The organism is Pseudonocardia sp. P1, from assembly GCF_000178675.2.
In the GTDB taxonomy this organism is placed as follows: Bacteria; Actinomycetota; Actinomycetes; order Mycobacteriales; family Pseudonocardiaceae; genus Pseudonocardia.
Window position 1 is genome coordinate 1 of sequence record NZ_ADUJ02000001.1, and the last position, 230686, is coordinate 230686.

Below are 230686 nucleotides of genomic sequence, written 5' to 3' on the forward strand. Positions count from 1 at the left end.
GCAGCGGCGTGTAGAACGACGCCCGCATCCCCATGGCCGGCACGACCAGCAGGACGGGCGCCGCCGGGTCGTCGGCGACGTGCACGGTCAGCTCGAGCGGCGCCGGTGTGGGCAGCGCCAGGGTCGTGACGGTCACGCCCGTGATGATCCCCGGCGGCCCGGCCGGATCAGGCCGGGGCCCCGGCGACGGCGCGCAGGCCACCGTCGAACACGGCCATCGCCTCGTCGACCAGCTCGGTGAGCTCGGGCCCGCGCGGATCGGGGCCGTGGTCGCCGAGCCAGTGCTGCACCGCCACCCGCAGCCCGGTGACGGCCGCGGCCGCGGCGAGCGTCGGGAACAGGTCCCGGGCCGGGTCGGTCCCGGTCCGGGTGACGACGGCGGCGGCGAGCGCCTGCTCCTGCGCCGCGAACGCCGCCATGTGGTGCGCCACGACGGTCGGGTACTCGCGCAGCGCCCGCATCTGCCGGACCCGGCCGAGATAGCCGGGATCGGTGACGACGGCGCGCAGCGCGTGCCGGAGCGCCACGACGACCGGCTCGTCGTCGGGCCGGGTGGTGAACGCGGCCACCAGGGTGTCGGCGGTCGCCGCGTTCCCCGCGACGATCGCCTCTCCTTCGAGGTGAAGTAGTTGAAGAAGGTGCGCGGGGCGACGTCGGCGGCGTCGGCGATCTGCTCGACGGTCACCTGGTCGAGACCGTTTCGCTGCACAGCTGCAACGCCGCGGCGGCCAGCGCCGCCCGGGTCGCGGCCTTCTTCCGTTCCCGGCGCCCGGGCGGCGCCTGCTGCTCAGACACGGTCGGCCCGCGCGTTCTCCCGTGCCGGCCGGTCGATCACCGAGACGACCTCGGGCCGGACCGGCCCTGCCGAGGGGGCCAGGTCGACGTCGAACCGCAGGCCGGTCGCGGGGACGGTCAGCCGGTGCGCGGCGGGCCGGCCGTCCCACCGGTAGACCGTGGAGACGGTGCCGGTCGCGACGCAGACGCGGTACCGGCCGTCGTCGTCGGCGCGGGTGCGGCCGACCTCGGTCCCGTTGCGGTCGAGGACGGTGAGGACCGCCCCGGTGCGGGGACCCCGTCGGCGCGGACGACGCCGTGCAGCACCGGGCCGGGCGCCGCGCCGTGCGTGTCGTCGCGGCGGACCGCCGGTGCCGCGGCTGTGCCTCGGCCGGGGTCTCCGGCTCCAGGTCGATGGTGTCGCGCAGCGGCTGCTCGCGCAGGAACAGGATCGCGATCAGCGCGAGCAGACCCAGCGGCGCGGCGACCAGGAAGAATCTCCGCGATCGCGTGGCCGTAGGAGTCCATGACGATCGAGCGGACCGGCTCGGGCAGCTCCGCGATGTTCGGGACCTGACCGCCTGCGTGGCCCCGCCGCCGTCGACACCGGCTGCGGCGAGCCCCGACGACGTCCGCGTCGCGACCACCGAGGCGAGCAGCGCGCCGAGACCGGCGACGCCCGCCGAGCCACCGAGGGACCGGAAGAAGGTCACCGTCGAGCTGGCGGCGCCCATGTTCCGCAGCGCCACGGTGTTCTGCACGGCAGCACGAGGTTCTGCTGTGTCATGCCGACGCCGAGGCCGACCAGCAGCATGGCGAGCCCGACCTGCCAGTAGGGCACGGTCGAGGAGATGACCGTGGCGCCGAGGGTGAGGCCGGCGGTGAGGAACACGCCGCCCATCACGAGGTAACGCTTCCAGCCCCGTAGCGGCTGATCAGCTGTCCGCGACGTTCGAGGCCAGGAACATGCCGACGATCATCGGCAGGGTCAGCACACCGGCCTCGGTCGCCGTGGCGCCCCGGGCGAGCTGGAAGTACTGCGACAGGAAGATCGTCGACCCGAACATCGCGACGCCGACGAAGAGGCTGGCGACGGTGGCGAGCACGAACGTCCGGTCCCGGAACAGGAACGGCGGGACGACCGGGTCCTTGGCGCGGCGCTCGACGAGGACCGCCAGCGCCAGCAGCACCACACCGCCGCCGACCAGGCCGAACGACAGCGGCGACGACCACTCGAACTGCTTGCCGCCGAGCGAGGTCCACAGCAGCATCGCGGAGACGCCCGCCGCGATGAGCAGGGCGCCGACGTAGTCGATCGAGACGTCGTCGCGGCGCTCGGTCGGGACGTTCAGCGTGCGCTGCAGCACGACCAGCGAGATCGCGGCCAGCGGGACGCCCACGAAGAAGCACCAGCGCCAGCCGAGCGGGGAGTCGACGATGACGCCGCCGAGCAGCGGGCCGCCGACCACCGCGAGCGACATGATCGCCGACAGGTAGCCCATGTACCGGCCGCGCTCGCGCGGGGTGATGATCGCCGCGATGACGACCTGGGTCAGCGCCTGCAGCCCGCCCATGCCCAGGCCCTGGAGCACCCGGAAGCCGATGAGCTGCGAGGTCTCGGTGGCCAGGCCGCACAGCAGCGAGCCGATCAGGAAGATCCCGATCGCGGCCTGGACGAGCAGCTTCTTGGAGTAGAGGTCGGCGAGCTTGCCCCAGATCGGGGTGGACGCCGTCATCGCGAGGAGCGAGGCCGAGACGACCCAGGTGTACTCGGCCTGGGTACCACCCAGGTCGCCGAGGATCCGCGGCAGCGCGTTGGACACGATCGTGCTGGAGAGCACGCCACGAACAGGGCCATGAGCAGACCGCTGAGCGGGAGCAGCACGGCGCGGCGGTGGGCGGCGGCCTCCTCCGGAGAGCGAGTAGTTGACGTCACGCAACTATCGTACGCGGCGAACGTGCACGATGCGCAAGTTTGCCGAGAGTGCGACGGCGCACATCACGCACACATCGGTCGCGCGCCCCGCCCGTGCGGGGTCAGCGGCCGTCCGGGAGGTCGACGGTCACCGTGGTCCCGCTGCCCGGGGCGCTGCGGACGGTGACCTCCCCACCGGCGTCGCGGGCGGCGTCGCGCACGAGCAGCAGGCCGATGTGCCCCGGCTCGGGGCCACGGCCCGGGTCGAACCCGGTGCCGTCGTCGGTGACGGTGAGCCGGGCCCGGCCACCCCCGACCGCGAGGTCCACCCCCACGGCCGACGCCGCGGCGTGCGCGCGGACGTTGCGCAGCAGCTCGCCGGCGATCCGGTGCAGCAGGACCGCGGTGGCGTCCGGGAGGCCCGCCGCGCCGGGGACGGCGACGCTCGCGCGCGGCTCCCCGCCGGCGGCCAGCCGGTGCAGCGCGTCCGGGAGACCCGCCGCGTCGACGTCGGCGGGGAGCAGGTCGTCGAGAACCGAGCGGATCCGGAGCACGCCGTCGCCGACGGTCTCCCGTGCCCGGCTCACCAGCTCCGGCCGGGCCGGGGCGAGATCCAGCATCAGCCCGGCCGAGGCCAGGCGGGGAGGACGTCGTCGTGCAGGCGGCGGGCCAGGTCGCGGCGTGCGAGCTCCCCGGCGGCGAGCCCGTAGCGGGCCGCGTCCCGGCGTTCGATCCGTTCTCGCTCCCGGCGCCGCGCCAGCGCGACCGACAGCGGCAGCACCGCGAGTGCGACGGCCAGCAGCCCGCCCACCACGGGTGGCACCAGCAGGCCCACGGCGCGAGCCGTCGAGCCCTCGACGTCGACCGGGACGTAGACCTCCACCCGGGCCGGCCGACCCGCCGCGTCGGTGAACCCCAGGAACACCTCGCGCAGCCCGCCGCCCTGTTCGAAGCGGTGCTCGGGGTCGTCGGGCACCGCAAGGACGACGGCAGCGCCACCGTCGAGCCGGGCGGCCAGGTCGGGATCGAACCGCCGGGTGAACCCCTCCAGCCGCGGCTCGTCGGAGAACACCACCGCGCCGACGGGCCCACCAGCCAGATCTTCACCCGGCTCACCATGCCGACCGTCCGGAACGGGGCGAGGTCCGCCAGCAGCCGGTCCCGCGCCGCCGGGCCGGCGGCGGCCAGGTCGCGGTCCGCCAGCGGCACGACGACGGCCGCGGCGACCCGGCGTGAGACCTGCTCCGCCCGTCGCTCCGCCTCGTCGTGGGCCAGCCACCAGACCCCGGCGGTGACGAGCGCGCACACCAGGGCCGCCGCCGCGACGGTGCCCAGGACGTGCCCGAGCAACGCCCGCCGGACCGGGTGCGGGCCGGTGCGGCTCATCGGCCGCCGGCCAGGGGCTCGCCCTCCGGGTCGAGCGCGACCAGGCCGAGACGCTCGGCCGTGACGACCGCCTCCAGCTGCGAGCGGGCGTCGAGCTTGCCGAGCAGCGCCCGGACGTGGTCGCGCACGGTGTGCACGGACAGTGCGAGCTCGTGGGCGATGCGGGTCGCGTCGCGGCCGCGGGCCAGCGACCCGAGGACGTCACGCTCGCGCGGGTCAGGTGCGGGAGCTCGAGGACGGCCGTGCCGTGCACGGTCCCGCCGGCCGCGACGGTGCGGATCGCGGCGACGATGCCGGCCAGTGGCGTCTCCTTGCCCAGGAAGCCCGCGGCCCCCGCCGCGCGCGCCCGGCGGGCGGGCTCGGGGCGCGGGTGCGCGGTGAGGACGAGTGTCCGGGCACCCCGCGTGCGCGGCCGGGAGCAGGCTGAGACCGCCACCGGGGAGGCGGACGTCGAGCACGACGACGTCGCAGCCGTCGAGCAGGGCGCGCGCCGCGTCGACCGTGTGCGCCACACCGGCGACGCCGATCCCGGGTTCGGCCCCCAGGCCGAGGACGAGCAGGTCGGTGAAGGACCGGTGGTCGTCGACCAGCAGCACCCGCAGCACGGCCACGCACCCCCTCAATTCTCGGGAGATCCCCCCGCCGTCGACCGAGGTTAGCCTGCCCGCCCGGAACGGGAGTGATCGGACACCCGACGCGTTCCGGACACCCCGTCATGAGAATCCGGAGGACTCCGACGTGATCCGATCCCGAAGCGCGGCCTGGCGGCGGCGCGCTGCTCGCCGTCTCGCTGCTGGTCACCGCGTGCGGTGGCGGCGCCCCCGCTCCGGCCGAGCCGGCGGCGAGCCCGGCCGCCGAGGGGCCACGCACCCTGACCCTCTACTCCGGACGGGACGAGGAGCTGGTCGCCCCGCTGATCCAGCAGTTCCAGCAGCAGAGCGGGATCACCGTCGACACCCGCTACGGCTCCACCACCGAGCTGGCCGCGCAGATCCAGGAGGAGGGCGACGGCACCCCGGCGCAGGTCTACCTGTCGCAGGACGCGGGCGCGCTCGGCGTCCTCGCCGGGGCCGGGCGGTTCGCGCCGCTGCCCGCCGACGTCGCCGGTGCCGTGCCCGCCGGGTTCACCTCCACCGACGGGACGTGGGTCGGGCTGACCGGCCGGGCCCGCGTCGTCGCCTACGACAGCCAGGACGTCCCCGAGGCGGAGGCGCCGGGTGACGTGCGGGAGCTGACCGACCCGAAGTGGCGTGGGCGGGTCGGGTACGCACCGACCAACGCGTCGTTCCAGGCGTTCGTCACGGCCATGCGGGTCACCGACGGCGAGGAGGCCACCCGGCAGTGGCTGACCGCGCTGGCGGGCGAACGAGCCGCAGGTCTTCGAGCGCAACGGTGCCGTGCTGGAGGCGGTGGAGGCGGGCACCGTCGACGCCGGGCTGATCAACCACTACTACTGGACCAGCGCGGAGACCCCGATGCAGCGCGCGAAGCTCCGGTTCGGGGATCCGGGCACCGCGAGCGCGCTGGTCAACGTCACCGGTGCCGGCATCCTCACCGGGGCGGCGCAGTCGGCGGAGGCGCAGGAGCTCGTCCGGTTCCTGGTGTCCGAGCCCGCGCAGCGGTACTTCGCCGAGGAGACCACCGAGTACCCGCTGGTCGCCGGTGTGCCGGGACCCCAGGGCGTGCCGGCGCTCGCCGAGCTCGCGGGTCCCGAGCTCGACCTGTCCGATCTCGCCTCGCTGGACGAGACCACCCGGATGATGACCGAGGCCGGGCTGCTCTGAGCACACCCGTCACCGTCCGCCCGGCCGGGACCCCGGAGCACACCGCTCCGGGCGTCCCGGCCGCGCGGCGCTCCCGCACCCGCGGACGCTGTCGGCCGCCGGGGCGTCCGTCGCCGCACTCGCCGCGCTGCCGCTCGTCTGGCTGGTGGTCCGCGTCGGGAGGCCGCACCCGAGCGGGTCCGGTCGCTGCTCGTCCGCGAGCGCACCCTCCAGCTCGCGGTGAACTCCGGTGTCCTCGTGCTCGGCGTGTCCGCCGGCTGCCTCGTCCTCGGCCTCGGGACGGCGGCGCTGCTGGTCCGCCTCCGGCTGCCCTGGCCGCGGCTGTGGTGGGTGCTCGCCGCGTTGCCGCTGGCCGTGCCGTCCTACCTGCTCGCGTTCGCCGTGCTCGCCGTGCGGCCGGCGGCGAGCGGGCTGGTTCCGCTCACCCTGGTGCTGGTGGCCGCCTGCACCCCGTACGTGACGCTGCCCGCGGCCGCCGCGCTGCGGGCCGCCGACACCGGCCCCGAGGACGTCGCACGCACCCTCGGCCGGGGCCCGGTCGCCGCGTTCTGCGCGGTGACGCTGCCGCAGGCGCTGCCTGCGGCACTCGCCGGGACACTGCTCGCCGCGCTGTACACGCTGTCGGACTTCGGGGCGCCCGCACTGCTGCGCTACGAGTCCTTCACCTGGGCGGTCCGCGCCGCCTACGAGGGCGCGATCGACCGCACCGGCGCCGCGGTCACCGCCCTGGTGCTGGCGGTGCTGACGCTGCTGCTGGTCGTCGCGGAGCGCGCGGCCCGGCGCCGGTTCACCCGGGCCCCCGCGACGACGGCGACCCATCGGGTGCCCCCGCACCGGCCCGGTGCCACCGTGCGGGCGCTCTGCGTGGCCGGGCTCGGCACGGTCGCCGCACTCACCCTGCTCGTGCCACCCGCGGTGCTGGTGGGACGGATCGTGGCGGCCGGTGGTGTCGGTGTCGACCTGCCCCGGCTGCTGACGGCGGCGGGCTGGACGCTGCTGCTGTCCGGCGCCGCTGCGGTGCTCGCGGTGCTCCTGGCCCTGCCGGTCGGGGTGCTGGCCGCGCGCCACCGCTCGCGCGTCGTGGCCGCCGTCGAGTCGGTGGCCTACCTGGGGCAGGGGCTGCCGGGCGTCGTCGTCGGGCTGTCGCTGGTGTTCCTGTCGCTGGCCGTCGTGCCCGGGCTCTACCAGACGGCGCCGGTGCTGGTGTTCGGCTACGCCCTGCTGTTCCTGCCGAAGGCGCTGGGGGCGGTGCGGTCGTCGGTGGAGCGGGTGCCGGTGGAGGTCGAGGAGGTGGCCCGCACGCTGGGGCGCAGCGCGTCCGGCACGTGGTGGACGGTCACGGCGCGCCAGGCGTGGCCGGGGATCGCCGCGGGCGGGCTGCTGGTGACGGTGACGGCGATGAAGGAGCTGCCCGCGACGCTGATGCTGCGCCCGACCGGGGTGGACACGCTGGCGACCGAGCTGTGGGCGCAGACCGCCCGCGGTGCCTACGGGGCGGCCGCCCCCGCGGCGCTGGCCCTGCTGCTGCTGGCGTGCGTGCCCGCGGCACTGCTGGTCCGGGGGGACCGGGCATGACAGCGGGGACGACGCTGTCGGTGCGGGGGATCGTCGCGGGGCACGGCGGCACGCCCGTCCTGCACGGGGTCGACCTCGACGCCGGTCCCGGCGAGCTGGTGTCGGTGCTCGGGGCGAGCGGCAGCGGGAAGACCACCCTGCTGCGGGTGGTCGCGGGCCTGCACCGGCCGGACGCCGGGACCGTCGGCCTCCTCGGGACCGACGTCACGGGCACGCCCGCCGAGCGGCGCCGGGTCGGCCTCGTCCCGCAGGACGGCGCCCTGTTCGCCCACCTCGACGTGGCCGGCAACGTCGGGTTCGGGCTGCGGGCCGGTGGCCCCGGGCGATGGCGGCAGGTGGCCGCGGTGCGTGCGGTGCGGCGCCGCCGGGTCGGTGACCTGCTGGAACTGGTCGGACTGGCGGACAAGGGGGCCCGGATGCCGCACGAGCTCTCCGGCGGGGAGCGGCGGCGCGTCGCGCTGGCCCGCGCGCTCGCACCGGAGCCGGCGGTCGTCCTGCTCGACGAACCGTTCTCCGCGCTCGACGCCGGCCTCCGCGACCAGGTCAGGGCCGACGCCGTCGCGGCGCTGCGTGCGGCGGGGAGCACCGCCGTCCTGATCACCCACGACCACCGCGAGGCGCTCTCGGTGAGCGACCGGGTCGCCGTCCTCGACGGCGGCGTGCTGGTCCAGACCGCGAGCCCCCGCGAGCTCTACACCGCCCCGGTGACCGCGCGGGTCGCCGGGTTCGTCGGCGAGGCGTCCCTGCTCCCGGCCCACCGCACCGGCGGCGTGGCGACGACGGTCCTGGGTCGCGCGCCGATCCGTCCCGGAACGGCGCCGGGCCCGGACGGCGCGGTCGTCGTGGTGCTCCGCCCGGAGCAGGTGCTCATCGACGGGCCGTCCGCGCCGGGGACACCGGCCGTGGTGGAGCGCACCGAGTTCGGCGGGGAGGCACTGCTGGTCTCGGCACGTCCGGACGGACCGGCAGGACCGCCGGTGCGGGTACGGACGGTCCCGGGGGAGCGGTGGGCACCCGGCGACCGGTGCCGGCTGCGGATCGACGGCGCGGTGCACGCCGTCCCGCCGGCGGCGACCGAGGGGTGACCCCGGGTGCCGCCCGGAGCGGTCAGGCCGTGGCGTCCTCGGTCCGGTTCGCCGCGAGCCGCGCGAGCCGCTTCTCGGTCGGCCACCGGACGTCGTGCGCCCAGCCGAGCCGCTCGAACAGCCGGATCGTCCCGGCGGAGATGTCGATCTCGCCGCGGCCTGCGCCGTGCCGCGCCGACGTCGGGTCCGCGTGGTGCATGTTGTGCCACGACTCGCCCATGCTCGGGATGGCGAGCAGCCAGACGTTGGTCGACCTGTCCCGGGCCCGGTAGGGGCGCTCGCCGATCATGTGGCAGATCGAGTTCGTCGACCAGGCCACGTGGTGCGAGACCGCGACGCGCACCAGCCCGGCCCAGAAGAACGCGGTGAACGCGCCCCACCAGGACCAGGTCACCAGGCCGCCGACCACACCCGGGCCGAACACGGACAGGATCGTGAGCAGGGTGAAGCCGCGGTGCACGCGGTCGATGTCGGGGTCGGCCAGCAGGTCCGGGGTGAACCGGCGCTGGTCGGTCAGCGAGCGGTCGAAGATCCACCCCATGTGGGCGTGCCAGAACCCGCGGACCAGCGCGGAAGGGGAGGTGCCGTACCGCCACGGCGAGTGCGGGTCGCCCTCGGCGTCGGCGTAGGCGTGGTGCCTGCGGTGGTCGGCGACCCAGTGCCGGACCGGTCCCTGCACCGAGAGGCTGCCGGCGACCGCAAGCGCGATCCGCAGCGCCCGGGTCGCCTTGAACGAGCCGTGCGTGAAGTAGCGGTGGAAACCGACCGTCACGCCGAGCATCGACACGACGTACATGCCGATCGCGAGCCCGGCGTCCAGCCAGGTCAGGCCCCATCCCCAGGCGAGCGGGACGGCGGCGACGAGCGCGATCGCCGGGACGATCGCGAAGGCGTAGACGAACAGGTGGGGGACGGGATGGCGGAGACGGTCGGAGAGGTCGCGCGGGGCGACGGGCCGGGGGGCGGTCACGACGTCCGATCATTCCGGGCCGCACCACCTCGGACAGTGGGGAGAACCCCCGTCCCCGGGACGTCGCGACGAGGGTGTCACCCGGCCGGATCCCTGCGTGCGTCCGTGCGGTGCACAGGGTTCACTCACCCCTACGACGACGGAAGGAGCCACCCGTGGCCGACCTGATCAGCCACCCCGCCCCCGGCGACCGGCGTGCCCGGCTGCGCGCCCTGCTCGACGAGGGCGGGCCCGTGCTCGCCCCGGGCGCCTACGACGCGCTGTCCGCCCGGCTCGTCGAGCAGGCGGGTTTCGACGCGGTCTACATGACCGGCTTCGGGACGACGGCGGGCCTGCTCGGCCGTCCGGACGTCGGGCTGCTGGGCGGGGCCGAGATGGCCGCGCACGCGGCCCGGCTGGCCGACGCCGTCGACCTGCCGCTGATCGCCGACGCCGACACCGGCTACGGCAACGCGATCAACGTCATCCGGACGGTCCGTGACTACGAGCGGGCCGGGGTGGCCGCACTGCACCTCGAGGACCAGGTGATGCCGAAGCGGTGCGGGCACCTCGCCGGCAAGCAGGTGGTCCCGGCCGGGGAGATGGCGGCCAAGATCCGGGCCGCGGCCGACGCCCGCACCGATCCGGACCTGCTGATCATCGCCCGGACCGACGCCGCCGCCGTCGACGGACTCGACGCGGCGATCGACCGGGCGCGCCGGTTCGCCGACGCCGGTGCCGACCTGCTGTTCGTGGAGGCGCCGACGTCGGAGGCCGACATCGAGACGGTCGCCACAGCGCTGCAGGGGCACAGGCTGGTGTTCAACTGGGCCGAGGGCGGACGGACCCCGCCGCTCTCCCGCGACCGGCTCGCCGAGCTCGGTTTCGCCCTGGTGCTGTTCCCCGTCGGCACGCTGCTGGCGGCGACCGCGGGCATGACCGAGCTGCTCGCACGCCTGAAGGCGGACGGGACCCCGGCCGGGATGCTCGACCGGCTCGGCGGGCTGGACGCGTTCGCCGAGCTCGCCGGCATCGGCGAGATCCGCGATCTGGAGCAGACCTACCGGGCCGGCGACGGGGGCTGACCCGTACCCCGGCAGGCGGGAGTCCGAACACGGACCGTTCCGGAAATCGGGACCGGCTGCGTCCCGGCGGGTGGCGCCGGACGCCACGAGTGGCACCGGGGGTGTGTCATCACCCACACTCGGACGGTCCGGCACGCCGGTCCGCCGACCTTCCCGAGGCGGCCCTGCGGCAGGACGTGTCCAGTCCCGGCCCTGGCGGTGAACCCATGCCTCAGAACACTCCCCGACTACGAATATGCGAGCGGTGCTGGTCGACCGTGGCGGAAGGATCCGTGTGCCGGATCTTCCGCCACGCCGACCCCGCCGCACCCACCGAGATGCCGACCTTCAGCTACCGGCACCTCGACGGTGACCCCGAGTGCACCGGCGCCCAGCAGCTCGACCTCGGGACGGGGGAGGTCGCGTGAACGGGCCCGCCCGCCGGCGCCGGCTGCCGCTGCCGGCGCCGGCGCCGGTCCCGCCGCCCCCGCTCCCGCCGCCGGCCCCGCCGCACGTCGAGCACCTGCGCGAGAACCTGCGACGTGTCCTGGCCGGCCTGCAGTGGCCCGCCTGTCGCTGGCAGGTCATCGCCGAGGCCGAGGCCTGGGGGGTCAGCGGAGTGCTGCGCAACCAGCTCGCACCGCTTCCCGACGGGCGCTACCCGTCGCTCGAGTCGATCCTCGAGATGCTGGCCGCGGTGGCGCGCGGCCGTCTCCGGACCGGGCCCCCGCCCGTGCCGGGTGCCGAGCACCGGCACCGCGGCGACCACGGCGTCGCGCACGTCGTCGCGCACCGGCGGATCGCACCGCGCCCGCCCGTCGTGCCGCGCTCCGGCCGCACGCCCGCCTGACCCCTGTCCGGCCGACTGCCGCGCGGTGCGTCCCGGCCCCGTGCGCGGTCTGCGGCCTCTCACGACGGTGGCCGGGGCCGGCGGTCCCGAGCGCGCCGACCCCGACCGGGGTACCACCCGCCCGCTCCCCAGCGGCAGGTGGCGGGTCCGTCGTCGGCCGGTGCGACCGACCCGACGAGAGTGCGCCCCGTGCTCCGGTGCTCGTCAGGGCCGAAAGTCCTCCCGGCACCGGTTCCGAAGACCGGTGATGTGTATCACACTCGTTCCGGTGGGTCGCGGCCGGCCCGTCGCGCGGACGACCGGACCGGACCGGTCGTCCGCCCGCGGGTGTGGACGCCCCGGCGCCGGGTAGGTCCCCCCGGCGGGCCGTCCGTGCCCGCGACGACGGCGAGGGAGGACGACGTGCAGGTGGATCCGGGGATCGGGCTGGCGGTCGAGACGGCGGCACCCGGGGTGCGGCTGGTCCGGGTCAGCGGACGGCTGGACGGCCCGGGTGTCGCCGCGCTCGGGCGTCTCCTCGACGCCCAGCGCGCTTGCGGCCGGGTCCCGGCGCACCTGGTGGTGGACGTGACCGGGGTGACCGAGTTCGACGGCACCGCGGTCGAGACGCTCGGCTCGCTCGTCGGCCGCACCCGCGGCGGGGCCGTGCACACCCACCTCGCCGGGTGCGGCGGCCGGGCCGAGCTGCTCCCGCTCCCGGCCCGCAGGGTCCTGCTGCGGTGCAGCGCGTACCCGTCCGCGGAGGTCGCGGTCCGCGAGCTCGCGGGGTCCCGCGACCCCGGCGGGACCGCCGGCGTCCCCGCGCCGCGGGGCGCGGACACGCCCCGGGTCGACGGGCCGGGCTCCGGCGCCCCGGCTGCCCGGGACCGGGTGGTGGCGACGGGCGGGTGACCCGCTCGCCCCCTACGCGAGGCGGGCGATCGTGGCGCCGACCCGGCGCAGCAGCCGGGCGGCGTCGGTCATCGCCTCCGACCGGTCGGAGGCGAGGTCGACGAGGGCGTGCGCGGCACGGAACCCGGCCGCGCGCACGGCCGCCGGATCGAGCGCGACCTCCCCGGCGACGGCGACGGCGACGACCGGGACCCCGGCCGCCCGTGCCGCGGCGGCGACACCGGCCGGTGCCTTGCCGTGCAGGGTCTGGCCGTCGAGCCGGCCTTCGCCGGTGACGACGAGCCCGGCGCCGCCGAGCGCGTCGTGGAAGCCGGTCAGGTCCAGCACGGTGCCGAGGCCGGGTCGCAGCGTGGCGCCGCACAGCGCGGTCAGACCGAGCCCGGCCCCGCCCGCGGCGCCCGCGCCGGTGCCGCCCGCGAGTGCCGCCGGGTCGCGGCCTGCCGCGAGCGCTGCTGGGTCGCGGCCTGCCGCGAGTGCTGCTGGGTCGCAGCCTGCCGCTCCGGCGACGACGCGCGCCCACCGGGAGAGCGCCGCGTCGAGCGCGGTGACCTGCGCCGGGTCCGCGCCCTTCTGCGGGCCGTAGACCGCGGCGGCGCCGTCCGGCCCGAGCAGCGGGTTGTCGACGTCCGCGGCGAGGACGATCCGGGTGCCGCGCAGCCGCGGGTGCAGCCCGGTGAGGTCGATCCGGTCGGCCCGCGCGAGCGCGGCGCCGCCCGGCGGGAGGTCCCGGCCGTCGCCGTCCAGGACGCGCGCACCGAGCCCCCGCAGGATCCCGGCGCCACCGTCGGTCGTCGCGCTGCCGCCGAGCCCGACGACCAGCTCCGTCGCCCCCGCACCGAGGGCGTGCGCGAGCACCGTGCCGAGCCCCTCGGTCCCCGCCCCGAGCGGGTCCGGGACGCCGCCGGGCAGCACCGCGAGCCCCGAGGTGGCGGCCAGCTCGACGAGCGCCACCGCACCGCGACGCGCGTAGGTCGCGGTGAGCGGGGCCCCGGTGGGGCCGGTCGAGGCCACCGTGACCGGTGTCCAGCCCGCGGCCAGCGCCGCGGCCACGGTGCCCTCGCCGCCGTCGGCGACCGGGCAGCGCCGGACCTCCCGGTCCGGCGCCACCCCGGCGATGCCGTCGGCGAGCGCGGCGGCGACCCCGGCCGCGTCGAGCGAGCCCTTGAACTTGTCCGGTGCCAGCAGGATCGCGCTCACCGGCGGTGGCCGACGGCGGTCGGTGCGTCCTCCGGCGTGTGCGCGAGGTCCTCGAACTCGGTCACCGCGTCGATCTCGGCGGCGCCCATCGCGATGTTCGTGACCCGCTCCAGGACGACCTCGACGACCACCGGCACCTTGTGCTCGCGGGCCAGCTGCGACGCCCGGTGCAGGGTGGGCTCCAGCAGCTCCGGGTCGGCGACCCGGAGCGCGACGCAGCCGAGCCCCTCGGCGACCCGGACGTGGTCGACGCCGTAGCCCTTCGGCAGCGCGCTCTCGGGATCGGCGTTGATGTTGTCGAAGCCGAGCTGCACCTCGAAGTCCATGTCGAACGCCCGCTGCGCCTGCCGGATCAGCCCCAGGTAGGAGTTGTTGACCACGACGTGGACGTAGGGGACGCCGAACTGGGCGCCGACCGCCAGCTCCTCGAGCATGAACTGGAAGTCGTAGTCGCCGGACAGCGCGACCACCGGCGTCGACGGGTCGGCGACGGCGGCACCGATCGCGGCCGGGATCGTCCAGCCCAGCGGGCCGGCCTGGCCGCAGTTGACCCAGTGCCGCGGGCGGTAGACGTGCAGGAACTGGGCGGCGGCGATCTGCGAGAGCCCGATCGTCGTGACGTAGCGGGTCTCCGGGCCGAACACCCGGTTCATCTCCTCGTACACCCGCTGCGGCTTGATCGGGATCTCGGTGAAGTGGGTGCGCCGCAGCAGGGTCGCCCGCCGCTCCCGGCACTGTGCCGCCCACTCCGAGCGGTCGGGCAGCGTGCCCGCGTCGCGCCGGCGGCGGGCCTCGTCGAGCAGCACCCGCAGCGCGGCGCCGGCGTCGGAGACGACGCCGTAGTCGGGGGCGAACACCCGTCCGATCTGGGTCGGCTCGATGTCGACGTGCACGAACCGGCGCCCGCGCCGGTAGGTGTCGAGCCCGCCGGTGTGCCGGTTCGCCCACCGGTTGCCGATGCCGAGCACGACGTCGGACTCCAGGAAGGTGGCGTTGCCGTAGCGGTGCGCGGTCTGCAGCCCGACCATGCCGGCCGCCAACGGGTGGTCGTCGGGGATCGTGCCCCAGCCCATCAGCGTCGGCACCACCGGCACGCCGAGCACCTCGGCCAGCTCGACGAGCTCGGCGCTCGCGTCGGCGTTGACGATCCCGCCGCCCGCGACGATCACCGGCCGCTCCCCGGAGCAGAGCAGGTCCAGCATCCTCGACGCCTGCGCCGGGGTGGCAGCGGGCCGGTGCACCGGCAGCGGCGTGTAGGTGTCCGGGTCGAACTCGATCTCGGTCTGCTGCACGTCGACCGGCAGGTCGATCAGGACCGGGCCGGGCCGCCCGGACCGCATCAGGTGGAACGCCTGCGCGAACGCGCCCGGCACCTGCGCGGCCTCCAGCACCGTCATCGCCATCTTCGTGACCGGGGCGGCGATGGCCGTGATGTCGACGGCCTGGAAGTCCTCCTTGTGCAGCCGCGCGACCGGCGCCTGCCCGGTGATCGCCAGGATCGGGATCGAGTCGGCGGCCGCCGAGTACAGGCCGGTGATCATGTCGGTGCCCGCGGGGCCGGAGGTCCCGATGCAGACGCCGATGTTCCCCGGGCCCGACCGCGTGTAGCCCTCGGCCATGTGCGCGGCGCCCTCGACGTGCCGGGCCAGCACGTGGCCGATGCCGCCCGCGCGGTCGCCGAGCTCGGCGCGGCGGCGGCGCATCGCCGCGTAGAACGGGTTGATCGCCGCCCCCGGGACGCCGAAGGCCTGCGTCGCACCCTCGATCTCCAGGATCCGCACGGCCGCGTCGACGGCCCGCATGCGCGTCACTTCTCCGCCCCGTTCAGGCGCGCGACCGTGCGGAACAGGGCCGAGTGGTCGAGGTCGCCGTCGCCCGCCGCGCGGGTCGCGGCGACGAGCTGGGCGACCAGCGCCGCCACCGGCGTGACGACCCCGGCGCTGCGCGACGCCTCGGACACGATGCCCATGTCCTTGTGGTGCAGGTCGATCCGGAAACCAGGACCGAAGTCGCGGTCCAGCATCTTCGGTGCCTTCTGGTTCAGCACCGCCGATCCGGCGAGCCCGCCGCCGAGCACCTCGACCGCGGCCGGGAGGTCGGCGCCGTGCGCCTCCAGGAACACCAGCGCCTCCGCGAGCAGCGCGATGTTGCCCGCGACGATCAGCTGGTTCGCGGCCTTCACGGTCTGCCCGGCGCCGCTCGGCCCGACGTGCACGACGGTCTTCCCGACGACGTCGAGCAGGGGCCGCGCGTCGGCGACGTCGGCCTCCGCGCCGCCGACCATGATCGAGAGAGCAGCGTTCTCGGCGCCGGCCTGCCCGCCGGACACCGGCGCGTCGATCATCCGCAGCCCCCGGTCCGACGCCTGCGCGGCCAGGTCGCGGGCGACGTCCGGCCGGATCGTCGAGAAGTCCACGATCAGCGTGCCGGGCTTCGCGGCGTCGAACACCCCGTCGGTGAGGACGGAGGTGACGTCCGGCGAGTCCGGCAGCATCAGCGCGACGACGTCGGCACCGTCGACGGCCTCCGCGACCGACGCCGCCGCCCGCCCGCCTGCCTCGACCAGCGCGCGGGTCTTCTCCGGGCTGCGGTTGAACCCGACGACGTCGTGCCCGGCCGCGGCCAGGTGGCGGGCCATCGGACCGCCCATGATCCCGAGTCCGACGAACGCAACGGTCCTGCTCATGCGCGTGCTCCTTCCGGGCGGGCGAGCCAGGCGAACGGCTCGGAAGTGGTGGGCTTGTACTCCAGCGAGATCCGGCCGCGGTAGCCGGCGGCGTGCACCCGGTCGACGAGGCCGGCGATCGGCAGATCGCCGGTGCCGGGCTCGCCGCGTCCCGGGGCGTCGGCGATCTGGACGTGGCCGATCCGGCCGGCGTACCGGTCGATCGCGGCCGCGGGGTCGTCGCCGTTCACGGCCAGGTGGTAGACGTCGAGCAGCAGCCGGACGTCGTCGGACCCGACCCGGTCGAGTACCGCGACGGCGTCGGCCGCGGTCCGCACCGGGTAGGCGTCGACCCCGCTGACCGGCTCGAGCAGCGCGACCGCGCCGATCCGGGCGGCCGCGCGCCCGGCGAGGGCGAGGTGCTCGGCGGCGAGCTCGTCCTGCGCCTCCGGGGCGACGCCGGGGATCCGGTTGCCGTAGAGGGCGTTGAAGCCGGTGGTCCCGAGCCGGGACCCGATCCCGACCGCGACCTCGACGTTGTCGGCGAACGCGGTCGCGCGGTCCGGGTCGGACAGGATCCCGCGCTCGCCGGCGGGCATGTCACCGGCGGCGAAGTTGAGCCCGGTGAGGACGACACCGGCGTCGGACACCGCGGTCACGAACGCGTCGACCTCGTGGTCGGACGGGACGGGCCGGTCGAACGGCCACCAGAACTCGACGGCGTCGAACCCGGCCGCCGCGGCGGCCGTGGGCCGTTCGAGCAGCGGGACGTCGCCGAAGACGATGGAACAGTTGACGGTCAGGGGGAGGGGCGTGGACGGGAACGTGGACACAGTGCCTCCTCGTCGAGGGCGTCAGGCGGGGTCGGGCAGGCCCTTGTAGGCCCGCCACCCGCCGTGCGCGGTGATGTCGGTGAGCTCGTCGGCCTGCCGCTCCAGCACGCCGGGCCGCAGGCCGACGGCGAGGACGTCGCGGCCGTCGTCGAGCTCGACGACGGTCAGCTCCAGCTCCGGCGGCTCGTCCGGAAGGAAGTCGGTGCGGATCGCCGAGAGCGGGACGTCGTAGATCTCCCCGGCCAGCGGGACCCCGCCGGACGGGTCCTCGAGCAGTGCCGGGAACCCGTCGCGCACGGAGTACATCCGGTAGTGCGGCGCGGTGCGCACGGCCCCGAGGAAGGGGTGCGCGGACACGTTGTGGTGCAGCCGTCCGCCGCGCATCGCGTCGCCGGAACAGAAGAGAGCGGTCACCGAAGCCTCCGAGCAGATTTCACAATGCGGAAAGTTGTTTCCGTAGTGCGGTGAGAATCGCAACACGGCCGGTCAAGGCTGTCAAGCGCCGCCGGTCGGCGGCGACCCCTTGACGGCGTCGTGACCGCCGCCATAGCGTGATTCCGCCAGACAAGAGAACGGTTCCGTATCGCGGAACCGGCGGAGAGGTGGCCCGATGACGCGCCCCGGTACGACCGGCACCTCCGCCGAGCAGGACGCCGTCCCCGGTGATCTCAGCTCGCGGCTGTACAACCACGACCTCGCCCCGACCCGCGTCGAGGGCCGGTCGTGGAAGGCCTACAACATCTTCACGCTCTGGGCCGTCGACGTGCACAGCCTGGGCAACTACGGCTTCGCGCTCGGCCTGTTCGCGCTCGGTCTCGGCGCCTGGCAGATCATGGTGTCGCTGGGCATCGGGGCGCTGCTGCTGTTCGTCCTGCTGACGGTCGCCGGGTACATGGGCTGGCGGACCGGGCTGCCGTTCCCGGTGATGAGCCGGATCTCGTTCGGCGTCCGGGGCGCGCAGCTGCCGGCGATGGTCCGGGGCGTGGTCGCGATCGCCTGGTTCGGCATCCAGACCTACCTCGCCACCCAGGTGCTCACCGTGATGGTGCTGGCCGTCGCGCCCGGCGCCGGGGCGCTGGAGCAGGTCTCGTTCCTCGGCCTGTCCGCGCTCGGCTGGATCTGCTTCCTGGCGCTGTGGGTGATCCAGGTGGGGATCCTGCTGTACGGCATGGACGGCATCCGCCGCTACGAGGCGTTCGCCGGGCCGGTCGTGCTGGTCACCCTGGCCGCGCTGGCCGGCTGGATGCTCTGGCAGACCGGCGGCGACATCGCCTGGTCGGTGCCGGAGCCGCTCACCGGGGGCACCATGTGGGTGCAGATCCTCGCCGGTGCGGCTCTGTGGACGGCGATCTACGGGACGTTCGTCCTCAACTTCTGCGACTTCACCCGCAACTCCACCAGTACGTCGGCGATCCGCCGGGGCAGCTTCTGGGGGATCCTGCCGAACACGCTGTTCTTCGGGTTCGTGGTCGTCGTGCTGGCCGGTGGCCAGTTCCGGATCGACGGGCAGGTGATCTCCAGCCCGAGCGACGTCGTCGACACGATCCCGAACACGCCGCTGCTGCTGCTCGCCTCGGCCGCGCTGCTGGTCCTGACGGTCGCGGTGAACCTGATGGCCAACTTCGTCGCGCCCTGCTACGCGCTGTCCAACCTGATGCCGACGGTCCTGGACTTCCGCCGGGCCGGGATCGTCAGCGCCGTGCTCGGCCTGGTGATCCTGCCGTGGAACCTCTACGACAATCCGGTCGTGATCGTCTACTTCCTCGGCGTGCTGGGCGCGCTGCTCGGGCCGCTGTTCGGGATCGTGATGGCCGACTACTGGCTGGTGCGGCGCGGCCGGGTCGACGTGCCCGCGCTCTACTCGGAGGACCCGGACGGCGCCTACCACTACCGGAGCGGGGTCAACCTGCGCGCGGTCGCGGTCTTCGTCCCCTCGGCGGCCCTGGCCGTCGTGGCCGGGTTCGTCCCCGCGATGGAGGCCGTCGCACCGTTCTCCTGGTTCCTCGGTGCCGCGGTCGCCGCGATCGGAACGGTCCTGGTCGCCCCGCGCGGCGCGGACTACCGTGCCGTGTCCGGCGAGCACATCGCGGTGCGGTCCTCCGAGCACTGACCACACTGACCCCTGCCCTCCCGAGCCGCAACGGAAGGACTGCGCGACATGCGGATCCTCGTCGTCAACGTCAACACCACCGAGTCGGTCACCGAGGCGATCGCGGCGTCGGCGCGTGCTGTCGCGGCGCCCGGGACGGAGATCGTCGGGCTGACGCCGCGGTTCGGCGCCGAGTCCGTCGAGGGCAATCTGGAGAGCTACCTCGCCGCCGTCGGTGTCGCCGACGCCGTCGCCCGCTACCGGGAGCCGTTCGACGCGGTGATCCAGGCCGGCTACGGCGAGCACGGCCGCGAGGGTCTGCAGGAGATGCTCGACGTACCCGTCGTCGACATCACCGAGGCGGCTGCCGCCACCGCGATGTACCTGGGGCACCGCTACTCGGTGGTGACCACCCTGGACCGCACGGTCCCGCTCATCTCCGACCGCCTGCTGCTGGCCGGGCTGGACCGGCGGTGCGCGTCGGTCCGCGCGTCCGGGCTGGCGGTGCTCGAGCTGGAGGAGGACCCGGCCCGGGCGGTCGCGGCGATCGTCGCGCAGGCCCGCCGGGCGGTCGCCGAGGACGGCGCCGAGGTGATCTGCCTCGGGTGCGGCGGGATGGCCGGCCTGGAGGAGAAGGTCCGTGCCGAGACCGGCGTGCCGGTCGTCGACGGTGTCCCCGCCGCCGTCACCGTGGCGGAGTCGCTGGTCCGGCTCGGTCTGTCCACCTCGAAGTCCCGCACCTACGCGGCCCCGCGCACCAAGAAGATCACCGGATTCCCCCTGGAGGCATCGTGACGAGCTACGACCTGGTGGTCCGCGGGCGGCGGATCATGACGACGGCCGGGGAGCAGCCCCGGGAGGTCGGCGTCACCGGGGGGCGGATCGTCGCGATCGAGCCGCTGGGCAACGGCCTCGACGGCACCCGGGTGATCGAGCTCGCCGACGACGAGGTGCTGCTGCCCGGGCTCGTCGACACCCACGTGCACGTCAACGAGCCCGGCCGCACCGAGTGGGAGGGCTTCGCCTCGGCGACCCGGGCCGCCGCGGCCGGCGGGGTCACCACGATCGTCGACATGCCGCTGAACTCCATCCCGCCGACGGTCGACGTGGCGGCGCTGGAGGTGAAGCGCAAGGTCGCCGCCGACCAGGCGTTCGTCGACGTCGGGTTCTGGGGCGGCGCGGTGCCGGGCAACGCCGGTGACCTGCGCGGCCTGCACGACGAGGGCGTCTTCGGCTTCAAGTGCTTCCTGCTGCACTCCGGCGTCGACGAGTTCCCGCCGCTCGACGCGGACGAGATGGAGCGGGACATGGCCGAGCTGGCCACGTTCGACGCCGTCATGATCGTCCACGCCGAGGACTCGCGGGCGATCGAGAAGGCGCCCACCCCGCACGGTTCGGCGTACGCGTCGTTCCTGGCATCGCGGCCCCGTGGCGCGGAGAACCTCGCCATCGCCGAGGTGATCGAGCGGGCGCGGTGGACCGGGGCGCGGGCGCACGTGCTGCACGTGTCGTCGTCGGACGCGCTGCCGATGCTCGCGACCGCGCGCCGCGACGGCGTCCGGATCACCGCGGAGACCTGCCCGCACTACCTGACGCTGTTCGCCGAGGAGATCGCCGACGGCGCCACCACGCACAAGTGCTGCCCGCCGATCCGGGAGGCGTCGAACCGGGAGCTGCTCTGGGAGGGGCTGCTGGAGGGGACGATCGACTGCATCGTCTCCGACCACTCGCCCTCCACGGCGGAGCTGAAGCTGCTCGACTCCGGGGACTTCGGGCTGGCCTGGGGCGGGGTGTCGTCGTTGCAGCTGGGGCTGTCCCTGGTGTGGAGCGAGGCCCGGCGGCGCGGCATCGGGCTGGAGCAGGTCGTGCGGTGGATGGCGGCCAAGCCCGCCGAGCTGGTCGGGCTCACCTCCAAGGGGAAGGTCGCACTGGGCTACGACGCCGACCTCACCGTCTTCGCCCCGGACGCCGCGTTCGTCGTCGACCCGGCCCGGCTGCACCACAAGAACAAGGTCAGCGCCTACGCCGGCCGGTCGCTCGCCGGCGTGGTCCGCCGGACGATCCTGGCCGGTCACGACGTGGACACCGGAGCGGGCGCGGTGCCCCGGGGCCGGTTGCTGCGCCGCGGGTCGGTGGAGCAGGTCGTGGAGCGGGCCGTCGAGGTCCACGCCCCGGCGCCGGACGAGGGCTAGACTTCCGTCATGCGGAAGAACGTGTCCGACGACGACGTGGCGGCCGAGGTGGCCGGTGGCGTCCCCGCGCGCTCCGGGACCGTCCAGGCCGTCGAACGGGCCGTCGACCTGCTCGAGGCGATGGCCGACGCCGGCGGCACCGTGAGCCTGTCCCACCTCGCCGCCAGCTCCGGGCTGCCGCTGCCCACGATCCACCGGCTCGTCCGGACCCTGGCCGGGCGCGGCTACGTCCGGCAGCAGTCGTCGCGGGAGTACGCGCTCGGCCCCCGCCTCGTGCGGCTCGGGGACACCGCGGGCCGGCTGGTCGGCGTCTGGGCCCAGCCGCGGCTGGCGAGCCTGGTCGACGAGCTGGGGGAGAGCGCCAACCTGGCGATGCTGGAGGGCAACCAGGTCGTCTACGTGGCCCAGGAGCCCGGCCGGCACTCGATGCGGATGTTCACCGAGGTCGGGCGCCGCGTGTCGCCGCACTGCACCGCCGTCGGGAAGGCGCTGCTCGCCCGCATGCCGGCCGACCGGGCGCGGGAGATCCTGCGGCACACCGACTTCGTCCGGCACACCGACAACACCGTCACCGACATCGACCAGTTCGGCGCCGAGCTGGAGAAGGTCCGTGCGACCGGGTACGCGATCGACGAGGGCGAGCAGGAGCTCGGGGTGCGGTGCGTCGCCGTCGCGTTGGACGGGCCGTTGCCGGCCGCCGTCTCCATCTCGGGGCCGACGACCCGGATGACCGACACCCTGGTCGACTCCGCCGTCCCGAGGCTGAAGGCGGCCGCCGACGCGCTGGTCGCCGAGCTCGCCCGGCAGGACGCCGCCGGCGCCTGACTTGACCGTGCCGTAACGGCATCGTGTCGACTGCTCCCACCGACGACGAGCGACGGGAGCAGGAGCGATGACCAGGATGGACGAGCACGCGGGCGGCCGGGCACCGGGGACGAGCTGGCCGCGGCGCAGCGAGCGGGACGCCGCGCGGAGCACGACGGAGCCGATCCCGGTGGTCCCCGCGGCGGGTGCCGCCGCCCCGGCTCCGCCGGCCCCGCGGAAGCGTTTCCGGTGGCGCAGCAAGGACTACTCGCCGGAGGAGCTGGCCGAGGCGAAGCAGGCGTGGCGGGACGCCGTGCCGTGGGACCACCCGATGTCGCGGGGGGACAAGTTCCTGGTGTTCGCGACCTTCGGTGTCGTGCTGCTGATGATGGCGTCGATGCCGGTGCGGCCGTTCCTCCTGGCGTCGCACCCGATCGCCCTCAGCGCGGTCACCGGCAGCCTGTCGGCGATCGGTGCCGGTGCCGCGTTCGCCCGGATCGGTGAGGGCGCACTCTGGCTGGTGGTCGCCGCCGGCGTGTTCGGGATGATCAAGTTCGACTGGCTGTTCTGGCTGGCCGGCCGCCGGTGGGGCGAGAAGATCATCGAGCTGTGGGCGCCGGGCGACGTCGCGAAGCGGTTCGTGGCGCGGGTCCGGTCCTGGCCCGCGTGGGCGATGCCGCTGGTCGTGATGGCAGCGGCGCTGCCGGGGATCCCGGCACCCGCCGTGTTCGCGGTCGCCGGGCTGAGCGGCATGGGGCTGGTCCGGTTCCTGGTCTTCGACGCGATCGGCGCCGCGATGATCACCGGCCTGGTGGCGGGCCTGGGCTACGGGGTCGGACAGCACGCGGTCGACGTGGTCCTGATGATCGACGACTACGCCCTGTGGATCACCCTGGGACTGGTGGCCGTGGTGTCGGTGCGCGCGGGCTACCGCGGCTACAAGGAGGACCGGGAGAAGAAGGCCGCCCGCGCCGCGGGCACCCCGGCCGCTCCCGCCGCTCCGGGGACGGACTGACCGTGCCCGCCGGTCACCGCGTGCCCCCGACGACGGCTGCGAGCCGGCCCAGCTGGTCCGGGTCGTCCAGCGCCGACCCGACGGCGACCATCGACGCCCCGGCCGCGAGGTAGTCCGGCGCGCACCGGGCGTCCATCCCGCCGGTGGCGACGAACGAGACCTCGGGGAACGGCCCGCGGGCCATCCCCGTGAACCAGCGCAGGCCCAGCGCGTCGGCCGGGAACGCCTTCACCCACGTGCAGCCGAGCGCCACCGCGGCCTGGATCTCCGAGGCGGTGGCGACCCCGGGCAGGTGCGCGATGCCCCGCTCGGCACAGCCCGTCACGATCCGGGCGTCCAGGCCCGGGGCGACGCAGAACGGCACACCGAGCTGCTCGCACACGTCGACCTGCTCGGGGCGGGTGACGGTGCCCGCCCCCACCGGCAGGCCCCGCTCACGCCCCTCCGCCAGCACCGCCTCCAGCACGGGGACGGCGTCCGCCGACCCGATCGGGACCTCGACCAGCTCGATGCCGAGGTCCCAGGCGGTGCGGGACAGGCGCAGGGTCTCGGCGAGCGGCAGGTTCCGCAGGATCGCCATCACCCGGTGGCCGGCGAACAGCTCCTCGGCAGGGTTCACAGCAGCGCCTCCAGCTCGTGCAGCCCGGATCCGCGGCGGGCCGCCCAGTCGTCCGTGGTGCCCTCGGCGAGCCGGCGGATGCGGTCCGCCTCCGGCAGCGGGGGCAGGTCGCCGATGTGCCGCAACGCGAGCGCCGCCATGAGGTGCCCGAGCCGGGCCCGGCGGGCGGCGTCGTACCCGGCCAGGAGCCCGCCGAGGTACCCCGCCGCGAACGCGTCCCCGGCACCGACCGGCTCGATCACGTCGACCTGCAGGGCCGGGACGAAGACCTCCCCGGTCCCGGTGAACACGGTCGCGCCCCGGTCGTCGTCCTTCACGACGACCTCGGGGACGCCCGGCAGCAGCGCGCGGACCGCTGCGGCGTCGGGGGTGTCCCACAGCCGCTCCGCCTCGTCCCGGCCGACGATCACGACGTCGGACGCGCGGGCCAGCTCCAGCAGCCGGGGCGCGGCCGAGGCCGCGGACCAGAGCCCCGGACGGTGGTTGACGTCGAAGCTGACCAGCGGGCCTGCGCCCGTCCGCCCCCGCACGATCCGCTCGAGGAGCGCGTCGCAGGACGCGGACAGGGCCGGGGTGATGCCGCTGAGATGGCACAGCCTGCGGTCGGGCAGCCGCAGTGCGGGCAGGTCGTCGGTGGACAGCGCCGAGGCGGCCGACCCGCGCCGGTAGTAGTAGACCGGGCTGCCGGGCACGGCGACGTCCTTGACGTAGAGCCCGGTGGGCAGCGCCGGGTCCGCCGGCGCCCGGTCCACCTGCACGCCGCGCTCCCGGAGCAGGTCGAGCACCCGCGTCCCGAACGGGTCCGCACCGATCCGGCCGAACCACTCGACGTCGGCGCCGAGGTGGGCCATGCCGACGGCGACGTTGGCCTCGGCACCGGCGACCCGCACGTCCAGGTCGGGGGCGCTCGTCAACGGCCGGCCGCTGGACGTGGCCAGCTGGATCATCGTCTCGCCCACGCACAGCGTGGACGCGACCGGTGCGGCGTGCTCAGAGCTCAACCCGCACTCCCGTCTCCGGGGCGAACCAGCCGGCCCCGGTGGTGTCGAGGTGGACGTGGCACGGCGCGCCCGGGTCCAGCCGGACGTCGCCGGGCATCCGGGCCAGCAGCGGCTCCTCGGGCGCGGTGTCCCCGTCCAGCCGGAACCCGACGATCGTCTCGGCCCCCAGGTGCTCGACCGTGGTGACCCGCGCCGCGAGCCCGTCACCGGTGGCCCCCTCGGCGGGGTCCACCCGGATCCGCTCGGCCCGTACGCCCATCCGGATCGTCGTGCGGCCCTGCGCGGTGAGCGCGGCGGCCGCCCCGGTGGTGCCGGGGACGGCGACACCGCCCACCCGGAGCCGGCCGTCGTCCACCTCGGCGTCGACCAGGTTCATCGGCGGCGACCCGATGAACCGGGCCACGAACTCGTTGGCGGGGCGCTCGTAGATCTCGCGGGGCTCGCCGTACTGCTGGACGACGCCGTCGTTCAGCACGACGATCCGCGTGCCCATGGTCATCGCCTCGACCTGGTCGTGCGTGACGTAGACGAAGGTCTTGCCGACCCGCGCGTGCAGGGCGGAGATCTCGGCCCGCATCTGGGTGCGGAGCTTCGCGTCCAGGTTGCTCAGCGGCTCGTCGAGCAGGTACACGTCCGGCTCGCGGACCAGCGAGCGGGCCAGCGCGACCCGTTGCCGCTGCCCGCCGGACAACGCCTTGGGCCTGCGGTCGAGGTAGCCGGTCAGCTCCAGGGTCGCCGCGACCTCCTCGATGCGGGCGCTGACCTCGGGGCTACGCAGGATCGCGCGCCGGGCCAGCCCGCCGAGCACGGGGACGTGGTGCCACCAGCGGGCCCGGTCCATGACGAGCGGGAACCCGATGTTGGCGCGCACCGTCATGTGCGGGTAGAGCGCGTAGCTCTGGAAGACGAAGGCGATGTTGCGCTGGCGCGGGGTCAGGTCGTTGACCACCCGGTCGTCGAACCGGATCTCGCCGGAGCTCAGCTCGGTGATCCCGGCGATCATCCGGAGCATCGTCGACTTCCCGCAGCCGGACGGGCCGAGCAGGACGAGGAAGTCCCGGTCCGGCACCTCGGCGTGGAAGTCCGCGATCACCGGGGTGTCCCCGAAGCTCTTCGAGACCTGGTCGAACACGATGGACGGCATCGGCTTATCCCTTCACCGACCCGGCCGTGAGGCCGGAGACGATCCTGCGCTGCATGAGCAGGAAGAACACGATCGCGGGCAGGGTGAACACCAGCGCCGCGCTGAACACGGTGTCGAGCGGGGTGAGGTACTCCCCGATGAAGGACGCGAGCCCGGTGGAGGCGGTCCAGCTGTCCCGCTCGGACATGAACGTCGTGGCGAACAGGTACTCGTTCCACCCGTCGAAGAACACGATCACCGCGGCGGCCGCCATCGACGGCGCGACCAGCGGGACGAGCATGATCTGCAGGATCCCCAGCGAGCCCGCGCCGTCGACCCGGGCGGACTCCTCGATCTCGTAGGGCACGCCGTCCATCGCGGCCTTGAGCAGGAAGGTCGCCACCGGCATCGCGAACGCCGTGTTCGCCAGCACGAGCCCGAACAGCTCGTTGAGCAGCCCGAGCGCGGCGAACATCGAGTACAGCGGCACCACCAGCAGCGCCTCGGGCAGCATCTGGGTCGCGAAGAACCCGAAGCCCAGCAGCCCCTTGCCGGTGAACCGGTAGCGGGACAGGGCGTACGCGGTGAGCGTGGCCATCAGCAGGCTGAACAGCGTGGTGCCGAAGGCGACGACGGCCGAGTTGCCCATCCACCGCAGGAACGGGGTGTCGGAGGTGAGGACCGAGAAGACCTCGAGCGAGCGGGTGAAGTCCGGGAGGAGGGTCTGCCCGCCGCCGTAGAGCTGGTCGGTCGGGCTCATCGCGGTGTTGACGATCCAGTACAGCGGGAAGCCGGCGAGCACGGCCAACGCCACGGCCAGCAGCGTCCGCACCCCGGCCCCGAGGTTGCGACGGCCGATCACGAGCCCGCCTCCTGCCGCGCGTTGCGCCGCTCGATCGCGAAGTAGACGGCGGTGACGACGACCGACAGGCTCAGGCCGACGACGCCGATCGCGGCGCCGAGGCCGAGCCGGCTGTTGTTGAACGCCTCCCGGTACAGCGAGACGACGACGGTGTTCGTGGCGTCCACCGGCCCGCCGCCGGTCAGCAGCCAGATGATCTCGAACCGCCGGAACGACCAGATCGTCATCAGCAGCCCGGCGATCTTCAGGGTGGGGGCCAGGAACGGCAGCACGACGAGGCGGAACGTGGCCAGCGCGTCGGCGCCGTCCACCCGGGTGGCCTCGTACAGCTCCTCCGGGACCGACTGCAGCGCGGCCAGCACCACGAGCATCACGAAGGGCGTGACCTTCCAGACGGTGGCGACGAGGACCGAGACCATCCCGAAGTCCGGGTCGGTCAGCCAGCCGGCCTCGCCGATCCCGAGCGCCCGCAGGCCGGTGTTGGCGACACCGGCCGAGTCGTTGTAGATCCACCGGAAGACGAGCGCGACGGCGACCGTCGGGACGGCCCACGGCATCACGATCACGGCGCGGGCGAGCAGCCGGCCGGGGAACGCCCGGTTCAGCACGACCGCCGAGACGGTGCCGAGCACCAGCGCACCGGCCACGGTGGCGGCGGAGTAGACGAGGGTGGTGAGCACCGAGCGGAGCAGCGCGCTGCCGGAGAACAGCTGCGCGTAGTTGTCCAGCCCGACGAACGAGCCGCCGTTCGGGCGCAGCAGCCGGGTGTCGGTGACGCTCAGGCCGATGCCCCACAGCAGCGGGATCCCGGCGAAGACCAGCAGGAAGACCGCGCCGAGGCCGGCGTAGGCGTACGGCGCGAGGGTGCGGCGCGGCCGGCGCCGCGCCGGGGCGGCCGTCGCCGGTGGGGCCGGGCGGGACGCGGTGGCCGCGCCCGGCGGAGCTGCGGGACCGGGCATCGTTGCTCCAGACGTGTCGGGCTGGGTGGGGCTCACCGCAGCTGCTCGGCGTCCTGCTGGGCCTCGGCCAGGGCCTCGGCGGCGCTCACGTCGGAGGTGAGCACCTGCTGGACACGGGTCAGGACGATGTTGCGGATCTGCGGGGTCTCGGTCTCGAACCCGGGGACGACGAGGCTCTGCGAGTCCTCGAGCTGGGTGTAGAACGAGTCCACCCACCGGTTCGCGGCGACCTTCGCGGCGGGCGGCGCGACGGTCGTGCCGTTGCCGGCCGGGAACTGGGCGTCGGCGAGGCCGCGCTGCGGGCCCTCGGTGTACATCCAGTGCAGGAAGTCCTTGGCCAGCGCCTGGTTCGGTGAGTTCGCGTTGATCGCGATCACGTTGGACTGGGCGCCGGACGATCCGCTGGGGAAGGGGAGGACCGCGGAGCCGACGTCGGCCGGGGTCAGCGCGGAGCTGTTGGCCAGCGCGCTGCTCACCACGGTCGCGTTGTCCAGCACGAATGCGACCTCACCGGCGCCGAACTTGCTCCGGAACGTGGAGGCGTCGTCGCCGACGGCGAAGGCCCCGGAGGAGTAGATCCGGGCGAACGCCTCCACGGCGGCGACGTTCTGCGGGCTGTCGATCGTGAGGCGGCCGTCGGTGGACCAGCCGCCGCCGTACCCGTAGACCCAGCTGGCGAAGTCGTCCCACCAGGCGTCCTCCTCGTTGAGCTGGTGCCGGGTGGCGAAGCCGATCTTCCCGGTGCGCTCGTGCACCCGGGTCGCCGCGGCGAGCAGCTCGTCGAACGTGCGCGGCGGCGCGGTGACACCGGCCTCGTCGAGGAGGCGCTGGTTCCAGAACAGCGCGTACGGGGCGACACCCCAGACGAGGCCGAGCCGGGACCCGCCGACGCGCAGCTCGGCGTTGTTCGGCCGGAGCGTGGCCTCCTGCCCGGGATCGAGGACGTCGTCGAGCGGGACCAGCACGTCGGCGTCGGCCATCGTGTGGAAGAACGGCGCCGGGCTGGCCAGGAGGTCCGGCCCGCCGCCGGAGCCGATCTGGGTGCTGATCGTCTTCTCGTAGTCGGCGCGCGTGATCGCGACCGGTTCGATCCGGGCGGCGGGATTGGCCTCGTTGTAGGCCTCGACGGCCTCGAGGATCTTCTCGCCGCGGCCGGGTTCGTTCCACTGCCAGTTGGCGAACGTCAGCGTCCCGCCCGCCTCCGGTGGGGCACCGGGCCCACCTGCGGGTGCGGAGCCGCACCCGGCGAGCAGGAACGACGCCACCGCCACCGCGACGAGGGCCACCCCGTGTCGACGCACCACTACCCCTCCTTGGGTTCCGTGCCGGGACACGCTCACCGGTGTGCATCGAGAGATTGCAAATAATGCAATCGTTTGTGCAATATCCGGAGCGCGACTTACCCTAACCAGGCCCGGCGGCGTGTCAACCCGCATCCACAGGCGACGAAGGAGTCCTGGTGAAGATCGCTCGTGTCGAGACGTTCCTGGTCCCGCCGCGCTGGCTGTTCCTGCGCATCGAGACCGACGACGGCCTCGTCGGCTGGGGCGAGCCGGTCGTCGAGGGGAGCGCGGAGACCGTCCGTGCCGCGGTCGGCCAGCTGGCAGAGCTGCTGCACGGGGCCGACCCGTCACGCATCGAGGACCTGTGGCAGACGATGACCCGCGGCACCTTCTACCGGGGCGGTCCGGTGTTCGCCAGTGCCGTGGCGGGGGTCGACCAGGCGCTGTGGGACATCGCGGGCAAGCGGTTCGGGGTGCCGGTGCACACGCTGCTCGGCGGGCACGTCCGTGACCGGATCCGGATCTACGGCTGGATCGGCGGTGACGAGCCCACCGAGGTGGCCGACGCCGTCGCGGCCCGTGTGGAGTCCGGCCTGACGGCGGTGAAGATGAACGCGAGCGGCCGGATCGGGCCGCTCGCGACGCACCGGGAGCTGGACGGTGTGACCGAGCGGGTCGCCGCGGCCCGCGAGGTCCTCGGGCCGGACCGCGACGTCGCCGTCGACTTCCACGGCCGGGTCGGTGCGGCCGACGCGCGACGGCTGCTCGCCGCACTGGAGCCGCTGCGGCCGCTGTTCGTGGAGGAGCCGGTCGTCCCGGAGAACGGGCACCTGCTGCCGCGGATCGTCGAGTCCAGCTCGGTGCCGATCGCCACCGGCGAGCGGTTGTACTCCCGGCAGGACTTCCTCCCCGTGCTCGACGCGGGGGTCGCGGTACTGCAGCCCGACCTCTCGCACGCCGGCGGCATCTCGGAGGTGCGCCGGATCGCCGCGCTCGCCGAGGCCCACGGTGCGCACATCGCCCCGCACTGCCCGCTCGGGCCGATCGCGCTGGCCGCCAGCCTGCAGGTGGGCTTCGCCGCGCCGAACCACCTGATCCAGGAGCAGAGCATCGGCATCCACTACAACGACGACGGCGAGGTGCTCGACTACGTGACCGACCCGTCGGTCCTGGAGTTCGGCTCGGGCTGGATCGAGCGGCTCACCGGGCCCGGGCTCGGGGTGGAGATCGACGAGGCCGCCGTCCGGGACGCGGACCGGCGCGGGCACGCCTGGCGCAGCCCGACCTGGCGCTACCCGGACGGCTCGCTCGCCGAGTGGTGACCGCCCCCGGCGGGGCCCGGGTGCGGCCGGGACCCGCCGGGGTGTCCACGTCGTCAGCGGAAGGCGGCCTTCCACGGGGCCGTGGTGAGCGCGCTCTGTGCGCGCCACCGCGAGATCACCCCGAGCAGCTCGCGGCGGACCTCGTCGTACGCGGGGTCGTACCAGAGGTCGTGCTCCTCCTGCGGGTCGCGCTCGAGGTCGAAGAGCTGCCCGCGGTCGTCGTCGACGAGCTCGACCAGCTTGTACCGGTCGTCGCGGACCATCGTCATCAGTGCGGTCCCGGTGAGCACCTTGTCCCGGGCGTGCTCGGAGAACGCGTGCTCGCGGCCCGGCCACTCCTCGCCGTGCAGCGCCGGCAGCAGCGACCGGGCCTCCATCCACTCCGGAGGCTCGACGCCCGCCAGCTCCAGCACCGTCGGGCCGACGTCCATCAGCGAGGTCAGTCCGTCGATCCGCCGGTCGGCGGCGACCCGTCCCGGGCCCCAGACGATCAGCGGCACCCGGACGCTGGGCTCGTACATCGTCCACTTCTGGATGTGCCCGTGGTCGTTCAGGCAGTCGCCGTGGTCCGAGGCGAACACGATGACCGTGTCGTCGAGCACCCCGCGCCGGCGCAGCGCCTCCACGATGCCCGCGACCTGGTCGTCGATCATGGACACGTTGGCCATGTAGTGCCGGCGCTGGCGGTCGATCTGCTCGTCGTCCGGGTCGGCCAGGTGGACGACCGAGTCGTGGTCGGTCTCCTCGTTGTGCCGGCGCAGCTCCTGCAGCGCGGCCGGCTGCGCGGCGAGGTCGTCCGCGGTGCGGACGGCGGGCGGCATGGGCACGCCGTCGTAGCGCTCCAGTGCCTCCGCGGTCGGGTCGTACGGCGGGTGCGGTCCCGGGAACCCCACCTGCAGGAAGAACGGTCCGTCGCCGGTCCAGCGGTCCAGCCACATCTCGGCGAGCCCGCCGACGAACGTGTCGGAGTGCAGGTCGTCGGGGGCCTCCCAGACGAAGGCGCCCATCCGCTCCTGGTAGTCGGGCCGCTCGCGGTAGACGCCGCGGCCCGGCTTGGTCACCCCGCGGGTCCAGAACGCCTTGTCCCACTGGTCGAGGTAGTGCGGGTTGGTGAGCGGGAAGCGGTCCTTGTTCTCGACGACGTGCCGCTCGTGGAACCCGGCGGACGTCTCGTAGGGGTAGGTGTGCATCTTGCCGACGTTCACGCACCGGTACCCGGCGTCCGCCAGCTGCTCGACCCAGCTGTGGTGCCAGGGGTCCTCGTTGCGCAGCACCCCGGTGGAGTGCGGGTACATGCCCATGAACAGGCTCGCCCGCGACGGGGCGCACGACGGCGCCGTCACGTAGGTGCGTGTGAAGGCCGTGCCCTCGGCGACCAGCCGGTCCAGGGTGGGGGTCCGCGCGTGCTCGTGGCCGAGCGCGCCCACCGTGTCGAACCGCTGCTGGTCGGTGATGACGAAGACGATGTTGGGTGGGCCGGCCACGACACTCCTCCGGGTGGTTGCAATAATTGCAATCGCTGTTGAGAATGATGCAGCCGGAGCCTAGCCGCTCCCGTCAAGCCGCTCCGCAGACCGAGAAGGGCCCCCGATGTCGTCGACCGTCCACCGGGCCACCCAGATCATCGAGCTGATCGCCGAAGGACCCCGCAGCACCGCACAGGTCGCCGAGCACTTCCAGGTCCACCCGTCGACGATCTTCCGCCAGCTCCAGACGCTCGAGCGCGCGAGCTTCCTGATCCGCTACTCGGACGGCACCTTCGCGATCGGGCCGCGCATCATCGCGATCGCCCAGCAGGCCCTGGAGAAGCTGGACCTGCGCCGGATCGCGCACGACGCCGTCCGGCGGCTGCACGAGCAGACCGGACACACCCTGCACCTGGCGCAGCTCATCGAGGGGCAGGTGCTCTACATCGACAAGGTCGAGGACGCCTCGGGCATCCGGATGTACTCGCGGATCGGGCTCCCGGTGCGGCTCAACTGCACGGGGGTCGGCAAGGTCGTGCTCGCCCAGCTCCCGGCAGCCCGGCGGGCGGAGCTGCTGGCCGACGCGGACTGGACGCGGCACACCCCCGCCACCCTGGGTCCCGACGAGCTCGACCGGGAGCTCGACCGGATCGCCGAGCGCGGCTGGGGGGTGGACGACGGCGAGCACGAGGAGTTCGTGAACTGCCTGGCCGCGCCGATCGCCGACTCCACCGGGACCGTCGTCGGCGCGCTGTCGATCACCTCGATCCGGATGGTCGCCGATCTCGGGGCGCTCCGTGAGCACCTCGACCGCCTGCTGGACACCACCCGGACGATCTCGGCCGCGCTGGGGTGAGCGGGGCGCACCGGGCCTTTCGTGATCACCCGGTCCGGCCGGACCCGGCCACCCGGCGCCGTGTCGGCGGGCGGGTGGCCGGGGACCGGTGGACGGTCAACCGTCCTCCCCGAGGAGGTCCTCGAGCATGATCGGGATGTTCCGGACCCGGACGCCGGTCGCGTCGTGGACCGCGTTGGCCACCGCCGCGGCCATGCCGACCACCCCGATCTCGCCGAGCCCGCGGGCCCCGACGGGGTTGTGGAAGGTGTCGGGGTGCTGCACGAACTCGACGTCGATCTCCGGGATGTCGGCGTTCACCGGGATCAGGTAGCCCGCGAGGTCGCCGTTGGCGAGCCGGCCGTCGCCCTCGATCTCCAGTCCCTCGTGGAGCGCGGCCGACACGCCCCAGATCATGCCGCCGAGGATCTGGCTGCGGGCCGCCCGGTCGTTGACGATCCGGCCGGCGTCGAAGACGCCGAGCATCCGCGAGACGCGGATCTCGCGGGTCCACCGGTGCACCCGGACCTCGCAGAACTGGGCGCCGAACGAGCTGAACGAGTGCTTGGTCAGCTCCTCGCCCGGGGCGGACGAGCCGACGGCGGCGACCGACGCGTGGCCGGTCGCGCGCAGCACCTCGCCGAACGTCATGCTCGCGCCGTCGCGGGTGAGCACCCGGCCCTCGGCGTAGGTGACCTCGGCGCCCTCGAACGGCCCTCCCGGTCCGGCGGCCAGCCCGAGCAGCCGGTCGAGGACCTGCGGTGCGGCGACCATGATCGCCGAGCCGACGCTGGCCGTCCCCGTCGAGCCACCGGACATCCCGCCCGCCGGCAGCTCCGAGTCGCCCAGCCGGGGTGTCACCCGGGAGGCGTCGACGTCGAGGTTCTCGGCGCCGACCAGGGACATCACGGTCAGCAGGCCGGTACCCGGGTCCGCGCCGCTGGTGGCGACCTCGGCGGTGTCGTCGTCGTGCAGAGTCACCCGGACCGACGCCGGGAACCGCAGCGCCGGGAACATCGCGGTCGCGGTGCCGACCCCGACCTGCCAGTCGCCGTCGGTCCGGTCCCGCCGCCGGCTCTCCGACCAGCCGAACCGGGCGGCACCCAGCGCGAAGCACTCGTCGAGGTACTTGCTCGACCACTGGAGGTCCTTGCCGGGAGGTGCGAGCGAGCTGTTCCGCAGACGGAGCTCGATCGGGTCCATGCCCAGCGCGACCGCCAGCTCGTCGATCGCGCTCTCCAGCGCGAAGGAGCCGGGCGCCTCGCCCGGTGCGCGCATGAACGTCGTCGGCGGGACGTTGAGCGGCACCATCTTCTGGCTGATGGCCAGGTTCGGCGTGGCGTACCACTCGCGCGAGGTGCCGTGCGAGGTCGGCTCGACGAACGAGCGGTCCATCGGGGTGCTGGACCACGAGTCGTGGCGCAGGGCGACCAGCGAGCCGTCCTTCCCGGCGCCGACCGTCAGCCGCTGCACCGTCGCCGGCCGGGTCGCGGTGGCGGTGAACACCTGCTCGCGGGTGAGCGCGGCCTTGACCGGCCTGCCCAGGTCGCGGGCGGCGGCCGCGGCGAGGAAGGCGGGCACCGACGTGTGTCCCTTCCCGCCGAAGGCACCTCCGACGTACGGGTTCACCGCGTGCACCGCCGCGTGGTCGAGGCCCAGCGCGTCGGCGACCGACGCCGCCTGCAGGTCCGAACCCTGGTTCCCGCTGTGGAGGGTCAGCCTGCCGTCCTCCCACACCGCGACGGCGGAGTGCGGCTCCATCGCGGCGTGGTTCTGCGTCGCGGTGGTGTAGGTGGCGTCGACTACGACCGGGCTCGCGGCGATCGCGTCCTCGATGGACCCGACGCCGGACGCGAGGACGGCGAGCGACGGCGGCGACCCGTCCATGGCGGGCGGTGCGTCCTCGGCGGTCGCGAGGCCGTCCTGCATCGAGGTCGACGCCGGCCGGGGCCGGTAGGTGACGTCGACGGTCGCCGCCGCGTCCCGTGCCTGCTCGAACGTCTCGGCGACCACGAACCCGACCGGCTGGCCGTAGTACGTGACCTCCGTGTCCTGCAGGGGGACCCAGGTCCGGCCCAGCATCGTCTCGGGCGTGCGCAGGGTCAGCGGCTCGAACGGCGTGTAGACGGCGACGACGCCGGGTGCTCCCCGGGCCGCGGTGACGTCCATGGCCGTGATCTCGCCGTGCGGGACCGTGCTGAGGACGACGTACCCGTACACGGTGCCGGGCGGCGTGTGGTCCGCCCCGTACCGCGCCCGGCCGGTGACCTTCAGCGGTGCCTCGAGCCTGGCGCTCATGCGGGGTCCTCCTGCATCGCCTCGAGCAGTGCGCGGACCACGGTCCGGCGCACCAGGGGGAGTTTGAACGCGTTCCCGGACAGCGGGCGGGCGCCGTCCGACGCCACCGCGGCCGCCTCCTCGAAGGACGCCTGCGTCGCGGGGGCGCCGCGCAGCGCGTCCTCCACCGCGGGCAGCCGCCAGGGGACGGTGGCGACGCCACCGACCGCGACCCGTACGTCGTCGACCCGGCCGTCGCGGACGTCGAGGGCGACCGCCGCGGAGCAGAGTGCGAACTCGTAGGACTGCCGGTCGCGCACCTTCACGTAGGTGGACCGGGTGAGGTGGTCGTGCCGGGGGACGAGCACCTCGCCGATCAGTTCGCCGGTGCGCAGGTCGTTCTCGACCGAAGGGGTGTCCCCGGGCGTGCGGTAGAAGTCGGTCAGCGCGACGGTGCGGTCACCGTCGGGCCCGGCCAGCCGGAGCCGGGCGTCGAGGGCGACGAGGGCGACCGCGAGGTCGCTCGCGTGGGTCGCCACGCACGCGTCGCTGGTGCCCAGGACCGCGTGCATCCGGTTCGCCCCGCCGATCGCCGGGCAGCCGCTGCCGGGATCGCGGCGGTTGCAGGGCACGGCGACGTCGCGGAAGTACCCGCAGCGGGTGCGCTGCATCAGGTTGCCGCCGATCGAGGCCATGTTGCGGAGCTGCTGGGAGGCGCTCAGCAGCAGGGCCCGTGCGATCACCGGGGGAGTCCCGGGGTGCGCCGCGACGTCGCTCATCCGCTCCAGTGCGCCGATCCGGAGACCGTCGGTGGTGTCGATGCCGCGCAGCGGCAGCGCGTTGATGTCCACGACCCGCTCCGGGGTGAGGACGTCCAGCTTCATCAGGTCGACGAGCGTCGTCCCGCCGGCGAGGAACGCGCCGGGGGAGTCGAGGGCGTCGTCGACGGTGCCGGGTGCGGTCAGCTCAAACGGTCGCATCGGCCCGCCTCGCCTGCTCGACCGCCGCGACGATGTTCGGGTAGGCCGCGCACCGGCAGAGGTTGCCGGACATGAACTCCCGGACGTCGGCGACGTCCTGCTCGACCGCGGCGACGGCCGACATGACCTGCCCCGAGGTGCAGAAGCCGCACTGGAGGGCGTCCTGGTCGGCGAAGGCCTGCTGCACCGGGTGCAGCTCGTCCCCGGCGGCGAGGCCCTCCACGGTGGTCACCGGTTCCCGGACCGTCGCGGCCAGGGTGAGGCAGGAGAGCACCGGCCTGCCGCCGACGTGCACGGTGCAGGCACCGCACTGGCCCCGGTCGCAGCCCTTCTTCGGGCCGGTCACGTCGAGCCGCTCGCGCAACGCGTCGAGCAGGGTCACGCCCGGCTCGACGTCCAGTCGTTCGCTCGTACCATTGATGTCGAGGGAGATGTCCACTGTCTCTCTTTCCCGCGGGCCCCGGCCGGTTGCGGCCGTCGCAGGGGCCCGGTGGTGGTCGGGTGGGTGAGTGGCGCCGTGTCCCACGCTAGCGGATAGTTATCCGCTCGGCAAAGCGTGCGTGTCCCCGCACGTCCGCGGTTCTGGACTACGGTGACCCGACCAGGACGAGGAGCGACCGGGCGAGGGGCGATGACGAGCGGATCGGTCAGTCACCGCCGTGCGGACACGCGTCGCAACCACGACCGGATCCTCGCCGTCGCCGCCGAGTCGATCACCTGCGGCGAGACCTCGTTCAACGCCATCGCGAAGAAGGCGGGCGTCGGCGTCGGCACCGTCTACCGGCACTTCCCCACGCGGGACGCGCTGGTCCTCGCGGTGTACCGGCGCGAGGTCCGGCACCTCGTCGAGGTGGTCCCCGGCCTGCTCGAGTCGCTCAGCCCGGAGCAGGCGTTCCGCACCTGGGCGACCGACCACCTGGCCCGCTACATGATGACCAAACGTGGTCTCGCCGGTGCGCTGCAGGCCGCGGGCCCGTCCGGCGAGGGCGTGGCCGCCGATGCGTACGCCGCGATGGTGGAGGCGGCGTCGACGCTGGTCCGGGCGAACGCCCGGGCCGGGACCGTGCGTGCCGACCTGGACCCCGAGACGGTGCTCCGCGGCCTCGGGGGCCTGCTCTACCTCGATCCGGACGGCGAGTGGCAGCGGCACGCCGCGGAGCTCACCGACCTGCTGTGGCGGGGGATGGCGGCCGGCGCGGGCTGAGGCGCGCTCAGGTCGTCGCGGGCTCCCGGTCCAGTCGCCGCATCTCGGCGACGGCGCCGGCGAGGGTGCGGTGCTCGAGCGACTCCAGCACCGCCCGCTCCGTCTCGGCGGTCAGCTCGGCGAAGTACCGGGCCGCGTTCCCGGTGTCCAGGCAGACGTGCTCGCTCTCCGGCCGGCAGGCCCACAGCGGCTTCTCGCCCACGGCGCAGCGGTAGATCTCGGCGAGGGTGATCCGCTCCGCCGGCCGGCTCAGCCGGGTGCCGCCGGTGCGCCCCTTGGTCGACACGATCAGCCCGCCCGCGCCGAGCGGCACCAGCAGCTTGCGGACGAGGCTCGGGTTGGTGCCGAGCGCCTCCGCCAGCTGTGCGGAGCTCGTCGTGGGCTCGTCGCGCTCGGCGGCGATCGCGAGGTACAGCATCGCCTGCAGGGCACTGGAGAACCGGATGTCCAGCACGGCGGGCCTCCCCTCCACGGTCGTGGCCACAGCGTACCGGCCGGACCGGCCACGTGAGAAACTGTAATGGTCACGGTTGCACTTCGGGTGCTCATATGTATCTTTGATCAGAACACTTCGATCCGTTCCCGTCCGGACCCGCCGACGTGCCCGTGGACGGCCCCGTCATCCAGGAGCAGTGAACCGACATGTCCACGCGCGCAGCACAGATCCTCGCCCGGCCGCTCACCCTCGGCTCCGCCGAGCTGCCGAACCGGATCGTCATGGCCCCGATGACCCGGGCCTTCTCGCCCGGCGGCGTCCCCGGTGACGACGTCGCGGCCTACTACCGGCGCCGCGCCGCGGCGGGCACCGGACTGATCATCACCGAGGGCACCTACGTGGACGACCCGTCCGCGGGCGACGTGCCGACCGTGCCGTTCTTCCACGGCGAGGCGGCGCTGGCCGGCTGGGGCGAGGTCGTCTCGGGCGTGCACGAGGCCGGCGGCCGGATCATGCCGCAGCTCTGGCACGTCGGCATCACCCGCGCCCCCGGCAGCGAGCCGTTCCCGGAGGCCCCGACCGTCGGCCCGTCCGGCATCGGGCTGGACGGGACCGAGGGCGCCGGTGAGGCGCTGACGGCGGCAGGCCTCGAGCGGATCATCGGCGCGTTCGCCGAGGCCGCACGGCAGGCGGAGCGGGTCGGCTTCGACGGCGTCGAGCTGCACGGCGCCCACGGCTACCTGATCGACGAGTTCCTGTGGGAGCGCACCAACCGGCGCACCGACTCCTACGCCGGCGGCCCGGCCGAGCGGGCGCGGTTCGCCGCCGAGATCGTCGCGGCGGTCCGCGGGGCCGTCTCGCCGGACTTCCCGATCGTCTTCCGGTTCTCCCAGTGGAAGGCGGGTGACTACGCCGCGAAGCTCGCGCGGACCCCCGACGAGCTGGCCACCGTGCTCACGCCGCTCGCCGACGCCGGTGTGACCGCGTTCCACGCGTCGGGGCGGCGCTACTGGGAGCCGGAGTTCCCGGAGTCCGGTTCGGACCTGAACGTGGCCGGATGGGCCCGCAAGGTCACCGGCAGGCCGACCATCACGGTCGGTTCCGTCGGCCTGGACCAGGTCTTCGCGCCGGAGATGTTCGCCGGCGGCACCGCCCGGGCCGGGGTGGAGAGCGTCGAGCGCCTGCTGGACCGCCTGGAGGACGACGAGTTCGACCTCGTGGCGGTGGGGCGCGCCCTGCTGGCCGACCCGGAGTGGGCGCAGAAGGTGCTGGAGGGCCGGGAGTCCGAGCTCGTCCCGTTCACCAAGGACGCGCTGCAGACCCTGCACTAGTCGTGCTGCCCGGGCACCCGGGGGTCGGTACCGTCCACGTCGTGGACACAGTGGGCAGCGAGGGTGATGCGCCGGTCCCGAACCTGGACGTGCCGAACCTGGCCCGGATGTACGACTACTACCTCGGTGGGTCCCACAACTTCGCCATCGACCGCGAGGCCGCGGACCGGGCCCTGCGGGCGGCGCCGCACGCCCGCACGTTCGCCCTGGCCAACCGCGCGTTCCTGGGCCGGGTCGTCCGCGGCCTGGTCGCGGCCGGGATCGACCAGTTCCTCGATCTGGGATCGGGGGTGCCGACGGTCGGGAACGTCCACGAGATCGCCCAGGCGGCGAACCCGTGGGCGCGGGTGGCCTACGTGGACATCGAGCCGGTCGCGGTCACGGCCGCCCGCCGGCTGCTGGCCGGCAACCCCCGCGCGACGATGACCCACGCCGACGTCCGTGATCCGCAGCAGGTGCTCGCGGCGCCCGGGGTCGCGGACCTGCTGGACTTCGGGCGTCCGGTCGCCGTGCTGGCCATCGCGATCCTGCACGCCCTGCCCGATGCCGACGACCCCGCCGGGATGGTCGCCGCGTACCGGGAGGCCTGCGCCCCGGGCAGCTACCTGGCCGTCTCCCATCTCGCGGCGACGAGCTTCTCCGCCGAGCAGCAGACCGTCGTCAACGAGGTGCTCGACACCACGCCCACACCCGTCACCATGCGCACCCGGGAGCAGGTCACCGGCATGCTCGCCGGGTACACGGTGCTCGATCCGGGCGTGGTGCTGCTCCCCCGCTGGCGCCCCGAACCCGGCGGGTCCGGTGACACGCGCGAGGACGGGGACGCCAACGGCTACGGCGCGCTGGCCCGGCTGCCGGGGCCGTCACCGGACCGCTGACCGGCGGCGCCGCTCACGACAGCATCACCAGGGTCAGGGCGAGCGTCGTGCAGACGACGTGCGCGGCGACCCCCGGCCAGACGGACCCGGTGCGCCGCAGGAGCTCCGCGGCGACGAGTCCGACGACGGCCGCGGACACCACACCGACGGACGCGGTGGGCAGCAGCGCGAGGACGAGCACCGCTGCGGCGGCCGACACGACCGCGCTGCCCAGCACCCCGACGACCGCACCGTGCCGCAGCAGCGCCGAGGTCACGACCCCGCGCAGCAGCAGCTCCTGCGCCACGGGCGTGACGAGCCCGAGGACCAGCAGGCCCACGACCGTCGTGTCCGGCCGGGCCCCGCCGAGCGGGATCCCGGCGGCGCCGAGCACCGCGGTGACCGCCACGGTCAGCGCCAGCGCGGCGACCCCGGCGCCGGCGCCGGCGAGCACGGCCCGCGCGGAGGCCCGGCGGACACCGACGGCGCTCCAGGACCGGACGCGCGCCCGGGCCGAGGTGGTGAACCCGCCCAGCGCGGCGACGGCGGGCAGGGCGAGCAGCGCGATGCCGTACCAGGGCCCCAGCGCCGCGGCGTGGTCGCCGAGGATCGGTGGGATCCGGTACACCGCGATCCCCATGAGGACCAGGCCGGCGACGATCTCGCCCCAGCCGGGCCGGACGGTGGTGGTTGCCGGTGGAGGCGCGGCCGTCGCACCGGTCTGTCGGGTCCGTGTGGACATGGGACGGACGCTAGGAAGGCCGGCCGGCCGCCCGGATCGGCCGACGGGCGCCGATCCTCCGACCGAAGTCGGAGAGGACGAGCCACGAGGGGGAGGAGCGGCCCCGGCCGCGGCCCTAGGCTCGGCGCCATGGGCTGGGTATCAGGCGAGGAACGGGCGGCGTGGCGCTCCCGCGGGACCGACGCCACGCTGTTCGTGATCGCCGTCGTGGTCACGCTCCAGACCGCCGACCGGCGCCTCGGGATGCCCGGCCCGCTGCCGGAGTGGTTCGTCCACCTCGATCTCGTCGTCGGACTGCTCTGCTGCCTCGGGCTGTGGTGGCGGCGCCGATACCCGGTCGCACTCGCGGCGACCCTCGTCGCGGTCTGCACGTTCTCCGAGTCGGCGAGCACGGCGGCACTCGTCGCGCTGTTCACCGTGGCGGTCCACTGCTCGACGCGGGTCACGCTGACGCTCACCGTGGCGAGCCTGGCGGCGTTCGGGGTGTTCTTCGGGTTCCGGCCCGAGCCCGGGATCCCGGCCTGGGTCATGGTCGTGCTGCTGGTCACCGGGCACGCCGCCGTCGTCGCGTGGGGCATGCTCGTGCGCAGCCGCCGCGAGCTCGTCGCGTCCCTGCGGGAACGGGCCTCGGTCGCCGAGGTCGAGGCGCGCCTGCGCGCCGAACGCTCCCAGCACGAGGCCCGGGAGACGCTCGCCCGCGAGATGCACGACGTCCTCGGCCACCGGTTGTCGCTGCTCAGCGTCCACGCGGGTGCGCTGGCCTTCCACCGGACGGCGTCGGCGGAGGAGACCGCACGGGCCGCTGAGGTGATCCGGGAGAACGCCCACCGCGCCCTGCAGGACCTCCGCGAGGTCATCGGTGTGCTCCGGGCACCGGTGGGAGAGCTCCCGCTGCCCGGCGTCGCCGACATCACCGAGCTGATCGACGAGACGGACCGGGCCGGGACCCCGGTCGAGCTGCGCGACGCCCACGCGGTGACGACCGGCGGGCGGGAGGTCCCCGAGACGGTGGGGCGGACCCTCTACCGGTTCGTGCAGGAGAGCCTGACGAACGCCCGCAAGCACGCTCCCGGCGCCCCCGTCGTCGTCCGGATCGAGGGCGAGCCCGGCGACCACCTGTCCGCGGAGGTCGAGAACCGGACACCGCCGGCGCCGCCGGACGTCCCCGCCGCCCCGGCCGGGTCGGGGGAGGGTCTGCGCGGGCTGGCCGAGCGGGCGACGCTCGTCGGCGGAGGGCTGGACTACGGCCCGACGGCGTCGGGTGGGTGGCGGGTCGGGATGCGGCTACCGTGGCCGGCGTGAGCACCGAGCCCGCCCCGACCGTCGACGTGCTGGTCGTGGACGACGACCCGGTCGTCCGATTCGGACTGACGATGATGCTGCGTGGTGCCCCCGACATCCGGGTGGTCGCCGAGGCCGGTGACGGCGCCGAGGCGATCGAGCTCGCCGAACGGCACGCACCGGACGTGGTGCTCATGGACATCCGGATGCCCGGCACCGACGGGCTGACCGCGACCGAGACGCTGCGCCGGCGTCCCCGGTCCCCGCAGGTCGTCGTGCTCACGACGTTCGACGCCGACGCGCACGTCCTGCGGGCGCTGCGGGCCGGAGCGGCCGGGTTCCTGCTCAAGGACACCCCGCCCGACGAGCTCGTCCTCGCCATCCGGCACGCGGCGGCGGGGCGCCCGGTGCTCTCGCCCGAGGTCACCCGGCGGCTCATCGACCGCGTGGCCGGCGGAGGGGAGGACTCGGCCCGCGACGTGGCGCGCCGCAGGCTGGCGGTGCTCGCCGAGCGGGAACGCGCGGTCGCGGTCGAGCTCGGCGCAGGACGGTCGAACGCCGAGATCGCCGCCCTGCACCACGTCAGCATCGCCACGGTCAAGACCCACGTCTCGGCCATCCTGACCAAGCTCGACCTGAACAACCGGGTCCAGGTGGCGCTGCTCGTCCACGACGCGGGTCTCGACCGGACGGGCTGAACCGCCCGGTCAGGTGCCGTGGTGCGCCGGGGCCTCCGACAACGCCGTCGTCAGCAGCGACACCATCGCCTCGAGCTGGATGTCACCCGACGAGTCACTGTCGTCCTCGATGCCGTCGAGGGCCTGGTCGGCCAGCCCGGCCTTGCCGTCGATCAGCTCGGCGATCCGCGCGTCGATCGTCTGCGCGGCGATGACCCGCCAGGCGGTGACCGGCGCGGTCTGGCCGATGCGGTGGCAGCGGTCGATGGCCTGGGTCTGCTCGGCGGCGGTCCAGGACAGCTCCGCGAGCACGATGTCCGACGCGACCTGCAGGTTGATCCCCACCCCGGCCGCGGTGAGCGAGCAGACCGCGACGGCGACGTCCGGGTCGTTCGTGAAGGCGTCGATGTTGCGCTGGCGCGCGGCGGCCGTCTGGTCACCGCGGATCGAGGCGAACCGCATCCCCTGCCGGACGAACATCTCCTCGGCCGTGTCCATCACCTCGACGTGCTTGGCGAAGAAGACGACCTTGCCGGCGCTGCGGGCGAGCTGGGCCGCGTAGTCGGCCGCGAGCCCGCCCTTGGCCCGGCCGATGCGGCGCATCGTGCCGAACACGTTGTCACCGCTCGGGGACGACAGCGCGTCCTTCTGCTCCCACCGCGCGACCTGGCGCACCAGGTCGTGGTCGATGCCGTCGACGACCGCGCCGGACCGCCGGTTCGCGAGGGCGTCGGAGTAGCGCTCGACCATGCGCCGGGCGAGATCGCGTTCGGCCGCGCGGATCGACCGGCCGGCGGGGCCGTCGAGCTCGACGGGCAGGTCGGCGATGCGCCGCGCCGGGATGTCGGCGGCGACGTCGATCTTGCGCCTGCGGACGATGCCGAGATCGACGACGCACTGCCGGGCCGCGGCGTAGAAGCGCGGGTCGGCCGGCGTCAGCCCGGTCGCGGTCAGGGCGTTCATCAGGTCGGGCAGCGGCTTCTTCCCGTCGATCCAGCCCAGGAACTGCCAGATGGCGAGGAAGTCCTCGATGTCGTTGATCAGCGGGGTGCCGGTGAGGGCCATCAGCAGCGGGCGCGGGGTGAAGGCCCGGATCCGCTCGGACAGCTCCAGGACGTGCTGCGAACGCTGGGAGGTCTTGTTCTTGATGAAGTGCGCCTCGTCGATGACCATCCCGCGGAACCCGAAGCCGCCGAGCCACCCGACGTGCCGGTCGAGCACGTCGTAGTTCACGACGACGACGTCGGCGAACCCGTCGATCGAGTCGCCGTCGCCGTAGATCACGGTGGCGGGGTGCCGCGGCGTCCAGCGCTCCGCCTCACGCACCCAGTTCGTCTTCACGACATTGGGGACGACGACGAGCAACGGGTAGGCGTCCGCGGCCTCCGCGGCCAGCAGCGCCTGGGCGGTCTTGCCGAGCCCCGGCTCGTCGGCGAGCAGGAAGGTCCGGTGCCCGTCCGCGGCCGCCGCGACCAGCCCGGCCTGGTGGGGCATGAGGTCCGCGCGGCTCCGCGCGGGCCGGTCGTCCGGCTCGGGGAGGGACATGCAGGCCGAGGCACCCGTCCCGGCGCGCTCGAACGACCGCAGCAGCGGGTCGAGCAGCTCCCAGCCGGTGAGCGGGGTGGGGCGGGTCGTGCTGGGCCGGGCGGCCGACAGATCGGGTGCGAGGAAGGGGTTGGCCATCTGCCGCGACACGACCGACTGCGGCACCACCCCGGGCCTGCTCGCCGTGACCGTGGGCTCCGGGGGCGGGACGACCTCGGTGACCGTGCTGTCGGCCGGTTCGACGCCTGCCTCGCGCAGCACGTCGCGGGTGAGCGCCCGTGCCTCGTCGGAGACGACGGCGTCCTCGCTGAGCAGGGCCAGGAGCCCCGCGTCGCGGACGGCGGTCGACGCCAGCGTCCGCGCCAGCTCGTCGAGCCGCTTGAGCTGCTCGGACCGGCGCGCCTCGGTGGTCTGCCCGTCGGCGAGGATCCGCGCGCGCCCGTCACGCAGCAGCAGGGTCACCGCCTGGAACTTCGTGCGGGTCGCGGGCGTCACCCGGCTGTTCCGCAGCGCGGCCTGGACCTCGCGGACGGACCGGGCGAGCACCGTCATGACGTCGCTGCGCTCACCGCCGTGGTCGCGCCCACGCCTGCGGGACTTCGGGGACTTCGGTGTGTCCTGGCGAGCCCTGGTCTGGGGCCTGCCTCGTCGAGCCAACAACTTCTCCTTCGCCGAGCCGGCAGGGCGGCCGAGCCGGCCCCACCGCGCAGGGTGCTGCGATCGGGTCACGAGCATCGGGGAATGCCGAGCGCGCCCCGAGACGTGTCCGGGACCTGCTGGGCGATCACGTCCGTGGATTTCGTGCCTGCCGGAGCGCGTCGTCGTGCCTCCGGCCGGATGCGCCAGGTGTCCCGTGACCCGATGATATCCCGGTCCGCCGCGGAGCGCGATCGGCACGGCCCTGCGGCGGGTCGCGGGGGTCAGCCGGCCGCGGCCCGGCGGCCCCCGAGGTGCTCGGCGAGGTGCCGTTCGATCGCCCGGTGCAGCATGACCTGGTTCTCCGGGTTCTCGAAGCCGTGGCCCTCGTCGCCGGCCACGAGGTACTCGACCGGGACGCCGCGCTCGCGCAGCGGGGCCACGATGTTGTCGGACTCGGCCTGGACGACGCGCACGTCGTTCGCTCCCTGCGCGACGAGCAGCGGGGTGCGGATCCGGTCGACCATGGTGATGGGGGACCGGCGCCGCATGTCCGCCAGCTGGTCGGGGTCGTCGGGGTCGCCGACGTAGCGGATCCAGTTGTTGGTCATGTTCGCGCGGACGAACGGGGGCAGCGTGGCCAGGAAGTTGGCCAGGTCGGAGATACCGACGTAGTCGACGGCGGCGGCGAACCGGTCCGGGGTCACCGTGACGCCGACGAGTGCGGCGTAGCCGCCGTAGGAGCCGCCGGCGATCGCGATCCGGGCGGGGTCCGCGTACCCCTGGGCGACGGCCCAGTCGGCGGCGTCGATCAGGTCGTCGTGCATGGCGCCGGCGAACTCGCCGACCGCTGCGGTGAGGTGCCGGCGCCCGTATCCGGTGGAGCCGCGGAAGTTGACCTGGAGCACGGCGTAGCCGCGGTTGGCCAGGAGCTGGACGGTCCGGTTGTAGCCCCAGGTGTCGTGCATCCACGGTCCGCCGTGGACCAGGAGCACCAGCGGCAGGCCCTCCGGTGCGACGCCGACGGGCAGGGTGAGGAACGCGTGGAGCGGGAGGCCGTCGCGGGCCGGGAACCGGACCGCTGCCATCGGCGCCAGCCCGGCCGGGTCGAGAGCGGGGGCGCCGCCGTCGAGCCGCCGGGCGTCGCCGGTGGTGTGGTCGTAGAACCAGGTGGTCTGCGGCTCCCGGTCGTGCAGGAAGGTGACCAGCCAGCGCTGCTCGTCCAGGTCGGAGTGGACCCAGCCGAGCACGCCGTCGGACAGCGTCTCCAGCGCGGCCTGGATCTCGGCGAAGTGGGGGTCGACCGGCACGATCCGGGGCCGGTCCCCGGTGAACCGGGCGGCGACGACCTCGCCGGTGCGACGGCTGACGAACACCGTCGGCGGCAGGGCGTCCGACGCCGCGCTCAGGGTGTCGAGGCTGTGCCCCTCGACGGCGGCGAGCACGGTCTGCTCGCCGGTCGTGCGGTCGACCCGGAGCAGCCGGAGGTCGTCGGAGTCCTGGTAGTCGCCGACCAGGACGGCGCTGCCGTCCGGCGTCGGGACCGCGAAGAGGCCCATCGGGTGCTCCGGCCCGCCGGCCCGGTGGACGACGTGCCTGCTGCCGGTCTCCGGGTCGGCGGCGGCGAGCTCGTAGGTGCCGTCGGCGTCCTGCGACACGAACCACGACGCCCGGCCGGTCCGGTCGACGAGGAAGGTCTCGGCCGGATCGGTCCGCTCCACCAGCGGGGTCCGCTCGCCGGTCGCGACGTCGATCCGGAACACGTCGACGTAGAGCGGGCGCGGGTTCATCCACGCGATGACGGTGCCGGGCACCGTGGTCTCCGGGTCGGCGGCGAACACCCGCGACCCGGGATCCATCGGGGTCAGGTCGACGGCCGGCTCGTCGGGGGCGTCGAGGTCGACGCGGTGCAGGTGCCAGTCCTCGTTCCCGTCGGTGTCCTGGAGGTACAGCAGCCAGCGGGGGTCGTCGGTCCACAGGTGGGTGGTGATCCCGCGGCGGGTGTCGTGGGTGACGCAGACGGCGTCGTCGTGGGTCTCGTCGATGCCGCGGACCCAGACGTTGCGGCGTCCGTGCGCCGGCGCGAGGTAGGCGATCCGGGTGCCGTCGGGGGAGAGCGACGGGCTGCCGAACTCCGGGTCGGCGAAGAAGGACTCGATGTCGATCAGTGCCGGCTGCTGCCCGGTCGGGCGTCCGGTCACGGTCATGGTGTGCTCCCCGGGTGTCGGTGTCGGGATCCATCGGACACCGTGCCGCTACGGCACACTCAAGTCCCGCTCCCCGTCGTCGTCCGGGCGTGCGGCGGTGACCTGCGACAGCACGCACTCCCACCGGCCGGCACGCCGGACGAAGACGTCGGTGGTCCACTCGTCGGCGTGGTGCTCCCGGCCCTCGACGTGCGCGGTGTTGAGGACCCGGGCCGTCACGTACCCGAGGTCTCCGTGCACCCGGACGCGTTCGCTGCGCGGAACCGGCTTCATGAGGCTGTGGCGCAGCCGGCCGGTGGCGACGAGGGACAGGAAGTTCTCGCGGGTACCCACGCCGTCGTGGTCGACGAGCACCCAGTCCGGCGCCATGAACGCCGCGATGGCGTCCGCGTCGTTCCGGGCGATCGCGCGGTGCCAGGCGTGGGTGAGGTCGAGCAGCGTCGTGGTGTCGTCCACGCCGGGGATGCTCCCACCGGCGGCGCGCCCCCTCAGGCCGCGTCGGCCCGGGGTGCGCGGAGGGTGAGCGGCATGAGGTCGTGCACCTCGGCCCGGAGCACGTCGAGCGCCTCCTGCTCGTGCCCGGCGAGGTAGCCCAGCACGGCCTGCTGGAACACGCCGTCGAACATCCCGTACGCGGTGTGCGGGGTGAGCGCGGTGCCGGAGCCGGCCAGCTCGGCGTAGCGGGTCACGACCCGCCAGACCATGTCCTCGAGCGTCCGGTCGATCTGCTGGACGGCCTCCCGCAGGCCCTCCTCGAACATGCTCTGGGAGCGCAGGTCGTACCAGAGGCGGTGCATGGGTGCCTCGTCGACGATCGTCTGGCGCAGCGTGTCGGCGAACGCGGCGACCAGGCCGTCGGCGGTGGTCGAGCCGGCGACCGCGCCGTCGTAGCGGGTCACGCAGACGGCTTTGTACTGCCGGACGCAGTACACGATCAGGTCCAGCTTGTCGCCGAAATAGTAGTGCACGACGCCGTGGCTGAAGGGGGAGTTGTTCGCGATCTCCCGCAGCGACGACCGGGCGAAACCCAGCTCGCCGAGCGTGCGCAGCGCCGAGTCCGCGAGCGCCCTGCGGCGTGCGTCGTGCTTGTCGATCGGATTGGCCCGCGCCATGCCACCGCCCCTCGTCCCCGGTCGTCCGGATCGCCACCCTAACCGATCCTCGTGACGGATGGTCACGAAAATCTGGACGACTGGTCAGCGATATCTTGACAGTCGGTCAGAGTTTCCACCAGGGTGTGGCTCCCATCACCGCCGATGAAGGAGTGCCAGTGACTCAGATCGACCTGACCGGACGCACCGTGCTCGTGACCGGGGGCGCGCAGGGCCTCGGTGAGGGGATGGCCCGCGCACTGGCCGACTCCGGGGCCACGGTCGTCGTCGCCGACATCCAGGACGATCTCGCGACCAAGCTCGCCGAGTCGCTCGGCGAGCGCCATGGCTCCGTGCACCTGGACGTCACCGACGACGGATCGTGGTCCGCCGCGGTCGCCTCCACCGTGGACCGGTTCGGCGGGCTGGACGTGGTCGTCAACAACGCCGGTCTCGAGGTCACCCAGCTCCTGGTCGACACCGACCCGGGCGACGTGCGGGCCATGCTCGAGGTCAACATGCTCGGCACGATGCTGGGGATCAAGCACGCGTTCCGCGCCATGCGTCCGGGCGGTGCGGCCGGGCAGGGCGGCTCGGTGGTCAACATCGCCTCGGTCGCCGCGACCATCGCCTTCCCCGCGATCGGCGGGTACTCGGCCACCAAGTCCGGGATCGACCGGCTCACCCGGGTCGCGGCCATGGAGTCGGGCAAGCTCGGCTACGGCGTCCGGGTCAACTGCGTCTTCCCGGGGCTCGTGCCGACGGCCATGGGCCAGAAGCTCGCCGTCGAGACCGCGGGGCTCGGGCTGTTCGAGAGCCCGGAGGCCGCCGTGGGCGCCGTCGTCGAGCTCACGCCGTCGGGCCGGCTCGGCGAGGTCACCGACATCGCCGACGCCGTCGCGTTCCTGGCGTCGGACGCGTCCCGCTTCGTCAACGGCGCCGGCCTGCCCGTCGACGGCGGCATGGGCATGTGATGCGCCTCGTCGACCATCTCGACAAGGGGGCGTCCCTGGACCCGGGTGCACCCTGCCTGGTCTGTGACGGCGAGGTCGCGACCTACGGGGACGTGCGGGAGCTGGGTGACCGGGTCGCCGCCGCACTCGTCGGGCACGGTGTCGAGCCGGGGGACACGGTCGCGATCCTCTCGGCGAACGACCCGACGTCGTTCACCTGCGTGTTCGGGATCAGCCGCGCCGGTGCCGTGTGGTGCCCGATCAACCCGCGCAACGAGGCGGGCGAGAACCGCGAGCTCCTCGAGCTCTTCGAGTGCTCGGTCCTGATCTTCCAGTCGTCGTTCGCGCCGCTCGTGGACGCGATCCGCGGTGACCTGCCGCGGCTGCGGACCCTCGTCTGCCTCGACGCCGATCCGGAGTGGGCCACCGGCTGGGCGGAGTTCCTGGCCGCGGGGGCCGACGCCGGGCCGGTCGACCGGCAGTGCCCGGACGACGTCGCGATGGTCGTCGGCACGGGCGGCACCACCGGCCGTCCCAAGGGGGTGGTGCTCACCGGGACGACCATCGAGACGATGACGGCGATCACGCTCATGAGCTACCCGTGGCCGCCGGACGGTGGGCGGCCCACCTACCTGGCGCTGGCCCCGCTCACCCACGCCGCGGGCGTGCTGTGCTTCCCGGTGCTGTGCCGGGGCGGCTCGATCGTCGTCATGCGCGCCCCGGACGTGGGTGGCTTCCTCGACCACGTCGAGCGGCACCGGGTGACGCACACGTTCCTGCCGCCGACGCTGATCTACATGGTCCTCGACCACCCGTCGCTCGACGGACGGGACCTCTCGTCGCTGCAGTGCTTCTGGTACGGCGCCGCGCCGATGTCGGTGACCCGGCTGGAGGAGGCCCTCTCCCGGATCGGCCCGGTGATGGCGCAGCTCTTCGGCCAGACCGAGGCCCCGATGATGATCTCCACGATGGCGCCGGACGACCACTTCGGGCCGGACGGGACGGTCGCCCGTGAGCGGCTGTCCTCGGCGGGACGGCCGTCCCCGCTGGTCACCGTCGGGATCATGGCCGACGACGGCCGGCTGCTCGCCCGGGGCGAACGGGGCGAGATCGTCGTCCGCGGTTCGCTCGTCATGCGCGGCTACCTCCGGAACGAGAAGGCCACCGCGGAGGTCTCGGCGCACGGCTGGCACCACACCGGCGACATCGGCTACCTCGACGACGACGGCTTCCTGTTCATCGTCGACCGGGCGAAGGACATGGTCATCACCGGCGGGTTCAACGTCTACTCCTCCGAGGTGGAGCAGGTGCTGATGGCCCATCCCGCCGTCGCCGACTGCGCCGTCATCGGCCTTCCCGACGACAAGTGGGGCGAGCGGCTCACCGCCGTCCTCCAGATCCGTCCCGGCAGCACGCTGGATCCGGCGGAGCTGACGTCGTTCGTGAAGACCCGCATCGGCAGCGTGAAGACGCCGAAACAGATCGAGGTCTGGGAGGACCTGCCCCGATCGAAGATCGGCAAGGTGCTCAAGGCCGACATCAGGAAGACGTTCCTGGACGTCGCGACCTGATCCCGCACCACCCCGGAACATCATCCCCGAACGGCGAGGAGGCCGTCTGCATGAAGCTCGCTCTCTATCTCCCCAACTTCCGCGACAAGGTGACGGTCACGGAGCTGGAGGACCTGACCGCCCTCGCCGAGGACCTGGACTTCGACTCCGTCTGGACGCTCGACCGCATCGTCGTTCCGGAGGCGTCGGACCGCGGGGAGCTGCAGTACTCGTTCGGCATGATCCCCGAGATGCCCAAGGGGCTCCCGGTGTCCTCGCGCGGCGAGTGGCTGCAGGGCATGCCGCTCATCCCGTGGCTCGCGGCGAAGACGTCGACGGTGCGGATCGGGATGAGCATCATCGACACCCCGTTCCGGTCCCCGGGTGTCCTGGCGGCCGAGATGGCCACCATCGACCACCTGTCGGGCGGACGGCTGAACGTCGGCGTCGGTGCCGGGTGGATGCCCGAGGAGTTCGCGGCCTCCAGCGCGTCGCACATCTTCCCGAAGCGCAACAAGCACGTGCGCGAGACGATCGAGATCACGCAGGGCGTCTGGGGCGACGACGTCTTCGAGTACCACGGCGAGTTCGCCGACTTCGACCGTTGCGGGTTCGGGGCGAAGCCGCTGCAGAAGCCCGGCCCGCCGATCTTCTTCAGCGGCCTGAAGGACCCGCGGCGCGCGGCCACGCGGATCAGCAGGTACGGCCTCGCGGGCTGGATCGGGATCCAGGACTCCCCGGAGGACATCACCCGCTGGCGGACCGAGATCGCTCGCGAGCTCGGCGAGATCGGCAGCGAGCGCACGGTCGACGACCTCGAGATCAGCAGCATGCTGTGGACCGTCATCACCGACACCGACGTCGACCAGTCTCCCGGCGGTAAGCTCACCAACCTCCTCGTCGGGTCCGCACGGCAGATCACGGACCGGCTCAAGGCCTACAAGGAGGCCGGGATGACGATGCCGATGTTCTGGCCGCCGTTCGCGGACGTGCCGGTCGCGAAGACGCTCGACGACCTCAAGCGGATCAAGGAGGAGATCATGCCCGAGGTCGAGGCCACGAGCACCTGACGGCGGCAGGGCCGACCGGCCCGCCGCGCCCGTGACCTCCGGCCCCCGGAACGGGACGGTCGTCACTGGCCCCGGTTCCGCGGACGGGCGAACCGTCTGTGCATGACGAACTCGACGGATCCGGCCACCTCGGACCCGGGGTCACCGGTGCGCCTGCAGGCCCGGCTCGATCCCGTCCTGTCGCGGTGGCTCTGGCTGGTGAAATGGCTGCTGCTGGTCCCGCACATCGTGGTGCTCGCGGTGCTCGGGGCGGCGGTGTGGGTGCTGACGATCGCGGCGTTCCTCGCGATCCTGGTGACCGGCCGCTACCCGCGCGTGCTGTTCGGGTTCAACCTCGGCGTGATCCGGTGGTGGTGGCGGGTGGCCTGGTACGGCTACGGCGGCCTCGGCACGGACCGCTACCCGCGGTTCGCCCTCGATGACTCCCCGGACGACCCGGCCCGGCTCGACGTCGCCTACCCCGGCTCCCTGTCCCGCGGGCTGGTGCTGGTCAAGTGGTGGCTGCTCGCGCTGCCGCACTACGCGGTGCTGGCGTTCCTGGTGGGCGCAGGCGGGACCGGCCTGGCCCGGGCAGGGGGTGGGCTCCTGTCCCTGCTCGTGCTGTTCGTCGCGGTGCTGCTGCTGTTCACCGGGGGCTACCCGGCAGGACTGTTCGGCCTGGTCACCGGCATCGACCGGTGGGTGCTGCGGGTGGTCGCCTACGCCGGGCTGATGACCGACGCCTACCCCCCGATGCGGATGGACCAGGGCGGGACGGATCCCGCGGGCCCGCTGCCCGGTCCGGACACCACGGCCCGCGCCGCCGCACCCGCGGCGACCGAGGCTGCCGCGGGCTCGACGGCCCTGCGCACCCGGCCCGGGACGACGACCGTCGCGCCGGCGGCCGTGGTCCAGCCTCCCCCGACGGGCCGGTCGGTCCTGCTCGGGATCGGGGCGTGGCTGGTGCTGCTGGGCGCCGGGCTCGGCATCGGCGGCGGCACCGGGGCCACCGGCCTCGCCGCCGTGGTGGCGGCGGTCGTCGCCGGGTCCGTGGTGCTGCTCGTGGGCGTGGCACTGATCGTCGTCGGCGCGCGCCCGCTGCCCGACGGCGACGGCCGGTGACCCCCGGGGGCGTGGCCCGGCCCGCCGTCAGGGCGGGCCGGTCGTCGTCGGGGCGGGGACGAGGGTGCGCGCCCACGCCCGGGCCCGGTCCGGCTCGCCGGGACGCAGCGGGCCGTTGCCGGTGACCACGAACGACTCCGGCGGTGCCGCCGGCCGGTACCTGCGGTGGCGGAGCGCGCGGTGCGCCGACCGTGCGGCGGACCCGGGGATCCACGGCGAGACCCGCGTGTCGGCGCAGGCGAACCGGGCGTCGCCCGGGGACGCGGGCGGCAACCGGTCGATCCACTCGCGGATGCCGTCGGCGCCGGACCCGCCCGCGCCCTGCCGCACGGCGTCGGCGCGGGTGGAGGGCCGGCTCATCCCGAGCGCGTGCGTGGGGCCGAGCACGACCAGCAGGTCGCCCGGGCGCAGCGGGGTACCGGGGGAGGGCGGGTCGACGACGACGTCGCAGCCCCGCCCGCGCAGGCCGTCGGCCACCGCGTCGGCGACGGTCCGGGTGTTGCCGAACAGGGACTCGACCACGATCTGCGCGCGCACGGGATGCTCCTCCCGGAGTCGGGACGGGCCCCGACGGTCGCCCCCGCCCGTCGCCGTTCCCAGTCGCGAAGGCCCTGTCGCCCGCGGGGCGATGGTCCCCACCGGGGCGGGTGGGAGTGCCGGTCACAGGACACGGCCGGAGAGCGCAGCCTGCGGACACCCCCTGCACCGACCCACCGAGGAGACACCATGGACGCCACCGGACGGACCGGCCCGCGCCCCGACGAGATCGTCGTCGGCGTCGACGGGTCACCGACCTCCCGCACCGCCCTGACCTGGGCGCTCGCCGAGGCTGCACGGAGCAGGAGGTGGGTGCGCGCGGTGCGGGTCTGGGACCCGACGGCGCTGTTCGCCCCGCCCGCCCCGGTCGTCGAGATGCGGTCGACCGTCCGCCACGAGGAGCAGCTCGCGCTGGAGGCCGACCTCGCGGCGGTGCTCCCGCGTGCCGGGATCCGGGTGGAGGGCGAGCTGCGGGAGGAACCCGTCGTCGACGGGCTCGTGGCCGCGTCCGCCGGAGCGGCGATGCTGGTACTCGGCAGCCACGGGCACGGGCCGGTCAGCCGGATGCTGCTCGGCTCGGTGAGCGCCGCGTGCTCCCGGCGGGCGCGGTGCCCGGTCGTGATCGTCCCCGCCCGGGCGGAGACCCCGGCCGACGCCGACGTCACCGCTGCGGGCCCGGCCGCCGAGGTGTGAGGCCGGGCCCGGTCACACGGGGGGCAGTGGCTCCGAGTCCTCGGTGAGGACGTCCTCGACCGGCCGCCGGGGCGTGGGCGGGCTCGCGGTGGCCACACCCAGCCGGATCGCCGCCTGGATCCGGCGGGGCCGCCCCAGCAGGCGGTGCACGTCGGTGCGGACCGGCTCGACGTCGATCAGCTCGGACAGGAACGCCGCGGACAGGCCGTGCGCGGCCGCGGCGAGCAGCACGGACTGCAGGCCCTCACCGGCGCGGACCTCCTCGGCGGGCCCGTCGGCGTGGGTGCTGACGAACCCGAGCAGCGGCGACGACGGTGACAGGCCCTGCCCGTCGGCCGGCCGCGCGCCACCGGGCAGCCACACCGCCGACGGGGACACCGCCGGACCGCCGAGATCGGCTGCCACCCCGTCGTGCCGGTCGTCGGCCCACGACGTCCAGCGGGCCACCTCCGCCCGGAACGCGGGATCGTCCATCCGGGTCCGGTAGGCCCGCCGGGCCATCGCCCCGAGCCGGTCGGCGACCTCGGGGTCGGCGACGAGATCGAGCCAGACCCCCGCGTCGATCGCGGCCCGCCGCAGTGCGAGCCGGGCCTCGGGCGTGACCCCGCCCGGGCCGAAGTCGGTGCGCTGGGTCCGCCGGACGCCGATCGCGTCGAGCATCGCCTGCTCGGACACGGTGGCCGGGCGTCCGCTCCCGCGGCGCACGGTGGCCATCAGCCACGGATCGGTCCGGTCCGGGTGGAGGGTCACGAACGGCCGGTGCCCGAGCCCGATCAACGCGAGCCGCAGCGTGCGCACCGCCGCACCGCACGCGAGCCGCTGCTCGCGGCCGTCGGGATCGGCGACCCGCAACCACCGCTCGGGGTCGCGGAGCACGTCGATCGTCCCGGAGCGCAGCCGGAACCGCCACGGCTGCGTGTTGTGCACCGACGGCGCGCGGGTCGCCGCGCCCAGCACGGCGAGGATCTCCTGCCGGTCCAGCCGCAGCCCGGTCACGTGGGTGCCCAGCGGCACGTCGTCCACCTCCCGGCCGGTCACCTCAGTGGTCGACCGCGGCCGGGCGGTCCGCGCCCGCCCAGGCGATCGCGGCCTCGACGTCGGCGTGCCGGAAGTGCCGGACGCCGGGGTGCAGCACGGTCCCGGCGACGGCCGGGGCGAGGGTGGGCAGGATCCCGTCGAGGGCGAGCGCGACCCGCCGCACCCGGCGGTGTTCCTGCATCACGAACTCGGCGTGCCGGACCAGGCCGCTCAGGTTCTCCCACCCCGGGAACGACGACGCGACGAGCACCAGCCCGGCCAGTTCGCCGTGCGCGGCGTACCAGGAGTCGATCTCCTGCCGGAGCCGGTCGAAGTCGGCGGCCCGCAACGCCCGGTCCACCCGGACGACGGCGACACCGTCGTCGGGCCGCAGCTCCACCGAGAACCCGGCGGCCGGGAGCCCCTCGAGCCAGGCGACCGCACGGTCCTGCTGCGACTCCGGGAACACGGCCAGCGAGTACGGCGTCAGCACGGCCGCGACCCGGCAGGCGACGCGGACCGCCTCCCGGTCGCTGACGACGGCGCACCCGTCGAACAGCGGGAGTGCACGCAGGCCCAGTGTGACGTCCTCCCACATCGCGTCGGGCGTGATGCCGTCGAACGCGTCGTCGAGGACCACCAGCACGCGCAGCCGGCGGCCCGCGGCCGCTGCGGAGTCCAGCAGCGGGACGACCGCGGCCTCGTAGTCGGCGCGGGAGATGGTGCCCGACGCACGGACGCCGTCGACGCCCTCCGGCAGACCGTCGATCCTGGTGATCATCGGATGGTCCCCTCCCACGTTGCGTGCCCTGACGGCGCCCGACGATCCCACCCGGTGCGCGCTCCGCGACAGGCGCGAACGACCCGTCGTGCCCGGGACCCAGGTCACCCGTCCTCGCTGGTCCGGTCGTCCCCGTGCCGTCCGGCCCGGTGCGGACGGGACCCCCGGCCCCTTGCATCCGTGCGTCCGGCCCTGTCCGGCCGCGGCGCCGGTGCCCACGATCGGCGGGGTCGATCGGAGGCCGGTCATGGGCCACAACACCGGCGGTACCGACGCGCCGTCCCGGCTCCGGCGGCGCACCGAGCGCATCGAGGACGGTCTGTCGGTGTTCCTCGGCGTCCTGGCCGCCCTCGCCGCGGTGCTGTGCCTGACGCTCGCGTCCACGGTCCACACCGACGCCGTCGGGCGGGCGCGGGCCGAGGCCGCCGACCGCAGCCCGACGGCCGCGGTGCTGGTCACCGGCACCGTCACCGTCGGGCGCGAGGCCCCGGCCCTCCACCACCCGGCGACCGTGCGCTGGACCGGCCACGACGGGGAGATCCACACCGGACACACCGTCGTCCCGGTGACCGGCCCCGCCGGGTCCGCGGTCGAGGTGTGGACCACCGCCGACGACCGGCTGGTGCCGCCGCCGCCCGCCGCGGCCGACATCTGGGTCGCCACCCTCGCCGTCGGCACGATCGCGGCGGTCCTCGCCGGAGGCGCGTTGTGGCTGCTCGCCGCACTCCTGTTCCGGTGGACGGCGCGGTGCTACGCCCGCGCCTGGGCCCAGGACTGGGCCCGCGTGGAACCGCACTGGACCGGCCGCTCCCGCACCTGACCCTGACCCTGATCCGACGTGATCACGGATCGGGAAGCCACGCGGACATCCGTGACCGCCTCGCCTCCCGATCCGTGATCACCGGGCCTGACGGGATTTCACCAGTCCGATCGATGGGCGCCGGAGCGGGGCGCTGGACCATGGCCGGGGCCCGCTCCGGCCTGCCGAGCGCCGGACGGCGGGTCCGTGGAGGAACCATGACCCGGACAGCCGACGCCCACGAGGCACTCCGCACCGCGCTGGACGGTCGCGTCGTCACCGCCGAGGACGGGGACTACGACGACGTCCGGCGGGTCTGGAACGCCGACATCGACCGCAGGCCCGCGGTGATCGCGCAGTGCGTGTCGACGGGGGACGTCGTCGCCGCCGTCGGGTACGCGCAGGCGGTGGGGCTGGAGATCTCGATCCGCTCCGGGGCGCACAACGTCGCGGGCCGGTGCACCGGCGACGACGGCCTCATGATCGACCTCAGCCGGATGCGCGGTGTCGTGGTCGACCCGGAGGCCCGGCGCGCCCGGGTGCGGGCGGGCGCCCTGCTCGCCGACGTCGACGCCGCCACCCAGGCGTACGGGCTCGCGGTCCCGCTCGGGGCGATCAGCCACACGGGCGTCGCCGGCCTGACGCTGGGCGGCGGGATGGGCTGGCTGAGCCGTCAGGCGGGCCTGACGATCGACAACCTCGAGTCCGCCGAGGTCGTCGTCGCCGACGGGCGGGTGCTGCGGGCCTCCGCCGACGAGAACCCGGACCTGTTCTGGGCCGTCCGGGGCGGGGGCGGCAACGTCGGTGTCGTCACGGAGTTCGAGTTCCGCCTCCACGAGGCCGGTCCGATGGTCGAGTTCGGGTTCTTCTTCTGGGAGGTCGAGCGGGGCGCCGAGGCGCTGCGGCTGATGCGCGACGTCGTCGGGGCGCTGCCGCGCTCGCTCAACGCGTTCATCGCGTTCACGAACGCGCCGCCCGCGCCGTTCGTCCCCGAGGAGCAGCACCACCGGCCCGGCTACGTCCTCCTGCTGAGCGGGTTCGGCGACCCCGCCGCGCACGCGCAGGTCGTGGACCGGGTCCGGGCCGGGCTCCCACCGCTGTTCGACTTCGTGACGCCCATGCCCTATACCGACCTGCAGCAGCTGCTCGACGAGGCGACCGCCTGGGGCTTCCACTGCTACGAGAAGAGCATCGAGATCGACGACTTCACCGAGCCGGTCATCGAGGTCCTGACCGAACGCCTCCCGCAGAAGGTCTCGCCGCTCACGACCCTGATCGTCTACCGGCTCGACGAGGCCTACCTGGAGACCGGCGAGGACGACACCGCCTTCGGCGGGAGGCGGGTCCCGCGGTACGAGCTGTTCATCTTCCCCATCTGCACGGACGCGGTGCAGCTCGCGAGCGACCGGGCGTGGGCCCGCGGGATCTGGGAGGACCTGCGCCCACTCGGGCGCAGCGTCGGCGGGTACGTCAACTCGATGACCGAGGTGGACGACGAGCGCGTCCTGGCCGCCTACGGGCGGGAGAAGCTCGACCGGCTCGCCCGGATCAAGGCCGAGTACGACCCGGGCAACGTCTTCCACCGCAACGTCAACATCAAGCCGGTCTGAGCGTCGTCACGACGGGGCGTCGTCACGACGGGGCGGCGTCCCGGCGCGCGCGGCGGGACGCCAGGACCGTCCGCAGCACGTACCACGGTGACGGCGGGTTCCAGCCGAGCTGCGCGGCCTGGCCCAGGTCGTCCCGGTTGGCCCAGTGCTCGACGACCATGCCGTCGGCGAAGCGGAGCCAGTGGGTCTGGGTGGCGGCGAACCGCCGCCCGGTCGGTGGGAAGGCGTGCAGGGGCCGGGCGTCGTCGTCGAACACGACGAAGGTGCCGGTCTGCCGGCCGGACATGGTGGTGTGCAGGACGACGAGATCCCCGTCCGCCACGACGTCGTGGATCTCCCAGGCCAGCTCGCCGTAGGCCGCGCGCAGCCACTGCGCGGTCGCGTGGAAGGCGGCCGGGCCGCGCCCCCGCGCCGCCGCCGGCTCGCGGTCGGCCTCGCGGTTGAGCGCCTCCGGGTGCACGACGGCCTCGAAGTCGGCGGGCGTGCCGTCGGCCATGATCCGGATGGCGCGCGCGGCCAGTTCCTTCCGGTCGAGGGCGGTGCCTGCGGGGTCGGTGTCGGTCACGGGTGCCTCCGCGTGTCCGGGACGGGTGTCCGAGCGTCGGGCCGGGACAGCTCCCCGGCCAACCCCAGAATTGGCGACCCTGCGGGACAGGTCACGGCACGGGGCCGTCCGCGCCGGCCCGTCCAGGTCACCGGTCCGTCGGCGTCATCCCCTCCACACCGACCATGTGGGCCGTGCTCGTCTCGTCGCGGATCGTCCTGATGCCCTCGTACGCGTCGCCGTAGTAGAACGACTCCCACGCCGTCTTCGAGGGGAACTCCAGCAGCACCAGCCGAGCCGGGGCCCACTCGCCCTCGTAGCGGGTCTGGGCGCCGCCCCGGACGAGGTAGCGACCGCCGGCGTCCTCCAGCGCGGGCCGCACCCGCTCCATGTACGTGGCGTAGCGGGACACGTCGTGGATGTCGACGTCGACGATGACGTAGTACGGGCCGTCGCCGCCGGGTGGTTCGGTGGACATGGGCGCCTCCGGGCCTGCCGACGGCGGGAGGCCCGGCACCGGCCGGGGGCCCCACCAGGGTCGCCGGAACTCGGTGCCCGGCCCCGGTCCGTTACGGCTCCGGCACGCGTCGCGGCGGCCCGATCGGTGAACGACTGATAACATCCGCCCGTGACCCGCTCAGGTGTGAGGTAGCCGTGGTGCAGCGCACCCGCGATCCCGCGCGCAAGCAGAAGATCCTTCGTGCTGCCGCCGAGCTGCTCGCCCACAACGGTTTCCACGCCGTCTCCATGGCGGACATCGGCGAGCGCGCGGGCATCACCGGTTCCGCGATCTACCGCCACTTCGACAGCAAGTCCGCGATACTGGTGGCGCTCTTCGAGCGGATCATCGACGACCTGCTCGAGGACGGCCGCCGCAGTGTGGAGGGCGCGACCGACCTGGAGCACGCGCTCGAGGACCTCATCGCGGGCCAGGTCGACTTCGTGGTGGGCAAGCGGGTCCTGGCGCAGGTGTACCACAACGAGATCCAGAACCTCCCGGCCGACGACCAGGTCCGGCTGCGCCGCAAGCAGCGCCTCTACATCGAGGAGTGGGTGCACCTGCTCGGCGAGCTCGCCCCGGACCGCGACGAGAACGTGGTCCGCACGCTCGCGCACACCGCGATCGGCGCGATCCAGTCCGTGCTGTTCCACCAGGTCCTGCTGCCCGAGGCCGCCCTCCGCGGCCTCCTGCGCGACGCGGCCCACGCGATCCTGCGGCTGGAGTCGCCGGACGGGTCGGGCACCGGCACCCGGCCGGCGACGGCGTCCGCCGGCCGCTGAGGGGTTCGCGACCGGGGCCGGCACGCCGCTCGGACGGACACACGCGTCCGTCTTAGTGAATGGCTATTGACAACCGCGGCGCGCCTGTGACTTGATGCACACGGTCCCGAGGGTGTGGCCGGCCGATCCGTCCACGACCCGGGCCCGGGGCGGGGCACCGTGCGCCGCCGGCCACACATGCGGTCAGGTCGGAAGGAACGAGCCGAGTTGAACATCGCCACCCTGCTGCGCCGCTCCGCGGCGGACCGGCCGGACGCCGTCGCACTGCGCCTGGACGACGTCGAGATCGACTACGCGGGGTTCGCCGAGCAGGGCGCCCGCTTCGCGGCGCACCTGCGGGCGTCCGGCGTACGGCCCGGCGACCGCGTCGGCTTCTTCCTGCCGAACTGCCTGGAGTACCTGGTCGGGTTGCTCGGCACCTGGCAGGCCGGGGCGGTCGGCGTCCCGCTGAACCACATGTTCCCGGACGACCCGCTGCGGTACGCGATCGAGGACTCCGGGGTGACGGTCCTCGTCCTGACCGCCGACGACCGGGACCGCGTCGGCGCCCTGCTCGACGGCGGCGGCCCCGAGCTCCTCACCACCGGCCCGGACGGCGGGTTCGCCGCCGCCGTCGCCGCGCACGAGCCGATGGGCACCGTCGTACCGCGGCTGGACCGCGACGACGCCTGCCTGATGTACACCTCCGGCTCCACCGGGAAACCCAAGGGCGTGCGGCAGACCCACCGCAACATCGCCGCCGAGGTCGACGGTGCGATCGACTTCTACGAGCTGACCGCGGACGACCACGTCCTCAACTGCATGCCGCTCTTCCACGTCGGGGGCCTGCAGCTGGCGAGCCTGCCGATCCTCGTCCGCGGCGGTCAGATCACCTTCATGCCGCGGTGGGACGTCGTCCGCTGGATCGAGCTGGCGCAGCGGCTGCGGCCCACCTACGGCGGCCTCATCTCCACGATGATGATCGACGTCGGCAACCGGACGGTGAAGGCCCCGGTCGTGCTCGACTCGTTCCGGATCTGCATGTTCGGTGGCTCGCGGACGCCGTCGGCGGCGATCGCACGCCTGGAGGCGGGCACCGGCATCGTCGGCGTCGAGATCTACGGGCAGACCGAGCAGAACGGGCTCGTCGTCTCCTACCGGGCCGGTGACACCCGCCGGCCGGACTCGATGGGCCGCCCGCTGGAGCAGATCGTCGACACCCGTCTCGTGCCCGTCGACGGCGGTCCCGACCTGCACCCCGGCGACGACGGCGTCGGCGAGCTGTGGGTGCGCGGCGACGCCGTCACCCCCGGGTACTGGAACATCGACGCACCCGAGAGGTGGTCGGACGGCTGGTTCCGGACCGGTGACCTCGTGTCGACCGACGCCGACGGCTACCTCTACTACGTCGACCGGATCGACGACATGATCGTCTCCGGCGGGGAGAACGTCTTCCCTCAGATGGTCGAGGAACACCTCGCCGCGCACCCCGACCTCGCCGAGGTCGCCGTGATCGGTACGGCGCACGATCGGTGGGTCGAGCAGGTGACCGCGGTCGTCGTACCGAACCGGGACGGGGTGACCGCCGAGGCCGTCGCGGACTGGTGCGCGACGAACCCGAACCTGCGGGGGATGCCCAAGCCCCGCCGGATCGAGGTCGTGGAGGCGCTGCCGCGGACCGGCAGCGGCAAGCTGAACCGCCCGGACCTGCGCAGGATGTTCCCCTGAGCGGTCCCGACACCGCAGCCACACACCTCGCGACGCGGCCCCACCCCGTGAGACAGCCGCACACCTCCTGAGGCAGCCGCCCTCTTCGTGAGTCAGCAGCGCGCTTCGTGAGGCAGCCGCGCACCTACCGAGGCAGCGGCGCATCCCGTGAGGCAGCCGCACTCCTTGTGAGGCAGCAGCCGCCTTGTGGTGCAGCCGCACGCCTTCGAACCTGTGCGGATCGCCATCAACCTGTGCGGCCACGGCGCGGCGGGCGCGGCGGCGCCGGGCGCGGCACGGCGGGCGGCGCGGGGCGCTGGGTGCAGCCGCACACCCCGTGGTGCAGCCGCGCATCTTGTGGCGTAGCCGCATGCCTTGTGAGGCAGCCGCACGAGCCTGACCCTGTGCGGGCGGCCCCCAACCTGTGCGGGTCGCCCCCAACCTGTGCGGGAGCGGTCCGGCGCGAGTGCGCGGCGCGGGTCGTGAGAGCCCTGCGCGCGGCGCAGTGCGGCGCAGTGCGGCGCAGTGCGGTGCGGGTGCGGGCGCGGGCGAGGGAGTGGGCGCGGGCGCGGGCGCGGGTCAGGGGATCAGGGCTCGGGACACCGCGGCCAGGTCCTCGGGCAGGCCCTGCACCGCGATGGAGTCGACGACCGTGTCCTCCCAGCGGCCGAGGTCGTCGCGGATCTTCGCGGCCGGGCCGACGAGGGCGACCTGCTCGACGAGCGCGGTCGGGATCGCCGCGGCGGCGGCCGCCTTCTCCCCGCGCAGGTAGAGGTCCTGCACGCGGGCGGCGAGCTCGGCGTGGCCCATGCGGGCGAAGACGTCGTGGTGGAAGTTCGCGCCCCGCGCCCCCATCCCGCCCATGTAGAGGGCCAGGTCGGGGCGGACCCGGTCGGCGGCGCGGTCGACGTCGTCGTCGACGACCACCGGCAGGGTCGCGACGACCTCGAACCGGTCGGGCCGGCCGCCGCGGCGGGCGAACCCGGCGTCGAGCGCCTCGCGGTAGAAGCCGTCGAACGCGGGGGAGAAGAACATCGCGTGCCATCCGTCGGCGATCTCGGCGGCGAGCGCGATGTTGCGGGGCCCCTCCGCCCCGAGCTGGATCGGCAGGTCGGGGCGCCGCACGTGCAACGACGACCGCAGCGGCTTGCCGAGCCCGGTGCCGCCGTCGAGGGGCAGCTCGTGGAACTCGCCGCGGTAGGTGAGCGGTCGTTCGCGTGCGAGCACCTGCCGGACGACGTCGACGTACTCGCGGGTGCGCGCGAGCGGGCGCGGGTAGGCGACCCCGTGCCAGCCCTCGGACACCTGCGGGCCGGAGGCGCCGAGCCCGAGCACCACCCGCCCGCCGGACAGGTGGTCGAGCGTGGCGGCCGTCGTCGCCGTGGCGGCGGGGGTGCGCGCGGGGATCTGGGCGACGGCGGTGCCGAGCCGGATCCGGCCGGTCAGCGCGGCGCAGAACGCGAGCGGGGTGAAGACGTCCGAGCCGTTCGCCTCGGCGAACCAGATGCCGTCGAACCCGAGGTCCTCGATCTCGCGCACCCGGTCGGCGAAACCGTCCGGGATCCCGGTGGAGAAGTGTCCGGCGTTCACGCCGACGGGCAGGCTCATGGGTGGTGGTCTCCTGGTCAGTAGGACTTGGGCAGCCCGAGGACGTTCTGGGCGATGAAGGCGAGCGCGAGCTCCTGGCTGACCGGCGCGATGCGCATGAGCCGGGCCTCGCGGAAATAGCGGTTCACGTGGTACTCGTCGGCGTACCCCATCCCGCCGAAGGTCTGGAGCGCCTGGTCGGCGGCCCGGTACCCGGCGTCGGCCGCGAGGAACTTCGCGGTGTTGGCCTCGCGGGCGCAGCGCTCGCCCCGGTCGTAGAGCCAGGCCGCCTGCCGGCAGACGAGCTCTGCCGCGTCGAGGCGGGCGTTCGCCTCGGCGAGCGGGAACGCGATGCCCTGGTTCTGCCCGATCGGCCTGCCGAAGACCTCCCGCTCGCCGGCGTAGCGGACGGCGGCGTCGACCGAGGCCCGCCCGATGCCGAGCGCCTCGTGGGCGAGCAGGATGCGCTCCGGGTTGAGCCCGTCGAGCAGGACCCGGAAGCCCTCGTTCTCGGCGCCGACCAGCCGGCCGGCGGGGACGCGGACGTCGTCGAGGGTGACCTCGTAGGACGCGACGGCGTTGCGCCCCATCTTGGGGATCGCCCGGGTCGCGATGCCGGGGTCGTCCATGTCGACCAGGAAGATCGAGAGGCCCTCCATCGGCGCGGCGGGGTCGCGCTCGGCGGTCCGTGTGGCGAGCAGGATCCGGTCGCTCTCGGCCGCCTTGGAGATCCACACCTTGCGGCCGCTGATCCGGTAGCCGTCGCCGTCGCGGACGGCGACGGTGCGGATCCGCGAGGTGTCGGTGCCGGCATCGGGCTCGGTGACGCCGAAGCAGACCTGCAGCTCCCCGGTCGCGACCCGGGGGAGGACCTCCCGGCGGAGCTCCTCGCTGCCGTGCCGGGTGACGACGTTGATGCCGAACACGCTCAGGTGCAGCGGGGTGCACCCGTTCATCGCCGCCCCGGACGCGGCGATCGTCTCCAGCAGCAGCCCGGCGGCGGCGACACCGAGGCCACCACCGCCGTACTCGGTGGGGATCCCGATGCCGAGCCAGCCGCCCTCGGCGAAGGCCCGGTAGAACTCGGTGGGGAACAGGTGCTCCCGGTCGTGCCGGGTCCAGTAGTCGCCGTCGAACCGGCCGGCGAGGTCGGCGACGGCGGCCCGGATGTCGCGGTGGTCGTCGGGGAGGGAGAAGTCCATGTCCGCCGATGATGTCGATCGGGGGCCCGCCGGTGAAGGGGGGATCACCCGCTCCGCTCGGCGAACCTGGTCAGCCCGGCCCGCAGCTCGTCCGAGCCGACGTAGCCCGCGAAGGCGTCGAACTCCAGCTCCAGGGCCTCGTCGGTCGGCAGGTCGCGGGCGGCGCGGGCCACCCGCTTGATCTCGGCGACCCCGCGGTCGTTCCGCGTGAGGACGCGGCGGGCGAGGCGCAGCGCCGCGGGCAGGAGGTCGTCGGCGGGGACGACCTCCTCGACCAGACCCCACCCGACGAACCGCTCGGCCGGCTCGAGGTCGCCGGTGAGCAGCAGCCGTGTCGCGACGTTGGCCGGGACCTTGCGCTGCAGCCGCACCGTGCCACCGCCGCCGGGGATCACCCCGAACCGCAGGTGCCCGTCGCCGAGCAGCGTCCCCTCGGCCGCGACGACCATGTCGGCGGCCAGGACCAGCTCGAATCCACCGGCCACCGCGTAGCCGTGGACGGCCGCGACGACCGGCCGGGGCGAGTCCTCGACGCGGGCGAACAACTCCCCGGCGCGCCGCACGAAGGCCAGGATCGCGTCCTGTGCGCCGTCGAGGCGCGCACGCAGCCGGCGCAGGTCGGCGCCCGCACAGAACGCCCGCCCGCTGCCGGCGACGACGACCGCGCGCACGTCGGCGCGGGAATCGATGGTGTCCAGGGTGGACTCCAGGTCGTCGAGCAGCTCGTCGGACAGGGCGTTCAGGTGCTCCGGCCGTGCCAGCCGGACGACCGCGATCCCGTCGTCGACGTCGAGGGTGACCAGCGGCATCGTCGTCCCCCTCAGCCCTGGCCGAACAGCGTCGTGTGCTCGTGGCGCAGTTTGTACTTGAGGATCTTCCCGCCGACGGTCTCGGGCAGTGCGTCGGCGAACACGACCGCCTTGGGCGTCTCGTAGCCGCCGAGCCGGGCACGGCAGTGCTCGATGATCGACTCCTGGTCGGCCGCGGCGCCGGCCCGGAGCACGACGACGGCGGTCACGGCCTCGCCCCAGTGCGCGTGCGGGAGTCCGATCACCGCCGCCTTCTCGACGGCCGGATGGGAGTGCAGCACCGACTCGACGCGCAGGCTGGACACGTTCTCGCCGCCCGACTTCACGATGTCCTTGAAGCGGTCCACCATGATCCGGAGGCCGTCGTCGTCGACCGCGGCGCTGTCGCCGGAGTGGAACCAGCCGCCGCGGAACGCCTCGCGGGTGGCGTCCTCGTTCAGGTAGTAGCCGGCCGTGACGATCGGGCTGCGGTAGACGGCCTCGCCCGGCGTGTGCGGGGCGTCCCGCAGCGAGGCGCCGGTCTCGTCGACGACGTCGGAGGCGAGCAGCGGGCTGGGCACCCCGACGTAGTTGACGGCCGGTGCCGAGCGGTCGTAGACCTCGGGCCACTTCGCCGGCCAGAACCGGTGGCAGGCGATCGCCTCGGTCTGGCCGAAGATCCCCAGCACGGTCAGTCCCGGCGCCTCGCGCAGCAGCGTGGCGTAGACGTCGGGGGCGAGCGCGCCCCACCCGTAGACGAGCACGGTCAGGCTGGACAGGTCGGCCCCGGTGCGGTCGGCCTCCGCGGCCAGCGCGGCGACGAACTGCGGGGACCCGGCCCAGACCGCCGTCGGCCGTTCCTCGGCGATCGCGGCCACGACCTGGTCGGGCACCGGCCGGCGGCCGAGCACCAGCGAGCCGCCGGACAGGAACGCGGAGAGCGTGAAGATCTGGTCGCCGACGTGGTAGATCATCGGCAGGTAGGTGAGGACCTTCAGCTCGGTCTCCACCCGGAGCCCACGGGTCAGCGAGACGGCGAAGTTCAGGCCGGCCAGGTGGCTGGCGGCGTGCGAGGTCATCACGCCCTTCGGCATCGCCGTGGTCCCCGACGTGTAGAGCAGCTGCCAGATGTCGTCGCCGTGGATCTCGACCTCGGGCTCGGTGGTGGGGTGGCCGTCGAGGAAGCCGCCGAAGGAGGGGGACCCCGCCACCGGGCCGCCGCCGATGGTGACCGTCGCCCCGACCCGCAGGCCGGTCCCGGTGAACGCCTCCTCCGCGCGCGGCCACAGCTCGGCGTCGACGATCGCGAGGCCGGGCTCCGCCTGGGCGATCAGGTGTTCCAGCACGTCGGTGGCGAGGGAGGGGTTGATCGGCATCGCGACCATGCCCGCCTTCGCGATGCCGATCTTCGCGAGGTAGGCCTCCACCGAGTTCTCGCAGAACAGGACGACCCGGGCGCCCGGTTCGAGGCCCTGGCCGGCGAGCGCGTGCGCCACCTGGCAGGCGATCTCGTCGGCCTGCCGGTAGGTCACCGATGCGAATCTCCCTTCACCGTAGGCGCCGGGCCGTCCGGTGACGGCCGTCGCGTCCGGGTAGCTCCAGGTGAGCCGTTCGAAGACGTCCCCCACGGCCGTGCGTTCCCAGCGGTTCACCGCCCGCCTGCCCCGCAGCGTCGTGACGTCGATCTTCCCGAGCAGGTCCACACCAGCCTCCTTGCCGTTCACCGGACGGCGGTCAGCATCGCGGGCTCGGGTGACGAAGACAACCCTTGAGTCACACTCGATTCACATAAGTCCGAGATATGGCGGTGTGATCCCCGTCATGAGAGGGTGTCGAGGTGGGCGTCGGAACCGGGCATGAGCTGCCGACTTGCCGGGTCGAGCGGGCCGGCGCCGGGGCTTGCCAACGTCGACGAAAGTGAACGACGATGTACTCCGCGCCGGGGCGACCGGCCGAGGACGGCTGAAGGAGTCGAGGTGGACTTTCGGGAGAGCCCCGAGCACAGGGACCTCCGGGACACGGTGCGGGCGATCGCGGCGGAGTTCGGCCCGGAGTACTACGTCCCGCGGGCCGAGGCGGGCGAGCCCACCTCGGAACTCTGGGCCAAGCTGGGGAGCAGCGGTTTCCTCGGGATCAACCTCCCCGAGGAGTACGGCGGCGGGGGCGCCGGGCTCGTCGAGCTCGCGATGGTGTGCGAGGAGACCGCCGCGGCGGGCTGCCCGCAGCTGCTCCTGCTGGTGTCGGCGGCGATCTCCGGCGAGATGATCGCCGACTTCGGGACGCCCGAGCAGAAGGCGCACTACCTGCCCCGGATGGCCTCCGGCGAGGCGAAGGTGGTCTTCGCGATCACCGAGCCCGACGCCGGCTCCAACACCCACCGGCTCTCCACCGTCGCCCGGCGCGACGGTGCCGACTGGGTCGTCAACGGGACCAAGCACTACATCTCCGGTGTCGACGAGGCCGAGGCGATCCTGCTGGTCGCCCGCTCCGGGGTCGACGAGAACACCGGCAAGGGGAAGCTCTCACTGTTCCTGGTGCCGACCGACGCACCGGGCCTGGTGCGGACCCCGCTGCCGGTGTCGGCGAAGCTGCCCGAGAAGCAGTTCGTCCTGCACTTCGACGACCTCCGCCTCCCCGCGGAGGCGCTCCTCGGCGAGGAGCACGAGGGCTTCCAGCAGGTGTTCCACGGGCTCAACCCGGAGCGGATCACCGGCGCCGCGGTGTGCGTCGGCGTCGCCCGGCACGTGCTGGGCCGGGCCGCGGAGTACGCGACCACCCGCACGGTCTGGGACGTCCCGATCGGCAGCCACCAGGGCGTGGCGCACCCGCTGGCCAAGGCGAGGATCGAGACCGACCTGGCGGCGCTGATGACGTCGAAGGCCGCCTGGCTGCACGACGGGGGACTGCCGGCCGGGGAGGCGTCGAACGTCGCGAAGTACGCCGCCGCCGAGGCCGCCGGCGCCGCCGTCGAGGCCGCCATCCAGACCCACGGCGGCAACGGGCTGGCGACCGAGTACGGCCTGCTGCCGTACTGGGGGATCTCGCGGTTGCTGCGGATCGCCCCGGTCAGCCGGGAGATGGTGCTCAACTTCGTCGCCCAGCACAGCCTCGGGCTCACCCGCTCGTACTGATCTCCTCCGATCCGAAGGGGCCCGCAGAACCATGCCCACCGTCCTGCGTTCCGCGCTGAACACCGCGGACGAGACCTACCTCAGCAACCGCAGCCAGTCCGAGAAGGTGCTCGCCGAGCTCGACGAGCAGCTGCAGACCGCCGTCGCCGGTGGTGGGGAGCGCTACCAGAAGCGCCACCACGACCGCGGACGGCTGCTCGCGCGGGAGCGGATCGAGCTGCTCCTCGACCGCGACGCGTCGTTCCTGGAGCTGTCGTCACTGGCCGCCTGGGGGACCCGGTTCACCGTCGGCGCGTCGATCGTGACCGGCATCGGCGTCGTCTCCGGGGTCGAGTGCGTGCTCATCGCGCACGACCCGACCGTCCGCGGCGGGGCGATGAACCCGTGGTCGCTGAAGAAGACGCTGCGCGCCCTCGAGATCGCCCGCGTCAACCGGCTCCCGGTGATCAACCTGGTGGAGTCGGGCGGCGCCGACCTCCCCACCCAGTCGGACCTGTTCGTGCCCGCCGGCAAGATCTTCCACGATCTCACCGAGCTCTCCTCGATGGCGATCCCGACGATCGCGCTGGTGTTCGGCAACTCCACCGCGGGCGGCGCCTACGTGCCCGGCATGTGCGACTACGCCGTGATGGTCGACCAGCAGGCCAAGGTCTTCCTCGGCGGCCCGCCGCTGGTGAAGATGGCCACCGGCGAGGACGCCGACGACGAGGAGCTCGGCGGCGCGTCGATGCACGCCCGGGTGTCGGGGCTGTGCGACCACTTCGCCGTCGACGAGCACGACGCCATCCGGATCGGCCGCGAGATCGTCTCCGAGCTCGGCTGGCACAAGCTCGGCCCCGGCCCGACGCGGCCCGCCGACGAGCCGGTCCACGACCCCGACGAGCTGCTGGGCATCGCGCCGTCGGACATCAAGGTCCCGTTCGACCCGCGCGAGGTGATCGCCCGCGTCGTCGACGGCTCCCGCTTCGGCGAGTACAAGCCGCTGTGGGGGACGAGCCTGGTCACCGGCTGGGCGTCGATCCACGGCTACCCGGTCGGGATCCTCGCCAACGCCCGCGGGGTGCTGTTCAGCGAGGAGGCGAAGAAGGCCGCGGAGTTCATCCAGCTGGCCAACCAGACCGACACGCCGCTGATCTTCCTGCAGAACACCACCGGCTACATGGTCGGGAAGTCCTACGAGCAGGGCGGGATCATCAAGGACGGCTCCAAGATGATCAACGCGGTGGCCAACAGCAAGGTCCCGCACATCACGGTCAACCTGGCGGCCTCGTTCGGTGCCGGCAACTACGGCATGTCGGGACGCGCCTACGACCCGCGGATGATGTTCGCCTGGGCCGGTTCCCGGCTCGCCGTGATGGGGGCCGCCCAGCTCGCCGGCGTCATGTCGATCGTGGGGAAGCAGTCCGCGGAGTCGTCGGGCCGCGAGTTCGACGCCGAGGCCGACGAGCGGAACCGCGCGGCGATCGAGGAGCAGATCGAGTCCGAGTCGCACTCGTTCGCCGTCACCTCGAAGCTCTACGACGACGGCCTGATCGACCCCCGTGACACCCGCACCGTGCTCGGTATCGCCCTGTCGGCCGCGCACTCGAACACCGTCGAGGGCCGCCGCGGCTTCGGCGTCTTCCGGATGTGAGGCAGGAGATGACCATCCACAAGCTGCTGGTGGCGAACCGCGGTGAGATCGCCGAGCGGATCATCCGGTCGGCCCGCGCGCTCGACATCGCCACCGTCGCCGTCCACTCCGACCCGGACGCCGACGCGCTGTTCGTCGAGGCCGCCGACGAGGCGGTGCTGCTCCCCGGCGCCGCACCGGCGGACACCTACCTGCGCGTCGAGAAGATCATCGAGGCGGCGCGGGCGACCGGGGCCGACGCGATCCACCCCGGCTACGGCTTCCTCTCCGAGAACGCCGGGTTCGCCCGCGCCTGCGCCGACGAGGGCATCACCTTCGTCGGCCCGCCGGTCGAGGCGATCGAGGCGATGGGTTCCAAGATCGCGGCGAAGGAGCTGATGGAGAAGGCGGGCGTGCCGGTGCTGCCCGGCGCGACCGTCGACGACGCCGAGGAGGTCGACGCCGCCACGGTCGCCGCGATGGCCGACGGCATCGGCTACCCGCTGCTGGTCAAGGCCGCGTACGGCGGCGGCGGCCGGGGTATGCGCATCGTGCGCGCCGCCGACGAGGTCGTCGACGCCGTCACCGGTGCCCGGCGCGAGGCGACGTCGGCGTTCGGCAACGGCACCGTGTTCCTCGAGCGGTACGTCGAGGACCCCCGCCACGTCGAGGTGCAGATCTTCGGCGACACCCACGGCACCGTCGTCCACCTCTTCGAGCGGGAGTGCTCGATCCAGCGGCGCTACCAGAAGATCATCGAGGAGGCCCCGTCCCCGGCCGTCGACGACGCGCTGCGCGCGCAGCTCGGCGACGCGGCCGTGGCCGCCGGTGCCGCGATCGGCTACACCGGTGCCGGCACCGTCGAGTTCGTCATGGCCCCCGACGGCGAGTTCTTCTTCCTGGAGGTCAACACCCGGCTGCAGGTCGAGCACCCGGTCACCGAGGAGATCACCGGGCTGGACCTGGTCGCGCTGCAGCTGCGCGTCGCCGAGGGCGACCCCCTCCCGGCCGAGGTCCGCGGGGCGACGATCACCGGGCACGCGATCGAGGCCCGCCTCTACGCCGAGGACCCGGCCGCCGACTACCTGCCCGGCTCCGGCACCCTGCACCGGTTCCGGATCCCGGAGCTGCCGGGCGTCCGGGTCGACACCGGGGTACGGGACGGCTCGCTGGTCGGGACGCACTACGACCCGATGCTGGCCAAGGTGATCGCGCACGGCCGCACCCGCGCGGAGGCGGCACGGAAGCTCGCGCGGGCGCTCTCCGAGGCGCAGCTCCACGGCCTGGTCACCAACCGCGACCTGCTCGTGGCGGTCCTGCGCGAGGACGAGTTCCTCGCCGGGCGCACCGACACCGGCTACCTCACCCGGCACGATCCGTCGGCCCTGGTCGGCACCGTGCCGCAGCACACGGTGGCGGTGCACGCGCTGGCGGCGGCGCTGGCCGCGCAGTCGGCCCGCCGCGCCGACGCCCCCGTGCAGCGCCCGGTCCCGACCGGGTGGCGCAACGTCGGCGGGGCGTCCCAGCACGCCTGGTACCGGATCGGCGAGACCGACGTCGACGTGCGCTACCGGATCACCCGGGACGGCCTCACGGCGTCGGTCGACGGCACCCCGCTGGACTCACCGGTGCTGATCGAGGCCCGGCCCGACCGGGTCGACCTGCGGGTGGCGGGCGTCCGCCGCACCGTCTCCGTGCACGTCGCCGGGGACGAGGTGTTCTGCGACAGCGTGCTCGGCGGCACGACCCTGACCGAGCGGCCGCGGCTGCCCGAGCCCGGTACCGAGGCCGCCCCGGGGTCGCTGCTCGCGCCCATGCCCGGCACCGTCGTCCGGGTCGCGGCCGAGGCCGGGCAGGAGGTCGGGGCCGGCGCGGTGATCGTCGTGTTCGAGGCCATGAAGATGGAGCACTCCGTGCGGGCACCGCTGGCCGGTGTGGTCGCGGAGGTCGCCGTCGAGGTCGGGCAGACCGTCGACACCGGAGCGGTCCTGGCCGTGATCGACGAGATCGCGGACGAGAAGGAGGATGCCTGATGTCCGAGGTGACCTACGAGGTCGTGAACGGCGTCGCCTGGCTGACCATCGACCGTCCCGAGGCACGGAACGCGCTGAGCAGGGCCGTGCGCGAGGGGCTGTTCGACGGGGTGCACCGGTTCAACGCCGACGACGGGGCCCGGGTGCTCGTGCTCACCGGCGCGGGGGAGAAGGCGTTCTGCGCCGGCGGCGACCTCAAGGAGATGAACGACACGGCGCTGACGGTGCCGCCGCCGGACTTCCTGCCCCAGCTGGGCCGCAACATCGACGTCGCCAAGCCGACGATCGCCGCGGTCAACGGCATCGCCTTCGGCGGCGGGTTCCTGCTCGCCCAGCAGTGCGACCTCGTCGTCGCCGCCGAGCACGCCCGGTTCGCCGTCTCCGAGGTGCGGATCGGCCGCGGGTCGCCGTGGGCGGCGCCGCTGTCGTGGCTGGTCCCGCCCCGGATCGCGATGGAGATCCTGCTGACCGGCGACCCGATCGACGCGGCGCGCGCCCAGGCGTACGGCCTGGTCAACGACGTCGTGCCCGCCGAGCGCCTGCGGGAGCGCACCCAGGAGCTCGCGGAACGGATCGCCGCCAACGCCCCGCTGTCGGTGCTCGCCGCGAAGCGGACGGCGTACCTGTCCGCGACCCACTCCCGCGCCGAGGCCTACGACCGTGCCGAGGAGATCTGGGAGCCGGTGTACCGCTCCCGTGACGCCCAGGAGGGCCCGCTCGCCTTCCGGGAGAAGCGCACGCCGGTCTGGCAGGGGGTCTGACGATGACGGTGACCCTGGACGGCGTCCTCGACGACCTCGTCGCCGAGACGCGCGTGCTGGCCGATCTGGTCGCCGCACTCGACGACGACGGCATCGCCACGCCCACCCCCGCCGCCGGCTGGGACGTCCGCGACCAGCTGACCCACCTGGCGTACTTCGACGAGACCGCGACGCAGGCCGCGGCCGACCCGGAGGGGTTCCGCCGCGACGCCGACGTGCTCGTCGCGGGCGGGACGGACTTCCCGGACCGGATCGCCGCCGAGCACGCCCACCTGGGGGCCGACGAGGTCCGGGCCTGGCTGGACCGCGCCCGCTCCGCGTTCGTCGGGACCTTCCGCGGCCTGGATCCGAGGACCAGGCTGCCCTGGTACGGCCCGGAGATGAGCGCGCTGTCCTCGGCGACGGCCCGGCTCATGGAGACCTGGGCGCACGGCCAGGACGTCGCCGACGCGCTCGGTGCGGTCCGCGAACCCAGCGACCGGCTCCGGCACGTCGCCCACCTCGGCGTCCGGACGTTCGGGTTCGTGTACACGCTCCACGAACGCCCGGTGCCCGCGACGCCCGTGCGGGTCGAGCTCGACGCCCCGTCCGGTGCGCGATGGGAGTGGGGCCCGGCCGACGCCGCCGACCGGGTCACCGGCACCGCCCTGGACTTCTGCCTCACCGTCACCCAGCGCCGCCACGTCTCCGACACCGCGCTGGTCGTCGACGGCCCCGTCGCCACCGAGTGGATCTCCATCGCGCAGACCTTCGCCGGTGCACCCGGCCCCGGCCGTGCGCCCGGCGCCGTGCCCGTCCCGCACAACCCCGGAGGACGCCCGTGACCGCCGAATTCCGCCGCGCCGTCCGGATCGGCAACTGCTCCGGGTTCTACGGCGACCGGATCTCCGCCGCACGCGAGATGGTCGAGGGTGGCCCGGTCGACGTCGTGACCGGCGACTACCTCGCCGAGCTCACCATGCTGATCCTCTGGAAGGCCCGGCAGAAGGACCCGTCCACCGGCTACGCGAAGACCTTCCTCACCCAGGTCGAGCAGATCCTCGGCACCTGCCTGGACCGGGGGATCCGGATCGTCTCCAACGCCGGCGGGCTCAACCCCGCGGGCCTGGCCGCCGAGCTCGGTGCGCTGGCGGAGCGGCTCGGGCTCGCCCCGCGGATCGCCCACGTCGACGGCGACGACCTCGTCGGCAGGCTCGACGAGCTGCAGGCCGCCGGTCACCCGCTGGCCCACCTCGACACCGGTGCGAAGCTCGCCGACGCGGGGGTCGACCCGGTGACCGCCAACGCCTACCTGGGCGCCTGGGGGATCACCGAGGCGCTGCGGGCGGACGCCGACATCGTCGTGACCGGGCGGGTCACCGACGCCTCGGTCGTCGTCGGGCCGGCGGCCTGGTGGCACGGCTGGGAGCGGACCGATCTCGACGCGATCGCCGGTGCCATGGCGGCCGGGCACGTCATCGAGTGCGGGCCGCAGGCGACCGGCGGCAACTACGCGTTCTTCTCCGAGGTCACCGACCGCCGCTATCCCGGGTTCCCGATCGCCGAGGTCGAGGCGGACGGCTCCTCGGTGATCACCAAGCACGAGGGGACCGGCGGCCTGGTCTCGGTCGGCACCGTCACCGCGCAGCTGCTCTACGAGATCGGCCGGCCCGCCTACCTCGGCCCGGACGCCGTGGCGCACTTCGACACGTCGCAGCTGATCCAGGAGGGCGAGCACCGGGTCCGGATCTCCGGCACCCGCGGCAGCGCCCCCACCGACGAGCTCAAGGTCGCGCTCAACCACGAGGGCGGCTACCGCAACACCATGACCCTGGTGCTGACCGGCACCCGGATCGAGGAGAAGGCGGAGTGGGCGACCGAGCAGCTCGCCGAGCTGCTCGGCGGGCGGGACCGGTTCGCCGAGTTCGACACGCAGCTGCTGCGCTTCGACCACCCCGACGCACCGGCCAACGCCGAGGCCACCGCGCACCTGCGGATCACGGTGAAGGACCCCGACCGGCGGAAGGTCGGGCGGGCGTTCTCCAACACCACCATGGAACTCGCGCTCGGCGGCTACCCCGGTTTCCACACGACCACCCCGCCCTCGGCGGAGAGCGCGTTCGGCGTGTACTGGCCCACGCTCGTGCCCGCGTCCGAGGTCGGGCACCAGGTGACCCTGCCGGACGGCACCGTGCGCGCCGTCGGGCACGCCCCGGTGACGGGCCCGGTCCCGGACCCCGCCCCGGAGGCCGCGCCGCCGGCCCCGGTCGGCGGGCCGACCCGGCGGCTTCCGCTCGGTGAGATCGCCGGGGCGCGGTCGGGGGACAAGGGCGGCAACGCCAACATCGGCGTCTGGGTCCGCACCGACGCCGAGTACGCCTGGCTGCGCGGGCTGCTGACGACCGCGACGGTCCGGGAGCTGCTGCCCGAGGCCGCGGACCTGGAGATCCACCGCTACGAGCTGCCGAACCTGCGGGCGGTCAACATCGTCGTCGTCGGGATCCTCGGGGCGGGCGTCGCGTCGGCCACCCGGCCGGATCCGCAGGCCAAGGGACTGGGGGAGTACCTGCGCAGCCGCCTCGTCGACGTCCCGGTGGTGTTGCTGGAGGGCGGGGAGGTCTAGGACGACACCGTGGTGACGACGGCGGCCGCGCTGGCGGCGGACAGCGCCGCCGCGGCCGCGATCACCGCGCTGCTCACCGCGGCGGCACCCCAGTTGCCCTGCTCCAGCTCCTTGGCTCGGGTCGCGACCCGGCCCGACCACTTCGGGACCGGGTCCAGGCTCGGCAGCGTCCCGCTGGCCGAGATCAGCGCGATGATCGCGGCGAGCCGGGCGTCGGGCTCCTCGCCGCGTTCGAGGACGGCCTGCATCCGTTCCCGCAGTGCGTACTCGTAGCCGGTGTCCGCCGCGGGGAGCCTGGTCGTCGGGACCAGGCCCAGGAAACGCCTGCGCTCGCGGCGCAGGAACCCGCGCTCGACGAGGCGCTCCGTCAGCGGCTTCCAGAGCGTGGATCCGATCGTGACCAGCTGGGACTGGACGTGCCGCGGCCGCGCGGCGACCGTGTCGTAGGCGTCCTGCAGCAGCGGGTCGGGGAGCGGGCCGTCGCCGGTGGCGACGATCGTCGTGCCCTTGTACCAGGCACCCCCGTCCTCCGGGCGGATCCGGCCGAGCAGGGCGAGCTCGACCAGTACCGCTCCGCCCAGCGTCTGGTGCAGCGTCCCGGCCCCGGCCGGGACGCCGTACGTGTCGTCCATCAGCAGGAGGAGCACGTCCTCGACGATCAGGTTCTCGCTCTGCACGGTCATCGTCCCCTCGTCCCGGCGGTGCACCGGACCGGCCGGGCAGCTCGACACCCGTAGTCGACACCATGCCGCCACGGCACGGTCAACACCTGTCAGCCCTCCGTGGGCTCACGGGTCGAGGTGGGTGTCCCCGAGGGTGGTCACCGACAGGTGGGTCATGCCGTCGGCGCCGGCCAGGTGACGGTGCCGCTCGCCCGCGGCGACGGTGACGACGTCACCCGGCGAGAGCGCGAGCGCGCGGCCGTCGGCGTACTCGACCGCACCCCGGCCGGCGGACAGGACGAGGGTCTGGTCGGAGTCGTGGTGGTGCCAGGCCGTCCCGGCGCCGGCGGCGAACCGGGTCGCCATCACGGTGAGCCCGCCGGGGGCGTCCGCCCGGCGCGCGATCCTGGTCCACACCGGACCGTCGAACAGGGGCAGGTCGTCGCAGCGGACCTCGGCCGGGACCTCCCCGCCGGGGAAGCGGAGACCGGCGAGCGGCGGGCTGTCGGGCATGGCGGCTCCTCGGGGTCGGGTACCCGGCGGCCGGGCCGGGATGCGTGGGTCAGCGGACGGCCGTCGTGGCCTCGTCGGGGACCTGCCGGACGGCCGCGTCCTCCCCGCCGGTCGTCTCCCGGTCGCCGGGGGCGGGTCCCGGCCCGGCGGGCGGGAGGACCGGGTCGGTCGAGAGGTCGCGCCAGAACGCGACGGCGACCCCGACGACGACCACGAGGAAGGGCGCGGAGCTGACGATGACCATCTGCTGGAGCGACTCCAGGCCGCCCGCGACGAGCAGCGCCATCGCGGCGGCCCCGGTGACCAGGCCCCACAGCGCGAGGATCCAGGCCGGCGGGTGCTCGGTGCCGCGGCTGGTCAGCATGCCGAGGACGTAGGTGTTGGCGTCCGCGCCGGACACGAAGAACAGCACGACGAGCACGATCGTCACCACCGAGGTGACGGCCGGCAGCGGCAGCGACTGCAGCATGGTGAAGAAGGCGGAGTTGGCGTCCGCCGCCGCGGCGGCGGCGACCCGGGTCGTCCCGGCGAGGTCGGTGTGGATGGCCGTCCCGCCGAACGCGGTGAACCAGATCGAGAACACCAGGCTCGGGACGAGCAGCACCCCGACGACGAACTCGCGCACCGTGCGGCCGCGGGAGATGCGGGCGAGGAAGACGCCGACGAACGCGGCCCAGGACAGCCACCAGGCCAGCATGAAGTAGGTCCAGGACTGCATGAAGTCGATGTCGCCGTTGGCCGGGGTGATCAGGCTGGTCGCGACCAGCTCGCTCAGGTAGCGGCCCACCGACTGCACGTACAGGTCGAGCAGGTACACGGTCGGCCCGGCGATCAGCACGAAGACGAACAGGACCGCGCCGAGCCCCATGCTCGCCTCGGACAGGTAGCGGATGCCGCGGGCGACACCGGTGAGTGCGGACGCGGTGAACAGCAGCGTGATCACCCCGATGATCACGAACTGGACGCCCGTCGAGTTCGGGATCCCGAACAGGGCGGTGAACCCGCCGTTGATCTGCATCGCGCCGAGTCCGAGCGACGTCGTCGTCCCGAACAGCGTGGCGACGACGGCGAAGACGTCGATCGCGCCACCCACCGGGCCGTCGGCGCGGCGCCCGAGCAGCGGCCGGAACAGCGCGCTGACGAGGCCGGTGCGGCCGCGCCGGAACATCGACCACGCCATGGCGAGCCCGACGACGGCGAAGATGCCCCAGGCGTGCAGGCCCCAGTCGAAGAACGAGAACTGCATCGCCGTGACCGCGGCGTCGGTGGTCATCGGTGCGGCGAGGCCGTGCGGCGGGGCCGCGAGGTGCGCGATCGGCTCGGCGACCCCGTAGGAGATCAGCCCGATACCCATCACGGCCGAGAGGATCATGGCGTACCAGGTGAGCCTGCGGAACGCGGGCCGCTCGTCGTCACGGCCGAGCCGGAGCCGGCCGAACCTGCTGCAGGCGAGGAAGAGCAGGAAGACGAGGAACCCGAGCGAGACCAGCAGGTAGGCCCATCCGAAGCCGCGGGTGATGCCGTCGAGCGCGGCGGACCCGGCGCGGGACAGCGACTCACCGGCGGCGGCTCCCCAGGCCACGATCGCGAGCGTCAGCCCGAGCGAGACGAACAGGACGGGGCCGGGTCGTCGGGTCCGCGACGACTCGGCTCTGGGCGTCGACATTGATGCCTCCGGTGCGTGGAGCGATGGAGCGGTGCAGCGAGAAGCCGGGCGAGTCCCGGGCTGCAATGAGCGGGACTGTGGCATGCAAGACGGGGGTGGTCAACCCTCGCCATGTCGTCGCGTCGCCACATGACCGTTCCCGTCGACCTGGCATTTATCAGGCGAAATGCACCAGAGGCGCAGAGATCGACCGCTCGCTCTTGACGGGAACCTCGCTACTTCTTAGCTTGTGATGCATGCAAGAGACCGCGGCGCTGGTCGCTCGGCGGGGTGCGCAGGAGCGCGTCCTGGACGGGGTGCGGCGCGCCATCATCGAGGGCCGGTACCTGCCCGGGCAGCCACTGTCCGAGGTCGTGCTGGCCGACGGGTACGACGTGTCCCGGACCCCGGTCCGGGAGGCGCTCAAGCAGCTGCAGATCGAGGGGCTGGTCGAGATCCGGCCCCGGGTGGGGACGTTCGTCCGCGCCCCGAGCCGCCGCGAGGTGGTCGAGCTGTTCGAGCTGAAGGAGATGCTCGAGGGCATGGGGGCCCGGCTGCTCGCCGCCCGCGGCCCGGTCCGGGAGCTCGACGGTCTCGACGAGAACATCGAGCGCTCCGACCGCGCGGTGGCCCGTGGCGATGCCGACGGGTACGCCGCACTGGTCCACGAGTTCCACGAGCTGCTCGTGACCGGCGCCGACAACACCCAGCTCGTCACGCACTACCGCACGCTGATGAACCAGCTCGCCTACCAGCGGCTGGTGTCGGCCTCGCTGACCCGGCCCGGCCGCCTCGGGGAGTCCCTCGCCGAGCACCGGCACGTGCTCGAGCTCGTCCGCGGCAAGGACGGCATCGGGGCGGAGTTCGCGATGCGCGACCACGTCCGCTCCAGCGAGCGGGCCACCCTCACCGCCGACCACCGGATCGGCGGCCACTCATCGACGAAGGAGTCCTGAGATGCGTTTCTCCATCTTCCACAACGTCGGCGCCCCCGGCCGGCTCGACGACGTCGCGGGCGTGCTCGACGAGATCCGGGACGTCGCGACCTACGCCGACACCGCCGGCTACCACTCGATCTGGTACACCGAGCACCACTTCGGCCACGAGGGCTACGAGCTCGTCCCGAACCCGGTGCTGATGGGCACCGACATCGCGGCACGCACCTCGCGGATCCGCATCGGCCAGGCCGCCAACATCGTGACCTTCTGGAACCCGATGCGCCTCGCCGAGGACATCGCGATGCTGGACCAGCTCTCGCGGGGCCGGGCCGAGGTCGCCGTCGGGCGCGGGCTCTACGGCCGCGAGGCGATGAACCTCAACCCGTCCGCCGACCCCCGTGACCAGGAGCAGAACCGCGCCCTGTTCGAGGAGACCGTCGAGGTGCTGCGGAAGGCCTGGAGCGGCGACTTCTTCTCCCACCAGGGGGACTTCCACACCTACCCCGCGCCCGGGATCGGCTGGGACCATCCGCTGTCCCCGCCCTCGCCGGAGTTCGTCGGCGCCGACGGCACGCTCGACGCGCTCAAGGTCGTCCCGCAGCCGTTCCAGCGGCCGCACCCGCCGCTCTCCCAGGTCATCGACACCCCGCGATCGATCCAGGGCGCCGCCCGCGCCGGCATGAAGGGCATCTTCTGGATGCCGCCGATCTCCGAGCTGAAGGGCCGGTTCGAGCTCTACCGGGACACCCTGTCCGAGGCCACCGGCGTCGAGCAGGCACTCGGCACCGGCCTGTCGCTGGTCCGCGACGTCTACGTCGCCGACACCATGGAGCAGGCCCGCGCCGACTTCGAGGAGGCGCTGCTGACCTCCTACCGCTGGATCTGCCACTGGCGCGGACTGAACAACCTGCGCGAGGTCGGCGAGGACATCACGGGGCGGGACCTCGACTACGACTTCCTCGCCGAGCGCAACCTGCTGGTGGGCACCCCGGACCACGTCGCGGAGAAGGTGCACGAGCTGCAGTCCGAGCTGAACCTGCAGGACCTGCTGCTGTGGACGACCCACCCCGGTCTCGAGCACGGCAAGGCGATGCGCAGCTTCGAGCTGTTCGCCGAGAAGGTCATGCCCCAGTTCGCCGAGGGCTCCGCGTGAGCGCGATCCGGCGGATCGTCACCGTCGTCGAGGAGAGCGTGCGGGAGCTCGGGGAGCCGGTGCGGACACCGGTCCGGCGGGCCGCTGTCGTCGCCGTCGTCGCGAACCCGTGGCGGGGCCGCGGGATCCAGGACGATCTCTCGCCGGAGGTCGCCGGGCTCGCTCCGGAGATCGCGCACGAGCTGTCGGACCGGCTGCTCACCGCGCTCGGCGGCGCGGCCGGGGTCGAGGCGTTCGGCAAGGCGGCGATCGTGGGCCTGGACGGCGAGCTCGAGCACGCCGGTGCGCTGATCCACACGCCGTTCTTCGGCAACGTGCTCCGGCACCGCACCGAGGGCGAGTCGATCATCGTGTTCTCCGACCAGCGCGCGGCCGCCGGCACCCCGCTCACGGTCCCGTTGTGGCACAAGGACCACGCCGCGACGCGCTCGCACTACCAGACCATCACCGTCCGGGTGCCCGACGGCCCGCGGCCCGGGGAGATCGCCGTCATCGCGGCCGCGGCCGACGGTCCCCGCCCGAACGCCCGCATCGGCGACCGGCGCTCCGACGCCGCGCTCGACCGGCACGTCCTGGACCGGGCGGCGGGCCCGTCCACCGACCACCGCAACCACATGGAGTCCGTCTCATGAGCGTCACCGTCCGCAGCATCCACACCGTCGTCGACGAGATCCACACCGAGGGCGGCCGGCCGGTCGAGCCCGCCGCCCGGGTCGCGGTCGTGCTGGCCGTGGTCGAGAACCCGTGGGCCGGTCACGGCTTCGTCGACGACCTCGGCCCGACGATCGACGAGGTCGCCCCCGAGCTCGGGAAGCTGCTGTCCGACCGGGTCGTGGCCGCGCTCGGCGCGCCGGTCGAGGCCTACGGCAAGGCCGCGATCGTCGGGCTCGACGGCGAGATCGAGCACGGCTCCGGGCTGATCCACACCCTGAAGTTCGGCAACCACTTCCGCGACGCCGCGCAGGCGACCACGCTGCTGCCGGCCGTCGAGAAGCGGGCCGCCGCCGGGACGGTGTTCGACATCCCGCTCAAGCACGTCACCGACGCGACGATCCGCTCGCACCACCAGACCGTCGAGGCGCGCGTCCCGGACGGCCCCCGCGCCGACGAGATCGTCGTCGGTCTCGCCGCCGCCGCGCAGGGCCGCCCGCAGGCCCGCCTCGCACCGCTGTCGAGCGAGAAGTGAGGCGCCCGGCCGACGTGGTCCTGCTGCACGGTGTGGGCCTGGACCACACCCTGTGGGACCGCGTCGCGCCGGAGCTGTCGGCCGCCGGGCACACCGTGCACGCCCCCGACCTGCTCGGGCACGGCTCCGCACCGGACGCCCCGGCCGGGACGACGCTAGCGGACCTGGCCGCGCCGGTCGCGGAGGTCGTCGCCGGCGCCGGTGGTCCGGTGCACCTCGTCGGCTTCTCGCTCGGCGCGCTCGTCGCCACCCGGGTCGCGCTCGACCATCCCGGCGGGGTCGCCCGGCTGACGCTGGTCAGCGGGGTCGCGGGCCGCTCGGACGACGAGCGGGCCGCGGTCGCCGCCCGGCTCGGCGCGGCCGGCACCGACCTGGCGGCGACCTTCGACGCGGCGGTGCGGCGCTGGTTCTCCCCGGAGTGGACCGCCGCGGAGCCGGAGCTCGCCGACCGGGTCCGGCGGACCCTCGCGGCGAACCGGCCGTCGTCCTACCTGGCCTGTTACGCGGTGTTCGCCCGGGCGGACGCCGAGCTCTGGCCGGAGCTGCCCCGGCTCGTCCCGCCGGTGACGGCCGTGACCGGGGCCGAGGACCCGGGCTCCACCCCGGCGATGACGCGGGCGCTGGCCGGTCGCGTCCCGCACGGGCGGGCCGTGGTCGTCGACGGCGCCCGCCACCTGCTGCCGCTGGAGCGCCCGGACGCCGTCCTCGACCTGCTCGGCGACCCCGACCCGGTACCCACCCCGACCGACCCCTCGTGAGGAGCGCTGGCCCCATGACCACGACACCGGACGCCCCCGCTGCGCCGGAGCGGCGGACCACCCCGCTGCCGCGCCACGACCACCTCATCGGCGGCGAGCGGGTCCCGCCGGCCGACGGCGCCTACTTCGGCAGCGACAACCCGACCACCGGGCAGCCCTGGTACGAGGCGGCCCGCGGTACGGCGGCCGACGTCGGCCGCGCGGTCGAGGCGGCCCGCACGACGTTCGAGTCGCCGGGGTGGCGGCGGATGTCCCGGACCCGCCGCGGCGCCCTGCTGCGGCGGGTCGGGGAGCTCGTCGGCGAGCACGCCGAGGAGCTCGCCCGCACCGAGAGCACCGACAACGGCAAGCTGCTGCGTGAGATGAGGGCCCAGCTCGCCGGGCTGCCCGAGTACTTCTTCTACTACGCCGGGCTCGCCGACAAGATCCAGGGCGAGACGATCCCGGCGAGCAGCGTCGACGTCCTCAACTACACGCTGCGCGAGCCGGTGGGCGTGGTCGGCGCGATCACCCCGTGGAACTCGCCGCTCACACTGACCGTCGCCAAGCTGGCGCCGCTGCTGGCCTGCGGCAACACCGCCGTGGTCAAGCCCTCGGAGTACACGAGCGCCTCGATGCTCGCGCTCGCCCCGCTGTTCGAGGAGGCGGGCTTCCCGGCGGGCGCCGTGAACGTCGTGACCGGGTTCGGCGGCGAGGCGGGTGCCCCGCTCGTCGACCACGACGACGTCGCCAAGCTGTCCTTCACCGGGAGCACCGCGACCGGGTCGTGGATCGCCGAGCGCGCCGGACGGCGGCTGGTGCGCGCCGGGCTCGAGCTCGGCGGCAAGTCCCCGCAGCTCGTCTTCGCCGACGCCGACGTCGCGAGCGCGGCCAACGGTGTCATCGCGGGGATCTTCGCCGCGGCCGGGCAGACCTGCATCGCCGGCAGCCGGGTGCTCGCCCACCGGTCGGTCTACGACGAGCTCGTCGAGCGTGTCGTCGAGCGGGCACGCACGATCCGGATCGGCGACCCCCTCGACGAGGGCACCGAGCTCGGGCCGCTCGCGATGGCCGCCCAGCTCGCCAAGGTCGAGGAGTACGTCACCGCGGGACGCGCCGAGGGCGGCGTCGTCGCCCACGGCGGCGGACGCCCGGACACCGGGCTCGGCGGCTGGTTCCACGAGCCCACCGTGTTCACCGGCCTCGGCAACGACACCCGCATGTGCCGCGAGGAGATCTTCGGCCCGGTCGTCGCGATCATCCCGTTCGACGACGACGAGGAGGCACTGCGGATCGCGAACGACACCGACTACGGCCTCGCCGCCGGCATCTGGACGCGCGACCTCGCCCGCGCCCACCGGGCCGCGGCCGCCCTGGACGCCGGCACGGTCTGGGTGAACATGTACCGCGCGATGTCCCCCCTGTCGCCGCGGTCCGGGTTCAAGGCCTCCGGTCTCGGTGTCGAGCACGGCACCGAGGTCGTCCGCGAGTACACGCGACTGAAGAGCGTGTGGATCAACACCAGCGACGAGCCCGCGGGCGACCCGTTCGTCCTGCGGTCCTAGGAGGAACGCACCGATGTCCGAGCTGATCCCCACCATCGCCGATGGGGCCGTCGACGCCACCGGGCTCCGGCGCGTCTTCGGACGGTTCCCCAGCGGCGTCACCGCGGTGTGCGCGCTGGACGACGACGGCACCCCGGTCGGGATGGCCGCGAGCTCGTTCGTGGCCGTCTCGCTCGACCCGCCACTGGTCGGGCTCTGCGTCCAGCACACCTCCACGACCTGGCCGCGGCTGCGCGACCGGGCCCGGATCGGCCTGTCCGTGCTGGGCGACGGGCAGGACCGGGCCTGCCGCGCGCTCGCGTCGAAGCAGGGCGACCGGTTCGCCGGACTCGACCTGCACCCCACCGACGACGGCGCGCTGCTGCTCGGCGGGGCGTCGGCCTGGCTCGACTGCTCGGTCGAGCGCGCCGTGCCCGCCGGTGACCACGACCTGGTGCTCCTCCGGGTGCACCGGCAGTGCACCCACCCCGGCCGGGGCCCGCTGGTCTTCCACGAGAGCGGGTTCCACGCGCTGGCCGAGCTGGAGACGGCGTCGTGACCGCGGTCCTCGAACCCGCCGGGGCCGCCGCCGCGGCGCGGTGCGACGGGATCGCCGGCGCGCTCGCCGCCCTCCGGGCCGGGCGGCCCGTCCTCGTCGTCGACGACGCCGGCCGCGAGGGGGAGGGCGACGTCGTCCTCCCCGCCGCACTCGCCGAGCCGTCGTGGGTGGCCTGGGCGGTCCGGCACACCTCCGGCCTCCTGCGCGTGCCGATGGAGGCCGCCCGGGCCGACGAGCTCGACCTGCCCCCGATGGTGCGGCACGACACCGGCCACCACGGCACCGCGTACACGGTCTCGGTGGACGCCGCCACCGGCGTCGGCACCGGGATCAGTGCCCGGGACCGGGCCCGCACTGCCCGGGTGCTGGCCGACCCGGCGAGCGTCGCACGCGACCTGACCCGGCCCGGGCACGTGCTGCCGCTGCGCGCCCGGCCGGGCGGCGTCCTCGAGCGGGCCGGGCACACCGAGGCCGCCGTGGACCTCTGCCGGCTGGCCGGCCTGCCGCCGGTCGGCCTGATCGCCGAGCTCGTGACCGGTCCCGGCGACCCCGGCGCCGGCCGCACCGCGGACCGGGCCGAGATCGACGCGCTCGCCGGCCGGCACGACGTCCCCGTGCTGGACGTCGCGAGCCTCGTCCGGCACCGCCACCGGCACGGCGTGCGGCTCCGCCGCAGCTCGCGGACCACGCTGCCCACCGACCACGGCCCGTTCGACGTCGTCGGCCTCCTCGACGAGCCGACCGGCGCCGAGCACCTCGCGCTGCTGAGCCCGCACGCCGCCACCGACCGTCCCACCCTCGCGGTCCACGTCGAGTGCGCGGCGGGCGAGGTGTTCGGCGGCCGGACCTGCCGGTGCCGCCGTGAGCTGGACGACTCGCTGGCCGCCGTCGCCCGCACCGGCGGCGCGGTGGTCCACCTCCGGGCACCGGCCGGCGGCCGGGCGTCCGGCGGATGCGGGGGAGGGGACTTCGCCGGCGCCGCGGGGATCGCCGCCGCGGTGGCCGCCGAGCTGCGTCTCACCGCGGTCCGGCTGCGCCCCGGCCCGCTGCACCCCGACGACCTGCGCGCCGGAGGGATCGACGCCGTCCCGGCCGCCCCACCCCACGACGCCCCGCGGAGACCACGATGACCACCACCCTGCCCGGGCACCCGCTGCTCGTCGGCGGCCGGCCGGTCGCGACCGAGCGCGAGCTGGCCGTGGCCGATCCCGCGACCGACGAGGAGATCGCGCGGGTCGCCGACGCCGATCCCGCCCACGCCGTCGCCGCCGCGGACACCGCCGCGGCGGCACTGCCCCGCTGGTCCGGCCTCCCGCCCCGGCGCCGGTCGGAGATCCTCGCCACCGCGCACCGGCTGATGGTCGACCGCACCACGACACTCGCCGCCCTGATCAGCCGCGAGTCCGGCAAGTCCACGGCGGACGCCGTGGCCGAGGTCGGTTACGCGGCGGAGTTCTTCCGCTGGTTCGCCGAGGAGGCCGTGCGCTCCGACGGCGGCTTCGGCACGTCCCCCGACGGCCGCAGCCTCACCGTCGTCACGGCGCAGCCGGCGGGCGTCGCCCTGCTGATCACGCCGTGGAACTTCCCCGCCGCGATGGTCACCCGCAAGGTCGCGCCCGCGCTCGCCGCCGGCTGCACCGCGGTGCTCAAACCGGCCGCGGAGACGCCGCTGACGGCGCTCGCGATCCGGGACCTGCTCGTCGAGGCGGGCGCCCCGGAGGACGTGCTGACCGTGCTCCCGACGACCCGCGCCGGGGACGTCGCGGCCGCCCTGCTGGAGCACGACGCCGTCCGGAAGCTGTCCTTCACCGGGTCGACGCCGGTGGGGCGGCTGCTGCTGCGCCGGGCCGCCGAGCGGGTCGTGAACTGCTCGATGGAGCTGGGCGGCGACGCGCCCTTCGTGGTCTGCGCCGACGCCGACGTGGAGGCCGCCGTCGCCGGCGCGATGACCGCCAAGCTCCGCAACGCCGGGCAGGCGTGCACGGCGGCGAACCGCTTCCTCGTGCACGCCGCCGTCGCCGACGAGTTCGTGGAGGCCTTCGCCCGCGCGGTGACCGGGCAGCGGGTCGGGCCCGCCTCCGAGGAGGGCACCACGATCGGCCCGCTCATCGACCACCGGGCGGTGCGCCGGGTGAACGCCCTGGTCGACGACGCGATCCGGGCCGGCGCCGTCCCGGCACACGATCCCGCCGGGATCCCGGCGGCCGGCTCGTTCGTCGCCCCCCTCGTCCTCCGCGACGTCGCCCCCGGCTCGCCGCTCGCCGGGCAGGAGATCTTCGGCCCCGTCGCCCCCGTGACCACCTGGACCGACCCGGCGGAGATGGTGCGGATCGCCAACGCCACCGAGTACGGGCTGGCCGGTTACGTGTTCACCCGGGACGTGCGGGCCGGGACGGACATCGCGCGCTCGCTGCAGTGCGGGATGGTCGGGCTGAACCGCGGGGTCGTCTCGGAGCCGAGCGCGCCGTTCGGCGGCATGAAGCAGAGCGGCCTGTCCCGCGAGGGGGCACGGGAGGGGATCCGGGCCTTCCTGGAGACGCAGTACCTGGCGATGGCCTGACGGGACCCCTGGCATGCAAGTTAGGGTCCCGGCATGGGTGTGGTCACGGAGCGCGGCGGGCCCTCGACCGGCAGTGGCCGGGGCGCGCAGGCCCGGGTGCTGGACGGGTTGCGCGAGGCCATCGTCAGCGGGGCCCGGCAGCCGGGGCAGCCGCTCTCCGAGCTCGCGCTCGCCACCGAGTACGACGTCAGCCGCACCCCGGTGCGCGAGGCGCTCAAGCAGCTGCAGATCGAGGGTCTCGTCGAGATCCGGCCGCGGGTCGGGACCTTCGTGCGCGTGCCGAGCCGGCGCGAGCTCGTCGAGCTGTTCGAGCTCAAGGAGATGCTCGAGGGCATGGCGGCACGGCTGCTCGCCGCACGGGGCGACACCCCGGTGCTGGACCGGCTGGAGGACAACCTCGAACGGTCCGGCGCGGCCGTCGACGCCGGTGACGCGGGCACCTACGCCGACCTCGTCCACGAGTTCCACGAGCTCGTCGTCACCGGGGCCGACAACACCCGGCTGACCGCCCACTACCGCACGCTGATGAACCAGCTCGCGTACCACCGGCTGGTGTCGGCATCGCTCACGCGGCCCGGCCGGCTCGGTGCGTCGCTGTCGGAGCACCGGCGGGTCCTGGACCTGGTGCGGGAGAAGGACGGCTTCGGCGCCGAGTTCGCGATGCGCGATCACGTCCGCTCCAGCGAGCGGGCGACCATGTCCCTCGACGACCCGCTGCGGACCGCCCCGCCCACGGACGGGGACTGATGCCCGGAGACGGGCGTGCGGTGCACCCGCACGTCGGACGACCGGCCTGACCGTCCCGCGGCCGCCGGTGATGTTGCAGGATGGTGCCGTGCCGACATTCGCCGTGATCTACACCTACACCGACGACCACGACCGCAGGCTCGCCACCCGCGACTCCCACCGCAGCTACCTGGCCGAGCGGCCCGAGCTGCTCGTCGCCGGTGCATGGGCGCCGGACGAGCCCGCCGGCGGTCTGCTGGTCTTCAGCGCGCCCGGCCGCGACGCCGTGCAGGCCATCGTGGACGGAGACCCCTACACCGCCGCCGGCGTCATCGCCGACGTGCAGATCCGCGAGTGGGCCCCGCCGCTGGGCCCGGTCGCGGGGGCGCTCACCGGCTCGGGCTGACGGCGCAGGCGTCCTGCCGCGCGGGCCCGGAACGGTCGGGCCCGCGCGGTGCGGTCAGCCGACGACGCCGCGGTCGTGCAGTGCGCCGATCTCGGCCTCGGACAGCCCGAGCTCACCGGCCAGCACGTCGTCGGTCTCCCGGCCGAGCTGCGGCGCGTTCCCGGGGTCGCCGTGTTCGCCGTCCCAGCGGATGGGGGAGCGGGCGGTGATGCCGCTCGCCCCGCCGGGCAGCGTGAGATCGGCCAGCAGCGGGTGGACACCCGCCCGGTGCTCGCCGGCCACGTGCGTCATCCCCTGGTAGCGGCCCCACAGCACGCGCGCGTGGTTGAGCTCGGTCTCGACGGTCACCGAGTCCCGGGCGAGGAACCACGGCTTGAGCACGGCGGCGATCGTCTCGCGCAGCCGGTAGCGCTCGGTCTCGTCGGCGAGGTCGGCGTCGAGCGCCTTCTCCAGGGCGCTGAACACGGCCTCGGTGCCGGTGACCGTGACCAGCGCGTTCCACTGCCCCGGGGTGAGCGCGACGACCATGACGCGTTCCCCGTCGGAGCAGGCGAAGTCCACGCCGAAGCTGCCGTAGACGTGGTTGCCGTGCCGTGGCCGCTCGTGGCCGTGCTCCTCGGCCTCGGACAGCCAGCCGAGGTTCGCGACCCCGGCGAGCGCGACGTCGGACAGCGCGATCTCCGAGTACACCCCGCGCCCGGTCCGGGTCCGCTGGTGCAGCGCCGCGAGCACCGTGGTGGAGACCGTGAGGCCGGTGACCAGGTCCCAGGCGGGGAGCACGTGGTTGACCGGCGCCGCGCCCTCCTCGCTGCCGGTGATCTGCGGGATCCCGACCTCGGCGTTGACCGTGTAGTCGACCGCGGGGCGCCCGTCGGGGTAGCCCTGGACGCGGACGTGGATCAGGTCCGCGCGGCGGGCGGTGAGGGCGTCGTTGGCCATCCAGCGGCGGCCGACGACGTTGTCCACCAGCACCCCGCGGTCCTCGCCGGGGGCGGTGGCGAGGGCGAGCACGAGCTCCCGGCCCTCGTCGGACCGCATGTCGACGGTGACCGAGCGCTTGCCCTTGTTGAGCGAGGCCCAGTAGTACGAGTCGCCGGTGCCGTGCCCGGCGGCAGGCCAGCGTCCGTGGTCCGGGCCGCCGCCGATCGGGTCGATCCGGATGACCGAGGCGCCGAGCTGGGCGAGGGTCATCCCGCCCGTCGGTCCGGCGACGAAGCTCGCGCACTCCACGACCCGCAGGCCGTCGAGCGGGCGCGGGAGCCCGGCGGCGGGCAGGTCCTCGGGGGATGGTGTCGTCACGTCCGGTTGCACCTCTCGGGTCGTTCACGTGGGGTCGTGGGGGTCCACCGACATCCTGCACCGGTGCGACGCGGGTCGGGTCAGCCGGCGAGCACGAATCCGAGCGCGGCGACCGCGAACAGCACGCAGGCCAGGGCGGTGCACAGCATCGACACCCCGCCCCCGACGAGCGGTGTGTGGTCCGAGGCCAGGGTCCGGTGGACGTGCAGGTAGCGGCGTTCGGTCATGACCAGGAGTCCGACGGCGACGGCGAACCCGACGACCCCGGGCAGCAGCAGGAGCAGGTCCCCGGAGTCGCCCGGCAGGATGCGCATCGCGACGAGCGAGCCGGCCGCGAGGGAGATCGCCGTCCGCCGCCAGGCCAGGCCCGTGCGCTCGGGCTGCAGGCCGGCGTCGAACAGCGGCCCGGTGCGCTCGGAGCTCATCGGAGCAGCACGGCCAGCCCGACGAGGACACCGGCCGCGACCACCGCGATCCCGGTGGGGAGCGCCAGCGCGGGCGGCGGCAGCGGTCGTCGGAGACGCAGCGCCCGCTCGGTGGTGTACCAGCCGACCCACGCCTGCACCGGGGTGAGCAGCCCGGCGACGATCAGCAGGACCGACGCCGCGAGCCGCAGGCCCGGCTGCAGGTCGAGGCCGAGGGCCTCCAGTGCGACACCACCGGCGACGAGTGCCAGCGCGGTCCGGATCCAGGCGAGGAAGGTGCGCTCGTTGGCGAGGGTGAACCGCGGGTCGGGCTCGGTGCCCGCACGGAACAGCCGGGCCGGGAACCGCCGGTCGCGCCGTTCCGGCTCGACGGGCGTGCCGTCCGGTCCCGGTTCCGATCTTGCCACGTTCCCGAGGGTAGCTCCGGTCCCGGCGGGCAGCGGCCGGTGCCCACCGGCCGGCTCAGCGCGCTGCGGCCGGGACCCGGACGAGCTCCGCACCGGACCCCTCGATCTCGCCGGCCGCGGCGTCGCCGAGGCCGTCGTCGGTGATCACCGTGTCGACCTCGTCGAGCCGCAGCACCCGGTAGCGGGCGAACCGGCCGTACTTGCTGCTGCCCGCGACCAGCACCGTGGACCCGGCGGCGGCCAGCGCCGCGCGCTTCACGTCGACCTTGGCCTCGACCGGCGTGGTGACCCCGTGCCCGACGTCCCACGAGCTCGACGACAGGAACGCCACGTCCAGCGACAGCTCCTTGAGCGCGAGGGTCGCGAGCCGCCCCGCGGTGGACCGGTTCTCCCGCTCGACCCGCCCGCCCAGGCAGATGAGGTCCACTCCCGGGTGGTCGAGGAAGTCGGCGACGGTCGCGAGGTCGTTGCTGACCACCGTCAGCTCGCGCAGGTGCCCGAGGTGCGGGCGCATGGCCTGCACGGTGGTGCCCGCGTCGAGGTAGACGGTCATGCCGTCGGTGACCATGGCGGCCGCCGCGACGGCCATCGCCTCCTTCTCCGGCCGGTCGGCCACCGCCTTCTCGTCGCGGTCCGGCTCGCGCAGCAGCCGGCTCGCGAGCCGCGCACCGCCCGGTGTGGACTCCACGGCGCCCTGCTTCGCGAGCGCCTCGACGTCGCGCCGGACGGTCATGTGGCTGACGCCGAGCTGCTCGGTCAGCTGGTTGAAGCTGAGCACCTGCGACTGCCGGAGCAGCCGGAGGATCTCCTGCCTGCGTTGCTCGGGGATGAGCGGCGGGCTCGCCATGGCTACCTCCTCGACGATCCGACTGTAGTGCGCCCGCCCCACGGGCTCGCCCACCGCCGGGCCAGCTCGCGGGTCGCGTCCGGGGTGAGCTCGCGGCGCGGCAGCCCGGTGGTGAGCAGGGCGATCCGGCACGCCTCCTCCAGCTCGACGGCCATCTCGCACGCCTGCGCCGCGTCCGCCGCGGCGACGACGGAGCCGTGGTTGGCGAGCAGCGCCGCGCGCAGCTCCCAGGGGCACCCGCGCAGGTCGTCGCCCAGGCCGGGATCGCCCGGCGGCCGGTAGGGCAGCAGCGGGGTCTGCCCGACCCGCATCACGTAGTACGGCGTCAGCGGCGGCACCGCGCTCGCGTCGGACCACGGTTCCAGGCAGGACGCGGCGACGGCGTAGGGGGAGTGGACGTGCACGACGGCCCGGTGCTCCGGGTCGCGGGCGTAGAACGCCAGGTGCAGCGGCCACTCCTTCGACGGCCGGGCACCGTCGAGGTGCCTGCCGTCGAGGTCGAGCACGGCGACGTCGTCGGGGCCCAGCCGGCCCAGCGAGGTCCCCGACCCGCTGACCAGGACCCGGTCCCCGTCGCGGACGCTGATGTTGCCGCTGGTGCCGGGGCTCAGCCCGTCGGCGACCACCCGGGCGCCCGCGGTCAGCAGCGCGTCGACGGCGCTCACGCGAGCACGTCCCAGGCCGAGGTGAACAGGTCGTCGGGACCGAAGTTCCCGCTCTTGAGGGCGAGGGTGACCGCCCGGCCGTCCGCGGTCGTCGCGGCCGTCCAGCAGATGCCCGGGGCGATCTCCGGCCCGATCCGCAGCAGGCCGGCGCCGAGCGACCGGACCACGGCACCGCTGGTCTCGCCGCCCGCGACCAGGAGCCGGGACACGGTGCCGTCGGCGACGAGCGCGTGCCCGGCGGCCGCGAGCACCGCCTCGACGGCGGGGGCGACGGCGGCGCCGTCCACCTCGGCGACGACGTCGCCCGGCTCCGCGGTCGCGTAGACGACGGGCGCGGAGCCCACCGGCTGCTCCCGCACCCAGGCCGTCAGCCGCGCGGTCTCGGCGTCCGGGTCCCGCACCGCCGTCACCGGGTCGATCCGGAGCGACGGTGCGGTGCGGGCGGCGTCGGCGACCTGGCGCCGGGTCGCGGCGGAGGCGCTGCCGCACAGGGTCAGGCGGACCCGTCCGGGGGCGGCGGGGCGCCAGTCGTCGGCCGGGGTCCCGGGATCGGGCAGCCCCAGGGCGAGCCCGGAGCCGCCACTGACGACGGGTGCGCCGGCGACGGCCGCGCCGAGGACCCGCAGGTCGTCGTCGTCCACCGTGTCGACGACGACGTAGCGGCCCGCCGCCTCCGCGAGCGCGGCGCGTACCGCGCCGGGGCCCCGGCGGACCGTGGCGAGGTGGATCTCGTCGACGGCGTGCGGGGTCTGCGGGGCGAGCAGCTCCGCGACCCGGGAGCGGGTCATCGGCGTGAGCGGGTGGTGCCGCATGGGGGAGCGTTCCAGCAGCTCGGCGCCGACGAACAGATGTCCCTGGTAGACGGTGCGGCCGTTGGCGGGCAGCGCCGGCGCGACGACGACGGTGCCGGCCCCGGCGCGGTCGGCGACGGCGTCGAGCACCGGGCCGATGTTGCCGCGGTCGGTCGAGTCGAACGTGGAGCAGTACTTCACGTAGAGCCGGTCGGCGCCCCAGCCGCGCAGCCGGTCCACCGCCCGTTCCGACGCGGCGACCGCCTCGGCGACGGGCGCGGTCCGCGACTTCAACGCCACCACGACGGCGTCGAGCCCCTCGCGCACGGCGGGATCCGGGTCGTGCTCCTCGATCACCACGGCCACGCGGTGACCGTTGCGGCGGAGCATGATCGCAAGATCCGTGGCGCCGGTGAAGTCGTCGGCGACGGCTCCGAGCATCGGATGAGCCTCCTTGTGAAAATCTGGGGCATGTTTGTAGAAATCTAGATCCTGTGTCAGAGTCACGCCACCCCCGGTCCGGCCGGGGGACGAGAGTGCGGTGCCAGATTGGAGCAACGGTGATCCATCCCCATTCCGCACGGGCCCATGCGCCCGTCCGGATCGCGCTGACCGGGGCGAACGGCGGCTACGGCCGCACGTTGCTCGCCCAGCTGCGGCAGACCCCGGAACTGGTGCCGGCCGTCCTGGTCGATCCCGACGTCGACGGCCTGGAGCGGACCCTCGCCGAGCTGGGCCCCGGCTCCGGCGGCCCCACGGTGCTCACCGACGCCGCGGACGTGCCCTGGGACGGTGTCGACGTCCTCGTGGAGGCCACCGGGCGGATCGACGTCGGGACCGCATGCGCCGCGGCGGCCCTCGACCACGGCGTGCACGTCGTCATGGTCTCCAAGGAGGTCGACACGGTCGCGGGCGTCGCCCTCGCCGAGCGGGCCCGTGCCGCCGGTCGCGCCTACCTCCCCGCCGACGGCGACCAGCCCGCCAACCTGATCCGCCTCGTCGACTGGGTGTCGGCCACCGGGCTGGAGATCGTCGCGATCGGCAAGGCGGGGGAGTACGACCTCGTCCTCGACCCCGCGGCCGGGACCCTCGTCCAGAACGACGTGACCGTCGAGGTGCCGGCCCTGGCCGGGCTGCTGGAGCTGGGCACCGACGTGCGGGCGACCCTCGCGGCCCGCGCCGACGCCGTCGCCGGCCTGAAGCGGTCGGCCGCGGCCGACCTCTGCGAGATGACCGTGGTCGCCACCCGCACCGGCGCCGTCCCCGACCGGGAGGACCTGCACTACCCGGTCGCCCGGATCGCCGAGCTCGCCGACGTGTACGCCGCACGCGAGCACGGCGGGGTCCGCGAGCACGACGGCGTGGTCGACGTCTTCTCCGCGCTGCGCCTGCCCGGCGAGGCGAGCGTCGCCGGGGGCGTGTTCGCCGTCGTCCGCACCGGCGACCCGGTGACCTGGGAGATGTTGCGCGGCAAGGGGCACGTCGTCAGCCGCGACGGGCGCTACGCCTGCCTCTACTGGCCGTACCACGCGATGGGCGCGGAGACGCCGCTGACGATCCACGCCGCCGTCGACGGGTCCGGGCCCGCACCGCAGCCCCGGCCGACCACCCTGCTGGCCGCCCGGACCGCCGGTGACCTGGAGGCGGGCACGGAGTTCACCGTGACCGGCCACCACCACGAGATCGCCGGCGTCGCGCCGGTGATGGTGACCGCCGAGCCCGGTACCGCGCCGTACTACCTGCTCGCCGGGACCCGGCTGAACCGCGCGGTGCCGGCCGGTGAGCTGGTACGCGCCGACGACCTCGACGGAGCAGACCCGGGCGCACTGGCCGCGCACCGGGTCGCCGAGTCCGCCATGACCGGGACGGGGGTCCCGGCATGAGCGCCGAGGTCATCGCGCTGGTCGTGTTCGCGGCGGTGTTCGCGATCTCGGCGATCCGCAACGTGCACATGGGGGCGCTCGCGCTGGTGGCGGCGTTCCTCGTCGGCATCGGGGTGGTCGGGGAGAGCCTCGACGACATCCTCGCCGACTTCCCCGTCGACGCCCTGCTGATCCTGCTGGGCATCACCTACCTGTTCGGCATGGCCCGGGAGACCGGCGCCATCGACTGGCTGGTCGACCGCTCGGTGCGCGTGGTCGGCGACCGGGTCGCGCTGCTGCCGTGGGCGATGTGGCTGATCGGCACCGCCGTGGCCTGCCTGGGCACCTCGCACGCCGCGTTCGCGGTCGTGCCGATCGCGATGTCGCTGGCGACCACGCACCGGATCAGCCCCACGCTGATGGGCATCGCGATGAGCTCCGCGATCGTCGGCGGGGCGCTCGCGCCGACCAGCATCAACGGCATCACCGTCGGGACGGTGGCCCGCACGGCCGGGATCCCCTACGACGCCGGCCTGATGTTCTTCCTGTCGGTCGGGGTGAACGCCCTGGTCGTGCTCGTCGCGTTCCTGATGTTCGGCGGGCCGGAGCTGGTGCGGCGCTCGCGGGGTGCCGGGAACGGCGGTTCTGGGACCGGTGGTTCGGGGAGCGGCACGGCGTCGTCGACCGGGGGACCGGCCGGTGGCGGTGTCGCCACGGCGACGCGCGCGGAGACCGAACCGGCCCCGCCCCTGAACGGGCTGCAGATCGGCGTGCTCGCCACGCTCGTCCTGCTGGTGGTCGGGTTCTTCACCCTGACGATCCTCGACGTCGACGTGAACCTCGGCGTCGTCGCGCTCACCCTCGCGGTCGGACTCTCGCTCTGGAACCCCGAGGTCGGTCGCAAGGCCGTGTCGAAGGTCGACTGGGGCACGATCCTGCTGCTCGGCGGGATCCTCACCTACGTCGGCGTGCTCACCCGGCTCGGTGCGATCGACCAGCTCGGGGAGCTCGCCCGTTCGGTGAACGTCCCGCTGGTCGCGGCGATCGTGCTCTGCGTCATCGCCGGTCTGGTGTCGGCGTTCGCGTCCACCATCGGGATCCTCGGCGCGCTCATCCCGCTCGCGGTGCCGCTCCTGGTGGTCGGCGGCGGGCTGGAGACGACGGGCTTCATCTACGCGCTCGCGATCTCGGCGTCGCTGGTGGACTGCGCGCCGTTCTCCACCACCGGCGCGACGATCGTCGCCTCGGCGTCGGAACCGGAGCGCAAGGTGCTCTCCAACCGGCTGACGGTGTGGGGCTTCGCGATGGTCCTCATCGGCCCGGCCTTCACCATCCTGACGATGGTGGTGCCCTTCCTGCTCGTGTCCTGAACCGCCCCGCCCCGCCCCGTTGCCACGTTCCACGGAACGCGGCAAGGGCCGTGGCGCTCACCGAACCTGCCCGCGCTCACGCGATCCGATGAGCGCGGGCAGGTTCGGTGAGCGGCGCCGATCCGGTGAGCGTGCAGGTCGCGGCCCCGTGGCGGGTCCGGGCGTGGCGACCAGGTCCGGCTGTGTTCGCCGAGTCCGGCACGCTCGCCGAGTCCGGCCGCGCTCACGGAACCCGGCCACGCTCACGCGATCCGGTGAGCGTCGGCGGATCCGGTGAGCGCGGTGGTCGGCGCCCCCGTTCCGCGGGACGCGCAACGGGGGGCGGCGGGGCGGCGGAGGTGGCGGGGCGTCGGGCGGGTCAGGGCGGGCCCGGGGCGGACAGGGCTGCCAGCTCGGGATGGTCGAGCAGCGCCTCGACGACGGCGTCGACCGCGGTGCGCAGCCCGCTCGCCCGCCGCCGGACGACGGCGACGTTGCGGTGCACCGGCGTCGTCAGCCCGCGGGTGACGACGGCGTGCCCCGGCGCGACGGCCAGCGCGGGCAGCAGCGCCACCGAGCGTCCCGCCTCGACGTGCTGCAGGAGGAGCAGGTAGTTGCCGAACCGGCACGCGGTGCGGGGCTCGAACCCGGACTCGTGGCACAGCCGCGCCGTCAGCTCCGCCATGTAGGACCCGGGGCGGTCGAGGGCCCACGTCTCCGTCGCGCACGCGGCCAGGTCGACGACCCGGTGCCGGGTCAGCGGATGGTCCGGCGGCAGCACCAGCACCACGGGGTCCGTCCCGAGCGGGACGATCTCCAGGTCCCGGTCCCACGGGAACGCGACGTGGTCGGTGGTCGTGACGACGACGTCCAGCTCCCCGGTGCCCAGCGCCGGCCCGCTCTCGTGCGGCTCGGACTCGACGAGCTCGACGTGGAGGTGCGGGTGCGACGCCGCCAGCCGCTCCGCGGCGGGGACGGCGAGGGTGTGGATCGCGCTCTGGAACACCCCGAGCCGCACGTTCCCGATCGGCTCGTCGTGCAGGGCGCGCAGCTCGGCCTCGGCGTCGGCCATCCGGTCGAGGATCTCCCGCCCGCGCCGGGCGAGCACCAGCCCGGCCGGGGTGAGCCGGACCCGGCGCCCGGTCCGTTCCAGCAGGCCACTGCGCGTCTCGGACTCGAGCACGCCGAGCTGCTGGGACACCGTCGACGGGCTGACGTGCATCGTCTCCGCCACCGCCCGGACGGTCCCGAGGCCGTCCAGCAGGGTCAGCATGCGCAGCCGGTAGGGGTTCAGCACCCACCCATTGTGCGGCCGGGACGAACAGCAGCGTCGGCATCGTGCGATGGACGCGCACAGAACGGGTTCGTAGCGTCGGACCCATGACGGACACCGCGACCGCGCCCGCCGCCCCGACCGCCGGAGACGACGCCGCCGACCGGCACCTGGTCCGCTACTTCGGCCACGGCACGTTCAGCCCCGGCGTGATCGACCGCGCCGAGGGCTGCTCGGTGTTCACCGAGGACGGCCGCGAGCTGCTCGACTTCACCTCCGGACAGATGAGCGCGATCCTCGGGCACTCGCACCCGGAGATCGTGGCGACGGTCCGCGACCAGGTCGGACGGCTGGATCACCTGTTCAGCGGAATGCTGTCCCGCCCGGTGATCGAGCTGGCGCGGCGCCTCGCGGAGAGCGTCCCGGCGCTCGACAAGGTGCAGCTGCTCAGTACCGGCGCCGAGTCCAACGAGGCAGCGATCCGGATGGCCAAGCTCGTCACCGGCGGGCACGAGATCGTGTCCTTCGCCCGGTCCTGGCACGGCATGACCGGCGCCGCGGCGAACGCCACCTACGTCGCCGGCCGGCACGGCTACGGGCCCGCGGCCCCGGGGAACTTCGCGCTCCCGGTGCCCGACCGGTTCCGTCCGGACGTCGTCGACGCCGCGGGCGGGCTCGACTGGCGCCGCCAGCTGGACCTCGGCTTCTCGCTGATCGACGCGCAGTCCACCGGTGCGCTCGCGGCCTGCATCGTCGAGCCGATCCTCAGCTCCGGCGGGGTGATCGACCTGCCGCCCGGCTACCTGGCGGCGCTGCGCGACAAGTGCCACGAGCGCGGCATGCTGCTGATCCTCGACGAGGCGCAGACCGGGCTGTGCCGCACCGGTGACCGCTACGCCTTCGAGCGCGACGGCGTCGTCCCCGACATCCTCACGCTGTCCAAGACCCTCGGTGCCGGGCTCCCGCTCTCGGCCGTGCTGACCAGCGCGGAGATCGAGGAGCAGGCGCACGACCGCGGGTTCCTCTTCCTCACCACGCACGTGAACGACCCGCTGCCCGCCGCCGTCGGCAACACCGTGCTGGACGTGCTCGAACGCGACCGCCTGGACCTGCGCGCCCGCGAGCTCGGCGCCCGGCTGCGCACCGGGCTGGACGAGCTGGCGACGCGGCACCCCTCGATCGGCGACGTCCGCGGGAGGGGCCTGCTGGTCGGGCTGGAACTGGTCGACGACGGCGAGGCCGGTGGCGCGGGTGCGGACCGGCTCGGTGCCGCCGTGACCCGGCGGTGCGCGGAGCTCGGCCTGCACATGAACATCGTCCAGCTGCCGGGGATGGGCGGGACCTTCCGGATCGCGCCGCCGCTGACCGCGACCGACGCCGAGATCGACCGCGGGCTCGCGATCCTGGACGACGCCCTGACCGGCCCCCTGGGCCGGTGATCACGGATCGGGAGGTGTGGCGGCCACATGTGGCCGGATCCCTTCCCGATCCGTGACCACCGGGGACGGGTCAGGAGCCGCCGTGGGGCGGGTCGCCGGATTCGGGGACCAGGACGGGGGTGCCGGCGTGCAGGAGCTCGCCGCGGAAGAACGCCCGCAGCCGTACCGTGCAGGCCAGCATGAGGGGGACCCCGAGCACGATCATCCCGACGCCGATCACGAAGACCCCGCCGACCGGGCCGAAGCTGGTCTCGCCGTACTCCGGGTCGAGCATGTCGATCGCGCTCTGCACGAACGCCCACACCATGACCAGCCCGCCGAGCAGCGGCAGCAGCCCGCGCAGCAGCAGGTGACGGGCCGAGGTCAGCAGCGAGTCCCGGAACCACCAGACGCAGGCGAACGCCGTGATGCCGTAGTAGAACGCCACGGCCAGGCCGAGCGAGGCGATCGTGTCCTGCAGCGCGTCGTCGCTGACGAGGCCGAGGACGAGGTAGAACGCGATCGCCGAGACGCCCATGACGAGCGTGGCGAAGTCGGGCGTCCGGTTCCGCGGGTGGGTGCGCCCGAACCGCGGCGGCACCGCCCCGTAGACGGCCATCGCCAGCGCGCCGCGGGCGGTCGGCAGGATCGTCGTCTGTGTGGAGGCGGCCGCGGAGATCGCCACCGTCAGCAGCAGGACCGTGGTGAGCACCGGGCCACCGATCGGCGCGCCGAGCACGGTGATGACGTCCTCGGCGTTGGCCGCGTTGCCCAGCCCGATCCCCTCGGCGCCGAGCCCCGCGTAGGACTGCACGGCGACCGCCACCAGCAGGTAGACGGCGAGCAGGATCGCCGTCGCGAGCAGCGCCGCCCGGCCGGGGGTGGAGTCCGACCCGCGGGTCTCCTCGCCGACGGCGAGGCACGCGTCCCACCCCCAGTAGATGAAGATGCACAGGATGACGGCCTCGGCCAGCGCGGAGCCGTCGACGCCGACGGGGTTGAACCACTCCCAGCTCGGCGCGACCGCCTGCGGGCCGGCGTCACCGGTCGCGACCAGCACCAGCGCACCGACGGCGAGCAGCGCGAGCACGGCGATCTGGGCGACGATCAGCACGTTCTGGAACCGCTCGGACAGCACGATCCCGCGGTGGCTGATCCAGGTCATGACCGCGATGAACGCGACGCCGAGACCGACCTTGACCAGGGTGTTCTCGGCGAGGTCGTCGAACCCGGCCGCCCGCAGCGTGTAGATCGCGGAGATCTCGGCGACGTTGGCCAGGACGATGATCGCCGAGACCGCGACGCCCCAGCCGCCCATCCACCCGACCCAGGGCCCGAACGCCTTGGTGCCCCAGGTGAACGTCGTCCCGCAGTCCGGGACGGAGCGGTTCAGCTCGCGGTAGGCGACGGCGACGAACAGCATCGGCACGAACGCCACGAGGAACATCGCCGGCGCCTTGTCGTGCACGGCGAGCACGACGTAGCCGAGGGTGGCGGCGAGGCTGTACGCCGGTGCCGTCGCACCCAGACCGATCGCCGTGTTGCCCCACAGCCCGATCGCGCCCGTCCGCAGTCCCTTGCCCGGGGTTCCGGCGAGGTCGGTACCCGCCGGTCCGGGAGCGGTCAACCGGTCGCCCCGATGATCACGTGGTGGTTCTCGGTCACCGGGCGATGGTAGATGTCCCGGCCCGCCGGTGGCTGCCCGCTGTGACGGGGCCACCACCGGCGGCGGTCCTGATGGGATGTCCTCCGTGGTCCGGTGGGTCAGCCGGTGTGGTGCGGGAGCGTCACCGAGGACGCGGTGTCCGGGCCGGACAGCACCTCGATCCGGGCGCCGTCCGCGTCGGGCAGCGGACCGGTGGCGCGCGGGTCGTGCCCGGTCACCGTGACCCGGATGCGGTGCCCGGCCGGGACCTCGTACGACGTCGGCAGCATCGCGAACCGGAGCCGAACCGCCCCGCCGGGCGTGACCGGGGCGGCGTCGGCGGCGTAGGCGCGGTGCCACGGCACGCCCTCGGGCAGCGTGTAGGGCGCGGGGTGCTCGGCGCGCAGCGAGATCCGCTGCCGGCCCTCGGTGATCACGGTCGTCCGGCCGTCCGGGGCGACCTCCTCGAGGTAGGCGAACACGTCGCCGTCGCGACGGTCGGTCCGTACGGTCAGGTCGGCGACCGGGGTGCCGGTGAGCTCGGTGGCCGCGTCGAGCACGGGACCGGTCCAGCTCGTCCCGCTGCCGGGGATGTGGCAGGGCTGGATCGTGGAGCCGCTGCCCGGGTCGGTGGGGCACTCCGCCGCGGTGTCCACGGTGAACCCGCGGGCGCCGGGTGCGGCCGAGCCGAGGACGCCGTCGCCGCCGAGCGTCGTGGGCTGCGGGCCGGTCCCGGTCGGGGGCCAGCTCTGCGCCGCCGTCCACTCCAGGCCGGTGGCGTCGGCGGCGTCGGACCGCGGGGTGGCGTAGTGGATCGGCGGTTCGGCGTCGATTCCGGTGTCGATGCCCTTGAGGTGCTGGTCGAAGAACCGGTGCGCCTCCTCGACGAGCCCGAACCCCGCGTTCTCGCAGTGCTTCCACGGCCCGACGAGCAGCCGTGAGCCGGGCACGTTCAGCAGTGTCGCGATGCCCTGGCCGCGGAGCTCGTCGTGCCAGCCGCCGATCACGTAGACGGGGACGTCCGCCGCCCGGACCTGGTCGGCGTAGCTGCCGACGCTGCCCTCGGACCAGAACCGGGACTGCGTCGCGGAGGTCCAGCTGTCCCGGTACGGCATCCCGCGCCACATGTCCGCGAGCGGCGTCGCCTTCTGGTGCTCGACGGCGGCCTCCCGCAGGAGGGTCTTGTCCTCGTCGCCGTCGACCGGGGTGTTCGCGAGGTCCTGCTCGACGGTGCGCGACGGCCCGAAGCCCCACTGGGCGGAGATGCCGCCGACCCGCCACGCGTCGTACTTGTCCCAGGAGAAGCAGCCCGCGAGCACCGCCTTGAGGTGCGGCGGCCGGACGGTGAGGGTGTGCATCGCGGCGTCCCCGGTGTTCGAGCAGCCGTAGACGCCGACGTTGCCGTCCGACCAGGGCTGCGCGGCGAGCCACTCGGTGACCTCGTAGGCGTCGCCGGCCTCGAGCCGGTCGTTGTAGCCGCGCCGCACCCCGAAGGACTGGCCGTTGCCGCGGCGGGCGACCTGGGCGACGACGTAGCCGTGGTCGGTGAGCGTCGGGATCGTCTGGATCCCGCCGGTCTTCGGGCCGGCGCCGTCCTCGGGTTTGCGCTCGGTCGAGAGGCTGTGCTGCCACAGCACCGGGAACGGCCCCGGCGCGGCCCGCCCGTCGACCGCCGGCCGGTCGAGCTTCACCGCGAGCCGGGTGCCGTCGCGCATCGGGAGGAGGAACGACTCGGTGATCCGCTCGGTGAACTGCTTCTCCGGTGCGTAGGACCCGAGTGCGGAGTCCGCGGTGGCGACCGCGGGGCGTGGCACCACGAGCAGTGCGATGCCGAGGGCGGCCACCAGGCCGAGGACGACGAGTGCGGACACGAGCAGTGTCCGGCGGCGGTTTCCGGGCATGGCGGAGCCTCCGTGCAGCGGTCGATGGTGCAGCGGTCGGGTCGGGCGTGGAGCGGTGGGTCAGGGGGCGGGCGCGCCCTCGTCGAGCGCGGTCTCGCGGATCAGCAGCACCGCGACGAGCGCGAGCACCGCGACCGGGAGGGTGGTGAGGAAGACGAGCTGGAGCCCGTGGGTGTAGGAGGCCCGCACGGCGTCGGCGAGCGGGCCGGGCAGCGCCGCGACCTGCGCGGGGGTGCCGAGCAGCCGCCGGACGCCGTCGTCGGTGGCGGGGAGCCCGGCCGCGCCCAGCGCGGCGGGCAGGTCGGCGCGCAGCCGGGCCGCGATGAGCGCGCCGAACACCGCGACCCCGACGGCGCCGCCGAGGGTGCGGGCGAAGGTCGCCGACGACCCGGCGACGCCGACGTCGCCGGGCCCGGCCGCGTTCTGCGCGGCGAGCACGAGCACCTGCTGGGTCAGTCCGGTCCCGGCGCCGAGCAGCGCCATCCCGGCGGCGACCTGCCAGGCCGGGGTGGCCGGGGTCAGCGGGGCGAGCACCGCCAGCCCGGCGACGAGCAGCGCGCAACCGGCCGCGGGAAACCTCTTCCAGCGCCCGGTCCGCACGATCAGCCGGCCCGCCACCGCCGAGGCGACGATCATGGTGCCGATCTGGGGGAGCATCAGCAGCCCCGCGGTCATGGCGTCGTGACCGTGCACCACCTGCAGGAACTGCGGCAGGTAGATGATCCCGCCGAACATCACCGTGCCGACGAGCAGGCCGGCGGCGCAGGCGATGGTGACGGTGCGGCTGCGGAACAGCCGCGGCGGCAGGATCGGGTCCGGTGCGCGGCGCTCGCGCAGCACGGCGAGCACCGTCGTCACCACGACGGCGACGGCGAGCACCACGGTGACCAGCGACGACCACGGCCACGCCACCCCGCCCGCCGAGAGCAGGACGACCAGCCCACCGGAGGCGAGCGCCAGCAGCGCGGCACCGAGGTGGTCCAGCGGGGCGTGGCGGGGCTCGGGGCGGTGGTCGGGGGCGAGCCGCACGAGCAGCGCGGCGGCCAGCGTCACCGGGACGACGCCGAGGAAGCACCAGCGCCAGCCCGGCGCGCCCGGGCTCACCAGCAGCCCGCCGATCAGCGGCCCGGCCACCGACGCGGTGCCGAACGACAGCCCGAACCAGCCGGTGTACCGGCCGCGCTCGCGGGCCGGGACGAGCACCGCGACGAGCGCGTTCGCGCAGGCCAGGATGCCGCCCGACGCCGCGCCCTGCAGGGCCCGGCCGGTGATCAGCCAGCCCATCGTGGGGGCGAGCCCGGCGACCAGGGACGCGACGACGAACAGCGCGATCGCCGCGAGCAGCATCGGCCGCGGGCCCCGGCGGTCGGCGAGCTTGCCCCACACCGGGGTCGCCGCCGTCATCGTGAGCAGTGCCGCGGCCGCCACCCACGCGACCCGGTCCTGCCCGCCGAGCTCACCGGCGATCGTCGGCAGCGCGATCCCGATGATCGTGTTGGTGAGGGAGCCGGTGAACAGCGCGACCAGCGCCCCGGCCAGCACCGCGGGCGTGGAGAGCCCGGTACGGGGCCGGGGCGGGGCCTCAGTCATCGGCCCGGGGCAGCACCTCGGCCTCGATCCAGCTCCCGACGGTGCGGTCCAGGTGGTCCGGGTCGGAGCGGCGGGCGTCGACGTTGTCGGCGTGCAGCTCCAGCACCGGGATCCCGGCGGCCCGCAGCGCGCGGGTGGTCGCCCAGCTGCCGCGGGCGTCGTCGGACACCAGGTGGACGACGCCCTGCACGCCGTGCGTGCGGGCCTCCTTCACGTACCACTCGGCGGACCACGGCGGGGTGTAGAGCTGGTCGGAGAACGCCGCGAACCGCGCGGCGAGGGTGCGGAGCGGGTCGTCGCCATAGCGAACGTAGCCGTCGGCGGCGATCGCCAGGTACATCGACCACACGAACACGGCGCCGTAGCGCTCCTGGAACCGCTGGTAGAACTCCAGGTCGAACCACAGGCCGCGGCCGACCCACATCAGCCGGGCCCGCTCGCCGTCGCACACGGCGGCGCCCGCGGACACCCGGCCGGCGACCTCGTCGTGCAGCCGGTGGGCGGCGTCGCGCGCCCACGTGGTGCCGCGGTGCCACTGCGGGATCATCACCGCGGGGATGGAGTCGGTGACGGCGACCGGGCACGGCCGGGCGGCCGCGACGAGGTCGCGGGTGCGCCGGTTCCACTCCTCCTGCTCGTTGGTCAGCGCCAGCACCTCGGCGAAGCGCTGCTCGGAGAACCGGCGCCCGGTCGTCTGCTCCAGGAACCGGATGAGGCCCTCCAGCTCGCCGACCATGAGGTCGAGCCGGTCGGAGCCCACCGCGTCCTCCCAGTGGTGCGGCATCAGCTCCCACCAGCGCTCCGGGACGGTGTCCGCGGCCGCGCTCTCCAGCGGGTAGAAGGTGACGCCGGGCTGCTCGCCCCAGACGTCGAAGATCTTGCGGGACGCGTCGCCGGTGGTCTCGGCGAGCACGATCGACGGCATCGGCAGCCCGCCCCACGGGGCGCTCGCCGGGTCCGGGTCGAAGGCGCTGCCGAGCGCGGTGGAGCTGTACTGCTCGGTGTGGTCGGGGTAGCCGCGCTCGCGCAGCCGGGCGAGGTGGTCCTGGGTGCGGCGCTTGGCGGCGACGATCGAGGCCCACCACTGGTTGACGACGTAGGGGATGCCCATCGCGCGGAAGACCTCCTGCGGGGCGTCCGCGTTGACCAGGGCGAGCGGGGCGCCGGGAACGTGGTCGCGGTGCAGGTCGGCGAACCACTGCCGCTGGTACGCCGTCGCCGCGGCCGCGCTGGGCAGCCGTCCGGTGCGGGCCGGGGCGCTCATGCGGCCACCGCCGGGGCCCGCAGCGTGCGCACCGCCCGGTCGAGGGCGTCCGGATCGACGCGGCCGTAGGGCTGGTGTTCCAGCGACGCCGCCGGGACCCCCGCGGCGGCGCGTTGCGCCGCCCAGTCCCAGGGCGGGCCGTCGTCGTGGCGGCGGACGTACCCGAGCAGCCCGGCCGCGCCGCGGGCGTGGACCCGGGCCGCGGTGTGCGCGGCCCGCTCCGCGATCGACGCCCGCGGCGCCGCGGGCCCGTTGAACTGGTACCGCTCGGCCAGCGCGAGCTCCAGGCCCGCGGGGTCGCCGGGGTCGCCGACGTCGGTCGCGGCGAGGAGGTCGCCGCGGTCGTGGTCCTCCCCGACGACGAGCAGCCCGGCCGCCTCCACCGCGGCGTACACGTCGGGGGAGTCGTGCGAGGAGCCGGTGAGGTGCACCGGGTGCCCGGGCCGCGGGCCCCGGTCCGGCAGCTCCCCGACCAGTGCGGTCAGCAGCTCCGCGGCCCGGTCCGGCAGGAGCGCGGTCGCGGCGTCGACGACGCCGAGGAACTCGGTCCCGGTGAGCCTGCGCTGCACCCGCAGGTCGCCGGTGGCCCGCAGCAGGCCGCGGACCCGGTCGTGCGCGGTGACGGCGGCGGCGAGCGCGTCGTCACCGGCCGGGCGCCCGGACCGCCCGGCCAGCCAGGTGCGCAGACCGCGGACCTTCGCCAGCACGTAGCGGGTGGTCGTGCGGTGCGGGAGGTGCAGGACGTCGACGAGGTGGACCGGCGGCAGCGCCACCGACGGCTCGACCCGGGCGAGCTCGCGCAGCACGTAGAACAGCCGCAGCGACGCCTCGCAGTCCCGCGAGACGACGAGCACGTCGAGCTGCCCGTACGCCCCGGCGAGCAGCCGGGTCAGCACCGAGCAGGCGACCGGGTCCAGGCCGCCGCCGAGGAGGTCGCGGCCGGGCGAGGCGTCCTCGTGCGGCGAGCCGGACAGCCGCAGCGGGTGGTATCCGGCCGCCGTCAGCAGCTCTACCGGGACGTCGGCGCCGACGTAGCCGGCGACCGGCCGGTCCGGCGTGCGGCCGGGCAGGGCAGGGTCGAGCAGCGCAGCCAGTGCTGCGGACATGGTGGTCCCCCGGGACGGTGTGTGGGTCGGCAGGATCAGATGACGGCGTCGGCGGTGAGGGCCGCGATCTCGTCGGCGTCGTAGCCGAGCAGCTCGCGGTAGACGCGGTCGTTGTGCTCGCCGAGCGCGGGTGCGGGCCCGTCGAGCCCGACGTCGGAGCCGGAGAAGACGATCGGCACGCCGGTCGCGGACAGGTCGGCGGTCGCGCCGTGCCGCGGGTGGGCGAGCGGGACGACCTCGCGCCGGTCGCGCACCAGCGGGTCGCGCACCGCTTCCCGCGGGTCGCGGACCTCGGCGGCGGGCACCCCCTCGGCGGTGAGCCGGTCGATGACCTCGGCCCGGGGCAGCCCGCGGCACCAGGCGCCGATCAGCGCGTGCAGCTCGTCCGCGCGCTCGACCCGCTGGTCGCGGGTGCGGTAGCGGTCGTCGTCGACGAGGTCGTCGCGGCCCATCGCGCGCAGCACCCCGCGGGCGAACGCGTCGGTGGGCGCGCACAGCGCGATGTGCCCGTCGGCGGCCTCCAGGATCCCGAACGGCGCCAGCCGCGGCACCATCGCGCCGGTGCGCTGCTCCAGGCCGACGGCGTCGTAGGCGTCGAACGGCTCGCAGGCCACCAGCGAGGTCAGCGCCCCGAGCATGGAGACGTCGACGTGCTGGCCCTCCCCGGTGGTCTCGGACTGCAGCAGCGCCGACACCGTCCCGACGACCGCGTACAGCGGCGCCAGCAGGTCCCCGACCGGCAGGCCGAACCGGACCGGGTCACCGCCCGGCTCCCCGGCCGTCATCATCACCCCGGACAGCGCCTGGATGATCGCGTCCATCGCCTTGCCGGAGCCCGGCCCGCCCTGCGCGCCGAACCCGCTGATGGAGGTGTAGACGAGCTTCGGGTTGATCTCCCGCACGGCGGCGTAGTCGATGCCGAGCCGCGTGGTGACGCCCGGCGAGTAGTTCTCGACGAGCACGTCGGCGCCGCGGACCAGATCGGTGAACACGGTCTTCGACCGCGGGTCCTTCAGGTTGAGCGTGACGCTGAGCTTGCCCCGGCCGCGGAGCAGCATGGAGACGGACATGTCGTCGTCGTGCGTGCGGCCCAGCGCCAGGCCGTCCCGGCCGAGGTACGGCGAGTTGTTGCGGGAGGTGTCCCCGCCGGTGGCGGGGTTCTCCACCTTGATCACGGTGGCGCCCAGACCGGCGAGCAGCAGGGTCGCGTAGGGCCCGGCGAGCGCGGTGGTCAGGTCGATGACGGTGCGGCCGGCGAGCGGCTGGTGGGTCATGCGGTCTCCTCGAACGTGCCCGCCCCGGCGACGAGCCAGTCGTCGCCGCGGCGGACCAGCCTGCCGCCCAGCCGGGCGCGGGTGGTGATGTCGCGGACGTAGCCGACGACCGGTGAGTCGGGTCCCTGCGGGACGGGGCGGCCGGCGTCGTCGATGCGGCAGGGGACGACGCCCGCCTCGACGAGGCCGCCGGACCCGTCGAACCGGCACGTGGCGACGACGGTGTCCCGGCTCTCGGGATGGAACGGGTAGAAGGGCATGTCCGGGTCGGGGGCGAAGCCGTAGAGCTCCTTCCGCTTCGCCGCCCACGCGTCGCGCTCGGCGCTGTCCCCGCCGGACGCCGGGGTCAGGGCGTGGGTGACGGTGACGAAGTTGCCGAGCCCGTGGAAGATCGGCTTCCCGCGCCAGACCTCGATGCCGCGCAGGATGTGCGCGTGGTGGCCGAACACGGCGTCGGCGCCGGCGTCGACGGCGGCCCGGGCCACCGGCGACTCGTACATCGCCACCGCGGCGGGGGTGTGCCCGACGCCCTTGTGCAGGCCGACCAGCACGACGTCTACCTCGGCGCGCAGCCGCGCGACGTCGTCGGCCATCGCCTCCAGCGAGTCCGGGTCGGCGAAGGTGTAGATCCGCGGCGGCCCGCCGGGGCTCGCGTGGTCGAGCTCGTAGTGGGTGAGCACGTGGACGTAGGCACAGCCCGCCTTGCGGGAGGTCGCCCAGGACTCCCGCGGCCCGACGCAGTTGTAGGACAGCACGCCGATCCGCAGCCCGCCCCGCTCGACGACGGCCGCGGCGCGCGCCTCGGCGAGGTCGGCCCCGGCCCCGGCGGTGAGCAGGCCCGCCTTCCGGGCGTGCGCGACCGTGTCGGTCACGCCCTCCTCACCCGCGTCGAAGACGTGGTTGCCCGCGAGGGTGACGACGTCGAACCCGGCGGCGGTCAGCGCGCCGAGCGCGGCCGGGTCCGCCGGTGGGGCGGGGACGTCGGTGGAGACCTGCACCGTGGTCGTCGAGTGCGGGACCTCGACGTGGCCGACGGTCACGTCCGCGGCGCGCAGCAGTGCCGCCGACGGCGCCAGGAACGACGCCGGGTCGGGCTCGTCGAGGATGAGGTCCCCGACCGAGGCGACGGTGATGCCCGTCGGTGCCGTCATGCGGGGACCTCCCGGGTGTGTCGGGACAGGAACGTGCGCAGCCGCTCGCTCGACGGGTTCCCGAAGATCTGCGACGGCGGCCCGGTCTCGACGATGCGGCCGGCCTCCATGAACACCACGCGGTCGGCGACCTCGCGGGCGAAGGCCATCTCGTGGGTGACGACGACCATCGTCAGGCCGTCGGCGGCGAGGCCGCGCAGGACGCCGAGGACCTCCTCGACGAGCTCCGGGTCGAGCGCCGAAGTGGGCTCGTCGAACAGCAGGATCCGGGGCCGCGTGGCGAGCGCGCGGGCGATCGCGACGCGCTGCTGCTGGCCGCCGGAGAGCTGGCGCGGGTAGTGGTGCATGCGGTCGCCGAGACCGACCCGCTCCAGCAGCGTCGTGGCGTCGCGCTCGGCGTCGGCGGCGCTGCGGCCGTGCACCCGCCGCGGCGCCTCCGTGACGTTGCGCAGCGCGCTGAAGTGCGGGAACAGGTTGAACTGCTGGAACACCATGCCGATGCGCCGGCGCTGGGCGGCGGTCCCTCTCGGGGTGAGCGGGCGCAGCGCGCCGCGGTGCTCGGAGTAGCCGAGCAGCTCGCCGTCGAGGTACATGCCGCCGCCGTCGATCGACTCGAGCTGGTGGACGCAGCGCACCAGGGTCGACTTGCCGGAGCCGGACGGCCCGATCACGACGACGACCTCGCCCTCGGCCACGTCGAGGTCGACCGCGTCGAGCGCGGTGTGGTCGCCGAAGCGCTTGGTCGTGCCGCGCAGGGACAGGACGGGGTTCACGAGGCACCTCCGGAGGGGGTCGTCCGGACGTGACCGCGGGCGAAGCGGCGCTCCAGCCTGCGCTGCCCGATCGTCAGCAGCGTGACGACCGTCAGGTACCAGAGGCACGCCACGATCAGCATCGGGACGATCTCGTAGGTCTGGTTGTAGATCACCTGCACGGAGTGCAGGAGGTCGTTCATCGCGATCACCGAGACGAGTGCGGTGCCCTTCACGACCGTGATGAACTGGCTGCCGGACGGCGGGATGATCACCCGCATGGCCTGCGGCAGGATGATCCGGAAGAAGGTCTGCGCCGGGGTGAAGCCCATCGCCGAGGCGGCCTCGCGCTGGCCGTGGTCCACGCCGAGGATCCCGGCGCGGATGATCTCGGCCATGTACGCGGACTGGACCAGCGACAGGCCGATGACGCCCGCGGTCAGCGGGGTGATCAGGTCGTTGGCGTCCCAGCTCAGCAGTGTCGGGCCGAACGGGACGCCGATCGAGATCCGCGGCAGCAGGTAGGCCAGGTTGAACCAGAAGATGAGCTGGACCAGCGGCGGGATGCCGCGGAAGACGCCGACGTAGACGGTCGCGGCCCACCGGGTCGGCCCGAAGTCGGACAGTTGAGCGGCGGCCAGCGCGCCCCCCAGCACGGAGCCGATCAGCATGGCGAGGACGGCGAGCAGCATCGTGGTGCCCAGACCGCGCAGCACCGACGGATCGAACAGGTGCTCGGCCACCACGTCCCACTGGAACCGCTCGTTGCCGACGCCGAACGCGACGAGCTGGACGGCGATCAGCGCCAGCACGGCCGAGGCGATGATCCGGCCCGGCCGGAGCCGGGGACGAGCGGTGGCGACGTCGTGCGGCCCGCCCGGTGCGGCCCCGGCGGCGGTCCCGGTGGCAGGCGTGCCGGTCGTCCCGGCGGCGGTCACGGTGCGGTCCCCGCGTTGTACTCGGGGGCGGGCACGGTCACGTCGTCCAGGCCCCACTTCTGCATGATCCGGCGGTAGCTGCCGTCCCGGAACAGCTCCTCGAAGGCGCCCTGCATCGCCGGCCCGAGCTCGCTGGACTTGGCCACGTAGAGCGCGAGCTTGTCGGCGGTCGCGCCCTGCTCCTCGGTCTGCGTGACGTAGGTGTAGGCGCCCTGCTGCTGGCTGGTCACGTCGATCGCCGCGGCCTGGGTCATGCCCGCGGCCTCGGCCCGGCCGGACTGGGCGGCGAGCAGGGTGGCGTTGGTGTCGGCCAGCCCGACGGACTCCACGGCGCCGCGCCCGGTCCGCTCGCAGTAGCCGGAGAGCCGGCGCAGCTGTTCCTCGACGACGCTGGCCGAGACGACCGCGACGCGCCGCCCGCAGAGGTCCTCGGTCGCGGCGATCGGGGTCGGGGCGTCCGCCGGGACGACGTAGGACGTCCGGGTGGTCATCCAGGTGACGGTGTCGAACTGGCGCTCGCGCTCGGCGGTGACCTTCACCGGTCCGTTGAACGCGTCGTAGCGGCCGGCGAGCATGCCCTGCAGCGCCGCGGGCAGGCTGTCGACCACACTGGTCTCGATCCGGACGCCGAGCACCCGGCTCAGCTCGTCCTGGATGTCGGCGTCGATGCCGGTGATCTCGCCGCCGCCGCCGACGGTGCGGTAGGGCGGGTGCGAGTCCCCGGCGAACCGGATCACTCCCGACTCCTTGACCGAGTCCGGCAGCGTGGCGTGCAGTGCGGTGTTCGCGCCGGGCTGCGGGGGCGTCCGGGCGGGTTCCCCGACGGTCGCTCCACAGCCGGTGGCCAGCGCGGCCGACGCGGCCACGACCGCGAGGGCCCAGCGACCTGGGCGCGAGTGGCGGATGAGGCGCATGGCGAGGTTCTCCCTGCGTTGGGTCGAGCCATGTGGTCGTCGGGGCCGGGATGGTGCACCGGACCATTGCCGACGATGATGGCGACGAGCGTCGCATGCGATGTCGCCTAAGACAACACCCCGCTTCCGCTGTGCGGAAGTCCGACCGGCGACACGTACGCTCCCGGACGGAGGGATGCCGATGTCGGACGACGGGCGGGCCAGGGCCGAGCCGCAGCTGCTGCTGACCTCGCTGCTCGGCGACTACTGGTACTGGCGGGACGAGCACATCCCGTCCGCGGCGCTGGTGCGGCTGCTCGCCGAGTTCGGCATCGGGCAGGAGAACGCGCGTGCCGCGATGCGCCGGCTCGCCGCGAAGGACCTGCTGACGGTGTCCCGGCACGGCCGGACGACCGCCTACGGCATCCCGCCCCGGACCAGCGACGTGATCGTCGACCGCACGCACCGGATGCTCACCTTCGGAGCGTCCGCCCCCGAGTGGGACGGGTGCTGGACGGTCGTCGCGTTCTCGGTGCCGGAGCAGGAGCGCGAGGTCCGCACCGCGTTGCGGTCCCGGCTGCGGGTGCTCGGCCTGGCCGCCCTCTACGACGGGCTCTGGGTCTCGCCGCGCGATCTCGCCGGGCCCGCCCGCGACCTCGTCGCGGAGCTGGGCGTCGCGCGGGCCACGGTGCTGCGCGCGACCGAGGTGCCCGGCGGGCCGTCCGGCGGCGGGCCCGCGGCGGCGTTCGACCTCGACGGGCTGGCCGCGGACTACCGCGGATTCGTGCGGACCTACGAGCCGCTCCGCGAGGACCTGGCGGCCGGGCGGATCGGGCCGGCCGATGCCCTGCGGATCCGCACCGAGCTGCGGGTGGCGTGGCGGGCCTTCCCGGAGCGGGACCCCGACCTCCCCGCCGAGATGCTGCCGCCGGGGTGGCTGCGCACCGACGCCCAGCGGCTGTTCCTGGAGGTCTACGACCGGCTCGGACCGCTGGCCGAGCACCGGTTCCGGCAGCTGCTCGCCGAGTCCGACCCGGATCTCGCCGAGCTCGCCTCGCACCACGACAGCACGCGGATCTCCCGGCTGCACGACGAGCTCGGCGACCGGGGCTCGCGCGGGGACACGCCGTTCGAGCAGGCCGTCCGGGCGCGCAGGCTGGACGAGGTGCGGCGCGGCCGCCCCTCGGTCTGAACGACAGGAATCCTTCCGCTCTACGAGTGACGTGGGCCACTCGGTCTTGCGCTCGCGCTTCTCCTCGCCGCACTCTCGGCGCATCTTCATCAGGAAACCTGATGATCGACCAAGGAGGTTCGGGTGGCATTCCTCGATCCCGCGACGTGGCAGGACCGGATGTTCACCGGTGCCTGGACACCCGGTGGCGACGGCGTCCGCGAGGTCCGCGAGCCGGCCACCGGTGCCGTCCTCGGCTCGGTCGGCGCGGCCGGCCCCGCCGACGTCGACGCCGCCGTCGAGCGGGCCGTGGCGGCGCAGAAGGAGTGGGCGGCGACCCCGCACACCGAGCGCGCCGCCGTCCTGCTGCGGGCCGCGGCCCTGTTCGCCGAGCACGCGGGCGAGATCTCCGACTGGCTGGTCCGCGAGTCCGGGTCGGTCCGGCTCAAGGCCGGCATCGAGATCGACGGCTCGGCGGGCGAGTGCACGCAGGCCGCCGCGCTGGCGTCGGCCCCGTACGGCGAGCTGCTCCCGGCCGCGGGCCGGGTGAGCCTGGAGCGCAGGGTGCCGGCCGGCGTCGTCGCGGTGGTGTCGCCGTTCAACTTCCCGCTGCTGCTGTCGATGCGGTCGGTCGCCCCGGCGCTCGCGCTGGGCAACGCGGTCGTCGTGAAGCCGGACCCGCGCACCGCGGTGTGCGGCGGCGTCGTCATCGCGCGCGTCCTCGAGGCCGCCGGGCTCCCGGCCGGGGTGCTGCAGGTGCTGCCCGGCGGGGCCGGCGCCGGCGCCGCGCTCGTCGAGCACCCACGGGTGCCGGTCCTGTCCTTCACCGGGTCCACCCGGGCCGGGCGCGCGATCGGCGCGAAGGCCGGGGAGCTGCTCAAGCGCGCCCACCTCGAGCTCGGCGGGAACAGCGCGCTCGTCGTGTGTGCGGACGCCGACCTGGAGGCCGCCGCCTCCTGCGGGGCGTTCGGCAGCTTCCTGCACCAGGGGCAGATCTGCATGGCCACCGGCAGGCACCTGGTGCACCGCTCGCTCTACGACCGCTACGTGGAGCTCCTCGGGAAGAAGGCCGAGCAGCTGCCGGTCGGTGACCCGTTCACCGGCGAGGTCGCGCTCGGCCCGATCATCGACGACGGCCAGCTCGCGAAGGTCGCCGATCTCGTCGAGCGCAGCGTCGCCGCCGGCGCCCGGCTCGTGCAGGGCGGGACCGCCGACGGCCCCTTCTTCCGGCCCACCGTGCTCGCCGACTGCCATCCGGGCGTCCCCGCCTACGCCGAGGAGGTGTTCGGCCCGGTCGCCTGCGTGCGTCCGTTCGACACCCTCGACGAGGCCGCCGAGATGGCGTCCGACACCGAGTACGGGCTGTCCCTCGGCGTCATCACCGCCGACCCCGCGGCCGGGCTCGCACTGGCCGACCGGATCCCGACCGGCCTGGTGCACGTCAACGACCAGACCGTCAACGACGACCCGTCCGCCCCGTTCGGCGGTGTCGGAGCCTCCGGCGTCGGCCGGGTCGGCGGCGCCCGCGCCAACGTCGAGGCCTTCACCGAGACCCAGTGGGTCACCGTCCGCGCGGAGTCCGCGCGCTACCCCTTCTGAGAGGAACGACCATGACCGAACCCTGGGGCAACACCGTCCTCGTCGAGTTCGACGAGGGGATCGCCTGGGTCTCGCTGAACCGCCCGGACAAGCGGAACGCGATGAGCCCGACTCTGAACGACGAGATGGTCGCGACCCTCGACGCCCTCGAGGGCGACCCGCGCTGCAGGGTCCTCGTGCTCACCGGCTCCGGCGACGCGTTCTCCGCCGGGATGGACCTCAAGGAGTACTTCCGCGAGGTCGACGAGTCCGGTGACCCCGGCCTGCAGATCCGGGTCCGCCGCGCCTCGGCCGAGTGGCAGTGGAAGCGCCTCTCGAACTGGTCCAAGCCGACGGTCGCGATGGTCAACGGCTGGTGCTTCGGCGGGGCCTTCACCCCGCTCGTGGCCTGTGACCTGGCGATCTCCGACGAGGAGGCGCAGTACGGCCTGTCGGAGATCAACTGGGGGATCCCGCCGGGCGGCGTGGTGTCCCGCGCGCTCGCGGCAACCGTGAGCCAGCGCGACGCGCTGTACTTCATCATGACCGGCGAGCCGTTCGACGGGCGCCGGGCCGCCGGGATGCGGCTGGTCAACGAGGCGGTCCCGGCCGGGCGGCTGCGCGAGCGGACCCGCGAGCTGGCGCTCAAGCTGGCGTCGATGAACCCGGTCGTCATGCGGGCGGCGAAGGTGGGCTACAAGCTCGCCCAGGAGATGCCGTGGGAGCAGGCCGAGGACTACCTCTATGCCAAGCTCGAGCAGTCCCAGTTCCTCGACGCCGAGCGCGGCCGGCAGCAGGGCCTGAGCCAGTTCCTCGACGACAAGTCCTACCGCCCGGGCCTGTCGGCGTACGCGAGCGAGTAGCCCGGTGCGCGACGACGGACTGGGGTCGTGGCCCGCGCGCCGCGCCCGGATGACGCCGGGCCGGCCGGCGCTGGTGCACGGCGACCGCCACGACACCTACGCCGACCTGGCCCGGCGGACCGCGGCGCTCGCCGCCGGGCTGCGCGGGCTCGGGGTGCGGCGCGGCGACCGGGTCGGCTACCTCGGCCCGAACCACCCGGCGTACCTGGAGACACTGTTCGCGACCGCGTCGCTCGGGGCGGTGTTCGTGCCGGTCAACGCCCGGCTGGCGGCCCCCGAGCTGGCGTTCGTGCTCGACGACGCCGGGGTGTCGGTGCTGGTGCACACCCCGGCGGCCGGGGTGCTGGTCGACGCCGCCGCGGCCCGGACGCTGCGCGAGCGGCTGGTCGTCGGCGGCTCCTACGACGCGCTGGCCGGCGCCGCGGCGGAGCCGGTCGACGAGCCGGTCGGGGCGGACGACCCGTGCCTGATCATGTACACCTCCGGCTCGACCGGCCGGCCGAAGGGTGCGGTGCTCTCGCACGGCAACCTGACCTGGAACTGCGTGAACGTCCTGGTCGAGTCGGACCTCTCCGGCGACGAGGTGGCGCTCGTCGCGGCACCGCTGTTCCACACCGCGGCGCTCGGCATGACGTGCCTGCCCACCCTGCTCAAGGGCGGGACGTGTGTGCTGATGGAGGCGTTCGACCCGGCCGCCGCGCTGGAGCTCGTCGCCCGGCACCGGGTGACGCTGCTGTTCGGCGTCCCTGCCATGTACGACGCGCTCGCCGCCCGCCCCGAGTGGGCGGACACCGACCTGTCGAGCGTCCGGACCCTGCTCTGCGGCGGGTCCCCGGTCCCGGCCGCGACCGCGCGCCGGTGGCTGGAACGGGGCCTCGCGTTCGTGCAGGGCTACGGGATGACCGAGACCGCGCCCGGCGTGCTCGTGCTCGACCCGGGCTCGGCGCGGACCAAGGCGGGCACCGCCGGGGTGCCGTCGTTCTTCACCGACGTGCGGATCGCCGGTCCGTCCGGCGAGCCGGTGGCACCGGGGGAGCGGGGCGAGATCCTGGTGCGCGGGCCGAACGTGATGCTCGGCTACTGGAACCGGCCCGACGCCACCGACGAGGCGCTGGCCGGGGGCTGGATGCACTCCGGGGACGTCGCCACCGCCGACGCCGACGGTTACGTCACCGTCGTCGACCGGATCAAGGACATGATCATCTCGGGTGGGGAGAACGTCTACCCCGCGGAGATCGAGTCCGCGCTGTACGAGCATCCGTCCGTCGAGCTGTGCGCGGTCGTCGGCACGCCGGACGCGCGGTGGGGCGAGGTGCCCCGGGCGGTCGTCGTCCTGCGGGCCGGGGCGGCGGCGGACGCCGACGGCATCCGGGCGCACCTGCGCGACCGGCTCGCCGGGTACAAGGTGCCCCGGCACGTGGACTTCGCCGACGACCTGCCGCGCACCGGGTCCGGGAAGGTCCTCAAGGCCGCCCTGCGGGAGCGGTACGGATGACGGCGACGACGCCCGCCGCGCCGGTGCGGGAGGATCCTGCGGTGCCGGACCGACCGCTCACCCTGTACCTCGTCAAGCGCCTGGAACTGGCGATCCGGGCCCGGATGGACGAGGCGCTGCGCCCGCACGGGCTCACCACCCTGCAGTTCACGGCGCTCACCGCCCTGCGCGAACGGGACGGGCTGTCGTCCGCGCAGCTCGCCCGGCGCTCCTTCGTCACCCCGCAGACGATGAACGAGATGGTGCGCTGGCTGGAGAAGCACGGCCACGTCGTCCGCCGCCGGGACCCGGACAACCGCCGTGTCCTGCTGCTCACCCTGACCACCACCGGCCGTGACCTGCTGGAACGCTGCGACCCGCTGGTCGGGGCGATCGAGGAGGAGATGCTCGGCGCGGTGCCCGACGTCCAGCACCCGCTGTTCCGGCAGAGCCTGGAGCTCGGCTACACCGCACTGACCGACCCCGGGGAGGGGACACCGCCGTGACGCTCGACCTCGACCGGCTCGTCGCGATCGACGTGCACACCCACGTCGAGCAGGACGGCCACGGCTGCCTGTCGCTCGACCAGGAACTGATGGACGCCTCGGCCGGGTACTTCCGCGCCGGCCACGACCGCACCCCGACCGTCGCGACGATCGCCGCCCACTACCGGGAACGATCCATGGCGGCCGTGGTCTTCACCGTCGACGCGGCCACGGCGACCGGGCATCCGGCGCTGTCGAGCGAGGAGATCCTCGACGCCGCGGCGGAGCACCCGGACGTGCTGATCCCGTTCGGCTCGGTCGACCCGCACGACGGTGCCGCGTCGGTGGCCCGGATCCGCCGGCTGGCCGAGCGCGGCGCCCGCGGCTTCAAGTTCCACCCGTCGCTGCAGGAGTTCGAGCCGGACGACCGTGCCCACTACCCGCTGTACGAGGCCGTCGCCGAGGCCGGGGTCCCCGCCCTGTTCCACACCGGCCAGACCGGGATCGGCGCGGGCCTGCCGGGCGGGCGCGGCATCAAGCTGCGCTACTCGAACCCGATGCTGCTCGACGACGTCGCGGCCGACCACCCGGACCTGACGATCGTGATGGCGCACCCGTCGGTGCCCTGGCAGGACGAGGCGATCGCGATCGCCACGCACAAGGCGAACGCCTACATCGACCTGTCCGGCTGGCGGCCGAAGTACTTCCCTCCGCAGCTCGTGCGGGCCGCGGGCAGCTACCTGCGGGACAAGGTGCTGTTCGGGTCGGACTTCCCGGTGGTGACGCCGGACCGGTGGCTGGAGGACTTCGCGGGCCTGGACCTGCGCGACGAGGTGCGCCCGCTGATCCTCAAGGAGAACGCGGCCCGCGTGCTCGGCCTGCGCTGACGGTGCACCATCTCCGTGGAGGGGCGGACGTACCGCACGGCCGCCCGGAGGAGGCCGCCATGCCCCAGGACCCGTTCCGCGATGCGCTCGGCCCGCTCGAACCGCTGCTCGGCCGGCTGTTCGAGACCCTGGGCGACCTCGACGGCACCTCCGGCCAGGACACCGACCCCGACCGTCGCCCACCCGGGAGCCGGGGGACCCGCGGGCTCGACCGGTTCGGCCGCGATCTCACCGCGGACGCCGCCGCCGGGCGCCTGGACCCCGTCGTCGGGCGCGCCGCCGAGATCGACGCCGCGCTGGAGGTGCTGGGCCGCCGGGCGAAGAACAACCCGGTGCTGGTCGGCGAACCGGGCGTCGGGAAGACCGCGATCGCCGAGGGGATCGCCGCCCGGGTCGCGGCGGGCGAGGTCCCCGCGGTCCTGCGCGGCGTGCGGGTGGTCGCGCTCGACCTCGCCGGGATGGTGGCGGGCACGAAGTACCGCGGCGAGTTCGAGGAGCGGCTCACCGCGGTGATCGACGAGGTGGTCGCCGCGGACGGGCGGATCGTGGTGTTCGTCGACGAGCTGCACCTGGTCGTCGGAGCGGGCGGCGCCGCCGACGGGGGCGCGATGGACGCCGCGTCGATCCTCAAGCCCGCGCTCGCCCGCGGCGCGCTCCGGATGATCGGCGCGACCACCACCGAGGACTACCGCCGCCACATCGAACGGGACGCGGCGCTGGAGCGGCGCTTCGAACCGGTCCCGGTGCCCGAGCCGACCGAGCCGGAGACCGTCGCGATCCTGCACGGGCTGCGCGCCCGCTACGAGAGCCACCACGGCGTCCGGCTGACGGACGGCGCGCTCGACGCCGCGGTCGCGCTGTCCGCCCGCTACCTGCCGGACCGGTTCCTGCCGGACAAGGCGATCGACCTCGTCGACCGGGCCGCCGCCCGGGCCGGGATGCGCACCGCGGGCGGCGACGCCGCGGCCGGTGCCGCCGCGCGGCAGGCGGAGGAGCTGGGCCGGGCCCGGGAGGTGGCGGTCGACTCCGAGGACTTCGAGCGGGCCGCGATGCTCACCCGGGAGCTGGAACGGCTGCGTGCCGCGTCCCCGTCCGGCGGGCGCCCGGAGATCACCGCCGACGACGTCGCCGAGATCGTCTCCCGGCGCACCGGCATCCCGGTCGCCCGGCTCGGCACCGACGAGCGCGACCGGCTGCTCGCGCTGGAGGACCACCTGCACGCCCGCGTCGTCGGGCAGGACGACGCCGTGGAGGCCGTCGCCGACGCCGTCCGTGCCGGCCGGGCCGGGCTCGGCCACCCGGACCGGCCCGTCGGGTCGTTCCTGTTCCTCGGGCCCAGCGGGGTCGGGAAGACCGAGCTGGCCCGGGCACTCGCCGACGCGCTCTTCGACTCGCCCGACCGGATCGTGCGCCTCGACATGAGCGAGTACACCGACCGCGCGTCGGTGTCCCGGCTGATCGGCGCCCCGCCCGGCTACGTAGGGCACGACGACGGCGGCCGCCTCACCGAGGCCGTCCGCCGCACCCCGTACTGCGTCCTGCTGCTCGACGAGATCGAGAAGGCACACGTCGAGGTCACCTCGGCGCTGCTCGGTGTGCTCGACGCCGGCCGGCTGACCGACGCCCGCGGCCGCACGGTCGACTTCCGGCACACCATCGTGATCATGACGAGCAACCTGGGCTCGGAGCAGCTGCTCGCCGCCGCCACGGCCGGGACCCCGCTCGACGACGTCCGCGAGCCGCTGCTGGCGCTCGCCCGCGGCCACTTCCGGCCCGAGTTCCTCAACCGGATCGACGAGATCGTGCTGTTCGCCCCGCTCACCCCGGCCCAGCTGCACCGGATCGTGGAGATGATGCTGGCCGAGACGGGGGAGCGGCTGCGCGCCCAGGGCGTCACCCTCGACGCCGACGGCGCCGCGATCGACCTCCTCGCCCGCCGCGGGCACCGGCCCGAGCACGGCGCGCGGCCGCTGCGCCGCACCATCGGCCGCGAGGTGGAGCGACGGCTGTCCCGGCTGCTGCTGTCCGGGGACCTGCGGCCCGGCGGGACCGTCCGGCTCACCGCCGACGGCGACGAGCTGGACGTCGCGGTGACGCCCGGGTGAGGTGGGCGCTCAGCGCGCCATGCCATCCGCGGCGAGGTCGTCGGGGGCGGCGCCGAGCCGGGGGAGACCGAGGATCCGCCGCCGCACCGCGTCGCGGCCGCCGTCGGCGGGTGCGGTGCCGTCGACGAACTCGTGCAGCAGCGCGGCGAACCGCGACGGCTGCTCGGCGTGCGGGAAGTGCCCGGCGCCGGGGAAGACCTCCAGCCTGCTGCCGCTCAGCCGCTCGTGTGCGGCGAGGGTGTGCTCCAGCGGGATGACCTTGTCCCGGTCACCGCCGACCAGCAGCACCGGGACCTCGTCGAGCAGGTGCAGGCGCTGCGCGCCGTCGAGGCGCTGCCCGGACGGTTCGAGCGCGCCGCGGGCGGTGTGCACGAACGCACCGCGGGTGCCGCGGTCGGCGAAGGACTCCCAGGCCGCGTGCACGCCGTCGACGTCGGAGGCGGGGACGCTGCCCACCCGGTGCGCGATCCGGTGCACGGTGCGGCGCATCCAGCGCGGGGTCAGCGACGCCGCCGACCGCAGCACCAGCTCGGTGCCGGGCAGGCTGGCTGCGCGCAGCGCCAGGGCGAGGTCGTGGCCGAGGCCGCCGCTGGAGACCAGCACCACCCGCTCCACGTACTCGGGGAACTGGTGCGCGAACTGCATCGCCACGCCGCCGCCGAACGAGTGCCCGACGATCGTCACCCGCTCGATGCCGAGGGCCACGAGCAGGTCGCGCAGGCCGGTCGCGAACCCGCCGAGGGAGTAGTCGCCGCTGCGCGGGGCCTCGCTGGAACCGTGACCCAGCAGGTCCGGGGCGATCACGTGAAGGTGCTGCCCGAGCGGGGCGAGCACGGGGGCCCAGGTCGACGAGCTGCCCGCCAGGCCGTGCACGAGCAGGACGGCACGCCGGTGCTCCGCACCGGTCTCGCGGTAGCTGACCCGCTGGCCGTGCAGCAGGATCTCGCGCTCCGCAGGCGACTCACCCGTCATCCGACACCTCCACTCCCCGGCCCGGCCCGCCGCTCTTCCGGGCGGGGCCCCGGGGTCTCGACATCGACGTTACCGCTGGTACCGGGGCGGGGATCCGCCGGTGTGGCGGGGCACTCGTCCCCGGTCGACCGGCGTCGTACGCCCGGGTGAGGGCGGTCGCACACACCACCCGGCAGGCCCCCGTCGCACCCCGGGTGCCCGCCGGGGGACGGATCAGGCCGAGGCGGCGCGGCCCCGGTCCAGGGCGGCCGTGTACCAGGTGAGGAACCCCTCCACGGACGCCTCGACGACCGGGGAGAGCGGCCCCGGCCGGTACCCGCGCGACGCGATCCCGGCGTAGTTGTTCTCGCACAGCTCCCAGTCCTGCTCCGAGGTCGAGCGCCACACCGCGGTGAGCGCGTCCGTGTCGACGCCCGAGGCGTCGGCACGGACCAGGAAGCAGACCTCGACGTCGGTGGTGCCGGCGTCGACGGGGGAGAGCCGGGTCGTCACCGCGTAGTCGCAGTTGGCGTGCGCCCACAGGTCCGGCAGCCCCACGACGCGCAGGCTGCCCGCGTCCTCCGCGGTCAGCGTGCCGAGGAACGGGGCGACGGGGCGGCCGTCGAGGGACTCGGTGACGAACCCGTCGCGCAGCGGGAGCCGGGCGGTCCGGTACCAGGCGCCGCCGGGGAAGCTGACCTCGTCGCCGGGCAGCCCGCGTCGCGCCCACCGCGCCCGGGCGTCGGCGAGCGCGGCCTCGTAGCGCGGGCTCGACCGGACGTCGCCGTTCACGCCGTGGTCGAAGTTGGACAGCGTGAACTCGGGGTGGCTGCCGCGGCAGTGGTAGCACTCGCGGTTGTTCTCCACGAGCGTCTTCCAGTTGGCCGCGACCCGGTAGGACAGGCGTGCCTCGACGCGGGCGTCGGCGAGCCGGTGCGGGGCGAGCTGCGGCCCCAGCGCCGCGGCGAACCCCTCGATGTCCGGTGGGTCGGGGGCCAGGCAGAGGAACACCAGCCCCTCGATCTCGCGGACGGCGACGGGGGCGAGCCGGTAGTCGCCGACCGGGAAGCCGGTGCCCATCAGCCGGGCCGAGCGCAGCCGGCCGTCGGTGCCGTAGACCCACTGGTGGTACGGGCAGACGAAGGCGCGGACGCAGCCTCGGTCGGCGGTGGTGAGCCGCGACCCGCGGTGCGCGCAGACGTCGTGGTGGGCATGCAGCGCGCCGTCCTCGCCGCGGACGACGATCACCCGGTCCCGGCCGACGTCGCGGGTCACGTAGTCGCCGGGGCGGGCCAGCTCGCAGGTGTGGCCGGCGAACAGCCAGCCGGTGGTCCACACGTGGTCCAGGTCGGCGGCGAAGACGGCCGGGTCGGTGTAGGCGGCCTGCGGCAGCGACAGCCCGGGCCGGCGGGTCAGGAGTGCGGCGTCAGACATGGAACGTCCTGCCGTGGCCGGGCTCGGTCAGGGCGGGCCGGTCGAGCGCGAACCGGCCGACCGGGTGCCGGGTGCGGCCGGTGGTGGCCAGCTCGGCGAGGATCCGGCCGAGCAGCGAGGCGAACTTGAACGCGTGCCCGGCCCCGACCGCGACGCTCACCCGCGGCGAGCCGGGCACGGTGTCCAACACGAAGTCCTGGTCGGGCGGGATCGTGTACAGGCAGGTCTTCGTGTACAGCTCCGGCCCGAGCATCCCGGGGACGTGCTCGGCGAGGAACTCCTCCTGGCGCTTGCGGCGCAACGGGTCCGGCTCGTAGGTGCGGGTGTCGGCGGTGACCTCGGGGCCGCCCATGTGCTGGCCGAGCTTGGTGGCGACCTCGCCGTACACCGGGAAGCCGTAGTAGTTCTCCGCGCCGTGCCACATGAACACCGGGAACCGCTCCGGCGAGAACTCGAGGAGGTTCGGCGTCGCGTAGTAGGTCACCTGCTCCTGGGTGACGGTCAGCGGCAGTGCCGGGAGCAGGCCGTCGAGCACCTCGTTGGTGCGCGCGTCCGCGGTCACGACGACGTGCTCGGCGCGGTAGACCTCGTCGTCGGTGACGACCTCGACGTGCCCGCCCGCGTCGTGCACCGCCCGGACCGGGGTGTGCTCCCGGACCTGGGCGCCGTACCCGCGGGCCAGCGCGACGTGCGTGGCGTTCGCGCGGCGGGCGTCGACGATCCCGGAGCGGCGCTGGTACACGGCGCGCTCGGTGCCCGACAGCCGGAACTGCGGCCAGCGCGTGGTGAGCGCGTCGGCGTCGAGGACCTCCAGTTCGACGCCGTGCCGGGCGGCGACGTCGACGTAGCCGTCGATGTCGCGGCCCCCGGTGGCCAGTCCTCGGCGGGCCTCGACGTCCTCGATCACCAGCCCGCCGGTCCCGGTGACCAGGGTCTGGCCGGAGAGGCACTCGACCTGGTGCCAGGCGTCGTAGGCGGCGGGGGCGAGCGCGGCGTAGGCGTCCTGGTGCTGGGCGAGGCGGATGATCCGGCTGTGGTCCTGGCTCGCGCCGTGGTCGTGGCCGAGCGTGTGCCGCTCCAGGCCGAGGACCCGGGCATAGGGCGCGGCGGCGCGGGCGAGCCAGAACAGGGCGGCGGAGCCGAGGCCGCCGCAGCCGACGACGACGAACGGATGATCGGAGTTCACGCGGTGCTCCTGGGCCGGGGTGCGGGAGACACCGTCCACCGTGACCGGACGTGCCCGGCCGTGGGGCGGATCCGTGATCGCGGGCCGCGATGCTCCGATAAGGAAGACCTTATGATCGGTCGATGGACGTCGAGCTGCGTCAGTTGCGGATGTTCCTCACCGTCGCCTCGGAGCTGCACTTCAGCCGGGCGGCGGCCCGCCTGCACGTCAGCCAGCCGGCGCTGAGCCAGCAGGTCCGCACGCTGGAGAAGGCGCTCGGCACGCCGCTGTTCGACCGCACCAGCCGCGCCACCGAGCTCACCCCCGCCGGACGGGTGCTGCTGGAGGCCGCGCCGCGGGTCCTGTTCGAGGCCGAGCGGGCCCGGACCCGTGTGGTACAGGCCGCCGAGGGGGCGACCGGGCTGCTCGCCGTCGGGTCGGTGGGTACCGCGCTGGCCTCGATCGCGCCGCGGATCCTGCGGACGGTCCGTGCCCGGTTCCCGGACCTGCAGATGCAGGTGTCCCAGCACGACACCGCCGCGCAGATGGTCGCGCTGGCCGAGGAGCGCCTCGACGTCGGCCTGGTCCGCGCGGCCGCCCCGACGACCGCGGTCACCGTGGAGGAGCTGGTCGCCGAACCGCTGCTGGTGGTGCTTCCCGGCGACCATCCGCTGGCCGTCCACGACACCGTCGACGCCGCCGATCTGGCGGGGGAGTCGTTCGTGCTGTGGCCGCGCCCGCTGGGAGCCGAGTTCTTCGACATCATCACCGGCTACTGCCGCGACCACGGGTTCTCACCCACGATCGTCGCCGAGGGCGCCGACATCGAGACCCAGCTCAGCCTCGTCGCGGCCGGGATCGGGGTGTCGCTGCAGCCGTCGTACTACGCGAACCTGCGCCCGCCGGGGGTGGAGTTCCGGCCGCTGTCCGGTGCGGTGCCGACGGTGGCGCTGCAGGTGGCGTGGCGGCGCCGGGACCGCTCGGCGGCCGTCGGGCACTTCGTCGAGGCCGCCCGGGTGTGCGCGAGCGACGGCGCCGGCTGACCGCCGTCACCGGTCGATGGGCCGATCGGCGGTTGCCCACCGGCGTAGCGTCGGACGCACTCCTCCGACGTGCCCCCGGACCCCGGGCGTGCTCACCGATCCCTCCGGCGACGGCCGGGAGATCTCCCGCCGCGCATCCGCCGCCCCGGGATCCCACGATCGAGAGGCAGGGACTGTCATGGCACGACTCGTGAGGATGAGCCTCGACGACCCCGAGGAGGTCCGCCCGTTCGAGGGGGACTCGGGCCGGCTCGAGCTGGTCAACGTCGCCGCCGGCGGCGTCGGGCGCGCGACGTTCAACCCGGGCTGGCGCTGGTCGCAGCACGTCGCCCCGATCGCCGGGACCGACAGCTGCGAGGCGGCCCACATGGGCTACGTGATCTCCGGCCGGATCACGGTCCGGATGGACGACGGCGAGGAGGAGACCTACGGCCCGGGGGACTTCATGATCGCGCCGCCGGGGCACGACGCGTGGGTGCTCGGCGAGGAGCCCTGCGTCGTCATCGACTGGCAGGGGTTCGCCGACTACGCCAAGCAGTGACGCCCGCGGGGTGAGGTCCGGGCGGGTGGGTGTCACCCGCCCGGACCGGCGGGCGGCTCGCGCGTGGTGACCAGGGTGCACACCGCGGACGAGAGCAGCAGCAGACCGCCCGCGTGGAAGATCGCGCCGACGCCGGTGAGGCCGGCCAGCCCGCCCGCGGCGAGCGGCACGACGACCTGTCCGATGCGGTTGCCCGCCAGCCGCACGGACAGCGCCGCCGCGCGGTTGTGCGGGTCGGCGACGGTCGTCACCCAGGACATGGTGAGGGGCTGGCCCAGCCCCCAGAAGAAGCCGACGACGAGCATCATCAGGGTCAGCAGCACGACGTCGGCGGTGAGCGGGACGAGCGCCATCGGGACGCCCGAGGCGAGGGTGGCCGAGACCAGCAGGGCCCGCCGCGGGACGGTCCGCAGCAGCAGCGGCATCGCGGCCCGGGAGACCACCGACGCGACGCTGCGCACGGTGAGCAGCATCGTCACCGTGCCGACGCCCAGGCCCATCGACTGCCCCAGCAGCGGCAGGTAGGCCATGAGCAGGTCCATCCCGGTCAGGACGGTCAGGCTGGAGTAGACGGCCGGCTTCATGCCCCGGGTGCCGAGGATCGCCAGGGTGCTCTGCCGGGCGGCCGCGGCCTCGGCGCGGCTGACCCGGATGCGCTCGGCCGGGACGAACCAGAACGCCAGCGGCACGGCGAGCGCGGCGAGCCCGGCCATCACGAGCAGCGCCGGGGTGGTGGCGAGCTGCTCGCCGGTCGTCGTCCCGCCGTTGGTGAGGGTCGCGACGAACCCGGCGACGGGGAACCCGACCAGCTGCCCGGCCGAGACCCCCAGCGTCAGCTGCCCGAACCGGGCGTCGACCTTCTCCGGAGGGGACCACAGCGGGATCAGGCTCTGGCACGCGACCGTGTGCAGGATCTGGCCCAGCCCGAGGACCGCGCTGGCACCGATCAGGAACGCCGCCGACGGGCTCACCGCGGCCACGAGCACCGCGACGACGGTCAGCACCAGCCCGAGCCGGACGACGAGGACCCCGCGGCCGCGGTCGACCGCGCGCCCGATCTGCAGCGCGACGACGAGGGGGAGGAGCGCGAACGCGCCGGTGATCAGGCCGACGGTGACCGCGTCACCGCCGAGCGCGAGCGCCCGGTAGGAGATCAGCGTGCGGACGCCGGCGAGCACGGCGTGCGAGAGCAGCGTGGCGAGTACCAGGCACGGGAACCAGTGCGCGCGCAGCGAGCGGGGCCGGGGACGCTCCACCGGAGGTGGTCAGGAGGCCGCGGAGCCGGGGGCGTCCCCGCTCACCGGCCCGGTGGCACGCAGTTCCTCGCTGGTCTGGCGCAGCTCCCACGCGTGCATGACGTGGGCGTGCATCGCGGCCCGGGCGGCGGGCCCGTCCCGGCGGCCGAGGGCCTCCAGGATCGCGTCGTGGTCGTGGTCGAGCGCCCGGCTGAACTCGGTGACCCCCCACAGCGTCACCGAGGGCTTGAACCGGGCCCAGAGCAGCTGGATGCCCTCGATCATCACCGACGACGTGCTCTCGTAGATGGTGAAGTGGAGGTCCTTGTTGAGCAGCGACAGGGTCGCCGGCTCGGTGCCCTCGGCGGTGGCCCGGACCAGCCGGTCGTTCGCGGCGACGATCGCCGCGTAGCCCTCGTCGGTCATGCGCTCGGCCGCGACCTCGCAGGCCAGGCCCTCCAGCTCGGCGCGCATCCGGTAGAGGTCCTGCGCCATCTCCGGCGTGAAGTCGCGGACGGTGGCGCCGCGGTGGCTCGTGTACTCGATCGTGCCGTCGGCGGCGAGGATCCGCAGCGCCTCGCGGACCGGGGTGGGGCTGACGCCGTAGCGCTTCGCGATCGCGGTCTGCCGCAGCTGGTCGCCGGGGTTGATGACGCCCTGCTGGAGATCGGCCTTGAGCCGGTCGAGCACGTAGGCCGTGCGCGACTTCGGGGGCGCGTCCATCTCGCTCATCGGCTGCGGCGCTCCTGGTGTCGGTCGGCAGGCTTCGGCCCGGGTTCGGCCTGGTTTCGGCACGGCTCCGCAGGACGGACCGCGGCGCGGGGTGAACGTAGCACGTCGGTACTTTCCATGGTCAGTTGACTAGATTTTATAGAATCTATTGACCCGCGTTCCATGGTCGTGTTTGCCTCTTGTCCGCCGGCCGGGTGACCCCGATCACCGGCGGACAGGCCCGCCGACCAGCGCAGGAGGCAGCAGGGTGACCCGCACCGTGGTGAGCACACCCGTCCCCACGTCGACACCGTCGACACCGGGCCGGTGGGCCGGACTGACACCGGAGCACCGGGACCAGCTCCTGCACCTCCTCGTGGACGCGCTCGGCCTCGCCGCCGCCGGCGCCGCGAACGACGACGCCCGGCGGGTGCTCGACGGCCTCGCCGCCGTCTCCCCGGGCACCGTCGCGGTGCCGTGGACGGACCTGCGCCTCGCCGCGCCGCAGGCCGCGACCGCGCTGTCCACGCTGATCCACGCCTGGGACTTCGACGACACCCACGACGAGGCCGTCGTGCACACCGCCGCCGTCGTCGTCCCGGCGGCGCTGGCCGCGCTGGCGACCGCACCGGCGCCGGGAGAGCGGGTCCTGGACGGGCTCGCCACCGGCGTCCAGCTGCTGTCCCGGCTGGCCCGGCTCACCGGCCCGCGGCACGGGGTCATCCGGACGGCCGGCCTCGGGGCGCTCGCCGCCGCCGCCACGGCGGCGACGGTCTGGGGGCTCGACGAGGCCGCGACCGGCGACGCGATCGGGCTGTGCCTGGGGGCGGCGCTCGCGCCGTCGACCCGGCAGGCCGTTGTCGACGGGTCGGTCGCGAAGCGGCTCCAGCCCGGTCTCGCCGCCGCCCACGGGCTGACGGCGGCGTCGCTCGCCCGGGCCGGTGTCGCCGGACCGGCCGGCTGGCTCGGCGGGACGTTCGGCGTGCTGCCCGGCTCCGACCTGACGCTGTCCGGCCTGCTCGCCGGGCCCGCCGAGCTCGACGCGGTCGCCCTCAAGCCGTACCCGGCCTGCCGCTACACCCACGCCGCGCTGGCCGCGGCCGAGCAGCTGCACGCCCGCAGGCCCGGCGCGGACACGGTGCGCCGGATCGTCGCGCACCTGCCGGCCGGGTCCGCCTACGAGCTGGTGGCCCGGCCGTGGCAGGACCGCGGCACCCCGCTGGTCGACGTCCAGTTCTCCCTGCCGTGGCAGCTCGCCGCGCTCTGGGTGACCGGCCGCTACGACCTCGGCACGCTGCGCCGCGACCTCGGCCGCGCCGACGTGGCCGCCGCGGCCGCCCTGGTCGAGGTCCGCCAGGACCTCCCCGAGAGCGCCGTCATGTCCGGCGCCCGGGTCGAGCTGGAGACCACCGACGGCGTCCACGACGTCGCGGAGGCCGCCATGCCCGGCGCCGGCGCGGCCCGGCCCGGCCGCGACGCCGTCGACCGCAAGCTCCTCGGCTGCCTGGAGGTCGCCGCGGTGCCCGACGCCCGCGCCGCCGCCGACCGCCTGTGGCAGCTGGCCGCCGACCTCCCCGGCCTCGACGCGGCCGGAGCCGCCGCGGCCGTCACCGACCGGACCGGCCCGGCCTGATCCCGGCCCGCACCCCGCTGTTCAGCACCGACGTACGACGAGAGGGAACGACCACCATGGACTTCGGCCTCACCCCCGAGCAGACCACGCTCGTGGAGTCCGTCTCCAAGCTCGCCGAACGCGAGTTCGGCGCGCGGGCCTTCCAGCGCGACGGGTTCGCCTGGGACTCCCTCAAGGTCCTCGCCGACCACGACCTGACCGGGCTCACCCTGCCCGTCGAGGTCGGTGGGCAGGGCGCCTCGCTGCTCGACGCGGTGCTCGTGATGATGGCGATCACCAAGGTCTGCCCGCACAGCGCCGACGCGCTGCAGGCGAGCAACTTCGGCGCGATCCGCCAGGTCGCGAAGTTCGGCTCCGAGCACGTGCGCCGCGAGGTGCTGCCGCTGTTGCTGCGGGGCGAGGCGCTCGTGACCGCCGGGATGAGCGAGCCCGACGCCGGCAGCGCGCTGACCGACCTGCGCACGACCGCCCGCTACGAGGGCGATCACGTCGTGCTCGACGGCCAGAAGTGCTGGAACTCGCACGGCCCGGACGCGACGCACTCGGTCGTCTGGTGCCGGTTCGGCCCGTCGTCGCGCGACATCGGGGCGGTCCTCGTCCCGTTCGACGCCCCCGGTTTCACCCGGGGCAAGCGTGAGCTGCACATGAGCGGCGAGTCGCACTGCCAGCTGTTCTTCGACGGCTGCCGGGTGCCGAAGGAGTACGTCCTCGCCGACAGCGGCGCGCTGCGCAGCATGCTGTCGATCTTCGGCGTGGAGCGGATGGGCAACGCCTCGCGGGCGCTCGCGCTCGCCGAGACCGCCTACGAGCGCGCCGTCGAGCACGCGAAGGTCCGCAAGGCCTTCGGCAAGGACCTCTGCGAGTTCCAGGGCCTGCAGTGGAAGTTCGCCGACATGAGGGTGGAGCTCGACGCGGCCCGGATGCTGCTGCTGCGGGCGGTCGCCAACGCCGACGCCGGCGCACCGGACGCGACCGAGGCGGCGATCGCGAAGCTGCACGCCAACCGGACGGCCTTCCAGGTCGCCAACGAGGCGATGCAGGTCTTCGGGGCCTCGGGCTACAGCCAGGAGTACCCGCTGGAGTACATCGTCCGCCGCACCCGCGGCTGGATGATCGCCGGCGGCTCGGTCGAGATCCTCAAGAACACCATCGCCGGCTCCGTCTTCGGGCGCCGCTTCGACCAGCGGGCGGGGGCGGGCGCGTGAGCATCACCGGAACCGGCACCACCGCACCGCAGGCGCAGCGCGGGCTCGACGGCGCCACCGACGTCCTCGTCGACTGGGTCGTCGCCGCGGCCGCGGCGCCGCTGCCCGCCGAGGTCGAGCACCACGTGCGCCGCCTGCTCGTCGACTACGTCGCCGCCGTCGTCCCCGGCTCGGCGACCGACGTCGCGCGGGCGGTCGCGACCCACGTCGCCGGCACCTACGGGACGACCGGCCGCACCGCCACCGCGATCGGCCTCGGGCCGGTCTCGGCGCCCGGTGCCGCGTTCCTCAACGGCACGAGCGCCCACAGCCTCGAGGTCGACGACGGCTACACCCCCGGCAGCGTGCACCCGAGCAGCGTCTGTTTCCCGGCCGTGCTCGCCGCGGCGGAGGCCCGGGGCAGCGACACCACCACGACGATGCGGGCGCTCGCCGTCGCCCTGGAGGCGGTGTCCCGGCTCGCCGCCGCGGGGCACCCCGCGACGTGGCGCAACCACTTCCACAACACCCCGCTCGCCGGCGTCGTCGGCGCCACCTGCGGGGTCGCCGTCCTGCACGGCCTCGACGCCGACCGGCTGCACGACGCACTCGGTGTCGCGGCCTCGCACGCCGGCGGGCTGTTCGCGTTCCTCGGCAAGAACGCCGAGGTCAAGCGGGTGCACCCGGGCAAGGCCGCGCGCGACGCGATCGTCAGCGTCGAGCTCGCCGAGGCCGGTGTGACCGGGCCGCGCCCGATCCTGGAGACCCGGCACGGCTACGTCGAGGCGTTCGCCGACGGCGGCTTCGACGCCGGCACCCTGCTCGACGGGCTGGGGGAGCGGTGGGTCGTGCTCGACTCCTACGTGAAGCCCTACCCGTCCTGCCGGCACCTGCACGGCCCGATCGACGCCGTGCTGGCGCTGCGCGCGGAGCACGGGGTGACCGTCGCCGACGTCGCGCGGGTCGACGTCGCGACCTACACCGTCGCCTCGCACCACGCGAGCACCGAGGTGGACTCGCTGCTCGACGCCCAGATGAGCATCCCGTTCGCGGTGGCCACCGCCCTCGTCCACGACGAGGTGGGCCTCACCGAGTTCGGTCCCGGCGCCCGCCGCGACCCGGCACTGCTCGATCTCGTCGGCCGGGTGCACGTCCGCGCCGACGAGCAGGCCGACGCGGACTACCCGGTGCTGCGCACCGCCGTGGTGACGCTGACCCTGCACGACGGGCGGGAGCTCACCGAGCGGGTCCCGACGCCCTACGGCGAGCCGGGCAACCCGGTCAGCGACGACGAGATGACCGCGAAGCTGGTCCGCCTCGCCGCGCCGGTGCTCGGCCGCGACGCCGCCACCGGGCTCGCCGCCGAGCTGTGGACCTTCGCCTCGCTCGACGTCGTCGCCCGCACCGACGCCCTCTGCCGGGGTGCGGCATGACGCAGCTGACCGACCGTCCGGCCGGTGCCGCCGGGCCCGCACGGTCCGACGTGGGCCGGGCGCTGCTCGCACCCCGCTCCGTCGCGATCGTCGGCGCCTCCGACGACGCGCGGAAGACGACCGCGCGCCCACTGCGGTTCCTGCGCGAGGCCGGCTTCACCGGCGGCGTCTACCCGGTCAACCCGCGCCGCGAGACGGTGCTGGGGGAGCGGGCCTGGCCCGACATCGCCTCGCTCCCGGAGGTCCCCGACCACGTCTTCGTCCTCACCGACACCGCGCGCGTCGTCGACACGGTCCGCGAGTGCGGCGAGGCCGGGGTGCCGCTGGTGACGGTGCTGTCCGGTGGTTTCGGCGAGGGCGGGCCCGAGGGCCGGGAACGGCTCGACGCGCTGCTCGACGTCGCCCACCGGTACGGCGTCCGCGTCGTCGGCCCGAACAGCATCGGCGTGGTCAATCCGCGCAACGGCATGCTGCTCACCGCGAACGCCGCGTTCGCCGAACCCGACCTGCCCGTCGGGCCGTCGTTCGTCGCGTCCCAGTCGGGCAGCGTCATCGGCGCGCTGATGACCCGGGCGAAGGCCCGCGGCCTGGGTTTCGCCGGGTTCGTCTCCACCGGCTCCGAGGTCGACCTGACCCTCGGCGAGATCTGTGAGGCCACCCTCGACGACCCCGAGATCGGCTCGTACACGCTGTTCGTGGAGTCGATGGAGAACGCGGGCCCGCTGGCCCGGTTCGCCGCGGCCGCCGCCGAGCGCGGCCGGCCGGTCACCGTCTACAAGCTGGGCCGCAGCGACGCGGCCGCGGCCTTGTCGGTGTCGCACACCGGGGCGCTCGCCGGCGAGGACGACGAGGCCGACGCCTTCTTCCGCGCCTGCGGGTTCGCCCGGGTCGACAACTTCGAGGCGCTCATCGAGGCCGAGGCCCTGCAGCGGCGGATCGGCCCGCCCGGGCCGGTCCGTGCCGACCGGATCGGGGTGATCACCTCCACCGGGGGCGGCGCCGCGATCGTCGTCGACCAGCTGGAGACCCGCGGCGTCACCGTGGCCCGGCCGAGCCCCGCGGTGTTCCGCGGGCTCGCCGCGCTCGGCCTCGACGTGGCCGAGAACCTCATCGTCGACCTCACACTCGCCGGCACCCGGCACGACCTCGTGCTCGGCGCGCTGGACGTGCTCCGCTCCAGCGGGGAGTTCGATCTCGTCCTGTTCGTCGTCGGCTCCTCGGCGCGGCTCAACCCCGAGCTCGCGGTGTCCGCGATCGCCGAGGCGGCCGCCGGCGGCGAGGTGCCGCTGGCCGCCTGGGCGCTGCCGGACGCGCTCGATTCGCTCCGCATGCTGAACGACGCCGGCGTCCCCGCCTTCCGCACCGCGGAGGCCTGCGCGGAGGCGGTCGCCGCGACCATGGCCCGGCGCCCGGTCGATCCCGCCGTGCTCGGCACCCGGGACACCGGCGCCGCCGAGGCCCCGGCCCGCACGCTCGACGAGAGCGACTCGGCCGGCGTCCTGGCCGGGCTCGGGGTGTCGTTCCCCGCCGCCACGACGTGCGACGCCGCGGGCGCGCCCGCCGCGGAGCCCGCCTGGCCGGTGGTGGTCAAGGCGCTGTCGGACCGGCTGCCGCACAAGTCCGACGCCGGTGCGGTCGTCCTCGGCGTGACCGGGCCCGACGAGCTCGCCGGCGCCGTCCGGACGATCACCGCGAACGTCGCCGCGCACGACCCCACGATCGAGCTCGGCGGGTTCCTGGTGCAGGAGATGGTCGGTGACGCGGTGGTGGAGGCGCTCGTCGGCTACCGGGTGAGCCCGTCGGTGGGGCCGCTGGTGATGCTCGCCGCCGGCGGCGTGCACGCCGAGCTCTACGACGACTCGACGCTGCGCCTCGCCCCCGTCACCGCCGAGGTGGCCCGGGAGATGGTCGGCGAGGTGACGGCCATGCGCATCGCGCGCGGGTTCCGCGGCGGACCGGCCGGGGACATCGACGCGCTCGTCGACACCGTCGTCGCGGTGTCCCGGCTCGCCGTGACCCGGCCCGACGTGGTGGAGGCGGAGGTCAACCCGGTCGCCGTCCGGCCACGCGGGAAGGGAGCCGTCGCCCTCGACGCACTGGTCCGCGAGGCGGACCGGTCATGATCCGTCCGCCCCGCCCGTGAACCGACACACATCCGAGGACACACCATGGACGTGAAGATCAACGACTTGTCGCTGACCTACGGCGACTTCACCGCGGTCGAGCACCTCAGCCTCCACATCTCCGACGGCGAGTCCCTGGTGCTGCTCGGGCAGTCGGGGTGCGGCAAGACCAGCACGATGCGCTGCGTCGCCGGTCTGGAGGACCCGAGCGGCGGCTCGATCGCGATCGGCGGGACGACCGTGTTCGACGCGGCCGCCGGGCTCAACGTCGCACCGAACAAGCGCAACGTGGGCCTGGTCTTCCAGTCCTACGCGGTGTGGCCGCACATGACGGTGCTGGAGAACGTGTCGTTCCCGCTGCGGATGAAGCGGCGCCCGAAGGCCGAGATCCGCACCCGGGCCCTGGAGACCCTGGAGCTCGTCGGGCTGGCGCACCTCGCCGGCAAGGGCGCGAGCCTGCTGTCCGGCGGCCAGATGCAGCGGGTCGCGCTGGCACGGAGCCTGGCGATGGAGCCGAACGTCATGCTGCTCGACGAGCCGCTGTCCAACCTGGACGCCCGGCTCCGCGAGGACCTGCGGGTGGAGCTGCGCCGGCTGCAGCTCGAGCTCGGGCTGACCTCGATCTACGTCACCCACGACCAGGGCGAGGCGCTGGCCCTCGCCGACCGCATCGCGATCATGCAGCACGGACGGATCTCGCAGCTGTCCACGCCGGTGGAGACCTACCGGAGCCCCGCGTCGGCGTCGATCGCGGAGTTCCTCGGGGTCGCGAACATCTTCCCGGTCGCCGCGCCGCGGGCGGGGGAGCGGCGGCTGCGGCTGGCCGGTCACGACGTCGAGATCGCCGCCGACGCCGTCGTCCCGCCGGGCGACGACCTCAGCGTCTGCATCCGGCCCGAGCACGTCCGGGTGCGGACCGAGCCGCGCGACGCGGGCCCGAACTCGTGGCCCGGCACCGTCACCGTCAGCGTGTTCCAGGGCTCCTTCATCCGGTGCTCGGTCGCGCTCGACGCCGGGCCGACGCTGGAGGTCCAGACCCAGGACGCGTCGGTCCCGGTGCGCCAGCACGACCGGGTGCATGTCGAGATCGATCCCGCCCACGTCCAGGTCCTCCCGCGGGAGGCCGGACCTGCCGACGCGGGCGCGGAGCCGGACGCCGGTGCGGCCGACCGGCCGGGCGCGACCGACGCGCCCCTGCGGACGTCGCACGACCGGCCGGTCGCCGCCTCCGCGACGCGGGAGGGCTGAGCCGTGGCGATCCTGCAGGACCCGCCCCGCACCGGCGCGGGGGACACGGCGGCGCCCCCGCCGCGCGCACGCACGAGGCGGCGCCGGCTCCGGCTGCCGACCGTCCTCGTCCTGGTCGTGCTGGCGGTGCTCATCGTGCTGCCCGCGGCGATGGTGCTGCTCGCGGCGTTCAGCGTGGACGTCCCCCGCCCCGGGAACATCACCTGGGACCTCACGCTCGGCAACTTCGGGGTGTTCACCGACCCGCAGACGCTGACGGCGTTCGGGAACTCGATGGTGATCGGCGTCGTGTCGACGGCGCTGGCCTGCCTCATCGGCGGGTCGCTGGCGTTCCTCGCCGCGCGCAGCGACATCCCGGTCCCGCGCTTCGTCTACCTGGTCGGCCTGATGCCGATCTTCCTGCCGTCCTACGTCGGCGCGCTGGCCTGGTCCATGCTCGGCGGCCCCAACGCCGGCCTGCTCAACATCGCGCAGGCCGACCTCGGACTCTCCCTGCCACTCGACATGTACTCCGTGCCGGGGATGATCGTCGTCTTCGCGATGTACTACTCGCCCTACACCTTCCTGCTGGTGCACGGCGCGATGTCGATGATGAGCCCGGACCTGGAGGAGGCCGCGCGGGTGCACGGCGCGACGTCGCGCCGGATGCTGGGCCTGGTCTCGTTCCCGCTCGCCACCCCGGCGCTCATCGGCTCGGCGATGCTGACCTTCATCCTGGTCTTCGAGAACTTCCCGGTCGCGCAGGTCCTCGGCACACCGGGCGGCGTGGACACCCTCCCGACGCTGATCTTCCGGCTGCTCAACACCAGCCCGTCGCGGGGCAACGAGAGCGCCGCGATCGCGGTCGTGCTCGTCGCCGTCGTGCTGCTCGCCACCTGGCTGCAGCAGCGGATGCTGGCGAAGCGGTCGTTCACCACGGTGACCGGCAAGGGCGTCCGGCAGAAGAAGGTCGCGCTGGGCCGGGCCCGGATCCCGGCGCTCGTCGCCGTCCTGGGCTTCTTCGCGCTGTCGATCGTGCTGCCGGTGCTGGCGCTCGTGACCGTCGCCGGTCAGAGCTCGCCCTACCTGACCTCGCTGACCCAGCTCGCAGAGCCGGGCGGGCTCGACTTCAGCTCGTTCTCCGACGTGCTGGTCTCGTCGAGCTTCCAGGAGGCGGCCTGGCACAGCCTGGTCGTCAGCGTGTTCGCGGCGAGTGCCGGCGTGGTGCTGGCGTTCCTGTGCGGCTACCTCGTCTACCGCACCCGGGCGACCGGGCGGTCGCTGGTCGAGGGGATCTCGATGATCCCGCTGGCGCTGCCGGCCGTCGTGCTCGGCATGGGCCTGCTGTGGACCTGGCTGGTCATGCCGGTCCCGCTCTACGGCACCCTCGCCGTCCTCGTCATCGCGTTCCTGGCGGTGCAGTCGCCGCAGGGCTTCCGCGGCGTCGCCTCCTCGATCCTCGCGACCGACCGCGACCTCGAGGACTCCGCGGTGATGCTCGGTGCGCACCGGGCCCGTGCGGTCACCAGCGTGACGGTGCCGCTGATGAAGGTGGGCCTGCTGTCGACGTTCCTGCTGCTGCTCATGCTCAGCATGCGCGAGCTGACCGTGCCGCTGTTCCTCTACACCAGCGACACCGAGATCCTCTCGATCGCGATCTACGACGCGTTCGAGAACGGCGGCGCGCTGCGCGAGGCCGCGGCGATGAGCGTCATCTACACCGCCTTCATGTTCGTCCTGTCCTACATCCCCCGCCGCCTCGCGCGGTAGTCACACCGGCGGACGACGGCGTCCGTCCCGGCAAAGGAGCTGACCCATGAAGAGGACACGCACGAGCGGCCTGGTCGCCGCACTCGCCGCGGGCGGCCTGCTGCTCGCAGGCTGCGGCGGGGGAGGTGGCGGCGGCACCGACACCGTCACCGAGGGGATGCTCGCGCTGCCCGCCATGGACGACGCGAACGGCCTCGTCGTCGACGGCGAGCAGGTCGCCGACGCCGCCCTGCTGGAGGCCGCCCGCGGCGACACGCTCGTCTGGTTCACCGGGTCCGGCAGCGAGAGCGCCGAGCTGACCGCGGACCGGTTCACCGCGGAGACCGGCGTCCAGGTCGAGGTGACGCGGATGCCGTCGGCGAAGCTCAACGAGCGGGTGCTCAGCGAGGCCGGGGCCGGGCGGCTGTCGGCGGGCGTCGTCACGATCACCGACCCGCTGCTCGCCGAGGGCCTCGCCGAGCAGGACGTGTTCGTGCCCTACACCGAGATGCCGACCCACGACACGCTGACCGGCACCGAGAACGTGACGTGGGACGGCGGGGCCTACTACACGTCGTACTACTCGGCCTACGCGTTCGCCTACAACAACCGGGCCGTCGAGGCCGGGAACGTCCCGTCCAGCTGGAACGACCTGCTGGACCCGCGGTGGAAGGGCCGCATGGGCGTCGTCAACGCCGGGGCGGGCGGCACCGTGCAGGGCCTGGCCGCGTTCCAGGAGGACGTCATCGGCCCGGACTACTGGGCCGGGCTCGCCGCGCAGCAGCCGCGGATCTTCGACACCACCTCGGTGCAGCTGGAGGCACTCGCCCGCGGCGAGATCGAGATCGCGACGGCCGGCTTCAACAGCACCTACGGCGCGGAGCGGTCCGGGGCGCCGATCAAGCTCGTCGTGCCCGAGGAGGGCGTGTCCGGCACCTTCAACATGCAGGGCCTGACCAGTACCGGGCAGGACAGCCCGGCCGCGAAGCTGTTCATGAACTGGACCTGGTCGAAGTCGGGCCAGCAGTTCGCCGCCGCGCAGGGGTTCATCGGGGCCCGCACCGACATCGAACAGGTCCCGACCGGTGACTACCGGCTCCCGAAGGCCGACGACCCGTCGTTCGTCGTCTACAGCCCGGAGCAGGCGGAGACCGAGGGCGCCGACATCGTCCGGCGCTGGAACCAGACCTTCGGCTTCAACGGCTGACCCGGTCCACCCCACGGGACGCCCCGGTCCGACAGGACCGGGGCGTCTGTATTCCTGCGCCCACCCACCCACCCACCCGCCCGCCCGGCCCGCCCTCCCCACGGACGCTCACCGGTTCCGTCGACGCGCACGCGATCGGGCGAGCGCCGGCGGAACCGGTGAGCGTGTCGTGGTCGGTGATCAGTCCAGGAGGATCAGGGAGAGTTTGCGGGCCGCGCATGCGGGGCGTGGTGAGTGCTCCAGCTCCACGGTGAAGTCGATCGCGACGAGGACGCCGCGGTCGCGGGGCTCGGCGTCCGCGACCGTCGCGTGCAGCCGGACGCGGGACCCCACCGGGACCGGCGCCGGGAACCGGACCCGGTCCCAGCCGTAGTTGAGCCGCGCCGTCCCCAGCTCGAACCGGTACAGGTCGCCGGCCAGCGCGGAGATCAGCGACAGCGTGAGCTGGCCGTGCGCGATCGTGCGGCCGTAGGGCCCGGACGCGGCCCGCTCGCGGTCGACGTGGATCCACTGGTGGTCGCCGGTCGCCGCGGCGAACGCGTCGATGCGGTCCTGGTCCACGGTGGTCCACGGCCCCGGGCCGAGCTCGGCGCCGATCGCGGCGTCGAGCCCGTCCCGGGTGGAGACGACGAGCGGGCCGCCCGTCACATGAACCGCCCGCCGGTGACCTCGGCCGTCGTGCCCGTCATGTACGACGACAGCGACGACGCGTAGAACAGCGCCACGTTCGCGACCTCGTCGATCTCACCGACCCGCTGCATCGGGATCTCGGACATCTTCTGGTCCCACGCCTTCTGCGGCATCGCCTCGGTCATCGCCGACCGGATCAGGCCCGGCTGGATCGCGTTGACCCGCACGCCGTGGTGCGCCATCTCCTTGGCCGCGGCCTTCGTGAGCCCGACGATCCCGGCCTTCGCCGCCGAGTAGTTGGTCTGCCCGACCATCCCGACCTTCCCGGACAGCGAGCTGATGTTCACGATCGCGCCGGACTTCTGCTCCCGCATCCGTGCGGCGGCGAGCCGGGTGCCGTTCCAGGTGCCCTTGAGGTGGACCTGGATCACCAGGTCGAAGTCGTCCTCCGACATGGTGCGCATCGTGGCGTCGCGGGTGATCCCGGCGTTGTTGACGAAGACGTCGAGCGAGCCGAACGTCGTCACCGCGGTGTCGATCAGCGCGGCGACCTCCTCGGCGGAGACGACGTCGCAGCGGACGCCGACGGCGACCTCCTCCCCGCCGAGCTCCTTCGCGGCGGCGCGGGCGGCGGCCTCGTCGAGGTCGCCGAGCACGACGCGGGCGCCGTGCTCGACGTAGGTGCGCGCGATGGCGAGCCCGATGCCCTGGGCACCCCCTGTCACGACGGCGGTGCGGCCCTCCAGCAGTGCGGTCATTCCGGTCCTCTCTCTGGTCGGTTCCCGGTCGCGTGGCGGGGCCACGGCACCCGGGGGAGTCAGGTGAAGCGGGGTTCGCGGCGCTCGGTGAAGGCCGCCCGGCCCTCGGCGGCGTCCGGGCCCTGGCCGGCCAGCGACACGGCCACCCGCTCCGAGGCGAGGAAGTCGGCCAGGCCCGCGTGGGTGCGGGCCGCGAGACGCTTGGTCAGGGCGTTGGACTCGCGGGGCCCGGCCGCCAGCCGCGCGGCGATCTCCGCGGCCCGCGCCGTCGCCGTCCCGGCGGGAACGACCTCGCTCACCAGGCCGGCGTCGGCCGCGGCCGGGGCGCTGAGCCGCTCGCCGAGCAGCAGGTGGCGGGCCGCGCGCTGCGGGCCGAGGCGGCGGGGGAGGTGGTAGGCGGTACCGGCGTCGGCGGTGAGGCCGCGCGCGGCGAACGGGGCGGCGAAGAACGCGTCGTCGGCGGCGACGACGAGATCGCAGGACAGCACCAGGCCCCAGGCCGCACCGACGGCGTAGCCCTCGACGGCGGCGACCACCACGACGTCGGTCCGCACGATCGTCTCGACGACCTCGTGGACGAGGGCGAGCCGGGAGGCGGGGCCGAACAGCCCGTCGGCGGCGGAGGGCATCGAGCCGACGTCGCCACCGGAGGAGAAGTAGGAGTCCCCGCCCGTCAGGACGACGGCGGCGTCACCGCGCCGGGCAGCCGCGCCGAGCTCGGACAGGAGGCGTTCGAGCAGGGTGTGGTCGAGCGCGTTGCGGCGGTGCGGGCGCTGCAGACGGAGCGTGGTCACGCCGGCCGAGCCGTCGACGGTGAGCGGATCCTCGGGAGCTGGTGTCACACTCTATAGAATGTAGTCGACGGGGTGGGTGGGGTCGAGTACCTCCCGCCACCGCACATGCTGTCGGCTTCCCGCACAGACCGTCGGCTGCTGTCGGCTCTCCGCACAGGTCCTGTCTCGTGCGGGACGCCCAGAACCTGTGCGGCTCACGCCGAGCCTGTGCGGCCGGGACGGTCGACCGGCTCGACGTCGGCCGCCGTCGCGGGACCGTCGGGAGCGTGCGGTTCGGCCGTCTCCAGCGGCACGTGCTCGGCACGGATCACCCCGAGCTGCACCGCCTGCCGTCCGGTGACGGCGTCGAGCAGCCAGTCGGTCGCGACCCGCAGCCGGTTCCCCGGCATCGACAGCAGGTGGTACCCGCGGGTGACGACCGTGGCCGCGAGCCCGGACAGCGGGACACCCAGCGGGTTCGCGGCCGCGTCGGCGCCCCCGAGCTCGACGACGAAGCCCAGGTCGTGGTGCGCGTAGGTGCCGGGTTCGCCGTAGCCCAGTGACGCGGCCACGTTCCGCGCGGCGAGCGCGCCCTGCCGGGTGGCGTGCTGGGCGGTCATGGCGGTCGGGGTGCCACCGCGGGTCACGTCCGGGACCGCGGACGCGTCGCCGCAGCCGTGGATCTCGGGCCGCCCGGGAACCCGCAGGTCGGTCCCGACCACCAGGCGTCCGCGGTCGGTCGGGAGGCCCAGGTCGGCGACGAGCGGGTCGGGCCGCACCCCCACGCACCAGACCAGCGTCCGCGTGTCGATCATCTCGCCGGAGGTCAGGCGCACCCGTCCCGGTGCGGCTTCGGCGACCGACTCCCCGGTGCGGATCTCCACCCCGCGCCGCCGCAGGACCCGGTCCGCGGTGCGGGACAGTCTGCGGTCGAGCTCGGGCAGCACCCGCGACGCCCGGTCGATCAGGATCCACCGGACCGGTGTCCCGCGCAGCGCCGGACGGTCGCGGGCCAACAACGCCGTCAGCATCGCGCCCTGCGCGGCGAGCTCGGTCCCGGTGTAGCCCGCACCGACGGTGACGAAGGTCAGCCGGGCCCGGCGCTCGGCGGCGTCGTCGATGGTCGCTGCGATCTCGATCTGGCGGACCATGTGGTCGCGCAGGTACAGCGCCTCGGGGATGCTGCGGAAGCCGTGCGCGTTCTCCGCCACCCCCGGTATCGGGAGCAGCGCGTTGACGCTGCCCGCGGCCAGCAGGAGACGGTCGTAGCGGATCTGCCCGTGACCGCCGTCCGGATCGCGCCAGGCGACGGTGCGGGTGTCGACGTCGATCCGCTCGACGGTCCCGAGCACGATCTCCGCCCCGCGCAGCGACCGGCTCAGCGACACCGCGATCCGGCGGGGCTCGAGCGTCCCGACCGCGACCTCGGGCAGCAGCGGCAGGTACACGAAGTGGTCCTGCTGGTCGATCACGGTGATCCGGGCCCGCCCGCGGAGCCGGCGTATCAGGCCCTTGGCCGCGGCGTGCCCGGCGAACCCGGCTCCCACGACGACGACGTGCGGCAGGCCGTCTGGTGCGCCCGGGGCTGCGCGCCCGAACGGGAACCGCGGTGGACGGGTCATCGTGCGGTGTCCCTTCGTCCTTCGTCCGCGCCGGGCCGGCCCGGCGCACCCGAGGACTCCGCTCCGCTGTCCACCAGGCGAGAACCTGACGCGCGTCCGGCACATCCGCTGTGCCCACGGAGCACATCCGGTGCCGGGTCCCGTGCGAGGTCCCGGTGTGGGCGATCGTGCGAGCCCCTGACGCCTGAGCATGGCCGGTCCGACCGGGGTGCCGGGCTCCGCCGATCGGGCGGACCTTCGCAGTGACGGCGGCGCACCGTCCTGGCGAGGCCTGGCGCGAGCGCCACCGCGAGCCCTGGAGCGGCCGTCGGCGCGCAGCTCCGCGCGCACCGTCCGTGCCGCAGGCCGCCCGGCGGGAACCGCACAGGCTCCGGGCTGATCGCACACACGGTTGGGCCACCGCACAGGACAGATCCTGTGCGGGCGCAGCGCAAGATGTGCGGTGCGGTGCGGTGCGGGTGTGGGGCGTAGGGCGTGGCGGCGTGTGGCGCGTGGCGCGTGGCGCGTGGCGCGTGGCCCGGATCCGGCACCGGCACCGGCGCCGGCGCCGGCACCGGCATTGAGCTCGGGCACGAGCCAGTTGAGCGCAGCGCGCGGGCACACGGTACGTAGAGCCGCACAGGATCTGACGTGGCCGCACAGACCGTGGACACACCGCACAAGTCAGGATCCGTGCGGGTGCTGGGCAACCTGTGCGGGTGCCGGGTGACTCGTGCGGGTGCGGGGCAAGCTGTGCCGAGTGCCGAGTGCCGGTGACCTGTGCGGGTGCGGGGCAAGCTGTGCGGCGGCCCGCATCCTGTGCGAGTACGGGCATGCTGTGCGGATTCCGTCGATGTGCCGCCCGGACGCTGCCGCCAGGGCGCACCCCCCGCCCTACAACGGCGTGCAGCCGCTCAGATCAAGGCGGAATCGCACAGGATGCGGGCCGCCGCACAGGGTGTGGGGCTGCCGCACGGAACAGAGTCTGTGCGGGAAACCGTCAACTTGTGCGGAAGATTGGCAGCGTGCGCCGGAACCACGGAAACCGTGCGGCTCCGGCGCTCGGCATGTGCCTGACGGGGCCGCTCGGCGCGGTTCTGATCCGGTGGTGGCGGGGGTCAGGGGGTGGCCGGGTGACGGTTCCCCAGCTCGGCCAGGACGGCGTCGGCGGCGGTGTCGAGGCCGCCGGCGGCGCGCTGGACGTCGCCGAGCTCGCGGGCGCGCTCGGTGAACGCGGGCTCGCGGAGCAGGCGCTGGAGCTTGGCGTGGACGTCGTCGACGTCGACGAGGTCGGGCCGGTCGACGGCCAGGCCGATGCCGGTGTCGGTCGCCCGCACCGCGTGGTCGTACTGGTCGACGTTGGTCGGGCGGACGAGGACCGGCGTCCCGAACCAGAGGCTCTCGTGGATGCTGTTGCTGCCGCCGTGGGTGAAGAACGCCCGCACGTGCGGGTGCTCCAGCACCGCGTGCTGGGAGTGGAGCCAGTCCACGACCTTCAGGTTCGCGGGCCGGTCGGCGGGATCGGGGAGGAAGCGCTGCTGGTCGGCGCGCAGGACCCAGAGGACGCCGTGGTCGTCGCCGAGCCTGCGGGCCAGCTCGACGACCGACCGGACCTGGTCCGCCGTCATCCGGGTGATCGAGCCGAAGGCCAGGTACACGGTGGACGGGTGCGCGTCGAGCCACTCCGCGACGCCGGCGTCGCGCTCGTCGTGGCGGACCGGGGGGACGAGGGCTCCCACCATCCGGACCCGGTCGGGGACCGGCAGCGGGTAGTCGACCCCGGGGACCGAGAAGCAGAGCATCGAGCGGGCGCCCGCGTTCTGCACGGGGACGCGCAGGGTGCGCGGGTCGATCCCGAGCTCGCCCATCCCGCGGTGCAGCCGGACGGCCTTGCGGAACACCGAGCGGTCGAGGAACAGGGTGCCGGTGCCGATCCCGAACCAGATCCGTTCCAGCTCCTGGCGGCGGGTGCGGTGCAGCGGCAGCCCGGACGACGGCGGCGGGAACCCGCGGGGCAGGTCGTGCTCGACGAGGCTGCTGAGCAGGCACGGCGCGGTGATGACGTAGGGGATGCCGCGGGTCAGCGCGACCTGCACGGCGTGCGTCGCGAACCGGTTGATCACCATGAGGGCGGGGCGGACGCGCTCGACCACCTCGTCGAGCGCCTGGTAGCGCTGCATGAGGTGGTCGACGTCGAAGAGCTGCCGGGCCCGCGCGCGCAGACCGCGGACGCGGGAGCGCTGGTGGATCCGGGCGTAGGTCGCGTCGTCGATCATGGTGAGCGCCAGGTCCGGGTTCACCGGTCCCAGGGAGACGAACTCGACGGCGCTCCGGTCGGCGAGCTCGCCGACCGGGCCGCGCAGGTTCTCGTCGGCGGCGAACACGAGGTCCGGCACGCCGCGCCGGGCCAGCTCGCCGGCCAGGACGAGGCTGGTGGCGGCCTCCCCGGTGGAATGGGTGCAGCAGAACAGGATCGGCTGCGCGCCGGCCCCGTCCGCCTGCTGCGCGGCGTCGTCGGCCGGCCGCGTGCCCGTGGTCTGCTCCATGGGCCCAGCCCACCACCGACCGGGCCGGGAAACCCCCGGAGTCACGGCTGCGGTGCCGGAAGGTGCACCCCGGTGACGAGCAGGCCGTGGCCGGTGTGCCAGCGCCCCGGGAACACGGTCACCCGCTCGCCGTGGACCAGCGGCCCCGGGACGAGCAGGCGGGCGGAGAAGGTGCCGGCGCCGGCGTCGAACACGATCTCGGCCTCGTCGAAGTCCAGCTCGCGGCCGGTCAGCGGGTACCACGCCTTGAAGACGCTCTCCTTGGCGCTGAAGTACATCCGGTCCCACGCCGTCCCCGGGCGGCGCCGGGCGAGGCCGTCGAGCAGGGCGCGCTCGGAGGGCAGGGTGACCGTCTCGAGGACGCCGTCGGGCAGCGGCGCGTCCGGCTCGGCGTCGATGCTCACCGCGGCGGACTCGGCGGCCGGGGACACGGCCGCCGCCCGGTACCCGGCGCAGTGCGTCATGCTCCCGACCACGCCGGACGGCCACTGCGGGGCCCCGCGACGGTTCGGCAGGATCGGGGCGGGGGAGCGGCCGAGCCTCCCCAGAGCGCGGCGGGCGAGCCTGCGCACCGTGGTGAACTCGCGCCGCCGGGACTCCACGGCCCGCGCGACGAGCTCCTGCTCCTGCGGGAACAGGCCCTCGCCGGGGTGCTCCTCGTCGTCGTAGGCGCACTCGGTGACGACCCGGCCGGGCAGCACCTGCTCGATCACCGCACACCTCCGGCGACCGGCGCGGGCAGCACCGCGCGCAGCGGCTCCCGGGGCGGCCGGGGCCGCCACTCGCGGGGATAGCCCACCGAGACCTCCTCGAAGCGGACCCCGTCGTGGTAGGTGACGCGGGGGATGTGCAGGTGGCCGTAGACGACGGCGGCGGCGCGGAACCGGACGTGCCAGTCGGCGGTCAGCTCGGTGCCGCACCACTGCGCGAACTCCGGGTACCGCAGCACCCGCGTGGGGTGGCGCAGCAGTGGCCAGTGGTTCACCAGCACCGTCGGCAGGTCCGGGTCGACCGCCGCCAGCCGGCGTTCGGTGATCGCGGCCCGGCGGCGGCACCAGGTGGCGCGGTCCGGGTAGGGGTCCGGGTGCAGGAGGAACTCGTCGGAGCACACGACGCCCGCGTCGTGCGCGATCCGCAGCGACTCGGCCGCCGTCGTCGCACCGGGGGCGTGGAAGGAGTAGTCGTAGCCCACGAACAGCGGCGCCACCGCGACCGGCCCGCCCGGGCCGTCCCACACCGGGTACGGGTCCTCCGGGGTGTCGACGCCCAGGCCGCGGCAGGTCTCGACGAGCGCCCGGTAGCGCGCGTCGCCGCGCAGCGTGCAGGGGTCCTGCGGGTGGGTCCAGAGGTCGTGGTTGCCGGGGGTCCAGACGACGCGCGCGAAGCGGCCGGCGAGCAGGCGCAGCGTGGCCTCGATGTCGGCGTACATCTCGCCGACGTCACCGGCGACGATCAGCCAGTCGCCGTCCGACGACGGGCGCAGCGACTCGACGAGCGCCCGGTTCTCGGCGTGCACGACGTGCAGGTCGGCGACGGCCAGCAGCTGGGGTTCGGGCACGGTGGTCCTCCCGGGTCGGTCGGGGAGCGGTCAAGGGGGAGCGGTCAGGGGGTGCGGGCGGAGTGCAGGCGGGCGTAGGCGCCGCCGGCGCGCAGCAAGGTGTCGTGGGTGCCCTGCTCGACGATCCGGCCGGACTCCATGACCACGATCAGGTCGGCGTCGCGGATCGTCGACAGCCGGTGGGCGATGACGAAGCTGGTCCGCCCGGTGCGCAGGGTGGCCATGGCGCGCTGGATCAGCAGCTCGGTGCGGGTGTCGACGGCGCTGGTGGCCTCGTCGAGGACGAGCACCGCTGGCCGGGCGAGGAACGCCCGCGCCACCGTGATCAGCTGCTTCTCCCCGGCGCTGGCGCCGCCGGAGTCGTCGTCGAGGACGGTGTCGTAGCCGTCGGGCAGGGTCCGGACGAACGTGTCGACGCAGGTGGCGCGGGCCGCCTCCGCGATGTCCCCGCGGGTCGCGTCCGGCGCGCCGTAGGCGATGTTCTCCGCGATCGTCCCGCCGAACAGCCAGGTGTCCTGCAGGACGAGCCCGAAGCGGGAGCGCAGGTCGGCGCGGGTCATCGTCGCCGTGTCGGTGCCGTCCAGCAGGATCGTCCCGCCGTCGATCTCGTAGAAGCGCATCAGCAGGTTGCCCAGGGTGGTCTTGCCCGCGCCCGTCGGGCCGACGATCGCGACGGTGCTGCCCGGCTCGACGCGCAGCGACAGGTCCTCGATGAGCGGGGTCTCCGGGGTGTAGCGGAACGACACCCGGCGGAACTCGACGCGGCCGGCCGGGGCGCCGGGCGTCGCCGGGGTGCGCGGCTCGGGCTCCTGCTCGGGCGCGTCGAGCAGGGTGAACACCCGCTTCGCCGAGGCCACCCCCGACTGCAGCCGCCCGGCCACCGAGGCGATCTCGACGATCGGCTGGCTGAACTGGCGGGCGTAGAGGATGAACGCCTGCACGTCGCCGAGGGTGAGCGAGCCGGAGAGCACCTTCCAGGCCCCGACGACGGCGACCACCAGGTACCCGAGGTTCGCCACGAACATCATGACCGGCTCCATCGCGCCGGACGAGGTCTGGGCCGACGCCCCCGCGCGGTACACCGCGTCGTTGCACTCGGCGAACCGGCGCTGCGCCTCGGCACGGCGGTGGTGGCCGCGGATGAGGGCGTGCCCGGTGCAGACCTCCTCGACGTGCGCGTTGAGCGCGCCGTTCGCCTCCCACTGCGCGGTGAACTGCGGGTGGGCGCGGCGCCCCAGCCAGGTCGCGAGCAGCCCCGACACCGGCACGCTGAGGATCATCACGACGGCCAGCGACGGGGAGATGACGACCATCAGCGTCAGCATCGCGACCAGCGAGAGGATCGAGGTGATCAGCTCGGCGAGGGTCTGCTGCAGGGTCTGCTGGAGGTTGTCGACGTCGTTGGTGGTGCGCCCGAGCGTCTCGCCCGCGGGGTGCCGGTCGTAGTGCCGCAACGGGAGCCGGGACAGCTTCGCCTGCGCCCGGCCCCGCAGGTCGTGGATCACCCGCCACACCACGGACGCGACGATCCGGCCCTGCGCGAGGGTGAACAGCGACGCCCCGACGTAGACCACGAGCAGGACCAGCAGCAGCCGGCCGACCGACGCGAAGTCGACGCCGGTGGCCGGGCCGGGGCTGCCGGCGGCGTCGCCGCCGGGCCCGCCCGGCCCGAGCACCCCGACGGCGACGAGGTCGGTGACCCGGCCCAGCAGCAGCGGCCCGACGGCGTTGAGCGCGATCCCGGCGACGCCGGTGAGCAGCGCGAGCGCCACCGGGCTGCGGTGCGGCCGCAGCAGCCCGACGAGCCGGCGGGCCGGGCGGTCACCCGGCCCCGGGGGTGCCGCAGCACCCGCAGCACCCGCAGCACCCGCGGCACCCGCGGCAGGCGTGGCCGGGTCCTGCTCAGTGACGTCCGGCGAGGCCATGGGCGGCGTCCTCCTCGGTGAGCTGCGAGTGCGCGATCTCGCGGTAGGTCGGGCTGTCGCGCAGCACGTCGTCGTGGGTGCCGTCGGCGACGAGCCGCCCGGCGTCGAGGACGACGACCCGGCCGGCGTCGCGCGCGGTGGAGACCCGCTGGGTCACGGTGATCACGGTGGCGCCGGCGGTCCACGGGACCAGCGCCGCCCGCAGCGCGGCGTCGGTGGCCTGGTCCAGCGCGGAGAAGCAGTCGTCGAACAGGTAGACGCCGGGGCGGCGGAGCAGGGTGCGGGCGATGCACAGCCGCTGGCGCTGGCCGCCGGAGACGGTCGTGCCGCCCTGCGCGACCTCGGCGTCCAGCCCGCCGGGCATCCGGGCGACGAACCCGTCGGCCTGAGCGACGCGCAGCGCCTCCCAGAGCTCGTCGTCGGTCGCGTCCGGACGCCCGAAGCGCAGGTTGCTCGCGACCGTGCCGGCGAACAGGTAGGGGCGCTGCGGCACGAACCCGACGGCGCCGGTCAGCACCGCCGGGTCGAGCTCGCGCACGTCGGTGCCGCCGACGCGCACGGTGCCCGCGGTCGGGTCGACCAGCCGCAGCACCAGGTTCAGCAGGGTCGTCTTGCCGCTGCCGGTGCTGCCCAGCACCGCGACCCGCTCCCCGGGCTCGACGGTCAGACCGATCCCGTGCAGGACGGCGCGTTCCGCGCCCGGGTAGCGGAACTCCACGTCGTCCAGCTCCACCCGGCCGGTGGGGCCGCGCATCGGGACCGGGTCGGCCGGTGCCGGGACGCCCGGTTCGGTGTCGAGGACCTCCATGATCCGGCCCGCGCACACCCGGGCCCGCGGGACCTGCAGGAACACGAACGCGACCATCACGACCGACATGAGGATCAGCGACAGGTAGAACAGGAACGCGCTGAGCGCGCCGAGCTGCATGACGCCCGCGTCGATGCGCCGGGCGCCGACCCACATCAGGACGACCGTGAACAGGTTCATCAGCAGCAGCACCAGCGGCAGCATCGTGGCGATCAGCCTGCCGACCCGCTGGGAGAGGTCGAGGAACGCGTCGTTGGTGCGGGTGAAGCGCTGCTGTTCGTGGTCGTCGCGGACGAACGAGCGGACCACCCGCACCCCGGTGATCGACTCGCGGAGCAGCCGGCCGAGCCCGTCGAGGGTGACCTGCATCCGGTCGTAGAGGGTGCCCATCCGGGCCAGCAGGAGTCCGAAGCAGACACCCACGACCAGCACGAGGACGACCAGCAGCAGCGCCAGTGGCACGTCCTGCTGCAGCGCGAGCACGACGCTGCCCACGCACATCAGGGGAGCGGAGACGACGACGCCGAACCCGGACCGGGCGAGGTTCTGGACCTGCTGGACGTCGTTGACCGTCCGGGTCAGCAGCGATGCGGTGCCGAACCGGCCGACCTCCCGGGCGGAGAAGTCGAGGATGCGGCCGAACACCGCGGAGCGCAGGTCCCGGCCCATCGCGGTGGAGGTGCGGGCACCCAGCGCGGTCGCGGCCAGCGCCGCGACGATCTGCGCGACGGCGACCCCCGCCATGATCGTCCCGAGCTCGGCGATCCGCCCGGGATCGGCCCGGACCACCCCCTCGTCGATGAGGGCCGCACCGAGCGTCGGCAGCAGCAGCGTGCCGGCGATCTGCACGGTCTGGAGGACGACGAGCACGCCCGCCGGTCCGGCGTAGCCGCGCAGCTGGGCGCGCGCGAGTCTCGACAGCACGTGAGGACACCCCGGTTCACGGCGGCCGCCGCGGGCCGCCCGGTGGACGGTGCCGGTGGCAGACCGGCCAGCACAGCCGACCAGACCGCGGACCCGGAATTCACCAGTTCCGCGCACGATTTTCCGCGGCCGCACTCGTGAATTCCCTACACCCCGGAGAATTCGTTGACACCGTCTCACGGACCTTGCCAGCGTGCGGCGTGTCTCTCGTCCGGACAGCGTATTCGCCGCCGTGCCGACGGCCGGTCGACGCGTGTGGGCGGGCTCGGTAACGGTCGAGAAGGGAATCCCCATGTCCAAACGAGCTCTCATCACCGGAATCACCGGTCAGGACGGGTCCTACCTGGCGGAGCACCTGCTGTCGCAGGGCTACCAGGTCTGGGGCCTGATCCGGGGGCAGGCCAACCCCCGCAAGACGCGGGTCAGCCGGCTGGCGTCCGAACTGGACTTCGTCGACGGCGACCTGATGGACCAGGGCAGCCTGGTCTCGGCCGTCGACACCGTGCAGCCCGACGAGGTCTACAACCTCGGCGCGATCTCGTTCGTCCCGATGTCGTGGCAGCAGGCCGAGCTCGTCACCGAGGTCAACGGCACGGGCGTGCTGCGGATGCTCGAGGCGATCCGCATGGTCTCCGGGCTCTCGCCGTCGCGGACCGCGTCGCCGGACGGGCAGATCCGCTTCTACCAGGCGTCGTCGTCGGAGATGTTCGGCAAGGCGGCGGAGACCCCGCAGCGCGAGACGACGCTGTTCCACCCGCGCAGCCCCTACGGCGCCGCGAAGGCGTACGGCCACTACATCACCCGCAACTACCGCGAGTCGTTCGGGATGTACGCGGTGTCGGGCATGCTGTTCAACCACGAGTCGCCGCGCCGCGGCCAGGAGTTCGTCACCCGCAAGATCTCCCTCGCGGTCGCCCGGATCAAGCTCGGCCTGCAGCGCGACCTCGCGCTGGGCAACCTCGACGCGGTGCGCGACTGGGGCTACGCCGGCGACTACGTCCGCGCGATGCACCTGATGCTGCAGCAGGACGAGGCCGACGACTACGTGATCGGGACCGGGCAGATGCACTCGGTGCGCGACGCCGTGCAGATCGCGTTCGACCACGTCGGGCTGGACTGGCGGGACAACGTCGTCGTCGACCCGGCGCTCGTGCGCCCGGCCGAGGTCGAGGTGCTGTGCGCCGACAGCGTGCGGGCCCGCCGTCGGCTGGACTGGACGCCGGAGGTCGACTTCCCGGAGCTCATGCGGATGATGGTCGACTCCGACCTGGAGCACGTGGCCCGTGAGAACGAGTACGGGCACCTGCTGCTGGCCGCCAACTGGTGAACCGGCGGGCCACACACTAGGGATTTCCGGCCCGAATCGTCCGCACAATCGTCGGTGGTGAGCTCCTCCGCCGCGCGGCGGAATGGAGCGGCGATTCGGTTCCCGCCGGACGTGTGCGGAATTCCGGCGCGATTGTCGAGTGGGCGTCGGCTGCGAGACGGGTGGAGTTGGGATGGACAACGAACAGAAGCTCCGGGACTACCTCAAGCTGGCCACGGCCGATCTGCGCCGCAGCCGCCGGCGGGTGAGCGAGCTGGAGTCCGCCGCCCAGGAGCCGATCGCCGTCGTCGGGATGGCCTGCCGCTATCCCGGCGGTGTCCGCAGCCCCGAGGACCTGTGGCGGATGGTCGAGGCGGGGGAGGACGGCATCACGCCGTTCCCCACCGACCGCGGCTGGGACACCGCCGCGCTCGCCGGCTCGCCGACGGCGTCCGGCGGGTTCCTGCACGACGCCCCCGACTTCGACGCCGAGTTCTTCGGCATCTCCCCGCGCGAGGCCGTCGCGATGGACCCGCAGCAGCGGGTCGTCCTGGAGTCCGCGTGGGAGGCGTTCGAGCGGTCCGGGATCGACCCGGTCTCGCTGCAGGGCAGCCGGACCGGCGTGTTCGTCGGCGCGATGGCGCAGGACTACCGGGTCGGCCCGGCCGACGGCGCCGAGGGCTTCCAGCTCACCGGCAACACCGGCAGCGTCCTGTCGGGACGCATCTCCTACACCTTCGGCACGGTCGGCCCGGCCGTCACGGTCGACACCGCCTGCTCGTCGTCGCTGGTCGCGGTCCATCTGGCCACCCAGGCCCTGCGCGGCGGCGAGTGCTCGCTGGCGCTGGCCGGCGGTGTCACCGTGATGTCCGGGCCCGGCACCTTCATCGAGATGGGCCGGCAGGGCGGCCTGTCGGCCGACGGCCGCTGCCGTTCCTTCGGCGACACCGCCGACGGCACCGGCTGGGCCGAGGGCGTCGGTCTGCTCGTGCTGGAGCGGCTGTCCGACGCGCGCCGCAACGGGCACGAGGTGCTCGCGGTCGTCCGCGGGTCCGCGGTCAACCAGGACGGCGCGTCCAACGGCCTGACCGCCCCGAACGGCCCGTCGCAGCAGCAGGTCATCGAGCAGGCGCTGGTCAACGCCCGGCTGTCGGCCGGTGACGTCGACGTCGTCGAGGCGCACGGCACCGGCACCACCCTCGGCGACCCGGTCGAGGCGCAGGCACTGCTCGCCACCTACGGCCGCGACCGCGACGCCGGGCGCCCGCTGCTGCTCGGCTCGGTCAAGTCCAACATCAGCCACACCCAGGCCGCCGCGGGCGTCGCCGGCGTGATCAAGATGGTGATGGCGATGCGGCACGGGGTGCTGCCCCGCACGCTGCTCGCCGAGGACCCCAGCCGGCACGTCGACTGGTCCCCGGACACCGTCCGGATCCTCACCGAGAACACCGGCTGGCCGGCCACCGGCGCACCGCGCCGTGCCGGCGTCTCGTCGTTCGGGATCAGCGGCACCAACGCGCACACCATCGTCGAGCAGGCCCCCGGGCCCGAGCCCGAGGGGGTGGAGGGGGACGACGGCCCGCCCGCCGACGAGCCCGCCCGTACCGAACCCGGCACGCTGCCGGTCCTGCTCTCCGGCCGCACCCCCGAGGCGCTGCAGGCCCAGGCCGCCGCGCTGCAGGACGCGCTCGCCACCGCCCCCGGCACCCCGCTGACCGACGTCGCGTGGTCGCTGGCCACCACCCGGACCGCGTTCGCCCACCGCGCCGTCCTGCTCGCCGCCGACCGCGACGCCCTCGCCGGTGACCTCGCCGCGCTCGCTGCCGGTGACCCCGCGGCCGCCCGCGACACCGTGACGGGCGAGGCCCGCGCGGAGGACCGGCTCGCCGTGCTGTTCACCGGGCAGGGTTCGCAGCGGATCGGCGCGGGGCGCGAGCTCGCCGCCCGCTTCCCGGTGTTCGCCGAGGCGCTGGACACCGTGCTCGCCGCGTTCGACCCGCACGTGCAGGGTCCGCTGCGCGAGATCCTCCGGGGCACCCCCGACGGCACCCCCGACGATTCCGACGGCACCGACGGGACCGCCGCCGCGCTGCTCGACGACACCGCCCACGCCCAGCCCGCGATCTTCGCCGTCGAGGTGGCGCTGTACCGGCTCGTCACCTCGCTCGGCGTCACCCCGGGCCACCTGCTCGGCCACTCGGTCGGCGAGATCGCCGCCGCACACGTCGCGGGCGTGCTGTCCCTCGACGACGCCGCCACCCTGGTCGCCGCCCGCGGCCGCCTGATGTCCGCGCTGCCCACCGGCGGCGCGATGGTCGCCGTGCAGGCGTCCGAGTCCGAGGTCGAGCCGCTGCTCGACGGGTACCGCGACCGGGTCTCCGTGGCCGCGGTCAACGGGCCGTCGGCCGTCGTGCTGTCCGGCGCCGACGAGGCCGTCACCGCGATCGCCGGCCGGCTCGCCGACGAGGGGCGCCGCACCCGGCGGCTGCGGGTCAGCCACGCGTTCCACTCGCCGCTGATGGAGCCGATGCTCGACGAGTTCCGCGCCGTCGTCGAGGGACTCGACCTGCAGGCGCCGCTGATCCCGATCGTCTCCGACGTGACCGGCGAGCTCGCGACCGTCGCCCAGCTCACCTCGGCCGACTACTGGGTCGAGCACGTCCGCAGCGCCGTCCGGTTCGCCGACGGCGTCGACTGGCTCGCCCGCCACGACGTCACCGCGTTCCTGGAGCTCGGCCCCGACGGCGCCCTGTCCGCCATGACGCGGGACTGCCTCGACGCCGCGGCCCCCGGCGCCACGGCGTCCGTCGCCGTGCCCGCGCTGCGCGCCGGGCGGCCCGAGGAGCAGACCCTCACCGCGGCACTGGCCGCGCTGCACACCCACGGCACCGCCGTCGACTGGGCGGCCTGGTTCGCCGGAACGGGCGCCCGCCGCACCGACCTGCCCACCTACGCGTTCCGGCGCCGCCGGTTCTGGCCGAAGGCGATCCAGACCGGTGCCGCCGACCTGCGCTCGGCCGGGCTCGGCGCCGCCCGCCACCCGCTGCTGTCCGCCGCGGTGTCGCTCGCCGACTCCGAGGGCGCGCTGCTCACCGGGCGGCTGTCGCTGCAGACCCACCCCTGGCTGGCCGACCACACCGTGCGCGGCACCACGCTGCTGCCCGGGACCGCGTTCCTGGAGCTGGCCGTGCGGGCCGGTGACGAGGTCGGCTGCGACCGGGTCGAGGAGCTGACCCTCGCCGCCCCGCTGGCCCTGCCCGAGCAGGGCGGGGTCGCGGTGCAGCTGTGGGTCGGGGCCCCGGACGCGGGCGGCCGCCGCACCCTGACGGTCTACGCCCGGCCGGACGCCGACCCCGACACCGAGCACGACCTCCCGTGGACCCCGCACGCCACCGGCGTCCTCGCCGCCGCCGGCGCGGCCGCGGCGACCGTCGACGCGACCGAGTGGCCGCCCGCCGGGGCCGAGCCCCTCGCGGTCGACGACCTGTACGACCGCCTCGCCGAGAACGGCTTCGGCTACGGGCCGGCGTTCCGCGGGCTCACCGCGGCCTGGCGCCGCGACGACGCCGTCCACGCCGAGATCGTGCTGCCCGAGGCCGGCCGCGCCGACGCCGACGCGTTCGGCCTGCACCCGGCCGCGCTCGACGCCGCCCTGCACGCCGCCGGGTTCGTCGAGCTGGGCGAGCGCAGCCGCGGCGGGATGCCCTTCTCCTGGGAGGGCGTCACCCTGCACGCGAGCGGTGCGGGGACCCTGCGGGTGCGCCTGACCCCGGTCGCCGACGACGCGATCGCCGTCGCCGTCGCCGACGGGACCGGTGCGCCGGTCGCCACCGTCGACTCGCTGGTGCTGCGCGGGGTCGCCGACCACGACGTCGACTCCGCGGGCGCGGTCGCCCGGGACGCGCTGTTCCGGCTCGACCGGACCCCCGTCACCCCGGCCGGGGAGGCCCCCGGCAGCGTCGTGATCGCCGGTCCCGACGTGCTCGGCCTCGCAGCACACCCCGGGCTCGGCGCCATCGCGACCGCGCCGGACGGGCGCGACGGCGTCGCCGTCCACCCGGACCTGGCCGCGCTCGCGGCCGCCGACGGACCCGCCCCCGAGGTCGTGCTGCTCGGGCTCGCCGGGGGAGTCGTGGCCGAGGAGGCGCACCGCTGCGCCGCCGAGGCGCTCGCCGCCGTCCGTACCTGGCTCGACCACTCCGACCGCTTCGACGGGTCCCGGCTGGTCGTCGTGACCCGCGGCGCCACCACCGGCGACGACGTCGCCGCGGCGGCCGCGTGGGGCCTGCTCCGTTCCGCCCGCTCGGAGAACCCGGGCCGCTTCGCGCTGCTCGACCTCGCCCCGGACGCCGACCTCGCCGACCTGCCGCTCGCCGCGCTCACCGCCGACGAGCCCGAGCTCACCCTGACCCGCGACGGCCTGCGGGCCACCCGGCTCGTGCGCCGGCCCGCCCCGCGCGACGCGGGGGACGGCCCGTCCTTCGGTGACGGCGCCGTCCTGGTCACCGGCGGGACCGGCGGCCTCGGCGCCGTCGTCGCCCGGCACCTGGCCACCGCGCACGGCGTGACCGACCTGCTGCTGGTCAGCCGGCGCGGCCCGGCCGCCGACGGCGCGTCCGAGCTGGTCGACGAGCTCGCCGCCGCGGGCGCGCGGGCCGACGTCGTCGCCTGCGACGTGACCGACCGCGACGCCGTGGCGGCCCTGTTCGGCGAGCACCGGGTCTCGTCCGTGGTGCACACCGCCGGGGTCCTCGACGACGGCACCGTCGGCTCGCTCACCCCCGAGCGGCTCTCGACGGTGCTGCGCCCGAAGATCGACGCCGCCTGGAACCTGCACGCCGTCTCCGCGGAACTCGGCGTCGAGCTCGACGCGTTCGTGCTGTTCTCGTCGGTCGCAGGGGTGTTCGGCAGCCCCGGGCAGGCGAACTACGCCGCCGGCAACGCCGCCCTCGACGCGCTCGCCGCGCACCGCCGCGCCGCCGGCCTGCCGGGGCTCTCGCTGGCCTGGGGCCCGTGGGAGCGGACCGACGGGATGACCGGTGGCGTCTCCGACGACGACATGGCGCGGATGGCCCGCGCCGGGACCCCCGCCCTGACCGTCGAGCAGGGCCTGGCGCTGTTCGACGCCGCGCTCGGCTCGGCCGACCCGGCCGTCGTGCCGGTCCGGCTCGACCTGCCCGCCCTGCGCGCCGCCGGGGACGTGCCGCCGCTGCTGCGGTCGCTGATCCGGACCCGGGCCCGGCGCACCGCCGCCACCGGCTCGGCGACCGCGAGCGGTCTCGCCCAGCGCCTGGCCCGGCTCGACGCCGAGGGCCGTGAGGAGCTCGTGCTCGACCTGGTCCGTGGCCAGGTCGCGCTGGTGCTCGGGCACGCCGGTGCCGACGACGTCGACGCCGGTCGCGCGTTCCGCGACCTCGGGTTCGACTCGCTGACCGCCGTCGAGCTGCGCAACCGGCTCGGCACCGTCACCGGGCTGCGGCTGCCCGCCACCCTGGTCTTCGACCACCCGACCGTCCGGCACCTCGCGGCCCACGTCACGGCCGAGCTGCTGGGCACCGAGGCCGAGGTGCTGCCCGCGAACCGCGCGGGCGCCGACCCCGCCGACCGCGACGACCCGATCGTCATCGTCGGCATGGCCTGCCGCTACCCGGGCGGGGTCTCCACCCCCGACGAGCTGTGGCGGCTCGTCACCGAGGGAACCGACGCGATCTCCGGGTTCCCGACGAACCGGAACTGGGACGTCGAGGCGCTCCACCACCCGGACCCGGACCACCCCGGCACCACCTACAGCCGGTCCGGCGGGTTCCTGCACGAGGCAGGCGAGTTCGACCCGGCGTTCTTCGGGATGAGCCCGCGCGAGGCGCTGGCCACCGACTCGCAGCAGCGGCAGCTGCTGGAGACGTCCTGGGAGGCCGTCGAGCGGGCCGGGATCGACCCGTCGACGCTGCGCGGCACCGCCACCGGTGTGTTCGCCGGGGTCATGTACAGCGACTACAACGCGGTGCTGGCCGGGCCCGAGTTCGAGGGCTTCCAGGGCGTCGGCAGCTCGCCGAGCCTCGCCTCCGGCCGGGTCGCCTACACCCTCGGGCTGGAGGGGCCCGCCGTCACCGTCGACACCGCCTGCTCGTCGTCGCTGGTCGCGATGCACTGGGCGATGCAGGCGCTGCGCACCGGGGAGTGCTCGCTGGCGCTCGCCGGTGGCGTCACCGTGATGTCCACCCCGGCGGCGTTCGTCGACTTCGCCCGCCAGCGCGGCCTCTCACCGGACGGCCGCTGCAAGGCGTTCTCCGACGACGCCGACGGCGTCGGCTGGTCCGAGGGCGTCGGCATGCTCGTGCTGGAGCGGCAGTCCGACGCCGTCCGCCACGGTCACGAGGTGCTGGCGGTGGTCCGCGGGTCGGCCGTCAACCAGGACGGCGCCTCCAACGGCCTGACCGCGCCGAACGGCCCGTCGCAGCAGCGCGTGATCCGCCAGGCGCTGGCGAGCGCGGGGCTGTCCACCGGCGACGTCGACGTCGTCGAGGCGCACGGCACCGGCACCACCCTGGGCGACCCGATCGAGGCGCAGGCGCTGCTCGCCACCTACGGCCGCGACCGGGACACCGACCGGCCGCTGCACCTCGGCTCGCTGAAGTCGAACATCGGCCACACCCAGGCCGCCGCCGGCGTCGCCGGGGTGATCAAGATGGTGATGGCGATGCGGCACGGGGTGCTGCCCCGCACGCTGCACGCCGCCGTCCCGTCGTCGCACGTGGACTGGACCGACGGCGCGGTGGAGCTGCTCACCGAGGACACCGCCTGGCCGGAGACCGGCCGCGCGCGCCGCGCCGCCGTGTCGTCGTTCGGGATCAGCGGCACCAACGTCCACACGGTCCTCGAGCAGGGCCCCGCGACCGCACCCGCCGACGAGCCCGGGCGCACCCCGGCCGTCGTGCCGCTGCTGCTGTCGGGCCGCGGCCGCGCCGCCCTGCGCGGGCAGGCCGCCCGGCTGCTCGGGCACCTCCGGGACCACCCCGGGACCCGCACCGTCGATCTCGCCCACTCGCTCGCCACCACCCGCACCCGCTTCGACCAGCGGGCCGCGGTCCTCGCCGGCGCCCGCGACGACCTGCTCGCCTCGCTCGGCGCGCTCGCCGCCGGACGCCCGGACCCGCTCGTCGTCGAGGGGGAGACCGCGGGCCGTGCCCGCCTCGCGGTGCTGTTCACCGGCCAGGGCAGCCAGCGCGCCGCCATGGGCCGCGAGCTGTACGCCGCGCAGCCGGTGTTCGCCGCCGCGTTCGACGAGGTCTGCGCCGAGCTGGACCCGCTGCTCGACCGCCCGCTCGCCGGGGTCGTGTTCGCCGACGAGGACACCGACGACGCCGCGCTGCTCGACGAGACCGGCTGGACCCAGCCCGCGCTGTTCGCGGTCGAGGTCGCGCTGTACCGGCTCGTGGAGAGCTGGGGCGTGCGCGCCGACCTCGTGGCCGGGCACTCGATCGGCGAGATCACCGCCGCGCACGTCGCCGGGGTGTTCACCCTCGCCGACGCCGCCCGGCTCGTCGCCGCCCGCGCCCGCCTCATGCAGGCCCTGCCCACCGGCGGCGCCATGATCGCGATCCGGGCGGGCGAGGACGAGGTCACCCCGCTGCTCGACGACCGGGTCGCGCTCGCCGCGGTCAACGGGCCGGACTCGGTCGTCGTCTCCGGCGACGCCGACGCCGCCGCCGCGCTCGCCGCGACGTTCGCCGAGCAGGGCCGCCGCACCCGCACGCTGCGCGTCAGCCACGCGTTCCACTCGCCGCACATGGACGGCATGCTCGACGACTTCCGCGCCGTCGCGGAGGGGATCGCCTACGGCGCTCCCCGGATCCCGGTGGTCTCCGACCTCACCGGCGCCCGCGCCACCGACGACGAGCTGTGCGACCCCGAATACTGGGTGCGGCACGTGCGCGAGGCCGTCCGGTTCGCCGACTGCGTCACCACGCTGCACGCCGAGGGCGCGACCGTCCTGCTGGAGCTGGGACCCGACGCGCCGCTCACCGCGATGGCCCGGGAGACCCTCGGGGACGGCGCGGACGTCGCGCTGGTGCCGTTCCTGCGCGCCGACCGGGGCGAGGAGCTCGCCGCCGCGACGGCCGCCGGGCTGCTGCAGGTCCACGGCGTCGACCTCGACCAGGACGCCCTGCTCGCCGGGACCGGCGCCCGCCGCACCGCGCTGCCGACCTACGCCTTCCAGCACGAGTTCTACTGGCCGCAGCTGCCCGCCGCCCCCGCGTCCGGCGGTGCCGACGCCGACCCGGCCGACCGGCAGCTGTGGGCCGCCGTCGAGCGCGGCGACGCCGCCGAGCTGGCCGGCATCCTCGGCCTCGACACCGACGACGTCGCCACGCCGTTGCTGCCCGCCCTGACCACCTGGCGGCGCGGCAACCGGGAGAAGGCGCAGCTCGACACCCTGCGCTACCGCGTCGAGTGGACCCGGCTGCGGCGTCCCGCCGCCCCGGTCCTCGACGGCACCTGGCTGCTGGTCTCCACCAGTGCGACCGCCGACGCCGAGGGCACGCTGCTCGACGGGCTCGCCGACGCCCTCGGCGCGCACGGCGCCCGGGTCCGCCGCCTCGTCCTCGACGACGACTGCGCGGCCGACCGCACCGACGTCGCCGCGCGGCTGGCCGAGGGCACCGACGAGGGGGACCCCGCCGCCCACGTGCTGTCCGTCCTGCCGCTGGACGAGCGCCCCGCGGAGGGTGCCGAACCGCTGACCCGCGGCCTCGCGCTGACCGTCGCGCTCGTCCAGGCCCTCGCCGACGGCGAGGCCGGCAGCGCCGGGATCGGGGTGAGCGGCCGGCTCTGGACCGCGACCCGCGGCGCCGTCTCCACCGGGCCCGCCAATCCGGTCACCCACCCGCAGCAGGCCACCGCCTGGGGCCTGGGCCGCAGCGTCGCCCTGGAGCACCCGCGGCTGTGGGGCGGCCTCGTCGACCTCCCGGCCGAGCTCGACCCGCGCAGCGGCCAGCGCCTCGCCGGCGTCCTCGCCGAGAAGGACACCCCCGACGGCGAGGACCAGGTCGCGCTGCGCGCCTCCGGCGTCTCCGGGCGGCGGCTCGTCCGGCACACCGTCGACGCGCTGCCGCCGGCCACCGCCTTCACCGCCACCGGATCGGTGCTGGTCACCGGCGGTACCGGCGGGCTGGGCGCGGAGGTCGCCCGCTGGCTGGCCCGCTCCGGCGCGGCGCACCTGGTGCTCACCAGCCGCCGCGGGGCCGACGCCCCCGGCGCCGCCGAACTGCGCGACGAGCTCACCGCGCTCGGTGCCTCGGTCGCGATCGAGGCGTGCGACGTGACCGACCGGGACGCGCTCGCCGCCGTCCTGGACGCCGTGCCCGCCGACGCGCCGCTGACCGGCGTCGTGCACACCGCAGGCGTCGGCCACTACGACGCGCTCGACACGCTCGACGTCGGCGGCGTCGCCGCCCGCGCGGGCGCCAAGATCGCCGGCGCCGCGCACCTCGACGACCTGCTCGGCGACCGCGAGCTGGACCTGTTCGTGCTGTTCGGCTCCGTCGCCGGGGTGTGGGGGAGCGGTGCGCAGAGCGCCTACGGCGCCGCCAACGCCTATCTCGACGCGCTCGCCGCACACCGCCGCGCCCGCGGCCTCGCCGCGACGGGCGTCGCCTGGGGTCCGTGGGCCGGGTCCGGGATGGCGGCCGACGACGCCGTCGCCGGGACCCTGCAGCGGCAGGGCCTCGGGATGCTCGACCCCGGCCCGGCCATGGCCGAGCTGCGCCGCGCCGTCGTCGACGGCGACGTCACGGTCACCGTCGCCGACGTCGACTGGGACCGCTACGCGCCGCTGTTCACCTCGGCCCGGCCGAGCGCGCTGATCTCCGGCCTCGCGGACCTGGGAGAGCCGGAGACCGGTGCGGGCGTCACCGAGATCGTCACGAGGGTCCGCGCCCTCGACGAGCCCGCCGGGACGCGGCTGCTCGCCGAGCTGGTCCGCGGCGAGGCCGCCACCGTGCTGGGCCACGGCTCGGCCGACGCCGTCACCGAGTCCCGCGCCTTCCGCGACCTCGGCTTCGACTCGCTCACCGGGGTCGAGCTGCGCACCCGCCTCGGTGCCGCCACCGGCCTGACCCTGCCCAGCACCCTGGTGTTCGACCACCCGACGCCGCTGGAGCTCGCCCGATGGCTGCGCGCGGAGATCCTCGGCGCCGCCCTCGACGTCACCGGCCCGGTCGCCACCGGCGCCGCAGACGACGAGCCGATCGCGATCATCGGCATGGCCTGCCGGTTCCCCGGGGGTGTCTCCTCGCCGGAGGCGCTGTGGGACCTCGTCACCTCCGGCACCGACGCGATCACCGACTTCCCGGTCAACCGCGGCTGGGACACCGCCGCGCTGTTCGACCGCGACCCGGACCGCCCCGGCACCACCTACTCCACCCGCGGTGGCTTCCTGCACACCGCCGACGAGTTCGACCCGTCGTTCTTCGGGATCTCGCCGCGCGAGGCGCTCGTCATGGACCCGCAGCAGCGGCTGCTGCTGGAGACCACCTGGGAGTCGTTCGAGCGGGCCGGGATCCGGCCCGACACCGTCCGCGGCAGCCTCACCGGCACCTTCATCGGGTCCAGCTACCAGGAGTACGGGCTCGGCGCGGGCGACGGCGCCGAGGGCCACCTCGTCACCGGCACCAGCCCGAGCGTCCTGTCCGGCCGGCTGTCCTACGTGTTCGGGCTGGAGGGCCCGGCCGTCACCGTCGACACCGCGTGCTCGTCGTCGCTGGTGGCGCTGCACCTGGCCTGCCAGTCGCTGCGCAACGGCGAGAGCAGCCTCGGCGTCGCCGGCGGTGCCACGATCATGACCACGCCCAACCCGTTCGTCGCGTTCAGCCGCCAGCGCGCGCTGGCCCGCGACGGCCGCTGCAAGGCGTTCTCCGACGACGCCGACGGCATGACCCTCGCCGAGGGCGTCGGCATCGTGCTGGTCGAACGGCTCTCCGACGCCCAGCGCAACGGCCACCCGGTGCTCGCCGTGATCCGCGGCTCCGCGATCAACCAGGACGGCGCCTCCAACGGCCTCACCGCCCCGAACGGGCCGTCCCAGCAGCGGGTCATCCGGCAGGCGCTGGCCAACGCCCGGCTGGAGCCCGGCGACGTCGACGCCCTCGAGGCGCACGGCACCGGCACCCCGCTGGGCGACCCGATCGAGGCCCAGGCCCTGCAGACCACCTACGGCCGCGACCGCGACCCGGAGCGCGCGCTGCTGCTCGGCTCGGTGAAGTCCAACATCGGGCACACCCAGTCCGCCGCCGGCGTCGCCTCGGTGATCAAGACGGTGATGGCGCTGCGGCACGGGGTGCTGCCCCGCACGCTGCACGCCGACGAGCCGTCGTCGCACGTGGACTGGTCGGCCGGGAGCGTCCGGCTGCTCGGCGAGCAGACCGCCTGGCCGGAGACCGGCCGCCCGCGCCGCGCCGCGGTGTCGTCGTTCGGGATCAGCGGCACGAACGCGCACGCCGTCCTGGAGCAGGCTCCCGTTCCGGACGTCGCCCCCGAGGTCCTGCCGGGCCTCGCCGGGGCCCTGCCGTGGGTGCTCGGTGCCCGCGGCGGTGCCGCGCTCCGCGGGCAGGCCGACCGGCTGCTCGCCCACCTCGAGACGTCCACCGACCACCCGGCCGACGTCGGGTACGCCCTGGTCACCGCGCGTGTGCCGTTCGAGCACCGCGCCGTCGTCGTCGCCGCCGACCCCGCTGAGCGGACGGGCGGGCTGCGTGCGGTCGCCGCCGACGGGCCGTCCGGCGTGGTCGCCCGTGGCGTCGCCGACGTCGACGGCCGCACCGTGTTCGTCTTCCCCGGGCAGGGCTCGCAGTGGCTCGGCATGGGCGCGCAGCTGCTCGACGAGTCCCCGGTCTTCGCCGACCGGGTCGCCGAGTGCGCCGAGGCACTCGCCGAGTTCACCGACTGGTCGCTCGACGACGTGCTCCGCGGCGCCGAGGGGGCGCCGCCCGTCGAGCGGGTCGACGTCGTCCAGCCCGCCACCTTCGCCGTCATGGTCGGCCTGGCCGCGCTGTGGCGCGCGCACGGCGTCGAGCCCGACGCGGTCGTCGGCCACTCCCAGGGCGAGATCGCCGCCGCCGTCGTCTCCGGTGCGCTGTCGCTGCGCGACGGGGCCCGGGTGGTCGCGCTGCGCAGCCGGGCGATCGCGCGGTCGCTGGCCGGGCGCGGCGGCATGATGTCGGTCGCGCTGCCGGTCGCCGAGGCCGAGGAGCACCTCGCCGGCTACGAGGGCCGGGTGTCGGTGGCCGCCGTCAACGGCCCCCGCTCCGCGGTGCTCGCCGGCGAGCCCGACGCACTCGACGAGCTGCTCGCCGCGTTCGACGCCGCCGACGTCCGCGCCCGCCGGATCGCGGTGGACTACGCCTCGCACTCGCACCAGGTCGAGGACCTGCGCGACGAGCTCGCCACGACCCTCGCCGGAATCGCCCCGCAGCCGTCGCAGGTGCCGGTGTTCTCCACGGTCACGGGCGACTGGCTCGACACGTCCACGATGGACGCCTCCTACTGGTACGAGAACCTGCGCAACCGGGTCCGGTTCGCCGACGCCGTCGAGGCGCTGCAGGCCGGCGAGTACCGCACGTTCGTCGAGTCGAGCCCGCACCCGGTGCTGTCGATGGCCGTGCAGGACGTCCTCGACGACGCCGGCACCACCGGCGTCGCCGGCGGGACGCTGCGCCGCGACCAGGGCGGCTACGACCGGTTCCTGCTGTCCGCGGCCGAGCTGTACGTCCGCGGGCTCGCCGTCGACTGGGCCCGGGTGTTCGACGGGACCGGTGCGTCCCGGGTGGACCTGCCCACCTACGCCTTCACCCGCGAGCAGCTGTGGGTGGTCCCGCCGGCCGTCACGGCCGCCGCCGACCCCCAGGACGAGGCGTTCTGGGCCGCCGTCGAGGACGGCGACGTCGCCGCACTGACCTCCACCCTGGACACCGACCCCGGCGCGGTCGCCGCCGTCCTGCCCGCGCTCGCGACCTGGCGCCGCGGGCGCCGGGACCGCTCCACCCTGGACTCCTGGCGCTACCGCGTCGCCTGGAACCCGGCCGGGTCACTGCCGCAGCGCACCCTGGACGGCACCTGGCTGCTCGTCACCGCCGACGGCGTCGACGACGCCGAGGTGGCCGGTGCGCTGGCCGCGCACGGCGCCGACGTGCGCCGCGTCGTCCTCGACGCGGAGTGCACCGACCGCACCGTGCTGGCCGGGCGGCTCACCGCCGCGACCACGGACGGGGAGGACCCCACCGGTGTCGTCTCCGGTGTCGTCTCGGTGCTCGCCGAGGCCGACGCGACGACCGTGCCGGAGACCGGCCTGGTCACCGGCGTCGCGCTGACCGTCGCACTCGTCCAGGCGCTCGGCGACACCGGGATCACCGCGCCGATGTGGGCGCTGACCCGCGGCGCCGTCACCACCGGCCGCGCCGACGAGGTCACCTCCCCGGTCCAGGCCCAGGTCCTCGGCATCGGCTGGACCGCCGCGCTGGAGCACCCGCAGCGCTGGGGCGGGACGATCGACCTGCCCGCCGCCCTCGACGACCGCGCCGCCGCCCGCCTCGCCGCCGTCCTCGCCGGGGAGCTGGGCACCGACGACCAGCTCGCGCTGCGCCCCACCGGCGTGTTCACCCGGCGGATCGTGCGGGCCGAGCCCGCCGGCGCCCGCCCGGCCCGCGAGTGGAACCCGCGCGGGACCACCCTGGTCACCGGTGGATCCGGCACCCTCGCACCGCACCTGGCGCGCCGGCTCGTCGAGCGGGGCGCCGAGCACGTCGTCCTGCTGTCCCGCCGCGGCTCCGACGCCCCCGGCTCGGCCGAGCTGCTCGCCGAGCTCGGCGACGCCGGTACCGAGATCGAGGCCGTGGCCTGCGACATCACCGACCGCGCCGCCGTCGCGGGGCTGCTGGAGCGGCTCTCGGCACAGGGCCGCACGGTGGGCACGGTCCTGCACACCGCCGCCACCATCGAGCTGGCGACCCTCGACGCCACCACCCAGGACGAGGTCGCCCGGGTGCTGCACGCCAAGGTCACCGGCGCGCAGGTGCTCACCGAGCTGCTCGACGAGCAGACCGCCGAGCCGGCCGACGTCGTCCTCTTCTCCTCCACGGCGGGCATGTGGGGCAGCGGCGCGCACGCCGCCTACGTCGCCGGCAACGCCCACCTCGCCGCGCTGGCCGAGCACCGGCGGGCCCGCGGCCTGCCCGCGACCTCGGTGGCCTGGGGCATCTGGGCCGACGACCTGAAGCTCGGCCGGGTCGACCCGGCCGCGATCCGGGGCAGCGGCCTGGTGTTCATGGACCCGCAGCTCGCGCTGAACGGACTGGAGCGGGCCCTCGACGACGCCGAGACCGTCGTCGCGGTCGCCGACGTCGACTGGGACACCTACCACCCCGTCTACACCTCCGGCCGGCCCACGCCGCTCTACGACGAGGTCCCCGAGGTCGCGGCGCTCACCGCGGCCGCCGAGCGGACCGCGGGCACCGTGGCCGAGGGCGAGTTCGCCGCCGCGCTGAGCGGGCTCTCCGACGCCGAGGCGCTGCGCCGGATCCTCGACGTCGTCCGCACCGAGGCCGCCGCCGTGCTCGGCCTCGCCTCCGCCGACGACCTCACCGACCAGCGCGCGTTCCGCGACGTCGGGTTCGACTCGCTGACCGCCGTCGCGCTGCGGAACCGGCTCGCGTCGGTCTCCGGGCTGACGCTGCCGTCGACGATGGTCTTCGACCACCCGACCCCGGCGGCGCTCGCCGCGTTCCTGCACGGCGAGCTGGCCGGGGCCACCCCGGTCGCGGCCGCCGCGCCGTCCACCACGGGGGCGCAGGACCGGGACGACCCGATCGTCGTCGTCGGCATGAGCTGCCGGTATCCCGGCGGGGTCGCCTCCGCCGAGGACCTGTGGCGGGTCGCCCTCGACGAGGTCGACGCGATCTCCGGGTTCCCCGCCGACCGTGGCTGGGACGCCGCGGGCCTCTACGACCCGGACCCGGACCGCGCCGGGCACACCTACTCGACGCAGGGCGGGTTCCTGCGCGACGTCGCCGACTTCGATCCCGGCTTCTTCGGGATCTCGCCCCGCGAGGCGCTGTCGATGGACCCGCAGCAGCGGCTGCTGCTGGAGACCACCTGGGAGACGTTCGAGCACGCCGGGATCGACCCGGCCGCGCAGCGCGGCAGCCGCACCGGCACCTTCATCGGCGCCAGCTACCAGGACTACGCGTCCGGGGTGCCCGCCGCCGAGGGCGCCGAGGGCCACATGATCACCGGCACGCTGCCCAGCGTGCTGTCCGGGCGGGTCAACTACCTGTTCGGCTTCGAGGGACCGGCCGTCACGCTCGACACCGCGTGCTCGTCGTCGCTGGTCGCGATGCACCTGGCCTGCCAGTCGCTTCGCAGCGGGGAGAGCTCCCTCGCGCTGGCCGGCGGTGTCAGCATCATGTCCACCCCGATGTCGTTCGTCGGGTTCAGCCGCCAGCGCGCCCTCGCCGAGGACGGCCGCTGCAAGGCCTACGCCGACGGCGCCGACGGCATGACCCTCGCCGAGGGCGTCGGCCTCGTCCTGCTGGAGCGGCTGTCCGACGCCCGCCGCAACGGGCACGAGGTCCTGGCGGTCGTCCGCGGGTCCGCGGTCAACCAGGACGGCGCCTCCAACGGCCTCACCGCGCCGAACGGGCCGTCCCAGCAGCGCGTGATCCGCCAGGCGCTGGCCGGGGCCGGGGTCGCGCCGAACGACATCGACGTGCTGGAGGGCCACGGCACCGGCACCGCGCTCGGCGACCCGATCGAGGCGCAGGCGCTGTTCGCCACCTACGGCGCCGGCCGCGAGCCGGAGCGGCCGCTGCTGCTCGGCTCGGTGAAGTCCAACATCGGCCACACCCAGATGGCGTCCGGCGTCGCCAGCGTGATCAAGCTGGTCCGCGCGCTGCAGGACGGGGTCGTCCCGAGCTCGCTGCACATCGACGAGCCCTCGACGCACGTCGACTGGTCCTCCGGGGCGATCGACCTGCTCACCGAGCGCACCGCGTGGCCGGAGACCGGCCGCCCGCGGCGCGCCGCGGTGTCGTCGTTCGGGATCAGCGGCACCAACGTGCACACGATCCTGGAGCAGGCCCCGGCCGTCCCGGCCGATGTCCCCGCCACACCCGCGCCGGACGGGGTCCCGGCCCCGGTGCTGGTCTCCGGCCGCGGCGAGGCCGCGCTCCGCGACCAGGCCGGACGCCTGCTGGACCTGCTCGACGCCCGTCCGGAGCTCCGGCCCGGCGACCTCGCGCACGCCCTGGGCACCACCCGCGCCGCCCTGGAGCACCGCGGCGCCGTGGTCGCCGCCGACCGCGACGAGCTGGTCCGCGGCCTCACCGCGCTGCGCGACGGCGGCACCGCACCCGGCGTCGTCCGGGGCACCGCGGGACGCGGCCGGACCGCGTTCCTGTTCACCGGGCAGGGCAGCCAGCGCGCCGGCGCCGGTGCCGAGCTGTACGCCCGGTACCCGGTGTTCGCCGACGCCCTCGACGACGTCCTGTCCCGGCTGGACGCCGGCGCCGACGGCGGCCCGCCGCTGCGCGACGTCCTGTTCGCCGAGCCCGGTTCCGCCGACGCGGCGCTGCTGGAGCGCACCGGGCACGCCCAGCCCGCGCTGTTCGCGCTCGAGGTCGCACAGTTCCGGCTGCTGGAGTCCTGGGGCGTCGTCCCCGACCTGCTGGCCGGGCACTCGATCGGCGAGATCGCCGCCGCGCACGTCGCGGGCGTCCTCTCGCTCGACGACGCCTGCACCCTCGTCTCCGCCCGCGGCCGCCTCATGCAGGCGCTGCCCACCGGCGGGGCGATGGTCGCCGTCGAGGCGGGCGAGGACGAGGTCACGCCGTTGCTGACCGGCGGAGTCGGCATCGCCGCCGTGAACGGGCCGGCCGCCGTCGTCGTCTCCGGCGACGCCGACGAGGTCGACGCGGTCGCCTCCCGGCTCGCCGGGCTGGGGCGCCGCACGAGCAGGCTGCGGGTCTCCCACGCGTTCCACTCGCCGCTGATGGAGCCGATGCTCGACGAGTTCCGCGCGGTCGCCGACCGGCTGGACTACGCGGCACCGGCGATCCCGGTCGTCTCGACCGTCACCGGCACCCTGGCCACCGCCGCACAGCTCACCGACCCCGCGTACTGGGTGGAGCACGTCCGGGCCACCGTCCGCTTCGCCGACGGCGTCGCCGCGCTGGCGTCGGACCACGACGTCCGGACCTTCGTCGAGCTCGGGCCGGACGGCGTGCTGTCCGCGGCCGCCCGCGACACCGTCGGCGACGAGCCGGGCACCGTGCTGCTGCCGCTGCTGCGCAAGGACCGCCCGGAGGAGCGCACCGTGCTCGCCGCGGTCGCCGGCGCCCACGCACACGGCACCACCCTCGACCGGCGGGCGCTGCTCGCCGGGCACGGCGCCGGGCGGATCGCGCTCCCGACGTACGCGTTCCAGCGCGAGCGCTACTGGCCGGAGACGGCGGGCGTCCCGGCGGCCGGCCCGGCGCCGGAGGGCACCGGGGCCGACGCCGAGTTCTGGGCCGCCGTGGAGCGCGACGACGTCGAGGGACTCGTCGGCTCGCTCGGCCTGGACGACGCCACCGTCTCCGCGATGGTCCCGGCGCTGACCGCGTGGCGCCGCCGCCGCGGCGAGCAGGCCACCCGCGACGGGTGGCGCTACCGGATCACCTGGACCCCCCGCACCGGGTCCCCGGCCGGCGGCGACCTCGACGGGCGCCGGCTCGTCCTGGTCCCGCAGGGCTACCGCGACGACGCGACGGCCGCCTGGGCCGCCGACGTCGAGGCCGCACTGGGCGCCGGGAGCGCCGAGCGCGTCACCGTGACCGGCACCGACCGCGCCGTGCTGGCCGCGGCGATCACCGCGGCCGCGGGGGAGGGCCCGGCGTTCGCGGGCGTCCTGTCGCTGCTGCCGCTCGCCGACGGCGACGCCGGGCACCCCGGCGTCCCCGCCGCGCTGTCGCTGACCACCACCGCCGTCCAGGCGCTCGGCGACGCGGGCGTCGACAGTCCGCTGTGGACCGTCACCCGCGGCGCCGTCGCCGTCGGCCGCTCCGAGCAGGTCACCGAGCTGGACCAGGCCGCCGCCTGGGGTCTGCTGCGGACCGCGGCGCTGGAGCTGCCCGGCCGGATCGGCGGCACCGTCGACCTGCCCCCGGCGATCGACGCCCAGGCCGCCCGGCGGCTGCGCGGCGTGCTCGCGGCGGCCGACGGCGAGGACGCGGTGGCCGTGCGCCCGTCCGGCGTCTTCGTGCGCCGGCTCGTGCACGCCCCCGCCCGCACCGGCGGCACCTCCACCCCGTTCGACGCCACGGCCGGCACCGTCCTGATCACCGGCGGGACCGGCGGGATCGGCGGCCACGTCGCGCGGCGGCTCGCCCGCGACGGCGCCGCGCACCTGCTGCTCGCCGGGCGCCGCGGGCCCGACGCCCCCGGCGCCGCGGCCCTGCGCGCCGAGCTGGAGGAGCTCGGCGCCCGCGTCACCGTCGCCGCCTGCGACGTCGCCGACCGCGACGCGCTGGCCGCGCTGCTGGGCGACGTCCCCGCCGGCCTGCCGCTGGTCGGGGTGTTCCACACCGCGGGCGTGCTCGAGGACCGCGTGCTCGACGCGCTCACCCCGGAGAGCTACGGCGGGGTGCTGCGTGCCAAGACGGTCGCGGCCCAGCACCTCGACGAGCTGACCCGCGACGCCGGGCTCGCCGCGTTCGTGCTGTTCTCCTCGACCGCCGGCACGATCGGCGCCGCCGGGCAGGGCAACTACGCCGCCGCGAACGCCTACCTCGACGCGCTCGCGGAGCACCGGCGGGCCCGCGGCCTGCCCGCGCTGTCGGTCGCGTGGGGGCCGTGGGACGGCTCCGGCATGGTCGCCGACGCCGCCGAGGTCGCCGCCCGGGTGCGGCGCGGCGGGTTCGAGCCGCTCGACCCGGAGGCGGCCGCGTCCGCGCTGCTGCGGGCCGTCGACGCGAGCACCGACGGCGGGGAGACCACCGTCGCGATCGCCGACATGGACTGGGAGCGGTTCCTGCGCGCGTTCGGCTCCGTCCGCCCGATGCCGCTGGTCGCCGACCTCCCCGAGGTCGCGCGGCTCGCCACCCCCACCACCGGCGGCGACACCGGCACCGGCCTGCGCGGCCGGCTCGCGGCCCTGCCCGGCGACGAGCGCCTCGGCGTCGTCCTCGACGTGCTGCGCACCCAGGTCGCGGCCGTGCTCGGACACGCCGACCCGCGGACCGTCGACGACGACCGCGCGTTCCGCGACCTCGGCTTCGACTCGCTGACCATCCTGGAGCTGCGCAACGCGCTCAACGCCGCCACCGGTCTGTCGCTGCCCGCGACCCTGGTCTACGACCAGCCGACCCCGCGGGAGATGGCCGGGTTCCTGCTCGGCGAGCTGCTCGGCACGCTCCCCGACGAGCGCGGCCCGGTCGCCGCGACGGCCACCGGCGACGACCCGATCGTCGTCGTCGGGATGGCGTGCCGGTTCCCCGGTGGCGTCCGCACCCCCGACGACCTGTGGGAGCTCGTGGCGGGCGGCGGCGACGGCATCACCGCCTTCCCCGACGACCGCGGCTGGGACCTCGCCGCACTCGGCGACGGCGCCTCCGCGACGCTGCAGGGCGGGTTCCTCGACGGCGTCGCCGACTTCGACGCCCGGTTCTTCGGCATCTCCCCGCGCGAGGCGCTCGCCATGGACCCCCAGCAGCGGCTGCTGCTGGAGACCACCTGGGAGGCGTTCGAGCGGGCCGGGATCGACCCGGCGACGCTGCGCGGCTCGGACACCGGCGTCTTCGTCGGCACCAACGGCCAGGACTACGCGACGCTGCTGCGCCGCTCCTCCGACGACGTCTCCGGCTACGCCGCCACCGGCAACTCCGGCAGCGTCATGTCCGGGCGGCTGTCCTACGCACTCGGCCTGGAGGGGCCGGCCGTCACGATCGACACCGCCTGCTCGTCGTCGCTGGTCGCCCTGCACTGGGCCGGCCGCGCGCTGGCGGCCGGGGAGACCGACCTCGTCGTCGCCGGCGGCGTGTCGGTGATGTCCGGGCCGGACTCGTTCGTCGAGTTCTCCACCCAGGGCGGCCTGGCCCCGGACGGGCGCTGCAAGCCCTTCTCCGACGACGCCGACGGCACCGCCTGGTCCGAGGGCGTCGGCATGCTGGTGCTGGAGCGGCTCTCCGACGCGCTCCGCCACGGCCACCGCGTGCACGGCGTGATCGGCGGTTCCGCGGTCAACCAGGACGGTGCCTCGAACGGGCTCACCGCGCCCAGCGGGCCGTCCCAGCAGCGGGTCATCCGGCAGGCGCTGGCCGACGCCGGGCTGACCCCGGGCGACGTCGACGCCGTCGAGGCGCACGGCACCGGCACCACGCTGGGCGACCCGATCGAGGCCCAGGCCCTGTTCGCCACCTACGGCCGCGACCGCGACACCGCGCGCCCGCTGCACCTGGGCACGGTCAAGTCGAACATCGGCCACACCCAGGCCGCCGCCGGCGTCGCCGGCGTGATCAAGATGCTGCTGGCGATGCGGCACGGCACGCTGCCCCGCACGCTGCACGCCGGCACGCCGTCGTCGCACGTGGACTGGAGCGGCGGCACCGTCGCGCTGCTCGACGAGGCCCGGGACTGGCCGGAGACCGGCGGCACCCGCCGGGCCGGTGTCTCGGCGTTCGGCGTCAGCGGCACCAACGCGCACGTGATCGTCGAGCAGGCACCGCCCGCCCCGGAGACCGCCGCCGACCTGCCCGGTGAGGTGCCGTGGGTGGTCTCCGCCCGCTCGGCGGCGGCGTTGCAGGAGCAGGTCGACCGGGTGGTCACCCACGCCGGTGGGCACGCCGCCACCGACGTCGCCGCCACCCTGGCCCGCGGCCGCACCCTCTTCGGCCACCGCGCCGTCCTCCTCGCCGGGCCGGACGGGATCCGCGAGGCCGCCCGCGGCACCGCGCCCCGCACCCCCGGCCGGACCGCGTTCCTGTTCTCCGGGCAGGGCGCGCAGCACGCCGGGATGGGCCGCGAGCTCCACGAGCGCCACCCCGCCTACGCCGAGGCACTCGACGAGGTCCTCGCCCGGTTCGACGTGCTCCTCGACGCGCCGCTGCGGGACGCGCTGTTCGCCGAGCCCGGCTCGGCGGCGGCCGACCGGCTCGACGAGACCGGCACGACCCAGCCCGCGCTGTTCGCCGTCGAGGTGGCGCTGTACCGGCTCCTGGAGTCCTGGGGCCGCACCCCGGACCTGGTCGCCGGGCACTCCATCGGCGAGATCGCCGCCGCGCACGTGGCCGGCGTGCTCTCCCTCGACGACGCGTGCACGCTCGTCGCGGCGCGGGCGTCGCTGATGCAGGCGCTCCCCGCCGGTGGCGCGATGGTCGCCGTCGAGGCGGCCGAGGACGAGGTCACCCCGCTGCTGGGCGACGGCGTCGCGATCGCCGCGGTCAACGGGCCCGCCTCGCTGGTCGTCTCCGGCGACGCCGACGGGGTCGCCGCGGTCGCGGACCGGCTCGCCGCCGACGGCCGCCGGACCCGGCGGCTGCGGGTCAGCCACGCGTTCCACTCGCCGCTGATGGACCCGATGCTCGACGGCTTCGCCGCCGCGGTCTCCGGGATCACGGTCGCCGAGCCGCGGATCCCGCTGGTCTCCACCCTCACCGGTGCCCCGGCCGGACCGGAGCTGGGCGAGCCCGGCTACTGGGTGCGCCACGTCCGGGAACCCGTGCGGTTCGCCGACGCCGTCCGCGCCCTGCACGACGCCGGCGCGACGACGTTCGCCGAGATCGGTCCCGACGCCGCGCTGCTCGCCCCGGCCCAGCAGACCCTGGACGCGGTGGCCGCGGCCGACGGCCCGGCACCGGTCGTCGTCGCGCTCCAGCGGCGCGACCGCGACGCCGGCACCGCGCTGCTCGACGGGCTGGCGACCCTGCACGTGCACGGCGCCGGTCCGGACTGGACGGCCGTGCTCCCCGGCGGCCGCCCGGTCGAGCTGCCGACCTACCCGTTCCAGCGGGAGCGCTACTGGCCCGAGCCCGGCGCCACGGCCGGCGCCACCGGAGGGGCCGACCCCGCCGACTCGGCCTTCTGGGCTGCCGTCGAGCGGGAGGACCTGGAGAGCCTGTCGGGCTCGCTCGGCGTCGACGGCGACACGCTCGCCACGATGGTCCCGGCGCTGTCCGCGTGGCGGCGCCGGCACGGCGCGGAGTCCGCGGCCGCGTCCTGGCGCTACCGCGAGACCTGGACCCCCGTCCGCACCCCGGACGTGACCACCGCCGGGCGGACGCTCGTGCTCGTGCCCGCCGGGCACGACGGCTGGGCCGACGCCGTGGTGACCGCGCTCGACGGGGACGCCGTGACGGTCGGCGACGACCTCGCCGTGCTCTCCGCGCGAGCCGGCGCCGGAGCGGCCCCGGACCGGGTGGTGTCGCTGCTCGCGGCCGGGACGACCGGACTGCCCCCGGCCGTCGCCCACCCGTCCGCGCTGCTCGACGCGCTGCTCGCGGCCGGGATCGACGCCCCGCTGTGGTGCGTCACCCGGGGTGCGGTCGCCGCGGAGGGCACCACCCCCGCCGCCGGGCAGGCCGCGCTGTGGGGGACCGGCCGGGTCGCCGCGCTGGAGGCACCGCAGCGGTTCGGCGGCCTCGCCGACCTGCCCGCGGGTCCCGGCCCGGTGACCGCCGCGGCCGCCGCGGCCCTCGCCGCGCTGCTCGCCGGCCCGGGCGGGGAGAGCGAGATCGCGGTGCGCGCCACCGGCGCCTACGCACGCCGACTCGTCCGCTCGGGCGGTGCCGGTGGCTCCGCCGGGACGGCCGCGGGCGGCTGGCGCCCGCGGGGCACCGTGCTCGTCGTGGGCGGCACCGGGGAGCTGGGCCGCCGCGCCGCGCGCCGGCTGGCCGCCGACGGCGCCACGCACCTGGTGCTCACCGCACCGGCCGCCGACGGCGACGTCGACACCGACGCCGTCACCGCCGAGCTGGAGGGGCTGGGCGCGGCGGTCACCGTGTCGGACGCCGATCCCGCCGACCCGGCAGCGCTCTCCGCACTGCTGGACGGTGCGCCAGGGGGGCCCGGGGCGCCGACCGCCGTCGTCCACGCCGGCGGGGCACCCGGCGACGGGGACCTCGCGGAGGTCCTCGCGTCCGTCGAGGCGCTCACGACGGCGCTCACCACGGCGACCACGTCGGGGGACGTGGCCCGTGACCTCGACGCGGTCGTGCTGTTCGGCTCGATCGCCGGGGTCTGGGGCGTGCGCGGACGGGCCGTCGAGGCCGCCGCCGGCGCCCATCTCGACGCCGTCGCCCGCACCCTGCGCGGCCACGGTGTCCCCGCGACGGCCGTCGCCTGGGGTGCCTGGACCGACCTCGCCGACCGCTCGACCGCTGCCCACCTGCGGATGAACGGCCTGCCCGCGATGGACGGCGACGCGGCGATGGCCGCGCTCGGCCGCGCCGTCGCCGACGGGTCGGCCGCCGAGACCGTGGCCGACGTCCGCTGGGAGACCTTCGCCCCGGCCCACCACGACGCCCGCGCCACCACCCTGTTCGACGCGCTCCCCGAGGCCCGCACCGCGCTGTCCGGCGCGGCCCGCGAGCGGGCCGGCCGCGAGGCCGCCGCGAGCGGGTACGGGCAGTGGCTCGCCGAGCAGCCCGAGTCCGAGCGCGACGCGATCCTGCTCGACCTGGTCACCGCGAAGGCGGGGACCGTGCTCGGCCTGGACACGACGGACGGCGGCGAGCCGCTGGAGCCCGACCTGCCCTTCCGGGACCTGGGCTTCGACTCGCTCACCGCGGTGGACCTGCGCAACCAGCTCACCGCCGTCACCGGCGTCGCGCTGCCCGCCACCCTGGTGTTCGACCACCCGAACCCGGCCGCGCTGGCCGCGCACCTGCGCGACGAGCTGATCGGCGGGGGTGCCGCGGCGGCCGGTCCCGTCGCCCCCCTCGCCACCGCCACCGCGGACGACCCGATCGTCATCGTCGGGATGGCCTGCCGGTACCCGGGCGGCGTCGCGTCGCCGGAGGACCTGTGGCGCCTCATGGCCGACGACGTCGACGCCGTCGGGGAGTTCCCCGACGACCGCGGCTGGGACCTCGACACCCTCGCCGGTGACGGCCCCGGGCGCAGCGCCACCACCCAGGGCGGGTTCCTGTACGACGCCACCGACTTCGACCCGGGCCCGTTCGGCGTCTCGCCGCGCGAGGCCCTGGTCATGGACCCGCAGCAGCGGATCCTGCTGGAGACCTCGTGGGAGGCCCTGGAGCGGACCGGCATCGACCCGGCCTCGCTGCGCGGCAGCGCCGAGTACGGCGTGTTCGTCGGCGGCGGCTCCGGCGACTACCGGCCGCCGGCCGAGGCCGGGCAGTGGCAGACCGCCCAGTCCGCGAGCCTGCTGTCGGGCCGCGTCGCCTACACCTTCGGCGTCCAGGGGCCCACGGTCTCGGTGGACACCGCGTGCTCGTCGTCGCTGGTCGCGCTGCACCTGGCCGCGCAGGCGCTGCGGGCGGGGGAGTGCTCGATCGCGCTCGCCGGCGGCGTCACCGTGATGGCGACCCCGGTGGGCTTCGTCGAGTTCAGCGCCCAGGGCGCGCTGTCGCCGGACGGGCGCTGCCGCGCCTTCTCCGACGACGCGAACGGCACCGGCTGGTCCGAGGGCGTCGGCATGCTCGTCGTCGAACGGCTGTCCGACGCCCGCCGCCGCGGTCACCGGATCCACGCGGTGCTGCGCGGCTCGGCCATCAACCAGGACGGCGCCTCCAACGGCCTCACCGCACCCAGCGGCCCGGCCCAGCAGCGCGTCATCCGGCAGGCACTGGCCAACGCCCGGCTCGCCCCGGCCGAGGTCGACGCCGTCGAGGCGCACGGCACCGGCACCACCCTCGGCGACCCCATCGAGGCGCAGGCCCTGCTCGCCACCTACGGGCAGGACCGCGAGCAGCCCGTGCTGCTCGGCTCGCTGAAGTCGAACATCGGCCACACCCAGGCCGCGTCCGGCGTCGGCGGCGTCATCAAGATGGTGCTCGCCATGCAGCACGGCGTGCTGCCGCGGTCGCTGTACGCGGAGAACCCGTCGTCGCACGTCGACTGGACCGCCGGCGACGCCCGGCTGCTCACCGCGCACACCGGGTGGCCCGAGACCGGACGCCCGCGCCGGGCCGGGATCTCCTCGTTCGGCGCGAGCGGCACCAACGCCCACGCGATCCTGGAGCAGCCCCCGCACACGGAGCTCCCCGCGCCCGCCGACGGCACCCCGGACGACGGCGCCGCCGTCCCGGTGCTGCTGTCCGGCCGGTCCGCCGACGCGCTGCGGGCCCAGGCCCGCGCCCTGCTCGCCCACCTCGGCGAGCACCCGGAGCTGCGCCGCCTCGACCTGGCCCACGCACTGGCGACCGGCCGGGCCGCGTTCGACCACCGGGCCGCGGTCACCGCCACCGGGCGGGACGAGCTCGTCGCGGGGCTCACGGCCGTCGCCGACGGCGGCACCGCCCCGCAGGTCGCCACGCACCGCCTGGAGCGCAGCGGCCGCAGCGCCGCCCTGTTCTCCGGGCAGGGCGCCCAGCGGCCCGGGATGGGCCGCGAGCTGTACGAGCGGCACCCGGTGTTCGCCGAGGCCTTCGACGCGGTGCTCGCCCGGCTGGACGGTCACCTCGACCGGCCGCTGCGCGAGACCGTGTGGGGGACCGACGCGGACGCGCTCGCCGAGACCGGCGCGACCCAGCCGGCGCTGTTCGCGGTCGAGGTCGCGCTGTACCGGCTCGTCGAGTCCTGGGGGGTCCGCCCGGACTTCGTCGCCGGGCACTCGATCGGCGAGATCACCGCCGCGCACGTCGCCGGGGTCCTCGACCTCGACGACGCCTGCCGGCTGGTCGCCGCCCGCGCCCGTCTCATGCAGGCACTCCCGGCCGGCGGCGCCATGGTCGCCGTCGAGGCGGACGAGGACGAGGTGACCCCGCTGCTCACCGACGGCGTCGCGATCGCCGGGGTGAACGGGCCCGGCTCGGTCGTCCTCTCCGGCGACGACGACGCCGTGACCGCACTGGCCGGCGTCCTCGCCGATCGGGGCCGTCGCACCAGCAGGCTGCGGGTCAGCCACGCCTTCCACTCGGCACGGATGGACCCGATGCTCGCGGAGTTCCGCACGGTCGCCGAGGGGCTCGACTACCACGAGCCGCGCATCCCGGTGGTGTCCAACCTGACCGGGGAGGTCGCCGCGGCCCACGAGCTCCGCTCGGCGGAGTACTGGGTGCGGCACGTGCGGGGCACCGTCCGGTTCGCCGACGGCGTCCGGGCACTCGCCGCCCGCGGCGTCACCACGTTCCTCGAGCTCGGTCCGGACGCCGTGCTGTCCGCGCTCGTGCCGCGCAGCGCGCCGGACGCGGTCGCCGTCCCCGCACTGCGCCGCGACCGCGACGAGGACGCGACGCTCGTCGCCGCACTCGCCCGGCTGCACACCCACGGCGCGGGCCCGCGGTGGGCGGCGTTCTTCGCCGGCCACGACACCCGCCGGGCCGACCTGCCGACCTACCCGTTCCAGCGCGGCCGGTTCTGGCCGGACGTCATGCCGGGCCAGGAGACCCGCGCCGCCGCACCCGGCGGCCCGGGCACACCCGACGAGATCGACGCCGCCTTCTGGGAGGCCGTCGCCCAGGAGGACTTCTCCGCGCTGGAGTCGCAGCTCGACGTCGAGGGCGCGGCCCTGTCCGCGGTGCTGCCCGCGCTGATGGACTGGCGCAGCCGCCGTGCTGACGAGGCGCGGCTGGCCCGCTGGCGGCACCGCATCGTGTGGAAGCGCCTGACCGGCCCCGCCGCCGGGCAGCGCCGCGCACCCGAGGGCACCTGGCTGGCCGTGCTGCCCGACGGCGCCGCCGGGGACCCGTGGGTGACCACGGTGCTCGCGGGGATCGGTGCCGAGGTCGTGACCGTCACGACCGGGTCCACCGACCGGGCCGAGGTGGCCGCCGCGATCACCGCGCAGCTGCCCGCCGGGACCCCGGTCGCCGGGGTCGTGTCACTGCTCGCCCTGCGCGACGACCTCACCGGCGACGTGCCCGAGGGGATCGGGCTCACCACCGGCCTGCTGCAGGCGCTCGGCGACGCCGGCGTCGACGCCCCGCTGTGGTGCGTCACCCGCGGCGCGGTCTCCACCGGCGGCTCCGACCGCCCGGCACGGCCGCTGCAGGCCGGGATCTGGGGGCTGGGCCGGGTCGCGGCGCTGGAGTACCCGCAGCGCTGGGGTGGCCTGGCCGACCTGCCCGAGGACCCCGACCCGCGTGCCGCGGCGGCGCTCGGCGCCGTGCTCGCCGGCACGGACGGCCCGGACGGCACGCAGCAGGGCGAGGACCAGGTGGCCGTCCGCGGCTCCGCGATCCTGGCCCGCAGGCTCGTCCCGGCCCCGCCGAGCGAGGACACGACGGCGTGGACGCCGAGCGGCACGGTGCTCGTCACCGGCGGCACCGGCGCCCTCGGCGGGCACGTGGCGCGGCGGCTCGCCGCCGACGGCGCGCAGCACCTGGTGCTGCTCGGCCGCCGCGGCCCGGACGCACCGGGCGCGGACGCGCTGCGTGCGGACCTGGAGGCGCTCGGCGCGGGCGTCACCGTCGCCGCGTGCGACGCCGCCGACCGGGAGCAGCTCTCCGCGGTACTGGACGCGATCCCCGCCGACCGGCCGCTGACCGGCGTCGTGCACGCCGCCGGCGTCCTCGACGACGGGATCCTCGACCGCCTCACCCCCGAGCGCTACCAGGAGGTGTTCCGGTCCAAGGTCACCGCCGCGCTGCTGCTCGACGAGCTGACCGCCGGCGCCGGCCTGGAGGCGTTCGTCCTCTTCTCGTCCGCGTCCTCGGCGGTCGGCAACCCCGGCCAGGCCAACTACGCGGCCGCCAACGCCGTGCTCGACGCGCTCGCCGAGCAGCGCCGGGCCCGCGGCGCCGCGGCCACCTCGATCTCCTGGGGAGTCTGGGGCGGCGGCGGGATGGCGGGCGACGGCTCCGCCGACGACGCGGCCCGCCGCACCGGGATCGGTGCGATGGACCCGGCGCTGGCGGTGGAGGCCATGCTCCGCCTGGTCGCGGCGACGGCGCCCACCGCGGTCGTCGCCGAGGTCGAGCTCGACCGGTTCGCCGGCGCGTTCGGCGGCACCCGCCCCAGCCCGCTGCTGCGCGAATTCCCCGGCTACGCCGAGCTCGTCGCCGGGCAGGCGGGGCCCCGCCCCGGCGCGGGGGAGGACGACCTCGCCGCGACGCTCGCGGCACTGCCGCCCGCACGGCGGCTGGACACCGTCGTGGACCTGGTGCGGACCCGTGCCGCGCAGGTCCTCGGCTACCCCGGCACCGACGACGTCGGCGCCGAACGGTCCTTCCGCGACCTCGGCATCGACTCCCTCGGCGCGGTCGAGCTGCGCAACCAGCTCGGCGCCGCCACCGGCCTGGGACTGCCGGCGACGCTGGTGTTCGACCACCCGACCCCCGCCGCCGTCGCCCGGTACCTGCTCGACGAGCTGGCCGGCGACGACCCCGACGCCGGCGGCACCGGTGGCGAGGAGGCCGAGATCCGCGCCGCGCTCGCCACCGTGCCCCTGGAACGGCTCCGCGAGCTCGGCGTGCTGGAGCCGCTGCTGCGGCTCACCGGCCGTGGCGAGGACCCCGCCGGCGACGACGACACCGGGAGCGGTCCCGGCGGCCCCGAGGTCGACGCAATGTCCGTCGACGACCTGGTGCGGGCCGCCCTCGACGGCCGGTCCGACGACCTGTAGCGCGAGTGAGGAAGCAGACGATGAACGAGAACCACGCACCCGCCGGTGGCAACGACGTCGTCACCGCGCTGCGCGCCGCGGTGAAGGAGACCGACCGGCTGCGCAGGCAGAACCGCATGCTGCAGGCCGCGGCCACCGAGCCGATCGCCGTCGTCGGCATGGGCTGCCGGTTCCCCGGCGGCGTCGACTCGCCCGAGGCCCTGTGGGACATGGTCGCCGGCGGCACCGACGTGATCTCCGGGTTCCCCACCGACCGCGGCTGGGACCTCGACGCGCTGCACTCCGGCGGCACCGACGCCCGGGACACCGAGATCAGCATGCGGGGCGGGTTCCTGGACGGCGTCGCCGACTTCGATCCCGGCTTCTTCGGGATCTCGCCGCGCGAGGCCGTCACGATGGACCCGCAGCAGCGGCTGCTGCTGACCACCGCCTGGGAGGCGATCGAGCGCGCCGGCATCGACGCCGGCCGGCTGCGCGGCAGCCGCACCGGCGCGTTCATCGGCACCAACGGGCAGGACTACGCCTACCTGCTGGTCCGCTCGCTCGACGACGCGACCGGCGACGTCGGCACCGGCATCGCCGCCAGCGCCGCGTCCGGGCGGCTGTCCTACACCCTGGGGCTGGAGGGGCCCGCGCTCACCGTCGACACGGCCTGCTCGTCGTCGCTGGTCGCGCTGCACCTCGCCGTGCAGTCCCTCCGCAACGGGGAGTGCTCCCTGGCTCTGGCCGGCGGCGTCAACGTCATGTCGACGCCCGGCTCGCTGGTCGAGTTCAGCCGCCAGGGCGGGCTGGCCCGCGACGGCCGCTGCAAGGCCTTCGCCGAGGGCGCCGACGGCACCGGCTGGTCCGAGGGCGCCGGGATCCTCGTGCTGGAACGGCTCTCCGACGCCCGCCGCAACGGGCACCCGGTGCTCGCCGTCGTCCGCGGCTCCGCGGTCAACCAGGACGGTGCCTCGAACGGGTTCACCGCGCCGAACGGGCCGTCCCAGCAGCGCGTCATCCGCGCCGCGCTCGCCAACGCCGAGCTGTCCACCGGCGACGTCGACGCCGTCGAGGCGCACGGCACCGGCACGCCGCTGGGCGACCCGATCGAGGCGCAGAGCATCCTCGCCACCTACGGCCGGGACCGCGAACGGCCCCTCGCGCTCGGCTCGGTCAAGTCGAACATGGGCCACACCCAGGCCGCGTCCGGCGTCGCCGGCGTCATGAAGATGATCATGGCGATGCGGCACGGGGAGCTGCCCCGCACCCTGCACGTGGACCGCCCGTCGACCCACGTCGACTGGTCCACCGGCGCGGTCGAGCTGCTCACCGAGGCGCGCCCGTGGCCCACGGCGGACCGGCCGCGGCGCAGCGGCGTCTCCTCCTTCGGGGTGAGCGGCACCAACGCGCACGTCATCGTCGAGCAGGCACCCGCCCCGGCCGAGCCCGCCGCCGAGCCCGCCACCCGCGTCCCGCAGGTCCTGCCCTGGACGGTCTCGGCGCGCACCCCGGCCGCCCTGCGCGACCAGGCCGCCGCGCTGCTCACCCACCTGGACGGCGACGGCGCACCCGCCGCGCTGGACACCGCGTACTCGCTCGCCACCACCCGCGCCGCGCAGGAGCACCGGCTCGCCGTCGTCACCGGCCCGGACGGCCGCGCCGGGCGCGACGCGCTCGCCGGCTGGCTGGAGCACGGCAGCGCGCCGGGCGTCGTGCTCGGTCAGGTCACCGGGCGCCCCCGGCTCGCCGCGCTGTTCTCCGGGCAGGGCGCGCAGCGCCTCGGCATGGGCCGCGAGCTGCACGCCCGGTTCGGAGTGTTCGCCGCCGCGTTCGACGAGATCGTCGCGCTGCTCGGGGAGGACCTCCGGGAGGTCGTCTGGGGGGACGGGGACGCCGCCGCGCTCGACGAGACCGGCCGGACCCAGCCCGCGCTGTTCGCGGTCGAGGTCGCCCTGTACCGGCTCGTCGAGTCCTGGGGCGTGACCCCGGACGCCGTCGCCGGGCACTCGATCGGCGAGATCGCCGCCGCCCACGTCGCCGGCGTGTTCTCCCTCGACGACGCCTGCCGGCTGGTCGCCGCGCGGGCGTCGCTGATGGAGGCGCTGCCCCGCGGCGGCGCCATGGTCGCCGTGGAGGCCACCGAGGACGAGGTCGCCCCGCTGCTCACCGACGGCGTCGCGATCGCGGCGGTGAACGGGCCGTCGTCGGTCGTGGTGTCCGGCGAGGAGGACGCCACCCTGGCCGTCGCCGCCCGGCTCGCCGACCGCGGCAGGCGCACCAGCCGGCTGCGGGTGTCGCACGCGTTCCACTCGCCGCTGATGGACCCGATGCTGGCGGAGTTCCGCGCCGTCGCCGAGGGCCTGTCCTACGCCGAGCCGCAGATCCCGCTGGTCTCCACCCTCACCGGCGCACCGGCCACGGCCGAGCTGTGCGACCCCGGCTACTGGGTGCGCCACGTCCGCGACGCCGTCCGGTTCGCCGACGGCGTCCGCGCCCTCACCGACGCCGGCACCGGGGTGTTCCTGGAGATCGGCCCGGCCGGCGTGCTCACCGCGCTCGCCGCGCAGTCCGCCCCCGACGCCACCGCCGTCGCGCTGCAGCGCACCGACCGCGACGAGGAGGACGCCGCCGTCGCCGCCCTCGCCGCGCTGCACGTCGCCGGGACCCCGGTCGACTGGGAGGCGTTCCACGCCGGCACCGGCGCCCGCCGCACCGGCCTGCCCACCTACGCGTTCCAGTACGAGCGGTACTGGCCGAAGGCCGTCCACCGGGCCGGTGACGCCGCCGGGCTCGGGCTCGCCCCCGCCGACCACCCGCTGCTCGGTGCCGCCATGTCCGTCGCGGGGTCCGACGAGCTGCTGCTCACCGGCACCCTGTCGCTGGCCACCCACCCGTGGCTCGCCGAGCACGTCGTCGGCGGCATGGCGTTCTTCCCCGGCACCGGGTTCCTCGAGCTCGCCGTCCGCGCCGCCGACCAGGCCGGCTGCGACCGCGTCGAGGAGCTCATGCTCGCCGCGCCGCTCGTGCTGCCCGCCACCGGCGCCGTCCAGATGCAGATCGCCGTCGGCGCCGCCGGCCCGGACGGCGTCCGCGACGTGAGCGTGTACGCCCGCCCCGCCCAGGACCCCGACGCCGACTGGACCCGGCACGCCACCGGCCGGGTCACCACCGGCGAGCAGGTCGAGGAGTTCGACGCGACCACCTGGCCGCCCCGCGACGCCGAGCCCGTCGACGTCGACGGCCTCTACGACCGCTACGCCGGCAACGGCCTGGAGTACGGCCCGCTCTTCCGCGGCCTGCAGGCGGTGTGGCGCCGCGGCGACGAGATCCTCGCCGAGGTCGCGCTGCCCGCCTCCGGCGCCGACGACGCCGCCGAGTTCGGCCTGCACCCCGCCCTGTTCGACGCCGTCCTGCACAGCACCGTGTTCGCCTCCGCCGACGGTGACGACCGCAGCCTCCTGCCGTTCGCCTGGAACGGGGTGTCGCTGCACGCCGCCGGCGCGACCGCGCTGCGGGTGCGCGTCACCTCCGCCGGCGAGGACGCCGTCCGGATCAGCGCCGCCGACCCGCAGGGCCGGCCGGTGATCTCCGTCGAGTCCCTCACCCTGCGCGCCGCCGGGCCGGACGCGGCGGGCCCGGGCCGCCGCGACGACACGGGATCGCTGTTCCGGATGGACTGGGTGCCGCACACCCTCACCACGGCGGAGGCGCCCGCGAGCTGGGCGATCCTCACCGGACCGGGCGCGCGGGGAACGGCCGCGGACCGGCTGGGCGCCGCCCTCGCCACCGGGACCCCGGCCGCCGGCGGATCGGGTGCGCCCGCCCCCGTGCGCACCGTGACCGACCTCGCCGAGCTGCACGGCGGTCCTTCCGGGAACGTCCCGGATCTCGTCGCCGTCCCGCTGGACGCCGGCGGCTCCGGCGACACCGGCGACACCGACCCGGCCGCCGCGCACACCCTGGTCCGCGAGGTCCTCGCGCTGCTCCAGCAGTGGCTCGCCGACGACCGGCTCGCCCGCACCCGGCTGCTGTTCCTCACCCGCGGCGCCGTCGCCGACGGCGCGGGCGGCCCGCTCGACCTCGCCACCGCCCCGGTGTGGGGCCTGCTGCGCTCCGCACAGTCGGAGAACCCCGGCCGGCTGCTGCTCGTCGACCTCGACGACACCCCCGCGTCGCTCGCCGCCGTCGCGCAGCTGCCCGCACTGTTCGACGCCGACGAGCCGCAGGCGCTCGTCCGCGACGGCGCCGTCCGGGTCGGGCGGCTCGCCGCGCTGGAGTCCGGCGCCGCGCTCGTCCCACCGGCCGGGACGCCGTGGCGGCTCGGCTGCCGCGCCAAGGGCAGCCTCGACGGCCTCGAGCTGGCACCGCACCCGGACGTCCTCGCCCCGCTCACCGGGCACGAGGTCCGGGTCGGGATCCGCGCCGCCGGCCTGAACTTCCGCGACGTCCTCAACGCGCTCGGGATGTACCCCGGCGACGCCGGGCTGTTCGGGTCCGAGGCCGCGGGCGTCGTCACCGCGGTCGGGCCGGACGTCACGACACTCGCCCCCGGCGACCGCGTCACCGGCATGCTGTTCGGCGGGTTCGGCCCGCTCGGCGTCACAGACGAGCGGATGCTCACCACCGTCCCGGACGGCTGGGACTGGGAGACGGCGGCGTCGGTGCCGCTGGTGTTCCTCACCGCCTACCACGCGCTCGTCGACCTGGCCGGCCTCCGGCCGGGGGAGAAGGTGCTGATCCACGCGGGCGCCGGTGGCGTCGGCATGGCCGCGGTGCAGATCGCCCGGCACCTCGGTGCCGAGGTCTATGCGACGGCGTCGGAGCCGAAGCAGGACGTGCTGCGCTCGCTGGGTGTCGCCGACGACCACATCGCGTCGTCGCGGACCCTGGACTTCGCCGTCGAGTTCCCCGGCGGTCTCGACGTCGTCCTCAACGCCCTGTCCGGGGAGTTCGTCGACGCCTCGATGGGGCTGCTCGGCGACGGTGGCCGGTTCCTGGAGATGGGCAAGACCGACATCCGCGACGCCGCGGACCTCCCCGCCGGGATCACCTACCGGTTCTTCGACCTCGGCGCCGTCGACCCGCACCGCATCCAGGAGATGCTGCGCGCGCTCCTCGACCTGTTCGCCGAGGGTGCGCTGTCCCCGCTGCCGGTCCGCAGCTGGGACGTGCGCCACGCCGTCGAGGCGTTCCGGTTCATGAGCTCCGCCCGGCACGTCGGCAAGCTCGTGCTCACCGTCCCGCCGCCGCTCGACCCGGACGGCACCGTGCTCGTCACCGGCGGCACCGGCGGGCTCGCCGCCGCACTGGCCCGCCACCTCGTCGCGACCCACGGCGTGCGGCACCTGCTGCTCACGAGCCGCCGCGGGCCCGGCGCGCCCGGCGCCACCGAGCTGCGCGACGAGCTGGCCGCGGCCGGTGCCGAGGTCATCCTCGCCGCCTGCGACGTCGCCGACCGCGACGCGCTCGCCGCCCTGCTCGACGCCGTCCCGGCCGCGCACCCGCTCACCGCGGTCGTGCACACCGCGGGCGTCCTCGACGACGGCACCGTCACCTCGCTGACCCCGGACGCCGTCGACACCGTGCTGCGCCCCAAGGTCGACGCCGCCTGGCACCTGCACGACCTCACCCGCGACCACGACCTCGCCGCGTTCGTCCTCTACTCCTCGACGGCCGGGATCATGGGCGGCCCCGGCCAGGGCAACTACGCGGCCGGCAACACCTTCCTCGACGCGCTGGCCGCGCACCGGCACGCCCTCGGGCTGCCCGCCACCTCGCTGGCCTGGGGCGCCTGGGAGCAGGGCGCCGGGATGACCGGCGGCCTGTCCGACCACGACGTCGCCCGGGTCGGCAGCACCGGCGGCATGCCCCTGCTGTCCGTCGAGCACGGCCTCGCGCTCTTCGACGCCGCGACCCTCGCCGCGGAACCCCTCGTCGTCCCGCTCGGCCTCACCGGCGGCGGGAACCTGCCGTCGGCCGACGGCGTCCCCGCCGTGCTGCGCGGCCTCGTGCGCACCGGCGGCCGCCGCCGGGCCGGCACCGCCGGCGTCGCCCGCGCGGGCCTCGCCGAGCGTCTCGCCGGGCTGCCCGCCGACGACCGCGGCCCCGTCCTCGTCGATCTCGTCCGCACCGAGGCCGCGACCGTCCTCGGGCTCGGCGGCCCCGACGGGATCGACGCCCGCCACGAGTTCCGCCGCATCGGCTTCGACTCGCTCACCGCGATCGAGCTGCGCAACCGGCTGGGCACCGCGTCCGGGCTCACCCTGCCCGCCACGCTGATCTTCGACTACCCGACGCCGGAACGGCTCGCCGCGTACCTGCTCGACGAGCTGGCCGGGGGCGACGCGGCGACCGTCCCCGACGGCTCCGTGACGGCGCGCGCCGACGCCGACGACCCGATCGTCGTCGTCGGGATCGGGTGCCGGTTCCCCGGCGGCGTCGGCTCCCCGGAGCAGCTGTGGGACCTCGTCGCCGGCGGCACCGACGCGATCACCGGCTTCCCGCCGGACCGCGAGTGGGACCGGCACCCGCCGCTCGGCGGCGGCGAGCCCGGCGAGCTCACCGGGCAGGGCGGGTTCCTCGACGACATCGCCGGCTTCGACGCCGAGTTCTTCGGGATCGCCCCGCGCGAGGCCCTCGCCATGGACCCGCAGCAGCGGATCCTCCTCGAGGTCGCCTGGGAGGCCGCCGAACGCGCCGGGATCGACCCGCACACGCTGCGCGGCAGCCGCACCGGCGTCTTCATGGGCGTCTCCGGCCAGGACTACTCCGGCCTGGTCATGCGCTCCGCCGACGACATCGCGAGCCACGCGACCACCGGCCTCGCGGTCAGCGTCGTGTCCGGGCGCCTCGCCTACGCCCTCGGCCTGGAGGGCCCCGCCCTCTCGGTCGACACCGCCTGCTCGTCGTCGCTGGTGTCGCTGCACCTCGCCGCGCAGGCGCTGCGGGCGGGGGAGTGCGACATGGCACTCGCCGGCGGCGTCACCGTGATGACGACCCCCGCGAACTTCACCGGCTTCTCCCGGATGGGCGGCCTCGCCGGCGACGGGCGCTGCAAGGCGTTCTCCGACTCCGCCGACGGCACCGGCTGGTCCGAGGGCGCGGCCGTGCTCACCCTGGAGCGGCTCTCCGCCGCGCGCCACCACGGGCACCGGGTGCTCGCCGTCGTCCGCGGGTCCGCGGTCAACCAGGACGGCGCGTCCAACGGCCTCACCGCCCCGAACGGGCCCGCCCAGCAGCGGGTCATCCGGCAGGCTCTGGCCGACGCCGGACTGTCCACCGCCGACGTCGACGCCGTCGAGGCGCACGGCACCGGCACCCCGCTGGGCGACCCCATCGAGGCCCAGGCCGTGCTCGCCACCTACGGCCGCGACCGGGCCCCGGAGCAGCCGCTGCTGCTCGGCTCGGTGAAGTCCAACATCGGGCACACCCAGTCCGCGGCCGGTGCCGCCGGGCTGATCAAGATGATCATGTCGATGGCGCACGGCGAGCTGCCGCGCACGCTGCACGTCACCGAGCCGTCGTCGCACGTCGACTGGTCGGACGGCACCGTCGCGCTGCTCACCGAGCAGACCCCGTGGCCGGAGACCGGGCACGCCCGCCGCGCCGGGGTGTCGTCGTTCGGGATCAGCGGCACCAACGCGCACGTGGTGCTGGAGCAGGCGCCCGCGGAGCCCGCGCCGGCAGCGGTGTCCACCCCGGACGTCGTCGCCTGGCCGGTCTCCGCGCGGACCCCCGCCGCCCTCGACGCCCAGCTCGACCGCCTGCGCGCCGCCGCACCCGATCTGCCCCCGTCCGGCGTCGCGCACACCCTCGCCACCGGGCGCGCCCTGTTCGAGCACCGCGCCGTGCTGCTCGCCGGGCCCGACGGGCCCACCGAGGCCGCCCGCGGCGCCGCCGTCACGCGTGGCACCGCGTTCCTGTTCTCCGGGCAGGGGGCGCAGCGCCTCGGCATGGGCCGCGAGCTGCACGCCCGCTTCGCAGTGTTCGCCGACGCGTTCGACGAGATCGTCGCCCTCCTCGACGCCGAGCTCGGCTGCTCGCTGCGCGACGTCGTCTGGGGCGATGGCGACACCGCCGCCCACGCCCTGGACCGCACCCGCCACACCCAGCCGGCGCTGTTCGCGATCGAGGTGGCGCTGTACCGGCTCGTCACGTCGTGGGGCGTGCGGCCCGACCAGCTCGCCGGCCACTCGGTCGGCGAGATCGCCGCCGCGCACGTCGCCGGGGTGTTCTCCCTCGCCGACGCGTGCCGGCTGGTCGCCGCCCGCGCCCGCCTGATGGACGCCCTCCCCGCCGGCGGCGCGATGACCGCCGTCGAGGCGGGCGAGGACGAGGTGATCCCGCTGCTCACCGGCGGGACCGCGATCGCCGCCGTGAACGGGCCGGCGGCCGTCGTCGTGTCCGGTGCGGCCGCCGAGGTCGACGCCGTCGCCGCCGAGCTCGCCGGCCGCGGCCGCCGCACCACGGCCCTGCGGGTCAGCCACGCGTTCCACTCGCCGCTGATGGACCCCGTCCTCGACGACTTCCGTGCCGTCGCGCAGGACCTCACCTACACGCTGCCCACCATCCCGGTCGTGTCGCTCCTCGCCGGGGCGGGCTCGCCGCACGACCTCGCGACGCCGGAGCACTGGGTGCGCCACGTCCGCGAGTCCGTGCGCTTCGCCGACGGCATCGCCACCCTCACCGGCCGCGGCGTCACCGCCTTCCTGGAGATCGGCCCCGACGGCGTGCTGTCCGCCCCGGCCCGGGCCGCGCTGCCCGGCACCGGCGACGACGCGGCCGTCGTCACCCCCGCGCTGCGGTCCGGCCGCGGCGAGGAGGCCGCGCTGCTCACCGCGCTCGCCCGGCTGCACGTCGCCGGCGTCGACGTCGACTGGGCGGCCGGGCTCACCGGCACCGGCCGCGGCGCCGACCTGCCCACCTACGCCTTCCAGCACGAGCGGTTCTGGCCGCGGCTCGCCACCGGCGAGACGACCGGCACCGGCGACGACGCCGAGTTCTGGGCCGCCGTCGAGCGGGAGGACGTCGGCGAGCTCGCCACCCGGCTCGACGTCGACGGCGACCGGCTCGGCGCCGTCCTGCCCGCACTCGCCGCCTGGCGCACCCGGCGCCGCACCGACGCCTCGGTGGACCGGCTCCGCCACCGGGAGACCTGGCGCCCGCTGGCGCTGCCCACCTCCGCCGGACCGGGCCGGTACCTGGTGCTCGTCCCGGCCGCCGCGGCCGGTGACCCGTGGGTCGGCGACGTCGTCGCCGCGCTCGGCCCGGACACCCGCCGGGTCGACCTCGCCGACGGCGACACCGGCCGCGCCGGGCTCGCCGCGGCGCTCACCGAGCACGCGACCGCCGGGACCACCGGCGTCGTGTCCCTGCTCGGGCTCGACGAGACCCCGTGCGTGTCCACCGTGGACGACACCGGGTCCGGGGTGGACGCGGTGCCCGCCGGGCTCGCCGCGACCGCGGCGCTCGCCGCCGCGCTCGCCGACACCGGCGTCGCCGCCCGGGTGCACGCCGTGACCCGCGGCGCCGTCGCACCGGCGGGCGAGGCACCGGCCGCACCCCTCCAGGCCGCCGTCTGGGGCCTGGGCCGGGTCGCCGCGCTGGAGCTGCCCCGCCAGTGGGGCGGCCTGGTCGACCTGCCCGCCGAGCTGGACGCCGCCACCGCCCGCCGGCTCCCTGCCGTGCTCGCCGGAGACGAGGACCAGGTCGCGCTGCGCGCCACCGGCGCCCACGGCCGCCGCATGACCCCGGCACCGGCCGGGCCCGCCGACGGACCGGCGGGTGAGCCGGCCGGGGACTGGACCCCGACCGGCACCGTCCTGATCACCGGCGGCACCGGCGCCCTCGGCGGGCACGTCGCCCGCCGGCTCGCCGAGCGCGGGGCGGACCACCTCGTGCTGCTCGGCCGCCGCGGCCCGGACGCCCCCGGCGCCGAGGCGCTGCGCGCGGAGCTGGAGGAGCTCGGTGCGGGCGTCACCGTCGCCGCGTGCGACGCCGCCGACCGGGACCAGCTGTCCGCGGTGCTCGGCGCGATCCCGGCCGACCGGCCGCTCACCGGCGTCGTGCACGCCGCAGGCGTCCTCGACGACGGCGTCCTCACCGGGCTCACCACCGAGCGCCTCGGCGGGGTGTTCCGCGCCAAGCTCGCCCCCGCACTGCTGCTCGACGAGCTGACCCGCGACCGCGAGCTCGACGCGTTCGTCCTGTTCTCCTCGGTGGTGGGCAGCGTCGGCAACCCCGGCCAGGCCGGCTACGCCGCCGCGAACGCCGCCCTCGACGCGCTCGCCGCCCGCCGCGTCGCCGAGGGCCGCCCGGCCACCGCCGTCGCCTGGGGCGCCTGGGCCGGCGACGGCATGGCCGCCCGGCACACCGGCACCGGGACGACCCCGGACGGGCTGCTGGACCCGGACCTCGCCGTCCGGGCGATGGTCCGGGCGGTCGCCGAGCCGCAGCCCACCCTGGTGTTCGCCGACCTCACCCGCCCGCGCCGGCTGGAGGCGCTGCTGTCGGTGCGGCCCAGCCCGCTGCTCGCGGACCTGCCCGCCGCCCGGGACATCGCCCGCGCCGCGGAGGAGACGCGCCGCCGCCTCGACGACGCCGCGGGCGGGCTGCGCGCCCGGCTCGCCGCCGCCGGGCCGGACGACCGGACCGCCGTCCTGCTCGACCTGGTGCGCGACACCGCGTCCGGGGTGCTCGGGCACTCCGGGCCGGACGCGATCCGACCCGCGAAACCGTTCCGCGACCTGGGCTTCGACTCGCTCACCGCGGTCGAGCTCAGCAACGCGCTGTCCGCCGCGACCGGCCTGTCCCTGCCCGCGAGCCTCGTCTTCGACCACCCCACGCCGCGTGCACTGGCCGCACACCTGGTCGCGGAGCTGACCGGCGAGACCGGCGGCGCCGAGCCCACCGGCGTGACCGTCGCCGACGCCGACGACCCGATCGTCGTCGTCGGGACGGCCTGCCGGCTCCCCGGCGGGATCACCACGCCCGACGAGTTCTGGCGGATGCTCGTCGACGGCGACGACGGCATCACCGGCTTCCCGACCGACCGCGGCTGGGACCTCGACGTCCTCGCCGGCGACGGCCAGGGCCGCAGCGCCACCCGCGAGGGCGGCTTCCTGCACGACGCCGCCGGCTTCGACCCCGCCTTCTTCGACATCTCGCCCCGCGAGGCCGTCGCGATGGACCCGCAGCAGCGCCTGCTGCTGGAGACCACGTGGGAGGCGTTCGAGCGCACCGGCACCGACCCGGCCCGGCTGCGCGGCAGCCGCACCGGCGTGTTCGTCGGCACCAACGGGCAGGACTACGCGAACCTCCTGCTGCGCTCCCCGGACGACGTCGAGGGCCACGCCGGGACCGGCCTCGCCGCGAGCGTCATCTCCGGCCGGCTCGCCTACGCGTTCGGCCTGGAGGGCCCCGCGGTCACCGTGGACACCGCCTGCTCGTCGTCGCTGGTCGCGGTGCACTGGGCGGCCCAGGCGCTGCGCGCGGGGGAGTGCGACGCCGCGCTCGCCGGCGGCGTCACCGTCATGTCGACCTCCACGAGCTTCGCCGGGTTCACCCGGCAGGGCGGCCTCGCCCCCGACGGGCGGTGCAAGGCGTTCTCCGACGACGCCGACGGCACCGGCTGGGCCGAGGGCGTCGGCGTGCTCGTGCTGGAGCGGCAGTCCACCGCGGTCGCCCGCGGGCACGAGATCCTCGCCGTCGTCCGCGGCTCCGCCGTCAACTCCGACGGCGCCTCGAACGGCCTGACCGCGCCCAACGGGCCGTCCCAGCAGCGGGTCATCCGGCAGGCCCTCGCCTCCGGCGGCCTGACCCCGGCCGACGTCGACGCCGTCGAGGCGCACGGCACCGGCACCGTGCTCGGCGACCCGATCGAGGCGCAGGCCCTGCTCGCCGCCTACGGCCGGGACCGGGAGCACCCGCTGCTGCTCGGCTCGGTGAAGTCCAACATCGGCCACACCCAGGCCGCGGCCGGCGCCGCCGGCCTGATCAAGATGATCCTCGCGCTGCGGCACGGCACGCTGCCGCGCACGCTCAACGTCGCCGCCCCGTCGAGCCGGGTCGACTGGACCGCCGGGTCGGTCGAGCTGCTCACCGAGCAGGCGCCGTGGCCGGAGACCGGGCGCGCCCGGCGGGCCGGGATCTCGTCGTTCGGGATCAGCGGCACCAACGCCCACGTCGTGCTGGAGCAGGCACCGGAGCTCCCGGCACCGGCTGCGGTGACCGCGCCCGCCGTCACCCCGTGGGTGGTCTCCGCCCGCTCCGGGCCCGCGCTCGACGCCCAGCTCGACCGGCTGCGCGCCGCGACGGCCGCCCGCCCGGACGTCGCCGCCGCCGACGTCGGGTACGCGCTGGCCACCGGCCGGTCGGTGTTCGAGCACCGCGCCGTGCTCCTCGCCGGCGCCGGGGCAGCCGGTGTCACCGAGGTCGCGCGGGCCGAGGCGATCGAGCGGTCCACGGCGTTCCTGTTCTCCGGGCAGGGTGCCCAGCGCCTCGGCATGGGCCGCGAGCTGCACGCCCGCCACCCCGTGTTCGCCGACGCGCTCGACACCACGCTCGCCCACCTGGACCCGTCGCTGCGCGACGTCGTCTGGGGCGACGGCGACACCGCCGCCGCCGCGCTCGACGACACCGGCGCCACCCAGCCCGCACTGTTCGCCGTCGAGGTCGCGCTGTTCCGGCTCCTGGAGTCCTGGGGCCTCACCCCGGACGCCGTCGCCGGGCACTCGGTCGGCGAGATCGCCGCCGCCCACGTCGCGGGCGTGTTCTCGCTGGAGGACGCCTGCACGCTCGTCGCCGCCCGGGCCCGCCTGATGGCGGCCCTGCCGGGCGGTGGCGCGATGGTCGCCGTCGAGGCGGACGAGGAGGAGCTCGCGCCGCTGCTGACCGGCGGCGTCGCCGTCGCCGCCGTGAACGGCCCGTCCGCGGTGGTCCTGTCCGGTGCGGCCGCCGAGGTCGACGCCGTCGCCGCCGAGCTGGCCGGACGGGGGCGCCGCACCACGGCGCTGCGGGTCAGCCACGCGTTCCACTCGCCGCTGATGGAGCCGATGCTCGACGGGTTCCGCGCGGTCGTCGCCGGGCTGGACCCCGCCGAGCCGCGGATCCCCGTGGTCTCGACGGTCACCGGTGCCCCGGCCGCCGCCGAGCTGTGCGACCCGGAGCACTGGGTGCAGGGCGTGCGCGACACGGTGCGCTTCGCCGACGCGGTGCGGGCGCTGACCGGCCGCGGGACGACCGCGTTCCTGGAGATCGGGCCGGACGCCGTGCTGTCCGCCCCGGCCCGCTCCTGCGTGCCCGACTCCGCGGTGGTCGTCCCGGCGCTGCGCGGCGCCGGCGACGAGGACCGCACCCTGCTCACCGCGCTGGCCCGGCTGCACGTCGCCGGGACCGCGGTGGACTGGGCGGCCGTCCTCGACGGGACCGCGACCCGGCCGGTGGCGCTGCCGACGTACCCGTTCCAGCGGGAACGCTTCTGGCCCACCGTCGCCGCCACGACCCCGGCCGACGCCGGTGGCCTCGGCCTGCGCGCCGGCGGGCACCCGCTGCTCGGCGCCGCGACCGCCGTCGCCGGGTCGGACGAGATCCTCCTGACCGGCCGCCTCACGCCCGCCGACCTGGGGTGGGCCGGCGACGACCTCCCCGCCCTCCCCGCGTCGGTGCTCGCCGAGCTCGCGGTCCGCGCGGGCGACGAGATCGGCGCCACGACCGTCGAGGAGCTGACGATCACCGCGCCGCTGCCCACCGGGGCGCCGCGGCTGCTGCAGGTGAGGGTCGGCGAACCGGACGACGACGGCCGCCGGCCCGTCGACGTGCACTCGCGGCCCGCCGAGGGCCCCGCCGGGGGCACCGGGGACGTCGACGGTGCGGGCCGGTGGCTGCGGCACGCCACCGGCGTGCTGACCGCGGCCCCGGCCACCGATCCGGCGGCCGGGCCGGGCACCGGGCAGCCGGCGGGTGCCGCGTGGCCGCCGCCGGGCGCGACGCCGCTGCCCGGCCTACCCGGCGCCGTCGGGCCGGTGACGGTCCGCGGGGGCTGGCGGCACGACGGGGCCCTGCTCGCCGAGCTCGAGCTCACCGGGCAGCCCGCCGCCGGTGCCGCGTACACGCTGCACCCGGCCCTGCTCGACGTCGCCGTCCGGTTCGGCGCGCCCACCGACGACGCCGACCTCGCCGCCCTGCGGGACGTCACGCTGCACGCGTCGGAGGCCACCGTGCTGCGGGTCCGGCTCACCGACCGCGGCGACGGCACCCGGACCCTCGCGGCGTCGGACGCGCAGGGGGCACCCGTGCTCACCGCGGGCGCGCTCACCCTGGCCGAGCCCGCCGCCACGACCGGTCCGGCCGGGTCCACCGACGCCGCCCTCCTCACCCTCGACTGGACCGCCGCACCGCCGGCGGACCGGACCACGACGGCCGGGTGGGGGGTCCTCGGCGACGGCCTGCCCGAGCTCGACGACGCCCTGGCCGCGTCCGGCGGGACACCGCCGGTCCGCGCGACCTCGGTCGGCGCGCTGCTCGACTCCGGCGACCCGCTGCCGCCGGTCGTCCTCGCCCCGGTCACCGGGACCACCGTGAGCGACCTGCCGGGCGCGACGCGTGCCACCACCGGCGCCGTGCTGGAGCTGCTGCAGCGCTGGTCCGGGGACGCCCGCACGACCGGCTCCCGCCTCGTCGTCGTCACCCGGGGTGCGGTCGCCGCCGGTGCGGGCGACGTGCCCGACCTCGGCGCGGCCCCGGTCTGGGGGCTCGTCCGGTCCGCGCAGTCCGAGGACCCGGGCAGCGTCGTGCTGCTCGACCTCGACCCGGAAGCCCCCGGTGCCGGGCTCGGCGCCGCCCTGGAGGCCCTGCCCGGCCTGGCCGCGGCGGGGGAGACCCAGGCGGCCCTGCGCGGCGGCGACCTCACCGTCGCCCGCCTGACCCGGGCCACGCCGGACGCTCCCGCACCGGCGGCGGCGTGGGACCCGGACGGCACCGTCCTGGTCACCGGCGGCACCGGTGGCCTCGGTGCGCTGCTCGCGCGGCACCTCGTCAGCACCCGCGGCGTGCGGCACCTGCTGCTCGCCGGCCGCCGCGGCCCGGACGCCCCCGGGGCCGCCGAGCTGCGCGCCGAGCTCACCGCGCTCGGCGCCGAGGTCACCCTCGCGGCCTGCGACGTCGCCGACCCGGCCGCCGTCGCCGGCCTCGTCGGCTCGGTCCCCGCCGCACACCCGCTGACCGCGGTCGTGCACACCGCGGGCGTGCTCGACGACGCCACCGTCGGGTCGCTCGACGCGACCCGGATGGACCGGGTGCTGCGCCCGAAGGCGGACGCCGCATGGCACCTGCACGAGGCGACACGCGAGCTGCCGCTGGCCGCGTTCGTCCTGTACTCCTCGGTCGCCGGGATCACCGGCGGCCCCGGCCAGGGCAACTACGCGGCCGCCAACAGCTTCCTCGACGCGCTCGCCGCGCACCGTGCGGCACGCGGCCTGGCCGGACTGTCGCTGGCCTGGGGGCCGTGGTCCGCCGACGCCGGCATGACCGGCACCCTCGACGCCGCCGAGCGGGAACGGCACGAGCGCTCCGGGATGCCGCCGCTGCAGCCCGACCAGGGGCTCGCCCTGTTCGACACCGCCATCGCCCGCGGTGACCGGTTCACCGTGGCGGCCCGGTTCGCCGCCGGGGCCGGAGCGGCCGCGGGCGACGTCCCGGCCGTGCTGCGCGCCCTGGTGCGCAGCAGGCGCCGGACCGCGGCGGCCACCGAGGGCGCGGGCGGCCTGCTCCGGCGGCTCGCCGGGCTGGAGCCCGACGCCCGGTACGCCGAGCTGCTGGAGCTGGTCCGCACCGAGACGGCGGGCGTGCTCGGGCACACCGGCGCCGACGCCGTCCCGGCCGACCGGGACTTCAGCCGGCTCGGGTTCGACTCGCTCACCGGCGTCGAGCTGCGGATGCGGCTGGCCGCCGCCACCGGGAGCCGGCTCCCGGCGACGCTGGTCTTCGACCACCCCACCCCGGCCGAGGTGGCCCGCCACCTCGACGGCGAGGTCGTCGGCTCCGCGGGCCCGGCGGCAGCGGCGTCGCCGCTGGCCGAGCTGGACCGGCTGGAGGCAGCACTGTCCCCGGACGGCGCCGACCCCGAGACCCGCAGCGGGGTCGCCCGCCGGCTGCGCCGCCTGCTGGAGCGGTGGGACGGCGCCCGGCCCGACGGGGCCCACACCGACGGCCGCTCCGCCGTCGACGAGCGCCTCGACGCGGCGAGCACCGAGCAGGTCCTCGCCTTCATCGACAACGAACTCGGCCGGTCGTCGGCGAGCTGACCCCGGACCCCCACGAACGAGAGAGGCGGACAGGACCATGCCCGACGAACAGAAGCTCGTCGACTACCTGAAGTGGGTCACGGCCGATCTGCACGACACCCGCCGACGGCTGGCCGAGGCGGAGTCCGGGCGGGACGAGCCCGTCGCGATCGTCGGCATGGCCTGCCGGTTCCCCGGCGGGGTCCGCTCCCCGGAGGACCTGTGGGAGCTGCTCGCCGGCGACCGCGACGGCATCGGCCCGTTCCCCGACGACCGCGGCTGGGACCTCGACGCGCTCGCCGGTGACGGGCCCGGCGCCAGCGCCACCCAGCGCGGCGGGTTCCTGCCCGGCGCCGCCGAGTTCGACCCGTCGTTCTTCGACATCTCCCCGCGCGAGGCGCTCGCCATGGACCCGCAGCAGCGGCTGCTGCTGGAGACCGCGTGGGAGGCGTTCGAGCGGTCCGGGATCGACCCGGCCGAGCTGCGCGGCAGCCGCACCGGCGTGTTCGTCGGCACCAACGGGCAGGACTACACCCACCTCGTCCTCGCCTCCGGCGACGACATGGGCGGCTACGCCGGGAACGGCCTCGCCGCCAGCGTGCTGTCCGGGCGCGTGTCGTTCGCCCTCGGGCTGCAGGGCCCCGCCGTCACCCTGGACACGGCGTGCTCGTCGTCGCTGGTCGGGCTGCACCTCGCGGCCCAGGCCGTCCGCAACGGGGAGTGCGGCCTCGCGCTGGCCGGCGGCGTCACCGTGATGACCACCCCGGCGAACTTCTCCGGGTTCAGCCTGCACGGCGGCCTCGCCCCGGACGGGCGCTGCAAGGCCTTCGCCGACGGCGCCGACGGCACCGGCTGGTCCGAGGGCATCGGCCTGCTCGTCGTCGAGACGCTGTCCGACGCCCGCGCCAACGGGCACCCGGTGCTCGCCGTGCTCAGCGGGTCGGCCGTGAACCAGGACGGCGCGTCGAACGGGCTCAGCGCCCCGAACGGGCCCGCGCAGCAGCGCGTGATCCGCCAGGCGCTCGCGAGCGGCGGGCTGTCCCCGGCCGACGTCGACGCCGTCGAGGCGCACGGCACCGGCACCGCGCTCGGCGACCCCATCGAGGCGCAGGCCCTGCTCGCCACCTACGGCGCCGACCGCGACCCCGGCCGGCCGCTGCTGCTCGGCTCCGTGAAGTCCAACCTCGGCCACACCCAGGCCGCCGCCGGCGCCGCCGGGGTGATCCGGACCGTGCTGGCACTGCAGCACGCGACGCTGCCCCGGACCCTGCACGTCGACGCGCCGTCGAGCCACGTCGACTGGTCCGCCGGGGCGGTGCGGCTGCTCACCGAGCAGACCGCCTGGCCGGAGACCGGGCGGGCCCGCCGCGCCGGGGTGTCGTCGTTCGGGATCAGCGGCACCAACGCCCACGTCGTCCTCGAACAGGCCCCCGCCGACCCGGCGGAACCGGCGGAGCCCGCGGTGTCGCCGCGGGCCGTCGCCTGGCCGGTCTCGGCCCGCTCCGCCACGGCGCTCGACGCCCAGCTGGAACACCTCCGCGACCTCGGGCCGGGGCACGCCCCGGCCGACGTCGGCCACGCCCTGGCCACCACCCGCAGCGCGTTCGCGCACCGCGCGCTGCTCGTCCACACCGCGGACGGGCTCACCGAGGCCGCCCGCGACGTCGTGCCCACCGGCGACCGCGGCGGGCTCGCCGTGCTGTTCTCCGGGCAGGGCTCGCAGCGGCTCGGCGCCGGCCGGGAGCTGCACGCCCGGTTCCCGGTGTTCGCGGCCGCGTTCGACGAGACCGTCGACCTGCTCGACGCCCGGCTCGGCACCGCGCTGCGCGACGTCGTCTGGGGCACCGACCGGGCCGCGCTCGACGACACCCGGCACACCCAGCCCGTGCTGTTCGCGACCGGGGTCGCGCTCTACCGGCTCGTCGAGTCCTGGGGCGTGCGACCCGGCCACGTCGCCGGCCACTCGGTCGGCGAGATCACCGCCGCGCACGTGGCCGGGGTCCTCTCCCTCGACGACGCCTGCACCCTCGTCGCCGCCCGCGCCCGGCTCATGGCCGACCTGCCCGCGGGCGGGGCGATGGTCGCCCTGCGGGCCCGCGAGGACGAGGTCGCCCCGCTGCTGGGCGACGACGTCGCGATCGCCGCCGTCAACGCCCCCGACGCGGTCGTGGTCTCGGGCGACGCCGACGCCGTCGCCGCCGTCCGGGCCCGGTTCGACGCCGACGGCCGCAGCACCCGCGCCCTCGCCGTCAGCCACGCGTTCCACTCACCGCTGATCGACCCGATGCTCGACGCGTTCGCCCGGGTCGTCGACGGCCTCACGTTCGCCGAGCCGCAGATCCCCGTCGTGTCGAACCTGACCGGCGCCGTCGACGGCGGGCTCACCGACCCCGGCTACTGGGTCCGGCACGCCCGCGGCGCCGTCCGCTTCGGTGACGGCGTCGCGGCACTGGCCGGGCTCGGCGTCCGGACCTTCCTCGAGCTCGGCCCCGACGCGGTGCTGTCCGCGCTCGTCGCCGAGAACGCGCCCGACGCGGTCGCCGTGCCCGCGCTGCGCCGCGACGCCGGCGAGGAGGCCACCCTGCTCGGCGCGGCCGGTGCACTGTGGACCCGCGGGACCGGCGTCGGCTGGGCGGCGGTCGCCGAGGGCACCACCACCCCGCACGCCGCCCCGGTGCCGCTGCCGACCTACCCGTTCGACCGGGAGCGGTACTGGCCGACGCTGCGGGCCGCCACCGCCGACGCGGCCGGGCTCGGCCTCACCGCCGCCGGGCACCCGCTGCTCGGCGCGGCCGTCGTCCTCGCCGACGCCGACCGCACTGTCCTCACCGGACGGCTCTCCCGGCGGACCCAGCCGTGGCTGCCCGGCGGTCCGGTGCCCGCCACCGTGTTCGCCGAGCTCGCGGTCCGCGCCGGTGACCAGGTCGGCGCCCCGCGGGTCGAGGAGCTCGATCTCGTCGCCCCGCTGAGCGTCGGCGACCGCGACGGCGTGGCCCTGCAGGTCTCCGTGGACAGCGCCGTCGACACCGCCGTGGACACCGGCACCGGCACCGGTGCCGTCGGTGGGCGTCTGCGGCTGACCGTGCACGCCCGCCCCTCCGACGACGCGCCGTGGACCCTGCACGCCCGCGGCGTCCTGGCACCCGACGACGGCCGGGACACCGTCGCGGACCCCGGCGAGTGGCCGCCGCGCGACGCCCGGCAGGCAGCCGGCACACCCGGGACGTGGGTTCGCGACGGCGAGATCCTCGCCGAGGTCACCCTCCCCGACGGCGCCACCGCCGACGGCTGGGGCCTGCACCCCGCGCTGCTGGACGCGGCCCTGCGCACCGCCGCCGCGCTCGGCCGGGACGCCACCACCGACGCCACGACCGACGCCGCCACCGGGCCGGACCGGATCGAGGGCCTGACCCTGCACGCCACCGGCGCCGGCACGCTGCGCGTGCGGATCACCGGGACCGGTCCCGGGACGTTCGCCCTCGTCGCCACCGACCCCACCGGCGCCCCGGTGCTCACCGCCGACACCGTCCACACCGGAGGGACGGGCGATGCGCCGGCACCCGCCGCGACCGGGCAGGGTGGGCTGTTCGGCCTGCACTGGACCCCCGTCGAGCTCGGCGACCGCGCCGCGGGCACCCGCTGGGCCGTCGTCGGCGACGACGAGCTCGACCTCGGCTACGCGATGCACCGCGCCGACGAGACCGTCAGCGCCTACGCCGAGTCCCTCGGCGGGGCCGTCGGCGACACCGGGCTCGCCCCCGACGTCTTCCTCATCCCGGTCGTCGGCGACCCGGACGGCGGCGCGGCCGCCGTGCACACCCTGACCACCCGGGTGCTGGGCCTGCTGCAGGAGTGGCTCGACGAGCCGCGCCTCGCCGACGCGCGCCTCGTCGTCGTCACGCGGGGTGCGGTCGCCGCCGACGGCGAGACCGTCACCGACCCGGCGGCCGCCGCCGTCTGGGGCCTGGTGCGCGCCGCGCAGACGGAGAACCCGGGCCGGATCCGGCTCGTCGACCTCGACGACACGTTCCGCTCGGCCGGGGTCCTGCCGCACCTGCTGCTGCTCGACGAGCAGCAGCTGCTGGTCCGCGACCACGCGGTCCGCGCCGCCCGCCTGGCCCGGCTGCCGGAGGCCGCACCGGACACCACGCGTCCGGCGGCGGACTGGGACCCGGACGGCACCGTCCTGGTCACCGGCGGCACCGGTGGGCTCGGTGCGCTGCTCGCCCGGCACCTCGTCACGACCGGCCGGACCCGGAACCTGCTGCTGGCGAGCCGGCGCGGCCCGGACGCCCCCGGCGCGGCCGCGCTGCGCGACGAGCTGACCGCGCTCGGCGCCGCCGTCACCGTCACCGCGTGCGACGCCGGCGACCCCGACGCCGTCACCGCGCTGGTCGGGTCCGTCCCGGCCGGGCGCCCGCTGACCGCGGTCGTCCACACCGCCGGCGTCCTCGACGACGGCCTCACCGGCTCGCTCACCCCCGAGCGCCTCGCCGGGGTGCTGCGTCCCAAGCTCGACGCCGCGTGGCACCTGCACGCCGCGACCCGCGAGCTGCCGCTGGCCGCGTTCGTCCTCTACTCGTCGGTGTCGGGGATCCTCGGCAGCGCCGGGCAGGCCAACTACGCCGCCGCCAACGCGGGCCTCGACGGGCTGGCCCGGTACCGGGCCGGGCTCGGGCTGCCCGCGGTGTCGCTCGGCTGGGGCCCGTGGGGCCGGGGGAGCGGCATGACCGAGCAGGTCGGCGACGCCGACCTGGAGCGGATGGCCCGCGGCGGGCTGCCCGCCCTCGACGCCGCCGACGGCCTCGCCCTGTTCGACGCCGCACTCGCCCGGCCGGAGCCGGTCGTCGTGCCGACCCGGATCAACGTCGCCGGGCTGGCCGTGCAGCAGGCGCTGCCCGCGCTGTGGCGGGACCTGGTGCCGCGCACCCGCCGCACCGCCGCCGCGGCGGGCTCGTCGCCGGTCACGGTGCGGGAGCGGCTGCGCCACCTCGACCCGGCCGGGCAGGAGGCGCTGCTCGTCGAGCTCGTCACCGGCTACACGGCCGGGCTGCTCGGCCACGAGGACCCGGCGGCGGTCGACCCGGAGCGCGGCTTCCTGGAGCTGGGCTTCGACTCGCTCGTCGCGGTCGGGCTGCGCAACCAGCTCGGCGAGGTCCTCGGGCTGCGGCTCGCGGGGTCGATCGTCTTCGACAGCACGACCCCGGTGAAGCTCGCCCGGCGGCTGCACGAGCAGATCGAGCAGGCCCCCGCACCCGGTGCGACGCCGGTCGCCACGGCCGGGCGGCCCGCGGCGCACGGCGACGAGACGCTCGTCGGCATGTTCCACGCCGCCGTCCGCGGCGGGAAGCTGGTGGAGGCGATGCGGATGCTCAAGGCCGCCGCGAACACGCGTCCGATGTTCGCGTCCCCGGCCGAGCTGGAGGAACTGTCCGAGCCGGTCACCCTCGCCGAGGGGCCCACCGACCCGCGGCTGATCTTCGTCAGTGCGCCCGGCGCGACCGGCGGCGTGCACCAGTACGCCCGGATCGCCGCGCACTTCCGCGGCAGCCGGCACGTGTCCGCGCTGCCGCTGATGGGCTTCGCACCCGGCGAGCAGCTGCCCGCCACCAGCGAGGCCGCCGCCCGCATCGTCGCCGAGAGCGTGCTGCTGGCCAGCGACGGCGAGCCGTTCGTCATGGTCGGCCACTCCACCGGCGGCTCGCTGGCCTACCTCGCCGCGGGCGTCCTCGAGGACACCTGGGGCGTGCGGCCGGAGGCGGTCGTCCTGCTCGACACCGCCTCCATCCGCTGGGACGCGGCCGAGGGCAACGACCTGGACCGCACGACCCGCTTCTACCTGGCCGACATCGACTCGCCGTCGGTGACGCTGAACAGCGCGCGGATGTCGGCGATGGCGCACTGGTTCATGACGATGACCGAGATCGACTCGCCCCCGACGACCGCGCCGACGCTGCTCGTCCGCGCCGCCCGCGACGTCGAGGGCTTCATCCTGGACACCTCCGCGGTGCCCGCCGACGCCGTCGTCGACATCGACGCCGACCACCTCTCGCTCGCCATGGAGCACTCGTCGCTGACCGCCGGCGCGATCGAGACCTGGCTCGCCGAGCTGCCCGCCCCGACCACGGAGGACGTCTCATGAGCACCCCGGCCACCTGCCCGGTCACCGGTGACGGGCCGCCGTCGCTGGGCGGACAGACCCCGCCCGTCCTGCGGATGAGCCCGCTGCTGCGCGAGCTGCAGCAGCAGGCGCCGGTCTGCCGGGTCCGCACCCCCGCCGGTGACGACGGCTGGCTGGTCACCCGCTACGCCGAGCTCAAGTCCCTGCTGCACGACGAGCGTCTCGGCCGCGCGCACGCCGACCCGCCGAACGCCCCGCGGTACGTGCAGAACCCGTTCCTGGACCTGCTCGTCGTCGACGACGCCGAGCAGGCCAGGGACCTGCACAAGGAGATGCGGCGGCTGCTGACCCCGCAGTTCTCCGCGCGGCGGGTGCTGAACCTGATGCCTGCCGTGTCCGCGATCGCCGAGGAGGTCCTCGACGGGTTCGTCGCCGCCGGCGCCCCCGGGGACCTGCACGGCGGGTTCTCGATGCCGTACTCGCTGACCGTCCTGTGCGCGCTGATCGGGATCCCGCCCGCGGACCGCCCCGCGCTCGTGCAGACGATCATGACGATGGGCGACCTGGACGACTCCGAGCGCGTCGCTTCGGGTCAGGCCGAACTCTTCGGCCTGCTGTCCGGGATCGCCCGGCGCAAGCGGATCGACCCCACCGACGACGTCATCTCCCGGCTCTGCGACCAGGTCCCCGACGAGCGGATCGGCCCGATCGCCGCCGGCCTGCTGTTCGCCGGCCTGGACAGCGTCGCCAGCCACGTCGACCTGGGCGTGCTCCTCTTCTCGGCCTACCCGGACCAGCTCGAGGCCGCGCTCGCCGACGAGCGCACCATGCGCGAGGCCGTCGAGGAGATCCTGCGCTGCGCCAAGGCCGGCGGCTCGGTGCTGCCCCGCTACGCCACCGACGACGTCGAGATCGGCGACGTCACCATCCGCACCGGCGACCTGGTGCTGCTCGACTTCACCCTGGTCAACTTCGACACCGAGGTGTTCGACGAGCCCGAGGTGTTCGACATCCGCCGGCAGTCGAACCCGCACCTGACCTTCGGGCACGGCATGTGGCACTGCATCGGCGCCCCGCTGGCCCGGATGTCCCTGCGGATCGCCTTCACCCAGCTGTTCACCCGGCTCCCCGGGCTGCGCCCCGCAGGTCCGGTGGAGGAGATGCGCCGTGGCTCCGAGGGCCTCTCCGGCGGCCTGACGGAGCTCCCCGTGACCTGGTGAGTCCCGTGATCACGGATCGGGAGGGAAGACGGTCACATGCGGCCGCGTGGCTTCCCGATCCGTGATCACGTGGGTGTCGGCGCCCGGTCCGGGGCCGGGCTTCGTGGCCCCCGGGCCGGAGGGGCGCAGCCGGCCGATGGGGTGGCGCGGCGCGGTGGATGGCGTGGCGCGGTGGGTGATCCGGTGCGCCCACGAGGGGTCCGACGGCAGCTCGATCCCGTGCCGGGAGCGCTCGTGTTCTGCACCGGCTCGTGGTGCCGAGCAGGGGTCCGGGTGGGGACCGGACTCGGTGATCACGGATCGGGAAGGGGCCCGGTCACATCTGTCCGGGTGGCTTCCCGATCCGTGATCACGTGGCTCGGCGGGAGCGCCCTGTGTTCCCGGTCCGATCCGGCGGCAGCTGCCGGGGATGGCACGGGCGTGGTGGGAGGGGTGCCACGAGGGGTGTCGGACACCAGCTCGATCCCGTGCCGGGAGCGCTCGTCATCGGCACCGGCTCGCGCTGCTGAGCAGCGGGTCCGGGTGGGGATCGAACCCGGTGATCACGGATCGGGGGGAGAACCGGCCACATCTGTCCGCATGGCCGCCCGATCCGTGATCACTGGTGTCAGGTCCAGGTCACCGGGAGCTCGTGCAGGCCGAAGAGGACGCCGTCGTACTTCACGGGCAGATCCTCGGCGGGCACGGCCAGGCGGAGGTTCGGGATGCGCTCGAACAGGGTCCGGTAGGCGATCTCCATCTCCAGCCGCACGAGGTTCTGGCCCAGGCACTGGTGCACGCCGTAGCCGAAGGCCACGTGCGAGCGTGCGGAGCGGTCCGGGTCGAAGGCGCCGGCTCCGTCGAAGGCGTCGCCGTCGTGGTTGGCGGCGGCGAGCAGCGGTACGAGGCCCTCACCGGCGCGGATGGTGCGGCCACCGATCTCGACGTCCTCCAGGGCCACCCGGAACGCGACCAGGTCGGCCACCGAGTAGTAGCGCAGCAGCTCCTCGACGATGCGGTCGTCGCCGATCCACTGCGGGTTCGTCAGCAGCTGGACGACGCCGAGGCCGATGTTGTTCGCCGTCGTCTCGTGCCCGGCGATCAGCAGCAGCATCGCGACGCCGGAGAGCTCCTGCCGCGACAGGGTCCCGGCCGCGGCGAGCCGGCTGATCAGGTCGGTGCCGGGGCGCCGTTCCTTGATCCGGATGAGCCGGCCCAGGTAGCGGAGCAGGGCCGCGGTGGCCGCGTCGCGCTCGTCGTCGGTGGAGCTGAGGGTGACCAGGACGCGGGTCTTCGCCTCGAAGAAATCGCGGTCCGCCTTCGGGACGCCGAGCATGCCGGCGATCACCAGGGACGGCACCGGCAGCGCGAAGTCCTCGATCAGGTCGGCGGCGCCGTCCTTGGCGAGGACGGCGTCGATCCGCTCGTCGACGATCTGCTGGATCTCCGGGCGCAGCGCGCGCACCTTGCGGACGGTGAACTCCGGGATCAGGGTCCGGCGGAACCGGTCGTGCTCCGGCGGGTCCATCGACACGAACCAGCCCGGCACCTCGTCCGCCGACGGCGCCCCGCCGGTCCGGGCCGCTTTCGGGAAGCCGGGACGGGACGGGTCGGCGCTGATCCGCGGGTCGGTGAGGACGGCGCGGACGTCGGCGTGCCGGGTGATCAGCCAGACCGGCCCGCTGGGCAGCTCGGACCGGACGGGCTCGCCGCCGTCGCGGTAGTCGGCGTACTCGGGCGGCGGGAACGGCCGGCCGGGGCGCCGCAGCGGGAACGCCACGGGGCAGCAGGCGGCGGCTCCATGGGCCTCGGCGGCAGCACCACCGGCTCCGGCGGCAGCACTGCCGGCCCCGGTGACGGGGCAGGCAGTCCCGGTTCCGGCCTCGGTCCCGGTTCCGGCCTCGGTCCCGGTTCCGGCGTCGGTCCCGGTTCCGGTTCCGGTGACGGGGCAGCTGGTCCCGGTCCCGGCGGGCGTGGTCTCGTCGGTGCCGGTGCTCATGCCACTCCGTAGAACGCGCGGACCTGGCCGGTGATGAACTCCTGGTCCTCGGCGGTCAGCCCGGTGTGGGTGGGGAGGTAGAAGCCGTCGACGGCCAGCCGCGACGCGTTCAGCGACGGCCAGACCGGGTCGAGGTACATCGGCTGGCGGCTCATCGGTTTGAAGAACACCCGGGTGTCGATGCCCTGCGCGGCGAGGTGGGCGAGGAGCTCGTCGCGGCGCTCGGCGCGCACGTCGTACATCCACAGCACGTCCCGCGCCGGCATCAGGGTGACGCCGGGGACGTCGCGCAGGGCGTCGTCGTAGCGCTTCTCGATGTCGCGCCGGGCCGCCAGGATGCCGTCGAGCTGCTCGGTCTGCGCGAGCGCGACGGCGGCCTGCATGTTGGTCATCCGGTAGTTGTAGGCGAGCTTCTTGTGCAGGAAGCTGTGGTCGCGGGTGAAGGCCATCGCCCGCAGGTGCGCCATCTGGCCGGCCAGGTGCGCGTCGCGGGTCACGCAGATCCCGCCCTCACCGGACGTGATGATCTTGTTGGCGAACAGCGAGAAGCAGGCGATGTCCCCGGTGGGCAGGACGCCGTGCGCCTCGGCGGAGTCCTCGACGACCCGCAGGTTGTACTCGTAGGCCAGCTCGAGGATCGGCTCCATGTCGCACCGGCGGCCGTAGACGTGCACCGGCATGATCACCTTGGTGCGCGGGGTGATCTTCTCCTCGATGAGCGTGACGTCGATGTTCAGGTCGTCGCCGCAGTCGACGAAGACCGGCGTCGCGCCGGTGTAGGTGACCGCCCACGCCGAGGCGATCATCGTGAACTCCGGGACGATCACCTCGTCGCCGGGGCCGACGCCGAGTGCGCGCAGGGCGAGGGTCAGCGCCGTCGTCCCGGACGAGCACGCGACCCCGTGCGGGACGCCGTTCCAGGCGGCGAACGCCTCCTCGAACCGCGCGATGTAGGGGCCCTGCGAGGAGATCCAGCCGCCGCCGACGGCGTCGGTGACGTAGGAGAGCTCGTGGCCGTCGAGCCACGGCTTGGACACCGGTTGGGTGAAGGACATCGCGATTCCCTGGGTCGGTGGGGTCGGTGGGATCGGTGGGGTCAGGCGGTCCGGGCGGCCGGGGCGCCGGACCCGGCGAGCGCGGGCAGGCCGAGGAGCAGGTCCGCGGCGGCGGTGCGGCCGCCCGCCTCCCGCAGCAGCCGGCCCATGTGTGCGGCGCGCTCGGTGAAGGCCGGGTCGTCGAGGACCCGGGTGACCTTGTCGAGGACGTCGGCGGTGTCGACGGTCTCCGGGTGGTCGACGGTGAGGCTGACCCCGAAGTCCTGGCCGCGGACGGCCTGGTCGTCGCAGTCCACCCAGAGCGGGCGGACCACCAGCGGCTTCCCGAAGTAGAGGCCCTCGTGGTAGCCGTTGCCGCCGGCGTGGGTGAAGAACACCTTCACGCTCGGGTGGGCCAGCACGTCGAGCTGCGACGGCACCCAGCTCTCGATCCGCAGGTTCCCGGGCAGCTCGTCGGCGGGCGGGAGCATCTCCTGCTGCTCGCGCGGCAGCTTCCACAGCACCTGGTGGCCCTGCTCGTCCAGCCGTCGCGCGACCTCGACCAGCGACGCGACCTGGGGCCGGGTCAGCCGGGTGATCGTCCCGAATCCCATGTAGACGACCGACGGGTTCTCGTCCAGCCAGTCGGTGAGCTCGCCGCCGTCGGCGACCTGGGGCAGCGGCGGGACCATCGTGCCGACGAGGCGCAGCTTCTCGTGCAGGTCGAACGGGTAGTCCAGCTCCGGCACCGAGTAGCAGAGGACCTGCTCGGCGTGGTCGATGCGCGCCATCATCTGCCGGGCCTCGGGCGCGATGCCCAGCTCGGCCCGGACGGCGTCGTCGCGCTCGACGACCTTCCGCGTCTCCTTGGTCACGAACATGCCGAGCGTCCGGATCCGGAACAGCTGGTTGGTGATCTTCTGGCGCAGCGTCATGTCGGCGGGCAGCCCGGAGTGCGGCACCGGGAACCCCGACGGCGTGTAGGACGTCGCGAACGGCACGTGCGAGGTGAGCACGTTGCTGGGCACGAACGGCACGCCGAGCACGAACGGGATGCCCTTCGTGATCGCGAGCTCGTAGCCGTACTGGCACATGCTCTCGATCACCATGAGGGCCGGGCGGACCTCCTCGACGACGCGTTCCAGCGCCCGGTACTTCTCGATCCGCGACTCCGGAGCGAACGAGTGCCGGATGACCGCGGCGTGCGCCTTGAACCGGTCCCGCTGGGTCACCGCGGCGTAGGTCTCGTCGTCCCACGTCACCGCGGACATCTCCGACACGGTGTCGCCGAGCGAGGTGAAGGTGACGGGGCTGCCGGTACCCGCGCTCTCGACGTCGTCGCGTGCCTTCTCGTCGGCGGCGAAGAACAGGTCCCCGACTTCGCGCCGGGACAGTTCCCCGGCGAGTACCAGAAGCGGATTGAGCAGTCCGCTCTCCGCATAGCTGACGAACAGGATCGGCCGCCGATTCGCGCCCATGGGTAGACACCCTCTCCGACTGTGACGGGCCGATGCCCGCCGCGTGGCGCACCGCGGCGCGGTGCAGCGATCAGGTAGTTGATCCCACGCCGGTGGCCGGGGAATCCCTAGTCTTCGCCACCGCCGCGTCCCATTCCTTAGGGAAAACCACAGCCGCGCCGACCGTACGGTCCCCGCACATCGAGACGACCGAATTCGTGTGCAGGGGTGAGGCATGACGGCAGGACACGGCGCCGACCCGGTGGTGGTCGTCGGGATGGCGTGCCGCTACCCGGGCGGCGTGCGCGACGCCGACGGCTTCTGGGACCTGCTGTGTTCCGGCCGCGAGACCGCCACCGGCTTCCCGGACGACCGCGGCTGGGACACCGGCGCCCTGCACGGCGACGGGCCGGGGCGCTGCGCGACCCGCACCGCCGGGTTCCTCGACGGCGCCGGGGACTTCGACGCCGCGTTCTTCGGGATGTCCCCGCGTGAGGCCGTCTCGACCGACCCGCAGCAGCGCCTCGTGCTGGAGACCGCCTGGGAGGCGGTCGAGCAGGCCGGGATCGACCCGTCGTCGTTGCGCGGCAGCCGGACCGGCGTGTTCGTCGGCGCCGGCGGGCAGGACTACGCCGGGGTCGTCCAGAACTCGCCGGACGACCTCGCCGGGCACGCCCTCACCGGTCTGATCCCCGGTCTCACCTCGGGCCGGCTCGCGCACCTGCTCGGGCTGGAGGGGCCCGCGCTGACCGTGGACACGACGTCGTCGTCGTCACTGGTGGCGCTGCACCTCGCGATCCGGTCGCTGGACGCGGGGGAGTGCACCGCCGCGCTGGCCGGCGGCGTGTGCGTGATGTCCACCCCGGCGGCGCTGGTCGGGCACTCCCGCCAGGGCGGCCTCGCCCCCGACGGTCGCTGCAAGGTCTTCGCCGACGACGCCGACGGCACCGCCTGGGCGGAGGGTGTCGGCGTCGTCGTGCTCAAGCGGCTCTCCGACGCCCGCGCGGCCGGTGACCCCGTCCTCGCGGTGCTGCGCGGCTCGGCGATCACCGCCGACGGCGCCACCGACGGACTGACCGCGCCGAGCGGTGCCGCGCAGGAGCGGATGATCCGCGACGCGCTCGCCGACGCGGGCCTGACCGCGGCCGACGTCGACGCCGTCGAGGCGCACGGCACCGGCACCCCGGTCGGCGACCCGGTGGAGGCGCGCGCCCTGCTCGCCACCTACGGGCAGGACCGGGACCCGGACCGCCCGCTGTGGGTCGGCTCGCTCAAGTCGGTCATCGGGCACGCGCAGGCCGCGGCCGGGATCGCCGGGCTGATCGCGACCGTGCAGGCACTGCGGCACGAGCTGCTGCCCGCGACCCGGCACGCCGGCACCCCCAGCACCCGGGTCGACTGGTCGGCCGGGGCCCTCGCGCTGCGCACCGCGCCGGTGCCGTGGCCGCGCGGCGACCGGCCGCGCCGCGCCGGGGTGTCGTCGTTCGGGATCAGCGGCACCAACGCGCACGTGATCGTCGAGGAGCCCCCGGCCGCCGACGTGCCCGGCGCCGCGGAGCGCGGGACCGCGCCGTCCGCGGTGACGCCCTGGCCGGTCTCCGCCGCCGCCGCCCGTGACCTCGACGCCCAGATCGAGCGCCTGCGGGCGCACACCACCGGGCCCGGCGCGCCCGACCCGCGCGACGTCGGCTGGTCGCTGGCCACCGGCCGCGCCGCGCTGCGGCACCGCGCGGTCCTGCTGCCCGGCGAGCACGGCCCGGTCGAGGTGGCCCGCGAGGAGGCCGCGCCGCGCCGCGCCGCGGTCCTGTTCTCCGGGCAGGGCAGCCAGCGGCTCGGGACCGGCCGCGCGCTCGCCGCCCGCTTCCCGGTGTTCGCCCGCGCCCTCGACGACGTCGCCGACGCCCTCGACCCCCATCTCGACCGGCCGGTCCGCGACGTCCTCTGGGGCACCGGGGACGACGCCGCCGCCCTGCTCGACGAGACCGGCTGGACCCAGCCCGCGTTGTTCGCCGTCGAGGTGGCGTTGTTCCGCCTGGTCACGGCCCTGGGCCTGCGCCCGGCCGCGGTCGGGGGCCACTCCATCGGCGAGATCACCGCCGCGCACGTCGCCGGGGTGCTGTCGCTCGACGACGCCGCGCGCCTCGTCGCCGCCCGCGCCACGCTCATGCAGGCACTGCCGGCCGGCGGCGCGATGGTCGCGGTCGAGGCGTCCGAGGACGAGGTCGCACCGCTGCTCGGCGACCGGGTCGCACTGGCCGCGGTGAACGGGCCCGGCTCGGTCGTCGTCGCCGGTGACGACGACGCCGTCACCGCGCTGGCCGCCGACCTGGCCGGCCGGGGCCGCCGCACCAGCCGGCTGGCGGTGTCGCACGCGTTCCACTCGCCGCGGATGGACCCGATGCTCGACGCGTTCCGCGACGTCGTCGAGGGACTGACGTTCGCCGAGCCGGAGATCCCGCTGGTCTCGAACCTCACCGGCGAGCTCGGCGGGCGCGCGACCACCGACCCGGGGTACTGGGTGCGGCACGTGCGCGGGACCGTCCGGTTCGCCGACGGCGTCCGGGCCCTCGCCGCCGACGGCGTCGACGTGCTCGTCGAGCTCGGTCCGGGCGGGGTGCTGTCGGCGATGGCCCGCGACACCCTCGGCCCGGACACCGCGGCGCACGCCGTCCCGGTGCTGCGCCGGGACCGGCCGGAGGAGGCGTCGTTCGCCGTCGCGCTGGGGCGGCTGCACGCGCTCGGCGTGCCGGTCGACTGGCACGCCTTCCACGCCGGGACCGGCGCCCGCCGGGTCCCGCTGCCCACCTACGCGTTCCGCGGCGTCCGGCACTGGCCGGCGCCGCCTACGCCCGGGAACCCGGGCGGGGCGCCGGGGCTGCTCCCGGCCTCCGGTGCCCGGACCACGGCGGACTCCGCCCACGACGCCCGGACCGCGGCGACCACCGCCGACGAGGCCCGGACCGGGGCCGAGCCCGCCCACGACGCCCGGGCCGTCACGGACCCCGCCCCGACCGGCCGACCCGATCCCGTGCGCCCCGGGACGGTGGCGGGCGACCCCGGTGAGCGCTACGCCGCGATGCCCCGCGCGGTGCGCGAGAAGGCACTGCTCGACCTGGTCCGCACGCACACCGCCGCCGTCCTCGGGCACCCCGATCCCGCCGACGTCGGCGTCCGCAGCGTGTTCAAGGAGCTGGGCTTCGACTCGCTCGCCGGCGTCGAGCTCTGCGACCGCCTCGCCCGCCACACCGGACTGCGACTGCCCGCGACGCTGGTGTTCAGTTTCCCGACGCCCGAGCTCGCCGCCCGCGCGCTGGGCGACCTGCTCGACCCGGGACCGCAGGAGCCCTGCGGGGCCGAGCTGGCCGGCCTGGAGGCGGCGCTGGCCGGGCTGCCCGGCGACGGACCGGACCGCCGGGCCGTCGCCGACCGCCTGGACGCACTGGCCGCCGGGCTGCGCCGTCCCGGCCCCGGGGGAGCAGTCCCCGACGAGGACCTCGACTCGGTGTCGGTCGACAGGCTGCTCGACATCATCGACGAAGAGTTCGACACCGCATGACGAATTCGCTGCCTCCGCGCGCGACCGGATGACGAGGACGAGCCGATGCAGGACCACCGGAACCAGCCGCAGGAATCGCCGGACAAGCACGACAGAATCGTCGACTCGCTCCGCCGGGTCACGACGGATCTGCGCCGTGCCCGCCGCCGTATCGACGAACTGGAATCGATCGGGAACGAACCGGTCGCGATCGTCGGAATGGGCTGCCGGTTGCCCGGCGGCGTCGATTCCCCGGAATCGTTGTGGGATCTGGTGTCCTCCGGTGGCGACGGGATCGCGGAGTTCCCGGGCGACCGCGGCTGGGACCTCGACGCGCTGCGGGGCACCGGCGAGGGCGGCAGCGCCACCGCCCGCGGCGGGTTCCTCGACGACGCCGCCGGGTTCGACGCCGGGTTCTTCGGGATCTCCCCGCGCGAGGCGGCCGCGATGGACCCGCAGCAGCGGCTGCTGCTGGAGGTCTCCTGGGAGGCCCTCGAACGCGCCGGGATCGACCCCACCTCGCTGCGCGGGAGCCCGGCCGGTGTCTTCGTCGGCTCGTACCACTGGGGCAGCCCGTCCGCCGACGCCGGCACCGAGCTGGGCGGGCACGCCCTGACCGGCACCGCCGCGAGCGTCCTGTCCGGGCGGCTCTCCTACACGCTCGGGCTCGAGGGCCCCGCGGTCACCGTGGACACCGCGTGCTCGTCGTCGCTGGTCGCGCTGCACCTGGCGGCGCACTCGCTGCGCAGCGGTGAGTCGTCGCTCGCCGTCGTCGGCGGGGTGACGATCCTCGCCGACCCGTCGGTCTTCGTGGAGTTCAGCGCCCAGGGCGGGCTGTCGGTGGACGGGCGCTGCAAGGCGTTCTCCGACGACGCCGACGGCACCGGCTGGGCCGAGGGCGTCGGCGTGCTGGTGGCGGAGCGGCTCTCCGACGCCCGCGCCAACGGGCACCGGGTGCTCGCCGTCCTCCGCGGCTCCGCGGTGAACCAGGACGGCGCCTCGAACGGCCTGACCGCCCCGCACGGGCCGTCCCAGGAACGCGTCATCACCCAGGCACTGGAGCGGGCCGGGCTCACCCCCGCCGACGTCGACGCCGTCGAGGCGCACGGCACCGGCACCCGGCTCGGCGACCCGATCGAGGCCCAGGCGATCCTCGCCACCTACGGCCGCGACCGCGACGCCGGGACACCGCTGCACCTGGGCTCGCTCAAGTCCAACATCGGCCACACCCAGGCCGCCGCCGGCGTCGCCGGCGTGATCAAGATGGTGCAGGCGCTCCGCCACGGGGTGCTGCCGCCGACCCTGCACGCCGCCGAGCCGTCGTCGCACGTGGACTGGTCGGCCGGGTCGGTGCGGCTGCTCGACGAGCGCACCGCGTGGCCGGAGACCGGCCGCCCCCGGCGGGCCGGGGTGTCGTCGTTCGGCATCAGCGGCACCAACGCCCACGCCGTGCTGGAGCAGGCACCCGCCGAGGAGGAGACCGGGGCGGGGGAGCGCCCCGACGGCGTCCTCGCGTGGGTCCTGTCCGGGCACACCGCGCAGGCCCGCCGCGACCGGGCGGCCGCGCTGCACGCCCGGCTGCGCGACGACAGCACCGCCGGCCCGCACGACGTCGGCCACGCGCTGCTGGCCACCCGCGCCCGGCACGAGCACCGGGCCGTCGTCGTCGGTGCCGGGCGCGACGACCTGCTCGACGGGACCGGGGCGCTCGCGGCCGGGACGCCCGCCCCGCACGTCGTGCACGGTGCCGCCGACGTCGAGGGCCGCACCGTGTTCGTGTTCCCCGGCCAGGGGGCGCAGTGGCTCGGGATGGGTGCCCGGCTGCTCGACGAGTCCCCGGTGTTCGCCGCGCGGATCGCGGAGTGCGCCGGCGCCCTCGACCCGGTCACCGGCTGGTCGCTGCACGACGTGCTCCGCGGCGCCGACGGCGCGCCGGACGCGGAGCGGGTGGACGTGCTGCAGCCGGCGTCGTTCGCGGTGATGGTCGCGCTCGCGGCGCTGTGGCGCGCCCACGGTGTGGAGCCGGACGCGGTGGTCGGCCACTCGCAGGGCGAGATCGCGGCGGCCGTCGTGTCCGGTGCGCTGTCGCTGCACGACGGGGCCCGGGTCGTGGCCCTGCGCAGCCGGGCGATCGGGCGGTCGCTGGCCGGGCGGGGCGGCATGATGTCGATCGCGCTGCCGGTCGACGCGGTGTCCGGCCGGTTGGAGGGGTACGCGGGCCGGGTCTCGGTGGCCGCGGTCAACGGACCGCGCTCGGTCGTCGTCTCCGGCGAGCCGCAGGCGCTCGACGAGCTCGGCGCGGTGCTCGACGGCGAGGGGGTCCGGGTCCGCCGCGTCGCGGTCGACTACGCCTCGCACTCGCACCAGGTCGAGGACCTGCGCGGGGAGATCCTGGAGACCCTCGCGGGCCTGTCCCCGCAGGCGTCCGCGGTGCCGCTGTACTCGACGCTGACCGGCGACCTGCTGGACACGTCCACGATGGACGCCTCCTACTGGTACGAGAACCTGCGCAACCGCGTCCGGTTCGCCGACGCCGTCGGCGCGCTCGCCGCGGCCGGGCACCGGGTGTTCGTCGAGTCGGCCGCACACCCGGTGCTGTCGACGGCGGTGCAGGACGCGCTCGACGACGCCGGCATCACCGGTGTCGCCGGTGGGACGCTGCGCCGCGACCAGGGTGGCCACGACCGGTTCCTGCTGTCCGCGGCGGAGCTGTACGTCCGCGGGCTCGACGTCGACTGGACGGTCCTGTTCGACGCCGGCGCCGCGGCCCGGGTGGACCTGCCCACCTACCCGTTCCAGCACGAGCGGTACTGGAGCACCCGGACCGCGACCGCCGCGGCCCCGGACACCGGCGCGATGGACGCCGAGTTCTGGACCGCCGTCGAGCAGGCCGACCTGCCCGCCCTGACCGCCGCGCTCGGCACCGACGAGGCCTCGGTCGCCGCGATCCTTCCCGGGCTGTCGGCCTGGCGCCGGTCCCGCGCCGACCGCGCGGACGTCGACGCCTGGCGCTACCGCGTCGAGTGGGCGACGGCCCCGCAGCCGCCCCGCACCGGACCGACCGGTGACTGGCTGGTGGTCTCCGCGACCGGCACGGACCCGGCTGACGTCGCCGGTGTCCTGGCGGGCCACGGCGCCGGCGTCCGTCCCCTCGTGCTCGGTGACGACGACACCGACCGGGGCCTCCTGCGCGCCCGGATCGAGGACGCCACCGCAGGCGGGGAGATCACCGGTGTGGTCTCGCTGCTGGCCGCCGCCGAGGACGACGACCCCCGCCACCCCGGCCTGACCCGCGGTCTCGCCCTGTCGGTGGCGCTCGTCCAGGCACTCGGCGACGCCGGGTCCGACGCCCCGCTGTGGCACCTCACCCGCGGCACGGCCACCGCCGCGCCCGGCGACACCGTGACCCGGCCGCTGCAGAGCCAGGTCGCCGCGCTCGGCTGGACCGCCGCCGTCGAGCACCCGCACCGCCGGGGCGGCACCGTCGACCTGCCCGAGCTGCTCGACGCCCGGACCGGCGACCGGCTCGCCGCCGTCCTGGCCGGGCGGCTCGGCGACGAGGACCAGCTCGCCGTCCGCCCGTCCGGCGTCCTCACCCGCCGCATCGTCCGCGCCGGCCGCGGCGGCCGGGCCCCGGCCCGGAACTGGAGCCCCCGCGGCACCACCGTGGTGACCGGCGGGTCCGGCACCCTGGCCCCCGACCTGGCACGGCGGCTGGCCGCCGACGGCGCGGAGCACGTCGTGCTGCTGTCCCGCCGCGGCGCCGACGCCCCGGGCACGGCCGCGCTGCTCGCGGAGCTGGCCGACGCCGGCACCGAGGCCGAGGCGGTCGCCTGCGACATCACCGACCGGGCCGCCGTCGCCGCGCTGCTGGACCGCCTCGCCGCGCAGGGCCGCACCGTCGGCACCGTTCTGCACACCGCGGCGGTGATCGGGCTGGCCGCGATCGCCGACACGACCGTGGACGAGTTCGCCGAGGTCGTGCACGCCAAGGTGACCGGCGCCCGGATCCTCGACGAGCTGCTCGACGACCCGGACACCGACCTCGTCCTGTACTCGTCGACGGCGGGCATGTGGGGCAGCGGCGTGCACGCCGCCTACGCCGCGGGCAACGCGTTCCTGTCCGCGCTGGCGCAGCAGCGCCGCGCCCGCGGGCTGCGCGCCACCTCGGTGCACTGGGGCAAGTGGCCCGACGCCGACTCCGGCCGCACCGAGGCCGACCCGCACCGGATCCGGCGCAGCGGCCTGGAGTACCTCGACCCGCAGCGCGCGCTGACCGGGCTGCGCTGCGTCCTCGACGACGACGAGACCGTCGTCGGCCTGATGGACGTCGACTGGGACGTCTACCACGACGTCTTCACCGCCGGCCGTCCCTCGCACCTGTTCGACGCGATCCCGGAGGTCCGGGCCCGGCTCGACCGGGCCGCGGCGCCCGCCGCCGGCCGAGCGGGCGGGGACCTCGCCGCACGCCTGCAGCCGCTGTCCGCGGCCGAGCGCTCCCGGCTGCTGATCACGCTGGTCCGCACCGAGGCCGCCGCCGTGCTCGGGCACGCCTCCGCCGACGCGTTCGGCGAGCGCCGCGCCTTCCGCGATGCCGGGTTCGACTCGGTGACCGCGGTCGACCTGCGCAACCGGCTCGCCGCCGCGACCGGCCTGGTGCTGCCCTCCACCCTGGTCTTCGACCACCCGAACCCCGCCGCGCTCGCGGGCCGCCTGGAGGAGGCCGCGCTCGGCGCCGGGGACGGGGCGCAGCAGCACTCGTCCGGCCCGGCGGGCAGCGCCACCGACGGCGACCCGATCGCCGTGATCGGCATGAGCTGCCGCTACCCGGGTGGCGCCGACACCCCCGAGGCGCTGCTGCGGCTCGCGCTCGACGGCGTCGACGCGATCACCGGGTTCCCCGCGGGCCGCGGCTGGGACGCCGCCGCCCTGCACGACCCCGACCCGGACCGGCCCGGCCGCACCTACTCCGTGCAGGGCGGATTCCTGCACACCGCCGCCGACTTCGACGCCGGGTTCTTCGGGATCTCCCCGCGCGAGGCGACCGCGATGGACCCGCAGCAACGGATGCTGCTGGAGACCTCGTGGGAGGCGTTCGAGCGCGCCGGGATCGACCCCGCGTCGCTGCGCGGCAGCAGCACCGGCACCTTCGTCGGCGCCACCTACCAGGACTACGCGACGACGATGGCGAACGCCGCGGGTGACACCGAGACCCACATGGTCACCGGCACCGCCGCCAGCGTGCTGTCCGGCCGGGTGTCGTACCTGCTGGGCCTGGAGGGGCCCGCCGTCACCCTGGACACGGCGTGCTCGTCGTCGCTGGTCGCGATGCACCTGGCCTGCCGGTCGCTGCGCAGCGGGGAGAGCTCGCTGGCACTGGCCGGCGGCGCCGCGGTGATGGCGACCCCGCAGGCGTTCGTCGGGTTCAGCCGGCAGCGGGCACTCGCCGCCGACGGCCGCTGCAAGCCGTTCTCCGAGGCCGCCGACGGGATGACCCTCGCCGAGGGCGTCGGCGTCGTGCTGCTGGAGCGGCTCTCCGACGCGCGCCGCCACGGGCACCCGGTGCTCGGCGTGATCCGCGGGTCGGCGATCAACCAGGACGGCGCCTCCAACGGGCTGACCGCGCCGAACGGGCCGTCCCAGCAGCGTGTGATCCGCCGGGCGCTGGCCGACGCGGGACTGACCGCGGCCGACGTCGACGTCGTCGAGGCACACGGCACCGGCACCGCGCTCGGCGACCCGATCGAGGCCCAGGCGCTCCTCGCGACCTACGGCCACGACCGGGACGAGCCGCTGCGGCTGGGGTCGGTGAAGTCCGCGATCGGGCACACGCAGGCCGCCGCGGGCGTCGCCGGAGTGATCACGATGATCGCCGCGATGCGTGCCGGGGAGCTGCCCGGCATCCAGCACCTCGACGCGCCGACCAGCCACGTCGACTGGACCTCGGGGGCCGTCGAGCTGCTCACCGGCCGCACCGCGTGGCCGGAGACCGGCCGGCCGCGCCGCGCCGGGGTGTCGTCGTTCGGGATCAGCGGCACCAACGCCCACGTCCTCCTCGAACAGGCGGCCCCCGCCGAGGTGGGGGAGCCGGCCGGTGCCGCGGCGGGACCCGTCCCGTGGGCGGTCTCCGCCCGCTCGGCCGACGCGCTGCGCGCCCAGGCGGCCCGGCTGCGCGACGCCGCCGGGCGCGACCTGCAGGACCCGGCCCGGACCGGGCACGCCCTGGCCACCACCCGCGCCACCTTCGACCACCGCGCCGTCGTCGTGGGGGAGACGCCCGACGATTTCGCCCGCGGCCTGACCGCGCTGGCCGACGGCACCTCCGCGGCCGGGCTGGTCACCGGCACCGCCGCCGAGGACCCCGCCGGTCCCGTCTTCGTGTTCCCGGGGCAGGGCGCCCAGTGGTGGGGGATGGGCCGCGAGCTGCTCGCGACCTCCGAGGCGTTCCGCACCGCGGTCGACGACTGCGCCGCCGCGCTGGCCCCGCACGTCGACTGGTCGCTGCACGACGTCCTCACCGGCGACGGCGACCCGGCGCTGCTGGAGCGCGTCGACGTCGTCCAGCCCGCGCTGTTCGCGATGATGGTCGGCCTCGCCGCGGTCTGGCGCGCCCACGGCGTCGAGCCGGCCGCGGTCGTCGGGCACTCGCAGGGCGAGATCGCCGCCGCCTACGTGGCGGGTGCGCTCGACCTCGACGACGCGGCCCGCGTGGTGGCGCTGCGCAGCCGCGCGCTGCCGCGATTGTCCGGGCGCGGCGGGATGGTGTCGGTCGCGGCGCCCGCCGGCCGGGTCACGGAGCTGATCGCCCCCTGGGACGGCGCGCTGTCGGTCGCCGCGGTGAACGGGCCGTCGTCGGTGGTCGTCTCCGGCGACGCGGGCGCGCTCGACGAGCTGCTGCCCGCCTGCGAGTCCGCCGGGGTCCGCGCCCGCCGGGTCTCCGTCGACTACGCCTCGCACGGCCCGCACGTCGAGGCCGTGCGCGACGAGCTCGCCGAGGTCCTCGCCCCCGTCACCCCGCGCACGCCTGCGGTGCCGTTCTACTCCACCGTCACCGGCGGGCGCCTCGACACCACCGAGGACGGCGGCGTCGACGGCACCTACTGGTACACGAACCTCCGGCACACCGTCCGGATGCAGGACGCGACCGAGGCCCTCCTCGCGGCCGGGCACCGGATCTTCGTCGAGGTCAGCCCGCACCCGGTGCTCGCGGGGCCGATCCAGGAGACCCAGGAGGCGGCCGACCCCGACGGCACCGCCGCCGCGGTCGTGCTGGGCACGCTGCGCCGCGACGAGGGCGGACCCGCCCGGGTGCTGACCTCGCTGGCCGAGGCGTACGTGCACGGCGCCGCCGTCGACTGGACGACGACCCTGCCCGCCACCGGTGGCGGTCACGTCGACCTGCCGACCTACGCGTTCCGGCGCCGCACCTACTGGCCCGAGCCGAAGGCGGACCCGTCGGGTGCCGCCGACGACGCCGCGTTCTGGGACCTCGTCGACGGCCAGGACCCGGCGGCGTTCGCGGACGCGCTCGGCGTGCCCGGCGGCGCACTCGACACCGTGCTGCCGGCGCTGTCCGCCTGGCGCGCCGGGTCCCGCGCCCGCACCCGCGCGAACGACCTGCGCTACCGCGTCGACTGGGCCCCGGTCCCGGAGCCCGCCGCGGGCCCGCCCGCCGGGCGGGTACTGGTCGTGGGCGACGGACCGGCTACCGGCACCGAGGACGACGGGCTGCTCGACGCGTTCGGCCCCGGCGCCGTCCCCGTCACCGACCCCGGCACCGGGCGCGCGGGGTGGGCCGCCGAGCTGGCCCGGCACGCCGCCGACGGCCCGGTCACCGCGGTCGTGGCACTCCCGGACACGACGGGACGACCGCACCCCGACCACCCGGGCGTCCCCGCCGCGCTGGCCCGGACCCTCGCGCTCGTCCAGGCACTCGGCGACGCCGGGGTCACGGCACCGCTGTGGTGCCTGACCCGCGGCGCCGTCGGTACCACGCCCGGAGACGCCGTCACCGATCCCGAGCAGGGCACCCTGTGGGGTCTCGGCCGCGTCGTCGCCCTCGAGCACCCCGACCGGTGGGGCGGGCTGATCGACCTGCCCGCCGGCCCGGACGCCCGGACCGCGCAGCGGGTCGCCGCGCTGGTCGCCGGGGCCGGGACCGAGGACCAGCTCGCGGTCCGCGCCCACGGCGTCCTCGCCCGCCGGCTCACCCACGCCGCACCGGCCGCACCGCGCCCCGGGCGCGGCGGCTGCGACCGCGGCACCGTGCTGGTGACCGGCGGCACCGGCGGCATCGGCGGGCGGACGGCGCTGCGGGCCGCCGAGCGCGGCGCCGGGCACCTGCTCCTGACCAGCCGCCGCGGTGAGGACGCCCCCGGCGCGGCGGCGCTGCGCACCGAACTGGAGGCGCTCGGCGCGCAGGTCACGATCGCCGCCTGCGACGCCGCCGACCGCGACGCGCTCGCCGCCCTGCTGGACGGGCTCTCCGCGGACCTGCCGCTGACGGCCGTCGTGCACTCGGCGGGCGTCGCCGACGGGGACGCCCCCGTGGCGGACCTGACCGTGGAGCAGCTCGACGCGTTGCTGCGGTCCAAGCTGACGGCGGCCCGGAACCTGCACGAGCTCACCCGCGACACCGAGCTGGACGCGTTCGTGCTGTTCTCCTCCGGCGCCGCCGTGTGGGGCAGCGGCGGCCAGCCCGGCTACGCCGCGGCCAACGCCTACCTCGACGCCCTCGCCGCACACCGCCGCGGGCTCGGCCTGCCGGCGACGTCGGTCGCCTGGGGCACGTTCGGCGAGGTCGGCATGGCCACCGATCCCGAGGTGCACGAGCGGCTGCACCGCCAGGGTGTCCCGGCGATGGACCCGGCCGACGCACTGTCCGCGCTGGAGCTGGCGCTCGGCGAGGGCGACACCGCGGTGGCGGTGACGCGCATGGACTGGGAGGTCTTCGCGCCGAGCTTCACCGCGCTGCGCCCCAGCCCGCTGCTGGGCACGGTGCCCGAGGCGGTCGCCGCGCTCGCCGACGGGCAGGCCACGGTCCCCGGTGACACCGGCGCGGACGCGGCCGTCCCACCGCTGCGCGGCCGCCTGGAGGCGCTGCCGACCGCCGAGCGGGCCCGGGCGCTGGTCGAGGCGGTCCGCGGCGAGGCGGCGGCCACCCTCGGCCACAGCGGCACCGACGGCACCGACGGCCCCGACGCGATTCCTGCCGGGCGCGCGTTCCGCGACGTCGGGTTCGACTCGGTGACCGCGGTGGAGCTGCGCAACCGGCTCCGCGCCGGGCTCGGGCTGCCGCTGCCCGCGGCGCTCGTCTTCGACCACCCGACACCCACCGACCTGGCCCGCCACCTGGGGACGCTGTTGTTCGGCGACACCCCCGGCGAGCAGGGCACCACCCGAGCCGACGATCCCGACGCCCACATCCGCGAGGTCCTCGCCTCCGTCCCCGTCGGACGGCTGCGACGGGCCGGACTGCTGGACATGGTGCTGGGCCTCGCCGACGCCGACCCCGGTGCCGCCGACGAACCCGACCCCGACGCGGGCCGGACCGAGGAGCACGGCACGGAGTCCCTCGACGACATGGACGCCGAAGCGCTGCTGCGGCTCGTCACCGAGAACTCGGCGAACTGAACGACAAGCAGGAGATTCTGATGAGCACGTCGGACCAGAAGTACGTCGAGGCACTCCGGTCGTCCCTCAAGGAGGTCGAGCGGCTCCGCAGGCAGAACGAGCAGCTGGTCGCGGCCGCGGCCGAGCCGGTCGCGGTCGTCGGGATCGGCTGCCGCTTCCCCGGCGGCGTCGCCTCCCCGGAGGACCTGTGGGACGTCGTCGCCCAGGGCCGGGACGTCCTCGGGCGGTTCCCGGCCGACCGCGGCTGGGACCTCGACGCGCTCGCCGGTGACGGCGAGGGCGGCAGCCTGGCCCAGGTCGGCGGGTTCGTCGACGACGTCGCCGGGTTCGACCCGGGCTTCTTCGGGATCTCCCCGCGCGAGGCCGTCGCGATGGACCCGCAGCAGCGGATCCTCCTGGAGATCACCTGGGAGGCCCTGGAGCGGGCCGGCATCGACCCGTCGTCGCTGCGCGGCACCGACACCGGCGTGTTCGTCGGCACCACCGGCCAGGACTACGGCGAGGTGATCCGCGCGTCCGACGAGGACGTGGCCGTCTACTCGACGACCGGGCACGCCGCGAGCGTCATCTCCGGGCGGCTGTCCTACACCCTGGGCGCCGAGGGCCCGGCCGTCACCGTCGACACCGGCTGCTCGTCGTCGCTCGTCGCGATGCACCAGGCGGTGCAGGCGCTGCGCGCCGGCGAGTGCGGGGTGGCGCTGGCCGGCGGCGCGTCGGTGATGGCCACCCCCGGCCCGTTCGTCTCCTTCACCGCGCAGAGCGGGCTGGCCGCCGACGGCCGCTGCAAGCCGTTCGCCGACGGTGCCGACGGCACCGGCTGGGCCGAGGGCGCCGGGATGCTCGTGCTGATGCGGCTCTCCGACGCGCGCCGGGAGGGCCGCGACGTGCTCGCCGTCCTGCGCGGGTCGGCGATCAACCAGGACGGCGCCTCCAACGGCCTGACCGCCCCCAACGGCCCGTCCCAGCAGCGGGTGATCCGGGCGGCGCTGGAGAGCGCGCGCCTGGGCTCCGGCGACGTCGACGCCGTCGAGGCGCACGGCACCGGCACCACGCTGGGCGACCCGATCGAGGCGCAGGCGCTGCTCGCCACGTACGGCGCGGAGCGCGCGCACCCGCTGCTGCTCGGCTCGGTGAAGTCCAACATGGGCCACACCCAGGCCGCGTCGGGCGTCGCAGGCGTCATCAAGATGATCATGGCGTTGCGGCACGGGGTGCTGCCCCGCAGCCTGCACGCCGAGCGTCCCTCGGCCGACGTCGACTGGACCGCGGGTGCCGTCGAGCTGCTCGACGGCGCCGTCGACTGGCCGGAGACCGGCCGCCCGCGCCGCGCAGGCGTCTCCTCGTTCGGGATCAGCGGCACCAACGCGCACGTCATCCTGGAGCAGGCCCCGGAGACCGACGAGCAGGCACCTGCCGCCGAGGTCCCCGCCCCCGCCGTGGTGCCGTGGCCGCTGTCCGCCCGGACCGCCACCGCCCTGGACACCCTGCGCACCCGGCTCACCACGGCGGCCGCCGGCGTCCGGCCGCTCGACGTCGGCGCCTCGCTGGCCACCGGCCGCGCCACCTTCGAGCACCGCGCCGTGCTGCTCGGCTCCGGGGACGACGCGACCGAGATCGCCCGCGGCGTCGCCGGGGAGGGCCTGACGGCGCTCCTGTTCTCCGGGCAGGGCTCGCAGCGCCTGGGCGCCGGACGGGAGCTGCACGCCCGGTTCCCGGTGTTCGCCGAGGCGTTCGACGAGACCGCCGCGCTGCTCGACGCCGCGCTGCCCGACACCGGCCGCACCCTGCGCGACGTGCTGTGGGGCACGGACGCCGACGCCCTCGACGACACCGGCTGGGCGCAGCCCGCGCTGTTCGCGATCGAGGTCGCCCTGTACCGGCTGGTCGCCTCGCTGGGCGTGATCCCGGACCTGGTCGGCGGGCACTCGATCGGCGAGATCGCCGCCGCGCACGTCGCCGGCGTCCTGTCGCTGCACGACGCCTGCACGCTCGTCGCCGCGCGCGCCCGGCTCATGGCCGCGCTGCCGCGCGGCGGCGCGATGCTCGCCGTCGGCGCGACCGAGGACGAGGTCGCCGCCCTGCTCACCGACGGGGTCTCGCTCGCCGCGGTCAACGGGCCGTCGTCGGTCGTGGTGGCCGGTGACGCCGACGGCATCACCGCCATCGAGGGGCACGCCCGCGCCCAGGAGTGGCGCACCACCCGGCTCCGGGTCAGCCACGCGTTCCACTCGCCGCTGATGGACCCGATGCTCGACGAGTTCCGCGCCGTCGCCGCCGGTCTCACGTACCACGAGCCGCGGATCCCGGTCGTCTCCAACCTGACCGGCTCGGTCGCCGAGGTCGCCGACATCCGCTCCGCCGACTACTGGGTGCGGCACGTCCGCGGCACCGTCCGCTTCGCCGACGGCGTCGCCGCCCTCACCGCGCGCGGCGTCACCACGCTGGTCGAGCTCGGCCCCGACGGCGTGCTCTCCGGCATGGCGCAGGAGTCCCTGCCCGAGGGCGCCGTCGCCGTTCCGCTGCTGCGCCGCGACCGCGGCGAGGAGCTGTCGCTGGTCACCGGCCTCGCCACGGCCCACGTCCGCGGGACGACGGTGGACTGGGCCCGGCTGTTCGACGGCACCGGTGCGACCCGGGTCGACCTGCCCACCTATCCGTTCGAGCACACCCGCTACTGGCCGGCGCCCGGGCGGGGCGCCCGGGACGTCACCGCCGCCGGACTCGGCACGGCCGGCCACCCGCTGCTCGGCGCCGCCGTCGAGCTCGCGGGCGACGACGGCGTGCTGTTCGCCGGCCGGCTGTCCGTCCGCACCCACCCGTGGCTCGCCGACCACGGCGTGCAGGGCCGGGCGCTGCTGCCCGGCACCGCGTTCGTCGAGCTGGCCGTGCGGGCCGGTGACGAGGTCGGCTGCACCCGCGTCGAGGAGCTGACCCTCGCCGCGCCGCTGGTGCTGCCCGAGCGCGGCGGCGTGCGCGTGCAGGTCCGGGTCGGCCCCGAGGACGCCCGCGGGCGCCGCACCCTCGGCGTGTTCTCCCGCCCGGAGGACGCCGACGGCCTGCCGTGGTCGCAGCACGCCACCGGTGTGCTCGGCGCGGGAGCCCCCGCCTCCGACGCGTTCGACGCGACCGCCTGGCCGCCGGCCGGTGCCGAGCCGGTCGACCTCGACGGCTGCTACGAGCGCCTCGCCGGGATCGGGTTCGACTACGGGCCCGCCTTCCGTGGGCTGCGTGCCGCGTGGCGCCGCGACGGCGAGGTCTTCGCCGAGGTCACGCTGCCCGACGACGCCGGGACCGACGCGACCGACTTCGGCCTGCACCCCGCCCTGCTCGACGCCGCGCAGCACGCCGCCGCCTACGGCGACCTCGGCGCGATCAGCCGCGGCGGCCTGCCCTTCACCTGGGAGGGCGTGCAGCTGCTCGCCGCCGGGGCCGGCACCGTCCGGGCCCGGATCGCGGCCGCCGGCGACGACACCGTCACGATCGCGGTGTACGACGCCGCGGGCGGGCCCGTGCTGTCCGTGGACTCGCTGGTCTCCCGCGAGGTCCCCGCCGGCACCGGCACCGACCGCCACGACGACGCACTGTTCCGCCAGGAGTGGACCCCGCTGCGCGACGGCACCGGGCAGGCCCCGGCGGCGGTCGCCGTCGTCGGTCCCGAGGCGGGCGGCCCCGGCCCGGTCGGCACCGCCGCGCTGCGGGCCGCCGGGATCCCGGTGCGCACCTACCCCGACCTGGCCGCGCTGGCCGCATCCGGCGAACCCGTCCCCGAGCTGGTGCTGGCCGGGACCGTCCCCACCGTGCCCTGCCGCGGCACCGTCGCCGACGCCAACCGTGCGGGCACCGCCGCGACCCTGGAGCTGGTCCAGCAGTGGCTCGCCGGCGCCGAGTTCGCCGACGCCCGCCTCGTGCTGCTCACCCGCGGCGCCACCGACGGCACCGACCCGGCCGCCGCCGCGACCCACGGCCTCGTCCGCACCGCCCGCACCGAGAACCCCGGCCGGCTCGCGGTGCTCGACCTGCCCGACGACGCCACCGGCGCCGACCCGGCCGTCGACACCGCCGCGCTGGTCTCCGCGCTGGCCGCCGCGGCCGACGAGCCCGATCTCGCCGTCCGCGCCGACACCGTGCTCGTGCCGCGGCTCGTCCGCGTCCCGGCCGGCGCCGAGCCGCACCACTGGGATCCCGACGGCACCGTCCTGATCACCGGCGGGACCGGCGGGCTCGGTGGCGTCCTGGCCCGGCACCTCGTCGCCGAGCGCGGCGTGCGGCACCTGCTGCTGGCCGGCCGCCGCGGCCCGGACGCCCCCGGCGCCGCCGGGCTGGTCGACGAGCTGTCCGCGCTGGGCGCGACCGCCCGTGCCGTCGCCTGCGACGTCACCGACCGTGCCGCGCTCGCCGCGCTGCTCGCCGGAGTTCCGCACGCGCACCCGCTGACCGCCGTCGTGCACACCGCGGGCGTCGTCGACGACGGCGTGATCGGGTCCCTGACCCCGGAGCGCCTCGACACCGTGCTCCGCCCGAAGGCCGACGCGGCCTGGCACCTGCACGAGCTCACCCGCGACCTCGACCTGGACGCGTTCGTCCTGTTCTCCTCGGTCGCCGCCACCTTCGGCAGCCCCGGCCAGGCCAACTACGCCGCGGGCAACGCCTTCCTCGACGCGCTGGCCGTGCACCGCCGGGCGGCCGGACTGCCCGCCGTCGCGCTCGCCTGGGGCCCGTGGAGCCGCGCCGTCGGCATGACCGGCTCGCTCAGCGACGTCGACGTCGAGCGCATCGCCCGCTCCGGGATGCCGCCGCTGACCCCGGAACAGGGGACCGCCCTGTTCGACGCCGCGCTCGCCGTCACCGGTGACGCCACGTCCGCCGCGCTCGCCCCGGTCCGGCTCGACCTGCCCGCCCTGCGCGCCCAGGGCGAGCCGGCGCCGCTGCTGCGCGGCCTGATCCGCCGCCCCGCCCGCCGCGCCGCCGCGCAGGCGTCGCCGTCGGCCGGTGACCTCGCCGCCCGGCTCGGCGGGCTGGACGCCGCCGGCCGCCGCGAGGCGCTGCTCGACCTGGTCCGCGACCGGATCGCCCAGGTCCTCGGGCACGCCGACCCCGGCCAGGTCGAGACCGGCCGCCAGTTCCAGGACCTCGGCTTCGACTCGCTCACCGCGGTCGAGCTGCGCAACGGTCTGAACGCCGCCACCGGGCTGCGGCTGCCCGCGACGATGGTCTTCGACTACCCGACGCCGGGCGCGCTCGCCGACCACCTGCGCGACGAGCTGCTCGGCACCGACACCGACACCGCCGACGCTGCTGCGGCCGACGCCGCTGCCCCGGTCCCGGCCGCCGCGGTCGCCGACGACCCGGTCGTCGTCGTCGGGATGGCGTGCCGCTACCCGGGCGGGGTCGCCTCGCCCGAGGACCTGTGGCGGCTCGTCGGCGACGGCGCCGACGCGACCGGCCCCTTCCCGACCGACCGCGGCTGGGACCTGGCGAACCTGTTCGACCCGGACCCGGACCGCCCCGGGCACACCCACGTCCGCGCCGGCGGGTTCCTGCACACCGCCCCCGAGTTCGACGCCGGGTTCTTCGGGATGAGCCCCCGCGAGGCACTGTCCACCGACTCGCAGCAGCGGCTGCTGCTGGAGACGAGCTGGGAGGCGGTGGAGCGGGCCGGGATCGACCCGACCAGCCTGCGCGGCAGTGCCACCGGTGTGTTCGCCGGTGTCATGTACAACGACTACGGCACCACGCTGACCGGCGACGAGCACGAGGCGTTCCGCGGCAACGGCAGCGCCCCCAGCGTCGCGTCCGGCCGGGTGTCCTACACCCTCGGGCTGGAGGGCCCGGCCGTCACCGTGGACACGGCGTGCTCGTCGTCGCTGGTCGGGATGCACCTCGCCGCGCAGGCGCTGCGGGCGGGGGAGTGCACGCTGGCCCTCGCCGGCGGCGTCACCGTCATGTCGACCCCCAGCACGTTCGTCGACTTCTCCCGCCAGCGCGGGCTCGCCCCCGACGGCCGCTCCAAGGCCTTCGCCGACGGCGCCGACGGCGTCGCCTGGTCCGAGGGCGTCGGCATGCTCGTCCTGGAGCGGCGGTCCGACGCGCTCCGCAACGGCCACGAGATCCTCGCGGTGCTGCGCGGGTCCGCGGTCAACCAGGACGGCGCATCCAACGGGCTCACCGCGCCGAACGGGCCGTCGCAGCAGCGCGTCATCCGCCGGGCCCTGGCCAACGCCGGGCTGGCCGCGGGTGACGTGGACGTCGTCGAGGCGCACGGCACCGGCACCACCCTGGGTGACCCGATCGAGGCCCAGGCGTTGATCGCGACCTACGGCCGGGACCGCGATCCGGAGCGGCCGTTGCTGCTCGGGTCGGTCAAGTCCAACCTGGGGCACACCCAGGCCGCCGCCGGTGTCGCCGGCGTCATCAAGATGGTGCTCGCCATGCGGCACGGGGTGCTGCCCCGCACGCTGCACGTGGACGCGCCGTCGTCGCACGTCGACTGGTCCGACGGCACCGTCGAACTGCTGACCGAGCAGGTGGCCTGGCCGGAGACCGGCCGCGCCCGCCGCGCCGGCGTCTCCTCGTTCGGGATCAGCGGCACCAACGCCCACGTGATCGTCGAGCAGCCCGCCCCGGTCGTGACGCCCGCCGTCACCACCGGCTCGCGGGAGCTCCCGGCCGTGCCGTGGGCGCTGTCCGGCGCCTCCGCCGACGCGCTGCGCGACCAGGCCGCCCGCCTCCTCACCCGCGTCCGCGACGACGAGGCACTCCGCCCCGCCGACGTCGGCTGGTCCCTGCTCAGCACCCGCGCCGCCCTCGAGCACCGCGCCGTCGTCGTCGGCACCGGGCCGGACGAGGCGCTGCGCGGCCTGGCCGCGCTCGCCGCGGGCGAGCCCGACCCGGCCGTCGTCACCGGCAGCGCCGCCACCGGCCGCACCGCGTTCCTGTTCTCCGGGCAGGGCTCACAGCGCCTCGGCATGGGCCGGGAGCTGCACGCCCGCTACCCGGCGTTCGCCGAGGCGTTCGACGCGGCGCTGTCCGCGCTGGAGGCCGAGCTGGGCTCCGACCTGCGTCCGGTCGTCTGGGGCCGCGGCGACACCGGCGAGGCCGCGCTGCACGAGACCGGCGCCACCCAGCCCGCGCTGTTCGCGCTGGAGGTGGCGCTGTACCGGCTGCTGGAGTCGTGGGGCGTCACCCCGGACCTGGTCGCGGGTCACTCCGTCGGCGAGATCGCCGCCGCGCACGTGGCGGGCGTGTTCACCCTCGCCGACGCCGCACGCCTGGTCGCCGCCCGCGGCACCCTCATGCAGGCGCTGCCCACCGGTGGCGCCATGGTCGCCGTGGAGGCGACCGAGGACGAGGTCGCGCCGCTGCTCACCGGCGACGACGTCGCGATCGCCGCGGTCAACGGCCCGTCCTCGGTCGTCGTCTCCGGCTCGGGTGACGCCGTCGACGCCGTCGCGGCGGTGCTCGCCGACCGCGGACGGCGGACCAGCCGGCTGCGGGTCAGCCACGCGTTCCACTCGCCGCTGATGGAGCCGATGCTCGAGGAGTTCCGGTCCGTCGTCGCCGGCCTCGATCCGGCCGCCCCCGTCGTGCCGGTGGTGTCCTCGCTGACCGGTGACCTCGCCGGTGCCGACGAGCTGTGCGACCCCGGGTACTGGGTGCGGCACGTCCGCGAGCCCGTCCGGTTCGCCGACGCCGTCACCACCCTCACCGGCCGCGGCGCCGTCACGTTCGTCGAGATCGGGCCCGGCGGCGTGCTGTCCGCCATGGCCCAGGACTCCCTGCCCGGCAGCGGTACCGCCGTCACCGTGCCGGTGCTGCACGGCGACCGCTCCGAGGACGTCGCCGTCGTCACCGCGCTGGCCGCGCTGCACGTCCGCGGCGTCCGCGCCGACTGGGCCGCGGTGTTCGACGGCACCGGCGCCGCCCGCGTCGACCTGCCGACCTACGCCTTCCAGCACCGCCGCTACTGGCCGGGCTCCGGTGCTGCCCGCGGCGACGTCCGCTCGGCCGGGCTCGGCGCCGCCGGGCACCCGCTGCTCGGCGCCGCCGTCGCGTTCCCGGACGGCGCGGGCGCGCTGCTCACCGGCCGCCTCTCGGCGTCCGCGCAGCCGTGGCTCGCCGACCACACCGTCGCCGGCACCGTCGTGCTGCCCGGCACCGCGCTGCTGGAGCTCGCTGTCCGGGCCGGCGACGAGGTCGGCTGCACCGCCGTCGAGGAGCTCACCCTCGGCACACCGCTGACCCTGCCCACCGGCGGCACCGTCGCCGTCCAGGTCCGGGCCGGGGCCGACGACGGGACCGGGCGCCGGCCCGTCACCGTGCACGCCCGCCCCGGGGACACCGGCGAGTGGACCGAGCACGCCACCGGCACCCTCACCACGGCCGCGCCGGAGCCGGTGCGGTTCGACGCGACGACCTGGCCCCCGGCCGGGGCGACCGAGCTCGATGTCGAGGGGTGCTACGAGCGGTTCGCCGACGCCGGGTTCGGCTACGGCTCGGTGTTCCGGGGTCTGACCGCGGCCTGGCAGGACGGCGACACCGTCTACGGCGAGGTGGCGCTGCCGGAGCAGGCCGACGGTGCGGCGGACGACGCCGCCCGGTTCGGGCTGCACCCCGCCCTGCTCGACGCCGCCCTGCACGCCGCGCTGCTCACCGGCGACGGCACCGGTGGGCTGCCGTGGGCCTGGGAGGACGTCACCCTGCACGCCACCGGTGCGACCGCGCTGCGGGTGCGCCTGGAGCCCGCCGACGGCGGCGGTCTGACCGTCGCGGTCGCCGACCCCGGCGGGCAGCCCGTCGCCACCGCCGGACGCCTGCTGGCCCGCCCGGTCGATCCCGCCGCACTCGGCACCGGCGCGGCCGTGCGCGACGCCCTCTTCCGGCTCGACTGGAACCCCGCCACCCCGTCCGCCGGTGCGGAGACCGTGCCGTTCGCGGTGCTCGGCGCCGCAGGCGACCCCGTCACCGACGCGCTCGCCGACGGGCGCACCCGGTACGACTCCCTCGACGCACTCCTCGCCGACGCAGCCGACGCAGCCGACGCAGCCGTCACCGGTGCCGGGGTCGCGCCCGTACCGGCGACCGTGCTCGCCGCGGTGCCCGCGGCGGCCGCCGCCGCGGACACCCCGCGCGACGTGCGGGCCCGGGTCGGCGCCACCCTCGACCTGCTCCAGCGGTGGTCGGCCGAGGACCGGCTCGCCGGGTCCCGGCTCGTGCTCGTCACCCGCGGCGCCGTCGCGACCGGCGACGAGTCCGTCGCCGACCCCGTCGCCGCCGCGGTGTGGGGGCTGGTCCGCTCCGCGCAGACCGAGAACCCCGGTGCGTTCGGCCTGCTCGACCTCGACCCGGCCGCCGACGCCGCCGCGACCGGTGACCTGGCCGGCGCACCGGCCCTCGACGAGCCGCAGCTCGCCGTCCGCGGCGGCGAGGTCCTCGCCGCCCGCCTGACCCGCGCCGCCGCGACCGGCGGCACGACGTGGTCGTCCGAGGGCACCGTGCTCGTCACCGGCGGCACCGGTGGACTGGGCGGACTCGTCGCCCGCCACCTCGTCACCGCCCACGGCGTCCGGCACCTGCTGCTGACCAGCCGTTCCGGCGCGGGCGCGCCGGGTGCGGCGGAGCTCGTCGCGGAGCTGGAGGATCACGGCGCGGACGTGTCGGTCGCCGCCTGCGACGTCGCCGACGCCGACGCCGTCACCGCGCTCGTCGCCGGTGTGCCCGGCGCGCACCCGGTCTCCGCGGTCGTCCACACCGCCGGAGTCCTCGACGACGGCGTGCTCGCCTCGCTCACCCCGGAGCGCCTCGACACCGTGCTCGCCCCGAAGGTCGACGGCGCCTGGAACCTGCACCGCGCGACCGCGCACCTCGACCTCGACGCGTTCGTGCTGTTCTCCTCGGTCGCCGGGGTGTTCGGCGGCGCCGGTCAGGCGAACTACGCCGCCGGCAACGCGTTCCTCGACGCCCTCGCCGCGCACCGCGCCGCCGCCGGCCTGCCCGCCACCGCGCTGGCCTGGGGACCCTGGCAGCAGGGGCTCGGCATGACCGCCGCCCTCGACGAGCGCGACGTCCGCCGGGCCGCCGACTCCGGGATGCCGCTGCTCACCGCCGACGAGGGCCTCGCCCTGTTCGACGCCGCACCGGCCACCGGCGACCCGGCCCTCGTCGCCGCCCGCCTCGACCTCGCCGCGCTCCGCGGCCGGACCCCGGTCCCCGCCCTGCTGCGCGGACTCGTCACCGCACCGCGCCGCACCGCCGCCGGTGCCGCGGCGGCGGCCGACGCCGGGCTCGTCGCCCGGCTGGCCCGCCTCGACGACGACCAGCGCCACGAGGCCCTGCTCGACGTCGTCCGCGGTGCCGCCGCGTTGGTCCTCGGGCACGCCTCCGGCGCCGACATCGACGCCGACCGCGCCTTCCGCGACCTCGGCTTCGACTCGCTCACCGCCGTCGAGCTGCGGAACACGCTCGCGACCGCCACCGGTCTGCGGCTGCCCGCCACGACCGTCTTCGACCACCCGACCCTGTCGGCGCTCGCCACCCACCTGCGCACCGAGCTGGTCGGCTCCGCGGCCCCGCTCGCACCGGAACCCGCGGCGCTGCCGCCGCTCGCCGACGACCCGGTCGTCATCGTCGGGATGGCCTGCCGCTACCCCGGCGGGGTCACCTCGCCCGAGGACCTGTGGCAGCTCGTCGGCGACGGCACCGACGCGATCACCGCGTTCCCCACCGGCCGCGGCTGGGACCTCGACGGCCTCTACGACCCGGACCCCGACCACGCCGGGACCTCCTACACCCGGCACGGCGGCTTCCTGCACGACGCCGCCGAGTTCGACGCCGGGTTCTTCGGGATGAGCCCGCGCGAGGCCACCGCCACCGACGCCCAGCAGCGGCTCCTGCTGGAGACCAGCTGGGAGGCCGTCGAGCGGGCCGGGATCGACCCGGTCTCGCTGCGCGGCAGCGCCACCGGTGTCTTCGCCGGCGTGATGTACCACGACTACGCCGACAACCTCGGCGGCCCGGAGTACGAGGGCTTCCAGG

General features: G+C 75.3%; 145 protein-coding genes and 2 pseudogenes (1 of these 147 cut by a window edge). 73 read left to right on the plus strand and 74 right to left on the minus strand.

Annotated elements, in window-relative coordinates; genetic code table 11:
* Nucleotides 1-167: 167 nt before the first annotated feature.
* From PP1_RS00005 to PP1_RS00030, 6 genes are all read right to left on the minus strand, one after another.
* Nucleotides 168-569, minus strand: coding sequence for an acyl-CoA-like ligand-binding transcription factor (locus tag PP1_RS00005; RefSeq protein ID WP_337819649.1), 402 nt, complete (start codon nucleotides 567-569; stop codon nucleotides 168-170).
* 914 nt (nucleotides 570-1483) lie between these two features.
* A complete protein-coding gene (locus tag PP1_RS00010) occupies nucleotides 1484-1678 on the minus strand; it encodes a hypothetical protein (protein WP_337819650.1) in 195 nt (64 codons plus the stop codon).
* A gap of 31 nt (nucleotides 1679-1709) precedes the next feature.
* Entirely contained in the window at nucleotides 1710-2615 is a 906-nt protein-coding gene (locus PP1_RS00015; protein WP_337819651.1) for an MFS transporter, read from the minus strand.
* A 196-nt stretch (nucleotides 2616-2811) separates the two neighbouring features.
* Entirely contained in the window at nucleotides 2812-3309 is a 498-nt protein-coding gene (locus PP1_RS00020; RefSeq protein ID WP_337819652.1) for a sensor histidine kinase, read from the minus strand.
* Complete coding sequence (locus tag PP1_RS00025; RefSeq protein WP_337819653.1) at nucleotides 3309-3764, minus strand: hypothetical protein; 456 nt, start codon at nucleotides 3762-3764, stop codon at nucleotides 3309-3311. Before PP1_RS00025 ends, PP1_RS00020 begins: the two co-directional genes overlap by 1 nt.
* A gap of 307 nt (nucleotides 3765-4071) precedes the next feature.
* Nucleotides 4072-4686 carry a response regulator transcription factor gene (locus PP1_RS00030; RefSeq protein ID WP_337819654.1) on the minus strand — a complete coding sequence of 205 codons (615 nt, stop codon included), beginning with the start codon at nucleotides 4684-4686 and terminating at the stop codon, nucleotides 4072-4074.
* 305 nt (nucleotides 4687-4991) lie between these two features.
* On the opposite strand from PP1_RS00030, the pseudogene PP1_RS00035 reads away from it, so the two are divergent.
* The 4 genes and pseudogenes from PP1_RS00035 to PP1_RS00050 all read left to right on the plus strand — a co-directional run.
* A pseudogene (locus PP1_RS00035) lies at nucleotides 4992-5378 on the plus strand (extracellular solute-binding protein); the annotation flags it as partial.
* Nucleotides 5379-5472: 94 nt separating this feature from the next.
* Nucleotides 5473-5859 carry a substrate-binding domain-containing protein gene (locus PP1_RS00040; RefSeq protein ID WP_337819655.1) on the plus strand — a complete coding sequence of 129 codons (387 nt, stop codon included), beginning with the start codon at nucleotides 5473-5475 and terminating at the stop codon, nucleotides 5857-5859.
* Between the two features lie 219 nt (nucleotides 5860-6078).
* Nucleotides 6079-7434: an ABC transporter permease gene (locus PP1_RS00045; protein ID WP_337819656.1), complete on the plus strand. Its 1356-nt coding sequence runs from the start codon at nucleotides 6079-6081 to the stop codon at nucleotides 7432-7434.
* A complete protein-coding gene (locus PP1_RS00050) occupies nucleotides 7431-8519 on the plus strand; it encodes an ABC transporter ATP-binding protein (protein WP_033198660.1) in 1089 nt (362 codons plus the stop codon). Before PP1_RS00045 ends, PP1_RS00050 begins: the two co-directional genes overlap by 4 nt.
* A gap of 22 nt (nucleotides 8520-8541) precedes the next feature.
* Here the strand turns inward: PP1_RS00050 and PP1_RS00055 are convergent, their stop codons facing one another.
* A complete protein-coding gene (locus PP1_RS00055) occupies nucleotides 8542-9489 on the minus strand; it encodes an acyl-CoA desaturase (RefSeq protein ID WP_010224462.1) in 948 nt (315 codons plus the stop codon).
* Between the two features lie 155 nt (nucleotides 9490-9644).
* On the opposite strand from PP1_RS00055, the gene PP1_RS00060 reads away from it, so the two are divergent.
* The 4 genes from PP1_RS00060 to PP1_RS00075 all read left to right on the plus strand — a co-directional run bounded on the left by PP1_RS00060 (nucleotide 9645) and on the right by PP1_RS00075 (nucleotide 12273).
* Nucleotides 9645-10553 (plus strand): isocitrate lyase/PEP mutase family protein, encoded by a 909-nt coding sequence (locus PP1_RS00060; RefSeq protein ID WP_010224463.1) that lies wholly within the window; start codon nucleotides 9645-9647, stop codon nucleotides 10551-10553.
* A gap of 257 nt (nucleotides 10554-10810) precedes the next feature.
* Nucleotides 10811-10960 (plus strand): hypothetical protein, encoded by a 150-nt coding sequence (locus PP1_RS00065; protein WP_170918900.1) that lies wholly within the window; start codon nucleotides 10811-10813, stop codon nucleotides 10958-10960.
* Entirely contained in the window at nucleotides 10957-11382 is a 426-nt protein-coding gene (locus tag PP1_RS00070; RefSeq protein ID WP_075314339.1) for a DUF2795 domain-containing protein, read from the plus strand. The genes PP1_RS00065 and PP1_RS00070 overlap by 4 nt, the downstream gene beginning before the upstream one ends.
* A 402-nt stretch (nucleotides 11383-11784) precedes the next feature.
* Nucleotides 11785-12273, plus strand: a complete 489-nt coding sequence (locus PP1_RS00075) for an STAS domain-containing protein (protein WP_075314337.1) — start codon at nucleotides 11785-11787, stop codon at nucleotides 12271-12273.
* Between the two features lie 12 nt (nucleotides 12274-12285).
* Here the strand turns inward: PP1_RS00075 and PP1_RS00080 are convergent, their stop codons facing one another.
* The 5 genes from PP1_RS00080 to PP1_RS00100 are packed head-to-tail and all read right to left on the minus strand — an operon-like array spanning nucleotide 12286 to nucleotide 17382.
* Nucleotides 12286-13470: a glycerate kinase gene (locus PP1_RS00080; protein WP_075314335.1), complete on the minus strand. Its 1185-nt coding sequence runs from the start codon at nucleotides 13468-13470 to the stop codon at nucleotides 12286-12288.
* Entirely contained in the window at nucleotides 13467-15281 is a 1815-nt protein-coding gene (gene gcl / locus PP1_RS00085) for a glyoxylate carboligase (protein WP_010228195.1), read from the minus strand. Before gcl ends, PP1_RS00080 begins: the two co-directional genes overlap by 4 nt.
* Nucleotides 15278-16156: a 2-hydroxy-3-oxopropionate reductase gene (locus PP1_RS00090; protein ID WP_010228197.1), complete on the minus strand. Its 879-nt coding sequence runs from the start codon at nucleotides 16154-16156 to the stop codon at nucleotides 15278-15280. The genes gcl and PP1_RS00090 overlap by 4 nt, the downstream gene beginning before the upstream one ends.
* The gene (locus PP1_RS00095) at nucleotides 16153-16968 is read right to left on the minus strand and encodes a hydroxypyruvate isomerase family protein (protein WP_010228199.1); all 816 of its coding nucleotides are present in this window, start codon (nucleotides 16966-16968) and stop codon (nucleotides 16153-16155) included. The genes PP1_RS00090 and PP1_RS00095 overlap by 4 nt, the downstream gene beginning before the upstream one ends.
* Nucleotides 16969-16989: 21 nt before the next feature.
* Nucleotides 16990-17382 (minus strand): allophanate hydrolase-related protein, encoded by a 393-nt coding sequence (locus PP1_RS00100; RefSeq protein ID WP_010228201.1) that lies wholly within the window; start codon nucleotides 17380-17382, stop codon nucleotides 16990-16992.
* Nucleotides 17383-17578: 196 nt separating this feature from the next.
* Between PP1_RS00100 and PP1_RS00105 the strand changes: the two genes are divergently transcribed.
* From PP1_RS00105 to PP1_RS00125, 5 genes are all read left to right on the plus strand, one after another.
* Complete coding sequence (locus tag PP1_RS00105) at nucleotides 17579-19078, plus strand: NCS1 family nucleobase:cation symporter-1 (protein ID WP_010228203.1); 1500 nt, start codon at nucleotides 17579-17581, stop codon at nucleotides 19076-19078.
* A 48-nt stretch (nucleotides 19079-19126) separates the two neighbouring features.
* Nucleotides 19127-19852: an aspartate/glutamate racemase family protein gene (locus PP1_RS00110; protein ID WP_010228205.1), complete on the plus strand. Its 726-nt coding sequence runs from the start codon at nucleotides 19127-19129 to the stop codon at nucleotides 19850-19852.
* On the plus strand, nucleotides 19849-21249 hold the full coding sequence (gene allB / locus PP1_RS00115) for an allantoinase AllB (protein WP_010228207.1): 1401 nt from the start codon (nucleotides 19849-19851) through the stop codon (nucleotides 21247-21249). Before PP1_RS00110 ends, allB begins: the two co-directional genes overlap by 4 nt.
* Before the next feature lie 9 nt (nucleotides 21250-21258).
* Complete coding sequence (locus tag PP1_RS00120) at nucleotides 21259-22074, plus strand: IclR family transcriptional regulator (RefSeq protein WP_010228210.1); 816 nt, start codon at nucleotides 21259-21261, stop codon at nucleotides 22072-22074.
* 67 nt (nucleotides 22075-22141) lie between these two features.
* Nucleotides 22142-23068 carry a DedA family protein gene (locus PP1_RS00125; RefSeq protein ID WP_010228211.1) on the plus strand — a complete coding sequence of 309 codons (927 nt, stop codon included), beginning with the start codon at nucleotides 22142-22144 and terminating at the stop codon, nucleotides 23066-23068.
* 13 nt (nucleotides 23069-23081) lie between these two features.
* On the opposite strand, the gene PP1_RS00130 is transcribed toward PP1_RS00125, so the two are convergent.
* The 6 genes from PP1_RS00130 to PP1_RS00155 are packed head-to-tail and all read right to left on the minus strand — an operon-like array spanning nucleotide 23082 to nucleotide 28936.
* Nucleotides 23082-23687, minus strand: a complete 606-nt coding sequence (locus PP1_RS00130) for a bifunctional 4-hydroxy-2-oxoglutarate aldolase/2-dehydro-3-deoxy-phosphogluconate aldolase (protein WP_010228213.1) — start codon at nucleotides 23685-23687, stop codon at nucleotides 23082-23084.
* The gene (locus tag PP1_RS00135) at nucleotides 23684-24688 is read right to left on the minus strand and encodes a sugar kinase (protein ID WP_249266000.1); all 1005 of its coding nucleotides are present in this window, start codon (nucleotides 24686-24688) and stop codon (nucleotides 23684-23686) included. Before PP1_RS00135 ends, PP1_RS00130 begins: the two co-directional genes overlap by 4 nt.
* Nucleotides 24678-25832, minus strand: a complete 1155-nt coding sequence (locus PP1_RS00140) for an ABC transporter ATP-binding protein (RefSeq protein WP_010228217.1) — start codon at nucleotides 25830-25832, stop codon at nucleotides 24678-24680. The genes PP1_RS00135 and PP1_RS00140 overlap by 11 nt, the downstream gene beginning before the upstream one ends.
* Before the next feature lie 4 nt (nucleotides 25833-25836).
* Entirely contained in the window at nucleotides 25837-26673 is an 837-nt protein-coding gene (locus PP1_RS00145; protein WP_010228219.1) for a carbohydrate ABC transporter permease, read from the minus strand.
* On the minus strand, nucleotides 26670-27632 hold the full coding sequence (locus tag PP1_RS00150; RefSeq protein ID WP_083697156.1) for a carbohydrate ABC transporter permease: 963 nt from the start codon (nucleotides 27630-27632) through the stop codon (nucleotides 26670-26672). Before PP1_RS00150 ends, PP1_RS00145 begins: the two co-directional genes overlap by 4 nt.
* A 32-nt stretch (nucleotides 27633-27664) precedes the next feature.
* Entirely contained in the window at nucleotides 27665-28936 is a 1272-nt protein-coding gene (locus PP1_RS00155; RefSeq protein ID WP_337819657.1) for an ABC transporter substrate-binding protein, read from the minus strand.
* Nucleotides 28937-29091: 155 nt separating this feature from the next.
* On the opposite strand from PP1_RS00155, the gene dgoD reads away from it, so the two are divergent.
* A complete protein-coding gene (gene dgoD, locus PP1_RS00160; RefSeq protein ID WP_010233266.1) occupies nucleotides 29092-30237 on the plus strand; it encodes a galactonate dehydratase in 1146 nt (381 codons plus the stop codon).
* Between the two features lie 53 nt (nucleotides 30238-30290).
* On the opposite strand, the gene PP1_RS00165 is transcribed toward dgoD, so the two are convergent.
* Entirely contained in the window at nucleotides 30291-31721 is a 1431-nt protein-coding gene (locus tag PP1_RS00165) for a sulfatase family protein (RefSeq protein WP_010233263.1), read from the minus strand.
* A gap of 106 nt (nucleotides 31722-31827) precedes the next feature.
* On the opposite strand from PP1_RS00165, the gene PP1_RS00170 reads away from it, so the two are divergent.
* Nucleotides 31828-32559 carry an IclR family transcriptional regulator gene (locus PP1_RS00170; protein ID WP_010233260.1) on the plus strand — a complete coding sequence of 244 codons (732 nt, stop codon included), beginning with the start codon at nucleotides 31828-31830 and terminating at the stop codon, nucleotides 32557-32559.
* A gap of 96 nt (nucleotides 32560-32655) precedes the next feature.
* Here PP1_RS00170 and PP1_RS00175 read toward each other — a convergent pair whose 3' ends face one another.
* Genes PP1_RS00175 through PP1_RS00185 form a run of 3 tightly spaced genes read right to left on the minus strand, consistent with a single transcriptional unit; the run spans nucleotide 32656 to nucleotide 36234 of the window.
* Nucleotides 32656-34836: a xanthine dehydrogenase family protein molybdopterin-binding subunit gene (locus PP1_RS00175; RefSeq protein ID WP_010233257.1), complete on the minus strand. Its 2181-nt coding sequence runs from the start codon at nucleotides 34834-34836 to the stop codon at nucleotides 32656-32658.
* Nucleotides 34833-35795: an FAD binding domain-containing protein gene (locus tag PP1_RS00180; protein ID WP_010233255.1), complete on the minus strand. Its 963-nt coding sequence runs from the start codon at nucleotides 35793-35795 to the stop codon at nucleotides 34833-34835. Before PP1_RS00180 ends, PP1_RS00175 begins: the two co-directional genes overlap by 4 nt.
* A complete protein-coding gene (locus PP1_RS00185; RefSeq protein ID WP_029239686.1) occupies nucleotides 35782-36234 on the minus strand; it encodes a (2Fe-2S)-binding protein in 453 nt (150 codons plus the stop codon). The genes PP1_RS00180 and PP1_RS00185 overlap by 14 nt, the downstream gene beginning before the upstream one ends.
* Nucleotides 36235-36426: 192 nt before the next feature.
* On the opposite strand from PP1_RS00185, the gene PP1_RS00190 reads away from it, so the two are divergent.
* Nucleotides 36427-36999, plus strand: coding sequence for a TetR/AcrR family transcriptional regulator (locus PP1_RS00190; protein ID WP_010233250.1), 573 nt, complete (start codon nucleotides 36427-36429; stop codon nucleotides 36997-36999).
* A 7-nt stretch (nucleotides 37000-37006) separates the two neighbouring features.
* Here PP1_RS00190 and PP1_RS00195 read toward each other — a convergent pair whose 3' ends face one another.
* Nucleotides 37007-37453, minus strand: coding sequence for an RrF2 family transcriptional regulator (locus PP1_RS00195; protein WP_033199940.1), 447 nt, complete (start codon nucleotides 37451-37453; stop codon nucleotides 37007-37009).
* A 188-nt stretch (nucleotides 37454-37641) separates the two neighbouring features.
* On the opposite strand from PP1_RS00195, the gene PP1_RS00200 reads away from it, so the two are divergent.
* Together PP1_RS00200 and PP1_RS00205 are read left to right on the plus strand one after the other, a co-directional pair.
* Nucleotides 37642-38766, plus strand: coding sequence for an NADH:flavin oxidoreductase (locus tag PP1_RS00200; protein WP_010233243.1), 1125 nt, complete (start codon nucleotides 37642-37644; stop codon nucleotides 38764-38766).
* Between the two features lie 41 nt (nucleotides 38767-38807).
* On the plus strand, nucleotides 38808-39644 hold the full coding sequence (locus PP1_RS00205) for an SAM-dependent methyltransferase (RefSeq protein WP_249265999.1): 837 nt from the start codon (nucleotides 38808-38810) through the stop codon (nucleotides 39642-39644).
* 13 nt (nucleotides 39645-39657) lie between these two features.
* On the opposite strand, the gene PP1_RS00210 is transcribed toward PP1_RS00205, so the two are convergent.
* Nucleotides 39658-40365: a CPBP family glutamic-type intramembrane protease gene (locus PP1_RS00210; protein ID WP_083697154.1), complete on the minus strand. Its 708-nt coding sequence runs from the start codon at nucleotides 40363-40365 to the stop codon at nucleotides 39658-39660.
* Nucleotides 40366-40494: 129 nt separating this feature from the next.
* Between PP1_RS00210 and PP1_RS00215 the strand changes: the two genes are divergently transcribed.
* Both PP1_RS00215 and PP1_RS00220 read left to right on the plus strand, forming a co-directional pair.
* Complete coding sequence (locus PP1_RS00215) at nucleotides 40495-41667, plus strand: sensor histidine kinase (protein WP_010226143.1); 1173 nt, start codon at nucleotides 40495-40497, stop codon at nucleotides 41665-41667.
* Nucleotides 41655-42344, plus strand: coding sequence for a response regulator (locus tag PP1_RS00220; RefSeq protein WP_010226142.1), 690 nt, complete (start codon nucleotides 41655-41657; stop codon nucleotides 42342-42344). The genes PP1_RS00215 and PP1_RS00220 overlap by 13 nt, the downstream gene beginning before the upstream one ends.
* A 9-nt stretch (nucleotides 42345-42353) precedes the next feature.
* On the opposite strand, the gene PP1_RS00225 is transcribed toward PP1_RS00220, so the two are convergent.
* From PP1_RS00225 to PP1_RS00240, 4 genes are all read right to left on the minus strand, one after another.
* A complete protein-coding gene (locus PP1_RS00225; protein ID WP_010226141.1) occupies nucleotides 42354-44420 on the minus strand; it encodes a DEAD/DEAH box helicase in 2067 nt (688 codons plus the stop codon).
* Between the two features lie 368 nt (nucleotides 44421-44788).
* Complete coding sequence (locus PP1_RS00230) at nucleotides 44789-46711, minus strand: S9 family peptidase (protein ID WP_010226139.1); 1923 nt, start codon at nucleotides 46709-46711, stop codon at nucleotides 44789-44791.
* A 48-nt stretch (nucleotides 46712-46759) separates the two neighbouring features.
* Nucleotides 46760-47167 (minus strand): nuclear transport factor 2 family protein, encoded by a 408-nt coding sequence (locus PP1_RS00235; protein ID WP_010226137.1) that lies wholly within the window; start codon nucleotides 47165-47167, stop codon nucleotides 46760-46762.
* Nucleotides 47168-47199: 32 nt separating this feature from the next.
* The gene (locus PP1_RS00240) at nucleotides 47200-47823 is read right to left on the minus strand and encodes a TetR/AcrR family transcriptional regulator (RefSeq protein ID WP_010226135.1); all 624 of its coding nucleotides are present in this window, start codon (nucleotides 47821-47823) and stop codon (nucleotides 47200-47202) included.
* 158 nt (nucleotides 47824-47981) lie between these two features.
* Here PP1_RS00240 and PP1_RS00245 point away from each other — a divergent pair, with 158 nt between their 5' ends.
* The 4 genes from PP1_RS00245 (at nucleotide 47982) to PP1_RS00260 (ending at nucleotide 52476) form a co-directional block, all read left to right on the plus strand.
* A complete protein-coding gene (locus PP1_RS00245; protein WP_010226132.1) occupies nucleotides 47982-48776 on the plus strand; it encodes an SDR family NAD(P)-dependent oxidoreductase in 795 nt (264 codons plus the stop codon).
* Nucleotides 48776-50326, plus strand: a complete 1551-nt coding sequence (locus tag PP1_RS00250; RefSeq protein ID WP_010226129.1) for an acyl-CoA synthetase — start codon at nucleotides 48776-48778, stop codon at nucleotides 50324-50326. The genes PP1_RS00245 and PP1_RS00250 overlap by 1 nt, the downstream gene beginning before the upstream one ends.
* 50 nt (nucleotides 50327-50376) lie before the next feature.
* A complete protein-coding gene (locus PP1_RS00255) occupies nucleotides 50377-51375 on the plus strand; it encodes an LLM class flavin-dependent oxidoreductase (protein WP_010226128.1) in 999 nt (332 codons plus the stop codon).
* Nucleotides 51376-51477: 102 nt separating this feature from the next.
* Complete coding sequence (locus PP1_RS00260) at nucleotides 51478-52476, plus strand: DUF4389 domain-containing protein (RefSeq protein ID WP_075314331.1); 999 nt, start codon at nucleotides 51478-51480, stop codon at nucleotides 52474-52476.
* 27 nt (nucleotides 52477-52503) lie between these two features.
* Here the strand turns inward: PP1_RS00260 and PP1_RS00265 are convergent, their stop codons facing one another.
* Entirely contained in the window at nucleotides 52504-53013 is a 510-nt protein-coding gene (locus tag PP1_RS00265; RefSeq protein WP_075314329.1) for a flavodoxin family protein, read from the minus strand.
* Nucleotides 53014-53202: 189 nt separating this feature from the next.
* Here PP1_RS00265 and PP1_RS00270 point away from each other — a divergent pair, with 189 nt between their 5' ends.
* Entirely contained in the window at nucleotides 53203-53706 is a 504-nt protein-coding gene (locus PP1_RS00270) for a universal stress protein (RefSeq protein ID WP_010231373.1), read from the plus strand.
* Between the two features lie 12 nt (nucleotides 53707-53718).
* On the opposite strand, the gene PP1_RS00275 is transcribed toward PP1_RS00270, so the two are convergent.
* On the minus strand, nucleotides 53719-54729 hold the full coding sequence (locus PP1_RS00275) for an Acg family FMN-binding oxidoreductase (protein WP_083697354.1): 1011 nt from the start codon (nucleotides 54727-54729) through the stop codon (nucleotides 53719-53721).
* A gap of 16 nt (nucleotides 54730-54745) precedes the next feature.
* Nucleotides 54746-55504 carry an STAS/SEC14 domain-containing protein gene (locus PP1_RS00280; protein ID WP_010231375.1) on the minus strand — a complete coding sequence of 253 codons (759 nt, stop codon included), beginning with the start codon at nucleotides 55502-55504 and terminating at the stop codon, nucleotides 54746-54748.
* Between the two features lie 247 nt (nucleotides 55505-55751).
* Between PP1_RS00280 and PP1_RS00285 the strand changes: the two genes are divergently transcribed.
* Both PP1_RS00285 and PP1_RS00290 read left to right on the plus strand, forming a co-directional pair.
* Nucleotides 55752-56324 (plus strand): Rv1733c family protein, encoded by a 573-nt coding sequence (locus tag PP1_RS00285; RefSeq protein ID WP_010231377.1) that lies wholly within the window; start codon nucleotides 55752-55754, stop codon nucleotides 56322-56324.
* 197 nt (nucleotides 56325-56521) lie between these two features.
* The gene (locus PP1_RS00290; protein ID WP_010231378.1) at nucleotides 56522-57913 is read left to right on the plus strand and encodes an FAD-binding oxidoreductase; all 1392 of its coding nucleotides are present in this window, start codon (nucleotides 56522-56524) and stop codon (nucleotides 57911-57913) included.
* A gap of 22 nt (nucleotides 57914-57935) precedes the next feature.
* On the opposite strand, the gene PP1_RS00295 is transcribed toward PP1_RS00290, so the two are convergent.
* Together PP1_RS00295 and PP1_RS00300 are read right to left on the minus strand one after the other, a co-directional pair.
* Nucleotides 57936-58478 (minus strand): ester cyclase, encoded by a 543-nt coding sequence (locus PP1_RS00295; protein WP_010231381.1) that lies wholly within the window; start codon nucleotides 58476-58478, stop codon nucleotides 57936-57938.
* A gap of 127 nt (nucleotides 58479-58605) precedes the next feature.
* Entirely contained in the window at nucleotides 58606-58935 is a 330-nt protein-coding gene (locus tag PP1_RS00300) for a DUF1330 domain-containing protein (RefSeq protein WP_010231383.1), read from the minus strand.
* Between the two features lie 179 nt (nucleotides 58936-59114).
* Here PP1_RS00300 and PP1_RS00305 point away from each other — a divergent pair, with 179 nt between their 5' ends.
* Both PP1_RS00305 and PP1_RS00310 read left to right on the plus strand, forming a co-directional pair.
* A complete protein-coding gene (locus PP1_RS00305; RefSeq protein WP_249265998.1) occupies nucleotides 59115-59738 on the plus strand; it encodes a TetR/AcrR family transcriptional regulator in 624 nt (207 codons plus the stop codon).
* Nucleotides 59739-59945: 207 nt separating this feature from the next.
* Complete coding sequence (locus PP1_RS00310; RefSeq protein ID WP_010231387.1) at nucleotides 59946-61445, plus strand: class I adenylate-forming enzyme family protein; 1500 nt, start codon at nucleotides 59946-59948, stop codon at nucleotides 61443-61445.
* Nucleotides 61446-62003: 558 nt separating this feature from the next.
* Here PP1_RS00310 and PP1_RS00315 read toward each other — a convergent pair.
* Genes PP1_RS00315 through PP1_RS00330 form a run of 4 tightly spaced genes read right to left on the minus strand, consistent with a single transcriptional unit; the run spans nucleotide 62004 to nucleotide 66704 of the window.
* A complete protein-coding gene (locus PP1_RS00315; RefSeq protein ID WP_029240087.1) occupies nucleotides 62004-63026 on the minus strand; it encodes an LLM class F420-dependent oxidoreductase in 1023 nt (340 codons plus the stop codon).
* 23 nt (nucleotides 63027-63049) lie between these two features.
* Nucleotides 63050-64213: an acyl-CoA dehydrogenase family protein gene (locus PP1_RS00320; RefSeq protein WP_010243025.1), complete on the minus strand. Its 1164-nt coding sequence runs from the start codon at nucleotides 64211-64213 to the stop codon at nucleotides 63050-63052.
* A gap of 44 nt (nucleotides 64214-64257) precedes the next feature.
* Nucleotides 64258-65022 carry an enoyl-CoA hydratase/isomerase family protein gene (locus tag PP1_RS00325; RefSeq protein WP_010243024.1) on the minus strand — a complete coding sequence of 255 codons (765 nt, stop codon included), beginning with the start codon at nucleotides 65020-65022 and terminating at the stop codon, nucleotides 64258-64260.
* A gap of 11 nt (nucleotides 65023-65033) precedes the next feature.
* Nucleotides 65034-66704, minus strand: a complete 1671-nt coding sequence (locus tag PP1_RS00330) for an AMP-binding protein (RefSeq protein WP_010243023.1) — start codon at nucleotides 66702-66704, stop codon at nucleotides 65034-65036.
* Between the two features lie 273 nt (nucleotides 66705-66977).
* On the opposite strand from PP1_RS00330, the gene PP1_RS00335 reads away from it, so the two are divergent.
* From PP1_RS00335 to PP1_RS00360, 6 genes are all read left to right on the plus strand, one after another.
* Nucleotides 66978-68132, plus strand: a complete 1155-nt coding sequence (locus PP1_RS00335) for an acyl-CoA dehydrogenase family protein (protein ID WP_010243022.1) — start codon at nucleotides 66978-66980, stop codon at nucleotides 68130-68132.
* Between the two features lie 31 nt (nucleotides 68133-68163).
* Nucleotides 68164-69765 (plus strand): acyl-CoA carboxylase subunit beta, encoded by a 1602-nt coding sequence (locus PP1_RS00340; RefSeq protein WP_010243020.1) that lies wholly within the window; start codon nucleotides 68164-68166, stop codon nucleotides 69763-69765.
* Nucleotides 69766-69773: 8 nt separating this feature from the next.
* Complete coding sequence (locus PP1_RS00345) at nucleotides 69774-71777, plus strand: acetyl/propionyl/methylcrotonyl-CoA carboxylase subunit alpha (protein WP_010243015.1); 2004 nt, start codon at nucleotides 69774-69776, stop codon at nucleotides 71775-71777.
* Entirely contained in the window at nucleotides 71777-72538 is a 762-nt protein-coding gene (locus tag PP1_RS00350) for an enoyl-CoA hydratase/isomerase family protein (RefSeq protein WP_010243012.1), read from the plus strand. The genes PP1_RS00345 and PP1_RS00350 overlap by 1 nt, the downstream gene beginning before the upstream one ends.
* Before the next feature lie 2 nt (nucleotides 72539-72540).
* On the plus strand, nucleotides 72541-73362 hold the full coding sequence (locus PP1_RS00355) for a TIGR03084 family metal-binding protein (protein WP_033200679.1): 822 nt from the start codon (nucleotides 72541-72543) through the stop codon (nucleotides 73360-73362).
* Between the two features lie 77 nt (nucleotides 73363-73439).
* Nucleotides 73440-75140, plus strand: a complete 1701-nt coding sequence (locus tag PP1_RS00360) for an acyclic terpene utilization AtuA family protein (RefSeq protein WP_249266098.1) — start codon at nucleotides 73440-73442, stop codon at nucleotides 75138-75140.
* Here the strand turns inward: PP1_RS00360 and PP1_RS00365 are convergent.
* The 3 genes from PP1_RS00365 to PP1_RS00375 all read right to left on the minus strand — a co-directional run bounded on the left by PP1_RS00365 (nucleotide 75137) and on the right by PP1_RS00375 (nucleotide 77981).
* Nucleotides 75137-75823, minus strand: a complete 687-nt coding sequence (locus PP1_RS00365) for a GOLPH3/VPS74 family protein (protein WP_033200614.1) — start codon at nucleotides 75821-75823, stop codon at nucleotides 75137-75139. The genes PP1_RS00360 and PP1_RS00365 overlap by 4 nt on opposite strands.
* A gap of 105 nt (nucleotides 75824-75928) precedes the next feature.
* Nucleotides 75929-76315: a cupin domain-containing protein gene (locus PP1_RS00370; RefSeq protein WP_010242145.1), complete on the minus strand. Its 387-nt coding sequence runs from the start codon at nucleotides 76313-76315 to the stop codon at nucleotides 75929-75931.
* A 49-nt stretch (nucleotides 76316-76364) separates the two neighbouring features.
* A complete protein-coding gene (locus tag PP1_RS00375) occupies nucleotides 76365-77981 on the minus strand; it encodes a BCCT family transporter (protein WP_010242148.1) in 1617 nt (538 codons plus the stop codon).
* Between the two features lie 236 nt (nucleotides 77982-78217).
* Here PP1_RS00375 and PP1_RS00380 point away from each other — a divergent pair, with 236 nt between their 5' ends.
* From PP1_RS00380 to PP1_RS00430, 11 genes are all read left to right on the plus strand, one after another.
* Complete coding sequence (locus tag PP1_RS00380; RefSeq protein WP_010242150.1) at nucleotides 78218-78916, plus strand: GntR family transcriptional regulator; 699 nt, start codon at nucleotides 78218-78220, stop codon at nucleotides 78914-78916.
* A 1-nt stretch (nucleotide 78917) separates the two neighbouring features.
* On the plus strand, nucleotides 78918-80051 hold the full coding sequence (locus PP1_RS00385; protein ID WP_010242152.1) for an LLM class flavin-dependent oxidoreductase: 1134 nt from the start codon (nucleotides 78918-78920) through the stop codon (nucleotides 80049-80051).
* The gene (locus PP1_RS00390; RefSeq protein WP_010242154.1) at nucleotides 80048-80683 is read left to right on the plus strand and encodes an amino acid synthesis family protein; all 636 of its coding nucleotides are present in this window, start codon (nucleotides 80048-80050) and stop codon (nucleotides 80681-80683) included. The genes PP1_RS00385 and PP1_RS00390 overlap by 4 nt, the downstream gene beginning before the upstream one ends.
* Nucleotides 80680-81237: an amino acid synthesis family protein gene (locus tag PP1_RS00395; protein WP_010242156.1), complete on the plus strand. Its 558-nt coding sequence runs from the start codon at nucleotides 80680-80682 to the stop codon at nucleotides 81235-81237. The genes PP1_RS00390 and PP1_RS00395 overlap by 4 nt, the downstream gene beginning before the upstream one ends.
* Nucleotides 81234-81995, plus strand: coding sequence for an alpha/beta fold hydrolase (locus PP1_RS00400; RefSeq protein ID WP_010242158.1), 762 nt, complete (start codon nucleotides 81234-81236; stop codon nucleotides 81993-81995). Before PP1_RS00395 ends, PP1_RS00400 begins: the two co-directional genes overlap by 4 nt.
* 14 nt (nucleotides 81996-82009) lie before the next feature.
* On the plus strand, nucleotides 82010-83539 hold the full coding sequence (locus PP1_RS00405; protein WP_010242160.1) for an aldehyde dehydrogenase: 1530 nt from the start codon (nucleotides 82010-82012) through the stop codon (nucleotides 83537-83539).
* 13 nt (nucleotides 83540-83552) lie between these two features.
* Nucleotides 83553-84077: a flavin reductase family protein gene (locus PP1_RS00410; RefSeq protein WP_010242162.1), complete on the plus strand. Its 525-nt coding sequence runs from the start codon at nucleotides 83553-83555 to the stop codon at nucleotides 84075-84077.
* Complete coding sequence (gene ribB / locus PP1_RS00415; protein WP_075314325.1) at nucleotides 84074-85207, plus strand: 3,4-dihydroxy-2-butanone-4-phosphate synthase; 1134 nt, start codon at nucleotides 84074-84076, stop codon at nucleotides 85205-85207. The genes PP1_RS00410 and ribB overlap by 4 nt, the downstream gene beginning before the upstream one ends.
* Nucleotides 85204-86637 (plus strand): NAD-dependent succinate-semialdehyde dehydrogenase, encoded by a 1434-nt coding sequence (locus PP1_RS00420; RefSeq protein WP_083697151.1) that lies wholly within the window; start codon nucleotides 85204-85206, stop codon nucleotides 86635-86637. The genes ribB and PP1_RS00420 overlap by 4 nt, the downstream gene beginning before the upstream one ends.
* 33 nt (nucleotides 86638-86670) lie before the next feature.
* Complete coding sequence (locus tag PP1_RS00425) at nucleotides 86671-87384, plus strand: GntR family transcriptional regulator (protein WP_010228177.1); 714 nt, start codon at nucleotides 86671-86673, stop codon at nucleotides 87382-87384.
* An 88-nt stretch (nucleotides 87385-87472) separates the two neighbouring features.
* Complete coding sequence (locus PP1_RS00430) at nucleotides 87473-87769, plus strand: YciI family protein (protein WP_010228175.1); 297 nt, start codon at nucleotides 87473-87475, stop codon at nucleotides 87767-87769.
* Between the two features lie 54 nt (nucleotides 87770-87823).
* Here the strand turns inward: PP1_RS00430 and PP1_RS00435 are convergent, their stop codons facing one another.
* From PP1_RS00435 to otnK, 6 genes are all read right to left on the minus strand, one after another.
* Nucleotides 87824-89068: a CoA transferase gene (locus tag PP1_RS00435; RefSeq protein WP_249265997.1), complete on the minus strand. Its 1245-nt coding sequence runs from the start codon at nucleotides 89066-89068 to the stop codon at nucleotides 87824-87826.
* An 80-nt stretch (nucleotides 89069-89148) separates the two neighbouring features.
* Nucleotides 89149-89493 (minus strand): DUF202 domain-containing protein, encoded by a 345-nt coding sequence (locus PP1_RS00440; protein ID WP_010228170.1) that lies wholly within the window; start codon nucleotides 89491-89493, stop codon nucleotides 89149-89151.
* Nucleotides 89490-89900 (minus strand): YidH family protein, encoded by a 411-nt coding sequence (locus PP1_RS00445; RefSeq protein ID WP_050802332.1) that lies wholly within the window; start codon nucleotides 89898-89900, stop codon nucleotides 89490-89492. Before PP1_RS00445 ends, PP1_RS00440 begins: the two co-directional genes overlap by 4 nt.
* 55 nt (nucleotides 89901-89955) lie before the next feature.
* A complete protein-coding gene (locus PP1_RS00450) occupies nucleotides 89956-90747 on the minus strand; it encodes a DeoR/GlpR family DNA-binding transcription regulator (RefSeq protein ID WP_010228166.1) in 792 nt (263 codons plus the stop codon).
* 2 nt (nucleotides 90748-90749) lie between these two features.
* Nucleotides 90750-91412 (minus strand): class II aldolase/adducin family protein, encoded by a 663-nt coding sequence (locus PP1_RS00455; protein WP_010228164.1) that lies wholly within the window; start codon nucleotides 91410-91412, stop codon nucleotides 90750-90752.
* A complete protein-coding gene (otnK, locus tag PP1_RS00460; protein ID WP_060575806.1) occupies nucleotides 91409-92644 on the minus strand; it encodes a 3-oxo-tetronate kinase in 1236 nt (411 codons plus the stop codon). The genes PP1_RS00455 and otnK overlap by 4 nt, the downstream gene beginning before the upstream one ends.
* 119 nt (nucleotides 92645-92763) lie before the next feature.
* Here otnK and PP1_RS00465 point away from each other — a divergent pair, with 119 nt between their 5' ends.
* Together PP1_RS00465 and PP1_RS00470 are read left to right on the plus strand one after the other, a co-directional pair.
* Nucleotides 92764-94086, plus strand: coding sequence for an SAF domain protein (locus tag PP1_RS00465; RefSeq protein ID WP_010226474.1), 1323 nt, complete (start codon nucleotides 92764-92766; stop codon nucleotides 94084-94086).
* Nucleotides 94083-95435: an SLC13 family permease gene (locus tag PP1_RS00470; protein WP_010226472.1), complete on the plus strand. Its 1353-nt coding sequence runs from the start codon at nucleotides 94083-94085 to the stop codon at nucleotides 95433-95435. The genes PP1_RS00465 and PP1_RS00470 overlap by 4 nt, the downstream gene beginning before the upstream one ends.
* Before the next feature lie 358 nt (nucleotides 95436-95793).
* On the opposite strand, the gene PP1_RS00475 is transcribed toward PP1_RS00470, so the two are convergent.
* A complete protein-coding gene (locus PP1_RS00475) occupies nucleotides 95794-96711 on the minus strand; it encodes a LysR substrate-binding domain-containing protein (protein WP_010226470.1) in 918 nt (305 codons plus the stop codon).
* Between the two features lie 83 nt (nucleotides 96712-96794).
* On the opposite strand from PP1_RS00475, the gene PP1_RS00480 reads away from it, so the two are divergent.
* Complete coding sequence (locus PP1_RS00480; RefSeq protein ID WP_010226468.1) at nucleotides 96795-98126, plus strand: aspartate aminotransferase family protein; 1332 nt, start codon at nucleotides 96795-96797, stop codon at nucleotides 98124-98126.
* A 70-nt stretch (nucleotides 98127-98196) separates the two neighbouring features.
* Here the strand turns inward: PP1_RS00480 and PP1_RS00485 are convergent, their stop codons facing one another.
* The 10 genes from PP1_RS00485 to PP1_RS00530 all read right to left on the minus strand — a co-directional run bounded on the left by PP1_RS00485 (nucleotide 98197) and on the right by PP1_RS00530 (nucleotide 110640).
* Entirely contained in the window at nucleotides 98197-99732 is a 1536-nt protein-coding gene (locus tag PP1_RS00485; protein ID WP_010226466.1) for an APC family permease, read from the minus strand.
* Between the two features lie 137 nt (nucleotides 99733-99869).
* Complete coding sequence (locus PP1_RS00490) at nucleotides 99870-101651, minus strand: CocE/NonD family hydrolase (protein ID WP_010226464.1); 1782 nt, start codon at nucleotides 101649-101651, stop codon at nucleotides 99870-99872.
* Nucleotides 101652-101711: 60 nt separating this feature from the next.
* A complete protein-coding gene (locus tag PP1_RS00495; RefSeq protein ID WP_075314323.1) occupies nucleotides 101712-103241 on the minus strand; it encodes an MFS transporter in 1530 nt (509 codons plus the stop codon).
* Nucleotides 103234-104505, minus strand: a complete 1272-nt coding sequence (locus tag PP1_RS00500; protein ID WP_010228231.1) for a 2-hydroxyacyl-CoA dehydratase family protein — start codon at nucleotides 104503-104505, stop codon at nucleotides 103234-103236. The genes PP1_RS00495 and PP1_RS00500 overlap by 8 nt, the downstream gene beginning before the upstream one ends.
* A complete protein-coding gene (locus PP1_RS00505) occupies nucleotides 104502-105611 on the minus strand; it encodes a 2-hydroxyacyl-CoA dehydratase family protein (protein WP_075314321.1) in 1110 nt (369 codons plus the stop codon). The genes PP1_RS00500 and PP1_RS00505 overlap by 4 nt, the downstream gene beginning before the upstream one ends.
* Nucleotides 105612-105646: 35 nt before the next feature.
* A complete protein-coding gene (locus PP1_RS00510) occupies nucleotides 105647-106885 on the minus strand; it encodes a CaiB/BaiF CoA transferase family protein (protein ID WP_010232120.1) in 1239 nt (412 codons plus the stop codon).
* Nucleotides 106882-108036 (minus strand): CapA family protein, encoded by a 1155-nt coding sequence (locus tag PP1_RS00515; RefSeq protein ID WP_010232118.1) that lies wholly within the window; start codon nucleotides 108034-108036, stop codon nucleotides 106882-106884. Before PP1_RS00515 ends, PP1_RS00510 begins: the two co-directional genes overlap by 4 nt.
* Nucleotides 108033-108809: an amino acid ABC transporter ATP-binding protein gene (locus PP1_RS00520; RefSeq protein WP_010232116.1), complete on the minus strand. Its 777-nt coding sequence runs from the start codon at nucleotides 108807-108809 to the stop codon at nucleotides 108033-108035. The genes PP1_RS00515 and PP1_RS00520 overlap by 4 nt, the downstream gene beginning before the upstream one ends.
* A complete protein-coding gene (locus PP1_RS00525) occupies nucleotides 108806-109726 on the minus strand; it encodes an amino acid ABC transporter permease (protein WP_010232115.1) in 921 nt (306 codons plus the stop codon). The genes PP1_RS00520 and PP1_RS00525 overlap by 4 nt, the downstream gene beginning before the upstream one ends.
* On the minus strand, nucleotides 109723-110640 hold the full coding sequence (locus tag PP1_RS00530; protein ID WP_029239624.1) for a transporter substrate-binding domain-containing protein: 918 nt from the start codon (nucleotides 110638-110640) through the stop codon (nucleotides 109723-109725). Before PP1_RS00530 ends, PP1_RS00525 begins: the two co-directional genes overlap by 4 nt.
* Nucleotides 110641-110815: 175 nt before the next feature.
* Here PP1_RS00530 and PP1_RS00535 point away from each other — a divergent pair, with 175 nt between their 5' ends.
* The 7 genes from PP1_RS00535 to PP1_RS00565 all read left to right on the plus strand — a co-directional run bounded on the left by PP1_RS00535 (nucleotide 110816) and on the right by PP1_RS00565 (nucleotide 119182).
* On the plus strand, nucleotides 110816-111811 hold the full coding sequence (locus PP1_RS00535; RefSeq protein WP_010232113.1) for a PaaX family transcriptional regulator: 996 nt from the start codon (nucleotides 110816-110818) through the stop codon (nucleotides 111809-111811).
* Between the two features lie 123 nt (nucleotides 111812-111934).
* Nucleotides 111935-113389, plus strand: a complete 1455-nt coding sequence (locus tag PP1_RS00540) for a benzaldehyde dehydrogenase (RefSeq protein WP_075314319.1) — start codon at nucleotides 111935-111937, stop codon at nucleotides 113387-113389.
* 11 nt (nucleotides 113390-113400) lie between these two features.
* Entirely contained in the window at nucleotides 113401-114231 is an 831-nt protein-coding gene (locus PP1_RS00545; RefSeq protein WP_010232107.1) for a p-hydroxycinnamoyl CoA hydratase/lyase, read from the plus strand.
* A 4-nt stretch (nucleotides 114232-114235) separates the two neighbouring features.
* On the plus strand, nucleotides 114236-115726 hold the full coding sequence (locus tag PP1_RS00550; RefSeq protein ID WP_075314317.1) for an acyl-CoA synthetase: 1491 nt from the start codon (nucleotides 114236-114238) through the stop codon (nucleotides 115724-115726).
* Nucleotides 115723-116211 carry a MarR family winged helix-turn-helix transcriptional regulator gene (locus PP1_RS00555; RefSeq protein ID WP_033200257.1) on the plus strand — a complete coding sequence of 163 codons (489 nt, stop codon included), beginning with the start codon at nucleotides 115723-115725 and terminating at the stop codon, nucleotides 116209-116211. Before PP1_RS00550 ends, PP1_RS00555 begins: the two co-directional genes overlap by 4 nt.
* Complete coding sequence (locus PP1_RS00560; RefSeq protein ID WP_010237637.1) at nucleotides 116208-117077, plus strand: 4-hydroxyphenyl-beta-ketoacyl-CoA hydrolase; 870 nt, start codon at nucleotides 116208-116210, stop codon at nucleotides 117075-117077. The genes PP1_RS00555 and PP1_RS00560 overlap by 4 nt, the downstream gene beginning before the upstream one ends.
* 59 nt (nucleotides 117078-117136) lie before the next feature.
* Nucleotides 117137-119182: an ATP-dependent Clp protease ATP-binding subunit gene (locus tag PP1_RS00565; protein ID WP_075314315.1), complete on the plus strand. Its 2046-nt coding sequence runs from the start codon at nucleotides 117137-117139 to the stop codon at nucleotides 119180-119182.
* Between the two features lie 9 nt (nucleotides 119183-119191).
* Here the strand turns inward: PP1_RS00565 and PP1_RS00570 are convergent, their stop codons facing one another.
* The 3 genes from PP1_RS00570 to solA form a co-directional block, all read right to left on the minus strand.
* Complete coding sequence (locus tag PP1_RS00570; protein WP_075314313.1) at nucleotides 119192-120154, minus strand: alpha/beta fold hydrolase; 963 nt, start codon at nucleotides 120152-120154, stop codon at nucleotides 119192-119194.
* Between the two features lie 213 nt (nucleotides 120155-120367).
* Nucleotides 120368-121567: an aromatic ring-hydroxylating oxygenase subunit alpha gene (locus tag PP1_RS00575; protein ID WP_010242460.1), complete on the minus strand. Its 1200-nt coding sequence runs from the start codon at nucleotides 121565-121567 to the stop codon at nucleotides 120368-120370.
* Nucleotides 121560-122753 (minus strand): N-methyl-L-tryptophan oxidase, encoded by a 1194-nt coding sequence (gene solA / locus PP1_RS00580; protein WP_139323890.1) that lies wholly within the window; start codon nucleotides 122751-122753, stop codon nucleotides 121560-121562. The genes PP1_RS00575 and solA overlap by 8 nt, the downstream gene beginning before the upstream one ends.
* Nucleotides 122754-122875: 122 nt before the next feature.
* Here solA and PP1_RS00585 point away from each other — a divergent pair, with 122 nt between their 5' ends.
* Entirely contained in the window at nucleotides 122876-123775 is a 900-nt protein-coding gene (locus PP1_RS00585) for a LysR substrate-binding domain-containing protein (protein WP_010242456.1), read from the plus strand.
* 178 nt (nucleotides 123776-123953) lie between these two features.
* Complete coding sequence (locus PP1_RS00590) at nucleotides 123954-124316, plus strand: cupin domain-containing protein (protein WP_029240046.1); 363 nt, start codon at nucleotides 123954-123956, stop codon at nucleotides 124314-124316.
* 32 nt (nucleotides 124317-124348) lie between these two features.
* On the opposite strand, the gene PP1_RS00595 is transcribed toward PP1_RS00590, so the two are convergent.
* Complete coding sequence (locus PP1_RS00595) at nucleotides 124349-125572, minus strand: MFS transporter (protein WP_010242452.1); 1224 nt, start codon at nucleotides 125570-125572, stop codon at nucleotides 124349-124351.
* Nucleotides 125573-125581: 9 nt separating this feature from the next.
* Nucleotides 125582-126283: a GntR family transcriptional regulator gene (locus tag PP1_RS00600; protein ID WP_010242450.1), complete on the minus strand. Its 702-nt coding sequence runs from the start codon at nucleotides 126281-126283 to the stop codon at nucleotides 125582-125584.
* A gap of 247 nt (nucleotides 126284-126530) precedes the next feature.
* Here PP1_RS00600 and PP1_RS00605 point away from each other — a divergent pair, with 247 nt between their 5' ends.
* Genes PP1_RS00605 through PP1_RS00635 form a run of 7 tightly spaced genes read left to right on the plus strand, consistent with a single transcriptional unit; the run spans nucleotide 126531 to nucleotide 136818 of the window.
* Entirely contained in the window at nucleotides 126531-127895 is a 1365-nt protein-coding gene (locus tag PP1_RS00605; protein WP_060575825.1) for an MmgE/PrpD family protein, read from the plus strand.
* Nucleotides 127896-127951: 56 nt separating this feature from the next.
* Nucleotides 127952-129100, plus strand: coding sequence for an acyl-CoA dehydrogenase family protein (locus PP1_RS00610; protein WP_010225723.1), 1149 nt, complete (start codon nucleotides 127952-127954; stop codon nucleotides 129098-129100).
* A complete protein-coding gene (locus tag PP1_RS00615; protein WP_010225721.1) occupies nucleotides 129097-130512 on the plus strand; it encodes an MmgE/PrpD family protein in 1416 nt (471 codons plus the stop codon). Before PP1_RS00610 ends, PP1_RS00615 begins: the two co-directional genes overlap by 4 nt.
* Nucleotides 130509-132635 (plus strand): acetate--CoA ligase family protein, encoded by a 2127-nt coding sequence (locus tag PP1_RS00620; protein WP_010225719.1) that lies wholly within the window; start codon nucleotides 130509-130511, stop codon nucleotides 132633-132635. Before PP1_RS00615 ends, PP1_RS00620 begins: the two co-directional genes overlap by 4 nt.
* A gap of 45 nt (nucleotides 132636-132680) precedes the next feature.
* Nucleotides 132681-133883, plus strand: a complete 1203-nt coding sequence (locus tag PP1_RS00625) for an ABC transporter ATP-binding protein (RefSeq protein ID WP_075314311.1) — start codon at nucleotides 132681-132683, stop codon at nucleotides 133881-133883.
* Between the two features lie 3 nt (nucleotides 133884-133886).
* On the plus strand, nucleotides 133887-135632 hold the full coding sequence (locus PP1_RS00630) for an ABC transporter permease (protein WP_010234011.1): 1746 nt from the start codon (nucleotides 133887-133889) through the stop codon (nucleotides 135630-135632).
* Between the two features lie 46 nt (nucleotides 135633-135678).
* Nucleotides 135679-136818, plus strand: a complete 1140-nt coding sequence (locus PP1_RS00635) for an ABC transporter substrate-binding protein (protein ID WP_010234008.1) — start codon at nucleotides 135679-135681, stop codon at nucleotides 136816-136818.
* A gap of 180 nt (nucleotides 136819-136998) precedes the next feature.
* On the opposite strand, the gene PP1_RS00640 is transcribed toward PP1_RS00635, so the two are convergent.
* The 9 genes from PP1_RS00640 to PP1_RS00680 form a co-directional block, all read right to left on the minus strand.
* Nucleotides 136999-137466, minus strand: coding sequence for a MaoC family dehydratase (locus tag PP1_RS00640; RefSeq protein ID WP_010234005.1), 468 nt, complete (start codon nucleotides 137464-137466; stop codon nucleotides 136999-137001).
* A complete protein-coding gene (gene fabG / locus PP1_RS00645) occupies nucleotides 137463-138206 on the minus strand; it encodes a 3-oxoacyl-ACP reductase FabG (RefSeq protein ID WP_010234003.1) in 744 nt (247 codons plus the stop codon). Before fabG ends, PP1_RS00640 begins: the two co-directional genes overlap by 4 nt.
* A gap of 59 nt (nucleotides 138207-138265) precedes the next feature.
* Nucleotides 138266-139048 carry an enoyl-CoA hydratase/isomerase family protein gene (locus PP1_RS00650; RefSeq protein WP_075314309.1) on the minus strand — a complete coding sequence of 261 codons (783 nt, stop codon included), beginning with the start codon at nucleotides 139046-139048 and terminating at the stop codon, nucleotides 138266-138268.
* Between the two features lie 146 nt (nucleotides 139049-139194).
* Complete coding sequence (locus PP1_RS00655; RefSeq protein ID WP_010243777.1) at nucleotides 139195-140601, minus strand: NAD(P)/FAD-dependent oxidoreductase; 1407 nt, start codon at nucleotides 140599-140601, stop codon at nucleotides 139195-139197.
* A 1097-nt stretch (nucleotides 140602-141698) separates the two neighbouring features.
* The gene (locus PP1_RS00660; protein ID WP_010243778.1) at nucleotides 141699-143126 is read right to left on the minus strand and encodes a glycosyltransferase; all 1428 of its coding nucleotides are present in this window, start codon (nucleotides 143124-143126) and stop codon (nucleotides 141699-141701) included.
* 41 nt (nucleotides 143127-143167) lie between these two features.
* Nucleotides 143168-143839: a 4'-phosphopantetheinyl transferase family protein gene (locus tag PP1_RS00665; protein WP_010243779.1), complete on the minus strand. Its 672-nt coding sequence runs from the start codon at nucleotides 143837-143839 to the stop codon at nucleotides 143168-143170.
* Entirely contained in the window at nucleotides 143836-144684 is an 849-nt protein-coding gene (locus PP1_RS00670) for a metallophosphoesterase family protein (RefSeq protein WP_010243780.1), read from the minus strand. Before PP1_RS00670 ends, PP1_RS00665 begins: the two co-directional genes overlap by 4 nt.
* A 44-nt stretch (nucleotides 144685-144728) precedes the next feature.
* Entirely contained in the window at nucleotides 144729-146609 is a 1881-nt protein-coding gene (locus tag PP1_RS00675; RefSeq protein WP_083697149.1) for an ABC transporter ATP-binding protein, read from the minus strand.
* A complete protein-coding gene (locus PP1_RS00680) occupies nucleotides 146587-148341 on the minus strand; it encodes an ABC transporter ATP-binding protein (RefSeq protein ID WP_010232886.1) in 1755 nt (584 codons plus the stop codon). Before PP1_RS00680 ends, PP1_RS00675 begins: the two co-directional genes overlap by 23 nt.
* 292 nt (nucleotides 148342-148633) lie before the next feature.
* Between PP1_RS00680 and PP1_RS00685 the strand changes: the two genes are divergently transcribed.
* The 5 genes and pseudogenes from PP1_RS00685 (at nucleotide 148634) to PP1_RS00705 (ending at nucleotide 202018) form a co-directional block, all read left to right on the plus strand.
* On the plus strand, nucleotides 148634-149668 hold the full coding sequence (locus PP1_RS00685) for a GDP-mannose 4,6-dehydratase (protein WP_010232889.1): 1035 nt from the start codon (nucleotides 148634-148636) through the stop codon (nucleotides 149666-149668).
* Nucleotides 149669-149840: 172 nt separating this feature from the next.
* Nucleotides 149841-178415, plus strand: a complete 28575-nt coding sequence (locus tag PP1_RS00690; RefSeq protein ID WP_075314307.1) for a type I polyketide synthase — start codon at nucleotides 149841-149843, stop codon at nucleotides 178413-178415.
* Nucleotides 178416-178435: 20 nt separating this feature from the next.
* Nucleotides 178436-194698, plus strand: coding sequence for a type I polyketide synthase (locus PP1_RS00695; protein ID WP_075314305.1), 16263 nt, complete (start codon nucleotides 178436-178438; stop codon nucleotides 194696-194698).
* A gap of 37 nt (nucleotides 194699-194735) precedes the next feature.
* Nucleotides 194736-200819: pseudogene (locus PP1_RS00700) on the plus strand (type I polyketide synthase); the annotation flags it as partial.
* Complete coding sequence (locus tag PP1_RS00705; protein WP_010232938.1) at nucleotides 200816-202018, plus strand: cytochrome P450; 1203 nt, start codon at nucleotides 200816-200818, stop codon at nucleotides 202016-202018. The pseudogene PP1_RS00700 and the gene PP1_RS00705, both read left to right, overlap by 4 nt.
* A 607-nt stretch (nucleotides 202019-202625) precedes the next feature.
* Here the strand turns inward: PP1_RS00705 and PP1_RS00710 are convergent.
* From PP1_RS00710 to PP1_RS00720, 3 genes are read right to left on the minus strand one after another with little or no spacing between them, the layout of a single operon-like run.
* Complete coding sequence (locus PP1_RS00710) at nucleotides 202626-203996, minus strand: cytochrome P450 (RefSeq protein ID WP_010232936.1); 1371 nt, start codon at nucleotides 203994-203996, stop codon at nucleotides 202626-202628.
* Complete coding sequence (locus tag PP1_RS00715; protein WP_010232934.1) at nucleotides 203993-205051, minus strand: DegT/DnrJ/EryC1/StrS family aminotransferase; 1059 nt, start codon at nucleotides 205049-205051, stop codon at nucleotides 203993-203995. The genes PP1_RS00710 and PP1_RS00715 overlap by 4 nt, the downstream gene beginning before the upstream one ends.
* 41 nt (nucleotides 205052-205092) lie before the next feature.
* Complete coding sequence (locus tag PP1_RS00720; protein WP_010232932.1) at nucleotides 205093-206508, minus strand: glycosyltransferase; 1416 nt, start codon at nucleotides 206506-206508, stop codon at nucleotides 205093-205095.
* Nucleotides 206509-206722: 214 nt separating this feature from the next.
* Here PP1_RS00720 and PP1_RS00725 point away from each other — a divergent pair, with 214 nt between their 5' ends.
* From PP1_RS00725 to PP1_RS00735, 3 genes are all read left to right on the plus strand, one after another.
* The gene (locus tag PP1_RS00725) at nucleotides 206723-210043 is read left to right on the plus strand and encodes a type I polyketide synthase (protein ID WP_075314301.1); all 3321 of its coding nucleotides are present in this window, start codon (nucleotides 206723-206725) and stop codon (nucleotides 210041-210043) included.
* A 96-nt stretch (nucleotides 210044-210139) separates the two neighbouring features.
* Nucleotides 210140-219655, plus strand: coding sequence for a type I polyketide synthase (locus tag PP1_RS00730; protein ID WP_443217604.1), 9516 nt, complete (start codon nucleotides 210140-210142; stop codon nucleotides 219653-219655).
* A gap of 20 nt (nucleotides 219656-219675) precedes the next feature.
* A protein-coding gene (locus PP1_RS00735; RefSeq protein WP_075314297.1) for a type I polyketide synthase crosses the window boundary here: on the plus strand, nucleotides 219676-230686 show its beginning. 21689 nt of this gene lie beyond the right edge of the window; 11011 of the gene's 32700 nt are visible here — the first part of the coding sequence; its start codon is at nucleotides 219676-219678; the stop codon falls past the right edge of the window.

Coding starts and splice junctions, on each gene's coding strand:
- PP1_RS00635 (WP_010234008.1), top strand. CDS start 135,679: ATGAAGAGGACACGCACGAGCGGCCTGGTCGCCGCACTCGCCGCGGGC.
- PP1_RS00150 (WP_083697156.1), bottom strand. CDS start 27,632: ATGCCCGGTCCCGCAGCTCCGCCGGGCGCGGCCACCGCGTCCCGCCCG.
- PP1_RS00365 (WP_033200614.1), bottom strand. CDS start 75,823: ATGACCGTGCAGAGCGAGAACCTGATCGTCGAGGACGTGCTCCTCCTG.
- PP1_RS00360 (WP_249266098.1), top strand. CDS start 73,440: ATGGTCGAGGGTGGCCCGGTCGACGTCGTGACCGGCGACTACCTCGCC.
- PP1_RS00120 (WP_010228210.1), top strand. CDS start 21,259: ATGCGGAAGAACGTGTCCGACGACGACGTGGCGGCCGAGGTGGCCGGT.
- PP1_RS00385 (WP_010242152.1), top strand. CDS start 78,918: ATGCGTTTCTCCATCTTCCACAACGTCGGCGCCCCCGGCCGGCTCGAC.
- PP1_RS00450 (WP_010228166.1), bottom strand. CDS start 90,747: ATGGCGAGCCCGCCGCTCATCCCCGAGCAACGCAGGCAGGAGATCCTC.
- PP1_RS00125 (WP_010228211.1), top strand. CDS start 22,142: ATGACCAGGATGGACGAGCACGCGGGCGGCCGGGCACCGGGGACGAGC.
- PP1_RS00715 (WP_010232934.1), bottom strand. CDS start 205,051: ATGTCCTTCACCCAACCGGTGTCCAAGCCGTGGCTCGACGGCCACGAG.
- PP1_RS00505 (WP_075314321.1), bottom strand. CDS start 105,611: ATGTCCGCAGCACTGGCTGCGCTGCTCGACCCTGCCCTGCCCGGCCGC.
- PP1_RS00225 (WP_010226141.1), bottom strand. CDS start 44,420: ATGACGGTGCTCGCCCGGTCCGTCCGCGAGGTCCAGGCCGCGCTGCGG.
- PP1_RS00350 (WP_010243012.1), top strand. CDS start 71,777: ATGTCCGAGGTGACCTACGAGGTCGTGAACGGCGTCGCCTGGCTGACC.
- PP1_RS00190 (WP_010233250.1), top strand. CDS start 36,427: ATGACGAGCGGATCGGTCAGTCACCGCCGTGCGGACACGCGTCGCAAC.
- PP1_RS00515 (WP_010232118.1), bottom strand. CDS start 108,036: ATGACGGCACCGACGGGCATCACCGTCGCCTCGGTCGGGGACCTCATC.
- PP1_RS00720 (WP_010232932.1), bottom strand. CDS start 206,508: ATGGGCGCGAATCGGCGGCCGATCCTGTTCGTCAGCTATGCGGAGAGC.
- PP1_RS00535 (WP_010232113.1), top strand. CDS start 110,816: ATGCCGATGTCGGACGACGGGCGGGCCAGGGCCGAGCCGCAGCTGCTG.
- PP1_RS00325 (WP_010243024.1), bottom strand. CDS start 65,022: ATGCCGCTGGTCACCCTCGACGTCGACGACGGGATCGCGGTCGTCCGG.
- PP1_RS00140 (WP_010228217.1), bottom strand. CDS start 25,832: ATGCCGTCCATCGTGTTCGACCAGGTCTCGAAGAGCTTCGGGGACACC.
- PP1_RS00530 (WP_029239624.1), bottom strand. CDS start 110,640: ATGCGCCTCATCCGCCACTCGCGCCCAGGTCGCTGGGCCCTCGCGGTC.
- PP1_RS00685 (WP_010232889.1), top strand. CDS start 148,634: ATGTCCAAACGAGCTCTCATCACCGGAATCACCGGTCAGGACGGGTCC.
- PP1_RS00405 (WP_010242160.1), top strand. CDS start 82,010: ATGACCACGACACCGGACGCCCCCGCTGCGCCGGAGCGGCGGACCACC.
- PP1_RS00440 (WP_010228170.1), bottom strand. CDS start 89,493: ATGAGCTCCGAGCGCACCGGGCCGCTGTTCGACGCCGGCCTGCAGCCC.
- PP1_RS00020 (WP_337819652.1), bottom strand. CDS start 3,309: ATGCTGGATCTCGCCCCGGCCCGGCCGGAGCTGGTGAGCCGGGCACGG.
- PP1_RS00270 (WP_010231373.1), top strand. CDS start 53,203: ATGGACGCCACCGGACGGACCGGCCCGCGCCCCGACGAGATCGTCGTC.
- PP1_RS00705 (WP_010232938.1), top strand. CDS start 200,816: ATGAGCACCCCGGCCACCTGCCCGGTCACCGGTGACGGGCCGCCGTCG.
- PP1_RS00660 (WP_010243778.1), bottom strand. CDS start 143,126: ATGGAGCAGACCACGGGCACGCGGCCGGCCGACGACGCCGCGCAGCAG.
- PP1_RS00395 (WP_010242156.1), top strand. CDS start 80,680: ATGAGCGTCACCGTCCGCAGCATCCACACCGTCGTCGACGAGATCCAC.
- PP1_RS00510 (WP_010232120.1), bottom strand. CDS start 106,885: ATGACCCACCAGCCGCTCGCCGGCCGCACCGTCATCGACCTGACCACC.
- PP1_RS00355 (WP_033200679.1), top strand. CDS start 72,541: ATGACGGTGACCCTGGACGGCGTCCTCGACGACCTCGTCGCCGAGACG.
- PP1_RS00200 (WP_010233243.1), top strand. CDS start 37,642: ATGTCCACGCGCGCAGCACAGATCCTCGCCCGGCCGCTCACCCTCGGC.
- PP1_RS00215 (WP_010226143.1), top strand. CDS start 40,495: ATGGGCTGGGTATCAGGCGAGGAACGGGCGGCGTGGCGCTCCCGCGGG.
- PP1_RS00420 (WP_083697151.1), top strand. CDS start 85,204: ATGACCACCACCCTGCCCGGGCACCCGCTGCTCGTCGGCGGCCGGCCG.
- PP1_RS00180 (WP_010233255.1), bottom strand. CDS start 35,795: ATGCGACCGTTTGAGCTGACCGCACCCGGCACCGTCGACGACGCCCTC.
- PP1_RS00470 (WP_010226472.1), top strand. CDS start 94,083: ATGAGCGCCGAGGTCATCGCGCTGGTCGTGTTCGCGGCGGTGTTCGCG.
- PP1_RS00565 (WP_075314315.1), top strand. CDS start 117,137: ATGCCCCAGGACCCGTTCCGCGATGCGCTCGGCCCGCTCGAACCGCTG.
- PP1_RS00500 (WP_010228231.1), bottom strand. CDS start 104,505: ATGAGCGCCCCGGCCCGCACCGGACGGCTGCCCAGCGCGGCCGCGGCG.
- PP1_RS00675 (WP_083697149.1), bottom strand. CDS start 146,609: ATGGCCTCGCCGGACGTCACTGAGCAGGACCCGGCCACGCCTGCCGCG.
- PP1_RS00345 (WP_010243015.1), top strand. CDS start 69,774: ATGACCATCCACAAGCTGCTGGTGGCGAACCGCGGTGAGATCGCCGAG.
- PP1_RS00210 (WP_083697154.1), bottom strand. CDS start 40,365: ATGTCCACACGGACCCGACAGACCGGTGCGACGGCCGCGCCTCCACCG.
- PP1_RS00250 (WP_010226129.1), top strand. CDS start 48,776: ATGCGCCTCGTCGACCATCTCGACAAGGGGGCGTCCCTGGACCCGGGT.
- PP1_RS00320 (WP_010243025.1), bottom strand. CDS start 64,213: ATGGACTTCTCCCTCCCCGACGACCACCGCGACATCCGGGCCGCCGTC.
- PP1_RS00625 (WP_075314311.1), top strand. CDS start 132,681: ATGGACGTGAAGATCAACGACTTGTCGCTGACCTACGGCGACTTCACC.
- PP1_RS00590 (WP_029240046.1), top strand. CDS start 123,954: ATGGCACGACTCGTGAGGATGAGCCTCGACGACCCCGAGGAGGTCCGC.
- PP1_RS00490 (WP_010226464.1), bottom strand. CDS start 101,651: ATGCCCGGAAACCGCCGCCGGACACTGCTCGTGTCCGCACTCGTCGTC.
- PP1_RS00600 (WP_010242450.1), bottom strand. CDS start 126,283: ATGAGCGAGATGGACGCGCCCCCGAAGTCGCGCACGGCCTACGTGCTC.
- PP1_RS00090 (WP_010228197.1), bottom strand. CDS start 16,156: ATGAGCAGGACCGTTGCGTTCGTCGGACTCGGGATCATGGGCGGTCCG.
- PP1_RS00495 (WP_075314323.1), bottom strand. CDS start 103,241: ATGACTGAGGCCCCGCCCCGGCCCCGTACCGGGCTCTCCACGCCCGCG.
- PP1_RS00380 (WP_010242150.1), top strand. CDS start 78,218: ATGCAAGAGACCGCGGCGCTGGTCGCTCGGCGGGGTGCGCAGGAGCGC.
- PP1_RS00110 (WP_010228205.1), top strand. CDS start 19,127: ATGCGGATCCTCGTCGTCAACGTCAACACCACCGAGTCGGTCACCGAG.
- PP1_RS00230 (WP_010226139.1), bottom strand. CDS start 46,711: ATGACCGTGACCGGACGCCCGACCGGGCAGCAGCCGGCACTGATCGAC.
- PP1_RS00375 (WP_010242148.1), bottom strand. CDS start 77,981: ATGTCGACGCCCAGAGCCGAGTCGTCGCGGACCCGACGACCCGGCCCC.
- PP1_RS00695 (WP_075314305.1), top strand. CDS start 178,436: ATGAACGAGAACCACGCACCCGCCGGTGGCAACGACGTCGTCACCGCG.
- PP1_RS00255 (WP_010226128.1), top strand. CDS start 50,377: ATGAAGCTCGCTCTCTATCTCCCCAACTTCCGCGACAAGGTGACGGTC.
- PP1_RS00725 (WP_075314301.1), top strand. CDS start 206,723: ATGACGGCAGGACACGGCGCCGACCCGGTGGTGGTCGTCGGGATGGCG.
- PP1_RS00545 (WP_010232107.1), top strand. CDS start 113,401: ATGACCGAACCCTGGGGCAACACCGTCCTCGTCGAGTTCGACGAGGGG.
- PP1_RS00480 (WP_010226468.1), top strand. CDS start 96,795: ATGACGGACACCGCGACCGCGCCCGCCGCCCCGACCGCCGGAGACGAC.
- PP1_RS00340 (WP_010243020.1), top strand. CDS start 68,164: ATGCCCACCGTCCTGCGTTCCGCGCTGAACACCGCGGACGAGACCTAC.
- PP1_RS00555 (WP_033200257.1), top strand. CDS start 115,723: ATGACGGCGACGACGCCCGCCGCGCCGGTGCGGGAGGATCCTGCGGTG.
- PP1_RS00050 (WP_033198660.1), top strand. CDS start 7,431: ATGACAGCGGGGACGACGCTGTCGGTGCGGGGGATCGTCGCGGGGCAC.
- PP1_RS00370 (WP_010242145.1), bottom strand. CDS start 76,315: ATGCCCGACAGCCCGCCGCTCGCCGGTCTCCGCTTCCCCGGCGGGGAG.
- PP1_RS00105 (WP_010228203.1), top strand. CDS start 17,579: ATGACGCGCCCCGGTACGACCGGCACCTCCGCCGAGCAGGACGCCGTC.
- PP1_RS00300 (WP_010231383.1), bottom strand. CDS start 58,935: ATGTCCACCGAACCACCCGGCGGCGACGGCCCGTACTACGTCATCGTC.
- otnK (WP_060575806.1), bottom strand. CDS start 92,644: ATGCTCGGAGCCGTCGCCGACGACTTCACCGGCGCCACGGATCTTGCG.
- PP1_RS00575 (WP_010242460.1), bottom strand. CDS start 121,567: ATGTCTGACGCCGCACTCCTGACCCGCCGGCCCGGGCTGTCGCTGCCG.
- fabG (WP_010234003.1), bottom strand. CDS start 138,206: ATGACCGCACTGCTGGAGGGCCGCACCGCCGTCGTGACAGGGGGTGCC.
- PP1_RS00290 (WP_010231378.1), top strand. CDS start 56,522: ATGACCCGGACAGCCGACGCCCACGAGGCACTCCGCACCGCGCTGGAC.
- PP1_RS00655 (WP_010243777.1), bottom strand. CDS start 140,601: ATGACCCGTCCACCGCGGTTCCCGTTCGGGCGCGCAGCCCCGGGCGCA.
- PP1_RS00570 (WP_075314313.1), bottom strand. CDS start 120,154: ATGACGGGTGAGTCGCCTGCGGAGCGCGAGATCCTGCTGCACGGCCAG.
- PP1_RS00425 (WP_010228177.1), top strand. CDS start 86,671: ATGGGTGTGGTCACGGAGCGCGGCGGGCCCTCGACCGGCAGTGGCCGG.
- PP1_RS00175 (WP_010233257.1), bottom strand. CDS start 34,836: ATGAGCGCCAGGCTCGAGGCACCGCTGAAGGTCACCGGCCGGGCGCGG.
- PP1_RS00170 (WP_010233260.1), top strand. CDS start 31,828: ATGTCGTCGACCGTCCACCGGGCCACCCAGATCATCGAGCTGATCGCC.
- PP1_RS00610 (WP_010225723.1), top strand. CDS start 127,952: ATGGACTTCGGCCTCACCCCCGAGCAGACCACGCTCGTGGAGTCCGTC.
- PP1_RS00260 (WP_075314331.1), top strand. CDS start 51,478: ATGACGAACTCGACGGATCCGGCCACCTCGGACCCGGGGTCACCGGTG.
- PP1_RS00710 (WP_010232936.1), bottom strand. CDS start 203,996: ATGAGCACCGGCACCGACGAGACCACGCCCGCCGGGACCGGGACCAGC.
- PP1_RS00620 (WP_010225719.1), top strand. CDS start 130,509: ATGACGCAGCTGACCGACCGTCCGGCCGGTGCCGCCGGGCCCGCACGG.
- PP1_RS00585 (WP_010242456.1), top strand. CDS start 122,876: ATGGACGTCGAGCTGCGTCAGTTGCGGATGTTCCTCACCGTCGCCTCG.
- PP1_RS00240 (WP_010226135.1), bottom strand. CDS start 47,823: ATGGCGCGGGCCAATCCGATCGACAAGCACGACGCACGCCGCAGGGCG.
- PP1_RS00285 (WP_010231377.1), top strand. CDS start 55,752: ATGGGCCACAACACCGGCGGTACCGACGCGCCGTCCCGGCTCCGGCGG.
- PP1_RS00690 (WP_075314307.1), top strand. CDS start 149,841: ATGGACAACGAACAGAAGCTCCGGGACTACCTCAAGCTGGCCACGGCC.
- PP1_RS00410 (WP_010242162.1), top strand. CDS start 83,553: ATGTCCGAGCTGATCCCCACCATCGCCGATGGGGCCGTCGACGCCACC.
- PP1_RS00280 (WP_010231375.1), bottom strand. CDS start 55,504: ATGATCACCAGGATCGACGGTCTGCCGGAGGGCGTCGACGGCGTCCGT.